Consider the following 225,445-nt stretch of genomic DNA (forward strand, 5'->3'; position numbering starts at 1 on the left):
GGCATGGCCGACATCACTCAATGGATCGCCGCTGCGCGTGTAGGTGACCGCAGCGCTTTCAACAAGTTGTTCGAGGTCCTGTATGACGACTTGCGCCGCATTGCGCATGCGCGCCTGGCGCGCAACGTGCGCAACACCTTGCTCGATACCACGGCGCTCGTGCACGAGTGCTACGCGAAGGTCGTCGCGCAGCAGCGGCTCAACGTCGACGACCGGTCCCATTTCCTCGCGTAGTCGGCACGTGTCATGCGTCCCATCATCGTGGACATGGCACGCGCCGGCCGGGCCGAACGGGTCGCAACGAGGACCTCGGCCCTCAACGCCGCTCCGCGTATACGCGCGGCGTTCACCGGCCTGAAACGTCTCGGCCCGATCCGGATCGCTGTCATCGTTGGCCTTGATTCATTTGGGCCAAAACGATGCCGCTAGCACCCCGCCTGGAGCTGACGCCGAAGGCCGGGCTGCCATCAGGCATCTTCCCGTTTCAATGGCACGGGTGCCTTTTTGACCTCAACGATCGTCAGCGTGATGCCGTCGAGCACGCTGAATTGGGCGACTGTCTGCCGGCTTGTCGCGCGGGACTCGCATGCTGCCTCTGCGCAGGAAGCTTGATGTCGGGAGAGACCAGCGGCCCTTTGGGCAATATCACCCTGTCCGCTTCTCGCGCCAGAGCCCGTATTTGCAAAGATAGCGCTGCGCCTTCGACGCACGACACATGACCGCAATTAACGACCTGTCGGACAACTGGCCGGCCATCAGCGCTTTGCTCGACGAGGCGCTAGCGCTGCCGGCTGCATCACAGCAACGCTGGCTTGACAACTTGACTGACACGCCGCCGGCGCTGCGTAGCGCAGTGCGGACGCTGCTTGCGGCCCATGCCCGCGCGGAAAGCGGTGATTTCATGGGTACCCTGCCCAAGCTGCCGGGTTCGCCGTTGACCGACGGCGTGGACCACAGCGCCGAGCCCACCGCCGGCGACCTGATTGGCAGCTACCGCCTGCTTGCGCCGCTCGGTCGTGGTGGCATGGGCGCGGTGTGGCGCGCCGAACGCGCGGACGGGCCGCTGCGCCGCGAGGTGGCGCTGAAGCTGCCGCGGCTGGCCTGGGGCGGGGCTCTCGCACAACGGCTGGCGCGGGAGCGCGACATCCTCGCCACGCTGGCGCACCCGAACATCGCCCGCCTGTATGACGCCGGCGTCGACGACCAGGGGCGGCCCTTCATCGCCATGGAGCTAGTGGACGGCGTGCCTATCGATGCCTACTGCATCACCCACGCGCTGGCTTTGCGCGAGCGGCTGGCGCTGCTGTTGCAGGTGGCGGCGGCGGTGGCGCATGCGCATGCCAAGCTGGTGGTGCACCGCGACCTGAAGCCAGCCAACATCCTGGTCACGCCGGATGGCCAGGTGCGGCTGCTCGACTTCGGCATCGCCAAGCTGCTGGACGGCGACGCGACCGCCGAGACTGCGCTGACACGCCAGGCTGGGCATGCATTGACGCTGGACTACGCCAGCCCTGAGCAGATCCGCGGCGAACCGTTAGGCACGGCCAGCGATGTCTACAGCCTCGCCGTGGTGGCCTACGAGTTGCTGGCCGGAGCCAAACCCTATCGCTTGAAACGCGGCAGCACCGCCGAACTGGAAGAAGCCATCGCTAACGTCGAGCCGGCCCTGCCCAGCGTGGCAAGCGTGCAGCCGAGCGTGCGCAAGGCGCTACGCGGCGATCTGGATGCCATCCTGAACCGCGCCTTGAAGAAGCGCGCGGCCGATCGCTATCCCAGCGTGGAGTCGATGGCGCAGGATATCCAGCGCCACTTGCGCGGCGAGCCGGTACTGGCACGGCCCGACACACTGAGCTACCGCGGCTTGCGCTTCGTGACGCGTCACAGATTGCCCGTGGCGGCCGGCGCGGTGGCGGTGGCTGCGCTGTTTGCTGGCACTGCGGTGGCATGGCGTCAGGCACTGCGCGCTGATGCTGAACGGACTTCAGCCGTGCTGGCGAACCAGCGCGCGGTGGTCAGCCAAGCGGCGGCCGAGTCCGAGGCCGCCGCAGCACGCGAGCAACGCAGCGCGGCATGGGCGGCGCAAGCGCGGGCGGAGTCTGCCGCCGAAGCCGAACGCTTGGCCGCAGCTGAGGCCACTCGCCAAGCCGAACGAGCGGTACAAGCGGGGCGCGAAGCTCAACGGGCCAGCCGGCGCGCCGAACTCGCGGCGACGGGAGAGCGCGAACAAGCTGGACTTGCGCGGTCCGAGGCTGAACGTGCCCGTGCTGTGCGGGACTACCTCGTCGGCCTTTTTCAGTCTGCGAACCCTGGACAGGCTGACGCGCGGCGTCACCAGTCCATGACCGCCGTGCAATTGCTGGACCGCGGAGTCGACCAGATAAACGAACTGGCAGCGGTCTCGCCCGAGGCGCGTCTGGAACTGCTGAATGTTTTCGCAATGGCCAATGCTGGCCTGGGACGTTTTGACGTGAGTCTGGCATTGCGCCAGCGGGCCGTGGTGGAGGCGGAAGCGCAGCATGGCGCCCGCTCGCTGCCGGCGCTTTCACACCGTGTCTACCTCGCACGTACGCTGGACTTGGTGGGGCGCCCCAACGAGGGCCTGCGCGAAATCGACGTGGCGCTTTCGGGCCTGGCAAGGGAGCACCCGCTAAGCAGGGCGTACGCCGAAGCGCTGGTAGGCAGCGCCTCGATACGGCAGAAAATCGATCCGTCTCGCGCCCTGCGCGATGCCGAGTTGGCAGTGCACTGGTACGAAGCTGCCGCCGCTCGCGCATCCAGCGAGGGCCGGCAGGTCGACGCTGCCCAGCAGGCCCTGTATCGGGGTGCGCTGCTCATGCTGGGCCTGCAGCAGCAGACGGGCGGCGCCTTGCGTCGGTCGCTGGCCACCCTGACTGCCACCGCTGAGCTGTCGGCGCGGTTGGTAGGCGCCGACAACCTGTACTCGGTGAATGCGCGCACCAGACGCCTGTACAGCCTGCTGGCGCTCGGGTATTTCCAGGAGGTGGTGCGCGAAGCGCCGGGATTGGTCGAGGCAAACGCCAAATTCGACGCAGCAAGCGCGACGCTGGTGCCGCAGGTGCGGCTCTACTACGCGCGCGCACTGTCGGCCCTGGGCCGCCATGCCGAGGCAGAACTCCAGGCGCGGACCGCTATCAGCGAGCGTTCGCACCAGCCCAATCCGTTCGTTTCGCCGCGGCAGGACACCTTTCGCGGCTTGCTGTGGGTGGTGCAGCTCACGGCTCAGCCCAGGGCCGATGCGGTGCGCGGGCTCGAAGCGATGCTTGAAGCCGGCGAGGGCGTTCCCAGTACCCGGATGCAGTGGGCGACCAGCCTCGTCCAGGCCTGCCTAGCGCTCGGCGACCGGGGTTGCGCTGAACGCCACGCGGCGCTGGCTTCGAGCATCGCCTCTGGGCTGGCCGCGTCTCAGGAGATGAAGCTTCAGCACTTGATCGCTGCGGCTCAACTGGCCGACGCAGCGACGCCACAGAGCGTGCTCGATCCTTTGCTCCTGGAATTGCAGGCGGCCGAGGCGGCCGCAGAATCAGACCTCGACCTGGCGCGCATCGCGCTGGCGCGTGCCTTGGCGCTACGCCACACGGGTCGCAGCGCAGAGGCCATTGAAGCGCTTCGCAGCCGCGAAGCGATTTTCGCCGGGTTGCAGCATGTGGGGTTACAGGCGCAATTCAAGGCTCTGGCCGCCTCGCTGGGCCGCCCACCACCGGCAGGTGCTGGCAGGCTCACGTCGCTCTGAATCTCCAGCAGCAGGAGCGGGACTCGGCCCGTGTGAAAGTGTCCGCGTCGCAAGAAGAACAGACGTTGGCCTAGCGAGGCACTAACGTCGCCGCCTGCTGCGCTGCCATTGCCGAGATTCGGGTCGGCCATCGCGCTGAAACCCATGCGGCGGTTTTTCCGGCCCATCATCGTGCCGGCGATCCTTATGCCTGAGCAGTTGTTTGTGTGCTGCGCAGACCGGTTGAATCCGCCATCTTTACCGAACGTTGTCGCATGTCGCTTGGACAGAGCCGAACTGAGCTGAGCGCAATCGGGGCGAGAGGCGGTCGCTGAACGTGCGTGGCCGGTCCGTTTGGAGCCTGCATACGTAATCTGGCGTGAAAGCGGACAAGGCCTTTTAGGGAGCGCGCGATCGATTGTCTGCCAGTAGATTTCGGCACCCGACGAGTACAGACAGTCATTGCAGAAAGACGTCTCGTCAGACCGACGGCCCCATAGATTCAACAGCCTGCAGGGATGCATACATATGAAGATTGAGATGATTCTGGTGCGCGCCGTGGCAATTGCCGCGTTCTTTACTTCAGTGCATTTCGGCACTGCCCAAGCCAGTCCAACGAACGTGACGGTTGACATTTCCGGCATTGCGAACATGGACGAGAGAGGCGCCGAAAGCAACATCGTCAGGGAACTCTTCATCGGCGCCGGAGCCACGATTGAGAGCTTGAGGTGGGACATCAATCTCACGTCTCACGACCCGAGCTATTTGTCAGAAATGCAATTGACTTTCAGCGATTCGCTAGGCAATGGCGTCACGTTCACGCCGGGGGGCGGAGACGACTTCGAAGGCACAGCCAGCTATGCCGGATTCCAAGACTTGCGCGTGAGCGATCAGCACTTCCACCTGGGCGGCGATGGAATGCTGCGTTTGGAGTTCCATGACGCGTACAAGGATCTGTCCTTCGACGAACCCGAGGGCGTATGGAACTTCGGTACGCTCACCTTCGGCGTTTCAGCGGTTCCAGAACCGCAGACGTTCGCATTGATTCTCGTAGGGCTGCTGTCGATTCTGGGCGTTGCGAAGCGACGCGCGATCACCTGCCACAGGGTCTGACAGCCATCTCATTCGCCGCGTTCGCACCATTTCAGAACTACGACTTTTCGAGGTCCACCCATGTCGTCAGGCTCTCTTCTTCACGCCATCGCGCGTCGTTGCTACCGTGTGCTTGGCGCGGCAGCAATCGTTCTCACGTGCGAGGTTGCCCCACCCCCGGTGTTCGCACAAGCCATTTTTGAAGTTGCCAAGCCCATTCCGCTCTACTCCTATTCAGCGGTGGGCGATGTCAACGCCGTGGTCAGCGCGCCCGCATCGCGTACCTCGCCTTCATTCGTGCTGATGGGCGGTGGCCCGGACGTGGACGCCGCTTTTCGATGGCTTATCCATCGGGCGGGCATCACACAGGCGACCGGAGGGCGGTTTGTCGTGATTCGGGCAAGTGGAACCGACGCATACAACCCGTACATCTTCTACAGCGACGAAACCATGTCGACTTCCGGCGCGGTCGCGGACCAGTGGGTCGGCGGTGCTTCACTGGGCCTGACGTCGGTCGAAACGCTGGTGATACCCAGCGTGAAGGCGGCCAACAGCGCGGCCGTCAACGCCATCGTCGCCAAGGCGAACGTGGTCTTTATCGCCGGTGGCGACCAAAGTCAATACATCCGGTTCTGGAAAGGGACGGCACTGGAGCAGACGCTGAAGGGCTTGATGCTAAAGAACGTTCCCGTCGGGGGGACGAGCGCGGGCTTGGCGGTGCTCGGGCAGTTTGACTATTCGGCCCTCTACCGCTCGGCTACTTCCGAGCTGACGATGCTCGATCCATATCACAAGGACATCACATTCGATCCCTCTCCTTTGAGTCTGAATGGGGGCTTCATCGCACCGCCTGCTTTGGAGAGTCTCATTCTGGATTCCCACTTTGACAGCCGCGATCGCCTTGGACGCCTGGTGACTTTCATCTCGAGAATCGTCTCGCCCGCCATCACGTCGGGCGGCACCCATGGCTGCATCGGCGGCGTGTTACCTGCGTCTTCCAGCGGCAACAAGACGGCGCGCGGCATCGGCGTTGGCGTAGAAACGGCTCTTCTGGTGCAAGGCAATGGCGACGGCCATCCGGTCACTGCGACTCGCGTCACCAACCCGTCGACGACGACGGAGAGCGCCGTCTATTTCGTGCGCCCTTCAACACCGCCAACCGTCTGCAAGCGTTCGACGCCCTTGTCCATTGCCACGGTGGAGGTCCGGAAGCTGGCGGACTCCACGACCGTGTTCAACTTGACCGAATGGACGGGCGTCCCGCTGTACAGGTACGTCGATGTGAACTCCGGTCAGTTATCTCCGGCGGACTGGTTCTAAGCAACGCGCACAGACCGGCCACAAGCTGTACCTGTGAGTCTTCCTTCGCGGCCTCCGTTGCCAGGTTCCGAGGCCAGCGACCGTTTCAAAATCGAAAGCTGCCGTTGCGAGCCCACTTTGAACGTCGGCAGCCAGCCGGTCCCGTGTTTCGACCGAGGTCCGCTTTGGGCACATTGCTGCCCCAGGGACGCCGGCCGCGGGTGTCAGCAGTCGGCCGAGTTCAGCATCTTTCTTAGTCGCTATGTCTCAGTGACCGCTTGGCGGCGTGGGAGTTCGCTCGCGCCGGCCGAAGGACGACAATCGCTGCAGAGCGGACGACCGCTGCTGGTCACCGCGAGCACTGAAGGTCCTTCAACTCCGCCATTTCTCCGCCACTGAACCCGGTTTCACACGTATAATCCGTGTTGCTTGATGCAAGCTAAGTGCTTGATTTTCAAGGGGAAGCAGTGGCTTTCCTCTGTGCCGGGCCACCTTGACATGGTGGGGGTCGTTGGTTCGAATCCAATCGCGCCTACCAAATTTGAAGACCGATCCAGTGGGTCGATCTTTCGGTAGGCAAGAACAAGCACTTGGCGGCGACGCCAGGTGCTTTTTCTTTGCCCGTACGAGTACGAAAACGCGGCGGCCACTTAAAGCCCCAAGCGAGTCCCCCAGCTCTTCCGACTGATGCTGCGGCCGTTTGCACCTTGGTCCAACGCATCAGATGGGTCGGCCTCGCGAACAAGCGGGGCTTTCTCGCCGAGCAAACAGGACATGGGCGCTGCCTACACCGAAGTAGCCAGCCGGAGTGAGACCGCGTCATCAAACGCTCGGCAAGCGTCGTCGGTCTGCCCGGCCCGCAACATCACGCGGCCCAACGCCTCGAGCGCGTCTGCCTCAATCCAGCGGTAGTACTGGCGCAGGGGCGAGGCACGTATACGGCCGAGCAGGTTTCTACGATCTCCCGCGATTGCCCGTCGAGCTCTTGCTGAAGCAGCGCGAGCGCTCGCAGAGCTTGCGCCTGCGTGAGGTCAACCGGCAGCGGACTGTGTTCAGCACCGCGCCTCGGCGCGACGCGAGCCAGCGCTTGCAATGCGATCTCAGGCTGTTGACGCGCGCAACGCGATGCGTGCAGTGACAGCCGAAGCGATACGCCGGGCTTGCCTGCTTTCCTTCCCAGAGCCCGCGTCAGGCTGCCATGGAAATGGAGCGCGCGATCAACAAGCTGGGCTTGAATGGATTCATCGTCAACTCTCACACCAACAATCTATATCTGGATGACCCAACGTTCGCGCCGGTGCTCGAAGCCGCTCAAGCGCTCGACCGCCCGATCTACCTTCATCCACGTGCACCCTCGAAGGGCATGGAAGTTCCGTTCCGGGAATACAGCATGGGGGGCTCGATATGGGGGTTCGGAGTCGAGGCCGGCACCCACGCTGTCAGGATGATCCTGAGTGGCGTTTTCGATCGCTTCCCGCGACTTCGAGTCGTGCTCGGCCACATGGGGGAAGGGTTGCCGTTCTGGATGTGGCGACTGGACCATATGGCTGCCAGACGGGCGAAGGATGGCAGGATGAAGCCGCTGTCCCTGGCTCCGAGCGAGTATTTCCGCCGAAATTTCCTTGTGACGACCAGCGGATTCGAGTCCTCCGACGTGCTGGCGTTGACCGTGAAGACAGGCGGTATCGACAACGTCATGTGGGCTGTTGACTATCCCTACGAAAACATGCGCGACGCAGTCGCGTTTATCGAAGGCGCGGGCCTCAGCGCTTCTGACCGTGCCAGCATCTTTCACCGCAACGCTGAGCGCGTGTTTCGAATCAACTGAGGTGTTCCGTCGCCAGGACTGTCTGAGGTCAGCGAGCTCTCGCCGGCGCTGGGATGAAGATCGACACGCCCCCGCGCCTCTATCCAACCCGATTCCGTCACTCCTGGCTCCAGCAGTCCTGCGACCGGCGGTGGCGACAGGGCAGCCACCGCACCGGCAGCGCGCTGATCGCCCACGTGCGAAAGCGGTTCAGGTGCAACCCGCGTCGATCAGCCCATCGATTGCACGTATCCCGTAGGCGGTTCACCCTGCGATCCAACAAGACGATCGCAGTGATTGGCGCACGCTCGACCCGGACTTTCGTCGTGGTGACGATCAACATCGCCGGGACCAAGGAGAGCGCCCGGGGGGCTGTCGATGTCTTGTACGAACAACCCATCCTCTGCCAGTTGAGGACGGCTGGCGACGATGCCGCGGATGAAGGCGGACATGAAGGCGCTTGAGTAGGTCATGGCGGTTCCGAATGTGGGGTGGCTCAGCGCTTGACCGGGTCCAGCGTCAGCAAGGTGATGTCGTTGCTGCGCATGGGCACGGTGAAGTTCAGTTGGCCGTCCTTGCCGACCTTGACGGTGCGATTCAGTTCGGGCCGGTCCTGGGTCAGCAGTTGCAGCTTGGCGAGCTGCGCGGCGTCGAGGCTTGTGGGCGCGCCCATCTCAAGGTAAGCGGTGTAGGCGTCGTTGGCCTTGTAGCCGGCGCGGCGCAGCTCGAGCCGGTAGGCGCCGGGCTTGAGGTTGCGCAGCGCGAGCTTGATCGCTGGTGCCGGGCCGTTGGGCACCGGCTTTGCGAAGAAGATGCCGTTGCTGGTGCTCTTCTGGTCGGGATGCTGCCAATCCCATGCCACGACGGCCGTCTTGTCGCCGTCGACTGCGGCCAGCACCTTGTCGTCGGTGCTCGGGATCTCATTGCCGCGAAGCGCGTTGAGGTACTTGTAGGCGAACCAGGTCGTCTTGCGCAGGCCATCGCGTGTCATCAGGCCGAAGCCGCCATGGAAGGCGCGGGGCGGCGGGCCCGGCTCCTCGAACAGGTCGCTGTAGGTCCAGTAGCTCATCGCCTGCGCATAGCCTCGCGTGGCGCGCAGCTTGGTCAGGATCCACGGCGCGCTGATGTAGCTGTCGTGCACCTTGTCGTACGGGTTGTAGCTGGTGCTCCACTCGGTGAGGTACAGCGGAAGGCCGGGGAACGGCGAGGCTTCGATCTCTTTGCGATTGCGACGCACGTCAGCGACGATGGAGTTGGGGTCGGGATCCAGGATGCGGTCCGACTTGCCAAACTCGTCGAGGAAGCCTTCCTTGACACCGTAGGTGTGGGTGGTGACGAAGTCGACCGGCACGCCTTCCTGCTTGGCATAGGCCAGCAGCTCCGGCACCCAGAATGCGCCGGCCGTGGCCGGGCCACCGACCTTCAGTTCGGCGTCCACCTTCTTGAGCGTGCGCGCGGTGTTGGCGTACAGCTCGAAATAGGCCTTCTGGTCGGCCTTCTCCCAGAAGCCGTCGAGGTTGGGCTCATTCCACACTTCGAACGGCCACTTGCGCACTTCTTCAATGCCATAGCGCTGAATGAGGTGGCGCGCGAAGGCGTCGATCAGCTCGGTCCAGGGCCCCGGCTGCGGGTGCGAGGTGTTGCCCTTCCAGTAGAAGATCTTCAGGTCGGAGGTCTTCATCACGGCGGGCGTGAAGCCCAGCTCGATGAAGGGCTTGACGCCGCTGGCCAGCATGCCGTCGTACAGCTTGTCGATGCCGGTCCAGTCGAACACCAGCTTGTCGCCGTCCTTCTTCACCGTGCCGTAGACGTCGTGAAAGATGTCGTGGAAGCGCACGTAGCGAAAGCCGAGCTCGTCCGCCGCAGTCTTGAGCTGGGCGATGTTTTCGGGGCGGCCGGTGGTGCCGGGGTAGTCCGCGCCAACCGAGAGATCGAAGAAGCGGTCCATGGGCTGGATGGCTGCCGCGCGGTCCAGCGTCACGACGCGAGCGCCGGGAGTGGCCGCAGGGCTCGCGGTGCACAGAGCGAGTGAAAGGAGCGTCGCCGCGAGGCTGATAACGCCTCGGGGAAGGGTAAGGGAGGTGTTCATTGGATGATTTGGGAGGACTTCAACCGCAGGCAAGTGCCCGCTCCAATCCGGAATGGGCCAAGGAATTCAAAAGGAAGGCCCGCCATGCGGCGGACCTTCGGACACCCTCACGGGAAATTACAGACCCAAAATCGGAGGGAACTCGGAAGTGCCCAGCATGGAACCGAGGAGGTTCCAGTCCAGGACCGTACCGGTCGTCGCGTCGAAGAGGTCGTTCTGGATATTCCAGCCGGTGCCACTGAAACCAAGACTGTTGATCTTGTTCTGCACGTACTTGTTCCAGTGCGTGACCGACCGGTAGTTCTGGTCCTTGTATGAGCCGGTCAGCTCGGGGAAGTGCTTTACCTCCGCTTTGTATTCGCCGATCAGCACGGGGATACCCCGGTCGGTGAAATACTTCATCTTGGCGAGCTGAATATCAATAAGGCTTTCGTCGTTCCCCGCCGCGACATTGCGATTCGTCAGCTGATTGGCCACCTTGTAGTTATATCCCCAGAAGGCCTTCCAAGTTCCCCATGTCTCGTCCGTCGTCATCAACGTGTAATCGAAGGGGTCATAAAAGTGCACCTCGACCATCCGCTTATTCGCCGGATCCGAAGGTAGATTATTTCCCCAGTTGATGGTGTTATCGATATTGGTGTTCGGCCCTTGCACGATCAGCCAGCGAACGGCATTGCCGCCGCCGTTGGCGCGCATCGCGTTGATCCAGTTCTGCTGATATTGGTACAGCACATTGGTCTGCGCCTGGGATGGCGCGTCAGGTTCGTTGGCGACGGCGAACGACAATTTGTCGCTGTCATACCATTTGAAGGTGTTCGCAACCTGGGTCCATATGTTGATCAACTTGGCGTTGATCGCAGGGTCGTAGGATTGGAAGCCGTTGCGTTCGAACCAGCCAAGGTCATAGTGGTCGTTGATGATGACGTACAGGCCAGCGGCGAGGGCCCAGTCGACCGTCTGTTTGACCTGGGCCATGAACGCAGGATTGATCGTTCCGTTGGTGGAATTGAAATCCCACGCGACGGGTATGCGCAGGGTTTTGAATCCCCTATCCCTGATGGAATCGATCAGCGCCTTGGTCGGCGGCGCATACCCCCAAAAGGAATCAAAGGTGTTGCCCAGGTTGATGCCGGGATTCGGCATGACCTGGGTCTGCGCTGCGGCCGCGCTTGGCACGGTGATCGCGAACGCCTGGGTGGTCTTGGCGCCGCAGGTGTTGGTGTACGTCGCGGTGGCCGTGCAGCTGGCAGCGGGCGTGATGGTCTGTTGGCGTCCCGAGCCCGACGTGCCGCAGCCGCTCCAGCCCCACGAGCCGCCGGTCACCGGCTGCGGGCCGAGGATGGCCGAGTTGCCAGCGGTGACCGTGGCTGAGGACGTCTGCGTCCAGGAGCCGTTGGCGCTGATGTAGGGCGTGATAGCCGTCGGCGCACAGCTGGTGCCGCGCGTGGCGCTGGCCGAGCCGGAGTTGTAGCTGCCGGCGCTGGTCGTGAACTTGACCCAGTACCAGTAGGGCGTGCCGGCGTTGGCCGAGCCGTCGGCGTAGGTCCTGGCGCTGGTAGCTGGCACGGCGATGCGGGTGCGGCCGGCGGGGTCGGCGTCGAGGTCGCGGTAGACCTCAAGTGACGTGACGGTGCCACTGACGGTCCAACTGAGCTGGTTGTTGTTGGCCGAGCCGCTGGCGCTCAGGCAGACGGTGGCGCCGCCGCCGCTGCCGCAGCTTTGCGCCTGCGCCAGTGGGGCCGCGCTCGCCCCGAAGGCGAGCAGCAGGGCTGGTATCAAGGTTCTCATGTTCTACCTTTCAAGGTTGAAAGCGCTCGGCCGGTTGTCTCCTCCGGTCTCGAGCGTTATGAAGACGCAGCTCAATGCATGGCTACATCCCGGCGATTCGGTAGTAATCGAAGTCCACACGGCCGCCAGCGGTCTTCGTCGAATAGAAGAAGAGGCCGTAGCGATAGCCCATGAAGTGCGTGGGGTAGGAATAGGTCAGGCGCGATGGGCGCCCGATGGGGGTCCAGGTCTTGCCGTCGAGGCTGTAGGAGAAGCGAGCGGCCTCGGGCGCTGGCTCAAACTCGCTTTCGACCTTGAGGTGAACGGTTTTGCCAGCGAGGGGAATGGCGGCAATCTCCTCGGGCTTGTCGGAATCGGCGCTCACCATGACGAGGGATCTCACGCCGTCGGTCATCCTCACGCCGACAAAACCGTACAGCTTCTGGAAGACGGTGAGGCCGGCCACATCGCCGTCCTTCATGCCGCTCACATCGAGGCTTGTGGTGGCGGAACTGGCAGGGCCAAAGGTGCGCTGGGTGAGGGTGTTCGTGGCCTCCGGCAACGTGGCAACGACCCGGCTGGTGACGAGGCTCAAGTGGCCCGGGCGCTTGGTGAGCGACCAGTCATTGGGCCGCGGGTTGTGATTCCATTGCCAGGCCAGCGGCAGCGCGGGGTCGCCGGCCTGGCGGTTGAATTCGTCGGACGCGACGATGCTCGAGGCGCCCGAGGCGCCCTGTGCGCCGGCCGGGATGTCGAGCGTCATCGGCACCTTGCCGTCTTGGCCGAACACGGGCCAGCCGTCCTTCCAGGTCACGGGCACGAGGTAGGGAATGCGACCGACGGCGCCGTTGCCCTTGAAGAGGTAGGCGTACCACTTGCCGTCAGGCGTATCGACGAGGCCGCCCTGGGCGATGCCGCGGTCATCGAGCACGATGCGGCTCTCGTAGGGCCCGTCGATGCGGTCGGCGCGGTGCGCGATGACGGTGGGCGCCCAGCGGCTTGCGGGCGAGGCGATGTTGAAGAAGTAGTAGCGGCCGTTGATCTTGGAAAGGTGCGAACCCTCGCCGTTGAGCCCGCCCAGGTCGGTGCCGAAGATGGTGTTCACGTTCTCGATGAGCACCTTGTTCACGCCGCCGGGCTTGATGCCGGTGAGATCGGGCTTCAGCTCGGTGAGCCTGATGCGCCCGCCGCCGTGAACCATGTAGACGCGGCCGTCGTCGTCGAAGAACAGGCTGTGGTCATGCAGCGCAGGCTCGAAGCTCGTCTCCTTCCACGGGCCGCGCTCCGGGTCACGCGTGGTGTAGATGTGGGTGCGCCCGCTGGTGTACGAGAACGTCGAGGCATGGAACACCCCGTTGTGGTAGCGCAGGCTGCTGGCCCAGGAGCCGGCGGCGTAGGCGTTCTTGCCGTTGTCCAGGCGCATCGCGTCGTTGTCGACCAGGGTTTCGTAGGCGTAGGACGCCATGCGCCAGTTGACGAGGTCCGTCGATTTCATGATCGGCAGGCCCGGACTCATGTGCATCGTCGTGCTGCTCATGTAGTAGGTCTTGCCGACGCGGATGACCGCGATGTCGGGCACGTCGGCCCAGATCAGCGGGTTGTGCGCAGGAGCCGCCTGTGCCGTCTGTGTTGTCTCTGCCGCCGAAACCGTGTGAGACGCGACGGCAAGCACGAGGGTCATCAACAGGGAATAGCGCCGGGTTGAAGAGGCGGCGGAAGGGCGACTCGGCCTCTCGGGGTGCTTGTCCATGTTTTGTCTTCGAAGTCAGTGTTTGTCGGTCAAGTGGCAGCCCGCAACCGGGCAGTCGCCTAACGCGCGTAAAGCGCGAACGCGAAGTCCGTCGGGCGGCCGCTCTCCTTGTCCTTCAGCGGTCGGTCATCGAGGGTCGCCTCGCCGTCGGCATAGATGTCACTGCGGCTGGCGCGCAGATTGATCGTCACCGCGTCCTTCTGGCCCTGCAGCGCCAGCGCATAACGGCGACCGGACTTCAGCACGACGGACGGATGGGCGCTGAAGTCGAAGCTCAGCAGCCCGGCGCCTTGCGGTCGGTAGGCGATGGCCAGGCCCTCGCCCGCGCCGAGCAGTTCGGTGCCCGCCTCCACGTCGCGCAGCGACAGGCGCAGGCTGCGGGTGGCGTCGGTGCCGTGGCCGTCGCCGGCGTACAGGCTGAGCCTGCCCAGCTGGATGTCGGCGCGTGGCACGAAGGTCTGCGTCAGGCGGGTCGAGCCGCCGTCTCGGTTGAAGCCGATGGGCTCGGGGGTCTGCTCGAACGGCCGGGTGACCGAGGCCAGCGCCGGGCTGCCCGGCCAGGTGTCGGGGTAGCCCTGGGCGAACTGCTGGACGGCCACGCGCGGGTCGGAGCGGCCCGGGTCCGGCAGCGCTGGCACCTTGCCGGTGGGCGGCTGGGGCGGCTTGCTGATGCCGGCCTCAGTCTGCGTGACGGGCCACATGCGGCCGTCGGCGTCGTAGTGGAGGTACTCCATCGCGACGGAGCGGCGGGAGGTGGCGCCGGTCTCGCCGTTCAGCGTCAGCGCAGCATTGTGATAAACGAGATAGGACTGGCCCTTGAAGTCGTCGATCACGCCCGCGTGGATGGTGAAACTGTTGGGCACAGCGCCGGTCAGCAGGCCCTGGTAGGTCCAGGGGCCACGTGGGCTGGGCGCGGTGGCATAGGACAGATGCTCGAAGAGACCCTGCTGCGCCATGGACGCGTAGGTCATGTAGTACGTGCCCTTGCGCTTGGACAGCCAGGGGCCCTCGGTGTAGTTGGGCAGCGCGATCTTCTCGATGGGGCCGTCCAGCTCGATCATGTTGGCTTTCAGCTTGGCCAGGTACATCACCGGGTTGCCCCAGGCCAGCCAGGCGGTGCCGTCGTCGTCGATGAAGACGGTGGGGTCGATGTCACTCCAACCGTAAGGGCTGGGCGTGGACGCATCCGTGATCAACGCCGTGCCGCGTGCATCCTTGAACGGGCCCAGCGGGTTGTCGGCCACCGCCACGCCGATCGCCTTGCCGTACTGCGTGTTGTCGTGCTGCACGGTGGTGTAGAAGTAAAAGCGGCCGTTGCGCTGCACCACCTGCGCGGCCCAGGCATCGCTCACCGCCCACTTGAAGTCGGTGGGCTTCATGACGGTGCCATGCGGGGTCCAATGGCGCAGGTCCTTGGACGAGTAGGCCAGCCACTCCTTCATCAGGAAGAAGTCGTTGCCCTTGGCCTCGTCGCGGCCCACATAGAGGTAGACCGTGTCGCCCACCACCAGCGGCGCCGGGTCGGCGGTAAAGCGGTCGCGCAGCACCGGGTTGGCGCCTGGCGCCGGTTCAGTGGCCGTAGCGGCAGCGGCAGTGATGGCAGCGGAGCAAAGAACGGTGTGTTGGAGCAATCTGGCGAGGCGCATGGCTGAGCGGGAATCTTCAATTCGGGTTTTGGTGTGCAGACGGCGTGTTTGCAGGAGGCGCAGACCAACTCGCGCCAGCGCAGGGCCAGTGCTGAGCAGCGGGGTCCACGATGGACGCGTCCACCTTGGCGCAGTGGCTCTCGAAATCTGCAAACAATTCAGCGCTTAATCAAGGTTTGATTAGACGTTTAATCAATTGACGAAAAGAGACGCGGCAAAGCCGCGGGAGCAATCTTAAATTGGTCGACCAATCAAGCGGACTAGGGGAAAAACCTAGCACCGTCGCCCGTGTCAGGAGATGGTCAGCGGCTCGCTTCGAGGTGCTGGCAACGTCCGCCTGAGAAGGATTTCGACAGGCAGGACGATGTCGCGAGGGCCCTCGTAGGTCTCCCCACGGCGCTGTGCCTCGATCAGTTCCATCAGTGCGCCAACCGCACGACGACCGATCTCAAGCAGGGGCTGGCGCACAGTCGTCATCCGCAGTGTGCGGGCCATCAGCGTGTCATCGAAGCCGGTAATCGAGATGTCCCGAGGAACGTTCAGCCCGCAGCCCTCCAGCGCGTCGATGCAGCCGAAGGCGATGTCGTCGCTGCCACAGCAGACGGCCTCGGGCAACGGCTGACCGCGGTGGCGTCGCAACCATTCCTGCATGGCCTGCCTACCACCTTCGGCGGTGAACCACGTGCGGACGATGTGGTCCGAAGCGACGTCCACCCCAGCATCGGCATGGGCACGCAGAAAACCATCGACCCGGCGGTCTGCTCCCTTGACGTTCACCGGGCCGCCCAGGCAAAGGATCCTGCGATATCCAAGCCCGAGCATGTGGCGTGCGATGGCATAGCCGCCCGCTTCATCGTCGGCCTCGACGTTCACCTGGGCCTGCAGCAGCGGACCGGCGTGGATCGTGACCATTGGCGTATGGGGTGGCAGCCAGTTCGTGTTGTCATCTTCCAGTTGACGCGCCAGCACGACGAGCCCGTCGACCCGACCATCGCACCAGGCGGGGATGCGCTTGGGCGCTTCTTCCCAGCCGGCGAGTGGAAAGATGCACGTCGTCTGGTGGGCTTCCGTCGCGCCCCGCACCACGCCATTGAATATTTCGAGGAAGTAGAGGTTGGGTTCCTCGTTGGCGATGTTGGCGACGAAGCCAATGGCGTTGGTGCGTTGAAATGTCAGCGCACGCGCAGTGGCGTTCGGCCGGTAGCGCAAGCGCTCCGCCGCAGCCAGGACCCGCTCCCGCGTCTCGGCCGACACGCGCGTCGAACCCTTCGCACCGCTGAGTGCGGCGGACACCGCCGCATCAGAGACACCTGCTTCTCGCGCGACGTCCGCAAGCGTGGGCAACTTGTGACGACGGCTCTTCGTTGGCTTGGAAGGCTTGGGTATCGAAGCGGACACTGTCCGGCCGGCGGGAGCGACGAGGCGCGCACTCTAGCATCGGGGATTCGCCCTCGCCATCGAGCGGTGGGTGGTAGCGATAGCCGACATGGGCCAGCTCGTGCGGCTGCGGTGACCGACGACTGCGACGTGAGCGGCTGATCCAGGCCATTCCCACTTACGGCGACGTCGTGGCCGGGTTTTCGAGTGCGGCCCGTCCGGCGCCAGGGGCTGAACGCGCACGCACAATGCGTGCTGTTGAGCAGCCGTGCAGCCTTGCCGTCTGCGGTCCTCAAACTGGATTCCATGCACGCCTCGACAGAATGCCACGCGCACCAGGAGCCCCTGCTTCAACGCCTGCTCACTGCCTGTTTTGCCGAGGTCGATCACAGCACACTGCAACTGCTGCGCGAGCGCCTGGAGTGGGTCGATGTGGCTGGTGGCGAAACGCTGATCCAGCAAGGCGCGCCGGGAGACGCCCTGTATCTGTCGGTCAGTGGCCGCCTGCGCGCCTATCGGCGTGACGGGCAAGGCGTGCAGCGCATGGTGCGCGAGTTCTCGCGCGGGCAGATTTTCGGCGAGATGAGCCTGCTGACCGGCGAACCGCGCGCGGCCGACGTGGTGGCCATACGCGAAAGTGTGCTCGTGCGCCTGAGCAAACAGGCCTTCGATGAACTGAAAGAGCGCGACCCCTCGGTCTTTGCAACCGTGACGCAGCAACTGATACGTCGCCTGTTCGGCAAGCCGATGTCACCCCTTCTCGAACGGCCGGTGACATTGGGGTTGCTGCCCATCAGCGGCCAGCTCGACATGGCGGCCTTCTGTCAGCGGCTTGCGGCGCCCTTGCAGCGCTTCGGTCGTGTGCGGACGTTGGACGCCCGCGCCATGGAAGCGGCCTTGCAGCCCCATGGCGCGAGCCTGGACCATGAGGGCCCCGAGCTGACCCGCCTCGTGTCCCTGGTGCTCGACGAGATAGAAGCGAGCGCCGATTTCGTGCTGCTGGTGGGTGACGACCGGCCCAGCGCGTGGACGCAGCGCTGCGCGCGCCACTGTGACGAACTTCTGTTGGTGGCCAACGCGGCGCAAGCGCCCGAGTTGCACGCCACCGAGCGGGCCTTCCTACAGGACCGACCCCCACACACTGACGTGGCCGAGGTGCTGGTGCTGCTGCATGGGCCGCAGCGCGCGCCGGCGGGTCAGGTGGGCCGCTGGCTGAAGCGTCGCCCCATCGCCGACCACGTGCACGTTCGCCTGCAGGGAGAACAGGATTTCGAGCGCCTGGCGCGCCTGCAAAGCCGCACCGCAGTCGGCTTGGTGTTCAGCGGCGGCGGCGCGCGCGGTTTTGCCCACCTGGGCGTGCTCAAGGCGTTGGACGAGCGTGGCATCCAGATCGACTGCGTGGGCGGCACCAGCATGGGCGCGGTAATGGCGGCGCTGGTGGCCGCCGACCAGCCGGTGGCGCAGGTCACTGACCTGGCGCGCCGGGCGTTCGCACTGAACCCCACCAGCGACATCAACCCGCTGCCTGTCATCTCGGTGATCCGAGGCCGCCGCCTGCAGCGCGTGCTGACGGACGCGGTGCGGGAGCTGCTGGGCGCCCATGCCAGCATCGAGGAGATGTGGAAGCCCTACTTCTGCATCGCCACCAACTACACCCGCGCGCGCGAAGAGCGCTTGCGCACCGGCCCGCTGCTTGAATCGCTGCTCGCCAGCATCGCCATCCCCGGTGCCCTGGCCCCAGTGGTGCGGGATGGCGACCTGCTTTGCGACGGGGGCACCCTGAACAACTTTCCGGTGGACGTGATCCGGACGCAGCGCGGTGTGGGCGTGGTGATTGGCGTGGACCTGAGCAGCAACAAGGTGCGCAGGGTCGAGTTCGGACACATGCCCAGTTGGTGGCAGCTGGCGCTGGACAAGCTGCGCCCGCGGTCGCGCAGACGCTACCGGCTGCCCAGCCTGACGGCCTACCTGATGAACGTGACCAACCTGTACAGCCAGTCACGGCGTGAGGAATCGCGAGCCGGCGCCGACCTGTACTTCAACCCGGCCATGTCGCGGGTTGGCATGCTGGAGTGGAACCGCTTCGAGAGCATCGCCCAGCAAGGCTACGACCATGCACAGCAAGTGCTGGCACAGGCTCCACCCGAACTGCTGAAGCGACTGGGGGCACGATGAGCACGGGTGTATCGAAGTGGCTGGGCCGGGCCGCTGAGGGCTTGCGGTCCCTGACGGCCGGGTCGGGCGGGCCTCAGAACACCGAGGCCTTGCCAGCCAGCGACGAGCCGCCCTGGATGACCAGGCACGCCGCCAAGCGCCTGAGCGCCGAAGAGGCCGCCGCGCTGGTGCGTCATGGCGAGCATGTCTTCCTTGGCACGGGCTGTGCCACGCCGCGCCGGCTGGTGGGTGCGCTTGAAGCGCTGGCGTTGCCCCAGGGCGACGTGGAACTGGTGCACCTGCTGACCGACGGCGCGCTGCCGCACAACGCCGCAGGCGAGTGCATCAGCCACTACCGGCACCGCTGTTTCTTCGTCGGCAACGACGTGCGGGCCGCGGTCCGCCAGGGCCAATGCGAGTACGTGCCGCTGTCGGCTGCACGTCTGCCCCAACTCATCTCCAACGGCCGTGTCAGGGTTGATGTGGCCATGATCCAGGTCTCGCCGCCGGACGAATTCGGGTATGTCAGCCTGGGGGTGTCGGTCGACGTGATTCCCGCTGCGGTGGCCAAGGCTCGGCTGGTTCTGGCCGAGATCAACCCCGCCATGCCGCGCTCAATGGGCGACAGTGCGCTGCACATCGACGACATCGACCATTGGGTGCCTGTGCCGGCGCATCTCATCGAGCACTTCCAACCCGAAGCCCAGGGCGAGGTCGTGCAGGCGATTGCCGGCTACATCAGCAGCATCATCGACGACGGTTCGACGCTGCAGATCGGCCTGGGCCGCTTCAGCACGGCGGCGCTGGCACTGCTGAGCGACCGCAAGGATCTGGGCGTGCACTCCGACGTCATCACCGACGCCATCGTGCCGCTGCTGGAAAAGGGCGTGCTCACCGGGCGCATGAAGAGCCAGCATCGCGGCAAGATCGTGGCCAGCTTTGCTCGGGGCTCGCAGCGATTGCATGCGCTGATTGATCGCAACCCGCTCTTCTGCTTCCAGACGCTCGACGCGGTTTGCGATCCCGCCGTGCTGGCAGCACAGCACAAACTCGTGTCGGTGACGCAGGCCTTCTCGGTCGACCTGACGGGGCAGGTCTGCGTCGACCAGTTCGCGGGCGAGTTTTACAGCGGCCTGATGGCACAGCCCGAATTCCTGCAGGGAGCCTCGCGCTCCGTGGGCGGCAAGGCCATCATCTGTCTGGCCTCGACCACGGCCGACGGGCAGAGCTCGCAGATCAAGCTTGCACTGGCCGACGGCGAGGCTTCAGGCATCGCGCGCAGCGATGTGCACTACGTCATCACCGAGTACGGCATCGCCTACCTGTTCGGCAAGTCGATCCGTGAGCGGGCGGCTGCACTCATCAATCTGGCGCACCCGCAGTTCCGTGCCGAGTTGCTTGCGCAGGCTCAGTTGAAGGGCTGGCTACCGGCAGAGCAGCAGCTCAAGCATCTGCAGGCCTATCCTGTAGCCGACGAGCGCCGTGTGGTGCTTGGTGATGGCCAGGCGCTGCTGCTGCGCCCCGCCATGGGCACCGACGATGTCCACGTGCGCGAGCTCTTCCACCACCTGTCCGAACGCGATGTCTACACGCGCTTCTTTCGCAAGGTCAGAGGCCTGCCGCACCGCGACGCCCAGCGTCTGTGCAACCTGAACCTGGAAACCGAGGTGGCCTTCGTGGCGGTGTTCGGACCCCGTGAAGATCCGCAGGTCGTTGGCCACGCCTGCTACTTCGTCGACGCCGCTACCAACATCGCCGAGACCGCCTTCATGGTGCATCCGGACTGGCAGGGCAAGGGCATCGGTGCAGCGCTGCAACAGCGCCTGTTGGAGCACGCCCGTAGCAGAAACGTGCAGGGCTTCGTGGCCGAGATCCTCGCCACCAACGAGAAGATGATCCGGCTGGCGCGCGCCGGGGCAGGCGACATCAGCCTGGCCGCTGAGGGCAGCGTGGTGCGCGTGACGACGATGTTCCGGTAACGCCGCGTCGACCCGGTCCGTCGCTGACGTCGTGGCCGCAGCGTGTGCAGAGCACTTCCTTCGTCCGCTTGTTGCACCGTCGATCCCCATCTTCATCTCCGCGCCGGACGCGCGGTTGCAAGGGGACGGTAGCGAGGGTCTGCGACGCGGGCGTGCTGCGAAGGCGATGCCTAGAATCCGCCCACATACGTTGGACCCACGGGGACCACGCCAGGGAGCAGGGCAGATGCAGACCAACGAAATCGAGGTGTTGCAGGGCGCCATCGCCATGCTGCAGTCCCAGCGGGCGACGTTGGGGGCCGCGCTGGTCGATTCAGCGCTGGCGCCATTGCTGGAGCAACTCCATCAGCTGACGTCCCGGGCCGCGCCTGCCGAGCCCGTGCGCCGGCTGCGCCAGGTGAGCGTGCTTTTCCTCGATCTCGTCGGCTCGACGGAGCTGATCCGTCACCTCGACCCTGAAGATGTTCAGTCGGTGGTGGACGGTGCGCTGGCGGCCTTCACCGCCCTGGTCACTCAGCATGGCGGCGAGGTGCTGCGCTATGCCGGTGACAGCCTGAAGGCGGCCTTCGGCGCCGATGGCACGCGCGAGGACGATGCCGAGCGCGCGGTGTGTTGCGGTCTGGCCCTGCTGCAGGAGGCGGCTCAACGCGGCCACGCCGTGCAGAAGGCGCATGGACTGGCCGGCTTCGACGCCCGCGTCGGCGTCCACACGGGGGTGGTGGTGCGGGGTGGTGGCGTGGAGCAGACCAACAGCCTCAGCGGCCTGGCCGTCAACGTCGCGGCGCGCATGGAGCAGGCGGCATTGCCGGGCAGCCTGCGCATCAGCATCGACACCTACCGGCTGGTGCAAGGCCGCTTCGACGTGCTGGAGCAGCCGGCCCTGCAGGTCAAGGGTCTGCCGGAGCCGATGCGGACCTTCGTGGTGGAGGGCGTTCGGGAGCGGAGGCTGCGCGGCCTGCACCATGGCGCGGACGGTGTGACCACCGCCATGGTCGGCCGCACCAACGAGCTGGCCCGGTTGCATCAGGTGGCCACTGCTGTGTTTGCGCCCGGCGGCGCTCTAGGCGCGGCCACTGTGATCGGCGATGCCGGCCTCGGCAAGAGCCGCCTGCTCGGCGAGATCCAGGCCACGCTGCCGGAACGGGCCACCGCCGTGTGGCGCGCCAGCAGCCACCCCCAGGCGCTGCACCAGCCCTACGGCCTGCTGCGCGACCTGCTGTTCTGGCAACTCGGCGTGCGTGACAGCGCCTCGCAGGCCGAGGCGCAGCAGACTTTTGCCGCCGCCCTGCTGCCGGCCTTCGGTGCGGCGGCCGATGAACAGACCGCGCTGCTGGGTCAACTCATTGGCCTGGACTACAGCGCCAGCCCCTTCATCGCCGGCATCCTGCGCGACGGCAAGCAGCTGCTGAGCCGGGGCTTGAACGCCTGGGTGCGCTACCTGCAGTCGCAGGCCGCCGCGCAGCCCCTGGTCCTGGTGCTGGACGACCTGCAGTGGGCGGACGACGAATCCCTCAATGCGCTCGACCACCTCGTGGCCACGGTGCCGGAGTTGCCGCTGCTGCTGCTGTGTGCGGCCCGCCCTGAACTGATGCAGCGCCGGCCCCAGTGGGGTGGGAATTGGCCGGGGCACCAACTGATCCCACTGTCGCCGCTGACCACCCAGAGCAGCGATGTGCTGGCCACCGCACTGCTGATACGCTTTGCCGCGCCGGTGCCGGCCTTGCAGGCGCTGCTGGCCGAGCAGGCGGCCGGCAACCCCTTCTACATGGAAGCGCTGTTGCAGATGCTGGTGGACACCGGCGTCATCCAGACCGTGGGCGAACATTGGCAAGTGCAGGCCGACCGGCTGCACGGCCTGAACGTGCCGGCCACGCTGGTGGGCGTGCTGCAGGCCACGCTGGACGCGCTGGACGCCGAGCAACGCCGCAGCCTGCAGCAGGCCAGCGTCGTCGGCGCGCAGTTCTGGGACGAAGCGCTGGCCGCCATCGACCCGCAGGCGCCCGAGCAGCTCTCCGGGCTCAGCCGGCGTGAACTGGCACTGCCGCAGGCGCAGAGCGCGTTCGAGGGCGCACGCGAGTACAGCTTTCGCCACCACCTGCTTCACCAGGTGACCTACGGCACCGTGCTCAAGGCCGACAAGCGCACAGCGCACGGCCATGCCGCGCGTTGGCTGCAAGGCCGCAGCACGGGTCGCGAGAACGAGTTGGCCAGCCAGATCGCCGAGCATTTCGAGCGCGCCGGCGACACGGAGCAAGCCATTGCCTACTGGTTGCGTGCCGCCGAGGATGCATCCAGCCGGCAGGCTGACACCGCAGCCATGACCCACGCCGACCGCGCCTTGGCGCTGGACGACGGCAGCGATCTGCCGCGCCATATCCGCCTGCATCGCGTGCGAGCCAACGTCTTCATGCGCACGGGCGACTCGGCCGGTCATGGGCGTGAATTGGAGATTCTCGAGGCGCTCGCCGACCGCACTGACGACGATGTGCTGCGCCTGGCCCTGGCGAACGACCGCGTTTGGCGCCTTTTCATGGAAGCGCGCTACGAAGAAGCAGTGGAACTGGCCGAGCGCCGACTCGCGCGCGCTGAAAGCCTCGCACCGCGCGAAGCCGGGCGTGCGCACAACGTGACCTACATGTGCCTGTCCCGGCTCGGCCGGCACGATGAAGCGCTTGCGCACGCCCTCAAGGGCCTGGCGCATGCCCGCGCCACCGGCGACCACAACACCGAGGGGGCGATCCACAACAACATCAGCGTTGGCCACATAGATGCCAATCGCGTGGGACCAGCGCTGGCTCGCTTGCAACAGGCGCTTGACGCCTACCAGGCGGCAGGAAGCCGCGGCGGAACCGCCAACGCCCGGCTCAATCTGGCGGAAATCGAAACCAGACTGGGGCACCCGAGGAAGGCGCGCGACCTGCAGGAGCAGGTCATACAGGAGTGCCGCGAAATCGGTTCGCGCAGGCTGGAGGGGTTGGCTTGCGCGAACCTCGGCGAGAGCCTCTGTGAACTCGGTGAGGCGCAGCACGGCTACGACACCGCGCTGGAAGGATTGCGCTTGGCGCGCATCAGCGGCGAGAGCAGAAGTCAGGCTTATGCGCACCAGAGCGCGCAACAGGCCGCGAGGATGTTGGGCCGCTTCTCCGATGCGCTCGACCACGCCGAGGCGGCTGCCGCTGGCTTCAGGGCCCACAACGACCTGGGCACGGCGTGGGTCAACGCCGGTGCAGCCGTTCGCCATCTGCACGGCCTGGGCAGAAACGAGGAGGCGCTGGCCGCTGCGGACGCGCTGCTGGCCGAGGTGGAGGCGCAGGGTGGCTGGGACGGTGCGTTCGAGCCGCCGTACCACCTCTACTGCGCGCTGGCGCCGCTGGGCGACCCGCGCGCCGATGAGCTGCTGGCGTGCTCGTACAGCGCCTTGACTGCCCGGGCCGACCTTTTCGCCGAGTACGTGCCACGCGACAGCTTCATGCAAAGCACCATGGTCGCCCGGGGCATCTGTGAAAGCTGGGCTGCGGCCCAGACGGGCGGCGCGATCCGGGCTGATCGCAAGGCCCCGGGATAGTCACCGGCGGCGGTCGGCGTTCTACATGATCTTCAGTGACAGCATCCATTCATTGCCGCCGCGCCGGCTGCCCGTGTAGCCGGCCGCATAGCCGGCCGACAGCACCATTTCATACCAGTGCAGCACGCCCAGCCGCAGGTCGATTTGCGCGCCCAGTGACGCATGGCGTTTGCGCTCGCGCCGGCCCGGGTCGGTCCACAGGGCAGTGGCAAAGAGTTGCGAGCGCAGCCAGGTGAGGTGCAGGTCCGGCACGCCCACCGACTCGAACAACAGGCGCGGCAGTTGCAGTTCGAACTGCTGGCGCAGAAAGGACGGGCTCGAGATCGCGTCGATATCGAACCCCGGCAGTGAGAGCGGCTCGCGGTAGCGCTGCACACGGCCGTTGTCGACCCAGTTGTTGCCGAAGCCGCCGAAATAGAAATTGGCCAGGGTGTTGCTGCGATCGCCGTGGCTGGCACCGGCCGCCGTGCGCGACCACAGTGATGCGTGAGGCCACGGCAACGCGAAGCCCACGTCGACCCCGCCCTGGAACTGCGGCGTGATTTGGCGGTTGGCGTTGCGCAAGGACAGCAGTGCATCGGCCGCCACGCCCTTCTCGTCGTCCACGGCGCCCAGCGAACGGCGCATGTCGCTGAATTTCAGGCCGAGCTCGGCAGTCGTCAGCGTGCTCGAACCCGCGGTTGCCGTCTGCGCGCCGGGCAAAGTGTCGATGCGGGTGTAGCGGGTCAGCTCCCAGCGCAGGTCCAGTCGACGCGGGGTTTCTTGAATCAAGGGCTGGTCGTAGCCGAGTTGCGCCTTCCAGCCCTTGCGGCTGCGCTGCGTGGGGCCGAACAGGTCATAGAAGTCGGAGCGGTTCCAGGCCAGCACGCCACGCCAGCCCAGGTAGGCCGCTTTGGCCTCGGCGTGCAGCTGCTCACCGGCCGGCAGGCGCTTGTCCGGCGTCACGGCCACGGTGAGGCTTGCGCTGGCGTAAGACAGCCAATCACCGAAGTTCAGCCGGTAGCCCAGACCCACGGTGTTCCTGTAGCCCTGCAGCACCGGATAGGCGCTGAGCAATTCGAGGTGCTCCAGCGGCCGGTAGATGCCGCGCGCGGTCACCAATGCCTCGTCGTCCACCGCATTGGGTGAAGCGGCCTGCCAGGTCTTGAGCACCGGGTGCAGCGCCACCAATTCGGTGCCCAGGAAGCGGATCGAACTCAGCGCGCGCAGCGGTTGCGGGTCCAGCAGCGATGGCAGCAGGCCCTCGCCGGTGAAAGCCAGCACCATCAATTTGCCATCTTCGCGCGGCAGCGGCCGGAACAGGCCCACCTCGGCATTGCTGACCGGCACCGTGCGGCCCGTGGCGGGCTCGAAGCGGAAGATGTTGGACACGCCCGTGTAGTAGCTGCTGCCATACAGGGCCTGGCCGTCTGCTGAAAAGACGAATCCCTCCGGTGCAGCCTGGCCGAAACTGGCCTGGGCGATGGTCTTCAGGCGGCCCGGTCCCCGCACCAGATCGGGCAGCGACCAGACGCGCAGAAACTGTTCGCCCTGCGGCTCGCTGACCGATGCGGAAAGCTGTTGACCATCGGGCGACACATCCAGGTCGGAGGGCACCACGCCATACGGGAAGGTGTGCAGCGGCTCCCAGCGTGTGTGCGGTGGGGCCATGCGCACCAGGGTGGCCAGGCCTCGATCGTGCCGCACGCCGATGAGGGCCCCATCGGCACGGTTGAAAGCCAGCTCTCCGATGCGGGCTTCCTTGAGCAGCTGGGTCTGTTGCCCGCTGTCCAGGTCCAGCACCATCAAGTCGCGGCGGTTGTAGTTGCGCGTGGTGTAGAAAATGCGCCGGCGTTCAGGGTCATAGGCCAGTGAGCTGACGCCGTACAGCGTGCCGCCCTGGATGTCGGTCAGCCGCGTCACGGTGCCGTCGCGGAGGCTCATGGCACCGATGTGTTCGACGATGCCGGCCTGGCGGAATGCGCCGTAGACGACCTGGCGCTCTGCATCCAGAAACAGGCGCGAGCTGGAACCGACGGCCCGCGCCGTGAGTGGCAACAGCGGTGTGATCGGCAGTCGCCGCACACCGGCCAGGTTGGCGCGTTGAAAGGCCTGCTCAAATTTGATCCAGTGCTGCCACGCGGTGTCGAGCGGTACACCGAACACCTGTTCGAACGCAGCGACGTAGCCGCGCTGGCTGCCCTCGTCGCGGCGCAGCCAGGTGACGACTTTTTCCGGCGTGTGCTCGTGGGCCAGCCACGTGAAGAAGCGCGTACCGTACAAGTAGGCGTTGGCACCCGCCTGAAAGTCCGAGCGCACGCCGCGTGTGGCCAGTCCGAGCGGGTCGTAAAACCGCGCGCCGTCACGGACCATGCCGCGGAACACCATCTCGTCGTAGCCGCCCTGGGCCCGGCCCAGGCCGCCGCCCATCCAGGTTTCCATGAACACGGCGGCACCCTCCAGCAGCCAGCGCGGTGCGGTGAAGCGCGGTGTGCTCAGGTAGCTGTAGACCAGCGACTCCGGGTTGTCGGGCTGCGCCTCCACCTTGCCCTGCAGCAGGCGGCGCCAGAAGCGGTCTTGTGCATTGGCGACATCGCCGGTGGCAAGGTGCACCAGCTCATGGTTCATCAGCGAGGCCATGCGCTCACTGCCGGGGTTGGTGTCGAAGGTATTGGCGCTGGGCGATACCTCGATGTAGAGCCTGTTCAGCGGCGTGACGCTGGCGCTGGCGATGCTTTGATCGGTGAAGTCCTTGAGCAGCACCGTGGGCTGCTCCGACGGCACCCAGCCGAATCTCTCCCGCTGCCAGCGCACTGACGACGTGAAGGTGCGTACGGTGTGCGCGGTCAGGTAATCCAACCGCGGTGACTGGAACACCAGACGCACATCGGGCGTCTCAAGCCAGTTCAGGCCGAGCGGATCGCTGGGCTGCGCCCAACTGGGCGATGCCACCATCCAACCTGCACCGATGACGGCGCACACACACGAGCAGATCGATCGCCGCACAGACTCTTCCCCTGCTCGATGAGCCATCGTTGATCGTAGAAGCAGATCTGCCAGCAGTGACGCTGGCAGATCGAGGGGAAGGCTTGAGCCGCTGCCGGCCTGCCTTCACGAGCTACAACTCGGTGCAGTCACCGAGCCGTTGCGCAGCACTCAGCCGCCACGCACACGAAGCTCGGCAGCCATGTTGCCGTCGGGCGCACGAAGCTCGGCGGCCACGTTGCCGCCACGCACGCGAAGCTCGGCAGCCATGTTGCCGTCAGGCGCACGGCGCTCGGCAGCCACGTTGCCGCCACGCACACGAAGTTCGGCAGCCACATTGCCGTCGGGCGCACGAAGCTCGGCGGCCGCGTTGCCGCCACGCACACGAAGCTCGGCAGCGGCGCTGGCGGCCTCGGGTGCGCGGTCGGCCACACGATGTGCCTGCGGCGCGGCCGGCGTTGCAGCGTGCAGCTTGATGGCCGCAGCGCCTTCCTGCACGGCGCGGTAGCGCTCGGCGGCCACCACGCTGCCCTGCAAACCCTCGGGCTGCGCATAGGCGCTGGTGAAGGCGGTGGCGCCAACGGCGATCAACGCAGCGGCACTCTTGACAATGGTCTTGCGATCGAAGTTCATGTGTGTTCCTTGAAAGATGCTGCTTTGTCACAGCGGTTGTTTCCGACTTCACCCAAGCCCTGCATCGTTTTGTTCAGGACCTGTTGACCAATTCTGTGACCGCGCAAGCGCGCGGTGCGATGCGATGTCAATAGTGAACATAGCGAGGCTTAGGGCAACGCTGAACAAGTCCCTCGCGCGCAGCTCATCCCTGCTTTGGGCGGCCTGCTGCGTTGCAAATGCTCGCCATAGCCCGCTATGGCTGTGCTTTGCGCCTTGCAGCCCATCCCAAACCAGGGCGCGCTGCATCGCGGGGACTTATTCAGCGTTGCCTTAGCTGCGGCCTGAAAGCGCCTACATTGCGGAGGCATCCCATCAATGGGGCACCGGAGTTGGCCGTGGAGGAAGCACTGTGGATCGCATCGACCGAGACCGCCGTCTTGATGGAATTGGCCAGGCACGGCGACACACGCCACTGGGACGCTGGCGTGAAGGTGGTGACCCAGGGGGATGCCGCCGACTGCATGTTCGTTGTGCATTCGGGTGAGTTGCGCGCGTTCGTGATGGGCGACGGCGGGCGGGCCGTGGAGCTGAATACGCTGGGCCCCGGCGATATCTTCGGTGAGCTGATGTTGAAGGGCGAGCTGCGTTCTGCAACGGTGGAAACGTTGACCGCGTCACGCCTGACCCGCGTGACGCGCGCCCATGTCGAGCGTTTGCTGAAAGAGCGGCCCGACATGGCCCTTGACCTGATCCAGCGCCTGGTCGAACGCGTGCGCACCTTGACGCAAACCGTGCGCAACCTGGGGTCCATGGACGTGTACCAGCGTGTCGTCGGCCTGTGCTCGATGTTGGCCAGGGAGCACGAAGGCCGGCTGTGCATACGGGGCATGAGCCAGCAGCGCATTGCACAAAGGGTGGGTGCGTCGCGCGCCATGGTCAACCGGCTGCTTCAGGACCTGGCGCGCGGTGGGTACATCGAGCTTGAGCGCGCCTGCATCGTGCTGCTACGCCCGCTGCCCCCGCGCTGGTGATCACCTCGCCATCAACAGCTCCGCCCCGCCACCGTCGCCTGCCCGGTCGTTGAAGCCGTCATCGGCCCAGGTGCGCCAGCGACCGCTTCAAGCCAGGCAGCGTGAACCCGGCTGCTGCCGCGGCTGACGGCAACCGCTGCACAGCGCTGCCAGGCGGTGGTTAAGGTAAAGAGTCTTATACACTGGCAGGTTGGAAAAGTGGATGTGCGAGCCGGCCATGCGGTAGCTGCGCATTCAACCTGGACGGGGTGCGAGCAGAATCCTCTTCATGGGCCAGAAACCTCGAAGCGCTTCTGATCATCTGCTCCGCCGTCGGGGTCTGGTGTTCGGCGCGGCTGCTGCACTGACCGGCATCTCGGCGGCCGAGCAGGTGCTTGAGTTTGTGTACCCGCGTACGCACGAAAGGCCCACGGACAGCTATTCGTTCAAGATGCTGAACGCCGCGTTGGCGGCGTCGGGGCGACAGTACACCTTGCGATTGAGCGCCGTGCAGCTGTCATCGATGCGCGCCCTCTTGGCGCTCAGCACCGGTGATGTCAATGTCATGGACACCGGCGCCTCGCCCAAGGTTGCCGAAGGCGGATTGATCCTGCCCTTTCCGCTGGATCTTGGTCTCAGTGGCTATCGTGTGATGCTGGTGCATCGCGACCGGCTCGATCGCCTGCGGGGCATACGCAGTTCTGAGGACCTGCGCGAGTTGAGCTTCGGCCAAGGCCCCGATTGGGTGGATACCAGCATCCTTCGCGCTGCGGGACTCAAGGTACAGGAGGCAGAGTTTCTGTCGCTGTTTCGGATGCTGGAAGCGGGGCGATTCGACGCGTTCCCATTGGGAGTCGATGAGGCCAGCAATCTGCTGAGACTCTTTGGGCATCTGGCGCCGTCGGCCGTGCTGCTTGAGGACTGGTGCCTCCACTACAGGTTCGCGCGGGTGTTCGCAGTTCAGTTGCGCCAGCCTGTCCTGGCCGAGGCATTGACGGCGGGTCTCTCTGCGATCTTCTCTGATGGAAGTGCGAGATCCATCCTTTCACGGGACGCTCACATCGGCCCATTGATCGATGGACAACGACGGCTGCCCGCGAAGATCTTCGAACTCGACAATCGTTTCTGGACCGCGCCGTTTCAGGCCATTCCCGACAAGCTGTTCTTCAGGCCTCGCTGAAGAAGCCTTCCATGCGCAGCCTGAAGGTCGAAGAACCGCAAGCGCACTCGGCGCGCGCAGCGTCGAACATCAGTCAATACACGCCCATGTAGTCGCGCTTGCCGATGGCGATCCCGTTGTGGCGAAGGATGGCATAGGCAGTGGTGACATGAAAGAAGAACTGCGGCAGGCCGTAGTTGGCCAGATAGGTTTGACCGATCAGCCGCTTCTCCTTGGGTGTACCGGGACGCAAGATGATCTCTCTGCTTTCGCTGCCTTCAAACTGCGATGCGCTGAGGCCATCCAGAAAGCTCACCGTCTGGGCCAATAGGACATCAAGATCGGCAAAGCTCTTCTCTTGTCCCTCGTGGGTGGGGACCTCGACGCCCGCCAGGCGTGCCGATACGCCGCGCGCAAAGTCGGCTGCGATCTGCACCTGCTTGGCCAACGCAAACATGTCCGGATACAGGCGCGCCTGCAGCAAGGCGTCGGGCTCAATCGAGTGGGCCGAGGCGTGCGTACTTGCCTGCGCCAGTTCTGCTTTAAGCGCCATCAGCATTTGCTTGAAGACGGGAACGGCGAAGGTATACATCGAACTGGTCATGGTCGTTCCTTGGAAGTAGTGAAGCTATACGGCGACGGCATTCGAGCGGCGCCCCGCCGGGTCGGCCGCCCGGTTGCTGCCAGCGGCAGAGGGCGGACGACGCAGTTCAGTGTAAGGACGCGCCAACGGGCTCGTCCGTGCGAACGCGCGGTCGACGGCGGCTGACCGAGATCCACCGCGGACATCGGACTTCTGGCAGTTCGTCTCGCTCGGCAATCTGCGGGATCGGGTTCGCGTGAACCCGCTGGCGGCTCGCGAGCGACATCTCTGTCGGGAACTCGTCGCGCTGACGCCACGGTTGACGCCACTCGCAACCCGCTGGCAGACTCGCGCCCTTCATCAACCAGCCCAGGAGAAGACCATGGAACAAGCAGATCGTGTCGCCCTTCTCGTGTCCGGCTGCCTGCGTGCCCATCTGAGCGCCCCTCGCGCCTGACCTTGCGTTCCTCGCGGGTCCATTGATCGCTGCGCCAGTCGCAGCCGGCTTCCCACCTGATTGCGCCACGCGCCACCGCGCGTGGACAGGTTCGCGCTCGCGCGGACGAAGCCAAACATCAATGGATTCCCATGATCGATATCGAATTCGAGGCGCTGCAGGCGCTCGGGCTCACACCCGCCATTGCAACGCTTGCTGCACAACTCACCGCGCCTCCCGCGTCGGACATGCGCCTGGCGCGCGTGACCGAATCGCAGCGTGACTGCTTCACGCTGCATGACGGGCGCGCCGAGTACCTGGCCCGCGCGCTGCCCCGGCTGGTGCAGCAACTGCAGGCCACGGCGCAGCCGCTGACCATCGGCGACTGGGTCGCCATGCAGGTCGACGCGCACGGCCAGGCCTGGATCGTCGAGCGCGTCGAACCGCTCACGCAGATTGCCCGCCGCGCCAACGACGGGCGGCGCCAGCCGCTCGCCAGCAACGTCGACGCGGCGTTGCTGGTGATGGCGCTGGACGCCGACTTCAACGCGCGCCGCATGGAGCGCTACATCGCGATGGTGCGGGCCTGCGGCGTGGCGCCGGTTGTCGTGCTCACCAAGCGAGACATCGCGCCGGAGGCGCAGGAGCGCATCGCGCAGATGTACGCCCGCCTGCCCGCCACGGTGCCGGTGCTGCCGGTGAACGCACTGTCGCGACAGACCTGCACGGATCTCGGCCCCTGGCTGCATGCAGGGCAGACGCTGGTGCTGCTCGGCTCGTCGGGTGCCGGCAAGTCGACGCTGATCAACACGCTGGCCAACGCCGGCCAGTCGACGGGAGCCGTGCGCACCAGTGACGGCCGCGGCCGGCACACGACGACGGCGCGCTCGCTGCACCGCTGCCCGCACGGCGGCTGCATCATCGACACGCCGGGCCTGCGCACCTTCCGGCCCGACGCGGACGCGCGCACGCTGGCCGCGTCTTTCGAGGATGTGCAATCGCTCGCGCAGCAGTGCCGGTTCCGCGATTGCCGGCACGAGGGCGAGCCCGGTTGCGCCGTGTTGGCCCATGTCGACGAGGACCGGCTCGACAACTACAAGAAGCTGATGCGCGATGCCCAACGCGGCGAGCTGACCGCGCTGGAGCGCATCGAGCTGCGCGGCAAGTGGAAGGCCATCGGCAAGGCGGGCAGCCGACGTGCGCTGGAGAAGAAGGGTTAGGACGAGTGAGCGGTTGAAAGGGCCTCTGCCACCACTGAGTTCGCTCGGGCACCGCGGCTTGCGCCCGACGACCCGGCGACGTCCCGACTACATCGTTTTATATCGCTTAACTGGTGCAACACCGGGGGCGTTCCGACACTGGCATGGCCAAGCCGGCGAGGGTTCGTCGGCACAGCAATCGCGAAGCTGGAGCCAAGCCGATGAACCACTTCTTCACCGCCCGGGATGGGGCGCGCATTCACTACAAGGACTGGGGATGCGGTCAACCGGTGGTGTTCAGCCATGGCTGGCCTCTGACTGCGGACAGCTGGGAATCGCAGATGCTGTTCCTTTCCGGCAAAGGCTACCGAACCATTGCCCATGACCGACGTGGACATGGGCAGTCGAGCCAGACCTGGGACGGCAACGACATGGATGGCTACGCCGATGATCTGGCGAGCCTGTTGGAGGTGCTGGATCTGCGCAATGTCGCGTTGATCGGCTTCTCAGCCGGCGGCGGCGAGGTGGTTCGCTACATCGGCCGCCACGGGAGCCGTCGTGTGGCCAAAGTGGTTCTGGTGGCCGCTGTGCCGCCAATGCTGATGCGCACCGAAGGCAATCCCGGCGGCGTGCCGCAGGAGGTCTTCGACGGCCTGCGCAAGAGCGAGATCGATAACCGCGCGCAGCTGTATCGGGACATCGCCTCCGGCCCGTTCTTCGGCTTCAACCGTCCCGGCGCCGTGCCCTCCCAGGCCCTGATTGATCGCTTCTGTGACCAGGGCCTGCAGGCGAGCCACCGCAGCACCCATGAGTGCATCACGGCGTTCTCGGCCACCGACTTCAGCGCCGACCTGCAGCAGGTGACCGTGCCGACGCTGCTGGTGCATGGCGACGACGACCAGATGGTGCCTATCGACGCCTCAGCCAGGCTGGCCGTCAAGGCACTGCGCAGCGCCACGCTCGAGGTCTACGAAGGTGCGCCGCATGGCCTGATAGACACCCACAAGGAACGGCTCAACGCCGACCTGCTGGCCTTCATTTCCTCCTGAATTCACCCACCCCCCCAAGAAACCACCATGAACTTCTCTCGACTCGTTCTCGCTATCGGCCTGGCCGCCGGCACGCTTCATGCCGTCGCCCAGACGCCGTCCGCCACCACGGCACCATCGGCCAAAGCCCGTTCCGCGCAAGTCGCGAAGAGCGCCAGCACCATCACCACGCGGGACGGCGTGGAGCTCTACTACAAGGACTGGGGCCCGAAGACCGGCCCGGTCGTGGTGTTCAGCCACGGCTGGCCGCTGAACTCCGACAGCTGGGAATCACAGATGATTTTCCTGGCGGGCAAGGGCTTGCGTGTCGTGGCCCACGATCGCCGCGGTCATGGCCGGTCGAGCCAGCCCTGGGAGGGCAACGACATGGATCACTACGCCGACGACCTGGCCGCGGTCATCGAGGCCCTCAACCTGAAGAACGCGACCTTGGTGGGCTTCTCGACCGGCGGTGGCGAGGTGGCTCGCTACATCGGCCGCCATGGCACGGGTCGCGTGAAGAAGGCGGTGCTGGTCAGCGCCGTGCCGCCGCTGATGTTGAAGACGCCGGACAACCCGGGCGGCCTGCCGCTGGAAGTGTTCGACGGCCTGCGCAAGGCTTCGCTGGCTGACCGTTCGCAGCTCTATCTCGACATCGCATCCGGCCCCTTCTTTGGCTACAACCGGCCGGGCACCAAGGCGTCGACAGGGGCCGTCCAGTCGTTCTGGCGCCAGGGCATGGTCGCAGGCCACAAGAACACCTACGACTCGATTGCCGCCTTCTCGGCGACCGACTTCCGCGGCGACCTGAAGAAGTTCGACGTGCCCACCCTGGTCATCCACGGTGATGACGACCAGATCGTGCCCATCGACGCCTCGGGGCGAGCCTCCGCCGCGCTGATCAAGGGCGCCCGCTTGATCGTCTACCCCGGCGCTCCGCACGGTCTTGCCGACACCCACAAGGACCGTCTGAACCAGGACCTTCTCGAGTTCATCTCCAACTGAACGGAGCGCACCCCATGAAATTCAAGTTCCTCCTCGTTGCCGCCGGCCTGCTTGCCGGCTTCGCTCAAATCCATGCACAGGCCCAGACCATGAAAACCACTCCCACCAGCAAGCCGACCATCGTTCTCGTGCACGGCGCCTTCGCCGACTCGTCGAGTTGGAACGGTGTCGTCGAACAGTTGTCAAAGGACGGCTATCCGGTCCTGTCGGCCGCCAATCCGCTGCGCAGCGTGTCGGGCGACGCACGCTATGTCGCGAGCGTCATCGACAGCATCCCCGGGCCGGTCGTGCTGGTGGGCCACTCCTACGGCGGGGCCGTGATCACCAGCGCCGCCCTCGGCAAGCCGCAGGTGAAATCGCTGGTCTACGTGGCGGCGTTCGCGCCGGACAAGGGGGAGGGCGCTGCACAGCTTGCGGGCAAGTTCCCGGGCGGCACCCTGGGCGGCGCGCTCGCCAAGCCGGTCGCTCTGCCCGGGGGCGGGGTCGACCTCTACATCGACCAGGGCAAGTTCTGGCAGCAGTTCGCCGCCGACGTGCCTGAACCCCAGGCGCGGCTGATGGCTGCGGCGCAACGCCCCATCGCCGAGGCGGCGCTTGTCGAAGCCAGTGGCGAGCCCGCCTGGAAGCAACTGCCCTCGTACTTCGTCTATGGCACGGCGGATCTCAACATTCCGGCAGCCGGGCTGGGTTTCATGGCCGAGCGCGCGCGGTCACGCAAGACCGTGGTGGTGCCGGGCGCCTCGCATGTGGTGATGACCTCGCATCCCAAGGCGGTTGCCGAGCTGATCGAGGCGGCGGCTTCGGCCCATTGAAGGGGCCGGGCGGGAGCCCGGTTCAACCCCGCTGCTGTAGCGCCATCGCGAGTACCAGCGCCGCATCGTCGTCGCTGCGCTCTCCTTGCCGATACGCGTGGCGGTGAGCTGGCTCACTCAGCGCCGCGCGGCTCAGACGTTCCGACTCGCGCCGGAACCAGGCCTCGGCCTCGTTGCGATCGATGCCACGCGTTCGGTGGCCGCTGTCCGAATAGCCGTTCAGCCAGGCCGCCTCATCGAAAGCGCCGAGCGCGCAGGCCCACACCGCCAGCGCGTCGCCCCACAGATAGAGCAGGTCATGCGCATGCGCGACCGGCAGCCCTTCACCGAAGGTCTGCCGAGCCTCGGCCGCATGGCCCGTGCGCAGCTGTGCCTGCGCCATACACAGCAGCATGAAGCTCAAGGCCGTGTGGTGCTGACTCTGGCGCAGCGCTGGCAACACGGGCTCGGCCAGTGCAATCACCTCCACGGCGCTGTCGTCCTGAAGCGCCGCCTGCATGATGTTGATCAGCAGATAGGTGCGGGCCAGCGGGTCGCAGCCCGCCAAGGCCAGCGCCTCCTCCAACGCGGCGCGGGCGCCTGCGCGGCCATGCAGGGCCATGTCGAGCTTGGCCGCGATGACGACGCCCGGTGCGCGCACGGCATCGGGCCAGCTCTCGTCATCGAGCGCTCGCAGCTCCTCAAGCGCCGCTCGCCACGCCGGCAGGTCGGGCTGGCCTTGCAGCAGCCAGCTGCCCCAGGCGGCCATCGCCTGGCAGAGCCCCTGCCGGTCATCCAGCTTGCGATAGGCGTCAAGGGCGAAGCTCAGCCACTCGCGAGCGCGAGGCCAGTCGTGCATCGACAGATGCCGGCCCGCTTCGCAGGCCCAGCGCGCCCGCAGCGCCAGAGGCTGACTGTCGTTGAAGTGCCTGGCGGTCTGCACGAAGTACTGTGCACTCTGCGACCAGCCGCTGGACCGGGCCAGCGCGTAGGCCAGCGGCATGCACAGCCGGAGTGCCAACGTCGGGTCGTGTTCCGTTGCCCATTGCCAGGCGCCTTGCGTGTTGTCGACTTCCTCGAGCAGTTGCTCCACGGCTTGTGCGATGGGCAGCTCTCCCGTCTGTGCGGCACGGTGAAGTCGTTCCTGGCGTTGGCACACCGCCTCGGCAAAGCGTGCCCGAAGCGCCGGGGCCTCCTCATGTGCGGACAACAGCTCCGTTGCAAAGGCGCGGGTCGTTTCAAGCAGGCGATAGCGCGGCGGCTCTGTCGTCCCGGACACCACGAGGGAGCGGTCTATCAGTTCCGACAGCGCCTCCAGCGCTGCCCAAGGGTCCTCGAAGTCGCTCGCGACGACGCTGCGGAAGAGTTCGAGGCTGCTGCCGCCAGGGAAAGCGCCAAGCCGGCGGAGCACCGTCCGCTCGTTGGGCCCCAGCAGCGCCACGCTCCACTGCAGCAGCGCGCGCAAGCTGCCGTGCCGGGGTGGCGCATCACGGCGCCCCGCACTCAGAGACAGGTGCCTCTCGTCGAGGGCCTGCAAGACACCCTGCAGGCCCAGCAGCGGCACTGCGGCGGCGGCGTATTCCAGCGCGAGGGGCAGCCCGTCCAGCCGCTCGCACAGGGTGGCCATGCGGTCGAACGTGAGCGGGTCGATGGGCAGCTGCCGCCCCATGGCCGCACAACGAGCGAGGAAGAGGGCCTGTGCAGGCGCGAACTGCGCCTGCTCCACGGGCGTGCCCGCAGGCGCCACGGCCAATGGCGGCACGGGCAGCACGGTTTCGCCGGCCAGCTTCAGGCGGGCCTGGCTGGTGACGAGCAGTTGCAGCCGGCTGCAGTTTTGCAGCAGCGCATGCGCCACCTCGGCCACGCTGTCCACCAGGTGCTCGGCGTTGTCGAGCACCAGCGTCCAGGCAGGGTGCCGCAAGGCCTTGACCAAGCCCCTCAGTCCGTCGGCAGCGCCAAGCTCCAGCTCGCAGCTGCGGGCGATCGTTCCCGCCACCGCTGCGCCGTCCGTCAGCGGCGCAAGGTCCACCCACACGACACGCATCCGCGAGTCGTTCGCCAGTGATGCACAGATCGCCTGCGCCAGGCTTGTCTTGCCGCTGCCGGGCAGGCCGGTCAGTGTGAGCAGGCGCTGTTGCGCCATCAGCGACAGCGCCTGCGCGAGCAGTTCCTCCCGCCCGATCAGCATTGCCGCGCCCTGCGGGCTTTCCGTGCTCGCCCGCGTCGGCATATCGGACGGCAATCGCGGCACGGTCGTTTGAACGACCTGCTGTGCGAACTGGTAGCCCCGACCCGGGATGGTGCTGATGACTTGCGCGCCAAGGCACTTGCGGATGGCCACCATATTGACCCGCAGGTTGGCTTCTTCCACCACGGTGTCCGGCCACACCAGGCTCATGAGCTCCCGCTTGGATACCACGCGGCCCTGGCGCTGTGCCAGCACGGCCAGGATGTCGAAGGCGCGCGCGCCGAGCGGCGCGGGCTGTCCCTTTAGCAGGAGTTCCCGCGATGCGAGCCGCAACTCCGCTTCGCCAAAACGAAGGACGAGGTCCGACGGCGTTTCGGGTCCAGGGAGACCGAGTGCAGAAGTGTCGAAGCGCAGCAAACCGGGGCAGGGACGGGGTTGGACAACTTCGATCTTAGGGGTGCCATCGCGAGGTCACCCACGGCCGGCACGTCGTTTGCCGGAAGGCCCCTCGACCCATGACACGCCGCATTCAAACCGCCCACCCAGGAGAAACCATGGCCACTTCGCGCAAGACAAGCATCTCGACTGCCAACAAGGGTGCCGCCGCCAAGGCTGCCGCCCGCAATACCGACAGCGGGCCCTCCCGGCCGGCGCCCGCACCTGGCGATGATGCTGCGGCGCGCAAGATGGAAGACGTGCAGACCACGGCCGCCGCCATGCCCTTCAATGCCAACAAGGCTGGCGAGCATGGCGCCGGCAACGGTGTTGCACCGCAGACCGGGCAGCATGTATCGCCGCCTTCGCCACAGGTCACCGGCAGCACCCTGACCGAAGCCAACACCAACGCCAAGGCGGGCACCCAAGCCGCTCTGGGCGGCAATCCGACGGTCGCGCCGCTCGACCGCGTGCGGGTGGACTCCAGCGGCCAGGTGCTGACGACCAACCAGGGCGTGCGCATTGCCGACAACCAGAACTCACTCAAGGCGGGTACGCGCGGGCCGGTGTTGCTCGAGGACTTCATCCTCCGCGACAAGCTGACCCACTTCGACCACGAACGCATTCCGGAGCGCATCGTGCATGCGCGCGGCTCAGCGGCGCACGGCTTCTTCGAGGCCTATGACGCGCTGCCCGACCTGACCGTCGCTGCGCCGTTCAAGGCCGCCGGCAAGATCACGCCGGTGTTCGTTCGCTTCTCCACCGTGCAGGGTGAACGCGGCTCCAAGGACACGGCGCGCGACGTGCGCGGCTTCGCGGTCAAGTTCTACACCGACGAAGGCAACTGGGACCTGGTGGGCAACAACATCCCGGTGTTCTTCATCCAGGACGCCATGAAGTTCCCCGATCTGGTCCACGCCGTCAAGCCTGAGCCGCATCACCAGATGCCGCAGGCCGCCAGCGCGCACGACACCTTCTGGGATTTCGTGTCCTTGATGCCCGAGTCCACGCACATGCTGATGTGGGTCATGAGCGACCGCGCCATCCCGCGCTCCTACGCAACGATGCAGGGCTTCGGCGTGCACAGCTACCGCATGGTCAACGCCGCCGGCGAGTCGGTGTTCGTCAAGTTCCACTGGAGCCCGAAGGCCGGCACGCATTCGCTGACCTGGGACGAGGCGGTCAAGATCTCCGGCGCCGACCCGGACTACCACCGCCGCGACCTGTGGGAGCGCATCGAGAGCGGCGCCTTCCCGGAGTACGAACTGGGTGTCCAGGTGTTCACCGAGGACGAGGCGGCGCGTTTCAGCTTCGACATCCTCGACGCGACCAAGATCGTGCCGGAGGAACTGGTGCCCATCCGCCCCATCGGCCGCATGGTGCTCAACCGCAACCCCGACAACTTCTTTGCCGAGACCGAGCAGGTCGCCTTCTGCACGGCCAACATCATCCCGGGCCTGGACTTCTCCAACGACCCGCTGCTTGCCGGCCGCATTCATTCCTACGTCGACACGCAGATCTCGCGGCTGGGCGGCCCCAACTTCCATGAGATCCCGATCAACTCGCCGATCGCGCCCGTGCACAACAACCAGCGCGACGGCATGCACCGCCAGGCCATCCACCGCGGCCGCGTGAGCTACGAGCCCAACTCGCTGGCCGGCGGCTGCCCCTTCCAGGCCGGCGCGGCGGAGCAGGGCTTCACATCGGTCGCTGCGCGGCTGCGCGCGCGGGAGGACCAGGCCAAGGTGCGCGCCAAGCCCGAGCTGTTCGCCGAGCACTACAACCAGGCGCGGTTGTTCTATGACAGCCAGTCGCCGGTGGAGCAGAACCACATCGCCGCGGCCTTCCGCTTCGAGCTCAGCAAGGTGACGGTGCCGGCCATCCGGGAGCGCATGCTGGCCTCGCTGCGCAACGCGTCGGAAGGGCTGGCCAACAAGGTTGCCGCAGGCCTGAACATGCCGCTGCCCGAGCCGATGCCGCGCGCCATCGCCCGCGCACCCAAGCCCGAGGTGAAGGTGTCGCCGGCGCTGTCGCTGTTTGCCCGGCCGGGCGACGGCTCCATTGCCGGGCGCAAGATCGTGCTGCTGGCGGCAAACGGCGTGGTGGGCGAGTCGCTGCTGGCCGTGCACGCCGCGCTGCTCGATCAGGGTGCGGTGCCGCGCATCGCCGCTTCGACCATCGGGCCGGTGCAGACGGCGGACGGCGTGGACCTGCAGGCCGACGTTTCCCTTGAGAACGAACCAGGCTTCCTGTTCGACGCGCTGGTGCTGCCCGATGGCGAGGCTGCGGTGAATGCGCTGATGCGCGACGGCCACACCTACGAGTTCATCCGGGATCAGTACCGGCACTGCAAATCGATCCTGGTGCTGGGCACCGGGCTTCAGTTGCTGCAGGCCGCCGGCCTGGGGGGCGCGACGGCATCGGAGGTTCCCGACCCTGGCATCGTCATCGCCGACGACGCGAGCGCTGGCGCCGCCGCCTTCATCCAGGCCGTGGCCAAGCACCGTCACTTCCAGCGCGAGACCGATCCACCGATGGTTTGAGCGGGGTGCAGAAGGGATGAACATGAGGGAAACCACACAGACCGACGTCGGCCTGGGCGCAATGCCCAACACGAGCACGGCGGCGTACGCCGGCCGTTCAAGCTTGTTGACGGGGTTCGACCACTTCGCATCGGCAGTGACTCGCTGGTGCGGCACGCCGACGGCCTTCTGCGTCGCGCTGCTGACGATCGCCGTGTGGGTCGCCGTCGGCCCGATGTTTGGCTACTCCGAAAGCTGGCAACTGGTCGTGAACACGGGAACGACCATCGTGACCTTCCTGATGGTCTTCCTGATCCAGCAGAGCCAGAACAAGGACAGTGTCGCGATGCACCTCAAGCTCAACGAACTGCTGGCCGCCCACAGGACGGCCAGCAACCGGATGATCGGCATCGAGTCTCTGGATGAGCAGGATCTTCGCGAGGTTGCGGCTTTCTATGCACGGCTGGCAGAGCGTGCCAAGCAGTCCGGACCGGTGAAGGAAGTGCACTCCATCGACGAAGACGGCATGCCCGTCGTGGTGCCGGGAGACGGTCGGTCGCCGGACAGGCCGGGCTTGCGGAGGTAGCGGCAGGGCGGGGGTCCTTCGTTTGGGAACACCTTTTGCTGGGTGCTTGGCCAGAGGCGCCATCAGCAGGTCTTTTCGCGGGTGGCGCAACCCATCAGCTGAAGACCACCCATCACCATGCCCGACCTGAAGGACTTTTCCCCCGACGACCTTGAACTTGAGCAGCAGATCACCGAGGTCCATGTCTTGCCGGACCACCCCTTGGCCGTGTGCACGGTCAAGCGGATCGACTCTGAGGCCGACGGCTACGCTTCATCGCTCTGGACCTTCCACCTGGAGAGCGGAGAAGCGCGGCGCTTCACTTTCGCTCAGGCCGAGGACAAGCACGCACGCTGGTCGCCGGACGGTCGCGAGCTTGCCTTTGTTTCGGACCGAGCCAGCAAGGGCACCTTCCAGATCTACCGCATGCCTTCTGACGGTGGCGAGGCGAGGCAGATCAGCCACCTGGCACGGGGAGCCACCAGGATTTGGTGGCGACCTCAGGGCGACCGGCTGTTGGCCTCGGGGCTGGTCACCGTCGACCCGGACGAACGAGCCGAGGGCTGCGCACGCGCCGACGGTGCGCAAACCGAATCGCCGGACCGCGAGAAGCCGCAACTCTGCTGGCGCCTGCCCTACAAGCTTGACGGCAGTGGCTACCTGCTCGACTCGCGCAGCCACCTGTTCCTGATCGACCCCGGCAGTGGCAATGCCAGGCAGATCACCCAGGGCGACTACGACGTGCGTGCCGCCACCTGGGCGCCCGACGGCAACCGCATCTGCTTCAGCCGGACACGCGACAAGGAAGGCGAAGAACACTGCACGGATATCTGGCTGATGAGCCTGGACGCGAACGGTGAGCCGAGCGGAGCCAAACGCCTGAGCTTTGACCAAGCCAACTCGTCCTCGCCGAGCTGGTCTCCGGACGGACGCTGGATCGCCTTCAGCGGTTCCCTGGACAGCGGGGACGCCCAGATGCGGCTGTGGCTGATCAATGTCGACGAAGAAACGGTGGCGCCGCTCGGGGCCGAGTCGCTGGAAGTCATGGGTGAGCTTCAGTGGAACCGTGAATCGACTGAACTTGCCGTCATCCAGGTCGAGCGCGGCCTGCAGCAGATTGCCGCCGTCCGCGTCCCTGGCGGTGAGGCACGCTGCGTCGTTGGCGGCGAGCATCACGTCAGCTATCTGGCCGCCAATTCGACACGGCTGGTCTACACCAGCGAAAGCCCCGCGACGCCGCTGGAGCTGCATGCCGCGCCTTGGGAAGAGCAGGAGACGCGGCAGCTCAGCCGGTTCAACGACTGGTGGTCCGAGCGCAGCGTTCCCGAGGTGGAATACCGACGCTTCAAGCTGCCCGACGGCAATGGCGGCCACGAAAACATCGACGGCTGGCTGCTCAGGCCTGCGGGCCGCCCGTTCAAGCCTGGCCCTCTGCTGGTCGATGTGCATGGCGGGCCGGCGAGCTATGTGCCGCTGAAGTTCTCGACCCACCCCTATTGGCAGACGCTGTGTTCGCGCGGCTGGTCGATATTGGCTCTGAACACGGTCGGGTCCAGCAGCTACGGGCGGGAGTTCTCGGATCGGCTTCGGGCCCGTTGGGGTGAACTCGATCTGCCGCAACACCTCGCCGCAGTCGAGCAACTCTGCCGTGAGGGCTTTGTCGATGAGCGCATCGCCATCACCGGCTCGTCCTATGGCGGCTATATGAGCGCCTATGCCGTGGGGCACAGCAAGAGATTCCGCGCCGCCGTGGTGTGTGCGCCGGTCGCCAACATGGAGTCGCATTTCGGCACGTCGGACAGCGGCTACTACGCCGATGCCTATTCGTCGGGCGGCGAGCCGGAGGACCAGCGCGAGCAGCTGGCGCGCTTGTCGCCCATGAGCGCCATCGAGAAGGTGCGCACGCCCACGCTGTTCCTGCAGGGCGCCGACGACGAACGCTGCCCGCGCGGCCAATCGGAGGAACTGTTCGTGAAGCTGCGCCGTGCAGGCGGCGCGCCGACAGAGCTGGTGCTCTATCCGGGCGGCAGCCACCATGTCTTTGGGCAAGGCAAGCCATCGCATCGCGTCGACATCCAGCGGCGAATCGTTGATTGGCTTGAGCGCTGGGTGGATCAGCCACTCAACGCCGGGTGAGTGCGATGACGACTGCACCGTTGGACCAGACGCGAGCCTTGCCGCATCCCCGGCTGGTCGTCGTCGGCGCATCGCTCGGCGGTGTCGCTGCACTCAAGCAGTTGTGCGGCGGCCTGCCGAGCGACTTCAAGGCGCCGATCTGCATCGTCCTGCACACGGGCGCGCACAAAAGCATGCTCCCCGACATCCTGAACGCCGTCGGGCCGCTCCGGGCGATGCATGCGATCGACGGCACCGCTTTGGAAGCGGGCCGGATCTACATCGCACCTCCCGACCACCACATGCGGGTCGATGGCGCCTCACTGCGCCTGTCCAGGGGTCCCAAGGAACACCATGCGCGGCCCGCCATCGATCCGCTTTTCCGGTCCGCCGCACTCTCCTGGAAGCACCGCGTGATCGGCGTCGTGCTGACCGGCCTGCTGGAGGACGGCACGCCCGGCATGCAGGCGATCAAGGCCTATGGCGGGACCGCCATCGTCCAGGACCCCAGCGAAGCCATGGCTCCCAGCATGCCGCTCAGCGTGTTCAAGCATGTCGACGTGGACCACCGCATCGGCGTTGCCAACCTCGCGCCGCTCCTGTGCTCGCTGCTGGAAAAGGCCAGCGTCGACCCCGTCCGGAGGGAAACTTCCATGCCATCTCCAACCACGCACGAAGAGGCTATTTCGCTGGGCGCCGGCAATGCGATGGAGCACCTGCGCGCCATCGGCAGCCCGTCCACCTTCACCTGCCCCGACTGCCACGGCTCGCTATGGGAAGTCGCGGGCACTGCGCCGCGGCGCTTCCGCTGCCACACCGGTCATGCCTTCACCCTCGAAACGCTGCGCGCGGCGCAATCTGGGGCAACAGATGAAGCGCTCTGGTCGTCGATCCGGGCGCTGCAGGAGAAGCGGGAGCTGAGCCTGCGTGCCGAACAATTTGCAATCGGCGATGGCGACACTGCAACGGCCGCTGCCCGGCGCGCCGAAGCCGCGCGGCTGCAGCTGGCCATCGACGCGCTCCGCGAACTTGTGGAGGGCGTGGAGGTCTGAGCGGCTCTCGGTGCCGGGAGCAGCGCCGGCTCACCGCTTCGGCAAGTTGGCAAGGCCGACCAGGGCAAGCCCTGCAGCGAAGGCGGCATAGGTCATGACCAGGCTGCGGTTGGAGACACGTTTCTCGAACCCCGGCGTCAGCCGCTCGGGCACGCACTTCAGGTCGACGACCGCTGCCACCGCGCTCACCGCTGCAGCGTCGCCAACGGCGTTCATCGCCGTCGGTTCGGCGCGGCGTGCGCGCACGGCCTCGTACAGCCCGCACCACAAGGCCGCTGCGCCGGCGTGGACCACCGCACCGGTGAGGGTGTAGCGCGGCGTGAAGCCGTCCTGGCGCAGCGCGGCGCGTGGCCACAGCCAGTGGCTGACGGCGTTGATGGGCGCTGCGGCGCTGCCGGCATCCGTGCGGCCTCGCCACATCAACACGGCCGCCGACAAGCCGCTGGACAGCAGGTCGCTCAGCAGCAGGCGCCCGGATGCGCGCGACAAAAGATGGGAAAGAAGCAGTCTCTTCATGGGCAACTCCGGCAGCGAATGACGATGGACTGCCATGGCAAACCGCTCGCCCGCACCGGGGCACGCGTTTTGCCCCATGGCCGGACACATGAAGATCCTGCTGACCGGCGCCACCGGCTTCCTCGGGAGCCGCCTGCTGCGCGAACTGCTGGCTGCCGGACACCGCGTCGTCTGCGCGGGCCGCCGGCCGCCGAGCGTCGACGACGCCCGCTGCGTCTGGCTGAAGCTCGACTTCGCCGCCACGCCGGCGCCGGTCTGGCGCGCCCATCTGCAGGACATCGACGCTGTCGTGAACCTGGTGGGCATCTTCAAGGAGAGCCCCGGCGCCAGCTTCGACGCGCTGCACGTGCAGGGGCCGCGCGCCTTGTTCGAGGCCTGCGCCGCAGCCGGTGTGCAACGCGTGGTGCAGGTGTCGGCCCTGGGCGCCAACTCGCGTGCCGAGACGCCGTATTACCTCAGCAAGTACGAGGCCGACCGCCACCTGCTCAGCCTGCCGCTGGATGCCGGCATCGCCCAGCCCTCGCTCGTCTTCGGGCCGGACGGGGCCAGCTCCCAGCGCTTCCTGCAGCTGGCCGCGCTGCCGGTGCTGCTGCTGCCGGCGCGTGGGCGGCAGCGCATACAGCCCATCCATGTCGACGACGCGGCCGAGGCGCTGCGCGAGATGGTGGAGGCGCCGGCCGGGCGCTTGCGCGGGCGGCGCCTCGGGCTTGTCGGCCCGGAGCCGTTGACGCTGCGCGTCTACCTGCTCGCCCTGCGCGGCGCGATGGGCCTGCCGGCCCCGGTGCTGACGCTGTCGGCACCCGAGCCCTTGATGCGCCTGTTGGCCTGGCTGGGCGACCGCCGACGCAATGCCATGCTGGACCGTGCTTCCTGGGTGATGCTGGAGCGCGGCAACACGACCGATGCAGCGCCGCTGGCCGCCGTGCTGGCGCGCCTGCCGCGGCCGGTGGAGGAGTTCATTGCGCCCGAGCAGCGCGAGGCACTGCGCACGCAGGCGCTGCTCGGCTGGCTGCTGCCGCTGGCGAGGCTGTCGCTGGCGGTGGTGTGGATCGCCACGGCCTTCGTGTCGCTGTTCGGCTTTCCGGTTGAGCAGAGCTACGAACTGCTGGGCCGCGCGGGCGTGCCTGCCGACCTGCAAGCTGCGGCGCTGTGGGGCGCGGCGCTGCTCGACCTTGCCCTCGGCCTGCTGACGCTGTGCTCGTTCCGGCGGCGGCGCTGGCTGTGGCTGGCGCAGGGCGCATTGATGCTGTTCTACAGCGCCGTCATCGCGCTGCGCCTGCCGGAGTTCTGGCTGCACCCCTACGGCCCGATGCTGAAGAACCTGCCGATGCTGGCGCTGCTGCTGATGCTGTGGCGGCTCGAGCCGAGCGCTGCGGTCAATCGACCACGTGCCTGAAAGGAGCCGAGATGGAATACATGATCGTCAAGTGGCTGCACGTGCTGTCGTCCACCGTGCTCTTCGGCACCGGCCTGGGCTCGGCCTACTACATGTTCTTCGCCAGCCTCAGCCGCCAGCCGGCCGCCGTGGCCGTGGTGGTGCGCCAGGTGGTCTGGGCGGACTGGATCTTCACGACGACGACCATCATCTTCCAGCCGCTCAGCGGCCTCTACATGGCCCACCTGGCGGGGATCCCGCTGGGCACGCCGTGGATCGCCTGGTCCTTTGCGCTGTACTTCCTGGCCGGTGCCTGCTGGCTGCCGGTGGTGTGGCTGCAGATCCGCATGCGCCGCCTGGCCGAGGCGGCTGCGGCCCGCGGTGAGCCTTTGCCGGCGCAGTACTTCGGCATGCTGAAGGTCTGGACGGCCCTGGGCGTGCCGGCCTTCCTCGCGCTGGTGGTGGTGTTCTATCTCATGGTGGCCAAGCCGGCCTGAACATGGGCAGCACCGCCTCGGTCCTCCAGAACCTGCTGGGCTTTGTCTGGGCGCCGCTGCTGGTGCTGGCCGGCCTGCTGGACTGGGCCTGCCATCGCCAGCAGCGCATCGAGCTGACGGCGGGCTTGGCTGAGTCTTTGTTGCACCTGCTGATGCTGGGCGTCATCGGCACCGCCTTGCTGGCCGCGTTGCTGCTCGAGCCGACGGCCGGGCTGTTCGCGCTGATCCTGCTGGCCCTGCTGCTGCACGAGGCCAGCTATATCGCCGACCTGAATGTCGCCCTGTCGCGCCGCCGGATTCCCGTCGTCGAGCAATGGGTGCACGGCTTCCAGCACCTGCTGCCGTGGGTGGGCGCGGCGGGGCTGCTGGCCTTGTCGCCCGGGCAGGCGCTGGCTTTGCTGCCGTGGTCCAGCCAGCAGGCCGACTGGGCCCTCCGGCTGAAGGCCGAGCCGCTGCCGTGGCCGTACACGCTGACGCTGCTGGGCGCCGCGCTGCTGTTCAACATCCTGCCCTTCCTGTCAGAGGCGAAGCGCAGCGCCAAGGCCGAAAGGAGCGGCCCGCGCGAACGGGCTTGATCAGCGTACGTCCTGGCGCGGACGCAACGAACTCGGCGCATTCAGATGGGCGCCGTCGGACACGCCCACACCGAGCCGGTCGACCAGCTCGCCGCCCAGCCAGGCGGTCACGAGGGACAGCAGCACGGCGGCGATGGACAGCGTTTGCGCCAGGGCGCTCGGGGAGCTCGGACCTTCGTGGCGCATCCAGGCGCTCGCAGCGAAAACCAGCAGCACGACGACATTGCCCACGGCGTGCATCGCACCCACCTTCCTGGCGCGTGTGCCCGACGGAATGGCCAGCCAGTCAATGGTGCCGAAAGGCGCAGCAAGCACGCCACCGATCAGCCCGCCGAGGATGAGGTAGTAGGACACCACGGCCAGCTGCGGGTCCGCCAGCACGTGGGCCAGGATGTCGAACACGACCGAACCGCCAAGCAGCCCGAGTGGAAACACCACCAGCATCTGGTGGATCGGATGGCCGAGAAAACGGGCTCTGCTTTCCATGACGACTCCTTGGTTGTCGTTGCGTCACAAGCTGAATGAAAAAAGGCCGCGGCGCCTTGGACGTCGCGGCCCATGTGCGGGGCAGGTCAACGTTGCTGACGACCACCCTCTTCGCGGTTGGCGCCGCCGCGGCTGGCTTCCTCGTTGGAGCCTTGCTGGCCGCGTTGGCCCTGGCCGTCCTGACGCTGCTGGTTGCCTTCCTGACGCTCCTGCGAGCCGCCCTGGCGGTTACCCTGGCCCTGGTCCTGGCGCTGCTGGTTGCCGGACTGCTGGCCTTGCGAGCCGCTGCCCTGCTGGTCGCGCTGACCCTGGCCGTCCTGGCGCTGCTGGTTGCCTTGCTGGCGCTCCTGCGAGCCGCCTTGCTGGCCCTGCGACGCATTGCCCTGTTGGCGCTGGCCTTCCTCGTTGCGGTTTTGCTGAGTCATTTGATGGTCTCCTGAATGTTGAGCCGGCAACGGTGCCGACGGCCATCTACAGGCAAGCTGGGTTCCCGGTCGGGTCCGTGCGGAGTCGCCGGTCCGGCAACGCAATGGCGGCAAATTTGTCTGGCAAAAATTTCCTTGCAAGGCGCTCGCGTCGGCGCATGGCGCGGCAGCCTTGCCGCGGGGAACGCGTCTTGCCGCCACGGCTGCTTCACACCCAGCAGGAGACCACCATGGATATCGAACTCAAGCCGCTCGCCGACCAGGTGATCGTCATCACCGGCGCTTCCAGCGGCATCGGCCTGGCCACCGCCATCGGCGCCGCCGAACAGGGCGCACGCCTGGTGCTGGCCGCGCGCAGCAAGCAGACGCTGGACGACGTTGCCCGGCACCTCGGCGAGCAGGGCCGCGAGGTCATCACGGTTGAAGCCGACGTGGGCGACCCGCTGCAGGTGGAGGGCATCGCGACGGCCGCGCTCGCCGCCTTCGGCCGCATCGACACCTGGATCAACAACGCCGGCGTGTCCGTCTATGGCCGGGTCGATGAGATCAGCCTGGAAGACGCGCGGCGCATGTTCGACACCAACTATTGGGGCGTCGTGCATGGTGCACGCGTCGCCCTGCCGCATCTGCGCGTCAACGGCGGCGCCCTCATCAACGTCGGCAGCGAGGCCTCCGAGGCCACCATTCCGCTGCAGGTGATGTATTCGGCCACCAAGCACGCCGTGAAGGCCTTCACCGACGGCCTGCGAATGGAGCTCGAGGTGGATGCCGCCCCGGTGTCGGTGACGCTGATCCAGCCGACGGCGGTGGACACGCCTTACCCCGAGCATGCCGGCAACTACCTCGACCAGGCGCCCAAGCTGCCCACGCCGATGATCGAGCCGGAGCAGGTCGCCGAGGCCATCCTCGACGCGGCGAAGTCACCGACCCGGGCCGTGCGTGTCGGCATGATGGCCAAGCTCAACACCACGCTGGCCAAGCTGATACCGCCCCTGGGCGAAATGATGGCCAAGATGCAGATGGGCCGCCAGCAGCGCAACGAGATGCCGCGCAGCCGCGAAGGCACGCTGTACCGGGCCGGTGAATCGGGCCGCGTCCACGGCCGCGGCAATGCCAACGCCGCAGACACTGAAACTGCCAAGGCCTTGAACACGCGCTGAACATCCTTGGCGCACGCTGAAGTCACGCGACATCCAATGCCCGTCAGTCATCAGGATTCCGGCCCCGCGGAGCGCAGTGATGTGCTCGACTGCGTTGTCGTCGGGGCCGGGCCGGCGGGGCTGACGGCCGGCCTGTACCTGCGCCGGTTCCTGCGCGATGTGCGGGTGGTCGACGCGGGCGCGGCGCGCGCGCGGCGCATCTCCCGGTCCAACAACGTGGCCGGTTTTCCCGATGGCATTTCCGGCGAGCAGTTGCTGGCGCGAATGACGCGGCACCTGGAAGAGGCTGGCGGACTCGTGCTGCCGGGGACCGTTCATCACCTTCAACAATCGGCCGACGGCCTTTTCGAGATCGGGCTTGGTGGCGACACGCTGCGGGCCCGCACGGTCATCCTCTGCACCGGCGTCAAGGACCGGCTGCCCAAGGTCCCAGGTGCTGGCGAAGTCGACGCTGCCGACCTCTTGCGCCACTGCCCGATATGCGACGGCTACGAACACCGGGGCCAGCGGATTGCGGTCCTCGGCAACTCGGCGCATGGCGTCAGGGAGGCGGCCTTCCTGCAGGCATTCAGCCCCCATGTGACATTCGTCGGTGTCGGCCGGCCTACTGAAGAGTTCGGCTCGGACTTGCGCGCTGCAGGTGTTCAGGCCCTGCCTGGCGTGGCTGCGCGGCTCGCGGTCGCGAACGACCGGGAGGTCGTCGTCACCACGGCAGACGAGACCGAACACCGGTTCGATGTCCTGTACGCCGCCCTGGGCGTTGACCCCTGCGCCAGCCTGGCGGCCGCCGTTGGCGCGCGGCTGGACGACAAGGGAAACATCGTCACCGACGCGCACGGACGCACCAGTGTCGAGAACCTCTACGCCGCTGGCGACGTCGTCAGTGCGCTGGACCAGATCGGCGTGGCGGTCGGGCAGGCCGCGATTGCGGCGACCGCCGTCCACAACAGCCTCTAGCCGTTACGGCGCAGCGGGCCCGGGCTAGCGGCCGGGCAGCGCGCGGGGAACGCCCATTGCTGCCGTTGCTCACCCTTCAGGGAAGCATGCGACTCATGGAAATCACACTCAAACCGTTGGCAAGACAGGTGATCGTCATCACCGGCGCGTCCAGCGGCATCGGCCTTGCAACGGCACTCGCGGCGGCGCGAGAGGAAGCCAGTCTCGTGCTGGTTGCGCGCAGCCGAGGCACGCTGAGCGTCATCGAGCGGCAACTGCTGGCGCAGGGCAGGCAGGTGCTCGCCATCGATGCCGACACCAGCGAAAAGACGGAGATGGACGCGGTGGTGAGCGCTGCCGTAGAGCGCTTCGGCCGCATCGACACCTGGATCAACAACGCGGGCGTCGCCGCCTATGGCCGTGTCGATGACATGAGCCTGGACGACAGCCGGCGGCTGTTCGACGTGAACTACTGGGGCGTCGTGCATGGCTCGCTGGCGGTGCTGCCCTGGCTTCGTGCCAACGGCGGCGCCCTCATCAACATCGGCAGCGAAGCGTCGGACGCGCCCGTTCCACTCCAGGTCATGTACTCGGCGGCCAAGCAGGCGGTGAAGGCCTTCACCGACGGCCTGCGCATGGAATTGGAGATGGACCGCGCGCCCGTATCGGTCACCCTCGTCCAGCCCGCGGCGGTGGATACGCCGCTTCTGGAGCATGCCGCCAACTATCTCGGTCAGGAACTCAGCCTGCCCACGCCGATGATCGAGCCTGAGAAGGTCGCCATGGCCATCCTCAAGGCCGCGGTCTCGCCGATGCGGCATGTCCGCGTGGGCGCCATGGCGACTATCAGCCACACGCTGGCCATGCTGACGCCGATGCTCGGCGAAGCCATGTCGAGGGCGCCGGCTGGCAGCCAGCAGCCCGACCTGACACCGCCGGATCGCGAGGGGCGGCTTTACCGCTCCAGCGATTGCGGGCGTGTGCACGGCCGCAGCAGCCGGAACACGGGCCCCAATGACCCCAAGGCACTCGATGCCCGATAGCGATGCGGGCCGGCGCGCGCACGACGAATCACGGAGACGACGATGAATCCCATTCTCTGGTTGATGGCCGGCCTGGCAATCGCCTGGCTGGGCAGCTGGTGGCAATCGACACTCGGCCGGCAGCGACTGTTCGTCAATGCCATGTTCGCCGCCGTCGGTGCAGTGCTCGGCGGGCTCAGCGCAACGTCATTGGGGTCGTTGGTTCCCGGCGATACGGACTGGACCGGCCTGGCAGGCGCGGTGCTCGGCGCGGCGGTTTTTCTGTGGCTCGGCAGCTTGAGGGCGCGGCGACTGCAGCGCGATGACTGACCGGCTCTCCCGCGTGACGCAGGACCGCAGATTGCCGACCTCGCCCATGGAGTTTTCCGAGCTGTTCACCCTGGCCGTCAGGCAGGTCGTCCCGTTGGCGTGGAACAAGGGCCTCATTTCCTACTTCGACTGCTCCGGGCCACGCATCGAACTTCTCATTTCCGACGCGGGCGTCCGCGCGGCCATCCATCGCATCCTGCTGGCGATGACCGATTGCCTGGACGGCGGATTTCTGCTGTTCAGCGCGCAGGCCGAAGCGCCGGTGGACGGCACGAGCCGGCTGGCGATCCAGGCGACCGGGACAGGCGCGGTATCGCCCGAGCTGGACCGTGTCCTGGAGCGATTGCAGCTGGCGCCCTTGCCGGCCGCGGACGGAAGCCGTCCTGCCCCCGTGCTGCACGCCCGGGGCACATGCCCCGCGACCGGTGGCCCGGTGCAGTTCATCAATGCCGGTGCGGATGGACTGAGCTTTTCCGTGGAGACGCGGGTGCCCGCCGTGCAGGTGCCCATGGCCACCGATGAACCGCCGCATGCGGGTGGTGCCGTTGCGTGGCTGGTGAGCACGTCGCCCGGGCGCCTCGATTCCATGGACCACCGGCTGCGTCGACTGGGCTGGCGCGTCGCCTCGTTCGACTCGCCGCAGCAGGTGGTGTCGCACCTGCTCGACGGCAAGCCTGCGCGGGACGCCTTGCCGATGATGTTGATGGTCGCAGAGGCCGACGGCAGCGAGCTGGCATCCCTGGAACGCGTGGCGTCGGCGCTGCCCGCCATCACGACCATCCTCGCCGTCATGGCCGGATCGACCTCCCTGCAGGCCCGGGAACGAACACGCGTCGACGTGCGCATCCTGCCGCTCAGCCCGGCGGAACTCGAGCGACTGACGGCGCGCGTCGACCGCCGGCTGTCGACCGCTCAAATGCGCGAGGCTTCGCCCAGCCCGGCCTATGCCCACGACGTGAAGCAGGTGCTGGTCGTCGATGACAGCAGCGTGAACCAGTTGCTGGCGAAAGCGCAGCTTGAAGCGCTCGGCTACGACGTGGCGGTCGCCAGTGATGGCGCGGAGGCTGTGCAGGCCTGCCTGGCGGGGCCGCCCGACCTGGTGCTCATGGACGTCGAAATGCCCGTCATGGGCGGCCTTGAGGCGACGGAAGTCATCCGCAGCATGCAGCAGGTCGGCTCGATCGCACCGTTCCCGATCGTGGCGTCCACCAGCCTCGAGGGGCCGGCGATAGAACAGGCCTGCCTCGACGCCGGCATGGACGGCGTCGTCAGCAAACCGATGGAATTGCCGACGCTCGCCGACGAAGTGCACCGTGTCCTGCCCGCGCGGCCCATCGTTGCGCCGGCGCACCAGAAGGCCAGCGCGCCAGTGCGGCAGGACCGCTTCCTCGACCGCAGGGGCCTGTCGTCACCCGGGGTAACGTAGCGCCGGCGTGGACGCGGAAGGCAGCGCCGTTGGCGCTGCCTTCCGCTTGCAGCGTCAAGCAGTCTCAAGCAGCCGCGCCGGCGTCGGCCAGCGTGAGGCGGGAAACCAGGCCCCTGATCGTCTGCAGATGCACCGCCTCCTGCTCCACGGCGATGGTGAAACGGTCGGCGATGGCGTCGTGGCCGGCGGTACGCGCGAGCTGGACGAGCAGCTCCCAGCTCGCGTTGTCGATGAGCTCGGCATCCAGCATCACATGCAGGCCCTGCAGCACGGAGGTGCGTGGGTCGCTCATGGCCTGCACGAGGCCCATGCTTTCCACGCCGACCAGGTCGGCGCAGGGCGTCTGCGCGGTCGGGTCGCCGCCGAGTTCCTCGATGGCCCCCACAACCAGCGCAAAGTGCTCGGCTTCCTGCTCGCGGAACTGCTGCAACGACGCGATCTCGTCTTCGCTCAGCTCGGCGCCCATCGCCTCGCATTTCACGAGCAGCCCGTCGTAGAGCCGCACGCCACCGCGCTCAAACGCCAGGCGCTCGCCCAGCTTGTCGATCAGCACCTGCGGCCGCTTGCCCGTGAGCATGTCCATGCCGGACTTGGCAACGCCCTTCAGCGTGCCGGGCACGGGGACGGAGCCGAGGCTGTCGGCCTGCAGCGCGTAGCTGCTGCGAAGGCGGGCGTCGGCCAGCGCGGCCCGCGTGTCGGCCGTGAGCAGGTCAGCGTCGATGGCGGTGGGCGCAATGGCGTCCGCGATGTCGTCGGCCTCGGCCAGCATGTCGGCCGTGTCCATCGGCGACATCTGGATGCCGGTGCGGTTCATGCCCAGTTCGGTTCTTGCTTCCATGGTGGTTTCCTTTCGAGGGTGAGCGGCGTCAAGCCGCGCGCTTGAGTTCGGTGCCGGGCCGCCAGCGGTAGCCGTCGGCGACCTGCTCGGTGGGCGAGCCGGCGGAGTTCAGTTGTTCGCGGTAGTCGATGGAGCGTTGCGGCTCCTGCGCCTTGTCAACGAACTGGGTGCCGTTGGCGCGCAGGTCGACCTCCGAGGCCAGCACCTTGCGCACGAACTCGCGCTGCGACTCGATGGGAATGGGGTCGGGCAGTTCGTTCGGCAGGATCTGCGCGATGTCGCGGCCGTCCAGTCGCTCGAAGTGCTCGATGGCCAGGTGCAGCTGGCCCAGCTCGTAGTCGAGGAAGCGCTCCCACAGCGCCTTCAGCCGCGGGTTCTTCTCGTTCTGCATGCAGCCGTGGTAGTTGTAGACCTCGTTCGCCTCGTGCAGCACCCACTTCTCCAGCCAGGTCTCGGTCGGGTCCATCAGGCACTCGTACTGCGTCGTGTGCTGTTCCTCGATGGATGCGATCTCGGCGTAGAGCAGCCGCGCCATCGGGTCGCTGAACAGCGGGCCGACGTTCATGTAGTAGTTGTGGGTCTGCTGCTCGGCAGCCATGATGGTCAGCGCATGCAGCTTGGACAGCGGATGCACCGCCATGCGGTCGTAGGGCTCGCGCAGGTCGTCCAGCGGGTCGCGGTGCTCGACGAGGGTCGGGCGGCCCGGCAGGATGTCGGTGTAGCTCTGCAGGATGTTGTTGGCGTCCTTGCCCTCCAGCCGGTCCAGCAGGGCCGAGTAGCGGTACATGTGGTCGAAGTCCTCCAGCAGGCCGAAGCGGTAGACCTGGGCGAGGTATTCGTCCGGCTCGCGCAGCGCGACACCGGCGGTCACGTCGATGGCCACCTGCTCATAGGCGATGGTCGTCTCCAGCGGCGAATGGTCGGCGCCGATCAGCCAGTTGATCGTCGTGGCCTGGTGCTGCTCGACGCGGCGCAGCTGCGCCAGCACCGGCTGCAGCTCCTTGTTCTTGCGCGCGCAGGCATGCGAGAAATTCAACGCTTCCAGCTCAAGGCCGTTGAGCAGGATGATGTGCACGCGGGTGTAGGCGTCGTCGTCCAGTTTGCTGATCGGCTTCTGGACCATGTCGCGCCAGGTGAAGCGTTGGCGGTCCAGTGCCACGCCTCGGTTGTCCATGATGTTCAGCCCCATGGCCTGCTCCTTCTCGGTTGAAAGGCGGATTCACCGCCGGGTCTCGTGGTGCGGCAATGCGCGTTCCGTTGCAGGCGCCGCGGTTCACGTGATGCGGCCCGGGGACCGCGACTTGCCGCGTTGCGACCTCTGCCACGACGAGGACGGTTGACCATGGAACACAACGCCAACAGGGAAAGCTGCGCATGCGGGGCACCGGCCAGATGCCAGGGTGCCGAGAGTCGCCAGAGTCCACAGGGCGAGGGCCACGATGGGAATGAAAACCCCGGGGCCAACCGGCGGCGCCGCCTTTCAGGGCGAGCCTACGATCTGTTCGGAACCCTCGTGCTCGACGGCAAGCGCGTGCCGGTCGGGCCGTGCTGGGTGCGGCAAACCGGGGGCAAGACGATCCTCAGCTGGGCGGATGCCGATGGTTCGGAAAAGACCCGGGAGATCAGCACCCCCGTGCTTCGCCAACTGTTTGACGAGGGGCTGCTGCAGCGTCGCGATGGCGGTTGAAGCGGCTGCTCAGCGGCGCTGGAACTTCAACGCCGCTGAAGCAGGAAATCTTGCTGCAACCGAACTTCAACCGTTGCCAATCAGGCGCCTCGGGCGTAGTCGGCGAACCCGGGCCGCACGATGTCGGCGTCGCTCGACCTGTCGGCCGGCATGCCGGCTTGAAGCGCCGAAGGCCCTCGTTGCTGAGAGTCGCCCGCAAGCGTGGGTTCGCCGCCGGCGTCGCTGACCGGTCCATCGGCCATCGGCAGGGCCGCGCCTGAGGACGAGTTCTTCTTCAGCCAGACGCCGAGCGTGACGAGGCCGGCGGTGATGAGCAGGATACGGATCATGAAACTTTCTCCAGTCTGTGGATGGTGTCAGGCCGATTGGCCTCGGCGTGGAATGGCGCGATGGCGCCGGTGGCGGCGGCCTCACCCGAGGCGATGAGCGCCCGGATGCGAGCCGTCGAATAGTCGAACTGGCCGGAGATGCCTTCGTGCGGCTGCGGCGAGCGCGTGATGTCGATGCGGTGGCCAGGGCCGACGGGCTCGTCCGCCAGCTTGTCGGCCAGCAGCAGCTGCAGGCTGCGGTCCAGCAGTTCGTGCGAGGTACGCGGCCTGCGGTCGGCCGTGCGGCTGAACTGGCCGATGGTGATCAGTTGCAAGGGCTCCTGCGGGCCGACGCGGCCACCGTCACGCAGCGCCTCGACGAAGGCGCCGATCGGTGAATGCCGGTTGACCTCGCCGTCGCAATACAGGCGGCCGTCGATGGTGATGGGCTCGAACATCAGCGGAATGGCCGCGCTGGCGCTCAGTACGGCCGTGTCGATGGGCCGCTCGTCGCTCGTGAAGACACGCAGGCCGCCGCTCAACACGTCGGTCGCGGCGACGGCGAGGAGGGGCTTCGATTCGTCGCCGCTGGCATAGCCTTCACCGACGACCTCCGCGAACAGTCGTTGCATCCGCTGCTGCGAATACAGCGGCAGCACCGCGCGCTGCAGTCCGGCCAGAGGATGCCAATGGACGTAGATCGGCGTGAACAGCGCCGGGTTGCCAAGGGCGAAGCCCGACCAGAAGCCCGACCAGGCCCTGAACTCGTCGGCCATCGGCCCCAGCCAACCGGGCGCCGTGAGGGCCAGCGAGGGCGCGGCCGCGATGCGCTCACGCCAGAGGCGCTCGAGCGCGGCGGCGCCGAGGTCGGCACTGTCTGCATGGCAGGCGACGACCGCGCCATTGAGGGAGCCGATGGACGCGCCGGCGATGCCCACGAGTTCATGCCCATGTTCCCGAAGCCACGGTGCGACCGCCAGCCAGGCGCCGCAGCCGAAGGCGCCCAGCGGGCCACCGCCTTGAAAGACCACAGCGGTTTTCATCGCGCTTCTGCCTGGCCGCGTTCAGCCGCCATTGCCCGCTGCCGGGTCGTCCTGACCCTGATCGCCTTGCGGCGCCTCGCCGTCTTCGGGCGGCGAGGCGGCTTCGCCGTCCTGGCCCGCTTCCTGGGCGATTGCGGCGGCATGGGAAGCGGCGATCAGTGGTGCGGCCATCGCGCCGGCGATCGCACCGCCGATGTTGCCGGCCACCTGCGCCATGCTGGCGGCAACGGCCTGCGCCAACTGGGCCGGGCTGGTCGCGAGGTGCCGGCCGTTGGTCTGCGCGCCGGTGTTGGGCTGTTCGTTCATGGGGGGCTCCTTGTCGTGGGTCAGATCAGGCGGCCGGCCGAGCGCCGTCCGTCGCAATCCCCGGCAATGGGCATTCCGGTGAAACGACATCACCGCGTCGCTGGCGCGCAGGGCATGGCCTCTGCGCGGCCTGAGAGCCGCTCGAACTCCACGGGGTCGTGCGAGCAGCAGACCTCGACCTCCGGGTGCCCGGCCGCAAAGCGGCGCAGCAGCTGCTGATTGGCCAGACGGCTCCTGCGCGACTTTTCCATCAGGGTCTGGTAGGCCCGCAGCCCCGGTGTGCACCAGGGGTCGTGCAGGTCCATCTCCCGGTGATGGAAATAGGCGTCGCCGGCCTGCAGCACCCAGCGGCCATCGACGTTCACCGCCACACCGGGCTGACCGAAGGTGTGGCCCGTCAAGGGCACGAGGGCGATACCGGGTGGCAGCCCGGCACCCGTGCACACGTTCTCGAAGCCCAGCCAGCCCTCGCCCCCGCTGGCGCCATGCAGGCGCCAACGCGCGTGCGAGCTCCATTGCTGCGGGCGAAAGCGCTGGCGGTCCAGCCAGGTCGTCTGGCGGAAGGCCTCGTCCCGTTCGCGCTGCAGCAGGTGGATGGTCGCTTCGGGGAAGTCGTCCAGGCCGCCGGCGTGGTCGAAGTCGAGGTGCGTCAACACGATGTGGCGCACGTCGGACGCGCGCCAGCCGAGCACGGCCAGTTGCCGCACTGCGGTCATCTCCTCGCGGAAATCGGGGCTGAGCAATGCCAGGAAGAAGCCGCTGAGCCGGCTGCGCGGGTTGGCCGCGTCGCGCAGCCCGAAGCCGGTGTCCACCAGCACGAGCCCGTCGCTCGTCTCGACGAGCAGGCAATGGCAACACAGACTGCCGCGTGCCAGCACGGATGGCGAGCGCCCGTCCATCAGACGGCCGCCCAGCGGGCAGGACGACACGCAGTTCAGGTGGTGCAGGCGGTATGCAGACATCGAGCGTCCTTCGGCTAGCGAGACGCTGCGGACGCGGCTGATTGCGAGGCACCGCCGGCGGGTTGTTGCGTGGCACCGGCGCCGCCCGGGCCGATGCCGCCGCCCGTCAGTGGCGCGCCCTGTTCGCTGCCAACGCCCTGGGCAGCGGGTGCGGTGCCGACCGGCCCGGACGTGGCGGGCGGCAGCGTGGACGTGAAGGCGGCCGGTGTGCGGCCGGCCGGCGCGGGCATCGGCAGTGATGCGTACCAGGCCGCCACCGCACGGGCATCGTCGGCGCCGAGGGCCTTGGCGATGCGCGGCATCTGGCCGCTCGGGTCGTTGTTGCGGCGGCCTTCGCGCCAGGCGGCGAGTGCGTCTTCCAGATAGCCCGCCGGCTGGCCGGCAAGCGGCGGGATGCGGTCGCCCAGGCCGCCGCCATCGCGGCCATGGCAGTTGGCGCAGGCCACCAGCTGGCGCGGCTCGTCACCCTGCCAGGCCAGGCGTGCGGCCATGCCTGTCGTCGCCGCTGGCTTCGGTGGCTGTGCTGCGGTCGTGGTCGGGTCGAGGGAGGCGAAGTAGGCGGCCACGGCGCGGCGCTGGTCGGGTTGCAGCGCCTTGGCGATGGGCTCCATGACGGGATGCTGGCGCGTGCCGTTGGCGTAGCTGTCCAGCTGCTCGCGCAGATAGGTGTCGCCCAGGCCGGCCAGGCGCGGGAAGCGCGCCGCAGCCTGCCCCTCGCCATGGGCGCCATGGCAGCTGCTGCAGGCCGCTGCGGCGCCCGAGCCCTGGGCGGCCAGGCGTGCGCCGGCTTCGATATCGGCCGGGCTGGGCCGGGCCTCGCTTGCCGGCGGCACGGGCACGGCGACGACGGCTGGCGGGGCGGATGCGGCCTCGGTGGCTGGCGCGGCGGCGGTCGGCTCGCGCTTGTTGCAGGCGGCGAGCAGCGTTGCGGCCAGCAGGGCCGCGCAGAGTGCGGGCTTCATGCCAGTGCTCCCGGCTGCTTCGCCCAGCGCTGGGTGATGGCCTGGGCCGTCCAGTAGGCGAGGGCGCCGACCGTGTCGGTGGGGTTGTACGAGGCGTTCTGCGGAAAGTTGGACGCCCCGATGACGAAGACGTTGGGCACGTCCCAGCTCTGGCAGAAGCGGTTGACGACGCTCGTGGCCGGGTCGGCGCCCATCACGGTGCCGCCGGTGTTGTGCGTGGTCTGGTACTGCGTGGTCGTGTACGGCCCCTTGCGCGGCAGGCCCACCACCTGCTTGCCGCCCATGGCGCGGCCTATTGAGACGGCCTTGTCGGTCAGCCAGGCGGACATCTTCAGGTCGTTGGCGGGCAGCTCGAAGGTCAGCCGCAGCAGCGGCAGGCCCCAGGCGTCCTTGTAGGTCGGGTCGAGGTCGAGGTAGTTCTGCCGCATGGACACCGAGCTGCCGTGGATGTTGAGCACCGAGGTGTGGTTGTAGTGCTCGGCCACGGCGCGCTTCCAGCCCGAGCCCCAGGCTGGCGTGCCCGGCGGCGTCGGGTGGAACTCGATGGGCCGACCGTGCGACATCACCTCGCCGATGTAGGCGCCGCCGACGAAGCCGAGCGGCCCGTGGTCGAAGTTGTCGCCGACGAAATCGGCGATGACCGTGCCGCTGGCGCCCGAACGCATGAAGGGGTTGATGTTGATGCTGCGGTCGAAGAAGACCTGCACGGCGCTCATCGTCTGGTAGGCATAGCCACGGCCGACGACGCCCTGTCCGGCGGCCGGGTCATAGGGCTTGCCGATGCCCGAGAGCAGCAGCATGCGCACGTTGTTCAGCGCGAACATGCCGACGACGACGAGGCGTGCAGGCTGCTCGAACAGCCGGCCCGCCGCGTCGGCATACACGACACCGGTGGCGCGCTTGCCGGTCGAGTCCAGCAGAATGCGCTGCACTTGGCACTGCGTGCGCAGCTTGAAGCGCGGCTCCTTGGCGAGGGCAGGCAGCAGGGCGGTCTGCGGTGAACTCTTGGCGTAGTGCTCGCAGCCGAATCTCTCGCAGAAGCCGCAGAACATGCAGGGCTGCATCTGCAGGCCTTCGGGGTTGGTGTAGGCCTGGCTGAGGTTGCAGGAGGGCTGCGGGAAGGGGTGGTAGCCCAGGCCCTCGGCGGCCTTGCGGAAGATGGCGCTGCCGTAGGGCTCCTTCTGCGGCGGCGTCGGGTAGTCGCGCGAGCGCGGGTCCTCGAACGGGTTGCCGCCTGCGACCTTGCGGCCTTGCAGGTTGCCGGCCTTGCCGCTGGTGCCCATCAGGTATTCGAAGCGGTCGTAGTGCGGCTCCAGGTCGGCAGCGCTAACGCCCCAGTCCTGCACCAGCAGTTCATTCGACAAGAAGTTTTTGCCGTAACGCTGTTCGGTCAGGCTGCGCATGCGCAGATCGCTGTCCTGGAAGCGGTAGGTCTGGCCGTTCCAGTGCACCGCCGAGCCGCCGACGCCGGTGCCGGGCAGGAAGCTTTCCCAGCGGCGGATCGGCAGCGCCGTCTGGCTGGCCTGGTTGCGGAAGGTCAGCGTCTCGCGCGCGGTGTCCTGCATCATGGCCTTGCGCACGGCGTAGTTCAGCTCGTCGTGCATCGCGGGGCCCTGGAAGTCGGGCACCGTCGCACGCGGTTCGCCGCGTTCCAGCGCCAGCACGTTCATGCCGGCGCGCGTCAGTTCGCGGGCCAGGATGGAGCCGACGAGGCCCATGCCGAGGATGACGACCTCGGCCTCGGGCAGCCGCTTCGCGTTGGATGTTGCGTTCGTGGCCATGCTCAGCGCCTCCCCGTTTGCGAGGGCTGATCGCCGTGCATGCCGTGCATCCCGTGGGGATTGCCGCCGGCCTCGGCGAGGCTGCGCGGCGGGCCGGTGAAGGCCGCGCCGTGGCGGTCCACCCAGTCGAAATAGGCGCCGTGCGCGCCGGGGAAACCGATCATCTGCCAGGCCGCCATGCCGCGATTGCCGCCGTAGACCGGGTCGCCGAAATAGCCTTCGATGGTCATGGCCAGCAACGACTCGAAGAAGACCTTGGACGGCACGCCGTCGAGGTCGATGCCGCCGTTTTGCAGCGCACTGAGATAGGCGTCCTGCGCAGGGCCTGCCAGCTGCTCGAAAGCCGGCTGGCCGCGGCGCGACAGCTCGGCCTGCGCGCCACGCAGCGCGTTGCGGAACAGCTGGGCCGGCGTGAACGGCAGCTGGTAGCCCTGCGTCGGCAGGCCGGGCGCCCACGGCCCGGCGCGGTACAGGCGCTCGCCCGCCCCCCAGGCGCCGGCGAGCTGGCGGTCGATGAAGGTGACGACGCCGGCCTCCATCGCGCTCGGGCCGAGCTCGTCGGGCGGGATCAGCCGCTGTACGGCCGCCTCCATGAAGGCGGCCTCCTCGCGGTTGAAGAAGCGGTAGGGCTCGGGGGCCGCAGAGGCCGCGGATGCTGCTGTCGGTGCTGCTGCGTGGGCCGGCGTCGGCAGCACGGGCACGAGGGCCGCGCCGCTGCTGACGGTGAGAAAGATGCGTCGCTTGAGGTCAGGCATGGCGGGGTCCGGGGTGAGCGGCCTTGCCAGCAATCGAAATGCCGCTGGTGTCGCCATCGCCCGGCTTCGCCAGCCCCAGGTGCACCTCCGTCAGCATCGGAAAGCGCACACGGATTTCCTCGCGCAGCGCCTCGCACACGCCGGCGGCGCGCAGGGCCGGCACCTCGGGGCGGAACAGCAGGTCGAGCGTCAGCAGGGCCTCGTCCGGGCCGAGATACATGCTGCGCACCGGGCCGGTGGCCAGCACCTCTTCATGGCGGCGTGCCATGGCCTGGATTTCGGCCGCCGTGGTGGGCTGCACGCCTTCACCCACCAGCAGCCCGCGCGCCTCGCGCACCAGCAGCACGGCCACGCCGGCCAGCAGCAGGCCGATCAGCAGGGAGGCGATGCCGTCGATCTCCGGCCGGCCAAGCGCGTGCGCCAAGGCGATGCCGACGGCCGCGATGACGAGGCCGGCAAGGGCCGCACCGTCCTCGGCCAGCACGGTGTAGGTGGTCGGGTCCTTGCTCATGCGCAGCGCCGTCCACAGCGGGCGATCGCGGGCCTGCTTGCGGGCCTGCTTGCGGAACTCCCGCCAGGCCACCGCGAAGCTGGCGCCCTCGAAGACCATGGCCGCGCCGAGCACGACGTAGTTCCAGAACGGGTCGCGCAGCGGCTGCGGATGGCGCAGATGGCGCACGCCCTCGTAGAACGAAACGCCGCCGCCCAGGCCGAAGATCAGCACCGCGACGATCAGGCTCCAGAAGTAGAGCTCGCGGCCATGCCCGAACGGGTGCATCGCCGTGGCGGGCCGGCGGCTGCGGTGCACGCCCCAGAGCAGCAGCAGGCCGTTGCCGGTGTCGACCGCCGAATGGATGGCCTCCGACAGCATGGCCGAACTGCCGGTGACGGCGGCGACGACAGCCTTGGTGATGGCGATGGCGACGTTGGCGGCGATGGCGCCGTAGACCGCCAGCGGCGATTCGCGAGGCCGTACTTCGGGCGTCATCGCCTGCCGCGCCTGCTAGGCGCCGTGGGAGAGGCGCAGCGCGCTGCGCAGTTCGCGTGCGGCGAGCGCGCGCTGCGGCGGCGCGGCCCGCGCGCCGACCTCCAGCCGCTCGCGGCCCGCGCGCAGCAGGATGGCGCCGCTGTCGGCCACCTCCATGCGCACCAGCGATGCGCGCCAGGCGACGCGCCGCAGTTCCGACCCGCACTGCTGTTCGATGTAGAGCATGCCGTCGTTCCCGAGGGCCAGCGTGTCGCCGTCCAGCGCGTGGCGCGTGTAGAGCCAGAGCGCGGCGCCCAGCGCCACCATGTTGACCAACGCGAAGAGCGCGATCCACCACCAGCCCTGCGCGGCCCAGAAGACGGCCACGGCCAGCAGCCCCAGCATGGGGGGCGACCACGCCGCCAGGGCCTGCCGCGGCGTGAGGGAACAGTTGCGCCTGAGGCGCCAGCTGGCGGCGGGCATGGTGCTCAGCTGACGATGCGGGTGGCGCTCGCGTCCAGCCTGGGCGGCGTCTCGAAGGTGTGGAAGGGCGCCGGCGACGGCACCTCCCACTCCAGACCTTCGGCGCCTTCCCACGGCTTTTGCGGCGCGCGTGCACCGCGCTTGCGCATGACCGGCAGCACGATGAAGAGGGCGAACCAGGCCTGCGTCAGGCCGAAGACGAAGGCCGCGACGGAGGCGAGCTGGTTGAAGTCGGCGAACTGCATCGGGTAGTCGGCGTAGCGGCGCGGCATGCCGGACAGACCCAGGTAGTGCATCGGGAAGAAGGCGACGTTGAAGCTGATGATCGACAGCCAGAAGTGCAGCTTGCCGCGCAGCTCGCGGTACATGACACCGGACCATTTGGGCGACCAGTAATAGAAGGCCGCGAACAGGGCGAACAGCGAGCCGGCCACCAGCACGTAGTGGAAGTGCGCGACGACGTAGTAGGTGTCGTGCACCTGGATGTCGATGGGCGCGACCGACAGGATGATGCCGCTGAAGCCGCCGATGGTGAAGACGAAGATGAAGCCGATGGCGAACAGCATCGGCGTCTCGAAGGTCATCGAGCCCTGCCACATCGTCGCCGTCCAGTTGAAGATCTTCACGCCGGTCGGCACCGCGATCAGCATGGTCGCGTACATGAAGAACAGCTGACCCGTGACGGGCATGCCGGTGGCGAACATGTGGTGCGCCCAGACGATGAAGGACAGCACCGCGATGGCCGCGATGGCATACACCATGGACGTGTAGCCGAACAGCCGCTTGCGCGCGAAGGCCGGGATGATGTGGCTGACGATGCCGAAGGCCGGCAGGATCATGATGTAGACCTCGGGGTGGCCGAAGAACCAGAAGATGTGCTGGTAGAGCACCGGGTCTCCGCCGCCGGCCGGGTTGAAGAAGGCGGTGCCGAAGTGGCGGTCGGTCAGCGTCATCGTGATGGCGCCGGCCAGCACGGGCATGACGGCGATCAGCAGGTAGGCCGTGATGAGCCAGCCCCAGCAGAACATCGGCATCTTCAGCAGCGTCATGCCGGGCGCGCGCATGTTGAGGATGGTGACGATGATGTTGATCGCGCCCATGATGGAGCTGGCGCCGAGCAGGTGCAGCGCAAAGATCGCAAAGTCCATGCTGGCGGGCATCTGGTAGGTCAGCGGCGCATAGATCGTCCAGCCCGCCGCCGGCGCGCCGCCCGGCATGAAGAAGCTTCCAACCAGCATCAGCGCGGCCGGGATGGTCAGCCAAAAGCTGAAGTTGTTCATGCGCGCGAAGGCCATGTCCGACGCGCCGATGTGCAGCGGGATCATCCAGTTCGCCAGGCCCACGAAGGCCGGCATGATGGCGCCGAACACCATGATCAGGCCGTGCATGGTGGTGAACTGGTTGAACAGCTGCGGGTTGAAGAACTGCAGCCCGGGCTGGAACAGCTCCGCGCGAATCAGCAGGGCGAGCACGCCGCCCACCAGGAACATCGTGAAGCTGAACAGCAGGTAGAGGGTGCCGATGTCCTTGTGGTTGGTGGCGAGCAACCAGCGCCGCCAGCCGTGGGGCATGTCGTGGTGCTCGTCATGGGGTTCGCCGTGTGCGGGCGCGACGGGGTGGGGAGCGACGACGGTGCTGCTCATGCAAATCTCCTCGGCGTGACAAGCGGCTGCGGCCGCTGCGAGAGCAATCCGGATACCGCTCAGCCGCCGCCCACGCCGCCCGTGACCTTGCCGGCGCCCAGGCAGTTGGGGCAGTCCCCGCCGCCGGGGCCGTGGCCGCTGCCCCCACAGGCAGGGCAGACACGCTCGCCGGTGCCGGGCGTTCCAGGCGGCGCCTCATCACCGGGTGCGGCCGGGGGCGGTGCAGACGCAGGAGAGCTTGGAATCGCGGCGTTAGGCGTTTCGGGCATGGCGGGCTCCATAGGTCCGCCGGCGGAGCAAGCAGGGGGCCCACGAAGGGCCTGGAGCCTACGGGTTTGTCATTTGCCGGGGGAGGTGCCCCCAACCGACAAGGAGAACGCCGCCATGCTTGCCATGAACTACCGAGGGCCGTATCGCGTGCGCGCGGCTCACAAGCCCGACCCCTGCATCGAGCACCCTGACGACGCCATCGTGCGGGTGCTGCGCTCGTGCATCTGCGGCTCCGACCTGCACCTCTATCACGGCCTCGTGCCCGACACCCGCATCGGCACCACCTTCGGCCACGAGTTCGTCGGCGAGGTCGTCGACGTGGGCAGCGGCGTACAGCGCCTGAAGGTCGGCGACCGCGTGCTGGTGCCGTTCAACGTCTTCTGCGGCACCTGCTTCTTCTGCCGCCGCGAGCTGTTCGGCAACTGCCACGACACCAACCCCGAGGCGACCGCCGTGGGCGGCATCTACGGCTACTCGCACACGGCCGGCGGCTATGACGGCGGCCAGGCGCAGTTCGTGCGGGTCCCGCGCGCCGACGTCGGCCCGACGCTGATCCCGCAGGACATGGACCTGGACGACGCGGTGCTGCTGACCGACGCGCTGCCCACCGGCTACCAGGCCGCCGAGATGGGCGACATCGCCGAGGGTGACACGGTGGTCGTCTTCGGCGCCGGGCCCATCGGCATCTTTGCGGCCAAGTCGGCCTGGCTGTTCGGCGCCGGGCGGGTCATCGTTGTCGACCATGTGGAAGAGCGTCTCGCCTTCGTGCGCGACTACGCCCAGTGCGAGACGCTGAACTTCCGCTCGGTGAACGACATGGCCATCAAGATCAAGAGCATGACCGATGGGCTGGGGGCCGACGTCTGCATCGACGCCGTGGGCTGCGAGGCTGCGGGCAGCCTGCTGCAGCAACTGACCGGGGTGAAGATGAAGCTGCAGGCCGGCGCCGCGACGGTGCTGCACTGGGCCATCAACTCGGTGCGCAAGGGCGGCAACGTCTCCATCGTCGGCGTCTACGGCCCGACCTTCAACGCCGTGCCCATCGGCAACGCGCTCAACAAGGGACTGACGCTGCGCATGAACCAGGCCAGCGTCAAGCGCCATCTGCCGAGGCTCATCGAGCACATCCAGGCGGGGCACCTCGATCCCAAGCGGATCATCACCCACCGCATGCCCCTCGAAGAGGTGGCCGATGCCTACCACCTGTTTTCCCACAAGCTCGACGGCTGCATCAAGACGGTGCTGATCCCGCCGGGCGTGACGGTCTGAACACGAAAGGAGCCCGCCATGGAACACAACCACGACCACGACGACCTGCTCGAGCCGGGTGTCGATACGCAGCGCTTCTCCCACATCAAGGGCTGGGGCAGCGACCTGCCGCGCGAGCGCCGCCCCGCCGTGCCCATGGAGCGCACGCCGCCGCGGCTGGAGGTGCAGCCCGCGCCGCCGGCCCAGCAGCCGGTGAACGTCGAGATCCTGCATTCCAGCGAACGCCCCGGTATCACGCCCCTCTTCGGCACGCCGCTGCCACCCAAGGGGCTGAGCGGCGTCATGCGCCGCCATGCCTTCCGCCACAGCGAGAACGACCTGCGCCACTGGCTGATGCTGCTGGCGGCCGACCGCGTGGACATGGTCGAAGGCCTCGTCAGCGACCTGGCGCGCGGCCATGTGCCGCGCATCTATGCAGAGACGGGCGGCCGAGCGGAACTGCGGCACAACCCGGCCGGCGCCGTGCGCAAGGCGGCCGGGCTGTTGGTGGCGGTGGGCGTGGTCTGCTGGCTGTGGAAGCGGCGCAGCCGCACTTGACCAGAGCAGCGGCGCTAACGGCCATCAATGCCGCTGATGGTCGTCCTGGCGCCGGCCTCGCCAATTTTGACTTCGTCGTCAGCGCCATGCTGGCTGCGCTGGCCCCGGCGTTGGCGGTTGCCATCCTTGCGTGAGGCGTTCGGGCCGCCTTGCCCTTTCTCGCCTGGCTGCTGCCCCTTCGACGCGTTGCCCTGTTCGCGTTGGCCTTCCTGCTTGCTGCTGCCCCGACTCATCATGAATCTCCTGAACTGCGTCGGCGACCTTGCCGACGGGTTCATCAAGGCAAGCCAGAGCCCTGCAAGCAACGGTGCTTCGGGCGGCTTCCGACGGCGGCGCAGAAGACAGACTGCGTCAAATCTGCCAGTCCGAGTTTCAGAAAAAATGACAGCTTCAACAGGTTTGAAGTACCGCGTACCGCGGCGCGCCTGTGACCCGGAGAAGCGCTTCTGCGGTACGCGATTTGCCAGATGAAAGGGCCAGGCTTTCGCAAAGCGATTGGCGTTTGTCTACCCACCTCATACGGAGCACACCATGTCCTATTCCCCTCTTCGCATCACCAGCATGGCCATCGGCGCCATCAGCGCCCTGGTCGCCGGCACCATCACCGTCGCCCAGGTCAACAGCGGCTCGACGTCCGGCACGTCCGACCGCAACAACACGGCCACCGGCTCGACGACCGGCAACTCGACCAGCAGCTCGACCAACTCGACGGGTTCCAGCAGCACCGGCAGCAATTCGTCGAACACGCTGTCCGGCTCCAACGCCACCAACTCGTCCAACGCCGGCAGCGGCACGACCAACAGCCCCGACGCCACCGGCACGACGGGTAACCGCGCCGGCGCTGGCTCGATGAGCGGCACGGGCTCGACGAGCGGCTACAACCAGAACAACGGCAGCTCCAGTGGCACCGCGGCCGGCACTACCGGCAGCACTTCCGGCAGCAACAGCGGCTCGTCCAGCAATTCGTCCAGCAATTCGTCGAACAGCTCGATGAACAACGGGTCCACCGGCAGCACCACCAGCGGTTCGGGCTACAACAGCAACGGCTCTACCGGCAGCACCGGCAGCGACTCGGGCTACAACAGCGGCTCGAGTGGCTACGGCAACAACAGCGACACCCGTGCCGCGCGCGCTGACCGCAATTGATGGCAGCCAGGCCGGCAACGCACACGCGGCGTTGCCGGCTTGAGAGCCGCCTGCTCAGGCCGGCTCAGGCCTTTCGAGCACACCGTCCGCCAGCAGGCGGCGCAGCTGTTCCAGGTCCATGTCCAGTTGCTGCATGGCGCCGTCCGCGTCTCGCCAGAGCAGCGTTGCAACCTGCGCCGATTGCTCCACCCAGCACGGCCCGGCGGGCACCAGGCGGTTCTCGACCACCTGCGCACGCGTCAACCGCGCGTCGCAACGCGCCGAGCGCTCGCCTTGCCGCCCGGGCGCTTCTTCGCTCACCTGTCCCACCGGTTTGCAGGCGCCCGGCTTCAACGTCCAGTCAACGCAGTCGCGCGTCGTGGTGTGCGGTTCGTGCACCTGCGTTGCGGCGCTGATCGCGGGTGGATCGCTCGCGGGAAAGGTGTCGTCGAGTGCGGCGTCGAGCAGGTCCTGATAGCTCGGCACCTTGGCTTGCGGGCAGGCGGCGCGGCCACTGAGGCGTTCGTCCTGCCTGGCGATCTGGTCGGCTTGCAGCATGGCAATCTCCTTTGAGGCTGAAGCGGGGCAAGGCCTGTACCCGTCCGCCGTCCTCGCCCGGCAGCGGGCTTCGTTGCTTCAGCGGGTCAGGACTGAACGCGTCGGTCTGCGCGACCCCAGCGCCTGCGCGCCGACCCACAGCCCGACCCACAGATAGGCCAGCCCGCCGGGCACCCACATCACCAGGCCGCCGAGCTGCTGGTCCGCCAGCGGGTCGAAGCCCAGCGCTGCGGCGCGGTCGCCGTAGCTGGCGTACCAGAGCGTGGGCGACAGCGTCAGCAGGGCGCCCAGCGCGGCCGTGTGCAGCATGGTGGTGAACAGATAGGCCAGCGCCGCGCCCGTGCCCTGTCGTGACCCGGCCAGCGGCGCCCACCAGAACAGCACTGCGCTCAGCAGAAAGCTGGTGTGCTGCAACGCATGCAGGTCGGCCCGCGCCAGGGCCGCCTCGAACAGCGCCGGCACATGCCAGGCCCACAGCACCACGCCGTGCAGCGCCCAGGCCGCCGCCGGCGCGCTCAGCAGCCGCCAGGCGGCGCGCAGACCGCTGCGGCGCAGGCCATGGCCGATGGCCTGCCGCGTTGATGCGTCGAAAGCCCAGACGGCGGCGGCCAGCGGCCGGCCGATGACCAGCAGCGGCGCGGCCACGATCATCAGCAGCTCATGCTGCAGCATGTGCGCCGAGAACAGCGATGCGCCCAGCGCCTCCAGCGGCGAGGCGGTCGCGATGGCCAGCGCCAGCCAGCCGCCCAGAAAGGCCGCCGCCTGCTGCACGCTGATGCCGTGGCCGCGGCCGGCCTGGCGCCACAGCCGCCTCAGGCCAAGCAGGTAGAGCGCCAGCGCGACGGCCAGGCACAGCGCGCTCCACGGCTCGGGCGACCAGCGGGACAGCAGGGGTTCGTTGGCGGCCAGCGGCGCATGGGCCCGCGCAACGCCGCAGGCGCAGGCCGCCGCCGCGGCGATCAGCCGCCGCAAGGTGACATCACCCATACCGAGGCCCACTGCGCCAGCGTCACCAGCGTGAACAGCGCCGCGCTCGGCACGGCCAGGGCACCGACGAAGCGCCGGCGCACAGGCGCGCTGGCGCCGTCGTCGCGCTGGCCGGCGGGCAGGCCGTGTTCACGCCAGGCCATCGCCAGCAGCAGCAGGCACAGCGCGACGCTCGACGCATGCAGCGCATGCAGCGCCAGCTCGGTCTGCTGCGCGCAGGAGGGCGTGACCAGGGCATGCGCGAGGCCGAGGTTGCCGAGGCTGACCAACGGCGTGCCGAGCAGGGCGAGCCAGGACCACATCGCTGTCTCCTTTCGCGCGACCGCGCTACAGCCCGCGCGGGGCCCAGTACAGCACCGCGTAGATGGGCAGCCAGCTGGCCACGACGAAGTACCAGTACTGGCAGTTCTCGCTGATATCCACGCGCCGCTGGCCCTGCACAGGGCCGGTGAACATCAGCACGGCAAGCACGCCGGTGTCGTAGGCATCGGTCAGCAGGTGCACCGTGTGCAGGCCCAGCAGCAGCCAGACGATGGAGCCGTAGGCATCGTGGTCCCAGCGCACATTGAGGGCGCTGAACTCGAAGCCGCGCAGCACGAGAAAGGCCAGCGAGAACGCCAGGCAGGCGATAAAGCCGAAGCGGATGCGGCGCAGGCTGCCGCCCTTTTCGGCGGCGCGCTTGAGCACCTCGTTGGGCCACAGGCTGAGCAGCAGCACGAGCAGGTTGAGGCTGCCCCAGAGCAAGTCGGGCGGCGGCGAGCGTGGCGGCCAGGCGTCGGCATGCACGCGCAGGTAGAAGTAGGACGCGATGGCCAGCGCGAAGACCGTGCCCTCGATGGCGATCAGGCCGAGCGTGCCCCACCACATCAGGTTGTGGTGGCCGAAGGCGTAGCTGGGCAGGTCGGATGCGTCGATGCCGCCGCCCCGCTGCGGCGCGCGGTGGCGCGGGTCGATGGGCTCCCAGGGGGCGGTCATGGCGCCTTCTCCACGGCCAGGTCAAGCGCGGTTTCGTCACGGCGCGGCCAGAACCAGGCGGTCGTGGCGATAGCCACCGGCACGGCGCCCCAGACGACCGCCCACGGCGTGAAGATGGAGCCGATGAAGAGGATGGCCGTGGCCACCGCCGCCAGGAACGGCCAGGGCGTGGGCCGGGGGAACTGCTGGCGGTGGTCGGGACGGGCGTCGAGCACGCTGGTGACGAGCTGCTCGCGCATCGTCGTCGCCAGGCCCGCCACGCCGGTCGGCGCGCCGGGGTCCTGCTCGTCGGCTTCCCACACCGGGTCGCGGCCATGCACCACCGGGATGGCCTCGAAGTTGGCGGCCGCCGGCGGCGATGCGGTCGCCCATTCCAGCGTGCCGCCGCCCCAGGGGTCGCAGCCCGGCCGTACGCCGTGGCGGCGGCTGCGCCAGAGGTTGACGATGAAGAGCAGCACCGCCGCCGCGACCATCAAGGCGCCGACCGTGGCGGTCAGGTTCAGCCCGCCCCAGCCCATGTCGGCAGGGTAGGTGTAGACGCGCCGCGTCATGCCCACCAGCCCCAGCAGGTGCATCGGGAAGAAGGCGACGTTGAAGCCGATGAAGAACAGCCAGAAGGTCCAGCGGCCCAGGCGCTCACTCATCAGGCGGCCGGTGAACTTCGGGTACCAGTAGGTCACCGCGCCGGCCAGCGGAAACACGGCACCGCCGAGCAGCACGTAGTGCAGGTGGGCGACGACGAAATAGGTGTCGTGCACCTGCAGGTCGATGGGCACCGACGCCAGCATGATGCCGCTCAGCCCGCCGATGACGAGGATGACGAAGAAGGCCAGCGCGAACAGCAGCGGCGTCTTGAAGTTGAGCCGGCCGGTGGCGAGCGTGGTGATCCAGCAGAAGATCTGCACGGCCGACGGGATGGCGATCAGCATGCTGGCTGCGGTGAAGAAGCCCTTGCCCATCTCGGGCAGGTTGGTGGCGAACATGTGGTGCACCCACAGCCCGAACGACAGGAAGCCGGTGGCGATGAGCGCCAGCACCATGGCCGTGTAGCCGAAGATCGGCCGCCGCGCGAAGGTCGGGATCATGGCCGACAGAAAGCCCAGGCCGGGGATGAAGATGAAGTAGACCTCCGGGTGGCCGAAGAACCAGAACAGGTGCTGCCACAGCAGCGGGTCACCGTTCTGCGCCGGGTTGTAGAAGTGCGTGCCGACGAGGCGGTCCATGATGAGGCCGGTGCTGGCCAGCATGACGGCCGGCATCGCGAACAGCACCATGAAGGCCGTCACCAGCATGGCCCACACGAACAGCGGAATGCGGTTCAGCGTCATGCCCGGCGCGCGCAGCTTGAACACCGTCGTGATGATGACGATGGCCTCCAGCAGGCCCGACAGTTCGGTGAAGGTGATGAGCTGGGCCCAGAAGTCCACGCGCTTGCCGGGCGAGTACTCCGGGCCGGCCAGCGGCACGTAGGAGAACCAGCCTGCATCGGGGCCGATGTTGAGCAGGAAGGCGCCGTAGAGCATCAGCCCGCCGAACAGGAACACCCAGTAGGCATAGGCGTTCATGCGCGGGAAGGCGACGCTGCGCGCGCCCACCATCAGCGGCACGAGGTAGACGGCCACGGCCTGCATCACCGGCACGGCGAACAGGAACATCATGGTTGTGCCGTGCATGGAGAACAGCTGGTTGTAGAGGTCCGGCCCGACGAGATGGATGTCGGGTTTGGCCAGTTGCAAACGCATCAGCAACGCGAGCAGGCCGCCGGCGACGAAGAAGCCGAGCGTGGTCAGCAGGAAGCGCTTGGCGACGTTCTTGTGATTGATGATGCAGAACCAGCCGACAAAGCCGGGCGGGTCTCGCCAGGTGTCGGCCAGGCGACGAGCATCGTCAGCGGTAGGCGGCACGGAGTTGACTGGGGGCTTCGGAGCCGGGGCTGGCTGCAGGTCCTCGAACCTCGCGCTCATGACAAACCCTTCAGATACGCCACGATCGCCGAAAGCTCCTCGTCCGACAAATTGGACGCGGGCATGTTGACGCCCGGCTTGAAGGCCTGCGGGTTGCGGATCCAGCGTTTCAGCGAGGCCTCGTCATTGGGCAGCGTGCCGGCGGCCAGCGTCTCGCGGCTGCCGACATGGCTGAGGTCGGGCCCGCGGCGGGCGCTGGCCTGGGTGCCGGCGATGGCATGGCACATGACGCAGGTGCCTCCGAGCACGAGCAGGCGGCCGCGCCACTGGGTGTCGTTCGCCGGCACCGCGGCCACGGCGCGCTGCCGTTCGGCCCAGGCCTCGTACTGCGCGGGCGTCTCGGCGATGACGCGAAAGGCCATGAAGGCGTGCTGGAAGCCGCAGAACTCCGCGCACTGGCCGCGGTAGGTGCCGGCGCGGTCGGCCTGCATCTGCATCTGCGCGGTGCGGCCGGGGATCAGGTCCTTCTTGCCCGCCAGGTTGGGCACCCAGAAGCTGTGGATCACGTCGTTGGACTTCAGCGTCAGGATGACCGGCCGCCCGACCGGGATGTGCATCTCGTTGGCGGTGTTGAAGACGCGGCTGGCCTGCGGGTCGTCGTAGCGCAGGTCCCACCACCACTGGTTGGCCGTGACCTCGATGTGCAGCGCGCCCTTCAGCGACATGCGCGCCAGCGCCCGATCGGTCACGAAGCTGGCGGCGATGAGGAACAGCAGGCCGAGCGTGGACACCGTCACCGCCGCCGCGACGCTGCGCTGCGCGCCGCGCTCGGGGCGGTCACGCGAGGCAAGGTCGGGTGCGGTCTCCGCGTCGGCGCGCGGGCGCTTCCAGAGCGTCCAGATCAGCGCGGCCAGCACGGCGGCGAAGACGATGCTGCAGATCGTCAGCGTGATGTTCCACAGCTGCTGGATGTGGGCCGCCTGCGGGCCGGCGGCGTCCAGCGCCCGCTGCGGCGGCTCGGCGGCCATGGCGCAGGCCGCCACACCGAGGAGCAGGATCGCGGGCCAGCGCTTCATTGCTGCGCCCCATCGTTGGGCTTCACGATCTTGGGCTTCTCGCGGTCGCGCGCGTTCTCGGGCGGCGCCTCCTGAAGTGCGTCCGCGCGGCTGGGCGCCACGTCCTTCTTCAGCTGGCCGGACAGCGAGCGCACGTAGGCGACCAGCTGCCAGACCTGGTCCTCCGTGACATGGCTGCCAAAGGACGGCATGCCGTTGGGCCGGCCCTGGACGATGCTGGCGAAGATGTTGGCCGGCTCACTGCCGTAGACCCATTGGTCATCGGACAGCGCCGGGCCCCAGTCGCCGCCGCCGCCCGGCGCATGGCAGCCCGAGCAGTTGTACCAACGGTAGAGGCGCTTGCCCTGGGACACGGCGAACGCGTTGCCCTCCACCGTGTAGGGCGTGTTCGGCAGGCTGGGCGAACTGGCCGGCGCGGTGGGCGCCGCCTGGCCGGGCTGGATCGAGACCTCGCGCACCTTGGGCGCCGAGGCCGCGCCCTGCGGCGGGTCGAAGTCCCGCTTCTCGCGCTCGCAGGCGGCCAGCGCGAGGGTGAGGCACAGCAGGCCAACGCACCTCATCGCACGGCCTCGGGGATGTCGGTACGTGGCACGGCGTAGCGGGCCAGCAGCGCGTCGATGTCGCCACGGCGTTGCACGAGCGCGCGGTCGAGGGCTTCGCGCAGCGTCAGGTCGGCGGGCCGCACGCCCATCGCAATGTCGAACTCGAAGGGCAGGGCGGCCATGTCGGGCGGCGGCTCGACGCGCTCCAGGCGAAGCGTCGTGCTGCGCGCCCAGCTGCCGACCTGCGGGCCCCACAGCACGGCGGCGTCGAGCTGCCCCGCGGTGATGGCCGCCACCATGCGCTGCGCCGGCGGGCGGTCGTCACTGGCGGCCGTGTAGCCCACGACACGTGCCGAGGGCGCATGCCGCGCCAGCGCCAGGCCGGCGGGCGAGGTGCCGGGGTCGATGCCGATGAGCTGCACGCCGACGCGCCGGCCGCTCAGCCGTTCATCGTCGAAGCGCCGTATCGGCGGCTGGTCGCTCGGCACAACGAAGTAGAAGGTCGAGCGGTAGTAGGGCTGCGTGGTGGCGACGGCCGGGAAGCCTGCCGGCAGCCCGATGACGACATCGCAGCGCCCGGCCAGCAGCGTCTTGCGCACGAAGCCGCGCCGGTCGCGCAGCCAGGTGGTTTCGAGCGGCCGCTGCAGCTCGTCGGCCAGCAACTGCGCGATGCGGTTCTCGAAGCCGCTGCCGTCGCGTTGCGAGAACGGCGGGTTGTCCGGGTCGGCGCATACGCGCAGCGGCTCGGCGGCCGTTGCAGAGCCGGCTCCGATGACCAGTGCCAACACCAACTCACGGCAAGGCGAACACATCAAGTGCGCCTCCCTTGGTCGTGTACTGAGGCAGGTCGCGCATCGCGCCGGCAAAGCCCTTCGCCGCCGTCGGGTCGCGCACGTCCAGGTCCTTGGAGACGACCGCGCCGGCCCAGCCGCCTACGCCGCTCATGACGGCGATGTATTGCTTGCCGTCAGGCCCGCGGTAGCTGATGGGCTGGCCGATGATGCCGGAGCCGGTCTTGTACTGCCACAGCAGCTTGCCGCTGCGCGCGTCCACAGCCTTGAACCAGCCTTCCATCGTGCCGTAGAACACCACGTCGCCGGCCGTGGCCAAAGCCCCGCTCCAGACCGGGAAGCGCTCCTTGATTGACCACACCATGCGCGCCTTGACCGGGTCCCAGGCGCCAAACACGCCGCGGTGGCCGCCGGGGCCGGGGTACATCGTCACCTCGGCGCCGAGGTAGGGCGTGCCGGCGATGTAGCTGGCCTGCACGGCCATCATGTCCTGGCACAGGTTCTGGTGCGGCATGTAGAGCAGCTGCGTGCGGGGCGACCAGGCAGAGGGCTGCCAGTCCTTGCCGCCGGGCGAGGCCGGGCACACGCCGCGCATCACCTCACCGGTGCGCGGCGCGGTCTTGGGGTTGAGCATGGGCCGGCCGGTGCGCAGGTCGATGCCGGTGGAGGTCGTCACCTTGACGAAGGGCGTGGCCGACAGCACCTCGCCGCTGGCGCGGTCGATGACGTAGACGTAGCCGTTGCGGTCGGGGTGCACGAGCACCTTGCGCTTGGCGCCCTTCACGTCCAACTCCAGCAGCACGTTCTCGTTGGTACCGTTGTAGTCGTGCAGGTCGTGGGGCGCGTACTGGTAGAACCAGACGGCCTCGCCGGTGTCGGGCCTGCGCGCGAAGATGCCTGCGGTCCACTTGTTGTCGCCGGGGCGTTGCTCGGCGTTCCAGGGCCCGGGGTTGGCGGTGCCGTAGAAGATGAGGTCGAGTTCGGGGTCGAAGGAGATCCAGCCCCAGGCCGTGCCGCCGCCGATCTTCCAGGCCTCCGTGGGCCAGGTCTTGACCCCCAGGTCCTTGCCGCGGTCGCCTTCGTAGAAAGGCTTGAAGTTCGGGCCGATCAGCACGTCCTTGTCCGGCCCGGTGGCAAACGCGCGCCAGGCGACCTTGCCGGTCTTGGTGTCCAGCGCCGTCAGCCAGCCGCGCACGCCCATCTCGGAGCCGGAGTTGCCTACCAGCACCTTGTCCTTCACCACCAGCGGCGCCATCGTGACCGTCTCACCCTTGGTGATGTCGCCGAGCTTGGTGCGCCAGATCTCGCGGCCGGTCTCGGCATCGACGGCGATGGTCTGCGTGTCCAGCGTGTTCATGAAGATCTTGCCGTCGGCATGGGCCACGCCGCGGTTGACCACGTCGCAGCAGGCCACCCCCTGGGCGCCGGCCTCGGGCTTGGGCTCGAACTTCCACTTCACCGGCGCGCCGGGCTTGCTCAGGTCCAGCGCGTACAGGTGGTTGGGGTAGGGCGTCTGCAGATACATCGTCTGGCCGATGACGATGGGTGCGCCTTCGTGGCCGCGCGTCACGCCGGTCTGGAAGTTCAGGACCGGGCGCAGGTTGGCGACGTTGCCGGTGTCGATGTCGGACAGCGGGCTGTAGCGCGTGCTGGCGTAGTCACGCGCCGGCATGGGCCATTCGCCGTCGGTGGCGGCATGGGAAGCCGGCACGATGAGCGCGAGCAGGGGCAGGGCGAGGCCCGCCCAGCGGAAGGCGACGATGCGCATGAAGGCTGGAATAGTTGGGTGACGTCCAAGAGCAATGCTCATTCCCAAGCCGGACGAGCCGGACGACAGGCTCGGGCGCCCGGTGCGATCAGCGGCGCGGGTCGCCGTTGCTGCAAATTTCTCTGGACGTTTGCGGGAGTCATTTCGAGTTCGATGACACGGAGCGGCCTTCGGAAGCGAACGGGCGCTGTGCGCCAGGGCCCGTTGTTTGCCGGCACACTGGCAGGCGACATTCAAGGATCCAGATGCATCACTTCGGCTTTGCCAATACCTATGCCCGCGACCTTCCGGGCGCCGCCGTGCCCTGGAAGCCTGCCGTGGTTGCAGCGCCGCGCGTGCTGTTCGCCAACGCCGAGTTGGCCGAGGAACTGCGCCTGCCACCCGACGTGTTGAGCGGCCCGGACGCAGCGGCCCTGTTCTCCGGAAACCTGCTGCCTGACGATGCCGAGCCCGTGGCCCAGGTCTATGCGGGTCATCAGTTCGGCGGGTTCTCGCCGCAGCTGGGCGACGGCCGCGCGCTGCTGCTGGGCGAGGTGGTCGACCGGTCGGGTCGGCGCCGCGACATCGCCTTCAAGGGGTCGGGCCGCACGCCCTTTTCGCGCGGCGGCGACGGCAAGGCCGCCGTCGGCCCGATGCTGCGCGAGGTGCTGATCGGCGAGGCCATGCATGCCTTGGGCATCCCCACCACGCGGGCCCTTGCCGTCGTGGCCACCGGCGAGCCGGTCTACCGCGAGACGCCCTTGCCCGGCGCGGTGCTGACCCGGGTGGCCGCCAGCCACCTGCGCGTGGGCACCTTCCAGTTCTTCGCGTCGCGTGGTGACCTGGAGACCCTGGGCCGCCTGGCCGACTACACCATCGCCCGCCATGATCCGTCGCTCATCGATGCCCCCGACCGCCACCTCGGCCTGTTGCGCGCCGTCGCGGAGCGCCAGGCCCGGCTGGTGGCGCAGTGGCTGAACGTGGGCTTCATCCACGGCGTGATGAACACCGACAACATGGCGCTGTCGGGCGAGACCATCGACTACGGGCCCTGTGCGTTCATGGAGGCCTATGACCCTGAGGCCGTCTTCAGCAGCATCGATCACGCGGGCCGCTACGCCTATGGCAACCAGCCCGGCATTGCCCGCTGGAACCTGGCGCGATTTGCGGAGACCTTGCTGCCGCTGATGGCGGACGGCGACGACGAACCAGCCATCGAGGCCGCCGTGGCGGAAGTGACGGCTGTCATCGACGCCTTTCCCGCGATGATGGCCGGCCATCTGCTGGCGGGCCAGCGGCAAAAGCTCGGCTTGCTCGCTGCCACGCCGGCGGACGACGAGGCCGACGAGGCCGACGCCGCGCTGGTCGACGAGTGGCTGACGCTGCTGCACACGCAAGCGGTCGATTTCACGCTGGCCTGGCGCCATCTGGCCTCCGCAGCCGAGGGCCGCGCCGAGCCGCTGCGCGACCTGTTCGCCGACCGCGCGGCGCTGGACGCCTGGCTGCAGCGCTGGCGCGAGCGGTGCGCCCGCGACGGCGCGGTCGACGTCGCGGAGCGCGTCGCGCGCATGCGCGGCGCCAGCCCTGCGGTCATTCCGCGCAACCACCTCGTCGAGGAAGCCCTGGCCGCGGCCACCGAAGGCGATCTGCAGCCCTTCAACGCGCTGCTTGCCGCGGTGCTCAAGCCCTGGGACGAGGCGGCGTTGCTGACGCCGTATGCGGTGCCAGCGCCCACCGAGGTGACCGCGCGTTTCCGAACGTTCTGCGGCACCTGAACTTCACCCGGCTGCAAGCTCCGCTACGGGCGCCCCAAATCGCGGGGCTCGAAAGCATGCGACCGCTTGCTGAGCGTTCCGGGGCCGGTTCTCTCGATGTAGCCATCGAGCAGGGCTTTCTCGAACGCGAGTCGACTGTCCTGTGTGGACATGCCGTGCGCGGTCAGTTCGCCAAGCAATGCGGTCTCGTCAAAACCGGCATCTGGAAGATTCGCGAGTGCGCCCTTGATGGCCATGTCCAGGTTCATGTCGATGCTCCAGCAATCCGGAGCGTGGACGGCAATCGTGGTGCCCGTCCCGGTTCTGACAAGGTGATTCCTCAGAGCTTGGGCTCGCGAAAATCTCGAGCGAAACGGGCAGTCGATTGAACAGGAGGTCGACCTCTTTCGCCGAAAATGATTCGACACGGGAAAGAAGGAACGACATGGCATCGGTGGCGGTTGTTGGTGCTGGCGCAGTCGGCTGCACCGTGCTGGCATGGCTTGCTCAGGATTCGAACCTTCGCCTGCAGGTTCTGTCGCGTTCCAAGGTCCCCGAGATTCAGGTCCAGGCACCTGGCCGACTGCTGCGCGCCGAACCACAGGTCGTTGTTGAAACGGCCGAATTACGCGGTTGCGACTGGGTGCTGGTCACGACCAAAGCCTATGACTCGCCGGCGATTGCAAGCAGCCTGGCCAGCCTGGCCGGAAGCGACACCAGGCTGGCCGTCATGCAAAACGGCGTGGAGCACATCGAGCCGTTCAAGCTTCATTTCGCGGCCAGCCAGTTGCTGCCCGTGATGGTGGACATTCCGGCGACGCGAACCGGGCCGGGTCGGGTCACGCAGCACCGTGACGGCGGCATGCGCGTGCCGCAGGGTGGCTTGGGCGCCGGCTTTGCCGCCCTCTTCAAGCGCACTGCCATCGAGGTGCGCGAGGTAGATGACTTCAGGGCCGAGATCTGGAAGAAGCTGTGCCTCAACGCGGCGGGCGCTTTCTCTGCAGTACTGTTGAAACCGGCGGTGATCGCGCGGCACGAAGGCGTGGCGCATTTGATGGAGCAGCTGATCGCGGAAGCGGCGGCGGTCGCCCGCGCCGAAGGCGCAGAGCTGCCTGACGACCTGGCCGCCACGATTCTGGACAGCTATCGGCGCTCACCCGCCGGCGTCAACTCATTGCATGCCGACCGGCTGGCCGGCCGCCCGATGGAGATAGACGCACGCAACGGCGTGGTCGTGCGGCTGGGCCGCAAGCACGGCATTCCGACGCCGGTGAACGAGATGGTCGTGTCGCTGCTCGAGGCAAGCCAGCTGCAGGCGGATTGACAGCGATCAGATGAACGGGCGCCGGTCGAGCGTGAGCTTCAAGGGGCGCTCCGTGCGCAGCAGCCCGGGCAGCGCCTGCTGAAGTTCAGCCAGTGCGCTCATGACGCCATTCAAGGCGTGGAGGTCCTGGAAGGGCTGCTTGTGCCGCTCGACGCGCTGGAGCAACTGCTCGACGTAGCCGTGAGCGAAGCGCTGCAGTTCATCGCGCACTTCGGTGAGTCGATGCCCACACTGGCGCGTTGCGCGCGTGACCACATAGAGCCAGTCCAGCTCAGCGAAACCGGCGCCTTGCCCCAACTGCGGATACAGCCCCTCGCGATGGATTCGCAGCGCGGTGTCGATCAAGGCCTCGGGGCGCGGGATGGGCTGACGCAAGGCCGTGTGGTTGAAGAGGTAGTGAAACGCGGCGGCGAGCGCATCGAAGGGGGGCGCGCCGTCCGGGTTTTCTGCGGACTGCAGGAAGCCTTTGCGCCACAGGCCGGTCGCTGGGTCTTGCTCATGTGCCAGCCAGGAGAAGTAGCGGGCCTGCAGCGAGGCCGTGGCCTCTCCAGCGATGACGAGGGCCGCGAAGGCGCCGGCCCCTGCGTGTGAGGCCGGCCAGGGGCGCTGCCAGTCCAGACCGTCGAGCAAGGCCTCCATTGCGCCGGCCTCATTGAGCGAGCGCAATGCATGCAAGGGGTGAAGCGCGCCGGCATCGAAGAGTTCCAGGGCCGCCAGCACATAGGCCGTGGCGTGGGTCGCACTGTGGTTGGCATCCGCGAAGAGGCCGGTTGCGGCAGATTGCCCGCTGCGCAGATAGGCCACGTAGGCATTCCGCTCGTCCGGCGCTCGCGGAAAGTGGCCCACCGTGTAGAGGATGCAGGCGGCGGCCGCACTGCCGTAGCTGCGCGGCTCCGCGCCTGCGGGGCGCTGAACGGCGAGATCACCGACGAAGCGGCTGCATTCGCCGGGCCGCACGGTGGCGCGTTGCACGGCGGCCAGGGCGGCGTCGACGATGGGCTGGACGTCCAACGGTCGGGCGGAGGCGGCGATTGGCGAGGCAGCAATGGCGTCGCCCCACCCGCAAAGCGCGATGGAGGAGCCGAGCAGATGGGCCAGGCACCGGCGCCGCGACGCTGGATCGGCCCGCATCGATCTCCTGATGTGATTCGAACGCATGAGGTGTCGACCGCTCCGGTTTGGTCTGGCTGGCTCGCTCACAAAAAGTGGCCCCCGGCAGTCTGCCGGGGGCCAGAACTTCTCCGCGGGGTACCGCCTCGAAGACCCTGCACCAGGACGTTGCAGGAAACCTGTTGGAACCATGCCTGTTCAGCGGAAGTCGACCTCCTCCTGGGGACGCGAGGCCTCAACACCGCCGAATCAGGGTTTCGGTTTGCCGACCGTGGCCGGGTCGTAGGCGAGGTCGATCATGGCCTGCCGCTCGGCCATGGCGCGCTCCCAGCGCAGCAGGCGCTCGGCGTCGTTGCCATCGGGTTTCGGCAGCAGCGCGATCGGCAGGCGCAAGGGGCCGGCTGGATCGCGGCGCGGTTCAGCGACCGGGAGCCTGGTCACCGGCCGGCCCAGGTTCATCACCTCGGTGCCGGCAATCAGCAGCCCGCCGCTGCCGTAGAGCTCGTGATCGTCTGCGCGCGACGGTTCAGGCTGGTCACCAGCGCGTTGGGCATAGCCGAGCAAGCCGTTCGGCTGCACCAGTCGGGCCAGCCCCGCCCAGGCGCGCGTGACGCGGGGCAGATAGGTCGGGCGGTCCAGCAGGCCGTGGTTGATGCCCCAGGCGAGCGCGTAGGTGTAGAAGGCCGATCCAGTCGACTCGGCGCCCGATGGATCGTTCTCGTCGAGCAGGTTCGTCGTCCAGAGCCCGTCCGGCCGCTGCAGCCGCGCGATGCTGGCCATCATGGTCTGGTAGACCTGGATATAGCGCGGCCGCGCGGGCCAGTTTTCGGGCAGCGTGTCCAGCAGTCGGGCCAGGCCCGCGACGACCCAGCCGTTGCCACGGCCCCAGAACATCGGCTTGCCGTTGCGCGCCTTGCGTGTGATGAAGCGCTCGTCACGGTAGAACAGGCCGTGCTCGGCCGACCACAGCCGGTCGTAGGTGCGCCACCACTGCACGTCCATGGCCTGCAGATAGCGCGGGTCCTGCGTCTGCGCGGACATGCGGGCATAGACGGGCGGCGCCATGAAGAGGGCATCGCACCACCACCAGACGAGTTGGTCAGGCGCGGGTTGCACCTGGAGGTGCGGCAGCGTCCAGTCCAGGCGCTGGCGCAGCGGCGCGATCTCGCCGGCCTCGCCGCTGCGGGCGTGCAGTTCCTGGTAGACCTCGCCGATGGCGATGTTGTCGGCGTCCAGCATGTTGCGGGGCGACCAGGCACCCAGCAGACCGAAATTGAAATGCTCCGACACGTTGCGCAGGTAGGCGCGCGGGCCGGGTTCATCGGACACACGCGCCAGCCGGCCCAGCCCGATGAGGAAGGTGGCGGAGATCCAGTTGGCCGACACGACACCGCGCCCTCTGCGTGACGGGATGTGGAGCGGTGCGTCGGCCAGGCGCGCGATCTCGGCGCCAGCGCTGTGCTCCATCAGCTTCAGCACCTTTGCGGTGTCCGGCACTGCGGCGGGATCGAAGCGCAGATCCGTCGCGGCGAGCGGTGCTGGCGACGCTGTCGCCGATGCCTGCCTCGGCGTCTGCGCCATCGTGACGACGGGCAGTGCCAGCAGCAAGGCGGCCAGGGTCCGCCGGAAGCGCCGGCAATGTGCGGGATGGGAAGTCATCTCTGTGCGTGAAAGGCCCCCGCACGCGGCTGGCGCGCCAGTGCGTGGACGGTCGGAGATCAGGCGCCGTGGGCGGCATCGCCCACGGCTGGGCCAGCCAGACTTCGGCTGGGAAGGGCCTGCGGCCGCAACCCCTGCCAAGGGGGCACGGGGGTTTGCCGCGCGGCCTGGCAGGACACCCGGCCGCCGGCCGGGGCGGCATCTTTCGATGCCGGACTTCGTCAGAACTTGTACGACATGCCTGCGCCGAACGTGCGGCCGAAGTGGGCGTACAGCCACGTGTCGTCACGCTGGCTGTCGCGGCCATAGCGCAGCGGCTGGTCCGTCAGGTTCGCGGCTTCGACGGTCAGCTTCAGCTTGGGCGTCACGTTGTACGACGCAGAGAAGTCGACGTTGGTCGAAGCGTTCACGAACGAGACGTCATGGCCGTTCACGTCACCCAGCACGTTGATCAGGTACTTGGACCGGTACGCTGCGGAGATGCGCGCGCTGAACTTGCTGTCCTCGTAATAGAGAGTCAGGTTGCGGGCATCGGGCGACATGCCCACCAGGTTGGCGTTGATCGACAGCTGGGGCAGCGTCGGCGTGGCCGTGCGGGTGATGTAGTTGATGGTCGACTTCACATGCGTGACGTTTGCCAGCAGGCCGAAGTTGCTCCACACACCTGGCAGGAAGCTGAACGGCAGCTGCAGGTTGGCCTCATAGCCGGTCAGCGGGCCGCCCGGCGTGTTGGCAGCGCGGCCGACCGTCACGATGGACGACGGCAGCGTCGGGCAGGTCGGGTTGGTGCCGGTGATGGTGCAGGTGCCGCCGCCGGTCAGCAGGCCGTCGGGCAGGCCAAGGGAGCTGTACGGGACACGCTCGCTGACACGCTGGATGTAGCTGTCGATCTTCTTGTGGAAGACGCCCAGCGACACCAGCGAGTTCTTGGCGAAGTACCACTCGGCCTGCAGGTCGTAGGTCTTGGCGCGCACGGGGTTGAGCTCCGGCGCGCCGATGCTGACCGTCTGCGCATTCGTGTTGACCGCGGCCGTGGGTGCCAGGTCGGCGTACTCGGGGCGCGACAGCGTCTTGCTGGCCGAGAAGCGCAGGTAAACGTCTTTGGGCAGTTGCGCCGTCAGGTTGAAGGAGGGCAGCGTGTCACGGTAGGTCTTGTCGAAAGACACCGGCTGCAGCGCGCCGTTGACGTTCACCAGCGCAGACGCGTTGGCCTTGGTCTCGGCGGTACGCACGCCGACGTTGCCGCGCAGCACGACGGGGCCGACGTCGTAGTTGAAGTCGGCTGCCAGGTAGGCCGCGTTGATCTTTTCCTGGATGGTGCGGCTGGTCTGCCCCAGCACGTTCAGCTGCGAGCCGGGAACGGCCGCGCAATGGCATTCGATGTCCCACACCTGGCGGAACTTGTCGAGGTCGACGGCCACCCACTGGTTGGGGTAGCCCGAGCCTTCCAGCCCCTTGCCGAAGTTGGAGATCATCCGCGTCACGCTGGCCATCTGGAACCCGGCCGGGTTGGCCAGGCCGTTCTGCGTGCCGGAGCCGATCTCGAGGTTGTCCCAGGTGTTCTTGCGCGATGACAGGCCGCCGCGCAGCGTGATGTTGTCGGTGGCTTCCCAGCTGCCGCCGACGGCGTTGGTGCGCAGGTTGTTGCCTGTGTTCAGGACACGGCCCACGAAACCGCCGCGGACCGTGCCGTCCGCCAGGGTCGGCGCGAACACGAAGTTGGCCGGGTTGGCCACGTCGGTGCCGAAGGTCAGGTTCGGCACGTTGCGGTTCTGACGGAAGTCGAAAGAGAAGCCATTGACGTTGGGCACGTCGAGCTGCACGGTCGCGCGCATCGGCGAGTTCAGCCGGCTGTTCGAAATGCCGGTCATCAAGTCGATCTTGATGGTGTCGGTCAGCTTGTGCGTGACGTTCAGCGCATGCTGGCGGAACGCCGTGTTGTTGACGTCGACCAGGCCCTCGGAGCGCACGTCCACGCCGTTGAACTTGCCGTACTCCCAGCTGCCGTTGCTGTTGAACGAGGCTTCGAGGATGGAAGTCTGCGGCTTGCCGTTGGAGGCCAGCGGGCGGCCGAAGGAGATGGCCGAGATGTAGTTGTCGTAGCGGTTGTTGTCGAACTTGCCGCCGAGCAGGTCCAGGCTGACTTCGGTCGCCTCGGACGGCTTCCACTGCAGGCCCGCCGTCACGCCCAGGCGCTCGTATTCGGCGACGGAGCGGCGATAGCGCGGGATGCGCGGATGGAAGGAGCCGCTGCCTGCGGCTGGCGTGGCCACGGTGCCGCCGAAGTTGTCGGTGCGGCCGAACACGTCCTGGTAGGCGGCCAGGTTGGACGTGCGGGGCAGATTGACGCCGCAGTTGTTGGCGTCGATGCCCTTCACGGCGTTGTTGGCCGGGTTCTGAGGGGTGAAGCCGACGGGGGAGCAGAAGCCGGAGCCGCCGTCGCTGGCGGGCAGAAGTTCGACGGCTTCATAGCCTTCTTCCGTGGCGCTGCGCTTGGACCAGGCGCCGGACACAAGGAAGCCGACCTTGCCGATGTCGGTCTGCGCGCTGGTCGTGAACAGGGCAGACAGGCGGGGCGCCGAGCGGCGGGCCAGCGTGTTGTAGTTGGTCTGCGCGCCGAAGGTCAGCGTCTGATTGCGGAAGTCGAACGGGCGGGCGCTGCGCAGGTCGACCGTGGCGCCGAGCGAGCCTTCCTCGACGTCGGCCTGCGAGGTCTTGCGGACCGACAGGCTGTTGAAGAGCTCGGAAGCGAAGACGGAGAAGTCGAAGGCGCGGCTGCGGTTGGTGCTGCCGTTGATGTCGGACGCGCCGGTGGCCGAGATGGCCTCGATGCCGTTGATGCGCACCCGCGTGAAGCCGGCGTTCAGGCCGCGCACAGTGATCTGCTTGCCTTCGCCGCCGTCGCCGCGCGCAAGGGCCACGCCGGGCACGCGCTGCAGCGACTCCGCCAGATTGGCGTCGGGGAACTTGGAGACGTCTTCCGCCTTGATGACGTCGACGAGGCCGTCGGCGTTCTTCTTCAGATTCAGTGCGCTGTTCAGGCTGGCGCGAAAGCCGGTCACCACGACCGCGTCCAGCTTGTTCGGGTCTTCCTGCGCCATGGCGCCCCCGGTTGCTGCGCTGATCGCCATCGCGAGCACGCTCAGACGCAACGGCTGGCGGGCCGGGTTGTCACGGTGTTTGTTCAATTAGGTCTCCTGGAATTGTGAAGGCCCCTGATGGGACGAATCGAATGGTCGTCGTACAACAAGGGGGCTGCAATACCCGCTCACCAATCACTCAACGCGATGCGCGGAGTTCACTGCTGCCTGATGGAAACCCCCATGAATATTGGGCAAAACCGCTGCGACTTCGCAACACGAGGGTTATCGCCATCCATGCACTAACGCCGCCAAAAACGGGCGTCGACACACTCATGTTTCACGTCGTCGTACAACGCGGGCGCAGCGGTTCACTCGGGCCGCTTGCTTGCCGTTCAGCGCTGCAGGGTCCCGGCTGGCTGGTCGAGCAGTTGTATGGAAGTCGCTGGTCCGAGGTTCGGTGAAGTCCATTCCCGCAACGCCCAGACCACCTTCTTGTCGGTTGTCACTTCCAGCACCTGGACCGATCCCGACCATTGCGCTGGCTTGAGGCTGCCGGCCACCCAGTTCGAGATGACCGTGTTGCCGTTCGCAAGCCGGGACACTTCCTGGACATTGCGCAGGTCGTAGCCGGCCGCCGCGGCATCGGCGCGTGTGTACGACCAGACCACCGCGCCCGATGCATCGACCTCGCGAACAAAGCCCTTGTTCGACGACACCAGCGTGTTGCCGTTGTGCAGGCGGATGGCGTGCCAGGGTGATTCGACGTCGGCCGACCAGATGGGCTTCACCGCGTCGTCGTACTCCACGACCTTGTTCATGTCCATGTGAGCGACGAGGAAGGTGCCGGCGGATGTCAGGCGGGCGCGCCGGAGCTGTCCATGGACGTTGTCCGGCCTGGCGACTGGAATGACGATGGTTCGTTCGACGGCGTTGCGCGTCTTGTCGATGAGCAGCAGCTTGGCCGGGCTGCCGTTCTGCGCCAGCAAGACCCGGTTCGCGTCGACCGACTGGAGCGAGTGGATCTCCGTGCCGCTCGGCGCGATGTACTGCCAGGCGACCGTCTTGTCCGGCGTGACCTCCATCGCGCCGAAGCGGGTTGTGAACATCACATGGCCGTTGGGCAGCAGGGTGCAGTCGCCCAGTTCCTGGATGTCGGGCTTCTCGTCGCGCAGCACGCGGAACTTGATCGCGTAGCTCCACACCTCCTTGCCGCCGCGGATGAGGTGGACGGTTTGCTGATCGGCGTTGTGCTCGTACTCGCCGCAGTACAGGAAGGGATGCTCCGCCAGCCCTTTGCCGGGGAGCTGAGGTGGCGACATGGCGCTCTGTGGCTCGAGCGCATGGCCGGCTTGCGAGAGTGCCGCCAGCGCCAGGAGAAGCACGGTTGATTGACGCATGGTGTTGACGCTGCCGACCCTAGCGCGGGTCGAAGTTGAGCCGCTCGCGAGTGACATGCGCTTCCCACTCCTGGCGGTTGTGGAAGTCCAGGCCTTGGTCCCAGGCGGAGCCGATGTAGTAGACGAAGGGCTTGCCGGGCTTGACCCGCACGCGGATCAGGTAGTTGTCGGCGTCGCTGCCAATGTCCACCACCATGCTGGGGTCCACGCGCACCGCAGTGCCGATGGCGCCGTGGGCGGGATGGGTGGGCTCCCAGAAGGCCAGCAGGCCCAGGTCCTTGTTGGCCAGCAACACGCCCTTGCCCGGCGCCGTGGCGCCCTTGCCCAGCCCGATGCCGACGATCAGGTCCTCCGGCCGGTCGGACTGGATCACGGATTGAAGCCGCGTGAAATTGCTGCCGAGCGGAAGCGTGAAGGTTCGGGTCTCCCAGACCTTGCGGTCAACGCCCACCGGCCAGGGTGCGTACTCGACCTGGAACGAGGCGATGTCCGGCCCGTTCTTGAGGATCTTGTGGCTGGCCCAGTTGCGCGACACCCAGAGCTTGTCCTCCGCCCAGATGCCCAGGCCGCCGACGCCGCGGCTGGCCTTGACGTTGTAGTAATCGAGCCCTTCGCCGTAGTCGTTGTGATACGAGGGCGTCTTGAGCTGCCGGTCCATGAACGGCCAGCGCACCTTCTTGGCCCAGGTGTCGATGCCGGAGCCTGACGGCGGCTCGATCTTTTGCAGGGCCGGGCCATAGATGCGATGGGCGACGCGGTCGTTCTCCCAGATCAGGTCGTCGGCCCGGTCGGGCGCATGGCGAACGGTCGCACGCGGCGCCTGCTCGGCCAGGGTAGGGGGCCTCAACTCCGGCACGGTGGGGGCCTGTGCCATCGAGGCCGCCGCAGTGACGCAGGCAGCCAGCAGCAACGTCACTTTCATCGCGTCCATCGCGTTTGCTCCAGTTGGGTTTCGTCGATGGGAAGCCTGCGGATGCGTACGCCGGTCGCCGCAAAGATCGCATTGCAGACGGCCGGCAGCACGGGTGGCAAGGCAGGCTCGCCGAGGCCGGTCGGTGGGTGATCGCTCAGAACGAACTCGACGTCGATCTGCGGCGCGTCGGCGATGCGCATCAGGGCCATCTGGTGGAAGTTGGTTTGCTCCACCCGCCCCTTGCTGAACGTGATGGCCTGCCTGAGCTGCCCGATGCCATCGATGATGGCGCCCTCCACCTGGTTGCGGGCCGCGGAGGGGTTGACGATGGTGGAGCCGACGTCGCCGACGGCCCACACCTTGAGCACACGCCAGCTGCCATCTGCGTTCACGCGCACCTTGGCCACCTCGGCGAAATAGCCGCGATGGCTGAAGTAGGTTGCCATGCCCAGACCCACGCCCTTCTCGGCCGGATGGCCGCCCCAGCCTGACCGTTCCCGCAGGACCTTGAGCACCCGGCCGATGCGTTCGAGGCTGTAGGGCGCGGCGCGGGAGTTCAGCGGCGGGTCGGTCGGGCGCCCCTCGCGCGCGCGCAGCATGTCAAGCCGCAGCTCGAAAGGGTCCTTGCGGGACTTGGCGGCGATTTCATCCAGGAAGCACTCATGGACGAAGGCCAGTGAATTGGAGGAAGGCGCGCGCAGATAGCCGGTCGGAACGGCCGTCTCGATGAGGGACTGGTCGAGCCGGAAATGGTCCAGCGTCTGGCGCATGAAGTCGTGCGGCAGGAGGTCGGCCCCTTGCGTGGGCTTGCCGCCGCGCGAATAGGTGACGCCATGGGCGGCGCAGGCCGTGATGCGCCCATCGGCGCCAAGGCCGGCTTGCAGCAGGTGGTGGTTGCCGGGCCGAAAGAAGTCGTGCGCGATGTCGTCTTCCCGGGTCCAGAGCAGCTTGACGGCCTCGCCGGACAGCCGGGCGATGGCGGCCGCTTCGACCATGTAGTCGTTCTCCAGACGCCGCCCGAAACCGCCGCCCACGCGTGTCATGTGCACCGTGATGTCGGCCTCGGCCAGGCCCAGCTCCTGGGCCACGAGCTTGACACCCCAGCCCGGCGCCTGCGTCGGCGCCCAGATCTCGACGCCATCCGCAGTCGGGCGTGCCGTGGCGTTCTGGGGCTCCAGCGTCAGGTGGGCAATGAAAGGCGTGTCGTAGCGCGCCTTCAGCACCTGGGCGGCCTTGGCGAGGGCGCTGTCGGGATCGCCCTTGTTCACGATCGTGTTGCCCGGTTTTCGCAGCAGTTCGTCGGCTCGGGCGGAGTAGGCCTGCGTGTCATGCGGCGTGCCCGCCGACTCGTCCCAGGTGATGCTGAGCTGGCTGCAAGCCGCCTTTGCCCGCCACCATTGGTCAGCCAGGACCGCCACGCCGTCCTGAAGACCCTTGAAGTTGCCCGTGCCCTTGAGCACCAGCACCTCGTGCACACCCGGCAGGCGGCGTACCTCGTCGAGATTGGCCGAAAGGAACTTGGCGCCGAAGACGGGTGGCCTGCACACGACGGCGAACTTCATGCCGGGCAAGGTCGTGTCGATGCCGAAGATCGGCTCGCCCTTCACGATGGCTGGTCCGTCCACACCCGCCTTCGGTGTGCCGATGATCTTGAACGCGGCGCTGCTCTTGAGCGCGACGCTCGACGCACTCGGTACGGGCATGGTCGCTGCGAATTCGGCCAGTTGGCCGTAATCCAGCTGCTTGCCACTCGCCTCGTGATGGACGACACCGCTGCGCACGACCAGCTCGGCAGCCGGCAGCTTCAGGCGTTGCGACGCCGCCTGGACGAACATCGCCCGGACGGTGGCACCGGCTCGGCGCATGAGGTCGTAATTGGTCGGAATGCTGGTGGAGCCTCCCGCCGTTTGCGGCCCGTATTGCCTCTCGTCGACAGGCGCCATCTCCACACGGACGCGATCCCAATCGACGTCCATTTCCTCGGCGATGACCATGGCCAACGTGGTCTTGATTCCCTGGCCGATCTCGGGATTCTTTGCGCGTATCGTCACCCGCCCTTCGGTGGAGACCAGCACGTAGTGGCTCAGCAGGGTGAGGGCGCTCTTGGCCGCGCGCGCCGTGCAGCCGTAGCCGGCGATGAAGGAGCCTCCCACCGTGGCCGTCGAGACGAGGAAGAAGCGGCGGGTGCTCTGAACCATGTCAGCTGCCCCGCCTGTCCGTCGGGTCCAGGCCGGCGGCAAGCTTGATGGCCGCCCGGATGCGCACATAGGTGGCGCAGCGGCAGAAGTTGCCGTTCATGGCCGCATCGATCTCTGCGTCAGTCGGCTTGGGCGTCGCCTTCAACAGCGCGGCAGCGCTCATGATCTGGCCGGCCTGGCAATAACCGCACTGCATCACGTCCAGCTTCAGCCAGGCCGCCTGCAATGCCTGGCCCTGAGGGCTGGCCGCAATGCCCTCGATGGTGGTGACCTGCGCACCGTCGGCGGCGCTGACGGGGGTGAGGCAGGACCTGATCGGCGCGCCATTGAGATGCACGGTGCAGGCGCCGCACTGGGCCATCCCGCAACCGAACTTCGTGCCCGGCAAACCGAACTCGTCACGAAGCGCCCATAGCAAGGGCATCTCCGGGGCAAGGTCCCGCTCATGGGCCTTGCCGTTGATCGTGAGTTTCACCATGACCGAACCTGAGCAAGCCGGTCAAAGGCCGAGATCGGCCACCGCGGTGCCGGCGAGCAGGAAAGCGCCGACGCCATAGAGCTGGGTGTCTTCATAGCTCACGCTGTCCGGCCGGTCGCTGACGGGCTGCACATAGCCGAGCTTGCCGTCAGGATGCACGGCGCGCAGCAGCGCCGCCCATCCCTTGCGGGTTGGCGCCTCATAGGTCGCCCTGTCGAGGATGCCTCGCTGGATGCCCCAGGCGAGCCCATAGGTGTAGAACGCGGTGCCGCTCGACTCCGGCGGCGTCTCGGCGCCGTTCGCGAGCAGCGACGGGGCCCAATAGCCGTCCGCCTTTTGAAGCGTCTTGAGCCTGGCGGCCATGCGCTGGAAGACGTCCACCATTCGCTGGCGGTCGGGGTCTCCTTCGGGCAGCCGGTCGATCATTCTGGCCAGGCCCGCAAACGCCCAACCCACGCCACGGCTCCAGAACACCTTGCGGCCAGCCGCATCCCTGCGGGTGAAGAATCTGGAGTCGCGGAAGTAGAGGTTTTCGCTGTTGTCGAATAGGTAGTCGGTGGTGGCCCAGAATTCCTTCTTGGCGAATGCCGCATATTTCGCGTCGCCGGTTTGCCGGCTCAGTTCAAACCATATGGCGGGCGCCATGAAGAGGGCGTCTGACCAGCACCAGCGCGATTGGCAACCCAGGGCGGCAAGCCCGGCCCCCTCGCGGTGTTCGACAAATTCGAAACCGACCGTCGACGGGTTTTCGAGTATGGCGTCCAGTTCTGCCTTCACCTCGGCCTGGGCTGCTGGGCCTGCGCCGTTCTTGGTGGCCCATAAATACGCCTGGCCGATCGCCTGATCATCGGCATAGTATTTTCGCGAGGCGAGTTTCCATTGGTTGGCCACGCCGCGCTGCATGATCAATTGCTTGTAGCGCGGGTTGGCACTGCGATCGGCCAGCTCCGTCATGCCAACGAACAATGCCGCCTGCACCCAGCCCTTGGGGTTGGGGTAGCCCTCGCCGCTCTTGATGGGGTTGAGCCCGGCGGCCATGGCGGTGATCTGATAGTCGGCCACCCTTTCCAGAATGCCGAGGACCTCCGGCGCCCGAGCAGATTCGGCAGATGCAATAGGGCTCGAGGGAGCCGTTTTGGCTATTGACGTTGGTTCAGTCTGACCCGGGTTTGCCGCGCATGCAACCGATATGGCCATGGATGCGGCGAAGCTTAGAACGCTGCTCGTGCTCTTCATGAATTGTCGAGATCAGGATTTGGCCAAATGGGTTTTGCGGCGTTGCTGGTGCACCGGTGTGCAATAACTCGTCGGCAATGGGAACGGTGTTGCCACCACTGGCTGACCGACCAGCTTGCAAATTCATGGTAGCCGGCCGGGTCCGTGAGTGCCGCTCAATGATTTGAGTGGTTGTACGACATCGCATCAGATGGATGCAAATACCCACGTAAACCCGCAACGCAAGAGTAAATCTGCCCTATGACCGGAGCAGGGAATGCCGCACAAACGCCGCACCGCCGACTGCCGTGGCAAGTTCCCCGTACCTGGCGACGCGGATGGACGGCGGCGAGGCGCCGGCATCCTGGCCGAAGCGCTCCAACCGCCCGACCGCCGCATCCAGAAAAGCGCTGCCGCCGAGGGCCACGACCTCGCCGCCCAATACGATGGCCGTCGGCTTGAAGGTGGACCAGACGTTCTGCAGCAGCACGCCCAGGGCGTCGCCGGCTTGCCCGAAGGCCTTGCGCAGGCGTGGTGGTTTGCGCCTGGCCAGCGCGGCACGCAGGCTGACCATCGTCATGTCGGGGTCTCGCGGCACGCCGGCTGCGGCCGCCACGGCGCGCAATCCGATGTAGGCCTCCGCGCAGCCCCTGCGGCCGCAGGAGCAAGGCACCCCGTCGGGACGCATGATGGTGTGCCCGATCTCGCCGCCCGCGCCGGTTGATCCGGCGAACAGCGCGCCGTTCAACACGATCCCGGCGCCGACTCCGGCGTTGCAACTCACGTAGACCAGCAGGCCGTCGCCACTGCTTTCGTTGCCGAATTCACTTTCCCCAATCGCGGCCAGGTCCGCCTCGTTCAGGCAATGGATGGGCACATGTTGCAAGCCCGCTTTCCGCAGCTGGCGCAGCAGCGGCTCTTTCACGCAAACGTCCCGCCACCCGAGATTCGGGGCTGCATCGATGACGCCCTTGCTGACATCGACCGTGCCGGGCAGCCCGACCCCGACGCCTGCCACCTGCCAGCCTTCCGCGGTCAGCCGGGCCGCCTCGGCGGTGATGAGCTGTCCCAACTGGTGCAGCGCAATTTCCGGCGTACGGTCGTGCAGCAGTTCGACGACCGAGCCAAGGACCTCACCCTGCGCGGTGGTGCTCACGACCCGAATGCTGTCCACGCCAAGTTCGCTGCCGACAAGCGCCAGGGCGCCGACCTTGGATTGCGTCAGCGTGGTGGTCTTGGACAAATGGCGAGCGCCGATGAACGGACTGTCGATCATCGACAAGCCCGCCGGTAGAAAACCGATGCCAAGGAGCCTCCCGCGCTGCTTGCGTCGGCGGCATGCGAACGCCGACGCCTAAACTAATTTCCAAAGACTAAACGTTTAGTTCAGCAATGTAAACGGGCGCGGCAGAAAATCGTGGCACCAGAAAGGTGGCCAGCGAACTACGCAAGCGCACTTCGGCTGCTGCGTGAACGCTTGCGAGCGGGCGGCGAGTCGGGACTGGCGGAACTTTCCCTGACCACCAGTTCTACCGGCAACACAGTCTCACCTGGAACCACCTTGCCTTGAATCAGCGCCATTGCGGCCTCCCGGCCTATGGCTTCCTTGTCCACCCGGACGGTGGACAGCGACGGACTGCTGCGACACGCCAGGGCAATGTCGTCGTATCCAATGAATCGAATGTCCTGCGGCACAAGCAGGCCCGCCTCGGTACAGGCCGCAATGGCATTGAGAGCCGTGTCATCGTTGTACGCAAACACGGCGTCAGGCGGCTGCGGCAGGGCCAGCAACTGGCGCATCGCTCGCCGACCGGCCTCGCCGTACTCGAGGCTGACGTCCAGTTCCACCTCAAGGTTGGGATTCGCCAGCAGGCCAGCCTCGAACAGCGCCGACCTGAAGCCCCTGGCCCGTTGCGCCATGGCGGTGTGCGCCAGTGGCCCGACGATCAACGCAGGACGGCGCGCGCCGCTTGCCACAAGATGCTGGGTTGCGAGATAGGCCCCCCGAAGGTTGTCGTCGTTGATGCAGTGGTAGGCGGGATGCGAGTTCAGTGCAAGCACCATGGGCAGATCGCAGGCCCGCAGGGCATTCATCAGGTCCGCATCGAAGTGGCCCATGGCCAGCAGAGCGTCGGCGTTGTCGCGGTGCACCTGCCGCGCGATGTCATCGCCGGTAGCCACCGACAGCAGGCTCAAGGACACATCTTCTTCGCGGCAGGCGGATTCGACGCCGTGCAGGACCATCGAGTAGAACTGGTTCGCCGCAACGGCACCGATGACGCGTGGGTAGACGAAAAGGATGCGTTTCGGCTTGCTCTTGCGCAGGCGGTTGGCGTCGTAGCGAAGGTTGGTCGCAACCTTCAGGATCTGGGAACGCGTGTCGTCCGAAAGCCCCGGTTGGCCCTTCAATGCCCGGGACACGGTCCCGATGGACACACCCGAAGCGAGGGCGATCTCGCGGACGGTGATCTTCTTCCCAGGCATCAAGTTCTCTTTTGGCAAGGCACCTCGCCCTGAAACGCGCACCAAGCTGCGCGACGGACGGGATCATGTTGTGGTATCGGTCCAGCGCGATCAGTTTACTAAACCTTTAGCTGGATCAAACCGCGCGGACACGCCTCTGCGCGCCGCCTGCCACCTCAAGCCGGGATGCTCAGGACTGCGTTCTCAGCAGCTTCAGCAGTTCGTCGGTCCGAACCGGCTTGCTGAAGATGAAGCCCTGGTACATGTCGCAGCCCAGTCCGGCCAGACAGTCGCGCTGGGCCTGCGTTTCCACACCTTCCGCCGTCACGGTCATGCCCAGGCTGTGGCCCAGTTCGACGACGGTGCGCGCAATCGCCAGGTCGGCAGCCTGGCCGGGCAGGTCCATGACGAAGGAACGGTCGATCTTCAGTTCGTCGAGCGGGAAGCGTTTCAGGTAGCTCAGCGACGAATAGCCCGTGCCGAAGTCATCGATGGACAGCGTGACGCCGAGCGACTTCATCTCGTTCATCAGCGAGATGCCGTTCATGACGTTGTCCATCAGCATGCTCTCCGTGAGCTCGATGACGATGCGATGCGCCGCTATGCCGGCGTCCGCCATCGCTCTGCGCAGGACGCCGCAGAGATCGCCGGAGATGAACTGGGGTTTGGCCACATTCAGTGCCAGCTTGAGCTGGCCGAAACCGGCCTCGGTCCAGCACGCGGCGTCGCGGCAAGCCTGCTTGATCACCCACTCCCCGAGTGCCGAGATCAGGCCCATCTCCTCGGCCAGGGCGATGAAATGCCCGGGTTGCAGCAGGCCGAGATCGGGGTGCTGCCAGCGCACCAGCGCTTCCGCTGCAACGATCTGGCCGGTGGGGAAGGCCACCTTGGGCTGGTAGTGCAGCAGCAGTTCGCCGCGCTGTATGGCGCCGCGCAACTGGGAGCCCAGCTTCAAGCGCTCATAGGAAACCGCGTTGAGCTCCAGGGATGCGAACTGGATGTGCGTCAGCGCCTGGGCGCGGGCATGGGTGGACGCCAGCTCGGCGCCTTTGCGCATCGCCTCGGCCGAGGTGCCGTCTTCCGGTGAAACGGCAATGCCTATCCATGGCGTGGCCACGATGTCGTGCGCACCCAGCTCGACCGGCTCGGCCAGCAGCGCGACGAGCCGCTTGGCCAGCACCTCGATGGCCGCCGCACTGGGCTGGCCTTCCAGCAGCAATCCAAAGTGGTCGGCGCTCAGCCGGCCGACCCATGCTGCCGGCCGAACCGCCTTGCCGTTGTGCGGCGGTGGGTTGTGCTCATTGGCGAAGCGCTCCAGCCGGTGCGCAAGCGCCTGGCAGAGCCGGTCCGCCGTGGCTTGGTCCACCGTTTCCCGCAGCTGCTTGTATTCCGGGATCTGGATGCTGAACAGCGCCACCGATCCGCCCACCGCCTCGCGTTGCTGCAGCAGCGCGTCGGTGTGGCGGTCGAACTGGCGCTGCTGGGGCAGGCCCGTGAGTGCGTCGAAGTTGATGCGCTGGACGTGGTACTGGTGATAGGCAAGGGTGTTGCGCACCCGCAGGACCAGCTCGCTCGCGTCCACCGGCTTGGCGAGGAAATCGGTCGCGCCCAGCTGCAGGGCGCGCAGCTTGGCGTCCGCGCCGGTCGAGGCGGTCAGCACGATGACGGGCGTGTAGCGCAGCTCGGGGTCGGCGCGGATCGCCTCCAGCACCTCGAAGCCGGACATCTGCGGCATCATCAGGTCGAGCAACACCAGCCCCGGCTCCTCCTGCCGCAACAGGGCCAGCGCCTCGCGCGGGTCGTTGGTGGCAACGAAGTTGGCATAGCCCTCGTCTTCGAGGTAGGTCTGGATGAGGTCCGTCATCAGGGCCTCGTCGTCGACCATCATGACCTTGGCCTCGAGGAGCGGGGCGTAGTCGGGGCGGTTCGGTGCCTGCATGGCGGACTTGTCGGCGGGTGCGGCTGCAACTGACGGCATGGTGGTGGGGCTGCGGGGCGTCATCAGATGGCCCCTGTGGTGTCGGTGGCGGGCGTACCGCGGAGGATGCGTCTTTCAAGGCTGCGCAGCAGCGCCATCGTCGTGCGTGCGCCGTGGCTGTCGCCACGCGCAGCGGCTTCTTCCAGCGCGCAGGCCGGCTCGAACAGGTCGTCATAACCCATGCTGCCGCCGGCACCCTTGAGCCAGTGGGCCAGCGCTTCCAGCGCCGCCATGTCGGCGGCTTCGAGAGCGGCTTCCATCTCGGCGAGCTTGAGCGTGAACTGCGTGACGAAGCGGGCAATGATGCGGCCCAGCTTGGGGTGGCCGATGAGGCGGGAGACGATCGCCTCGCCATCGGCGACCCTGGCGGGTGACAGCGTCGCCTGCGCATCGTCGGCATCCGCGGGGACGACCTCGCCGCCCAGCCGCATGGCCAGTTCGCGCATCAGGGTGTCCACGTCGATGGGCTTGGTCAGGTGGCCGCTGAAGCCGGCTTCGTCGAGTTCCCGCTCGAAGCCCTTCATCGCGTTGGCGGTCAGCGCAATGATGGGCAGCGTCACGTCACGAGCGCGCAGCAGCCGCGTCGCCGTCTGACCGTCCATCACAGGCATTTGCATGTCCATCAGCACCAGGTCGTAAGACGCGGTCTCCATCAGGTCCAGGGCCATCTTGCCAGTATCTGCCTCGCTGACCCGCAGACCCGCGCCTTCAAGCAGCACGCGCACCAGCTGGCGGTTCTCGGCGCCGTCGTCGACGACGAGCACATGCCCCGCTGCAAAGTGCCAGCGTTCCTCCGGCAAGCGGCGTGCCGTGGCGATGTCGCTGACGCGCAGCACCGCCGGCTCCAGCAGCGTCGTGGCGGCCAGCGGGCCGGCGGCTAGCGAGAGCGTGAAGGTCGTGCCGGAACCATGGATGCTGCTGGCAACGATGTCACCGCCCATGGCCCGCGCGAAGCCGCGGCTGATGGTCAGCCCCAGGCCCGTGCCGCCGAAGCGGCGTGTCGTCGTCGACTCGGCCTGCACGAAGGGCTCGAAGACGGCGTCGAGCTTGTCTCCCGGGATGCCGATGCCGCTGTCCTGCACGGCGATGCAATAGCGCGTCGCGGGGCCTGCCGTGTCGAGATACAGCCGTACGCGCACGCCGCCGCGCTCGGTGAACTTGATCGCGTTGCCGACCAGGTTGGTAAGGATCTGGCGCAGCCGCACGGCGTCGCCCTCGATGCGCGCCGGCAGGGGCTCGGGGAACTGCAGTTCGAGCGTCAGCCCCTTCTCCTGCGCGCGTTCCGACAACGTGTGCACCACCTCGTGTGCCACCTGATGCGGCGCGATGGGCAGGCGCTCGGCCTCGAGGCGGCCGGCCTCCACCTTGGACAGGTCGAGGATGTCGTTGATGAGATTGAGCAGGTGGCGGCCGCTGGAATGGATGATGTCCAGGTGCCGGGCCGCCTCGTCGGACTGGCGCAGGCCGCCGCGGCGCAGCACCTCGGTGAAGCCGAGAATGGCGTTCATCGGCGTGCGGATCTCGTGGCTCATGTTGGCCAGGAACTGGCTCTTGGCTTCGTTGGCCGCATCGGCCTGCTCCTTGGCCACGCGCAGCGCCTGGCCGCGCTGCTCCAGCTCCGTCACGTCCTGGAAGCTGATGACCACCGCCTGCAGGCCGCCTTGTTCATCCAGGATGGGCGAACAGTTGGCGCGCAGCGAGAAGCGCACGCCGTCCGTCTCGCGCGTGACGTTCAGATGCACGTCGCGCCTGGCGCTCTGGCTTGCCAGGGCCTCCTGCCACGGCAGCGTCTCGGCCGCGACGGCACCGGCGTCCTGGTGGCTCCACGCAAACTCCGACGGCGAGCGGCCCACCAGCTTGCGCTCGGGGACGCCGAGCATCTGGCTGGTCGACGTGTTGGCCAGCACGATGGCGCCCGCGCGGTCCATGACGATCAGGCCCTCGGTCAGCGTGTCGTAGGCGGTGCGCACGCGCTGCGGCACGGCGCGCGACGGGTCCAGCTCGCGCAGCATGCGGCGCAGATAGCCCCAGAACAGCAGCACGCAGACGCTGAATGTGAAGGCCGACAGCCGCAGGCTAGGGTCCTGCAGCAGGCTGCGCCAGCCATCGGCACGCAGCGGCTCGAAGCGCAGCTCGACCTGGCCCCAGGGCTGGCCCGCCTGCCAGACCGGCACGACGAGCGCGGCGTCCGTCGAGGCGCCGGCGGCCGGGGCCCGCCAGTGCTCGCCATGGCCGGCGAGGTCGATCAGCAGCTCGCCCGCCTGGTCGCGCACGCCGATGGATTTCACATCGGGGTTGCGCTCGCGCAGGAAGGCCAATGTCGCTTGCAAGGCCTCGGGCTGGGTTTCATCAATGACGCTGGAGACCGTGATGGCCACGGTCTCGGCGAGTGCGGCGCGGTGCTGGCGCGTCAGTTGCTCAGCGTCCGGCACGAGGCCGAGATAGCTGGCGGCCAGGCTGACGCCGACGGCCAGTGCGGCAAGGCCAAGCGCCAGGTGCACGCGCGACGACATCCAGCGCGTCAAGGCGGACAGTCTCATTCAGTGGGCTCCGGAGTGCGGCTGCGGCGGTCGTCGAACAGACGCTCGACATCGGGGTCAGCCTCGCGCGCGGCGCGGTCACCGCGGCGGCGCTTGGCGGCGCTGGCGGCGGCCAGCACCGGCAGCGGGTCGATCATCTGCCAGGCCGGCAGCGCCGACAGCATGGAACTGACAAGCACGCCGCCACGCACCAGCCACACGACATAGCCGATGGACAGGCCGCTGGTAATGGCAATGCTGGAGGCCATCACCTGGCGGTGTTCGGCGCCAGGCTCGGCCATCTGGCGTTGCAGTTCGTCGAGGCGGCGCAGCAGGTCATCGCTGCGCAGCAGTTGCGACAGCGAGGTGGCGGTCAGGTCGCCGTACTGCGGCAGCAGGGCCGCGGCCAGCACCGCGTCGGAGCGGCTGGCCAGGCGCGCAGCCGACGTGGGCGCATCGCTCGACGTGGCAGCACGGCGCGCGTCGGCCGGGGCCAGGGCGGTGTCGATCAGCAGGCGGGTGTCATGGCCCGCAGCCGGTGGCTCGCTGGCTACCGGCACGACCGGTGCTGCGGCCGACGGCGCCGGTGCTTCGGCGGCGATCTTTGTTTCTTCGGCCACCGGTGCCGCAGGCGGCTGGGGCGCGGGGACGTCGATGGGTGCGACCGCGACCGGCGGCGGCGTTGGCTCCGCCACCGGCGCCGGCTCGACGACGACGAAGGCGAAGATCATCTGGGCGCTGGCGCCTGCGGCGTCGCTCGCAGTCACACGCACGAGCAACTCGCCGGCATCCGCCAGTGCCGGCTGGGCCGTGAACACCCGGTGTTCGGCATCGAAGCTCAGCCAGGCCGGCAAGGCGGAGCCGTCCGCCAGGGTCGCCGCATAGGTCAGCGCGTCGCCGGCATCGGCGTCGGCGAACGTTGCCGGCGGCATCGTCCACTGCACGCTGCTGCCGGCGAGCGCGGATTGCGCAGGCATGGGTTGCGCCAGCGTCGGCGCGTCGTTGACGTTCGCCACGGCGAGCGTGAAGTGGGCGGCGGCCGTTGCGCCGCCGGCGTCGGTGGCCGTGACTTCCAGTTCCAACGCGCCGACGTCAGCGTTCGCGGCGGTGCCGCTGAAGGTGCGAGTCGTGGCGTCGAAATGCAGCCACGCCGGCAGCGCCGCACCTGAGCCGAGGCGGGCGCTCAGCGTGAGCGTGTCGCCGGCATCCACGTCGGTGAAGAGGCCGGCGGGCAGCGTGAAGCTGAAGGCCTGATCCTCGGTCGCGGTCTGCGGGGCGATGGCGCCCGCCAGCACCGGCGCCTCGTTGATGTTGGCCACCGTGAGCGTGAAGCTGCCACGGGCGGTCGCGCCGCTGGCGTCGGTGGCGCTCACCTGGAGCGCGAGGCTGCCGACGTCGGCATTGGCCGGCGTGCCGCTGAAGGTCTGCGTCGCCGTGTCAAAGTGCAGCCAGGCCGGCAGCGCCGCACCGGAGGCGAGGCTGGCGGTGATGGCCAGCGTGTCGCCGGCATCCACGTCGGTGAACAGCCCCGCCGGCAGCTTGAAGACGAAGCCCTGCCCCTGTGTGGCGGCCTGCGTGGCGATCGGGCCGGCCAGCACGGGAGCGTCGTTGACGTTGGCCACCGTGAGAGTGAAGCTGCTGCCCACGCTGGCGCCGGCGGCATCGGTCGCCGTGACGGTCACGCGCAGCGAGCCCACGTCGGCGTTGGTCGGCGTGCCGGTGAAGCTGCCGCTGGCGGCGTCGAAATGCAGCCAGGCCGGCAGCGGGGCACCCGAGTCGAGCCGGGCGGCCAGGCCCAGCGTGTCGCCGGCGTCGATGTCGTTGAACAGCCCGGCGGGCAGCGTGAAGCTGAAGCCCTGGTCCTCGGTCGCCGTCTGCGCGGCAATGACGCCGGCGACGGGCGCGTCGTTCACGTTCGCCACGGTGAGCGTGAAGCTGCCGGTGGCCGTTGCGCCACTGGCATCGGCGGCGGTCACGTTGACGGTGAAGGCGCCGACATCGCCGTTCGCCGGCGTGCCGCTGAAGGTCGCGGTGCTGGCGTCGAAGTGGAGCCACGCAGGCAGCATGGCGCCCGAGCCGAGGCGGGCCGTGAGAGCCAGCGTGTCGCCCGCGTCGATATCGCTGAACGCCCCGGCGGGCAGCGTGAAGCTGAAGCTTTGATCCTCGGTCGCCGTCTGCGCGGCGATGACGCCGGCGACAGGCGCGTCGTTCACGTTCGCCACGGTGAGCGCGAAGCTACCGGTGGCCGTCGCGCCGCTGCCGTCGGTGGCCGTCACGTTGACGGTGAGGGCGCCGACATCGCCGTTGGCCGGCGTGCCGCTGAAGGTCGCGGTGGCAGCGTCAAAGTGCAGCCACGCCGGCAGGGCCGCGCCGGAGCCGCGGCGGGCGGTGAGGGCCAGCGTGTCGCCCGCATCGATGTCGTTGAACAACCCGGCCGGCAGCGTGAAGACAAAGCTGCTCCCCTGGGTCGCCGACTGCGCGGCCAGCGCTGCGGTGAGCTGGGGCGCGTCGTTGGTGTTGGCAACGTTCAGCGCGAAGTCGACGTGCGCGTCGGCGCCGTCGTGGTCGGTGGCGGTCAGGCGCAGGCTGAGCTGTCCGACGTCGCCGTTGCCCGGCTTGCCGCTGAGCGTCTGCGTCGCGGCGTCGAAGGCCAGCCAGGCAGGCAGCGGCGCGCCCGAGGCGAGCGTGACGCTGTAGGAGAGCGTGTCGCCGACGTTGATGTCGGTGAACAGCCCCGCCGGCAGCGCGAACACGAAGGGCAGGTCTTCCGTCGCGGTCTGGTCGGCCACGCTGCCAACCAGCACAGGCTCATCGTTCAGGTCGATCACGGTCAGCTGGAAGTCGCTCGTTGCGCTGGCCCCGCTGGTGTCGGTGGCCGTGACTCGAATGGCCAGCGTGGCCACGTCCACTTCGCCTGGCGTGCCGGTGAAGCTGCGGCTCGCGGCGTCGAAATGCAGCCAGGCCGGCAATGCCGCGCCGCCGGCCAGCGCGGCGCTGTACGTCAGCGTGTCGCCGGTGTCGATGTCGCTGAAGCGGTCCGCCGGCAGCGTGAAGGCGAATGCGGCGTGCTGGATGGCGGATTGGTCGGCAATCGCGGCCGCCGGCTGCGGCGCGTCGTTGACCGGCGTGACCGTCAGGCTGCTGCCGAAGCTGGCGCTGCTGAAGGCGCTGCTGCCGCCGTTGCCGCGCGTGTCGGCCAGGGCGCCGGCGCTGCCGCTGGTCTGGTCCCAGGCGCGCAGGCGCAGGCCGTTGACGAGGCTGCCGTTCCAGTCGGCGGCGGGCACGAAGCGCACGGCCGTGCCTGCATCGGCTGCCAGCAGTCGGGACGCGGCATCGCTCACCGGGCCAATGGCCTGCCAGGTGATGCCACCGTCTTGCGTGTACTGCCAGCTGCCGTGGGCATCGTCCACACCGATGACGGCGACGCCGGCCAGGGCCGCGTCGTCCGCGTCGCCGACATGGCCGGCGAGCAGGGCCGACACCAGCATGCCGGCGTGCCCGGTCAGGTCCTCGGCGATGGCATCGAAGTCGCTGATGCCGCCCAGCGTCGGCGCGTCGTTGACGGCGGTGACGCCGAGCGTCCACTGGCGCGCCGCGCTGTCGGCAATGCCGTCGTTGACGCTGAGCGTGAAGCCCCGCGCGGCCGTGGTCGGCGCGTCACTCGCATTGGCGTAGCTGACCGAGCGGAGCGCCGCCTGCCACTGCGCGAGCGTGGCCGTCTGGCCGGCCGAGCTGAGGTTCAGGCTGCCGGCGCTGTAGGTGGCAACGATGTTGCCCATGGTCAGGCCGTCGTTGGTGAAGCGCAGTTCGTCCTGCACGCCCGCGTAGCCGCTGCTGATGCGCCACTGGGCCCCGGCCAGCGTGGCGTTGTCGGCATCACTGAGCGTCAGGCCGGGGGCCAGCGCGAGCGGCGCGCTGCCCTCGGTGAAGGTGGCGGCCGGCGTGCCCAGGGTGAGCACCGGCAGGGCATCGGCGCCGATGGCGATGTTGATGCTGCCGCTGGCCTGGCGGGCGCCGCCCAGGCCGGTGCCGCCGAGGTCGTCGACGCTCACGTCCAGCCGCGACAGGCTGGCCGAGCCGGCGCTGAAGCTCAGCGTCTGCAGCGCGGCATTCAGGTCGGCGGCGCTGCCGAGCAGCACCACCGTGCTGTCGAGCGTGCCGCTGCCGCTCACCAGCGTCAGGCCGGCAAGGCTGCCGAAGCTGAGCGTGCCGCCACCGGCCAGGTTTGCGGTGGTCAGCGTCAGCCGCAGCGAGGTGGCGCCGCTGTCGATGTCGGCCAGGCGGATGGCGTTGCCGCCCGAATCGGCGAACGGCAGCGGCGTCAGCAGTGGCGTGGACTGAGCGCCGGGCAGGCTCAGCGTCGGCGCGTCGTTGACCGCGTTGACGGTGATGGCCACGCTGCCGGTGGCGGTGCGGGCGCCGCCGCTGCCGGTGTTGCCGAAATCGCTGACCGACAGGTCGAGCTGGTCCGCGCCGTTGTAGTTGCTGTCCGGCCGGTACTGAAGGCTGGCCAGCGCCGCATTGATGGCGCTCTGGCTGCCGCCGAACACCAGGCTGGCGTTGTTGCTGCCCGTGCCGACGACAAAGGACAGGCCGGCGGTCTGCGTCAGCGTCAGCCGGCCGTGGGCGACCGACAGGCTCATCTGCATCCAGCCGCTGCCGCCGGCGTCGACATCGCTGATGCCAGGCGCGGCAATACCGCTGAAGCTCAGCACGCCGTCTTCGTTGACGGCCTGCGCTGCGGGCAGGCTCACCAGCGGCGCGTCGTTCACCGCTTGCACCGTCAGCACGAAGCTGGTGCTGGTGCTGAACTGGCCGTCCGACACGGTGACGGTGATGGTCGTCGTGCCGCTGGCATTGGCCGCCGGCGTGAAGCTGATATTGCGCGCACCGCCGCTGCCGCCGAGCACAAGGCTCGCCGTTGGCAGCAGCGCGGCGTTGCTGGAGGTCGCCGTCACGACCAGGCTGCCCGCGGCGGTCTGGGCATCGGCCACGGTGAAGGCAATGGCGCCGGAGGCGGTGTCCTCGGCCAGCGTCTGGTCGGCGATGGCGCTGATGGTCGGCGCCTGGCCGGCGGTGCTGTATTCGTAGGCGCCGATGTCGGCGCGGCCGACGTAGGCCGTGCCGCGCTGGTCGGCGTTGAGCGCGGTCACGGTGTTGGCAGCATTGCGCGCCGCGCTGCCCGAGCCAATCGCGTGCGTGCGGCCAAAGCCGCCGTTGTCCGACAGCGCGGCAAGCGCCAGGGTACTGAAGGCGACGTTGCTGCGGTCTGTCGCTGCGTCGAAGCCATCGGAACTGTCGTCGCTGATGTTGTAGCCGGCCGAGTTGAAGGTGCGGTTGCTGTTGGCGCCGCTGTTGCCTGCAAACAGCGAGTTCGCCACGGTCACCGTGTGCGAGTTGTCGTGCTGGAAGACGCCGCCGCCGTTGTTGCCGCTGTTGCCGACAACGCTGACGTGGTCCAGGCTCATGCTGCCGCCATCCATCCACAGGCCGCCGCCTTCCGACGTGGCGACATTGCTGCTGACCGTGACGTTGGTCAGCTCGGCATCGCCCTTGCTCCACAAGCCGCCGCCGCGCTTGGCCTGGTTCTCTGCGAGCGTGACGTTCTGCAGCACGGCGGTCGCGTCGTCATCGACGTAGAGGCCGCCGCCGTCCTTGTCCTTGGCGGCGACGTTGCCGCGGATTTCCGAATCACGCATGGCCAAGGCCGCGTCCTTGGCGACATAGATGCCCGCGCCGTCGACATCGCCAGAGGTGGTGTCGCCGTTGTTCTGAACCAGCGTGCGCAACAACGTCAGCGTGCCGGCGTTGTAGATGCCACCGCCGCTGCTGGCGCCCTTGCCGACGTTGCCCTGGACGACTGCGTCGCTGAGCGACAGGTCGGCATTGGCGGTCACGCGGATGCCTGCGCCGCTGTTGCTGGCGCCGCCCTGCACGGTCAGGCCCGACAGGCTGACCGTGCCGGCGCGCACGTCGAACACGCGGTCCAGCCCGGCGCCGTTGATGACGGTGCGCGTGCTGCCGTTGCCGACGATGCGAAGGCTGCCGGTGATGTCGAAGTCGCCGCCGTTGTTGTTGTCGTCGCCGTTGCCTGCGGCCAGGTCGATGCGGCCGTCGATGGCGAAGACGATGGTGTCGGTGCCGGCGTGGGCATTGGCCTGGCTGATGGCCCAGCGCAGCGTGCCGGACACGTTGGCCGCGCCGGCGAAATCGGCCGTGCTGGTCACGGTGTAGGTGGCAAGCACGCCGCCCCACTGGGCCTGCGCAAACAGCGTCGGTGCAACGGCGGCCTCGATGCCGCCGGTGGTGTATTCGAGCACCCAGTCGCCGCCGGCGGTCGCCGCGCCCGTGAGGTCGGTGCTGGCGGCCACGTCGGCGCCGGTCAGTGCGGCAAGGCCCTGCACGAGCCGCTGGCCGGCCGCGGTCTGCGCGAGGTCGCAGCCATACAGCAGCAGGTCGGCGTCGTCGGTCAGCGCCTGGCTCCAGCCGGCGATGGTGCCAGCCTGCTGCATCAGCGTGGCGCCGTCGAGGCGGCTGCTGCCGAGCTGCAGCTGACCGTCGCTGCCGTGGGCCAGCACGTGGACGGCGCTGACCTCGTGGCGCGCGGCCAGCGTCTCGCCGATCAGCGCCAGGCCGTCGTCACTGGCGGCGATGGTGATGATCTCGATGGGCCGGCCGGCGTCGCGCTGGGCCTGCAGGTCGGCGATCAGGGACTGGGCGTCCGTCAGGCCGGCGTCGACGAAGACGATCTCGGTGCGCGTGACGGCCGCGCTCGCGGGCGCCGTCGTGGTCGAGGCGTGCAGGGCCGCGTCGCCGCTCCACAGCAGCGGCGCCAGGTCGGCCGAATGCAGGATGCGCGGCTCCATTACCTCGGTCAGCAGCCGCCAGTTGGAAGCAGTGGCGGCCGAGGTGCGGGCGGGGTCGGCCGCGCGCCGGAAGGGGTTCACAACGTCGCGGCCTTGGTCCCGCTCGGCTTGCGGGCGTCTATCGTGGTGGCGGCCTTGCGGGCCGCTGCCGGCGCGGGTGTCTCGGGCGCGGCGGCAAGGTCGGCCTTGCAGCGCAGGCCGGCCGGCAGGCGGTGCTGAGGGTTGGGCAGCTTAAGGCGCACGCGAAAGCTGTTGCTGGCGGCGTCGAGCACCTGGTCGATGTGGCTGACGGTGGCGACGACCGGCTCGGCGCCGGGCAACTCGGGGCGAATGGTGACCTTGTCACCCGCGGCGATCTGGCCGTAGCGAGAGGTGGGCACCATCAGCTCCACGCGCAGCGGGTCGATGACGGCGATGCGCATCAGCGGCCGGTCCTCCACGCGCTCGCCCATGTTGACGTAGCGCTCGACGACGACGCCGGCGAAGGGGCTGCGCACGGTGCGCAGCTGCAGCTGGGCGTCGGCCACGCGCTGCTCCTGCTCGAAGATGCGCTGCTGGCCGCGCACCTGGCGCAGCTTCTGGTTGGCCACCTCGGCTTCGCCGCGCGCCTGCTCGACGGCCTGGTCGGACACGAAGCCCTGGGCCACTAGCGCCTCGGCGCGCTTGACCTTCTGCAGCGACAGGTCGTGGCTGGCCGCGGCGGCCATGATGTCGGCGTCGATGCGTGCACGTGTCTGCGCGGCGCCCACATTGGCCTGCTCGACGTCGGCGCGCAGCTTCAGCAGCGGTTGGCCGGCAGCCACCGAAGCGCCGCGGTCGACATGCAGACGCTCGACGAGGCCGATGACCTGCGAACCGACCTCGGCGACCTGGTCGGGCTCGATCAGGCAGCCCATCGGCTTGTTCGCCGCAGCGGCAGGGGCCGCCAGGGCAGGTGGCGCACCGCTCAGCAGCGCCACGGCGCCGGCAAAAGCCGCTAGGCGTCTTGCCCGGCGAACGAGAGCCGGCGCTCCCAGTGCAGGTCCTGTTCCAGCAGGCGGCGGCGCATCACGGCGCGCCGGTGTTCTTCTCGCCATTGGGTCCAGGCCCGGAGCAGGGTGGCGCTCCGCAGCCAGCCGGCGACGGCGTTGGGTGGTATCCATATCCGCTCAATATCGGCGTTTTCGGGCTTTTCTGGAGTGGAAGGATTTCTCGCGAAGCAGCGTTCTGTGCTGCCCGGGTCGCCGTGGCGGCCTGCGCGGCCGGCCAGCTGGCGGTCGAGCCGGCGCGACAGGTTGTTCTGGCATGAAATGACGTGCAGGCCGCCGGCGGCGCGGGCGGCGTCGTCCAGCTCGATGTCGGTGCCGCGCCCGGCCATGCGCGTGGCGACGGTCACCTGGCCGGCCCGCCCGGCGGCAGCGACGATGGCGGCCTCCTGCGCATCGTGCAGCGCATTCAGCACGGCGGCGTTGATGCCGGCTGCGGCCAGCCGGGCGGCGAGGGCCTGCGAGGCCGTGACGCTGTCCGTGCCGATCAGCACCGGCCGCCCGGCAGCGCTCAACTCCGCGGCGCGCGTGGCGACGGCGTTGAACATCGCGCCCACGCTCGCAAAGCCGCGCGCCGGGCCGTCCTTGCGGCGGCTAGGCCGGTGCAGCGGCACGTGGACGACGCTGGCGCCGTAGACCTCGCGCAATTCGGCCCTTGCCTCCTTCAGCGTGCCGCTGATGCCGGCCAGGCGCCAGTAGCGCTGGAAAAAACGCTGGAAGGTGGTCTGTGCGACGGTCTCGGTCTCGGCCGGCGGGTGCAGGCCTTCCTTCAGCGCCACCACGGTGTGCAGCCCGCGCGACCAGACGCGGCCGACGGAGATGCGGCCGGTGATCTCGTCCAGCAGCTCGACGGCGCCGTCCTTCACCACGTAATGCTCGTCGCGCCGGTAGACGTGCAGGGCGGCCAGCGCCGTCAGCACGGCCTCGCGGCGGTAGCGCGGGCGCAGCCAGGGGCCGCCCAGGCCGGCTGCGAGGCTTGCCAGCCGCTCCTCGCCGGCGGTGGTCAGCCGGGCCTGGCGGTCGGCCGGGTGCAGCGAGAAGTCCGCATCCACGGTCAGGCCTCGTGCAAGGGACAGCGCCTGCCAGAGAAAGGCCCGGCGCGCGGCATGCGGCGCGGCGCGCGACAGGATGAGGGGCACCTCGGCCTCGTCGAGCAGGATGCTGTCGGCCTCGTCCAGCAAGGCCATGCACAGGCCGCGCAGCAGCGGTGCTGCGCCGTCCTTGCGGCTGCCCGCCAGGCGGTCGCGCAGGAAGTCGAAGGCGAGGTCCTTGGCGGTGCAGTAGACGATGTCGTGGCCATAGATTGCTCGCCGTGCGTCGTCGCCGCTGACGCCGGCCAGCGCGGCGGCACGCAGGCCGAGTGCGCTGAACAGTGGCGTCAGGCGTGCGGCGTCGCGGGCGGCGAGGTAGTCGTTGGCGGTGATGGCATGCACCGGCATGCCGGCCAGCGCCGCGACGGCGGCGGCAAGGCCGATGGCGAGCGTCTTGCCCTCGCCGGTGGCCATCTCGGCCATGCGGTTGTCCAGCAACGCGGCGGCGGCGAACAACTGGGTGGGCCGCGCCTGCAGGCCGAGCGTGTCAGCCGCGACACGGGCGACGAGGCCGAGTGCGGCGGCCACGGCGCCAGTGGCAAGGCCTTCGCGGCGCAGGCGCATTCGTGTGGCGAGCAGCGCCTCGGCGAGATCGCCAGTCAGCGGCCCGCCAGTCGCTTGCAGTGCCTGGTTCGCCACCCGGCGGCAGGCTGCGGCGGGGCTGCGCCAGGCCAGGCGCCGTGCCGGTGGTGCGCGGTCGTCGGCAGCACGCATGGGGCAGTCGCCCCACACCGGCCCGGGCACGGGCAGCAGATGAGCCAGCGTGATCGCCATGCTCAGAACTGCGGGTTGAAGCGCGTCAGCACCAGGCGCTGCAGCCCGCGCGCCCATTGCAGCGCGAGTGGCGCCAGGCCGGCGTCGAAGCGCACCCAGGCGCGTTCGCCGATGCGGGCCACGCCGCCCACGTCCGCGCGGCTGTCGAGCTGCACGTCCAGCAGCACGACGGGTTGCAGCGGCTTGAGGTCGTCGCCTTCCTTGGGGTCGGTCGGGATGCTGCCGCCATGGCGCGCGCTGAGGGCGGCGCTGGGCAGTTGCAGCGTGGCTGCCAGGCTGTTGCGCAACAGCGTGCCCGGCATGGCGAGGCTGCGGTCGCTGGCCAGCCGCACGCTGACCGCAGCCTGCGCCTGCCGCAGCGTCTGAGCCTCGGCCTCCGGCAGCGCCAGGCGTGCCAAGCCGGGCTCATTGCCGAGGATCTGCCCGAACAGCCGGCCCCGTTTGGCGAACTGCCCGGCCAGGTCCCCCGCATTCGGCAGCGCGACGCGGCCGGCGCTGCCCGCGCGCACGTCCAGCGCGGCGACGCGCTCGGTCAGGCGCGCGAGTTCGGCCTGTGCGGCGTCCAGCTCGGCGCTCGCATTGCCCTTGCCGGCCCCTTCGCCGGGCAAGGCGTTGAACAGCTCGGTTTCAAGCGCGTCGACCCGGGCCTGCTGCCGTTCCAACTGTGCGGAGAGGGCTGGATTAACCAGCTCCAGGATCAGCTCGCCCGCTTCGACCACAGCACCGTCCGCCACATGCATGGCGTGCACGAAGCCGTCTTCGTCTGCGCGCAGCTGTGCCCGGTCTGCCGGCCAGATGACGCCCTGCACGAGAACGCCTTGTGGCACAGGCAACCCGAGCGCCAGCACCAGCAGCGCGATGCCGCCCAGAGCGATGAAGCGCCAGCGTCGCGCCGTGCCGGCGCTTGCCAGCGCAGCCTGGCGCAGTTGTTTCAGCAGCCGCACGGCGGGCCGCAGGAGCAGTTGCCAGCCAAACAGCGCGGCGCCGGCGAGGCCCAGCGCCAGCGACAGCTGACCCAGCCACACCAGCGCCAGCGCCGCCAGGCCCAGCCCGTAGAGCCAAGACAGCGGCGCGTAAACCGCCAGCCAGCGCGTCTCGCCGCGCGCCACGGCCATGGGCTCGATGTCGCGCAGGCCGAGCAGGCGGCGCTGCAGCAGCGCCAGCCACCAGGCGCGGCTGCGCGGCGCGAGGTTGGGCAGGTCGAGCAGGTCGGTGGCGATGAAGTAGCCGTCCAGGCGCTGCAGCGGGTTTGCGTTGAAGAGCAGCGTGGAGACGCCGGCGATCACCAGCGTGACGAAGGCGGCGTCGCGCGCCAGGCCGTCGTCCAGCCACAGCCACAGTGGCAGCGCCGCGGCGGCCAGCAGCATCTCGGCCAGCAGGCCGGCCGCGCCGACCAGCACCCGCTCGCGGCGCCGCACGAAGGCGGAGGCCGCCGAGGCATCGACATAGGGCATGGGCAGGCCGAGCATCAGCGTCACGCCGGCCTCGTGCGACTGCCCGCCCCAGCGCCGCACGGCCAGGCCATGGGCCAGCTCGTGCAGCAGCTTGATAGGCGCGTAGAGCAGCGCGGCGATCAGCGCGTAGCGTGGCGTGGCCAGCCACTGCTCGCCATGCGCCCAGAGCTGCGGCCCGTGCTGCACGGCCAGCGCGAGCAGCCAGGCCAGCGCCAGCGCGCAAATCACCGCGCCGGCGGGCGAGAACGCGGCGCGGGCCAGCGGCAGCAGGCGGTCGAGCAGGCGGCTCGGGTCCAGCAGCGGCAGACGCCAGGCCAGCAGGCTGCCGCCGCGGCCCGGCCCGGCCACTTCTTTCAGATGGGGCAGCAGACGGTCGAAGTCGGCGGTCTGGTCGAGCTGCACGAGGCCGGCTTCGCGCAGTTGCGCCAGCAGGTCGATGACCTCGTCCTGCGTCGGCGGCTCGCCGGCCTGGGCGAGCTGGGCATCCCACAGCGCCTGCACGGTCTGTTGACCGTCGAAGCGACCTGCGAGCGCGTAGGCACCGGCGTTGAGCCGCACGCTGCGGCCACCCGCGGCGGCCGTCAGCAGCAGCCAGCGTTCGCCACGCAGCTGCTGGCGCCGCACGCGCAGGTTGTGCACCAGGCGGGGCCGCAGGCTGCTGACACGGTGCCAGCGCGAGCTGTGCAGGCTGCTCATCGCACGCGGCCTCAGCCCAGCCAGGCCCACCAGGCCACGCGGGTGCGGTCCAGCGCATGGCCGGCCCAGGCCCACAGCGGCGGCATGCGGCCGACGACGAGGCTGGCGCGGCCGAGCAGCCCCGGCCGCACGTCGTCGCGCGGCGCCAGCAGGCGGGCTTCCACCTCGAAGACATTGCGGCCGTCCACCGCCTTGGCCAGCGGCGTGATGCGCTCCACGACGATGTCCTGCCGGTCCCAGGGCAGCGACGACAGCGCCAGTTGCCCCTGCTGGCCAGATTGCACGCGGGCGATGTCGACCTCGTCGACCTGCACGATGACGCGCTGGCGACCGGTGGTGGCGAGCGTCAGCAGCGTGTCGCCCTGGCGCACCGGCATGCCGATGGACTGGCTGAGGTCACCCTGGATGACGAGCGCATCGAAGGGCGCCACCACGCGGCCACGGGCGAGCTGCTCGGTGACCAGCGCCAGTTGGGCCTGCGCCTCGGTGATGCGGGCCAGGCTGGTGGCTGCGGTCGCGCGGTCGGCCTTGGCCATGGCGGCGGCGTAGGCGTTCTCGTGCTGCGCCAACTGGCTGGCGCCGCGCTCCTGTTCAAGCCGCAGGTCGCCTTCCAGCAGGTCCACGAGCGGGGCCTCGGCCTTCACCCGGTCGCCCGGACGCACATGGGCCGCCTTGATGAAGCCATCTGCCGGTGCGACGAGCACGCGTTGCTCGGCCCCCTCGATGCGCGCGCGGCCACTCACCTCGCGCTCCAGCGGTGCGGCGGCCAGGAAGGTCAGCAGCAGCGCACCGCCCAGCCAGAGCCGCCGCGCTGTGGCGCGGTCCGGCTGGCGCAGGCGTTGCCAGCCGAGGCCCACATCGCGGCGCAGGCGCTGCCAGGCCGAGGACTGGCCCTGGCGCATCCACTGCAGCGCGGGCACGGCAAGGGCCATCAGGGCCTCCACCTTGCGCAGTTCCGCCGCAGTGAATGGCGCGCCGTCGCGCTCGATGCACACCGCGCCGAAGACCTCGCCGGCCTGGCCCAGCGGCACCACGGCAATGGCGCCACCGGCCAGGCGCTGCAGCGCCCGCAATTCGATGGTGATGGGCGGCAGGCCTTCCGCAGCCTCTTCATCAGCCATCGGGAAGCGGGTGCTGACGGCCTGGTCGATGGCCTCATCCAGTGCGCCGACGAGTCGCTGGGTGGCGTCGTCCTGCGGCTTGGCGGCGTCGAGCCAGGAGCTGGCGAGCAGCGCCGTGCGCCGGTCCTGCACCATGCCCAGCGAGACGCGGGACGGCTCAAACCGCTGGCTCAGCAGCGCCACGAGCCGATGCGCCGCTGCTTCCAGCGAGCTGGCGCTCAGCACCTGGGCGTAGAAGTCCAGCGCCGCCTGTGAATCAAGGGGCGGCGCTGGCGTTGGCGAAGCGGGCAGGGCGCTTGGCAGCGCCCCGGTTGTCGCGTCGAAAGGGGCGAAGCGCATGAGCGACGGCGGGGGACGGACAGAAATGGCTTTGGAATTGTGTCGGCGGCTGGTCGGCGCAGTCAGGCAAACAGCGGCGAAAACCAGCGTCAGCGGGAACTATTGACGGCGCGGATCACCACGCTGGCAATCTCGCATTGCCGATCACGTCCCCTGTCCATGGCGATGTGGCTTTACAGAGACTCAGGGAAACCCGTTCGGAGCGACATTCGGGGTCTGCCTAGAATTTGTTGCACTGCACAGGAGATTTACGCATGGCGACTGCCCGCAAGAAGCCGGCAACCACTGAAGAGACGTCCGCTGGCGAGGCCAAGCCCGGTCTGCGCATCCTCAAGAAGTACCCCAACCGCCGCCTCTACGACACACAGACCAGCAGTTACATCACGCTGGCCGATGTGAAGCGCATGGTGCTGGAAGGCATCGCCTTCGAGGTGCACGACGCCAAGACGCAGGATGACCTGACCCGCGCCATCCTGCTTCAGATCATTCTGGAAGAGGAAACCGGCGGCGTGCCGATGTTCTCGACGGTCTCGCTGGCCCAGATCATCCGGTTCTACGGCGGCGCCATGCAGGGCGTCATGGGCGGCCTGCTGGAGCGTCAGATGCAGGCCTTCACCGACCTGCAGTCGCGCTTCACCGAGCAGACGCCCGGCGGCATCCCCTTCACGCCTGACGCCTGGACCGGGCTGATGGGCGGCTACGCCGAGCAGTCCAAGACGCTGATGAACCAGTGGCAGGAACAGCTGAAAAATGCCGGCGCGTTGTTCCCGTTCACGGTGCCGCCAGGCAACAAAAAGCCTTGACCGTTCCACATCGCCGAAAATGCGGCGATGAATGAATCTGCAAAAATCGCCGCTTTGGTCGCCGCTTTGGTCGCCGCGCCCAAGATCGGCTTCGTCTCGCTTGGCTGCCCGTAGCGCACCGAATCTATACCGGCCGCAAGGCCATGAAAAAGGCCCGCCGAAGCGGGCTTTTTCGTTCGTGCAGACGTCTGCAGCGTTCGGGGGTGGGAAACAGTGTGAGCCGGAGTGCCTTGGTTTCGTCGGTAGGCGGCCGCGCCAACAAGAAGGCCGGCTAGCCCCGACGACGATTGACGCAGGCCGGCGCGGCTGTCACGCTCGGATATCCGGTGCCGCTGCGCGGCGCCAACCACTGCATTGCGCCCGGGCGCGCAGTTCTCATGGAGCCGACGATGAAAGCTGAAGTGCGCCACCTTGCCCCTCTTGTGTTTGGCTCGCTTTTCGCGCTCGCCCTTGCGCCGGCGACAGCGCAGGCGGTAGTGTTGATAGACCAGCCACTGTCGAATGGCTTCGGTGTGATGTACCCCTACATGCCCGGTCAAACCTTCACTGCGGTGGGGGCCCGGGTCGACACCATCGGCGTCGAGTTGCGCAACATGAATAAGTTTCATACAGGGCGCTACGTCTCTCTGAGCTTGTACGACGGTGAGGGCAGCAGCGGTGAGTTGCTTGCATCGAGCAACGTGGATGTGCTTGCCATTCTTGGTGACAGTGGCGGCGCGATGCTCGTGGACTTCAACCTCGGCGCCGTTAAGGTGCAGGCAGGGCAAACCTATTCTTTTCAGCTCACCGCATCGGACGAACGCTTCGGCGTGTCCTATCGCTCCGTGTTTGGAGAAGACGCCTACGCAGGCGGCCACACGTTCAACGCTTTTGGAGGCCAGCCACTAGCCGACCTGAGATTCAACGTCACTGCAGTTCCGGAGCCCGGCATCGCTGCACTACTGCTGATCGGTGGTGCATGGCTGGCTGGAGTGCGACTGCGCGCGAGGTGGCACCGCCGACACCGGCCTTCCTCCAGCGGGTTGCTCATGGCCGGGAGATGCCCCAAGGGGTCCACATCTAAACCGGCGAATCTCGTGTGAGCAAGTTCCTGATCGCAGGCGTCGAGCCCAAACGGATTGCGGCCGGAACTTACGAAATTGAAGCGCCATCGTGGCAGTGGTTTGTGAACCATTTGCTGGCTGCTGAGGACCACGGGATGCTGCGGTTCAACTCCTACATCTGGCGCGGCCAGCGAAGGGCCGACTGGCGCTTGGAACCAACATTAGACCGTCTGCTGCGGTCCAAGTTGCTGACGGGACTGGCAGCGACAAATGCCACTTCGTTTCTGCTGGACAGCTTTAAGTTCGCTGTGCGTGGCCGTCGCGGGCCCAACCCGCCCAAGCTTGACACGGAAGACGATTGGTGGGCACTTGGTCAGCATCACGGGTTGGCCACTCCGCTTTTGGATTGGACCACCTCACCCTTTGTTGCTGCCTTCTTCGCGTTCAGTGACAGCGGGGGGGAGCAGACACCCCAGCGCGCGATTTATGCGCTGCATGCGCCGACTCTTGAAGGAACCGCGAGATTGAGGGCGCAGGTGATCAACAACGACAGAGCGAACCGGCGCGAATTGATGCGCGAAGGCGGGCCTTTTTATGAAGACTTGTCGGAGCCAGACCCTCCAGAGCAGTTGAGGTTCATCAAACCTCTCATGGACGGAAACGACCGGCTGTTGAGTCAAGGAGGGCTATTCAGCAGGCTGCTGGTAGCAACTTCGCTAGAAGATTGGGTTGCATCGGATGGCACCGACGATGAATCGACGACCTTGATCAGGTATCTGATTCCTGACCAATTTCGTGAAGACGCGCTCTTGTCGTTGAACCGTATGAACATCAATTTTTCTTCGCTGTTCCCTGACCTTACTGGAGCTTCGCGCCATTGCAACACCGCCTTCGAGATCAATGGCTACTAGGCCGACACCGGTTTGAGCCACGGCAGTGAGCGATAACGGCTTTCACGGCGGGCCTCGCCGCCGCAGGCGTTTGCACTTAAAGCTTTGTGAATAAGGAGGAGGCCGATGCTCAAGCGTTTGAAAGACTGCAGAGAATTGCTCGATGACGTTTTTGCGTCCATCGCGATCATTCGGCAGGAGTACGACAAAGCAAAGTTCTCGGAGGAAATGGCCCTGGTGTATCGGCCAATGGTCAAGTCTTGTCTTGAGCACCTACGCAGCGTGCTTGAATACATCGCGACAGACTTGGCTGAAACGTTGCCTGTTGTTCCAAGCAGGCCGTACTTTCCATACGGGCGGGACGCAAAGCTGTATAGCGAAAGCTTGCAAAGAAATTTGCCCGGGCTTGAGCCAAAGTATCGAGTGCTGATCGAGTCGCTTCAGCCGCATCGGTGCGGGGAAGAATGGCTGGTGCAACTCGCCGATGCGGCTAACCGGAACAAGCACAACGAGCTCGACATTCAGGAACGAGAGAACATAGAGCCGTCGCTGAACATCGGCCAGATTTGCTTCGGTTCAACCGCTGTCATTGGCGAAATGTGGATCGACGGCATTTTGGTGAATCCTGACGGAAGACCTGTAACTGTCGAAACTTCCTTGGCGGAACTTAGAGATTCGTTGCCCGATGTCGCGATCAGTCGAGACTTCGAACGGGTTCGATTTGTCCTCAAAGATTCGGGCGTCGACTTGCTCGACTTGTTGATTGCATCTCACTTCCACATTTCGAGGTTCGTCGCCGATCTGGAATCAGCGTCATCAACTGCGGCTTGAATGGCTTGCCGTCCGCCTACGGCGGCGGAATCGTCAATGGCTTGCTCATCACGCGCAGGTGGCCGTGGCCTTGCCAGAAGTTGCGCTGGCAGTTGTGGGCGACGGCCTCGACCTCGCGGGCGACGAGGGGGCTGGCGGTGATGACATGGCCGTCGTCGTCGACGATGGCCAGGCGGGCGGGCTTGCCGTCGACGGTGACGCGCAGGCCTTCGTGTGCGACGGCGCTGATGACGATCCCTTCAAGGGCGCCGGTGGGTTGGGTGCCGATCAGGTGGGGCTCCTCGATGTGGCGGACGTGGGCACGAGCTGGAGCGCGTAGAGGCCGGTAGGCAACGCCTGGCCAAAGGGGGGTGAGCCGCAGGCCGTAGCCGTGGGCGGTGGACTTAGCCAGCTTGGCAACCACGGCGGCCGCGGCTGCTTCGTGCTGGGGCTGAACGGGCGCCTCGCCCGTGGGGCGGTCGGCCCAGGCCGTGACGTCGCCGCGGATCTGCGTGCCGTCGCCGGCGTTGAGCCAGCCGTGCTCGACGATGTAGAAAGCCGGCTAGGTGCCGGCCTGGCCAGCGACACGAACGAGGACGGTGCGCTCGGTGCTCGGCGGGATCGCCGGCGAGAACCAGGCGATGACCTCGACGTGCATGGGCAGCGGCGGCTCGATGGCGTGGCGCGGGGTGGGATGGACGCCGATCAACCCATCACCTCGGCGAGCAGGCCACGGTAGGCGGCAACCCCGCCGACGCCCTTGGCCTTGCCGCCGGGGCGGGCTGGCTTTGAGCCTGCACCGCAGGCTGGGGTTTCGGAAGCGGCTACACCTGGACCGGGCTGATGGGCGGCTACGCCGAGCAGTCCAAGACGCTGATGAACCAGTGGCAGGAACAGCTGAAAAATGCCGGCGCGCTGTTCCCGTTCACGGTGCCGCCAGGCAACAAAAAGCCTTGACCGTTCCACATCGCCGAAAATGCGGCGATGAATGAATCTGCCACCCTGGCCGTTCCGGCCGCCGCGCCCAAGATCGGCTTCGTTTCTCTGGGCTGCCCGAAAGCCCTGACCGACAGCGAACTGATCCTCACGCAACTGCGCGCCGAGGGCTACGACACCTCCAAGACCTTTGCCGGCGCCGACCTGGTGATCGTCAACACCTGCGGCTTCATCGACGACGCCGTCAAGGAGAGCCTGGACACCATCGGCGAGGCCCTGGCCAAGAATGGCAAGGTCATCGTGACCGGCTGCCTCGGTGCCAAGGCCGGCGCCACCAGCTCGGCCGCCGGCGGTCTGGTGCGCGAGATGCACCCCAGCGTGCTGGCCGTTACCGGCCCGCATGCCACGCAGGAAGTCATGGACGCGGTCCACCTGCATGTGCCCAAGCCCCATGACCCCTTCGTCGACCTGGTGCCCAGCTACGGCGTCAAGCTGACGCCCAAGCATTACGCCTACCTGAAGATCAGCGAGGGCTGCAACCACCGCTGTTCGTTCTGCATCATCCCCAGCATGCGCGGCGACCTGGTGTCCCGCCCCATTGGCGACGTGCTGAACGAGGCCCGCGCGCTGTTCGAGAGCGGCGTGAAGGAACTGCTGGTCATCAGCCAGGACACCTCGGCCTACGGCGTGGACGTGAAGTACCGCGTGGGCTTCTGGGACGGCAAGCCGGTCAAGACGCGCATGCTGGACCTCGTCGCCCAGCTTGGTGAGATTGCCAAGCCGTTCGGCGCCTGGGTGCGCCTGCACTACGTCTACCCCTATCCGCATGTGGACGCCGTGCTGCCGATGATGGCCGAGGGCCTGGTGCTGCCCTATCTGGACGTGCCTTTCCAGCATTCCCATCCCGATGTGCTCAAGCGCATGAAGCGCCCGGCCAACGGCGAGAAGAACATGGAGCGCATCCTGCGCTGGCGCGAGGCCTGCCCGGAGCTGGTCATCCGCTCGACCTTCATCGCCGGCTTCCCCGGTGAGACCGAGGCCGAATTCCAGCATCTGCTGGATTTCATGCAGGAAGCGCAGATCGACCGCGCGGGTTGTTTCGCCTACTCGCCCGTGGAGGGCGCGAGCGCCAACGACATCGAAGGCGCGCTGCCCACCGAGGTCCGTGAAGAGCGCCGCGCGCGTTTCATGGCCGTGGCTGAAGCGGTGTCCACCGCCAAGCTGCAGGCCCGTGTGGGCCAGACGCTGCAGGTGCTGGTCGACTCCGCGCCGGGCCTGGGCCGCAAGGGTGGCGTGGGCCGCTCCTACGCCGACGCGCCGGAGATCGACGGCACCGTGAAGATCCTGCCGCCCGAGAAGGCCAGCAAGACGATGAAAGTCGGCGACTTCGTGCGCGCCCGCGTCGTGGCGGCGGATGGGCATGACCTGGTGGCTTCGCTGGTATGACGAGGAAGCCGGCAACCGAGCTGATCCACCACCCCTACCGCGCCCCCGAAGGCTGGGATGCGGTGCCCGTGCCGGTGGCCAAGGCGTCGACGGTGCTGTTCAAGGACACCGCCGACCTGCACAAGCCCCGGCCGCGCGACGGCCTGAGCTACCGCTACGGCCTGCACGGCACGCCCACCAGCTACACGCTGGCGGCGCGAATCGCCACGCTGGAGCACGCCGAGCACTGCCTGCTTGTGCCCAGCGGCCTGGCCGCGGTGACGCTGCCGTCGCTGGCCATGCTCCGCCCCGGCGACGAGGTGCTGGTGCCGGACAACGTCTATGGCCAGAACCGCTACCTGACCGAGTCCTGGCTGCCGCAGTGGGGCGTCACGCACCGCTTCTACGACCCGCTGACGGTGCCGGAGCTGCGCGACACCACGAAGCTCGTCTGGCTGGAAGCGGCGGGCTCAATCACGCTGGAGTTCCCCGACCTGCTCGGCACGCTGGCCGCCTGCCGAGCGCGCGGCATCACCACCGCACTGGACAACACCTGGGGCGCGGGCCTGGCCTTCAATGGCTTCGAGCCGGCGCCGGAGACCCACCCGGGCCTGGGCGCCGACATCGTCATGCAGGCGCTCACCAAATACCCCAGCGGCGGCGCCGACGTGCTGATGGGCTCGGTCTGCACGCGCGACCGGCGGCTGCACGACCGGCTGAATCACACGCACGAGCACCTGGGTTACGGCCTGGGCCAGAACGACGTCGAGCTGGTGCTACGCGGCCTGCCGACGATGCCGCTGCGCTACGCGGCGCAGGACCGCGTGACACGCGAGCTGGCGAGCTGGATGGCCGGCCGGCCGGAGGTCGCGCGCGTCTTCCATCCGGCCCTGCCAGGTTCGCCTGGGCATGAGCATTGGCTGGCCGTGGGGGGGGCGGGTGCGGCCTGCCTGTTCTCGGCCGTCTTCAAGCCGGAGTACAGCGCGCGTCAGGTCGATGCGTTTGTCGACGCCTTGCAGTTCTTTGGTATCGGCTACTCCTGGGCCGGCCCGATGAGCCTGGCCGTGCCCTACGACATGAGCCGCAGCCGCAATCTGCCGCTGCCGTTCGCCGGCGGTACGTTGGTGCGTTTCGCGGTTGGTCTGGAAGACGGCGTCGACCTCAAGGCCGACATCGAGCAGGCGCTGTCAGCTCTTGTTTGACACCTTGTGCCGCATCAGCTGGCCACGCTCTCTTTCCCAATCGCGCTGCTTCTCGGTGTTGCGCTTGTCATGCTCGGCCTTGCCCTTGGCCAGCGCGATGTCGGCCTTCACGCGGCCGCCCTTGTAGTGCAGGTTCAGCGGCACGAGAGTGAAGCCCCGCTGCTCGACCTTGCCCACCAGCCGCTTGATCTCGGCCTTGTGCATCAGCAGCTTCTTGGTGCGGTCCGCCTCGGGGTTGACGTGGGTTGAGGCGCTGCGCAGCGCGTTGATGCGGCAGCCGATCAGGAACAGCTCGCCGTTCTTGATCAGCACATAGCCGTCGGTCAGCTGGACCTGGCCCGCGCGTATGGCCTTGATCTCCCAGCCGGACAGCACCACCCCGGCCTCGAACTGTTCTTCGATGTGGTAGTCGTAGCGGGCGCGGCGGTTCTCGGCGATGGACATGGGTAGGCAGTTGGGGGCTGATCCCCTCAATACAATTTGTGGATTCTATGAAGCAGGTCAAAAAGTCCGTTCTGCTCTGGTACACGCCCCGCGAGATGTACGAGCTGGTCACCGCGGTGGAGCGCTATCCCGAGTTCCTGCCGTGGTGCAACAAGGTGGAGGTGCTGGCGCGCGAAGGCGATGCCGTCACGGCCCGGCTTCACCTGGCCTACGCCGGCGTGCGCTATGCGTTCACGACGCGAAACCGCAACGATGAAGCCGGCCCGAGTGTCCAGATGGGGCTGGTGGACGGCCCGTTCTCGCATCTCGACGGTGTGTGGCAGTTCCTGCCGCTCAACAAGCTTGGGACCGAGGGCGACGCGACGGCCTGCAAGATCATCTTCGAGCTGAGCTATGCCTTCAGCAGCGGCGCGCTTGAGGCGGTGGTCAGCCCCGTCTTCGACCGCATTGCCAACACCTTTGTCGACAGCTTCGTGCAGCGCGCGGAAAGCCTCTACGGTGCGCGTTGAGCTGGTCTGGAGCCCGTCGCCCGGCGACGTGCAGCAGCGCTGGCTGGACGTGGAGGAGGGCGCCACGATCGAGTCTGCGTTGAATGGCTGTGCCGACTTCAACCTGCCGCTGGATCAGTTCCGCGTCGGCATCTGGGGCCGTGTGCGGCCGCCGGAAACACCGTTGCGCGAGCGCGACCGCATCGAGGTCTATCGCCCGCTGACCGTCGACCCGATGGAGGCGCGCCGGCTGCGCTACGCGAAGCGTGGCGAGCGCATCGTCTCGCGTCACCGGCCCAAGGCGGGCAGCGGCTGAACAGGCCTTACTTGCACTCGCTGACGACCAGCCCGCGAGCGCGTTCGGCCTCGGCCTTGCGCTGTACATCGTCCATGAACACGCGCTCGCCCGCCTCGTTGGTGCGGGTGATGCGGATGCCGCTCTGCAGGTCGCGCAACTGCGCCTGGGCGCGGCTGCAGTTCTCGCGCCGTTGTTCGGCGACGCGGCGCTCTTCTTCCTTCTGCTTGGCGTTCTCGCGGTCCTGGTCCTGCTTCTGGCGCGAGGCCGCGTCCTGCTCCGCCTTGGTCGGCGCGCTGGCGGCCAGGCGCGGGGCGGAAGCCGGGGCGCTCGCGGGAACACCGGCCGGCAAGACCGTGATGCTGCGTGCAGCGGCCGTGGCGGGGCGCTGAAGAATGTCCTTGTCCGGCGTGCCGGCCGGGGGCGGCCGGTCGCTGTACTGCACATTGCCCTTGGCGTCCTTCCACTTCCATTGCGCCTGTGCGGACAGGGCAAAAACCAGGCCGAGGAGGGCGACGAAAAGAGGCTTGTGACGCATGGCCGCAAGTTTAGCGGCCCATTGCCTCGGGGTTGACAGGCCCGTCGTGAGGCCCTCCGTATAATGCCGCTTTGCGACTGGAGCTTTCCTCATGCGCCTTCTCGGCAAAGCGCTCACCTTCGACGATGTTCTGTTGGTGCCAGCGTTCTCCCAGGTGTTGCCCCGCGACACCAGCCTTGCGACCCGCCTGTCGCGCAACATCCCCCTGAACCTGCCGCTGGTGTCCGCCGCGATGGACACCGTGACCGAAGCGCGTCTGGCGATCGCCATTGCGCAGGAAGGTGGCATCGGCATCGTTCACAAGAACCTGAGCGCCGAAGCGCAGGCGCGCGAAGTGGCCCGGGTCAAGCGTTACGAGAGCGGCGTCGTCCGCGAACCGCTGACCATCGACCCCGACACCACCGTGCGTGAAGCGGTGGAACTGACCCGTCAACATGGGTTCTCGGGCTTCCCCGTGGTCGAAGGCAGACGGGTCGTCGGCATCGTCACGGGGCGCGATCTGCGCTTCGAGACCCGCATGGACGCCCGCGTCAGCGAGATCATGACGCCGGCCGAAAAGCTCATCACCGTCAAGGACGGCGCGTCCACCGGCGAGGCCCAGGCGCTGATGCACAAGCACAAGCTGGAGCGCGTCGTCGTCGTCAACGATGCCTTCGAGCTGCGCGGTCTGATGACCACCAAGGACATCACCAAGCAGACCAGCTTTCCCAACGCCGCGCGGGACAGCCACGGCAAGCTGCGCGTCGGTGCGGCAGTCGGCTTCGGCGACGACACCGAGCAGCGCGTCGAACTGCTGGTGCGTGCCGGTGTCGATGCCCTCATCGTCGACACTGCCCATGGCCACAGCGCCGGCGTGCTGGAGCGCGTGCGCTGGGTCAAGCGCCAGTATCCGAACGTCGATGTCATCGGCGGCAACATTGCCACGGGCGCCGCAGCGCTGGCGCTGGTGGAAGCTGGCGCGGACGGCGTCAAGGTCGGCATCGGCCCCGGCTCCATCTGCACGACCCGCATCGTCGCGGGCGTCGGCGTGCCGCAGATCACCGCCATCGACAACGTCGTCACGGCCCTCAAGGGCACCGGCGTGCCGGTGATTGCCGACGGCGGCGTGCGCTACTCGGGTGACCTGGCCAAGGCCATCGCGGCAGGTGCTGACTGCGTCATGATGGGCGGCGCCTTCGCCGGCACTGAAGAAGCGCCGGGCGAGGTCATCCTCTACCAGGGCCGCACCTTCAAGAGCTACCGGGGCATGGGCTCCATGGGCGCGATGGCCAAGGGCAGCGCGGACCGCTACTTCCAGGACACGTCGGCCAACAACCCCAACACGTCCAAGCTGGTGCCGGAAGGCATCGAAGGCCAGGTGCCGTACAAGGGTTCCGTCGTGCAGGTCATCTTCCAGATGGCCGGCGGCCTGAAGGCGTCGATGCACTACTGCGGCTGCGGGTCAATTGAGGACATGCAGAACCGCGCGGAGTTCGTCGAGATCACGACGGCCGGCATGCGCGAGAGCCATGTCCACGACGTGCAGATCACGAAGGAAGCGCCGAACTACCGCAGCGAGTGAGCTGCTGATCGGAACAAACGGGGCGACCTCAGATCGCCCCGTTTCTCTTTTAAGAACCACGATGAGCCCCTCTCCGACGCGCACCCCGGCCATGGGCTTCATCATGGCCGCCGTGCTGATCGACATGATCTCGATCGGCCTGATGGTGCCCGTGCTGCCTCACATCGTCGGCACCTTCACGCACAGCAACGACGAGCAGACCTCGGCCTACCTGCTGGTGACCATGGCCTTCGGCGTGGCCAACTTCGTCGGCTCGCCCGTCCTCGGCGCGCTGTCGGATCGCTTCGGCCGCCGGCCCGTGCTGCTGATCGGCTTTGCCGGCCTGGGCCTGAGCTTCTTCGTCACTGCGATGGCCACGGCGCTGTGGATGCTGGTCGCGGTGCGCCTGTTCTCCGGCGCCATGCAGGCCAACATCGCCATCGCCAACGCCTACGTTGCCGACATCACACCACCTGAGGACCGTGCACGTCGCTTCGGCCAGCTCGGCGCAATGTTCGGCATCGGCTTCATCCTCGGGCCGGTGGTGGGGGGCTGGCTGGGCCATTACGACGTGCACTGGCCGTTCTACGCTGCGGGTTGCATGGCAGTGCTGAACTGGTGCTACGGCTTCTTCGTGCTGCCCGAATCGCTGCCACGGGACCGGCGCACGCCCATCAACTGGCGCAAGGCCAACCCGGTCAGCGCGCTGCGCGGCCTGGCCGCATTGAAGGGCGTCGGCTCGCTGGTGTTCGTCATCGCGCTAGCGTCCCTGGCCCAGTTCATGTTGCACATGACCTGGGTGCTTTACACCAAGTTCAAGTTTGGCTGGGGGCCGCTGGAGGTCAGCTGGTCGCTGTTCACGGTGGGCATCGTCTCGGTGATCAGCCAGGGCGTGCTGCTCAAGCCACTGCTGGCGCGCTTCGGCCCGCAGCGTGTGGCCCTCATCGGCATGGGCTCGGCAGCGCTGGCCTACCTGGGCTTCGGCCTGGCGACCGACCCCTGGATGATGTATGCCGTCATCGCCTTCAACCTGCTCGGTGGCGTCGCGACGGCGGCGGTGCAGAGCATCATCTCCAACGCTGCGGGTGCCGACCGGCAAGGCCAGGCCATGGGAGCCGTGTCGTCGTTGAACAGCCTCACGGCCGTGCTCGCACCCCTTATCGGCCTGACCCTGCTGGGCTGGGTCTCGCACCTGCCGGCCACCGACCCGCGCATGGGCCTGCCCTTCTTCACCTGTGCCGCACTGCAACTGATCGGCCTGATCGTTGCCTACCGCTTCTTTCATCGCCAGCGCCTGGCTTTGCAAACCGCCTAGGGCCAACAGGCCCCAACACCATGCAACACGACAAAGTCCTCATCCTCGATTTCGGCTCGCAAGTCACCCAGCTCATCGCCCGCCGTGTGCGCGAGGCGGCAGTGTTTTGCGAGATCCACCCGAACGACGTGTCTGACGACTTCATCAAGTCGTTCGCGCCCAAGGCCATCATCCTTTCGGGCAGCCACGCCTCCACCTACGAAGACCACGAGCTGCGCGCGCCGCAGGCCGTGTGGGACCTGGGCGTGCCGGTGCTGGGCATCTGCTACGGCATGCAGACCATGGCCGTGCAGTTGGGCGGCACGGTCGAATGGAGCGACCACCGCGAGTTCGGCTATGCCGAGGTGCGCGCGCATGGCCACACCAAGCTGCTCAGCGGCATCCAGGATTTCGAGACCCCCGAGAAGCACGGCATGCTCAAGGCCTGGATGAGCCATGGTGACAAGGTCACCGCGCTGCCACCGGGCTTCAAGCTGATGGCCTCCACGCCCAGCTGCCCCATCGCCGGCATGGCCGACGAGGAGCGCCGCCTCTATGCCTTCCAGTTCCACCCCGAGGTCACGCACACGATGCAGGGCGCGGCCATCCTGACCCGCTTCGTGCGGGAGATCGCCGGCTGCAAGGGCGACTGGGTCATGGGCAACTACATCGATGAGGCGGTCGCAAAGATCCGCGAGCAGGTCGGTGACGAGGAAGTCATCCTCGGCCTGTCCGGGGGCGTGGACTCATCCGTGGCTGCCGCGCTCATCCACCGCGCGATCGGCGACCAGCTGACGTGCGTCTTTGTCGACCACGGCCTGCTGCGCCTGAACGAGGGCGACATGGTGATGGACATGTTCGTCGGCCGTCTGCATGCCAAGGTGATCCGCGTCGACGCCAGCGACGTCTTCCTCGGCAAGCTGGCCGGCGTGACCGACCCGGAGCGCAAGCGCAAGATCATCGGTGCCGAGTTCGTCGAGGTCTTCCAGGTCGAGGCGAGCAAGCTGAAGAACGCCAAGTGGCTGGCGCAGGGCACCATCTACCCCGACGTCGTCGAGAGCGGTGGCACCAAGACCAAGAAGGCCACGACGATCAAGAGCCACCACAACGTCGGCGGCCTGCCCGAGACGCTGGGTCTCAAGCTGCTGGAGCCGCTGCGCGAGCTGTTCAAGGACGAGGTCCGCGCACTCGGTGTCGCGCTGGGCCTGCCGGCCGACATGGTCTACCGCCATCCTTTTCCAGGCCCGGGCCTGGGCGTGCGCATCCTCGGCGAGGTGAAGAAGGAATTCGCCGACTTGCTGCGCCGCGCCGACGCGATCTTCATCGAGGAGCTGCGCAACACCATCGACACGGCCACGGGCAAGAGCTGGTACGCGCTGACGTCGCAGGCGTTCGCCGTGTTCCTGCCAGTGAAGAGCGTCGGCGTCATGGGCGACGGCCGCACCTACGACTATGTCGTCGCCCTGCGCGCCGTGCAGACCAGCGACTTCATGACGGCCGACTGGGCCGAGCTGCCCTACGCGCTGCTGAAGAAAACCAGCGGCCGCATCATCAACGAGGTGCGCGGCATCAACCGCGTGACCTACGACGTGAGCAGCAAGCCGCCTGCGACCATCGAGTGGGAGTGAGGGCGCGCGCTGCCACCTTGGGGTAGCGGCGCCCGTGCCGGGTGACTAATCTTGTTCCGCCGCCGTGTCAGGCGTTGGAGGCATAAATGGGCACGCGCAGACGGCATGTTCCCGCCGATGTTCCTGTGTATTGCGATCTGCCTTTCTGGCCGAAGGGCATCGGGGACGATGACCCCATCTATTGCAGCTACTGTGGCGCCTGGATGGATGACTACGATGACCCCGGCCTTTGGGACGTGGCATTCGCCGAATTCGCGACGGCGCACGAAGAAGGCATACGGCATCCTTACTTCGTTGGCCCGGACATCGGGCATCCGCATGTGGTGCTCCGAGGCGACATCGTGGCCCGCAAGGTCTGCTTGCACATCTGCCCCGCCTGCGGCTGGTGGCTTGCCGAAGATCGCGCCGTGTTGTCCGCAATGCAGTGGCAGCACTGGGCCGTGACGCTGGCCTCCGCGCCGGCACTGGAAGAGTTGGCGCTGGACGACATCGACACGCCGCTCCAGGAGGTGCGGCGCTACCTCGTCAGAAAATTCGACGCGCGCGCGGCCATGCACCCTCGGCTGTTCGAGCTCACCGTCGCCAGCGTGTTTCGTGATCTCGGATATCGCGCGCGTGCGACGGCCTATGCCAGGGATGGTGGCATCGACATCGTGCTGGAAGACGGGACCGGGGCGCGTATTGGCGTTCAGGTCAAACGACACAAGAACGCCGTCGAGGTCGAGCAGATCCGGGCCTTTCTTGGTGCGCTGATGTTGGGCGGCTATGCGAGCGGCGTCTATGTGTCGGCTTCACGCTTCAGCCGTGGCGCCGAGGAAGCCGCGTCGTCGAGCACGCAGGCGATCGTGCCGATCCATCTCGTGGATGCGGGGCGGTTCTTTGACATGCTTGGCTATGCACAACTCAAGCGAATACCGCGACCGGCGGATTGCGGCATCACCCGGGCCAGGCCATTGAAGTTCCAGGCGTATAGCCACTGCAACCTCAACAGCTTGTAGCGCCGCGCCGGCGCAAGGTATTTCAACGCCAGGCACCCAGGATGCCGCCCATCGCCGTGAAGGCCACGATCTGGTAGCCGCTGTTGATGAGCCACAGCTTCAGCGAGCGCTGCTCGAACAGGTAGATGACGCCCAGCGCCATCGCCACCCAGCCGATGCCGGTGGCCGCACCGGCGAACAGGCCGAAGCTGAAGCTGGCCTTGGCGCCAAGGAAGGCCGCGAGGTTGAAGGCCATGACGAGTGAGGCCAGCGCCGACAGGCCGAAGATGCGGCCCAGTGGCGGCTGCTGGACCTGCGCCTCGGTCAAGCCAGCCTCGCGTGCCCAGGCCTTGGCGAACAGGATGGGCGAGTACCAGAGCCCGCCGATGGCGAAGTAGACGAGGGCGGCGGCGGCGATGGCCAGATAGTTAAAGTGAATGTCTTCCATGCAGGGCTCCGTGGTTGATGGCGGCGATGCTGGCCGCTTGCCCTCACGGCCGCCAGGGGCCGCCCGCCCAGACAGGACATCCGCTTGCCGAACCCCGACCTGGACACGCTGAACCCGGTGCAGCTGGACGACCGGCTGGTCATGACGGTCGGCAGCCTGGGCTTTGGGTTGTCCATTCCGTGGCTCACCGGGCTGTTCGGTCCGCTGGGCCCGGGCGACGGCGTGTTCTGGGTCGGCTTCATCGGCTTCATCGTGCTGGCCGCCGCCATCTGGGGCGGCAACCGCTGGCTGCTGTTCAAGCAGCGCGAGCACTTCGACTGGTTCCAGCGCCCGCTGCGCAAGCTGCTGATGCTGGTGGTGGCCAACGTGCTCTACACGGCGCCCATCACCGTGCTCGGCCTGCTGGCCTGGTACTTTTTCGCCGGGCTGCCGGTGGACCGCAGCACGCTGCAGATCGTCACGCTGACCAATGTCATCTGCGTGCTGTTCGTGACGCATGGCTATGAGACGCTGTTCCTGATCCGCGAGCGCGAGTCCGACCTGATCCGCGTCGAGCGCTCGGAGCGGCTGCGCGCCCAGGCCGAGCTGGGCGCGCTGAAGGCCCAGGTCGATCCGCACTTCCTGTTCAACAGCCTGAACACGCTGGGCCACCTGATCCAGTCCGAGCCGGTGCGCGGCCGCGAGTTCTGCGACGCGCTGGCCGAGGTCTACCGCTATGTGCTGGACAGCCGCCAGCGCGATCTCGTGCCGCTGGCCGAGGAGCTGGCCTTTCTTCGCCGCTATCACCGCCTGCTGGAGTTGCGCTTCGGTGCGGCCATACCGCTGGCGCTGGATGTGAAGGCTGACGGCTGGCGCATCGTGCCCATGGCGCTGCAGACGCTGCTGGAGAACGCCGTCAAGCACAACCAGGCGAGCGCGTCCGAGCCACTTCCCGTGACCCTTGTGTTGGGCGATGCCAGCGTGACGGTCGGCAATGACATCCGCCCGCGCCGCACCGCGCTGCCCTCGGCCGGTGTGGGCCTGGCCAATCTCGACGAGCGCTGCCGCTTGCTGACCGGCCGCGCGCTGGTTGTCAGCGAGGTCGATGGCCGCTTTGAAGTCACCGTGCCTCTACAGTCTTCCGCATGAGAGTGTTCATTGCCGAGGACGAGCCGCCGGCCCGCGAGCGCCTGATCGAGGCGCTGGCCCGCGTCGCGCCGCAGGTCGTCGTTGTCGGCCATGCCGACAGCGTCCGCGCCACCGCCCACTGGCTGGCCACGCAGCCGCCACCGGACCTGCTGCTGCTGGACATCCAGCTCGGCGATGGCTTGTCGCTGGAGCTGTTCGACGGTCGCGAACTGGCGGTGCCCGTCATCTTCACGACCGCCTTCGACCAGTTCGCCATCGCCGCCTTCCGCGCGCTGGCGGTGGACTATCTGCTCAAGCCCGTCGACGAGGCCGCGCTGGCCCAGGCCATTGCCAAGGCCGAGCGGCTGCGGCGCGGCTTTGGCAGCGACGTGATGGCCGTGCTGGCCGAGCTGCAGCGCCCGCGCTGGCGGCAACGCCTGCTGGGCCGCAAGGCCGCGGCGTTCCAGGCTTTCGACGTGGGCGAGCTGGCCTATGTCGTGTCGCTGGACAAGCTCAGCCACGCGGTGCTGCACGACGGCAGCCGGCTGCTGCTGGAGACGCCGCTGGCCGAACTGGAGACCCAGCTCGACCCGGCGCAGTTCTTCCGCGCCAATCGGCAGACCCTGCTGGCCGCGCACGCTGTCGTCGGCTTCGCGGCGGCGGGCAAGGGGCGCTTGAAGCTGCAATTGCGGCCGGCGCTGGCCGGCGAGCTGTTCGTCAGCCAGGAGCGGGCGGCGGAGTTCAAGGCCTGGCTGGAGCGTTAAGCTCATTTGACCTTCGGAGTTTCTTCATGCGCGCTGCCCTCAGCCTCCTCGCCCTCGTCATCGTCGCGGCCATCGTGCTGTCGCTGGTCAAGAAGCAGGCGACGGCGCTCAAGCCGCCGGCTGCGGGCGCATCGGCCGCGGCCGCGCCCCTGCCTCGGCCGCAGGCCGTGGGAGCGCAGGTGCAAGACAGCCTCAACGACGCGGCCAGGCGCGCTGCGGACGAGGCCTCGGCCGCCACGAACTAAGCCCATGACCGGCCACAAGCTCTTCTTCGCGCTGCGGCCCGACGAAGAGACCGCCGAGCGCATTGCGCGCGTCGTGACCGCCGAGCACCAGGCGCGCGGCCTGGCGCCCCGGTTGCGGCCCAACCGCATCTTCCACATCACGCTGCACTACTTCGGCTATTCCGACGGGGAGCCCGATGCGGGCATCGTCGCCAGTGCCTGGCGTGCGGCGTCCGAAGTCGTCCGTCCGGCCTTTGACCTCAGCTTCGACAGCTTCACGAGCTGGGGCGAGGCGGGCGCTGCCAGGCATCCCTTCGTGCTGACCGGCGGCCGGGGCCTGGAGGCGGTGCGCGAGCTGCGCGATGCCCTTGTCGAACGCCTCGTGGCCCATGGCCTGGCCGCGCCGGAGCGGGACTACGAACCGCACCTGACGCTGCGCTACGACAAGCGGCCGGCGCCCGCCTGGCCCATCGACTTGCACGGCTGGATCGCCAGCGAGTTCGTGCTGGTCAAGAGCCCGCAGGGCCTGACGCGGCACGATGTCATCGGCCACTGGCCCCTTCAGGCCTGAGTCCTACAACCTGTGCAGCCGCCCGCCGACCCGCGCTGGCGAGGCCAATGGCCAGCATGGGGCGTCCTTGCAAGGAGACATTGCCATGATCATCAAATCCCTCATTGCCCTGCTGGCCACCTCGGCGCTGGCCACAAAGCTGGTCCAGCACCTGAGCCGCAACAACCAGCTGCGGCGCGTACGCGACGATCACCAGCGCCACCATCATGACGTGACGCGCTGGGAAGGCGAGGGCGGCAACCTGCCCATCAAGCCGCAGCGCTGAGCACCGAGCGCCACCAAGGGCGCAAGGAAAAGCCGCCTCGCAAGGCGGCTTTCGTCATGGGCGACGGCCTCAAGGCCTGGTGAACCAGTCGTCCGTCACGCGGCGCTCCCAGCTGGCGATCTGCATCTCGGCTTCGTACTTGGCCAAGCCGTAGCGTTCCTGGATCTTGCCGGCCAGCTGGTCGCGACGGCCGGCCACGACGTCGATGTCGTCATCGCTCAGCTTGCCCCAGTGCTCGCGCACCTTGCCGGCCACTTGCTTCCACTGGCCCTCGATGCGATCCCAATTCATGTTGGACTCCTCTTGCTGATGCGGCTGGCGCCACGATGGGTCCACTGTGCCGGGGCAAGCGGCGCGCCGAGGTCGGCCCAGATGGATCGCCGTTGTAGGACAGAACCGGTCAGCCCTGTCCGACGGCTTGCGCCAGCGCGCGCACGCCCGGCGCCGGGCGCTCTGCGCGTTGGCGCTTGTGCAGATGCGTCAGGAACGCAGCTGCACACCGGCAGCAATCAGCGCGGCGTGTATGGCGCGTGCGAAGGCCAGTGCGTGCGGCCCGTCGCCGTGCAGGCAGATGGTTTCAGCGCGCAAGGGCACGGTCTCGCCGGTCACGGCGACGACGACGCCCTCGCGCACCATGCGCAGCGTGCGCGCCACGGCGTCGTCGGTGTCGTCAACAAAGGCGCCGGGTTGGCTGCGCGGCACCAGGCTGCCGTCGGCGCGGTAGCCGCGGTCGGCAAACACTTCGGCCACGGCGCGCAGGCCGGCGCGCTCGGCGGCGCGCAGCAGCTCGCTGCCGGCCAGGCCGTAGAGGGCGAGGCCGGGGTCCACGTCCAGCACCGCGCCGGCGATGGCATCGGCCAGCACCGGGTCGCGCGCGGCCTGGTTGTAGAGGGCGCCGTGCGGCTTGACGTGATGCAGCCGGCCGCCCTGGGCCTTGACGAGGGCGTCGAGCGCGCCGAGCTGGTAGATCAGGTCGGCCTGCACGTCGGCGGGCTTGAGCTGCATCTCGCTGCGGCCGAAGTTCTCGCGGTCGGGGTAGCTCGGGTGGGCGCCAATGGCCACGCCGCGCGCCAGCGCCGCCGCGACGGTGGCCTGCATCAGCCGCGCGTCGCCGGCATGCCAGCCGCAGGCGATGTTGGCGGAGCTGACGAGGGCCAGCAGTTCGGCGTCGTCGGGCGCGCCTTCGCCGAGGTCGGCATTCAGGTCGACATTGAACCTAGATCCGGCAGTTGACCGCTCGCTATTCATCGAAAGTTTCATGGCATCAACATGTTGGCGATGTCGCGATGTTCACCACTTTGGTGTCAAGCGCTGCACGCCCGCTTGCCTGGCGCTCCGGGCCGCTGGCTGCGTTGCTTCTTCTTGTGGGCAAGAGCCCACTGCGTCGGCGCGCCTTGCCAGCGACCCGCCTCGCCAGGCCCTCGGGCGCGCCCACCGCCGGATCTAGGTTCACAGCGCAATCCTCATCTGGTCCAGCAGCAATCGTTGTTCGCGCAGCGCCGCCACGGCGGCGGCGGGCGTGCACGGCAGGAAGCGCAGCCGAGCACCCAGGCGCAGCTGGCCGAGCTTCCACAGGTCGGCGCGGATGACGACGCCGATCTTGGGGTAGCCGCCCGTCGTCTGTGCATCGGCCAGCAACACGATGGGCTGGCCCGACGACGGCACCTGGATGACGCCGGGCAGCACGCCGTGCGAGGCCAGCTCCTCGCCGCGTTCGCGCTCAAGCTGCGGGCCGGCGAGGCGATAGCCCATGCGGTTGCTCTGCGGCGTGATGGTCCAGTCGGCGGCCCAGAAGGCCTCGCGCGCTGCCGCCGTGAAGTCCTCGTGCTCGGGACCAGGCAGCACGCGCACTGCGGGGCTCCACTCGGGAGGGCGCATGCCCACGCTGCGTGCGGGCAGGGTAGGCGAAGCGTTCAGCGTCAAGCGGTCGCCATCGCGCAGCGCTCGGCCGTCCAGCCCGCCAAAGCCGCCCTTGAGATCGGTGCTGAGCGAGCCCAGCGCGGCCGGCAAGTCCAGCCCGCCGGCCATGGCGACATAGCTGCGCATGCGCTCGCGCGGCGCGGTGAGCTTGAGCGTCTGGCCGGCGCGCACGTGCTGGCGCCACCAGGCGCGCAACGGGCGGCCGTCGAGGCTGGCGTCGGCATCGGTGCCGGTGACGGCGATGCAGGCGTCCGCATGAAACCGCAGCGTGGCCGCGCTTAGCGTGAACTCCAGGCCGGCCGCGCCGGGCGGGTTGCCGACGAGCAGGTTGCCGGCGTGCAGCGCGAAATGGTCCAGCGCGCCGCACAGGCTCAGGCCCCGGTCGCGCCAGCCGGGGCGGCCGAGGTCCTGCACGGTGGCGAGCGGGCCGGCGCGCAGGATCTCGATCATTCGCTTGCGGCCACGAAGCGCACGCGGTCGCCCGGCGCCAGCAGCGTCGGCGGCTCGGCCTGGGGGTCGAAGAGGGCCAGCGACGTGCGGCCGATGAGCTGCCAGCCGCCCGGCGTGGCCAGCGGGTAGATGCCGGTCTGCGCGCCGCCGATGCCGACGCTGCCGGGCGGCACGGCCACGCGCGGTTCGGCGCGGCGGGGCGTGTGCAGCGATTCATGCAGCCCGCCGAGGTAGGCAAAGCCGGGCTGGAAGCCGATGAAATAGACGACGTAGTCGCCCTCGGTGTGGCGGTGCACGACCTCGTCGACGCTGAGCCCGCAGTGCAACGCGACGTCGCCAAGGTCGGGGCCGTCGTAGATCACAGGGATGTCGACCAGCCGGCCAAGCTGCTGGCGGCGCGGCGGCTTGGCCCACAGGGTCATCACGGCCGCCCGCAATTCTGCGGGGTCCGTATGCAGAGGGTCGAACAACAGGGTCAGGTTGTTCATGCCGGGGATCAGTTCCTGTACGCCGTCCATGTCGGCCAGGCCCGCCGCCAGCTGCCAGATGCGTTGCTGCTGCTCCAGCGACAGCGGCGCCGGCAGCGTGCAGCACAGCGCCGTTTCGCCGAGGGGATGGACCGACAAGTCACTCATGCCGCCAGCATGCCATGGGCGTCACCTAAACTGCCGCCCCTGATGACCGAGCCCCTCTTCACGCCCGCCGACGAGTACGCGATGCGGCTTGCGCTCGACCAGGCGCAGAACGCCTGGCTGGTCGGCGAGGTGCCCGTCGGTGCCGTCATCACCCGGCACGGCCAGGTGGTCGCCACCGGCTACAACCGGCCGATCACGACGCACGACCCGACCGCCCACGCGGAGATCGTGGCCCTGCGCCATGCGGCCTCGCTGCTGGAGAACTACCGCCTGCCGGAGTGCGAGCTGTTCGTCACGCTCGAGCCCTGCGCCATGTGCGCGATGGCGCTCATGCATGCGCGCTTCAAGCGTGTGGTGTTCGCGGCGCCCGACCCCAAGACGGGCGTGGCGGGGTCGGTCATCGACCTGTTCGCCCAGCCCCAGCTCAACCACCACACGCGCATCGAAAGCGGGCTGATGGCTGACGCCTCCGCCAAGCTGCTGCGCGAGTTCTTCGCTGAACGCCGCGAGGCCGCGCGTGCACGCCGTGCCGAGCGCCAAGGCCTTATTCCGACCGGCGAAGCCACGCACCTGGACGACACCCCATGACGACGCTCACCCTGTTCACACCGGCCGGCGCTTTGCCCAAGGCCGAGCCGCTGAAGCGTGCCGCCAAGCGGCTGGCGCAGCTGGGCTTTGAGGTCACCACGGACGCCGATGCGCTGGCCAGGCATCAGCGCTTTGCCGGTGATGACGCCACGCGCCTGGCTGCACTGCACCGCATCGCCGATGCCGCGCCGTCCATCGCGCTGGCCACCCGAGGCGGCTACGGCATGACGCGGCTGCTGGACCAGATCGAGTGGGGCCGCATCGCCAACAGCGTGGAGCAGGGCACGCGCTGGGTGGGCTACAGCGATCTGACCGCTCTGCAAAACGGCTTCATCGCCCGCCACAAGGGCCTGGCGATGTGGTCTGGCCCGCTGGCTTGCGACGACTTCGGCCGCAGCGATGCGGATGGCGGCGTCGACGAGGTCACGCGCGACTGTTTCCTCGAAGCCATGAGTGGTGCTCTCGAAGCTGTGGGCTTCCGCGAGCCGACCGGCGGCTTCGACGGGCTTGAAGCGCGCGGCCGGCTCTGGGGTGGCAACCTGACGGTGCTGTGCTCGCTGCTGGGCACGCCGCACTGGCCCAGGGTCAAGGGCGGCATCCTGTTCCTGGAAGACGTCAACGAGCATCCCTACCGCGTCGAGCGCCAGTTGTTGCAACTGCAGCAGGCGGGTGTCATCGACGCCCAGGCGGCGGTGCTCCTGGGCGACTTCAGCGGCGCGCCCAAGACGCCGAACGACCGGGGCTACGGCCTCAAGGACGCGGTCGCCGCGCTGCGCGCGCGGACGAAGACGCCGGTGCTGACTGGCCTGCCCTTCGGCCATGTGCGCACCAAGGTCTGCCTGCCGGTGGGCGGCACGGTGGAGCTCTACGTGCAGGGCCGCGAGGCCATCGTGGGCTGGCAGTCCGACCCGCGGCTGGCGCATGGCGCGCATGAGCACGACGACGATTGCGGCGACGACTGCGGGCACGACCATCACTGAGCCAATTGCTGAACCCACTCCGGGTTTTCCACGCCGCGCTCTCACGGGAGCCCGGCCTGTATAGACGAGTTGCCCCTCTATGATCCCGCCATCGCCTCGGTTTGCGCCGGGGCGTCGTTTTTTGAGGGCGTCTTCTTGGGTGCAGTTCGTTGGGTCAAGGCAGTCTTGGGCGCATTTGCGTTCATGCTGCTGGCCGGCTGCAACAACAGCCCGCATCCACTCGGTGCCGAGCGCGAGAACACGCTCTACATGGCCTTCTCGGAGCGCTCGCCACGCTACCTGGACCCGACCTCGTCCTATACGGCGCCCGAGAGCACCTATGTCTACGAGATCAGCGAGCCGCCCTACGGCTACCACCCGCTCAAGCGGCCTTACACGCTGATCCCGCGCGCCGCGGACGCGCTGGCCAAGCCCTACTACCTCGACGCGCAGGGCCGGCGCCTGCCCGACGACGCGCCCGACGAGCAGATCGCCGAGGCCGTCTACGACGTGCCCATACGCCCGGGGCTGAAGTGGTCGCCCCACCCCGCTTTCGCCAGGGACGCGCAGGGGAACTATCTCTATCACCAGCTCAAGCCTGGGGAGCTGGGCGGCAGGCGCAGCCCCTTCGATTTCAAGCAGCTGGCCACGCGCGAGGTCGTCGCGGAGGACTTCGTCTACGCGCTCAAGCGACATGCCAGCCCGCGCCTGGACGCCCCCGTGGCGGCGGTGTTCTCGGAGCACGTCATCGGGCTGAAGGACTACATGGCCACGGTCAAGCGCGAGAACGCCAGTCAGCTTGCCGGCCTGCCCCAGAACCTGGCCGACAAGCCCTTCCTGGACCTGCGCCGCTGGCCGCTGGCGGGCGCCGAGGCCATCAACAGCCACCTGCTGCGCATCCGCCTCAAGGGCCGCTATCCGCAGTGGCAGTACTGGCTGGCCACCAATTTCACGGCGGCCATACCGTGGGAGGTGGACGCCTTCTACGCCCAGCCCGGCATGGCGGCCAACTCGCTGGGCTGGAACCGCTGGCCGGTCGGCAGTGGCCCCTTCATGATGACCGAATACGTGCAGGACCGCCGGCACCTCATGAGCCGCAACCCCAACTACAGGGCCGACACCTACCCCTGCGACGGCAGCGAGGGCGATGCCGAGGCGGGCCTGCTGGCGGACTGCGGCAAGCGCATCCCCTTCGTCGACAAGGTCGTGGCCATCAACGTCAAGGAGAAGGTGCCCGTCAAGGAGCTGTTCAAGCAAGGCTACTTGGACCTGCCCGAGATGGACCGGACCGACTGGGGCGTGAACCTCGCCGTGGACCGCGACGACTCCGACGCGGTGCGTGCCTTCTTCGAGCAGCGCGGTTTCCGGCTGCCGATGAATGTCGACATCACCAATTGGTACCTGGGCTTCAACTGGCTGGACCCGGTCGTCGGCCAGGGCGACACCCCGGAGCAGCAACGGCGCAACCGCGCGCTGCGCCAGGCCATCTCCATCGCCATCGACTGGGAAGAGGGCTATGGCCGCATCTTCCGCGACCAGGGCGGCGACGCGGCCCATGGGCCCATCCCGCCGGGCGTGTTCGGGTCCAAGGAAGCGCAGCCAGGCGAGTTCAACCCGGTCACGCACCAGCTGGTGGGCGGCAAGGTCGAGCGCCGGCCGCTGGCCGAGGCTCATCTGCTGATGGAGCAGGCCGGCTACCCCGGCGGGCGGGACGTGAAGACGGGCAGGCCGCTGGTGCTGAACTACGACTTCCAGCGCGTCATCACGCCCGAGCTGAAGGCGCAGAACGACTGGATGGTGCGCCAGTTCGCCAAGCTCGGCATACAGCTCGACATCCGTGCGACCGACTTCAACCAGTTCCAGGAAAAGATCCGCCAGGGCAAGCACCAGATCTTCTGGTGGGGTTGGTTTGCCGACTACCCCGATGCCGAGAACTTCCTCTTCCTGCTCTACGGGCCGAACGCCAAGAGCCTGCACGAGGGTGAGAACACGGCCAACTACGCCAACCCGGAGTTCGACCGCCTGTTCCGCAGGCTGCAGGCGCTGGAGGACGGCCCGGAGAAGGCCAGCGTCATGGCGCAGATGAACGACCTGGCGCGCCGCGATGCGCCCTGGGCCTGGGGCTACTGGAGCTATTCGGGCCTGGCCTTCCAGCATTGGGTCTACAACGGCAAGCCGGGCGTCGTCGTGCGGGACCGGGCGCGCTATCTGCGTGTGGACGTGAACGAGCGCGCCGCCAAGGTTGCCGCGTGGAACCAGCCGGTCTGGTGGCCGCTGCTGGTGCTGGCCGGTGGGGGGCTGGCCATCTACATCGCCACGCGGCGTGCCTGGCGCAGACGAGAGATGGCCACGGCCGTCGTGAAAGCAGAGGCCGCCTGATGTTGCGGTTCATGCTGCGCCGCGTGGGCTACGGCCTGGCCATCCTGGTGGGCGTCAATCTCTTCACCTTCTTCCTGTTCTTCTCGGTCAACACGCCCGACGACATGGCGCGCTTGAACATCGGCGGCAAGCGCATCACGCAGGCCCAGATCGAGGCCTGGAAGACCGAGCGCGGCTATGACAAGCCGCTTTACTTCGACGACAGCCGGCAAGGCGCCGAGCAGTTCACGCGCACCATCCTGTGGGAGCGCTCGGTCAGCCTGTTCGCGCTGGAATTCGGCAAGAGCGATGCGCGCCAGGCCGTCAACATCGGCCACGAGGTCAAGGTGCGCATGGGCGTGAGCCTCGCGCTGGCGCTGCCGCTGTTCCTCCTGCAGGTGATCGTCAGCATCGCTTTCTCGCTGCTGCTGGTGTTCTTCCGACACACGCGCATCGACTTCTGGGGCGTCGTGCTGTGCGTGCTGATGCTGTCCATCAGCAGCCTGTTCTACATCATCGTCGGCCAGTTCCTGTTCGCGCGTTTGCTCAAGCTGGTGCCCATGAACGGCTTCGCGCCGGGGCTGGACGCGGTGCGCTTCCTGGCGCTGCCGATCCTGCTGTCGCTGCTGTCGCGGCTGGGCGGCGAGGCGCGCCTATACCGGGCGATGTTCCTCGAGGAGATGGGCAAGGACTACGTGCGCACGGCGCGCGCCAAGGGCCTGAGCGAAGGCCGCGTGCTGAGCCGCCACGTGCTGCGCAACGCGCTGATCCCCATCATCACCAGCGCCGGCAGCTACCTGCCCTACGTCTTCCTGGGCAGCCTCGTCTTCGAGAGCTTCTTCGGCATCCCGGGCCTGGGCGCCTTCGTCATCGAGGCCATCACGGGGCAGGACTTCGCCATCGTGCGGACGATGGTGTTCCTCGGCGCTCTGCTCTACATCGCCAGCAATGCGCTGATCGACATCGCCTACACGTGGGTTGATCCCCGCGTCCGATTGGCTTGAGGCTGCTATGAAGTTCGTCCTGCTCTGGACCGACCTCGCGCTGTGGCTGATGGTGGTCGCCGTCGTCGTCTACGCGTTGCGCGTCAGGGCCCAGGCCAACCTGCGCAGCACCTGGCGCCGCGTGCTGCGCGACCCCATCGCCGCGAGCGCCGGTGTCGTCATGGCGCTGTTCCTGCTCGTCACGCTGGTCGACAGCGTGCACCTGCGGCCTGCGCTGGCGACCACCGATGGCAGCGTCGTCTACGACACCCGAACGCTGTCGACGCTGGACCTGCTGCTGGCGCGCCAGGTTGCCATGCGCGAGGTCAGCTACTCGGTGCCGCTCGGCACGCATGGCTTCAACAAGGAGAGCTTCGTCGATGCCCAGGGCCGCGCCGGGCGCGACTATCCACGCCTGAAGTTCGGCGGCGCCCACCTGAGCGACCCGGCCGCGCAATGGGCCGGCGACGTGGCCCGCCGTGCCGCGCTGGGCATGGCCTGTGGGGCTGCCATTGCCGCCTTGCTTGTCGCACTGACCGCCGCCGCGCTGGCTCGCCATCACCACGGCTGGCGCCATGCGCTGGCCGACCTCGCCGCCGACCGAACCGTCTACCCGCTGCGCGCCGTGCTCATCATGCTGACGGTCATCCTGCTGCTGGCCGGCCCCGCCATCGCGCTGATGCCGCAGTACCACGTCTTCGGCACGGATCGCACCGGTAACGACATCCTCGTGCAGGCCCTGAAGAGTGTGCGCACGGCGTTCGTCATCGGTGCGCTGTCCACGCTGGCCACGCTGCCGCTGGCGCTGCTGCTGGGCGTGCTGGCCGGCTACTACAAGGGCTGGGTGGACGAGGCCATCCAGTACCTCTACACGACGCTGAGCGCCGTGCCCAACGTGCTGTTGATTGCGGCCTGCGTGTTGATGGTGCAGGTCTTCTTCGACAAGAACCCCGAGCTCTTCGAGACGGCCGCCGAGCGCTCGGATTTGAAGATGCTGATGCTCTGCCTCATCCTCGGCCTGACCGGCTGGGCCGGCCTGTGCCGGCTGGTGCGCGCCGAGACCCTGAAGCTGCGCGAGCTGGACTACGTGCAGGCCGCGACGGCCTTTGGCGTCGGCGACCTGCGCATCATGGCCCGCCACATCTTGCCCAATGTGATGCACCTGGTGCTCATCACGGTCGTGCTGAGCTTCTCCGAGCTCATCCTCTACGAAGCCGTGCTGACCTACGTCGGTGTCGGCGTGGACCCGACCACCAGCAGCTTCGGCAGCATGATCAACCTGGCCCGTGCCGAGATGTCGCGTGACCCCATCGTCTGGTGGAGTTTTGCGGCGGCTTTCGGCTTCATGGTGGGCCTGGTGCTGGCGGCCAACCTGTTTGCCGACGGCGTTCGGGACGCCTTCGACCCCAAGGCCCGCTCGGCGCGGCCGCGCGTCTTCGTGCGCCGGGGAGCGGCCGATGCTTGAGATCGCCGACCTGCACGTCCAACTCGACGCCGATGCCGGCCTGGTGCGCGCCATCGACGGCATGCGTCTGAGCCTGGCGCGCGGCGAGACCTTCGCGCTGGTCGGCGAGAGCGGCTGCGGCAAGAGCATGACGGCGCTGGCCTTGATGCGCCTGCTTCCAGAGAGCGGCCGCGTCGCCAGCGGTGCCGTGCATCTCGATGGCCAGGACCTGCTGGCTCTGCCCGAGAGCCGCATGCGCGAGGTTCGGGGTGGGCGGATGGCCATGATCTTCCAGGAGCCATCGACCAGCCTGAACCCGGTCATGCGCGTGGGCGACCAGATCGTCGAAGCCATCGAAGCCCATACGCCGCTGCGCGGGGCGGCGGCGCGCGCCAAGGCCATCGACTGGCTGGCGCGTGTCGGCATTCCTGAGCCGCAGCGCCGCATCGACGACTACCCCTTCCGCCTGTCCGGCGGCCAGAAGCAGCGCGTCATGATTGCCATCGCGCTGGCCGCCGAGCCCGACTACCTGATCGCCGACGAGCCGACCACGGCGCTGGACGTGACCATCCAGGCGCAGATCCTCGACCTCATCCGCGACCTGCAGCGCGAGCGGCAGCTCGGTGTGCTGCTCATCACGCATGACCTGGCCGTGGTCAGCGGCATGGCCCATCGCGTGGCGCTGATGTATGCCGGTCAGATCATCGAAGTCGCGCCAGCCGCCGAGTTCTTCGCCCATCCCAAGCATCCCTATGCCCGCCTGCTGCTGCAGGCCCTGCCCGACGCCGCTCGGCGCGGCGAGCCGCTGGCGGCCATCGCCGGCACCGTGCCGCCGCTGTGGCTGGACTTTTCCGGCTGCCGCTTCGCGCCTCGTTGTGACCAGGCCATGCGCCACTGCGCCAGCACGCCGCCGGCACTGACCGAGGAAGGCCCGCAGCACCAGGTGCGCTGCCTGCTTTACAGCCAGCCCGGTGAGGCGCTGCCGCGCGAGGTCCCCGTGCCCAAGGCTTTGCCAGCGTTGTCGGCGGCGCAGGGCGCCCCGCTGCTGGACGTGCGAGATCTGCACGTGCGCTTCGCACTGAAGACGCCGCTCCTGCATCGTGGCCCGCGCCACTTCGACGCGGTCGACGGTGTCAGCTTTCAGCTCCACGCCGGCCGCACATTGGCGCTGGTGGGCGAATCCGGCTGCGGCAAGACGACCTCCGGCAAGGCCGTCGTCCAGTTGCTGCGCCGCCAGGCCCGGATCAAGGGCCAGGCGCTGTTCGACGGCCAGGATCTGTTTCGGCTCGAAGGCGCCGCCCTGTTGAAGGCCCGGCGCAGCATCCAGATCATCTTCCAGGACCCCTTCGCGTCTCTGAACCCGCGCATGCGTGTCGCGGAGGTGCTGGAGGAGGGCCTGATCGCGCTGCGCCCCGAACTGGACGCCGCTGGCCGCCGTGAGCGCCTGCACGCGCTGCTGGACCAGGTCGGCCTGCGCCGCGAAGCGCTGCAGCGTTGGCCGCACGAGTTCTCCGGCGGCCAGCGCCAGCGCATCGCCATTGCCCGGGCCTTGGCCGTCGAACCCAGGCTCATCGTCTGCGACGAGCCCACATCCGCGCTGGACGTGTCCGTGCAGGCGCAGATCCTCAACCTGCTGCGCGACCTGCAGCGCGAGCAGGGCCTGGCCTACCTTTTCATCACCCACAACATCGGCGTCGTCGAATACATCGCCGATGACATCGCCGTGATGCGCGCGGGCCGAATCGTTGAGCAGGGCTCTTGTCCCGCTGTGCTGGGCCAACCTGGTGAAGCCTATACAAGGGACTTGCTGGCGGCAGTGCCTCAGCTTGCTGTCAGCTTCGTTTGAAGTCGCGTCGCGTCGCGGCAACGCTAGGGTTTGGCCCCTAGAGTGAGAAACGCCGGAAATCCCTTTGAAATCAACGATTTACGTTTGAAGTCCTACAGCGTAGGGGCATCTACCGGGCGAGGCCCATGCTGCGACCGCACAAACTTCGCGCAGCCCAAATCTGAGCCTATCGCTCAGCCCAGGGATTGGCCCCACCCGGGCCAGCACCGCCGTACACCACGGCGGGCCCACTCTCTTCATAGGAGTTTCAATGTTCAAAAAAACCACCATCACGGGCGCCATTCTTGCGCTGGCCGCTACGAGCGCGCTGGCCCAGGAAGCGCAGAGGCTCGAACGTATCGAGGTTACCGGCTCAAGCATCAAGCGCATCGACGCTGAAACTGCGGTGCCACTGACCATCGTCACGCGCGAATCCATCGACAAGTCCGGTGCGTCAAACGTCCAGGAACTCGTCGACCGCCTCAGCTCGAACAATGGCGGTGGTCGCTCTCTGGGTGAGTCAATTGGAGACTCTGCCGCCACGGGCCAGACCGGCGCCTCTTTGCGGGGCCTGGGTCGTGAGCGCACCCTTGTGCTGCTGAATGGCCGTCGTCTGGCGATCTACCCCTTCGCTGGCGCTGGCGTCGACTTGAACGCCATCCCCCTGGCTGCCATAGAGCGCATTGAAATCCTCCGTGACGGCGCTTCTTCGACCTATGGCTCCGATGCCATCGGCGGCGTCATCAACTTCATCACGCGCAAGGACTTCCGTGGCGGTGACTTCACCGCCGGCTACGAGCAGCCGCAGGACACCGGCGGCAAGGTCACTTCGCTGCAAGGCGGTATCGGCTTCGGTGACCTGGCCAAGGACAAGTTCAATATCCTGGGCACGTTCAGCTACCAGAAATACGACGTGATCCACGCGGCGGATCGCGAGTTTGCAAAGACCGGCAATCGCCCTGATATCGGCGTCATCAAGTCGTCAGGCAATACCTTCCCGGCCAACGCATACAACGGCACGACGGGAGCCTACATTCCCGGCGTCGCCAAGTTCCCGACCTGCGTGCCGCCCGACAGCTTCCCTGGTGGCGCCAACTGCCGTTACGACTACACCAGCAAGATTGACATCGTCCCCGCGTCCAAGCGCATGGGCGGCCTGCTGCGTGGCACTGCCGAGTTGAGCTCTGACCACCTGCTGTTTGCCGAGCTGTCCTACTCGAAGAACGAGATCACGCTCGGCTCCTCCCAGACGCCTTCGAGCACCACGGGCCGCGACGACTATCTCTACCCCGGTGGCGGCAAGTACTACCCCACGGCGGCCGTGGACGCATCCAGCAGTGCTGGCTACCGAGGTGACCTCATCATTGCGTGGCGCATGGTGGACGGCGGCCAACGCTTGACCAAAGTGACCAACGACATGACCCGTGCCCTCGTCGGCGCTGAGGGCACGTTCGCGGGCTGGGACTACAAAGTGGGCCTGATGAAGGCAACGTCCAAGGCCAGCGAGGACTTCCTCACCGGCAACTTCTCCGACACCCAACTGGTGCGCGTACTGAAGACCGGCAACGTGAATCCCTTCGGTCCCAACGATGCCGCTGGTCTGGCGCTGTTGAAGGAAGCCGAGCTTTCGGGCAACAACCGCTCGTCGAAGACGACGCTGAATGCGTTCGACGTGTCGCTGTCGCGCGAGCTCTTCGCGCTGGCTGGTGGCAACGCCGCAGTGGCCGCTGGTCTGGACATCCGCAAGGAAAAATATCTGGACGGCTACTCCGATATCGCCGGCTCCGGCGACATCGTGGGTGGGTCGGGCAACGCCGGCAAGGTGAGCGGCGAGCGCAAGACGATGGGCTTCTACGCCGAGTTGATCCTGCCCGTCATCAAGAATGTCGAATTGAACGCCGCAGTGCGCGCCGACCGCTATACCGGCACCAAGGGCGAGTCCCGCGACGGCGCATTCACCTCGCCCAACCTGTCTTCCACCAGCCCGAAGTTCAGCATCCGCTGGACGCCGACCAGAGAATTGCTGGTTCGCGCCTCGGTGGGCAAGGGCTTCCGCGCGCCTGCGTTGGACAACCTGTACGCACCTGCAGCGGGTACGAATACCGGCGGCAATTTCACCGACCCGTACTACGACTCTCTCGTTGGTTGCGCGGCGGTTCCGAATCCGAACTACTGCGACACGCAGCTGACAGCCGTCAACAACAGCAACCGCAACCTCAAGCCTGAGAAGTCCAAGACCGCCACGGTCGGCGTTGTCTTCGAACCGGTCAAGGACCTCTCGCTGGAGCTGGGCTACTTCAACATAAAGATCACCGACGGCATCAAGACGTTGACCGGCGACGACATCCTGAAAGACTGGTTCTCGCACCGGACCAGCCCGACGAGCACGACCAGCAGCTCGGTCTACTCGAATCGGCTCATCAAGAACGCCCAAGGCTATCTGGATCACGTCGAGGCGTCGCTCGAGAACGTCGGCCAGGCCAAAGTTTCGGGCTTTGATCTGTCCGCACGCTACCGCGTACGTACGGACTTCGGCAGCTTCACGCCGAGCTGGGAAGGCACTGTCGTGACCAAGAGCAGCGAGACCAACGTCGTGACGGGCGAGGTTGAGGACACGCTGGGCAAGTATCTGCGTGGGGGCCCGGTGGTTCGCTTCAAGCAGAACTACAGCGTCGATTGGGATACCAGCGCCTGGGCGGCCGGCGTGCGGTACTTCCGCCAGAGCGGCTACCGTGACTATGACGAAGTGCGTCATGTGCCCCACTACGACTTGTGGAGCCTGCAGGGTCAGTACAAAGGCATCAAGAACCTGATTCTCACAGCCGGCGTTTTGAACCTGCTGGACAAGAAGCCGCCGACGACGGTCCAGGAAGACTATTTCCAGGTTGCCTTCGACCCGACCTACGCCGACGTCAAGGGCCGCAGCTTCTATCTGCGCGCCAACTACAAGTTCTGATCTTCATCGGCAGAGCAGTTCAGGCAGGCCTTCGGGCCTGCTTTTCATTGACGTTCAATCTTCCATGGACTACATCAACTCGGCCCTTGATCTGAGTCAGCTGCGCGCGGCGTTCGGCCGCGACCGCCGCCTGCTCATTCGCAACTTTTTCACCCCGGAAGTTGCTGATGCATTGGCGCGCGCCGTAGAGGCGGTCGATTGGAGCCTTTCGTACCGGGACGTACAAGGCGACCGGCGGCTGACGGGTGATCAACTGCGTGGGCTTAGCCCGGCGCAACGAGCCCACCTGGTCGAAGAGATTGCCGAAGTCGCTCGGCACCAGTTCCAGTTTTCGTTCTTTACCGAGTCCCTTGCCGACGCGATGAATCGTGGTGAGACCGGGCTGCTTTCACGCTTCATTCGCTGGATGGCCGGTGAAGCCTTCTTGTCAGTGATGCGCGACATCAGTAGGGATCAATCGATCACCCGCGTGTATGCCCAGGCCACCATGTATGCGCCTGGCAGCTTTCTCGTCGCGCACGATGATCATGTCGACGCCGAGGACCGCCGGTTGGCCTACGTCATCAACCTGACCCGCCAATGGCGTCCCGACTGGGGAGGCATGCTCAACTTCAGTGAACCGGACGGAACGGTTAGCGAAAGTTATTTTCCGCACTTCAATTCGCTCGCACTTTTTTCGGTGCCGCAAACCCATTTCGTTTCCTATGTGCCGCCCTTCGCTCGAGGCGAACGTCAGGCCATTACAGGTTGGTTAATTGCTGCATGAAGACGGTCACGGCGGGGTGAAATTCGGGCGAGATCGGCACCTTACGTAACTCGCTGTTCTTCCGGCCCGGGTAACGCTTCTTCAATCGCATGAGCATCGCTGAAAAGCGTCTGTTTGGCTTTCCACACTCGAGCACCGCCTCCAGGGCCCCTCGCCAATTGCTCTTTTGACAATCATTGCTTGTAATCACCCTGTTTCGTCTGTCCGGGTTAGCCCCAAGAGGGGGGGAGAACCGTGGGGATAAGATGACGACATGGCCAAGTTTGGCCGGAGGTGTGGTTTTTCCGCACCTGGTTCGTGGCGATGAAATGCGTGCCCGACGGCTTTGCCACCGGGCGTTTTTTTTGGCCAGAACAGGTGCGAGGGAATCCTTGCAACCCCGGGCAACTGCGTGTTTCCAAGAGGTGGGTGCGTGTTTCCCGCGATCTAGAATGCGTGCCCTTCAGGGGCGGCTAGTCGACGGCAGGAGCGCAACTTCCGCCATTGCACAGTGGCCACTTTCCAGAGAGTCATTGACTGTGATTTGTAGTTGCAAGAAGGAGCGCGCATGAACTTTGCGCAGGAGAAGCCGGGCGCGTCCCGGTTCACGGGTTTTGGCATCGTTGTCCTGATTCACGTGGTGGCCATCTACGCGCTGGCCAGCGGCTTGGCGAAGGATCTGGTCAAGAAAGTCACCGGCCCCATCGACGTCAAGGTGATCGAAGAAAAGGTCAAGCCGCCGCCGCCGCCCGAAAAGGTCGTGCCGCCGCCACCGGACCTGAAGGCTCCGCCGCCGCCTTTCGTGCCGCCGCCTGAATTCCAGGTGACCGCGCCCGCACCGCCGGCCCCAGCCATTGCGTCGACGCAGGTCGCACCGCCGGCGGTAAGCGAAATCCGTCCGGCGCCCGCCGCCGCACCGGCCGCTCCGGTGGCTGCGCCGCGGCCTGCCAAGGTCACGGCCGGCATGGTTTGCACCAAGATGTCCAAGCCTGAGACACCTTCCATGAACTGGAGCGGCGAAGCGCTCTACAAGGCTGTCGCCACCGTCAAGGCCGGTCGCGTCACGTCGGTGGAAATTACGCCGTTGCGCGGCGGTGTGGACCGCAAGGCGCAGCGCGCCATGACTCAAGAGATCACGCGGACGCTCCAGGAAACCTACGAATGCCCGGGCGATCATGTGTTCGAGCAGGAGTTCCAGTTCAAGATCGAATAAGAAACACTCGCCTCGAATGCTGGCGCCGTGCTTCAGCGGCGCATCCAGAACGTATCAAACCAGAATCTTTCCCTAGGAGTTGACTCCATGATTTCTCGCATCACCGGCTTCCTTGCCGCTATCGCCATGGCCGCAACCCTGGCCATCTCGCCTGCCCACGCGCAAGATCAGAAGCCGGCCGACGCTGCCTCGGCCGCCATGGTCGACGCCGCCGCCGCTCCGGCTGCCGCTGCTTCCAAGCCTGCTGACAATCCCTACAGCCTGACGAACATCCTTGCCCACGGCAACGTCGTCGACCAGGCCGTGCTGATTCTCCTGGGCATCATGTCCATGGGTTCCTGGTACATCCTCGTCGTGCGCCTGTGGGACACGAGCAAGCTGGCCTCGGAAGCCAAGGAAGTCCGCGCCACCTTCTTCAAGAAGGCCAGCCTGGCCGACGGCGTCAAGAGCCTGAAGGAAGAAAGCGCCTTCCGCTACATCGCCACTGCCGCCATCGACGCCTCGGAGCACCATGAAGGCGCCCTTACCGAGAACATCGACCACAGCAGCTGGGTGACGATGAACGTCGACCGGGCCGTTGCCGACGTCAATACCAAGATCTCCGCCGGCCTGGGTTTCCTGGCTACCGTCGGCTCGACCGCTCCCTTCATCGGCCTGTTCGGTACGGTTTGGGGCATCCTGAACGCGCTGACCGCCATCGGTCTGGCCGGTCAGGCGTCCATCGACAAGGTGGCCGGTCCTGTGGGCGCCGCGCTGATCATGACCGCCATCGGTCTGTTCGTCGCCGTGCCGGCCGTGCTGGGCTACAACTGGCTGGTCAACCGCAACAAGAGCGTCATGAGCCAGGTCCGTTCCTTCGCGGGCGATCTGCATGGCGTGCTGATGGGCAACCGCTCGGTCTCCAAGCGCTAAGCCCAGCCCGCTCAAAGGAGCCAAGCCATGGGCATGAACGTCGGATCCTCCTCCGGCGATGAAGAAGTCGTCTCGACCATCAACACCACGCCCCTCGTGGACGTGATGTTGGTGCTGTTGATCATCTTCCTCATCACCGTGCCGGTGGTGACGCAATCGATCGCGGTGAATCTCCCCAAGGAGACCAACCAGGTCCGCGTCACGAAGCCGGAAAACATCGAAATCTCGGTCAGCAAGGACGGCGACGTCTATTGGGGCACGAAGCTGGTTCCCGACATGGAGGAGCTCGTGAAGCGCCTCGGCAAGGAATCGGTCAAGAACCCGCAGCCCGAGGTGCATATTCGCGGCGACGACAAGTCCCGCTACGAGTCGGTCGGTCGTGTGATCTTCGCCAGCCAGCGCGCCGGCATCATGAAGATCAACTTCGTCACCGAGCCGCCGGCTCGCAACTGATCCCAGGAGTCAAGCATGGGAATGAATGTTGGAAGTGCGTCGCCGGACGCCGAACCGGAAGTCATGATGGACGTCAATACGACGCCACTGATTGACGTGATGCTGGTGCTGCTGGTGATGTTGATCATCACCATCCCGATCCAGCTTCACACGGTCAACTTGGATATGCCGCCGCCGAGCCCGAATCCGCCTACGACGGAGCCGGTCGTGCATACGGTCATGATCGACTTCGACGGCACCGTCTATTGGGACGAGAACGCACTGCCGAGCGTGGATGCGGTCAACGCCAAAATGCAGGAAATCGGCGCCTTGTCCATCGGCGAGCAGCCTGAAGTCCACATCAAGCCGAACAAGCTCGTCGACTACGGCGTGGTGGCGGCGGTGATGGCTTCAGCTCAGCGCCACAACGTCAAGAAGATGGGTATGGTTGGTAACGAGCAATACGTCAAGTGACGTGGTCTCGGGCCAGTTGACGCCGATACTTTGATGCGCGCTGCCCGAAAGGGTGGCGCGTTTTTGCTTTGCAGGAGAGCAAGTTGAAGACTTTGAAAACCGTGGTGGCTGTCGCCGTTGGCGCGCTGGCCCTGTCCCTGAACGGCGCGCCCGGCGCCGAGTTCGGTTTCAGCCAGGCGGCTGCCCAGGAAACCGTCCGCAAGGAAGTGGGCACGCCGCTGGGCGATGCGAGCAAGCTGGTCAAGGCCGGCAAGTACAAGGAGGCGCTGGCCAAGCTGCGCGATGCCGAAGCTGTCGGCGGCCGTACGGCGGGTGAGAACAATGCCATCGAAGGCGTGCGCTTCTCGGCCGCGATGGGCGCGAACGAGCCCGACACGATGGTGCGTTCATTCGATGCCCTCAAGGGTGCCGGCAAGCTGGGGCAGGCGCAGCAATTTCAGTACATGGAAGCCATTGCGGGTACCTACCTTCGTGGCGGCAATGCGGCCAAGGCGCTGGACTGGGCCAACAAGTACTTCGCGGCCGGTGGCAGCAGCTCGACGGTCAAGCAGGTGCAGCAGCAGGCCCAGTTCAAGACGGGCGACGTGACGGGTTTCCTGAAGGACACGCTGGCCGAGATCCAAAGCGACGAAAAGTCTGGCCGCGCTCCGGCGAAGGACAAGCTCACCAACCTGCTCTGGGCGGCGCAGAAGAAGGGCGACACGAACGCTGAGGCCCTCGCGACCGAGAAGCTGCTGAACTACTACCCCGATCCCAAGTTGTGGGCGCAGATCCTCGGCGGCCTGCCGGAGAAGAAGAGCTTCGACGGCAGCCGCTATGCGCTGGACCTCTACCGCCTGCGCCTGGCCACCGGCAACATGTCGCGTGGCGCCGAGGACTACATGGAGATGGCGCAGCTGGCGGCCCAGGCTGGCGTTCCTGAAGAAGGCAAGCAGGTCGTCGACAAGGGTCTGGCTGCCGGCGTGTTGGGTCAAGGCGCCGAAGGTGCCCGCCACAAGCGTCTGGCCGACCTGATGACCAAGAAGATCGCCGAAGCCAAGGCTGGCGCGGCCGCCAACGAAAAGGCCGCCGCGGACGCCAAGGACGGCAACGCCTTCGTGACGCTGGGCCTGGGCAATGCCTTCGGTGGCAACGCCAAGAAGGGCATCGAGCAGATCCAGCAAGGCATTGAAAAGGGCAATCTGAAGCGACCTGAGGACGCCAAGCTTTATCTGGGGCTGGCGTATCAGCTGGCGGGCGATCACGCCAAGGCCCAGGCCGCCTGGCGGTCGGTCAAGGGCACGGAAGGCGCTGCCGATCTGGCCCGCCTGTGGATCATCCAGTCGCGCAAGCGCTGATCCGCAGTCGCGCAAACGAAACGGGCCTGGTGCGAACCAGGCCCGTTTTTCATGGCGCCGTTGCCTACCTCGGCGCCAGGCGAATCGCGCCGTCGAGGCGGATGACCTCGCCGTTCAGCATCTCGTTCGTGACGATCTGGTGCACGAGCTTGGCGTAGTCCTGGGGCGTGCCCAGGCGGCTTGGAAAAGGCACGCTGGCGGCCAGCGCGTCCTGCACCTCCTGCGGCATGCCGAACAGCATGGGCGTGCCGAAGATACCGGGCGCGATGGTCATGTTGCGGATGCCGCTGCGGGCCAGGTCTCGGGCGATGGGCAAGGTCATGCCGACGACACCGCCCTTGGAGGCCGAGTAGGCTGCCTGGCCGATCTGGCCGTCGTAGGCCGCCACCGAAGCTGTCGAGATCAGCACGCCACGTTCGCCGGTCGGTTCGGGTTCGTTTCTCGCCATCGCTTCGGCAGCGAGACGGATCATGTTGAACGTGCCGACCAGGTTGACGGTGATCGTCTTTGTAAAGCTGGCGAGCGGATGGGCGCCGTCCTTGCCGACCGTCTTGATGGCCGGTGCGATGCCGGCGCAGTTGACTAGGCCGACGAGTTTGCCCAGGCCCGTGGCGGCAGTGACGGTTGCCTGACCATCGGCTTCCTGACTGACGTCGCATCTGACGAAGACGCCGCCGAGCTCGGCGGCGACCGCCTGGCCGCGTTCAGCCTGCAAATCCGCGATGACAACCTTGGCGCCGTGGCTGGCCAGCATGCGGGCCGTACCTTCGCCGAGGCCCGAGGCGCCGCCGGTGACGATGAACACCCTGCCTGCGATTTCCATGGTGAGGAACTCCTGGGTAAAGAGAACGTCGACCAAGTCCCGCCGGGAGCACACGCTCATGGAGACTCGTCCACCGTTCCTGATTGACGTGAACGTCAATTGTTGCCGACAAAAAAGCCGCAGGGCTCGCGCGCTGCGGCTTCTTCGCGACGAAGCAGGGATCAGGCCAGTGCGGCCAGCGCGCGGCGCGTGATGTCGTCGACCGAACCCAGGCCTTCGATGCGGCGGTACTTGGGCGCGCTGGCGTCGCCGGTGGCGGCCCATTGCGAGTAGTAGTCGACCAGCGGACGGGTCTGCGCGGAATAGACGTCCAGGCGCTTCTTGACGGTCTCTTCCTTGTCGTCGTCGCGCTGCACCAGGTCTTCACCGGTGGCGTCGTCCTTGCCTTCGACCTTGGGTGGGTTGAACTTGACGTGGTAGGTGCGGCCCGACGCCGGGTGGGAGCGGCGGCCGCTCATGCGCTCGATGATGGCGTCGAAGGGCACGTCAATCTCGAGCACGTAGTCCAGCTTCACGCCGGCGGCCTTCATCGCATCGGCCTGGGGAATGGTGCGAGGGAAACCATCGAACAGGAAACCTGCGGCGCAGTCGGGCTGGGCGATGCGTTCCTTGACCAGATCAATGATGAGGTCGTCACTGACCAGTGCGCCGGACTTCATGACTGCATCGGCCTTCAGGCCCAGGGGTGTGCCGGCCTTGACGGCAGCGCGCAGCATGTCGCCGGTGGAGATCTGCGGAATGCCGAATTGCTTGCAGATGAAGGCCGCTTGGGTGCCTTTGCCGGCGCCCGGGGCGCCCAGAAGAATCAATCGCATGGGTCTCCTCGTTGTGTCGGGATCGTTAAAAACGCCCCGCCTCGATCAGCGATCAAGTATCGCATGTGGACTTTCGCCGGCCTGACGCCGGCGGGCTGTTCAAGCCTTCAGCAAGCGCCGGACGCGTTCCAGATCTTCCGGCGTGTCGACACCCGGACCCGGCCGTTCGGCGCTGACATGCACGGCGATGCGCTCACCATGCCAGAGGACGCGCAACTGCTCCAGCGACTCGATCTGCTCCAGCGGGCTGACCGCCAGCGTCGGGAAGCGGCGCAGAAAGCCGGCGCGGTAAGCGTAGAGCCCGACATGGCGCAGCGCCTGGTTGGGCTGGCCGGCGCCGTCGCGCCACCAGGCGATGAGCGCGCGCGAGAAGTAGAGGGCGCGGCCGGCCTTGTCGGTGACGAGCTTGACGACGTTCGGGTTCGCGAACTCGGAAGGATCGTTCAGCGCGTGGGCAACGGTGGCCATCACGCAGTCCATCTGAGCGGCGAGCGTCGCGGCGCAGGCGTCGATCATCGCGGGCGCAATCAGCGGCTCGTCGCCTTGCACATTGACGACGACGGCATCGTCGGCCAGGCCGAGTTGTTCGACGGCTTCGGCGAGGCGGTCGCTGCCGGAGGGGTGGTCGGCACGTGTCATCAGTGCCCGCACGCCGTGAGCGGCGCAAGCGGCGGCGACCTCGGAGGCATCGGTGGCGACGACGACCTGGCTGGCGCCTGATTCGGCCGCGCGTTGTGCCACGCGCACGATCATCGGCAGGCCGGCGATGTCGGCCAGCGGCTTGTTGGGCAGGCGGGTCGACGCCAGCCGCGCCGGGATGATGACGGTGAAGCTCATTGGTGCACCCTTCGGCCTGCGGCCTGTCCCGCCAAGCGGGAGCGAGCTTGCTTGGGGCGGCCCGGCGCGGCGCTCACGTTGCCAGCACGACCGGCGGCGCGGGGGCGTCCGGGTCCCAGGCCTTGGCCTCGCTCTCCAGCATCAGCGGGATGCCGTCGCGGATCGGGAAGGCCAGGCGGTCGGCGCGGCAGGCCAGGGCGGGCAACTCCAGTCCGGCGCCTTCGCGCAGCAGCGTCAGCGGGCTCTTGCACAGCGGGCAGACCAGCATTTCGATGAGACGTTGATCCATTAGGCAGGAGCGAAAAGTTTTTGCAGTTGGGCGTCCAGCGCGGCCTCGAAGCCGGCGCCGGGCGAGAAGTCTAGCGCCACGACCCAGACGGGCAGGGCGCCGACGCGCTCGGGCGGCAGCTTGACGGCGTCCTTCTCGGTCAGCACCACGCCGGCTGTGGCAGCCGGCCAGGGCAGGGTGATGAAGTCGGCGTGGTCGGGCAGGGCGAGCGTGTCGACCCGCAGGCCCTCGGCGGCCAGCATGTCGAAGAAGCGCTGCGGTCGGGCGATGCCGGCGACGGCCAGCAGGCCCGGTCGATCGCGCAGCGAAAGCAATGCGTCCATCGTTGCCGGCTCACCCGCCCACCAGCCGGCCAGCGAGACGGCACCCGTCAGCCGGCGCTCGGCGACGAAGCCGGGCAGCGCGGTGCTCGGGCGCGCTGCGTTGTAGACGACGAGCTGGGCGGCCGTCGGCAGCTCGGGCGGCTGGCGCAGCGGGCCGGCCGGCAGCAGGCGGCCGTTGCCGAGGCCGCGCTCGTCAAAGACCAGCAGGCTCAAACGCCGCGGCAGCCGCCAGTGCTGAAGGCCGTCGTCGCTGACGAGCAGGTCCAGCTTGGGGTGGGCCGCGAGCAGGGCCCGCGCGGCGGCCACGCGGTCGCGGCCGACGGCCACCGGCACTTGGCCACGCAGATGGATGAGCAGCGGTTCGTCACCGGCTTTGCGGGCCGTTGAATCGCGGGTAACGAGGTAGACGCCATCGCCTTCGCGCCCATAGCCGCGTGAGACGACGCCGGCCTGTAGACCGCGTGCGCGCAGCAGCTCAAGCAGGGCCAGCGTCGTCGGCGTCTTGCCGGCACCGCCGACGATCCAGTTGCCGACGACGATGACCGGCACGGGCAGTGTCTCGGTGCGTTTCAGGCCCAGGCGGTAGGCCAGGCGGCGCAATGCCAGCAGCGCGCGGTAGACCCAGCTCAGCGGCAGCAGCGCGGCGGACAGCGGCCCACCGGTCAGCCACTCGCGTTGGAGCCGTGTGGCCAGCCGCTCAGCGAGCGTCGGTCTGCGCGGCGAAGGTGACACGGCTCAGGCCGACGCGGCGGGCCGCGTCCATCACGTTGATGACGGCCTGGTGGGGCGTGGCGGCGTCGGCCGAGATGATGATCGACGCCTCGGCGTTGCCGCCTGAGGCCTGGCGCAGCGCGGCGATGAGGATGTCGACCGAGCGGCCTTCCACGGCCTGACGGTTGATGACGAAGCGGCCATCGGCGGCGATGCCGACGATGACCTCCTGCGGCCGGTCCTTGAGCTTGTCAGCGTCGGCCGAGGGCAGGGTGATCTGCAGTTCCGTGAACTTGGAGTACGTCGTCGACAGCATCAGGAAGATCAGGATCACCAACAGCACGTCGATGAAGGGGATCAGGTTGATCTCCGGCTGCTCGCGGTGGGGTGAACGGAAGCGCATGGCATCAAACGGTGTAGCGGCGCAGCTGGCCCAGCATGCGGTCGGCCGCAGCTTCAAGCTCGAGCACGTACTCCTCGATCTTGCCGCGGAAGTAGCGGTAGAACATCAGCGCGGGAATCGCGATCATCAGGCCGAAGGCGGTGTTGTAGAGGGCGATGGAGATGCCATGCGCCAGCTGGGCGGGGTTGCCGCCGCCGGGCGTCTGGCTGCCGAAGATCTCGATCATGCCGACCACCGTGCCCATCAGGCCCAGCAGCGGCGCAGCCGTGGCGATGGTGCCCAGCGTGTTCATGTAGCGCTCGAGCTGGTGAACGGCGCGGCGACCGGCGAACTCGAACACCAGGCGCAGCTTGCCTTCAGGCATCTGCGGCTCGGCGGTCACGGCGCGCAGCCCCGAGGCCAGCACCTCGCCCAGCACCGAGTTTTCGGCCAGACGGTCCACCATGTCGGGCGCGGGCAGTTGCTGGGCGCTGACGTTGAGCACGTCTTCCAGCAGGCGCGGCGGCAGGACGCGGCTGCTGCGCAGGCTGGTGAAGCGTTCGATGATCAGGGCCAGCGCCACCACGGAGCACAGGAGCAAGGGCCAGATCGGCCAACCGGCGGCTTGTATGATCGAAAACAAGGGCGTCCCCGTCCAAAAAAACGGCCGCGAAACGGCCAGGAAGTGCGCGGGATTATGGACCCAGGCTTGGCCCCTCTGGCCGGAGCTTCAGCGCCAGGAAAGCGTTCTCACAATCCACCGTTGCTGTGGATAACTTTGTGGGCAACGCTGGTGCGCGAGCCGGCAGAGGCCGTCAAATCAAGGCCTTGGACAACTTGCCTCAAGATTGAGCAGCGGAATTCGAATTGAAAAACAAGGCCTTATGTGCTTATGACGGTACGGTGACAGGTGAGATGAGCCGGAATCGCCCGCCAGCCCAGTATCGGCGCGGCTGTGGACTTCCAGGCCCGCGCCGGCATTGGGTTTGCGCGTGATTGACGGGCGCGAAGCCGCATCAAATCGTCGTGTCTGGGGTGTGGCCGGCCTGCTGGAGGCGGTCGGCCAGAGTCTCGCCGAGCGTTTCTCGGTGGTCGTCGTCGGTGGCGAAATCTCGGGCTTCACGCGGGCGGCCAGCGGCCATTGCTATTTCGGCCTGAAGGATGCGGACGGCCTGGCTGCCAGCCTGCGCTGCGCGATGTTCCGCCGCGCGGCGGCGATGCTGGACTTCACGCCGGGCGACGGATCGCTGGTGGAGCTGCGCGGCCGCGTGGCCGTCTACGAGCCGCGCGGCGAGTTGCAATTCGTCGTTGAGGCCATGCGCCGGGCCGGTGCCGGCACGCTGTACGAGCAGTTCCTGAAGCTGCGCGCGCGGCTGGCGGTCGAAGGGCTGTTCGACGAAGACGCCAAGCGACCGCTGCCCGCGCTGCCGCGGCGCATCGGCGTGGTCACGTCCACGGCCGGCGCGGCCCTGCACGACGTGCTGACGGCGCTGGCGCGGCGGGCGCCGCAGGTCGAGGTCGTCGTCTATCCCAGCCCCGTGCAGGGCGTGGAGGCGCCGCCGGCCCTCGTCAGCGCGCTGCGCATCGCCAACGAGCGGGCCGAGGTGGACCTGCTGCTGCTGGTGCGCGGCGGCGGTTCGCTGGAGGACCTGTGGGCCTTCAACGACGAGCGCGTCGTCCGCGCGGTGGCGACGTCTACGCTGCCGGTCGTTTGCGGCGTCGGGCACGAGACCGACATCACGCTGTGTGACCTCGCCGCCGACCTGCGCGCGCCCACGCCGACGGCCGCTGCCGAACTGGCGGCGCCGTCGCGGGCTGCGCTGCTGCAGATGCTGGCCGGCCTTGAACGGTCGATCGGCCAGCGCGCCGAGCAACGCCTGCAGAGCCTGGCCCAGCGCCTGGACCGCATCGCGCTGCGGCTGTCCCGACCCAGTGACGTGCTGGCCCGCCAGCGCCGCCTGCTGGACCTGCTGGCCCAGCGCGCCGCTGCGGCACCGGGCCGGCGCGTCGAGCTGCAGCGCCAGCGCCTCGCCCACCTGGCCCCGCGTCCGGCGCGTGCGCTGGCCGAAACGCTGCGCCGCCAAGGCGTGCGCCTGGACGCGCTGCAGGCCCGCCTGCAGGCGCTGGACCCGCAGCATGTGCTGGCCCGCGGCTATGCCTGGCTGGACGACGGGCAGGGCGGTGCGATCACGTCCGTGCATGCGCTGCTGGCGGGCCATGAGGTGCGCGCCGTGCTGGCCGATGGCAATGTCGACTTGCGTGTTTTGGGGGTACAGCCTTCGCCGCAAGGTTGATGCTCGCTCCCTACAATCGTCCGCGTCTCCCTTCCCCCCAACACTTGAGGATTCCACGATGGAACACACGCTGCCCCCGCTGCCTTACCCCATTGATTCGCTGGCCCCGCACTACAGCAAGGAAACGCTGGAGTTCCACCATGGCAAGCACCACAACGCCTACGTGGTCAACCTCAACAACCTGCAAAAGGGCACCGAGTTCGAGAGCAAGACCCTGGAAGAGATCATCAAGACCTCCAGTGGCGGCATCTACAACAACTCGGCCCAGATCTGGAACCACACCTTCTTCTGGAACTGCATGAAGCCGCAAGGCGGCGGCGAGCCCGGCGGCGCGCTGGCCGAGGCCATCAGCGCCAAGTGGGGCAGCTACGCGGCCTTCAAGGAGGCCTTCGTGAAGAGCGCCGTCGGCAACTTTGGTTCGGGCTGGACCTGGCTGGTCAAGAAGCCGGACGGCACGGTGGACATCGTCAACACCGGTGCCGCCGGCACGCCGCTGACCACTGCCGACACCGCGCTGCTGACCGTCGACGTGTGGGAACACGCTTACTACATCGACTACCGCAACCTGCGCCCGAAGTTCGTCGAGACCTTCCTGAGCAACCTGGTGAATTGGCAGTTCGCCGAAGCGAACTTCGCCTGATCACTTTCGCCTCGAACAAAGGCCGGCATCAGCCGGCCTTTTTCGTTACTGAGACACCTGGATCACCCGCCGCACCAGCGGGTAGACCTGGTGCTGCCAGCGCCGCCCGCTGAACACGCCGTAGTGGCCCACGTTGGGCTGGATGTAGTGGGTGCGCAGGTATTGCTTCAGGTTGCTGGCCAGGTCCTGTGCGGCCAGGGTCTGGCCGACCGAGCAGATGTCGTCGCGTTCGCCTTCCACGGTCAGCAGCGCGGTGCGGCGCATGGCCGCCGGGTTGACGCGGCGGCCCTTGAACATCAGCTCGCCGCGCGGCAGGTCATAGGTCTGGAAGACGCGTTCCACCGTCTCCAGGTAGAAGTCCGCCGCGAGGTCGGCCACCGCCATGTATTCCTCGTAGAAGGTGCGGGTGATCTCGGCCTTGTCGAACTCGTCGTTGACGAGATGCTTGTAGTAGTCCTTGAAGGCGTTGGCGTGGCGGTCCTTGTTCATGCTCATGAAGGCCGACAGCTGCACGAAGCCCGGATAGACCTTGCGCCCCGCGCCGCCGTGCTGCCAGGGCACGTGGCTGATGAGGTTCTTCCTGAACCACTCGATGGGCTTGCTGGTCGCCAGTTCGTTCACGGCCGTCGGGTTGACGCGGCAGTCGATGGGGCCGGCCATCAGCGTCAGGCTGGCCGGCGTGGCGGGGTGGTCGTCCTCGGCCATGATGGCGACTGCGGCCAGCGCACTGACGCAGGGCTGGCAAACCGCCACGACATTGGCGCCAGGCCCCATGGTGGCAAGGAAGTCGATCAGGTGCTGGGTGTATTCGTCCAGCCCGAAGCGGCCGGCCGACATCGGCACGTCGCGCACGTTGTGCCAGTCGGTGACGTAGACGTCGTGGTCCTGCAGCAGCGTGCGCACCGTGTCGCGCAGCAGCGTGGCGAAGTGGCCCGACATGGGCGCCACGACCAGCACCTTGGGCGCCGCCGCCGCGCCCTCGCGGCGAAATCGCAGCAGCGTGGCGAACGGCGTGATCAGTACGGCCTCTTCGACGACCGGCCAGTGTTCGCCGCCGCTGGCGACCACTTCGGCAATGCGCCAGGCCGGGCGCTTGTGGGTGACCTGAGCCAGCTCGAAGACCTGGCCCGCTGCCGCCATCTGGCGTGCGGGCAGCCAGTTGTTGTCGGCCATGCTCGGGTCCTGCAGGAAGGGCAGTGACCAGCGGGTTGCCGCGCGCAGCGGCCAAAGCAGGTCGACATGGGCCTGATAGGCGGGGTACATGGTGTCTCCTGCGTTGGAATGGTGCCTCTGGCATCGCAAGGAGCGCGCCAGCGTGGCATGGGGCTTGCGTCGAGGCAGACGAAGCCCCGACACCAAGGAGATGCCCATGCCCGTTGCCACGCCGACCAAACCACCCAGATCCACGGCAGGCAAGTCCAGCAAGGCCATCGCGCCTCCCGCGCCGGCCCTGCCGGTCGCCACGCTGACCTTGAGCAGCAAGAACTACTCGTCCTGGTCACTTCGCGGCTGGCTGCTGACGCGCTTCGCGGGGCTGACCTTCGAAGAGGTCATGCTGCCGCCCGACGACGCGGACGCGCGCAAGGAACTGCTGCTGCTGGCGCCATCCATCCGCGTGCCTTGCCTGCGCCACGAAGGCGCCACGGTCTGGAACACGCTGGCCATTGCCGAGTACCTGAACGAGACCTTTCCCAAGGCCGGGCTGTGGCCGGCGGACCGTGTGGCGCGGGCCCATGCGCGGGCGGTCTGCGGCGAGATGAACTCGGGCTTCGCCAACCTGCGTTCGGCGCTGCCGATGAACCTCAAGGGGCACTTCCCCAAGCACAAGATCTGGGCAGGTGCAAAGCCGGACATCGAGCGCATCGTCGAGATCTGGAGCGATTGCCTGGCCACCTACGGCGGCCCCTTCCTGTTCGGCAAGAAGCGCAGCGCGGCCGACGCCATCTTCGCGCCCGTGGCCACGCGCTTCCAGACCTACGGCGTCGCCTTGCCGGCAGCTTGCGCGGCCTACCGCGATGCCATCCTGGGCATGACGGAGATGAAGACCTGGATCGCCGAGGCGAAGCTGGAGCCGGAGGAGATCGACCTCCTCGACATGGACTTCTGAACTGCGTCGTTGAACGGCGCAAGGGCGCCGTTCAACGCATCAGGACCAGGGCGTGGGAATAGGCACGTCGCAAGGCGCCGGCGCGTCGATGGACTTGAAGTCCGCCGGCGACACGATCTCCAGGTACTCCATGTCCGGCGAATAGTCGAACAGGTAGTGCACGATGCCCGGGCGCTGGTGCACGCAATCGCCCGCCTCGACGAGGGTCTCCTGGTCGCCGTACATGAACTTGGCCCAGCCCTTGGTCATCAGCACGATCTGGAAATCCGCCTCATGGCGGTGCCATCCCGTGCCCTTTTCCGGGGCCATGTTCGCCTTCACAAGGTGCGCGATGACCCGGCCGCCCGTAGCGGCGGCGATGCCGAGATCGCGGTAGAGGAAAAAGTCCCTGAGACCGTCACTGCGCCAGGGCGTGTCGCCCGGCTTCACGTGAGAGAACGCCGTCGCGGTTGACGTGCCGATGGGTTCTGAAAGATCCGACATGGCTGGGCCTCCTGGAATGCTGGGGAGGCCCTGCGGGCATGCAAGACGCATTCCCGGCAACGGCGAGCGCGAAGACTGCAAATGCCTTGATGCAGATCATGGGCGCGTTTGGCGGCGCGACCTAGATTGCAGGCGTGAGTGCTTCACCCCCTGGCTTGCACGCGGCCGACGCCGACGCGCAGGCCCTCGCCCCTTTCACGACCTGGCCCGACGGCCCGGGCGGTGCGGCGCTGTCGCAATTGCAGGTGGCCGGCATGCATTGCGCGGCCTGTTCCGGGCTGATCGAAGCGGCGCTGCTGAAGCTGCCCGGCGTGGAGGCGGCCAGCGTCAACGCGGCGTCGGCGCGGTTGGCCTTGCGGTGGCAGCCCTCGCGCGTCGCACTGGCCGATGTGTTGACGGCGTTGCAGACCGCGGGTTACCGCGCGAGCCCTGATGTCGCCGCACCGGCGCGCGAACTGCGCCGCCAGGAAAGGCGGCAGGCGCTGTGGCGGCTGTTCGTCGCAGGTTTCCTGATGATGCAGGTCATGATGCTGGCGACGCCCGCCTATGTGGCCGAGGCCGGCGAGCTGGCGCCCGACCTGGACCGGCTGCTGCGCTGGGGCAGCTGGGTGCTGACGCTGCCGGTGATGGCCTTTGCGGCGGGCCCCTTCTTCAGCGGCGCGTGCAAGCAATTGAGCACCGGGCGTCTCGGCATGGACGTGCCGGTGGTGCTGGGCATGGTGGTCACGTTCGTGGCCAGCACCGGTGCGCTGTTCGACCCAACCGGGCCGTTGGGCCACGAGGTCTATTTCGATTCGCTGACGATGTTCATCGCGCTGCTGCTGCTGGCGCGCTGGTTCGAGCTGGGCGCGCGGCACCGCGCGGCGGATGCGCTGGAAGCCGTGGCCGGCGCGCTGCCGATGGCAGCCGAGCGCTTGAACGCCGACGACAGTAGCGAGCGCGTGCCGCCCGAGGCGCTGCGGGCGGGCGACCGCATCCGTGTCGCGGCGGGCGAGGGCTTCGCGGCCGATGGCTGTGTGCTGTCTGGCCAGGGATTTGTGAACGAGGCGCTGCTGACGGGTGAATCGGCGCCGGTCGCCAAGGCGGTGGGCGACGCGGTCGTGGCGGGCAGCATCAACGTGGACGGCTCCCTCGTCATCACCGTGCAGCGCGTGGGCGCGGACACGACGGTCCAGGGCATCGTGCGGCTGATGCAGCAGGCGCAAAGCCACCAGCCCTTCGTCAACGGCATGGTCGATCGTGTGGCCGCCGGCTTCACGGCCGGCGTGCTGCTGCTGGCGCTGGCGGCGGGCATTGCCTGGTGGTGGATTGACCCGTCTCGCGCCGTGGCTGTCGCGGTGGCTGTCCTCATCGTCACCTGTCCGTGTGCGCTGACGCTGGCGGCACCCGCCGCGTGGCTCACGGCCAGCGGCGCCTTGGCGCGGCGCGGCCTGCTGCTGGCAGACCTGTCGGCGCTGGAGCGGCTTTGCACGGTGGACACGGTTGTCTTTGACAAGACCGGCACGCTCAGCGAAGACCGGCTGCAACTGCGCAGCCATTGGGCCGAAGGCGCCGACGCCGACGCGTTGCTGCGTGCGGCGCGCAGCCTGGCTGCGCTGTCGCGGCACCCAGCCGCACAGGCCTTGGCCGACGGCAGTGCGGGCAGTTGGGCCGACGTGAGGGAAGTCGCCGGTCGTGGCGTGCAGGCGCGCGACGGGACGGGCAAGCGCTGGCGCCTGGGGGCTCCTGCCTGGGTCAGCCCGCAGCCCGACCCGGCCGCGCGGCTGGCCTTCGGCTGTGGCGACTGCGTGTTGTGGCTGGACCTTGCCGAAGCACCGCGCGCCGATGCGGCCGAAGCGATCAAGGCGCTGCGTTCGCAAGGCCAGCGTGTGCGCCTGCTGTCCGGCGACCAACCGACCGCTGTCGCACGCATGGCTGCCGCGCTGGACATCGCCCACTGGCGGGCCGGCGCCACGCCCGAGTCCAAGCTCACCGCCGTGCGCGAATGGCAGGCTGCCGGTGAGCGCGTGCTGATGGTGGGCGACGGCATCAACGATGGGCCGGTGCTGGCCGCAGCGGACGTGCGGATCGCCATGGGGCAGGGCGCCATGCTGGCGCGCAGCGCGGCCGATGCGCTGCTGGTGTCCAACCGGCTGATGGCCATCCCGCAGGCGCTGGCCCTGGCGCACAAGGCGCGCCGCGTACTGCGCCAGAACCTGGCCTGGGCCGCGCTCTACAACCTGGCCTGCGTGCCGCTGGCGCTCACCGGGCTGTTGCCACCGCTGGCGGCGGGCATCGGCATGGCGTGCAGTTCGCTTTTCGTCGTGTTGAACGCCCAACGGCTCAATCGTTGATGGACATCCTCTACCTCCTCATTCCGTTCTCCGTCGTGCTGGTGCTGCTCATCGTGGCCGTATTTGGCTGGGCCGTGAACGCCGGGCAACTCGATGGCTTCGAAATGGAGGCTGAACGCATCCTGCTTGACAAGGATCAAGGCGCCTGAAGCCTCCGCCGAGAAGAATCGTTCGCATCAGACCGAAGGAGCCGCGATGGCGAACGACAGAGTCCTGGTGGCATTGGACGCCACGGCCGGGACGACATACGAGGACGGGCCCGTGCGCGCATTCGCGCTGGCCGCCGTGCTCTGGGGCGTGGTGGGCATGGCGGTGGGTGTGTTCATCGCTGCGCAGCTGGCCTGGCCCGAGCTGAACTTCGGCATCTCATGGTTGAGTTATGGGCGCTTGCGGCCACTGCACACCAATGCGGTCATCTTCGCGTTTGGTGGCTGCACGTTGATGGCGACGAGCTATCACGTCGTGCAGCGCACCGGCCAGACGCGGCTGTTCTCGCCCATGCTGGCCTGGTTCCATTTCTGGAGCTGGCAGGCGGTCATCGTCGGTGCGGCCATCACGCTGCCCATGGGCTTCACACGCGGCAAGGAATATGCGGAGCTGGAGTGGCCCATCGCGCTGCTGATTGCCGTGTCGTGGGTGGCCTACGCCATCGTCTTCTTCGGCACCGTGGGGCGCCGCAAGATCCGCCACATCTACGTGGCCAACTGGTTCTTCGGCGCCTTCATCCTGGCGGTGGCGCTGCTGCACATCGTCAATGGCGCGGTGCTGCCGGTCACGTTCTGGAAGAGCTACTCGGCCTATGCCGGCGTGCAGGACGCCATGGTGCAGTGGTGGTACGGCCATAACGCCGTGGGCTTCTTCCTGACCGCCGGCTTCCTCGGGATGATGTATTACTACATCCCCAAGCAGGCCGAGCGGCCGGTCTACAGCTACCGCCTGTCCATCGTCCACTTCTGGGCGCTGATCTTCACGTATATGTGGGCGGGCCCGCACCACCTGCACTACACGGCGCTGCCGGACTGGGCGCAGAGCGTGGGCATGATCTTCAGCCTGGTGCTGCTGGCGCCGAGCTGGGGCGGCATGATCAACGGCGTCATGACGCTGTCGGGTGCCTGGCACAAGCTGCGCGACGACCCCATCCTGAAGTTCCTCATCGTCGCCCTGTCGTTCTACGGCATGGCCACCTTCGAGGGGCCGCTGATGTCGATCAAGACCGTCAATGCGCTGTCGCACTACACCGACTGGACCGTCGGCCACGTGCACGCCGGCGCGCTCGGCTGGGTGGGCCTCATTTCAATGGGCTCGCTCTACCACCTGATCCCGCGCATGTTCGGCCGCACCGAGATGCACTCCAAGAGCGCCATCGAACTGCACTTCTGGATCTCGACGCTCGGCATCGTGCTCTACATCGCCGCGATGTGGATCGCCGGCGTCATGCAGGGCTTGATGTGGCGCGCGGTGAACCCCGACGGGACGCTGGTCTACACCTTCGTCGAGAGCGTCAAGGCGACCTGGCCCTTCTACGTGACGCGGCTGGTGGGCGGGCTGCTCTACCTCGCCGGCATGCTGGTCATGGCCTGGAACGTCGTCAAGACCATGCAGGCCGGTCAGCCGCAGCGCGTGCGCATTCCGCAAGTCCTGGCACACGCTTGAGGAAGTCAACATGAGCAACAACAACACTGACCGCATCACCGGCCACCAGCGCATCGAGACCAGCAACCTGCTGATGATCGTGCTGGTGCTGCTGACGGTCTTCGTCGGCGGTTTCGTCGAGATCGTGCCGCTGTTCTTCCAGCGCTCGACCACGCAGCCGGCCCCGGGCCTCAAGCCCTACACGGCCCTGCAGGTCGCCGGCCGCGACATCTATGTGCGCGAGGGTTGCTACAACTGCCACTCTCAGATGATCCGCCCGCTGCTGGCCGAGACGCTGCGCTACGGCGAGTATTCAAAGGCGGGCGAGTTCGTCTACGACCGGCCCTTCCAGTGGGGCAGCAAACGCACCGGGCCCGACCTGCACCGCGTGGGCGGCAAGTACAGCGACGACTGGCACCGCATCCACCTGACCAACCCGCGGGACCTGGTGCCCGAGTCCAACATGCCGGCCTACCCCTGGCTGGTCGGTGCGCCGGTGGACGCCGCCGGGCTACCCGCACGTTTGAGCGCATTGCGCACGCTGGGCGCGCCCTACAGCGACGCCGAGGTGCAGGGCGCCGCGCAGGCCGCTGCCGGCAAGACCGAGCTGGATGCGCTGGTGGCCTATCTGCAGGTGCTGGGCACGGCAGGCGCATCCGCAGCTTTGACCAAAGAGGCCTCGAATGGGCATCAATGAACTCCGCGTGGCCGTGACCCTCGTGTCACTGGCCGTCTTCATCGCCATCGTCGTCTGGGCCTGGCGCGGCCACTTCGATGCGGCCGCACAACTGCCGCTTGAAGGGGGTGATCTGTGAGCGACTTCTTCAACGAGGGCTGGTCGATCTTCGTCGCCGCGTCCACGGTACTGGGCCTGATCGCCTGCATCGCGCTGCTGGTCATTGCCAGCCGCCGCCAGCCCTCGGCGGCGGACAACACGACCGGCCATGTCTGGGACGAGGACCTGCGCGAGCTGAACAACCCGCTGCCGCTGTGGTGGATGGGCCTGTTCGTGCTGACGGTGGTGTTCTCCGGCGTCTACCTGGCGCTCTACCCGGGCCTCGGTAGCGTGGCCGGGTCGCTGGGCTGGACGAGCACGGATGAACATGCCCAGGACATCGCCCAGGCGCGAGCCGCGATGGCGCCGGTCTACGCGGCGTTCACGCGCCAGTCACCCGAGCAACTCGCCAAGGATTCCAAGGCCCATGCCATCGGCGAGCGCCTGTTCGCCAACAACTGTGCCCAGTGCCATGGGTCGGACGCCAAGGGCTCCAAGGGCTTCCCCAACCTGGCTGACAAGGACTGGCTCTGGGGAGGCAGCTTCGAGACCATCAGCCAGACCATCACCCAGGGCCGCGAGGGCAACATGCCGGTCATGGCTGCTGCGGTGGGCACGAGCGAGGACGTGCGCAACCTCGCCCACTACGTGCTGTCGCTGTCAGCCAGCCCGCACAACCCGCTGTATGCGCAGCTCGGCAAGCCGAAGTTCAGTGCGTGCGCGGCCTGCCACGGCATCGGCGGCAAGGGAACGGCCGCGCTGGGCGCCCCCAACCTCAGCGACAAGGTCTGGCTGCACGGCTGGGGCGAAGAGGCCGTGGTCGCCATGATCAACAACGGCAAGCACAGCGTGATGCCGGCGCATGGTGAGCGGTTGACGCCGGAGCAGATCCGCGTGCTGGCCGCCTACGTCTGGGGCTTGAGCCAGTAAGGCGATGGCTGATTCCGAAGCCGTCATCCGGCTCTACAGGTCCGAAGACAAGATCCACCCGCGAGCGGTGGACGGCTTCTTCGCCCGCTGGCGCTGGGCCATGGTCGCCCTGACGCAAGCCGTCTTCTACGGCCTGCCCTGGCTGAGCTGGGGCGACCGCCCGGCCGTGCTGTTCGACCTCGCCGCACGGCGCTTCTACGTCTTCGGCCTGGTGCTCTACCCGCAGGACTTCGTCTACCTGACGGCGCTGCTGCTGATCTCGGCCTACGCGCTGTTCCTGTTCACGGCGGTCGCCGGGCGGGTGTGGTGCGGCTATGCCTGCCCGCAGACGGTCTATACCGAGATCTTCGTGCGCATCGAGCAGGTGTTTGAGGGCGACCGCAATGCGCGCCTCAAACTCGACAAGGCGCCCTGGTCGTTCAACAAGCTCTGGCGCAAGGGCGGCAAGCAGGTCGCGTGGATCGCGCTGGCCCTGTTCACGGGCATCAGCTTTGTCGGCTACTTCACGCCCATCCGCGAACTGATGACCTTCTCGCTCGGCGGCTGGGAGGCCTTCTGGGTGCTGTTCTACGGCTTCGCCACCTACGGCAACGCAGGCTATATGCGCGAGCAGGTCTGCAAGTACATGTGCCCGTACGCGCGCTTCCAGAGCGCGATGTTCGACCGCGACACGCTGATCGTGAGCTATGACCCGGCCCGTGGCGAGCCGCGCGGCAACAACGCGCTGCGCAGCAAGAAGGGCGAGGCGCGCAGCCAGGCCGTGGGCGACTGCATCGACTGCCACCTGTGCGTGCAGGTCTGCCCGACCGGCATCGACATCCGCAAGGGCCTGCAGTACGAATGCATCAGCTGCGCCGCCTGCATCGACGTCTGCGACGGCGTCATGGACAAGATGGGTACGCCGCGCGGCCTCATCCGCTACGACACCGAGAACGGCATGGCCGGGCAGCTCACGCTTGCCCAGCGCTGGCGCCGCATCTTCCGCCCGCGCGTGCTCGTTTACGGCAGCCTGCTGCTGGCCTTGAGCACCGCTGTGCTGTGGAGCCTGATGAACCGCCACGACTTCCGCGTCGACATCGTGCGCGACCGCGCCACGCTGGCCCGCCAGGTGGAGGACGGATGGATAGAGAACCTGTACCGCCTGCAGCTGATGAACGCCACCGAGGCGCCTCAGCAGCTGAGCGTCGAGGCCGATGGCCTGCCTGGCCTGCAGCTCAGCCGCGCGACCACGGTGACGTTGAGCCCGGCCGAGGCGCGCTGGGTGACCGTCGCGCTGCGTCTGCCGCCAGAGGCGGCGAGGCAGCTCAAGCCCGGCGCACAGCCCATGCGCTGGCTCGTGCGCAGCACGGCTGGCGACAGCGTCACCGAGAAATCCACTTTCGTCGTGCCGCGCTGAAGCGGTGGGAGATCCGAGATGTCCACTCTTCAAACGACTTCTTCCGCCTGGCGCGAGCCCATGGTCTGGCTCGTCGTCGCCGGCCCGGTGTCGGTCATCCTCGCCAGCATCGTCACCGTGGCCCTGTGCATCCGCTTCCCCGACCCGCCGCTGGTGACGCGTGCGAACGACGCCGCGCCCGCACAGGCGGCGCGCAACCATGCCGCCACCGGCGTGGTGCCGGGAGTCAAGCGGTGATTGACGCGCCGTCACGCGTCGCGCGCTACGCGATGGCCGTGGCCTGGTCGTCCTTCCTGTCGGCCGGCGTGCTGGAGGCCCTCGTCTTCGCCGTCGTCGACCCGCATGAATTGCGTTGGTTCGGCGCGGCGCCCGTGCAGTTGTCGGCCCAGGCGGTCTACACGCTGAGCTTCCTGATCTTCTGGGCCGTCGTCGCGCTGGGCGTCAGCGTCGCGCTGCTGCTGGTCAACCTGCCGGCGGACGAGCCCGGGCCGCAACGTCGCTCGCCGGGCTGGCCACGCTGACCACACGCGCGTTCCTGTCATGGGTCCAGTACGCCCAGGCCCAGTCCATCAGCACGACGAAGCGGTTGCGGAAGCCGATCAGGAAATAGACGTGGGCGAACAGCCAGAACAGCCAGGCGAAGTAGCCTGAAAAACGCAGCGCGCCCGCCGGCGTGCCCAGGTCCACGACGGCGCTGTTGCGGCCGATGGTGGCGAGGTTGCCGTAGTCGGCATATCGGAAAGCCTGCGTCGCCTCACCGCGCAGCTGCCGATGGATATTGGCGGCGGCGCAACGGCCCATCTGCTTGGCGCCGGGTGACACGCCAGGCACGGGCTTGGGGTCGCGCCCCGGCACATGGCTCTGCGCGGCGGCCAGGTCGCCGATGACCTGGATGTTCGGATGCCCCTTGACGCTCAGGTCGGCTTCCACGACGACTCGTCCCGCGCGGTCCAGCGTGCAGCCGGTCGCCGCCGCCAGCGCGCGCCCCAGCGGCGACGCGGCCACGCCCGCGGCCCAGACAACGCAGCGGCTGTGCAGGCGCTCCTGGCCGGCCGCCGTCGTGACGTCCAGCCCCTCGGCATCGATGCCGGTCACGCGGGCATTCAGCTTCACCTCCACGCCCAGCGCGGTCAGCTGCTCGCGGGCGCGCTCGCTCAATCGTTCGGGCATGGCGCCCAGCACGCGTGGGCTGCCTTCCACCAGCAGCACGCGCGCCTGCCTGGGGTCGATGCGGCGGAACTCGCCCGGCAGCGTGTGCCGTGCGATCTCCGCAAAAGTGCCGGCCAGCTCCACGCCCGTCGGCCCGCCGCCCACGACGACGAACTGCATCAGCGCCACGCGCCGGGCCGGGTCATCCTCGCGCTCGGCCGACTCGAAGGCCGTCAGCACGCGCCGGCGGATCTCGAAGGCATCGTCCAGCGTCTTCAGCCCCGGCGCGTGCGGCGCCCAGTCGTCGCGGCCGAAGTAGCTGTGCGTGGCGCCGGCGGCAACGATGAGGTGGTCCCAGCGCAGCGTGGCGCCGTCCTTCAGCGTGACCGTGTGCTGCGCAGCGTCGATGCCGACGACCTCGCCCAGCAGCGTCGTCACATTGGGCTGCCGGCGGAACAGATGCCGGATGGGCGCCGCGATGGATGGGGCCGAGAGCCCAGCGGTTGCCACCTGGTAGAGCAGCGGCTGGAAGAGGTGGTGGTTGGTCTTGTCGACGACGGTGATGTCGACATCCGCAGCGCGCAGGGCGCGCGCCGCCTCCAGGCCGCCAAACCCGCAGCCGATGATGAGCACTTGAGGACGCATGAAACCCATGGTACGCCCGGTTTTGTGCGCTGCAACATGGTGCGGTTTTCGGATGGCGGCAGGGCCGTTGCATCGTGATGCAAAGCCGGCCCGTGCTGCCGGCATTGAGACGCGTTCGGGTCCTAGCATGCGGCGCCCACGATGCCGTCCCACACCCTGGATTCCGCCCTCGCGCCCGCCACCTCCACCGAGCCCTCGTCTCCGACCGACTCGGCCCGGCAGCGCCTGCGCGGCCTGTCTTTCCACCAGTGCCTGCTGGCGGCGTTCCTGCTGATCACCGCCGTGCTCGGCGGCGCTGCGGCCCAGGCGATGTTTGCGCTGGAGCATGTCGCGCTGCAGGGTCGCCAGGCCTCGCAGGACGCGGCTGCGCTGACCGCCCAGGGCCAGCGCCTGGCCGAGCGCACCGTGGCCATGGAGCGCAGCGCGCGCCAGTTCCTCGTGCTCGACGACGCCAGCCTGCGCGACCGCTATCAGGCGGCCTGGGTCGACGCCAAGGCCACGCAGTCGGTGCTGACGGAGCTGATGCCCGATGCCGCCTCGCAGCAGTTGTTCAACGACTGGGCGGCGCAGGCCGACGCGGCATGGCGCGTGCTGCAGAACCCCGGCCTTGCCCGCAACCGGGCCGCCGCGCTGAAGCAGCTGACGCCGGTGTTTGCCCACCTGCATCGCCTCAACGACGCGCTGGCCGAGCGCAGCCAGCACGCCATGGACCGCCGCAGCGATGCCGTGCTGGCCGAGCTGGAGCAGCAGCGCCGCCTCATCAGCGCGCTCGTGCTGGGCGCCATCGCGCTGGCCGGTGTGCTGGCCTTGGGCTTTGGCCATTGGCTGCTGCGGCCGCTCTCCCATGTCGAGGCCGCCATCAACCGCCTCGGCGACAACCGCTTCGACGAGCCCGTCGTCGTGCGCGGCCCGGCCGACCTGCGCCGGCTCGGCCGCCAGCTCGAATGGCTGCGCCAACGGCTGGCGACGCTGGAGTCCGACAAGACCCGCTTTGTGCGCCACATCTCGCATGAGCTGAAAACGCCGATGGCCTCGATCCGCGAGGGCGCGGCTTTGCTGCGCGAAGGCGTGGCCGGCCCGCTGACGGCCGACCAGACCGAGATCGTGCGCATCCTCGGCGACAACAGCGCGGCACTGCAGGGCCAGATCGAGGACCTGCTGCGCTACCAGACGCTGGCGTCGGATTCGCAGCAGCTGCAGCGCCGGCCAGTGGACGTGGGCGCGCTGCTGACGCGCGTCGCAGCCGACCAGCGGCTGCTGTGGCAGGCCAGGGGGCTGACGGTCTGCATCGATGCCGAACCCTGCACGACGGTCGCCGACGGCGAGAAGCTCGGCGTCGTGCTGGCCAACCTGCTCGTCAACGCGGTGCGCTTCAGCCCGCCCGGCGGCGTCATCTCGCTGGCGCTCGCTCAGGCCGATGGCAAGGTGCGCATTGACTGCATCGACGCCGGCCCCGGCGTGGCCGTCGAGGATGCGGACCGCATCTTCGACCCCTTCTACCAAGGCCGGAACCAGGCGCCCGGCGCCCGCCGCGGCAACGGCATCGGCCTGTCCATCGTGCGCGAGATCGTGCAGGCGCATGGCGGCACGTGCCGCCTGCTGCCGAGCGAGCGCGGCGCCCATTTCCGCATCGAGATTCCCCATGCGAAGACTGCTTGAAATTGCTTGTGTGCTGCTGTTGGCGCTGCTGAGTGCTTGCCAGACGCCGCCGCCCGCTCCCGCGCCGCCACCGCCTGCGCCGGTCTGCCCCGAGCCGCCTCCACCGCCGCCCGAGATCGAACAACTGAAGGCCGTGCTCGGCACTGTCGAGGAGCTGCGCAAGGCCTTTGCGTTGAGCCAGGGCCGCAGCAGCGCCGACCTGGCCCAGGCCGCGGCGCAGCTGGATGTCATCTCCAGTGACGCGCAGGCCGCCGAGCCGCTCAAGCCGCTGGCCGCGCTGCTTTCCGCTCGCCTCGCCGAGCAGCGCCGCCTGCAGGACAACGTCGACAAGCTGACCCAGCAGCTGCGAGACAGCCAGCGCCGCAACGAGCAGCTCAACGAGAAGCTTGAAGCCCTCAAGGCCATCGAGCAGACGCTGCCCGCCAAGCGCTGAGGAGACCGCATGACCACGCAAGCCACCATCCTCCTCGTCGACGACGACGCCGACCTGCTGCGCCTGATGACGATGCGCCTCACCGCCGCCGGCCACGCCGTGCAGGCCGTGGCCAGCGCCGAGGCTGCGCTCGCGCACCTTGCCGTGCGCCTTCCGTCTCTCGTCATCACCGACGTGCGCCTGCCCGGGCTGGACGGCCTCGCGCTGTTCGACGAGGTGCGCAGCCGCCACCCGTCGCTGCCCGTCATCCTGCTCACCGCCCACGGCAGCATCCCGGACGCCGTCGAAGCGACGACCCGCGGCGCGCATGCCTACCTGACCAAGCCCTTCGACGGCAAGGAGCTGCTGGCCAAGATCGCCCAGGCGCTGCGCGTGAATGCGCCCGGCCCGGCACCGGCATCGGGCGGCGACGGCAGCTGGCGCCGCGAGATCATCAGCCGCAGCCCGCGCATGGCCGAGGTGCTGGCCGAGGCGCGGCTGGTGGCCGCCACCGATGCCAGCGTGCTGATCTGCGGCGACAGTGGCACCGGCAAGGAGCTGCTGGCCCGTGCGCTGCACAACGCCAGCCCGCGTGCGGCCAAACCCTTCATCGCGGTGAACTGCGGCGCCATCCCCGAGGCGCTGCTGGAGTCCGAACTCTTCGGCCATGTGAAGGGCGCCTTCACCGGCGCGCAGGGTCATCGTCAGGGCCTGATCCCGGCGGCGCATGGTGGCACGGTCTTCCTTGACGAGATCGGCGACATGCCGCTGGCCCTGCAGGTCAAGCTGCTGCGCGTCTTGCAGGAGCGCGTGGTGCGGCCGGTGGGCAGCAACGAGGCGGTGGCGGTGGACGTGCGCGTGTTGTCCGCCACCCACCGCGACCTCGACCGGGCCATGGCCGAGGGCCAGTTCCGCCCCGACCTCTACTACCGGCTCAATGTCGTCAAGCTCACGTTGCCACCGTTGGCCGAGCGCCGGGAGGACATCGCGCTGCTGGCTCAGCACTTTTTGCAAACGCTGGCCGAGCGGCACCGCAAGCCGGTCAAGGGCTTTGCGCCCGATGCGCTGGAGGCGCTGGTCACGGCGCCGTGGCCCGGCAATGCGCGCCAGCTCTACAACGTCGTCGAGCAGGTCTGCGTGCTGGCCACCGCGCCGCTGGTGCCGCTGGCCCAGGTGCAGCGCGCGCTGCAGATGCCGTCGGCCGACGTGCTGAACTACCAGCATGCCAAGCAGCGCTTCGAGCGCGACTACCTGAACCAGTTGCTCAAGCTCACTTCGGGCCACGTTGCCGAGGCCGCACGGCTGGCCGACCGCAACCGCACGGAGTTCTACCGCCTGATGCAGAAGCACGGCCTGGACCCGCAGCTCTTCCGCACCGACGCCGACCCCCTAGCTGCCGCGTCGGCTTTTGGCGACAGCAAGTTGTCAGGCGAATCAAGCACTTAGGGCGGTCCTGCGGGGACCCGTCGCCGCACGGCGACAAGAACCTGGCCCGGGATGGCCGTGGGCAGCACCTCGGGAGGCGGATCTGAAGCTAAGTCATTGAAATTCTTAGGAAATCCTGAGCTGGCACACCCCTTGCGCTAAGCCTGTTCGTGGTGCCATCCGGCATCGCTTTTTGATTCAAGCAATCCTCAGGAGATCTGCATGCAAGCATCCAACCTCGTCCGTCTGCTGTCCGCCGCCCTGATGGCCTCCGCCGCCACCGCTTCCTTCGCTGCCGACCCCGCTCCCGCCCCGGCCCCGGCCGAGCCGGTCGTCGCGCAGGCGCAGACCGGGGATGCCGCCGTCACGACCCAGGCCGCTGCGGCTCTGCAGCAGGACAAGGATCTGCAGGCCCTGCCGCTGACCGTCAGCAGCACCACCGCCGGCGTCGTCGTGGTCAAGGGTTCTGCCCCCAGCGCCGAACTGGCCCAGAAGGCCATCAAGGTCGTCCAGGCCGTGCCCGGCGTGAAGGAAGTGCGTAACGAGATCAAGGTCGGCTAAGGCGACGCCGAATAAGTCCCCGCGATGCAGCGCGCCCTGGTTTGGGATGGGCTGCAAGGCGCAAACCGCAGCCATAGCTCGGCTATGGCGAGGCTGAGGCCGGACACAAGCGGCGCGCCGCTTGTGCCTGCCGAAGGGCCAAGCCTCTGGCTTGGCGCGGCCTGCAAGGCTTGCAACGCAGCAGGCCGCCCAAAGCAGGGATGCGCTGCGCGCGAGGGGCTTGTTCAGCGTTGCCCAAGCCCCGCCACCTTCGATCTCAGGCCCCGCGCGCCCACGCGGGGCCTTTTTGCGTCTGGCTCAGCAGCGGCTGTTGTTCACCAGCGCCTGCAGCCCAGGCTGGTTGAGGATGCGCAACTGCCGCTGCTTCACCTCCATCAGCCCCTCGTCCTGAAACTTGGAGAAGGCGCGGCTGACGGTTTCCAGCTTCAGCCCGAGATAGCTGCCGATCTCCTCGCGCGTCATGCGCAGCACCAGGCTGGACGGCGAGAAGCCGCGTGCCTGCAGTCGTTGCGTCAGGTTCAGCAAGAAGGCGGCGAGCCGTTCCTCGGCGCGCATATTGCCGAGCAGCAGCATCACGCCGTGGTCGCGCACGATCTCGCGGCTCATGATCTTGTGGAAGGAGTGCTGCAGCGCGGTGAACTCGCGCGACAACTCTTCGAGCTGGTCGTAGGGAATGACGCAGACCGACGAGTCCTCCAGCGCCACCGCGTCGCAGTGGTGGTGGTCGCTGCTGATGCCGTCCAGGCCGAGCAGCTCGCCGGCCATCTGGAAGCCCGTGACCTGGTCGCGGCCGTCCTCGCTGCCGACGCAGGTCTTGAAGAAGCCGGTGCGCACCGCGTACAGCGCTGTGAAGCGCTCGCCGTTGCGGAACAGATGCTCGCCACGCGGCACCGTGCGGCGCTTGTCGACCAGCCCCTCCAGCTGATCCAGCTCCTTGGCATTCATGCCCACCGGCAGGCACAGCTCGCGCAGATTGCAGCTGGCGCAGGCGACCTTCAGCGGCTCGATGGCGGGCGCGGCGGCCATGTCGGAGTTGGTCGGCATGGTCATCGCGCGAGGCAGGGGAGTCAGCATGGGTTGGATTCTTTGCCAGAAGACCCGCGCGGCCCTTGACCTGGATCAAAGCCCGCCCGTGCCTGTCTCGGCACAGTGACGGCATGGCTGCTGTAACCGACCGCTCCCTCGACGCCGACCTTCTTGAAGCGAACATGCGCCGCCACGACGTGGCTGGGCCGCGCTACACGTCCTACCCGACGGCGGACCGCTTCGTCGAGGCCCACCAGGGCGCCCAGCACCTGCAGGCGCTGCGCCAGCGCGGCACGGCCCAGCCGCTGTCGGTCTATGTGCACATCCCGTTCTGCGAGCAGCTCTGCTACTACTGCGCCTGCAACAAGATCATCACCAAGCACCACGAGCGCGCCGCGCCCTATCTGGACGCGTTGGCCGTGGAGATGGAGCTTGTCGCCGAGGCCTTGGGTGGCCCGGCGCCGGTGTCGCAGCTGCACCTGGGCGGCGGCTCGCCGACCTTCCTGTCCGACACCGAGCTGACCTCGCTGATGGACCTGCTGCGCCGCCGCTTCAAGCTGCTGCCGGGTGCCGAGCTGTCCATCGAGGTGGACCCGCGCACGGTCGACCAGCAACGCCTGGCTCATCTGCGCCAGCTCGGCTTCAACCGCCTGTCCTTCGGTGTGCAGGATTTCGACGCCGCCGTGCAGAAGGCCGTGCACCGCGTGCAGCCCTTCGAGCAGGTCGCCCAGCTGATGAGCCAGGCCCGCGAGCTGGGCTTTGCGTCCACCAACGTCGACCTCATCTACGGCCTGCCGCTGCAGACGCCGGCCAGCTTTGCCCGCACCATCGAACAGGTCGCCCAGCTGCGCCCCGACCGCATCGCGATGTATGCCTACGCCCACCTGCCGCAGCGCTTCAAGCCGCAGCGCCGCATCGTCGCCGAGCTGTTGCCCCCGGCCGGTGACAAGCTGGCCATGCTGTCCGGTGCCATCAGCGCGCTGCTGGGCGAGGGCTATGCCTACATCGGCATGGACCACTTCGCGCTGCCGGACGACCCGCTGGCCATCGCCAAGCGGCAGGGCCTGCTGCACCGCGGCTTCCAGGGCTATTCGACGCAGCCGGACTGCGACCTCGTCGGCCTGGGCGTGTCGGCCATCAGCCGCGTGGGTGCTACCTACGCGCAGAACGCCAAGACGCTGGAGGAATACGAGGACGCGTTGCACCAGCGCCAGCTGCCCGTGCAGCGCGGCCTGGCGCTGACGCGCGACGACCTGCTGCGCCGCGCCGTCATCATGGCGCTGATGTGCCAGGGGCGCGTGGAGTTCGAGCCCATCGCGGCGTCCTACCTCGTCGACGTACCGGCTTACTTCGCGCCCGAGCTGGCGCGGCTGTCGCAGCTGGCAGGGCAGGGCCTCGTCGTGCTGGAGCCCGGTGCCATCCAGGTCACGCCGCTGGGCTGGTATTTCGTGCGTGCCGTGGCGATGGTGTTCGATCGCTACCTGCAGGCCGACGCGTGCCGGGAACGCTTCTCCAGGATCATCTGATGGCGCTGGATGCCGCGCTCGTCGCGTCGGCCACGCTGATGGGTCTGGCCGGCATGCCGCACTGCGCGGCCATGTGCAGCGCGCCCTGCGCGCTGGCCGGCGGCAAGCGGCCTGCAAAGCTGCTGGCCGGGCGGCTGCTGGGCTACGCGGCCGGCGGCGCGGTGGCGGCAGCTTCGGCCGAAGCGATCTCGCGGGCAGCCCAGAGCGTCACGCTGCTGCAGCCCGCCTGGGCGCTGCTGCAGGCGGCGCTGCTGCTGTTCGGCCTGACGCTGCTTGCGCGTGGCCGGGCGCCGGCGTGGCTGGGCGCCATTCGCTGGCGCCCGCAGCCGCGCCATGCCTTTGCCACCGGCATGGCGTGGGTGGCCATGCCCTGCGGGCTGCTGCATGCGGCGCTGTTGCTGGCCGGGTTGTCGGGTTCGCCCACCAGCGGTGCGGCAGCGATGGCCGGCTTTGCGCTGGCGAGCACGCCGGGCCTCGTCATCGTGCCCTTGTGGCGGGCCAGACTGCTCAAGCACGGTGCGGGCGGTGACGTGCTGGCGTTGCGACTGGCTGGTTTCGCACTGGCCCTGGGCGCGGGCTGGGGACTGGCGCACGGCGTGTGGCAGAGGCTGCTGCTGGTGTGCTGAGGCGGCCATAAACTCGCCGGGTTTCGTCTTTGCTCGCTTCTTTGCGAAAGCCCACGCCCATGTCCCAACACATCACGGTGCCTGAAGGCGGCCAGAAGATCACGGCCAATGCCGACTTCTCGCTGAACGTGCCCAACAACCCGATCATTCCCTTCATCGAAGGCGACGGCGTCGGACTGGACGTCACGCCCGTCATGCTGAAGGTGGTCGACGCGGCCGTCGCCAAGGCTTACGGCGGCGCCCGGCAGATCCACTGGATGGAGGTCTACGCCGGCGAGAAGAGCACGCGCCTCTACGGCCCCGATGTGTGGCTGCCCGCCGAGACGGTGCAGTCCGTGAAGGACCACCTCGTCTCCATCAAGGGCCCGCTGACCACGCCCGTCGGCGGCGGCATTCGTTCGCTGAACGTGACGCTGCGCCAGGAACTGGACCTCTACGTCTGCCTGCGCCCGGTGCGCTATTTCAACGGCGTGCCCAGCCCCGTGAAGGAGCCGCACAAGGTCGACATGGTCATCTTCCGCGAGAACTCGGAGGACATCTACGCTGGCATCGAATACGAAGCGGGCAGCGACAAGGCGCAGAAGCTGATCGCCTTCCTGCGCGATGAACTGGGCGCCAACAAGATCCGCTTCCCGGAGACCTCGGGCCTGGGCATCAAGCCCGTCAGCCGCGAAGGCACCGAGCGGCTGGTGCGCAAGGCCATCCAGTACGCCATCGACCACAACAAGCCCAGCGTGACCATCGTCCACAAGGGCAACATCATGAAGTTCACGGAAGGCGCCTTCCGTGACTGGGCCTATGCGCTGGCGCAGAAGGAATTCGGCGCCGAGCCCATCGACGGCGGCCCGTGGTGCCGGCTGACGAACCCCCATACGGGCAAGTTCATCACCATCAAGGACGTCATCGCCGACGCCTTCCTGCAGCAGATCATCCTGCGCCCGGCCGAGTACAGCGTCATCGCCACGCTGAACCTGAACGGCGACTACGTCTCCGACGCGCTGGCCGCGCAGGTCGGCGGCATCGGCATCGCCCCGGGGGCCAACATGAGCGACTCCGTCGCCATGTTCGAAGCCACCCACGGCACCGCGCCCAAGTACGCCGGCAAGGACTACGTGAACCCGGGCTCCTCGATCCTCTCCGCCGAGATGATGCTGCGCCACATGGGCTGGAAGGAAGCCGCCGACCTCATCATCAGCGCGATGGAAAAGTCAGTGCTGAGCAAGAAGGTCACGTATGACTTCGCGCGGCTGATGGATGGGGCGACGCAGGTGTCGTGTTCCGGGTTTGGGCAGGTGATGATCGACCAGATGGAATGACGGCTGCGGGCTCTTATGCTGCGCGGCAGCACCTGAGGAGCTCGCATGGATCTCGACAACCAAGGCCTTGCCACCCGCCGCGCCGTGCTGGGCGACGCCTATGTCGACGCGGCGCTGGACAAGGTCACGCCGTTCACCGAACCGCTGCAGGAACTGGTCACCCGCCATGCCTGGGGCAACACCTGGCAGCGGCCGGGCTTGGACCTGCGCACGCGCAGCATCGTCACGGTGTCCATGCTGGTGGCGCTGGGCCGCATGCAGGAGTTGAAGACCCATGTGCGCGGCGCGCTGAACAACGGTGTGACGGTGGCAGAGCTGCAGGAGATCTTCCTGCACGCCAGCGTCTACTGCGGATTCCCGGCGGCGGTGGATGCGTTTCGCGCTGCCGCAGAGGTGGTTGACGCCGCACCATGAAAAACGCCGCTGGCAGGCGACTGCGCAGCGGCGTCATCACAGGGGCCGGAGCCCCATCGTGACGTGACGATCAGCTGGCCAGCGACTCCAGCGCCGCATTGAACGTCGCGCTCGGGCGCATCACCACATCCAGCTTGGCCACGTCCGGCAGGAAGTAGCCGCCGATGTCCGCCGGCTTGCCCTGGACTTCCTTGAGCTCGGCCGCGATCTTGGCTTCGTTGGCGGTCAGCGTGTCGGCCAGCGGCTTGAAGCGTGCGGCCAGCTCGGCGTCCTCGGTCTGCTCGGCCAGCGCCTGCGCCCAGAACAGCGTCAGGTAGAAGTGGCTTCCGCGGTTGTCGATCTCGCCCGTCTTGGCGCTGGGGCCCTTGCCCTTGTCCAGCAGCTCGCCGGTGGCCGTGTCCAGCGCCTTGGCCAGCACCTTGGCCTTGGCGTTGCCGGTCTTGATGCCCACGTCCTCCAGGCTCACTGCCAGGGCCAGGAACTCGCCCAGCGAATCCCAGCGCAGGTGGTTTTCTTCCACCAGCTGCTGCACGTGCTTCGGTGCCGACCCGCCGGCGCCCGTCTCGTACATGCCGCCACCGGCCATCAGCGGCACGATGGACAGCATCTTGGCCGAGGTGCCCAGCTCCATGATGGGGAAGAGGTCGGTCAGGTAGTCGCGCAGGATGTTGCCGGTGGCGCTGATGGTGTCTTCGCCGCGGATCACGCGCTCCAGCGTGTAACGCATCGCACGCACCTGGCTCATGATCTGGATGTCCAGGCCGTCGGTGTTGTGCTCATGCAGGTACATCTTGACCTTGGTGATGAGCTGCGCCTCATGAGGGCGGTAGGCGTCCAGCCAGAACACCACCGGCATGCCTGAGTTGCGGGCGCGCGTGACGGCCAGCTTGACCCAGTCGCGGATGGCGGCGTCCTTGCACTGGCACATGCGCCAGATGTCGCCCTGCTCGACGTTCTGGCTCATCAGCACCTCGCCGGTGGCGAGGTCGGTGATGTTGGCCACGCCGTCTTCCGGGATCTCGAAGGTCTTGTCGTGCGAGCCGTATTCCTCGGCCTGCTGGGCCATCAGGCCGACGTTGGGCACGGTGCCCATCGTGCGCGGGTCGAAGGCGCCGTGCCATTTGCAGAAGTTGATGATCTCCTGGTAGATGCGGGCGAAGGTCGACTCGGGCATCACGGCCTTCACGTCCTTGAGGCGGCCGTCGGCACCGTACATCTTGCCGCCGCTGCGGATCATGGCCGGCATGGAGGCGTCGACGATGATGTCGTTGGGCGAATGGAAGTTGGTGATGCCCTTGGCCGAGTCCACCATCGCCAGCTCGGGGCGGTGCTCGTGGCAGGCGTGGAGGTCGCGCTTGATCTCTTCCTGCTTGCTGGCCGGCAGGCTGGCGATCTTGGTGTACAGGTCAACCATGCCGTTGTTGACGTTGACACCCAGCTCCTCGAACAGCTTGGCGTGCTTCTCGAACGCCTCGCGGTAGAAGATGCGCACGCAGTGGCCGAAGACGATGGGGTGGGACACCTTCATCATGGTGGCCTTGACGTGCAGCGAGAACATCACGCCGGTCTTGCGCGCGTCCTCGATCTCCTTTTCGTAGAAGGCTAGCAGCGCCTTCTTGCTCATGAACATGGAGTCGACCACCTCGCGGTCCAGCAGCGAGACCTTGGCCTTCAGCACGATGGCCTTGCCGCTCTTGGTGATGAGCTCCATCTTCACGTCGCGCGGGCGGTCCATCGTCATGGACTTCTCACCGTGATAGAAGTCGCCGTCATGCATGTGCGAGACGTGCGAGCGCGAGGCCTGGCTCCACTCGTCCATGCGGTGCGGGTTCTTGCGGGCGTATTCCTTGACGGCCTTGGGCGCGCGGCGGTCGGAGTTGCCTTCGCGCAGCACCGGGTTCACGGCCGAACCGATGCACTTGTTGTAGCGGGCGCGGATGTCCTTCTGCTCGTCCGTCTCGGGCTTCTCGGGATAGTCCGGGATGTTGTAGCCCTTCTCCTGCAGCTCCTTGATCGCGGCCTTGAGCTGCGACACCGAGGCGCTGATGTTGGGCAGCTTGATGATGTTGGCCTGCGGCTTGAGCGTCAGCTTGCCCAGGGCGGCCAGGTTGTCGGGTGCGCGCTGCTCTTCGGTCAGCAGTTCGGGGAACTGGGCCAGCACACGGGCGGCCACCGAGATGTCGCTGGAGACGACGTCGATGCCCGCCGACGCCGCGAAGCGCTTGACGACCGGCAGCAGCGAGGCCGTGGCCAGGCGGGGCGCCTCATCGGTCAGGGTGTAAACGATCTGGGTCTTTTCGGCGGTCATGAAGCTGGTCCGGTAGGTGAGGAATCCGTGCGGCGCTGGAGCGCGGGGCGGCGGCGCGCGAGCCTGTAACTTTAGCAAGCCGAGTCGGGTTGCCGCCGTCCGGGCCTTCGCCGCGCTGCTGGCCGGCCCGTGCTCGCTACGATGTCTCGCCATGCTGCACCGCATCGACGAAGAGATCACCTTCCGCAAGCTCGAGATCCTGCTGGCCTTCATGGAGAGCGGCAATCTCGCGCGGCCTGCTGTCGCTGCTGGCCGCCTGCCGCAGCCATTCGGCGGAGCGGCAGGCGAAGGCCCGGCGGTGACGGCGGGGATCACCCTCACCCTCGCGGCCAGCACGCATTCGGGTGCTCGGGCATGCGAGCCACTCTGCAACACACAGGCCCAGCACATGCCCGTTTGGGACGGCAAGCCATGACCCCGATTCAGCAATGGCAAGCAACCCGCAGCCTGCGCCTGCTGCTGCAGACGCTGCGCGACTTGATGGTCTCGATGGGGCCGCTGCTGCTGCTCGGCGGCGGCCTGCTGGTAGCGGCCTACTGGTGGCTGGATCCGCAGCCGCCGCGCCAGGTGAGGCTGGCCACCGGCCCGGCGGGAAGCGCCTACGCCAGCTTCGGCGAGGGCTATGCGAAGGCGTTGGCACGCGAGCACATCCAGGTGGCGCTGATTGCCAGCGAAGGCGCGCAGGACGATCTGGCCCATCTGCGCGCGGGCACAGCCGACGTGGGCTTCGTGCGCGGTGGCATGGCCGATCCCGTGGCTGATACCGAGGCTGGCATCGTCTCGCTGGGCAGTCTGTTCTACGAGCCGATCTGGATCTTCTACCGCCGCGATCTCGCCATCGTGCGCCGCCAGCCCGGCGGCGGACTTCAGCGCCTGGACCAGCTTCGTGGCCTGCGCGTCAATGTGGATCAGGACGGCAGCGGTGTACCGCAGATCGTCGAGAAGCTGCTGGCGCTGAACCAGCTGAAGCCGACCGATCTGCGGCTGTCCAATCTGGCGCCCGACGCCGCAGGTGAGGCACTGCGCCAGGGCCGGCTGGACGCTGCTGTGCTGATCTCGGCACCGCAGGCCGGCCTGATCCGCGCGCTGCTGCGCGACCCGGCCGTCGCGCTGATGGCCTTTGAGCAGAATGAGGCCTATTCGCGCCTCCTGCCCTTCCTGTCCACCGTGAGCCTGCCGCGCGGCGTGGTGGACCTGGCGGCCGATCTGCCGCCGCAGGACGTGCCGCTGCTCGCCACCACCACCGCATTGCTGGCGCGCGAGCGGACGCACCCTGCGCTGCGCCAGCTGTTCGCGCAGGCGGCCCTGGGCCAGCACAGCGAGGCCGGCTGGTTCAATGGCGCCCGCGACTTCCCCAACACCCGCACCAGCGAGCTGCCGGTCAGCGCCGAGGGCGACCGTGCGATCAACGGCACGCCGCCGGCCTGGGCGCGCTTCCTGCCCTTCTGGGCCGGCAACCTGCTGGAACGCATGTGGCTGGTGATCGGCGGCCTGCTGGTGCTGATGTTGCCGCTGTCACGCGTGGTGCCGCCGCTCTACACCTTCCGCGTGCGCTCGCGCGTGTTCCGCTGGTATGCGCGGCTGCGCGAGGTGGAAGCAAAGCTTGAAACCGGCGCTGGCGAGCGCGTCGCCTTGCTCGACGAGCTGGACGAGCTGGACCGCGTCACACACCGCATCGCGGTGCCGCTGTCCTATGCCGAAGAGCTTTACGCACTGCGCAACAACATCCATGCGGTGCGCAAGCGCCTGCTGGCGCAGCGGTCGCGGCCAACGGACGGACAGACCGACTAGGGCCGACCTCCGGTGCGCGTCGGAGTCATTCGACAGGGAAACGTGTCTGCTGCAGTCGGTTTCGACGGGCGGGCGCAGCCACCGAATTCCCACGGAGAGGGTTTACACACGACCGCTGCGGCCAGCGCAAAGGTCGCCAGGCGAGGTGATGGATCGCCCGAGGGGGCCTCGCACACGCCGGCATTGGCTGCGGCGGCAACGACGTTCGCTCAAGCCCTCGCGGCGGCCGCGCTTCGCCCGCGATGTGGCGCGAGCGCCATCCGGCGATTCCTGTCCGCTCAGTCGATGAGTTCGAGGGGCCGGAGGGCGTGCTGCGCTGGGTGGCGCAGCAGTCGGAGTCGCTTTTTGCCTGTCAGGACGTCAGAGGCTGCTGCTGCTGCTGTTCAGCGGCGAGCGCCGCAGCTTCCATCGGCGTGATGTTCTGCGCCAGTTGGCCCTTAGGGCCCTGCACCAGCTCGAACTGGACCTGACTGCCCTGCTTCAGCGTCCGGAAACCTTCCATCTGGATCGCCGAAAAATGGGCGAAGACATCATCGCCGCCGGCTTCGGGCTCGATGAATCCGAAGCCCTTGGCGTCGTTGAACCACTTGACTTTGCCCAGTGCCGTCATGTTGTCTCCATATTTTTAGCACCTCCCTGAAGAGGCGGACGAGATTCTGGTGACGCAAACAAAGGCGTCAATTCGGGACCTTACCGGCCGGGTTGACCCTTGGATATTGAGCAGGTTCGCGCTTGCAATTTCGCGCTGCGTCGCCAAGTGCCCGCAGTCGGCGAGGGAAACACCCCGTCGATAGAATCCCGACATGCCTGTGCTCCCCGTTTTTTCTCCGCTAAACCAGTCGACTCCGCCTCCGCCCGTGCCTCCTCTGAAGCCGGGCAAGGACGAAGGCGACGGGGCGGTCGTCGTTGAGCGCCAGACGCAGAAAACCGAGCCGCCGCGGCTCTACCAGGTGCTGCTGCTGAACGACGATTTCACGCCAATGGAGTTTGTTGTCATGGTTCTGCAGGAATTTTTCCGGCATGACCTCGATACGGCGACGCAGATCATGCTCAAAATCCACCACGAGGGTCGCGGGGTCTGCGGTGTCTTCACCAAGGACGTCGCCGCAACCAAGGTGGAGTTGGTACTGGCCGCCTCCCGGCGTGCCGGCCATCCCCTGCAGTGCATTATGGAGGCCGCATGATTGCGCAAGAGCTTGAAGTCAGTTTGCACATGGCGTTCGTCGAGGCACGCCAGCAGCGGCACGAATTCATCACCGTCGAGCACTTGCTGCTCGCGCTGCTGGACAACCCCAGTGCCGCCGAGGTGCTGCGCGCCTGCGCAGCCAATCTCGATGACCTGCGCAAGAGCCTGACGCAGTTCATCAAGGAAAACACGCCGATGGTGGGCGGCAGCGATGAGGTGGACACCCAGCCCACGCTCGGCTTCCAGCGCGTCATCCAGCGGGCCATCATGCATGTGCAGAGCACCGGCAGTGGCAAGAAGGAAGTGACCGGCGCCAACGTCCTTGTCGCCATCTTCGGCGAGAAGGACTCGCACGCCGTCTACTACCTGCACCAGCAGGGCGTCACGCGCCTGGACGTCGTCAACTTCATCGCCCACGGCATCAAGAAGACCGACCCGGAGCCGCCCAAGGCGCCCGAAGGCCAGCCCCAGGGCCAGGAAGGTGAACGCGAGGAAGGCGAGGGTGCCAGCGCCAAGGCGTCGCCGCTGGAGCAGTTCACGCAGAACCTGAACCAGCTCGCGAAGGACGGCAAGATCGACCCGCTGATCGGCCGCGAGGCCGAGGTCGAGCGCGTGGTGCAGATCCTCTGCCGCCGGCGCAAGAACAACCCGTTGCTGGTCGGCGAGGCCGGTGTTGGCAAGACGGCGATCGCCGAGGGCCTGGCCTGGAGGATCACCGAAGGCGAAGTCCCTGAGGTCCTCGCCGACTCCGTCGTCTATTCGCTGGACATGGGCGCGCTGCTGGCGGGCACCAAGTACCGTGGCGACTTTGAGCAGCGCCTGAAGGCCGTGCTGAAGTCGCTGAAGGACCAGCCCAACGCCGTGCTCTTCATCGACGAGATCCACACGCTGATCGGCGCCGGTGCGGCCTCGGGCGGCACGCTGGACGCAAGCAACCTGTTGAAGCCGGCGCTGTCGAGCGGCCAGATGAAGTGCATCGGTGCGACCACCTTCACCGAGTACCGCGGCATCTTCGAGAAGGACGCGGCGTTGTCGCGGCGCTTCCAGAAGATCGACGTGCCCGAGCCCTCGGTCGAGCAGACCATCGAGATCCTGAAGGGGCTGAAGAGCCGCTTCGAGGAGCACCACTCGGTCAAGTACGCGCTGGGCGCCCTCCAGGCGGCGGCGGAGCTGTCGGCCAAGTACATCAATGACCGCCATCTGCCCGACAAGGCCATCGACGTCATCGACGAGGCCGGTGCCGCCCAGCGCATCCTGCCCAAGAGCAAGCAGAAGAAAACCATCACGCGCGTCGAGGTGGAAGACATCGTTGCCAAGATTGCGCGCATCCCGCCCGCATCGGTCAACAGCGACGACCGCAGCAAGCTCAAGACGCTCGACCGCGACCTGAAGAGCGTCGTGTTTGGCCAGGATCCGGCCGTCGATGCGCTGGCCGCTGCCATCAAGATGGCGCGCTCCGGCCTGGGCCGCCCCGAGAAGCCGGTGGGCTCCTTCCTGTTCAGCGGCCCGACGGGCGTCGGCAAGACGGAAGTGGCCAAGCAGCTCGCCTACATCCTGGGCATCGAGCTGATCCGCTTCGACATGTCGGAGTACATGGAGCGCCACGCCGTGAGCCGCCTGATCGGTGCGCCTCCGGGCTACGTCGGCTTTGACCAGGGCGGCCTGCTGACCGAAGCCGTCACGAAGAAGCCGCACGCGGTGCTGCTGCTGGACGAGATCGAGAAGGCCCACCCGGACGTCTTCAACGTGCTGCTGCAGGTCATGGACCACGGCACGCTGACTGACAACAACGGGCGCAAGGCCGACTTCCGCAACGTCATCATCGTCATGACGACGAATGCGGGCGCGGAGGCGCTGAACAAGGCCACCATCGGCTTCACCAGCTCGCGCCAGCAGGGCGATGAGATGGCCGACATCAAGCGGCTGTTCACGCCCGAGTTCCGCAACCGGCTGGACGCCATCGTGTCCTTCCGTGCGCTGGACGAGGAGATCATCCTGCGCGTGGTGGACAAGTTCCTGCTGCAACTCGAAAGCCAGCTGCAGGAGAAGAAGGTCGAGGTCAGCTTCTCGGACGCGCTGCGCAAGCAGCTCGCCAAGAAGGGCTTCGACCCCCTGATGGGCGCGCGGCCGATGCAGCGCCTCATCCAGGACACGATCCGCCGTGCGCTGGCCGACGAACTGCTGTTCGGCAAGCTGGTCGATGGCGGCCGTCTCAGCGTGGATGTCGACGACAAGGGCGAGACGGTGCTGGACATCCAGCCCACACCGCCCAAGCCGGCCAAGGACAACAAGCCCAAGGCCGAGCCAGCCACGACCGCCTGAGCCTTGCCGCTCTGAGCAGAAAGGGACGCCTCGGCGTCCCTTTCTTTGTTCAGGCTGCCGGGTCCTGCCTGAAGAAGCCGGCCAGCAGCTCGTACATCGCCGGCTCCTCGGCGCGCATCGCGGCCGGGGCGACGAAGAAGGCCTCGACGGCCACCGCGAAGAACTCCTCGACGGCCTCGCCGCCATAGGGGTCGATCAGCGTTTCCTCGCCGGCGTCGATGCGATTGCAGAAGCTCTCCCACTCGGCGTCGATGACGGTGATCCAGCGCTCGCGCTCGTCGGCGTCCAGCGGCGGCACGCCATCGGCCAGGCCGTCGCGCATGTCGATGACGTGGGCGAACTCATGGATGACCACATTGAAGACCGCGTCTGCGCCGAACTCCGCTGGGTCGTCGCTCACGGCAACGGCGTTCCAGGCCAGCATCAGCGGGCCGCCTTCCATCGCCTCGCCGGCCAGTTCCTCGTCGTACTCGTGGACGATGCCGTCTTCGTCTTCGAAGCGCCGCTGCGCGACGACCTCGCCCGCGTGCATGACGATGCCGACAAAGCCGTCGTACCAGCTCAGGCCAAGATGCAGTACCGGCAGACAGGCCTGTGCCGCTACGGCGACGGCGACCTCGTCGGTCACCTCGAAGCCATCGACGCCGTGGAACTCCTTGGTCGCCAGGAAGAGGCTGGACAGACGGCGCAGCTCGGCGAGGTCGTCATCGCTGCGCTGGGCCAGGAAGGGGTAGCGCATCAACGTGAGTTGCCACAGCGCGTCGGGAATGGCGTGGCGCTCGACGGCGCGCTGTTCGCGCCAGCTGCGCAAGGCTTTCAGGATCACAGCGGGAGGCGCTGCAGGCCGGCGGCGGAGAGGCGGATTACGTCACCGCGCGATGGCGTGGCGTCGAGGTCCCAGTCGGACAGCACGACGCGCTGGAGACCATCGCCCAGCTCATGCTCCGCGGGGCGGTGGGTGTGGCCGTGGATCATCGTTCTGGCGCCGGCTTGGGCTAACAGCGCGCGGCAGGCGCCGTCGTCGAGGTCGGTCGACATCAGCTGCGCCGCCTGCGATTTGCGGCTCTGCGCGCGGGCCTGGCGGCCAAAGGCCTGGCGGTCTGCTAGCGGTTTGCACAGGAATTCGGCCTGCCATGCGGCGGATCGGCTGGTCGCGCGCCAGGCCTGATAGGCCGCATCGTCCAGGCATTGCGCATCGCCATGTGCCAGCAGCCAGCGCCGGCCGAAGGCATCCAGCACGGTGGGGTCGGGCAGGGCGGTCATGCCAGCATCCGCCAGCAATTCCGCACCCACGAGGAAGTCGCGGTTGCCAGGCATGAAGAAGAGGTCCAGGCGCTGCGACGCGTTGCGCAGCAGGCGCGCGACGCCGGCCTCGAAGGGCTCATGACGCGCGTCGTCGCCGACCCAGACCTCGAAGATGTCACCAAGCAGCAGCACCGCTTGCGCGGGCGTCTCGACGAGATGCTGCTCAAGCCGGGCGAGCGTGCCCGGCGTGTCCGGCCCGAGGTGCAGGTCGGACAGCAGGTCGACCTGCTGCCACTGCGCCGGGGCCGTCAGCGTGTGGATCAAACCTCGACGGCTTTTTCGATGATGACGTCTTCGACCGGCACATCGCCGTGGCCGCCGCGCGTGGCGGTCTTGACCTTCTCGATCTTGTCGACGACGTCCTGGCCTTCGATGACCTTGCCGAAGACGGCATAGCCCCAGCCCGACGGGCTCTCGGACTTGAAGTCCAGGAAGCCGTTGTTGGTCGTGTTGATGAAGAACTGCGCCGTGGCCGAGTGCGGTGCGTTGGTGCGCGCCATGGCCAGCGTGTAGTGGGCGTTCTTCAGGCCGTTGTTGGCCTCGTTCTGGATCTGCGCGTCGGTGGGCTTTTGCTTCATGCCCGCTTCAAAGCCGCCGCCCTGGACCATGAAGCCCTTGATGACGCGGTGGAAGACCGTGCCGTCGTAGTGGCCCTTGCGGACGTAGCTGAGGAAGTTGGCCACGGACAGCGGCGCCTTCTCGGCGTCCAGCTCGATGAGGATGTCGCCGTGGTTGGTGGTGAGTTTGACTTGGCTCATTTTTTTGCAGGCTCGATGACGGCCTTGGTGATGAAGATGGGCTTGATGGGCAGGTTCTCGTGAACGCCCACCGCTTTGGTCTCGGCGGCGCGGATCTTGTCCACGACCTCCATGCCTTCGACGACCTGGCCGAAGACGGCATAACCGGTGCCGTTGCGGCCGACGCTGGCGTCGAGGCTGAAGGCGTTGTCGACGACGTTGATGAAGAACTGCGACGTTGCCGAATTCGGGTCGTTCGTGCGCGCCATCGCGACGCTGCCGCGCAAGTTGGACAGGCCGTTGCCCGACTCCAGCGGGATGGGCTGCTTGACCGGGCGCTGGTTCAGCTTCGCGTCATAGCCACCGGTCTGGATCATGAAGCTGGGGATGACGCGGTGGAATATGACGCCGTTGTAGTGGCCTGCCTTCACGTATTGCAGGAAATTGGCCACCGACTTGGGCGCCTTCTCGGCGTTCAGCTCGATGCGGATGTCGCCTTCGGTGGTCTGCAGCTTGACGGTCTGTGCAGAGGCACCGGTTGCGGCCAGCAGTGCGGCGAGTAGCAGGGCAGTCTTCATCATGGGCTTCAGCGTGTTGTCTTGTTGAGGGTGCCGGTCAGCGCCAGCGTGCGGCTGATCTTGCTGGACAGCAGCTCGCTGGGTGCGAGAGAAAGCTTCTGCGCCCGCTGGTAGGCGCGCAGCGCCAGGCGCATCAGCACATCGCCCAGATTCTCCTGCGCCTGGGCATGCTCGGGTTGCAGGCGCAGGGCCTGTTCCAGCGCGGCCTGGGCTTCGTCCAGCTCGCCGGCGGCGGCGTGCAGCACGGCGAGGTTGTTGTAGGGGTCGGCCAGGTCCGGGAAGTCCTGCGTCAGGCGCGTGAAGATGCCCTTGGCCTTGGCGTTCTCACCCAGTTCCATGCGCATGACGCCCAGCGCAAAGCGCAATTGCAGATCCTCGGGCGTGCGGGCGAGGGCTTGCTCGACCTGTGCGACCGCCTGCGTCTTCTGGCCGGCCAGCCACAGGCGCTGGGCGTCGGTCAGGTCGTCGGCACGGGCGGGTTTGATGGCCAATGCAGCGAGCAACGCGAGGGTGGTGAGGGGCAGGCGCATGAGGGTTGTAGCGGGGGGCGGCGTCAGGGTCGGCCGGTATACTGAAATCATTCTATGAGCCCCGCCTGGCCGGCCCCTGCGCGGGGCTACTTATTGGTGCAGGCGCCTGCCCCCAGTTTCCGTTTCACATGTCTCTGCGCGTCCACAGCTCCCTCAGTCGCACCCTCGAAGACTTCAAGCCGCTCGTGGCGGGCCAGGTGCGCATGTACGTGTGCGGCATCACCGTCTACGACCTGTGCCACATGGGGCACTTGCGCATGAACATGGCGTTCGACGTCATCTATCGCTGGCTGCGTGCCATTGGTTACGACGTTACCTATGTGCGCAACATCACCGACATCGACGACAAGATCATCAGGCGTGCGGTGGAGCGCGGCATCACCATCCGCCAGCTCACCGAAGAGATGACGGCCGCGATGCACGAGGACTTCGCTGCTGTCGGTCTGCTGCGCCCGGACCACGAACCGCGCGCGACCGATTACGTGCCGCAGATGCTGTCGCTCATCGAGCGCCTGGAAGAGCGCGGTCTGGCCTATCGGGCCGAAGGCGGCGACGTGAACTACGCGGTGCGCAAGTTCGACGGCTACGGCAAGCTCAGCGGCAAAAGTGTGGACGACCTGCGCGCCGGCGAGCGCGTGGCCGTGGACGACGGCAAGCTGGACCCGCTGGACTTCGTGCTCTGGAAGGCCGCCAAGGCCGAGGAGCCGGCCGACGCCAAGTGGGCCGCGCCCTTCGGCGAGGGCCGCCCGGGCTGGCACATCGAGTGCTCGGCCATGAGCTGCGCGCTGCTCGGCGAAAGCTTCGACATCCACGGCGGCGGCTCCGATCTGCAGTTCCCGCACCATGAGAACGAGATCGCGCAGAGCGAGGGCGCTGGTTATAGCTTCGCGCGCTACTGGCTGCACAACGGCTTCCTGAACGTCGATGGCGAGAAGATGTCCAAGAGCCTGGGCAACTTCTTCACCATCCGCGACGTGCTGCAGAAGTTCGACGGCGAGACGCTGCGCTTCTTCATGCTGCGCACGCATTACCGCCGGCCCTTCAACTTCAGCGACACGCATCTGGAAGACGCCCGTGCGGCCCTGACCAGGCTCTACACCGCGTTGGACGCCGTGCCGCCCGCTGACGTCGCCATCGACTGGAGCGAGCCGATCGCCGCCGCTTTCAAGACGGCGATGGACGAGGATTTCGGCACGCCCGGCGCCTTGGCCGTGCTGTTCGACCTCGTCAACGAAGTCAATCGCGACCGCTCGCCGCAAAAGGCCGGCCTGCTCAAGGCGCTGGCCGGCGTGCTGGGCGTGCTGCAGCAGGAACCGCGCGCTTATCTGCAGGGTGGCTCGGGTGGCGACGAGGCGGCCTGGATCGTCGAGCGCATCGCCGCTCGCGCCGCAGCCAAGGCGGCGCGCGACTTTGCTGGCGCCGACGCCATCCGCGCCGAACTCACGGCGAAGGGGATCATGCTGAAGGACGGCGCAGACGGCACGACCTGGGTCAAGAGCTGATGGCGCCCGAAGTGATCCCGTCCTATTGGGACGAGGCCTGCAGGCACCTGGCCAAGCGTGACCGGGTCATGAAGAAGCTCATCCCGCAGTTTGGCGAGGCCAGGCTGCAAGGCCACGGTGACGCTTTTTCGACGCTGGCCCGCTCCATCATCGGCCAACAGATCTCGATCAAGGCGGCGCAGTCGGTCTGGAACCGTTGGCTTGCCCTGATGCCCAAGCTCCAGCCGGCGGCGGTGCTGGCGCTGGATGTGGAATCGCAGCGCGCGGCCGGCCTGTCGGCCCGCAAGGTCGACTACCTGCGCGACCTGGCCGAGCACTTCAATGCCGGCAGCGTGCACGTGCGCCAGTGGGCGCAGATGGACGACGAGGCAATCATCGAAGAGCTGGTCGCCATCCGCGGCATTGGCCGCTGGACGGCCGAGATGTTCCTGATCTTTCACCTGATGCGCCCCAACGTCATGCCGCTGGACGACGTCGGCCTGTTGAAGGGCATCGGCCTCAACTACTTTTCCGGCGAGCCCGTCTCCCGCGCCGAAGCGCGCGAGGTCGGCGACGCCTGGGCACCCTACCGCTCGGTGGCGGTTTGGTACATTTGGCGCAGCCTGGATCCCCTACCGGTGGACACCTGATGAGCAAAAAACATTTCCTTGAATTCGAGCAGCCGATCGCGGAACTCGAGACGAAGATCGAAGAGCTGCGTTACGTGCAAAGCGAGTCGGCCGTCGACATCTCGGAAGAGATCGACCGCCTCTCCAAGAAGAGCCAGCAGCTCACGAAAGAGGTCTACGCGAGCGTGGCCCCGTGGCAGGTCTATCAGATCGCCCGCCACCCGCAGCGGCCGCAGACGCTGGACTACTGTGCGGACGTCTTCACCGAGTTCCAGGAACTGCACGGTGACCGGCACTTCGCAGACGACGCAGCCATCGTCGGCGGCATCGCGCGTTTCAACGGCCAGGCCTGCATGGTCATCGGCCATCAGCGCGGCAGCGACGCCAAGGAGCGCACGCTGCGCAACTTCGGCATGCCGCGCCCCGAGGGTTATCGCAAGGCGCTGCGCCTGCTGAAGCTGGCCGAGAAGTTCGGCCTGCCGGTCTTCACCTTCATCGACACCATGGGCGCCTATCCCGGCATCGGCGCCGAGGAGCGCAGCCAGAGCGAGGCCATCGGCCGCAACATCTTCGAGATGGCGCAGTTGGAAGTGCCCATCATCGCCACCGTCATCGGCGAGGGCGGCTCGGGCGGCGCGCTGGCCATCGGCGTGGCCGACCAGGTGCTGATGCTGCAGTTTTCGGCCTATTCCGTCATCTCGCCCGAGGGCTGCGCCTCCATCCTGTGGAAGAGCAGCGAGCGCGCCTCCGAGGCGGCCGATGCGCTGGGTATCACGGCCCATCGCCTGAAGGCCATGGGTCTCATCGACAAGATCGTCAGTGAGCCCGTCGGCGGCGCTCACCGCGACGCAAAGCAGATGGCGTCCAACCTGAAGCGCGCGCTCTCCGACGCGCTGCGCCAGGTCAGCGACCTCAAGACCCGCGAGTTGGTCGACCGCCGCTACGAGCGCATCCAGGCCTATGGCCGTTTCAGCGACACCAAGGCTCGCTGAATCTGACGTTGTCGCGGTCGCCTTCAGCGGCGGCCTCGACTCCACTGCGCTGCTGCACGTTGCTACCCGGTCGGGTGCGCACGTGGTTGCCCTCCATGTCCACCATGGCCTGCAGCCGCAGGCCGATGCATGGGCGGCGCATTGCGAGGGTGTTGCGCGCGAGTTCGGCGCCGGCTTCACCTGCACGCGCCTGAGCGGCGCGCCTGGTCGTGGCGACAGCATCGAGGCCTGGGCCCGCGAAGGTCGGCATCGGGCGCTGCACGACATGGCCGTTGCGGCGGGCGCCGACCTGCTGCTGCTGGCCCACCATCGCCGCGACCAGGCCGAGACCTTTCTGCTGCAGGCGATGCGAGGCGCCGGCACGGCTGGGCTTGCCGGCATGCCGCAGGCGCAATGGCGCGACGGTATCTGCTGGGCTCGGCCCTGGCTGGAGCAACCGCGCGAGCTGATCCAGGCCTATGCCGAGCAGCATGGCCTGCGCTGGATCGAAGACCCGAGCAACGGCGACACGCGCTTTGCCCGCAACCGGCTGCGGCAGACGGTGTGGCCGGCCTTCCCGAATGCCGAGGCGGGTCTCGCGCGGGCCGCGCGCTGGGCTCAGCAGGCCGAGGCACTGGCTGCCGAGGTCGCTGCGGACGATCTGGCCAGGCTGGGGACGCCTGATCGCCTCGACCTTGGCGGCTTGGCCGCGCTGTCGCACGCCCGCGCCAGCAATGCGCTGCGGGCCTGGCTGGCGCCGCACACCGCCGCGCCGGCCAGCCTCGTCGAGCGCCTGCTGACCGAATGGCGGCCCGGTGCAACGCTGTCGTGGCCTGCGCTGGGCGGGGTGCTGCATGCCTATCGCGATGGGCTGTATTGGGCGCGCGAGGCGGTCGAGCCGCCGCTGCCGTCCACTGTTGACCTGAGCCGCCCCGGCCTGCATTCGCAGCCCGGCTGGCAGGGCGGCTGGCTCGTCGAGCCAACTTCACCGGGTATTGCACCCGCGCGTCTGACTGCGTTGCTTCAGCGTGGCCGCGCCGGCGCCGAGCAGTTCCAGCGTGCACCGGCCTCCCTGCCGCGCAGCCTCAAGAAGGCCTGCCAGGAAGCGGGCCTGCCGTTCTGGCGACGGAGCGGGCCGCTGCTTTTGGACGCAGAAGGCTGCCTCATCGCGGTTGCCGGACTCGGCATGGACGCCCGTGCCTTCGCCGATCAAGATGAGCCGCAGCTGGCTTTAAGCTGGCTGGACGACTCCGCCTTGCCTCAGCGCGAAGGCCCGGCCGACACAGCCGCATAAAATCGGGGGTTTGCGAGCGTGCCGTCCCGGCCGCTCACCTTAAGCCTTCGCTCAAACACATGGCTCTGATCGTCCACAAGTACGGCGGCACCTCAATGGGGTCCACCGAGCGCATCCGCAACGTCGCCAAGCGCGTCGCCAAATGGGCGCGCGCCGGCCACCAGATGGTGGTCGTGCCCTCGGCGATGAGCGGTGAGACCAACCGCCTGCTCGGCCTGGCCAAGGAACTGTCGCCCGGCAAGCACACGCAGGCCCTGGCGCGCGAGCTGGACGCGATTGCCGCCACCGGCGAGCAGGTCTCGGTCGGTCTGCTGGCCATCGCACTGCAGGCCGAGGGGCTGGAAGCGGTCAGCTACGCCGGCTGGCAGGTGGCCGTGGCGACCGACTCTTCCTTCACCAAAGCGCGCATCGAGAGCATCGACGACAAGCGCGTGCGCGCCGATCTGGCTGCGGGCAAGGTCGTCGTCATCACGGGCTTCCAGGGCATCGACCCGGAAGGCCATGTCACGACGTTGGGCCGCGGCGGCTCCGACACCTCGGCCGTGGCCATTGCCGCGGCGATGAAGGCGGCGGAATGCCTGATCTACACCGACGTGGACGGCGTCTACACGACCGACCCGCGGGTGGTGCCCGACGCGCGTCGCCTGAGCACCATCACCTTCGAGGAAATGCTGGAGATGGCCTCGCTGGGCTCCAAGATCCTGCAGATCCGCTCGGTGGAGTTTGCCGGCAAGTACCGCGTGCCGCTGCGCGTGCTGTCCAGCTTCACGCCGTGGGACATCGACATCAATGAAGAGGCCGCCTCCGGCACGCTGATCACTTTCGAAGAGGACGAAAACATGGAACAAGCCGTCGTTTCGGGCATTGCCTTCAACCGTGACGAGGCCAAGGTGACGCTGCTCGGCGTGCCCGACAAGCCCGGCATCGCCTTCCAGATCCTGGGTCCCGTGGCCGAGGCCAACATCGACATCGACGTCATCATCCAGAACGTCTCCCACGACGGCAAGACCGACTTCTCCTTCACCGTGCATCGCAACGACTACGCGCGCACGATGGAACTGCTGCAGAACACGGTCGGCCCGGCCACCAACGCCAGCAAGGTCATGGGCGACCCCAAGATCTGCAAGGTTTCCATCGTCGGCATCGGCATGCGCTCGCATGTCGGCGTCGCAGCCAAGATGTTCCGCGCGCTGAGCGAGGAGGGCATCAACATCCAGATGATCTCCACGAGCGAAATCAAGACCAGCGTCGTCATTGACGAGAAGTACATGGAGTTGGCCGTGCGCGCGCTGCACAAGGCCTTCGACCTGGACCAGGACGCTGCGACAGCCTGATTTCCGGAAAGGCACGCGCCTCCTGGTATAGAATTCGTGGCTGTGCTGGAGACGTGACCGAGTGGCCGAAGGTGCTCCCCTGCTAAGGGAGTATTTGCGCTAAAACGCGAATCGAGGGTTCGAATCCCTCCGTCTCCTCCAAGGATCTACCCCAAGTGATTGACTCACTTGGGGTTTTTTCTTTTCTGGCCCTCCGTTTCTATTTCGCCCACTGTCTCAACCCCAAAAGAGAACGTCACGTTCGATTGCGTTCAAGTGTGAGACTGCCTTCGCAATCGCCGCTCCCGCTGGGCGGTTCGGCGGATGTGAGGGGGCGAGCAGGACCTCGAACAAGAACACGCCGCCCTCCATGTGACGTCGACGGCAGCATCCGCCCGGTCGCGCTCGATCCGGCGCAGGTCGGCAAGCGTCAGGCGTAGCGGGTCGCCCGGCCTTCGCGCACAAAGGCCCAGAGCTGCACCCCCAGGCTCTGCGCCGTCGAAATCGCCAGGCTGCTGGGTGCCGACATGCAGGCCAGCAGACCCGCGCCGGCCATGGCCGTCTTGTGCACCAGCTCGAAGCTCGCGCGGCTGGACATCAGCACGAAGCCGTCGCAAACGTCCGCATCCTGGCGGGCGAGGGCGCCGGTCAGCTTGTCCAGCGCGTTATGCCGGCCGATGTCTTCACGCGCCAGCAGCAGCTCGCCGCTGGTTGAGCACCAGGCCGCGCCGTGCAGGCCGCCGCAGCGTGCGTTCAATGGCTGGGCGGCAGGCAGGGCGGCCAGCGCGCGGTCCAGCGCACCCGACTCGAGCTTTGGCGCCGTGACGATGCCGGGCCGCCGGCTGACCAGCTCGGCCAGGCTCTCGACGCCGCACAGGCCGCAACCCGTGCGCCCGGCCAGCGTGCGGCGGCGGGCTTTCAGTCGCTGCTCGCAGGCGGCCGTCACGGTCAGCGCCAGCTCCAAGCCGTCCGCCTGCGGGGTGGCCTCGACGTCCAGCAATTCCTGCCGCGCGGTGAACCAGCCCTCGCTCAGGCCGAAGCCGAGCGCGAAGTCGGCCAGATCGGCCGGCGTTGCCAGCATGACGGCCTGCGAGATGCCATTGACGGTCAGCGCCACAGGCACTTCGACGGCGACCTCTTCGTCTGCGCTGGCGCCGTGCGGACGCAGGCTGATCAGGGGCTGCATGGAACCGTCCTTCAAGGCGGCAGCAGGGCCGTGTGGCTGGGCGCCGCCATCCCGATGTGGGCCCACAGCTCTTCCGGCGGCAGCAGCGTCAGCATGCGGTGGCTGGAGCCCTCGGCGCCACGCACCAGCCGCGCCCGCGTGCCGGGGCTGGGCAGGGCTTGCGCCGCCGGAATGGTGAACACCGGACCCAGCTCGTCCACGCGCACGGCCAGGCCCTGGCCGCGCTCGTTGCGGCAGATGATGACCGGGCCGTCTGGCGTGTCCGCGGCGCGGCCGTAGAGGGCCAGGTTCAGGTCCAGCACCGGCAGCATGCGGCCCTCGTGCTGCAGCATGCCGACGACGGCTCGCGGTGCGTTGGGAATGGCCGTCAGGCGCGGCTGTTCGACGGCCTCGACGAGGTGGCCCGCAGGCAGGCCCAGCCACTGGCCGGCCACGCTGAAGGCGGCAATGTCCAGGCTCTCTGCGGCGGCCTGGGCGGGCGGTGGCGCAAAGCCTGTCTCGCTGGCGGCGGCCTGCGCCGGCATGCGCGGGCCCAGTGGCAGCAGCAGCACGGCGGCCACGTCCTCGGGCGACGCGGCCTGGCCCTGGCGGTACTCGCGGTAGCCCTGGGACATGGCGAGGCCGGCGGCGTAGACCATGCCGTCGATCTCCAGCTCCGTGCGCAGCGTGCTGCCAGCGGCCAGGCCGGCCAGCATGGCGGCCGGCACCGGCGCCGTCGTGCCCGCAGGCCAGCGCACGTCGGAGCTGGCCACCACGCGGCCGTCGCGGGCGACGAACAGGCCCGCAGCTTGGCTGCCAGCCGTGTCGGGCAAGGCGTCTGCGAGCATGGCGGCGAACTGCGGCGCGCCGTCGAAGACGATGGCGATGCCGCCGACGACCTGGCCTTCGTGCTGAAGCGAGGTTGCGTAGACATAGGTGGGTTGCGCCGTCTCGTACAGCGCGCTGGCTTCGTGCCGCGACACGACAAAGCGCTCGGTGTCACGCAGCGACAGCGCGGCACTCACCCAGCCGGCCTCCAGCCGCTGCCCGACATGGCCTGTCTGGCCCGGGTCCGACACCGCGACGACGCGGCCCTGGGGGTCGAAGACCAACAGCAGCGAGTAGACGGTGTAGAGCCCGTTGATGTGCTGCAGCACCTGCTGGGCCTCGGCTGCGGCGGCCTGTGCCTGCGCTGTTCCCTGGGCGGCCAGCGCACGCTGCAGGCGCACGTCCAGCGCCCACCAGCGACAGTCGTTGGCTCGCTCGTAGAGGTTGCGGTCCATGATGTCGATGGCCAGCCGGGCCTGGAAGAGCGCGCCGTCGAAGACGGCTTCCAGCGCGTGGCTCTGCAGCTGGTCGATGGCCTGTTCGAACACCTGGCGCAGCTGGCCGCCAGTGCGCTGCACCTCGTTGAGCAGCGTCGTCGCGAAGCCCGCGCCGGCCAGGTCGCCGTTGGCCTGCGCATGGCTGCGCAGCTTGCCGTTCCACAGCGTGCGCGACAGGTTGCGCTGGATGCGCCGGGCCTCCAGCGGGATGCCCTGCAGCTCTGCGTCGAAGAGCTGGCGGGTGTCCAGCGTGGCGCCCAGGCGGCGCAGCTCGTCCCCGGCGCCGTGGTCCTCGCCGGCCTCGAAGGCCCATTCCAGCGGCGTCAGCACGCAGGCCTGCCAGCCCGGCGGGCCCATGTATCCCTCGTAGCCGCTGGCGCCGGCGCTGGCGCAGAGGTAGTCGCGGCCGGCGAAGACGAGGCGCTCGCCCTTCTGCTGCAGTCGTGCGCCGGGCGGGACCTGCCAGGCGTCGGAGCTCTGCAGCACGCGCTGATCGGCGTCCAGCAGGCAGATGACCGAGCGCTCATCGGCGCCGGAAAGCAGCTGGCGGAACACGGCCGCCATCTCGTCCTCCAGCCGGAAGGACAGGCACAGCAGGCCGATCACTTCGTTCGACCCGCCGGGCGTACGCAGCGCGCGGGCGTAGATCAGGCCGGGGCGGCCGCCCAGCAGCGCGGTGGCGCCGTGGCGCTCGAAGTAGGGCGCACCGCAGGCCAGCGCCTCGGCGACCCAGGGTTCGTGGCAGGCGGCCTGCGAGCCGCTCCCGTCGCGCCGCGCCAGCACCTCGCCGCGCGGCGACAGCAGGATGACGTCGTCGTACACCGAGTACTTGGCGGTGTAGGCCGCAAAGCGGGCCTGCAGCGCAGCGCGACTGGCGGCGTGATTGGGGTGTTGGTCATCCAGCGCGGCATGAGCGCACAGCGGCCCGTCCACGGCGAGGAAGCCGACATCGGCTGTGCGCTCGAACAGGTTGCGCACGAGGATGTCGATGGCGACGCGGGCTTTGCCGTCCATGCGCTGCAGCGCGTGGCTGCGCAGGCGCCGGGCCAGGCTGTCCAGCAGCGTGGCGGTGAGATTCTGGAAGGCGGTGCGGGTGTGGGCGATGTCGGTGGCCGTGCCGCTCATCTGGCCGAGCAGGGCCAGGCTGTCCCACACGCCCTGCAGGCGCAGCAGCGCCTCGCGGTGCTCGTCCACGAGGGCCATGCGCCGCAGATAGGGCAACACCTCGGGGCTGAAGGGAAGGCCCTTGTGCCAGACCTTGTTCATTGCAGGCGGTTCCTTCGCATGGGGTTGAGGTGGGTCGGCGGCAGCATGCAACAGAGCCGCCCGCTGACCGGCGGCATGACGACAGCGTGCGCGGAAGTCGTCACACAAATGCGCCGCGCGAGTCGCTCATTCTGGTGCGCGATGATCGTCGTCCTTTTCGTCTGACGCCATCACCCGCCGTGTATCTGCCCAAGCACTTCGCCTCGTCCGACCTGGCCCATGCGCAGCACCTCATCGCCGAGCATCCATTGGCGCTGCTGATCGGGCCTGACGCCACCGGCGACAGTTTCGGCAGCCACCTGCCGCTGGTCGCGGTGCCCGGCGGTGACGGCCTCGTGCTGGAAGGCCACATGGCGCGCGCCAACCCCCACTGGGCCTGGCTGTCGCAGCAGCAGCGCCTGCTGGCCGTCTTCAGCGGCCCGAGCGCCTACGTGAGCCCCAGCCACTACGACAGCCTGCAGAACGTGCCGACCTGGAACTACGCGGCCCTGCATGCTTACGGTGAGATCGAGCTGATTGACGGCGCCGCCGACAAGGACGCGCTGCTCAAGCGCCTCATTGGTCGCTTCGAGCCCGAGTACGCCGAGCAGTGGCGTGGCCTGAAGGAGGACTATCAGCACAAGCTGCTCGGCGCCATCGTCGGCTTTCGCATTCGCGTGACGCGCTGGGAACTCAAGCTCAAGCTGAGCCAGAACCGCGCGGCCGTGGAGCGCGAGCGCATCCGAGCGGCGCTGGCAGCGTCAGAGCGAGCCGAGGACCGCGCCACGGCTGAGTGGATGGCACGGCTGGCGCCCTGAAAGCCCCCCCGCGAGCCGAGGCGGCGCCCCCTGAGCCGTCGGCGGCCACCTGGGGATATTCACTACTGGTACGCGCGGTTTCATTGAGAGGGCAGCGCTACCCTCCCGCTCCCATCGTCACGACGAAACCCTGCATGAACCCGACCTCCCGCTTGCCCGCCACCTTCAAACGCGCCACGGCTGTGGCTGCCGCGCTGGCATTGGCCGGCGGCAGCACGCTGCTGACGACGCTGCCGGCACAGGCCGAGACGCCTTCAGCGCCCAAGGCCGTGGCCACCACCGCAACGGCCATGAAGGGCCCCTTGTGGGGCCATGAACTGGCGCAGCGCGCACCCGACCCGGCCGTGCGCTTTGGCCGCTTGCCCAACGGCCTGCGTTACGCCATCCAGCACAACGAAACGCCGAAGGACGGCGTGGCGCTGCGCATGCGCATCGGCGCTGGCTCGCTGCAGGAACGCGACGACGAGCAGGGGCTGGCGCACTTCCTCGAGCACATGGTCTTCCGCGGCAGTGCCAACGTGAAGGACGGTGAGGTGGTGCGCATGCTGGAGCGCCAGGGCCTGGCCTTCGGCCCGGACACCAATGCATTCACGGCCGCCGACCAGACCCTCTACCACTTCAACTTTCCCAAGGCCGATGCGGCCGCGCTGGACACGGGGCTGATGCTGTTCCGCGAGATCGGCGACCGCCTCAAGCTCGATGCGCAGCTCGTCGAGCAGGAGAAGGGCGTGATCCTGTCGGAGGAGCGCGTGCGCGATGTGCCCGGCATGCGCGCCTATGTCGCGCAGCAGCAGCTGGCTATGGCCGGCACACGCGCCGCGGAGCGGCTGCCCATCGGCAATGTGAAGGGCATCCAGACCGCCAGCGCCGAGAAGCTGCGCCGCTACTACACAGCCAACTATCGGCCGGACAACGCGACCATCATCGTCGTCGGCAATGTCGATGTGGACGCGGTGGAGCGCCAGATCCGCGAACGCTTCGCCGACTGGAAAAGCGCTGGCCAGCCCGACGCGCCGGACCTGCGCGCGCCCAAGCCAACGATGCTCGCCGCCGAGTTCGTGGCCGATGGCGTGCCGGACATGCTGTCGCTGACCTGGCTGCTGCCGCCCGACAACCGCCCGGGCACGCTGGCCGCCTCGCGTGAGCAGCTTGTGCAGCAGCTCGGCGTGGCCGTGCTCAACATTCGTCTGGCCGACCGCGGCCTGCAGCCGGGCAGCCCGTTCATCAATGCGCAGGGCGGGTTACAGCCGACGGTCTACAAGGTGACGGGCCAGGCCAAGCTGGACGTGCTGGCCCCGCCCGAGCGCTGGCCTGCGGCCCTGGACGCGGTGACGGAGGTGCTGCGCCAGTTGCTGGCCGAGGGCGCCACGCCGGCCGACCTGCAGCGCCTGCTGCCGCTGATGCGCAACCACTTCCAGGCTCTCGCCGCGCAGGCCGCGACGCGGCAGCACGCGGCGATCGCCGACGCGATCCTGAACTCGGTCAATGGCGACACGCTGCATGTCAGCCCGGCGCAGATGCTCGCCGAGGCGGAGCCGATCTTTGCTGCCGTGACGCCCGACGAGCTGACGGCCGCGCTGCGCCGCAGCTACGCCGGCCAGCCGCTGCTGTTCCGCAGCGCCAAGGCCGGCCCGGTCGGCGCGCCGGCGCTGGAGCAGCAGCTGGCGCAGTCCCTGTCGCGCCCGCTGGTGGCCCAGGCCGCGGCCACCGTGACCGAATGGCCGTACACCGACTTCGGCGCGGCCAGTGCCATCGTCAGCAAGACGGCGGACGCGGAGCTGGGCACAACGACCGTGGCCTTCGCCAACGGCACGCGGCTGATGGTCAAGCCCACCGCGCAGGAGAAGGACAAGGCCACCGTCCATGTGCGCCTCGGCCAGGGTCGCAGCGGCATGGCGCCGCAGCAGCTGCACGCCGCGTGGGCAATGGAGATCATGCCCTTGGGCGGCACGGGCAAGCGCTCGCTGGCCGAGCTGATGCAGTGGCGCCAGGCCAGCGGCAAGCAGCTGGACGCGACGCTGGTCGTCGACACCTGGAACTTCGTGCTGCAGGGCCAGACGCGCCCGGCCGACCTGACGGCCCAACTGCAGGTGCTGGCCGCCTATGCGCGCGACCCGGGCTTCCGCCCCGAGATGGCGGAGAAGCTGGCCGGCCTGGCCCCCATGTTGGCCAACCAGTTCGAAACACTGCCCGGGCTGGTCTACCAGCGCGAAATGATGCGCGTGATGACGCGTGGCGACGCGCGCCTGGGCAGCGTGCCGAGCGTGGCCGACATCACCGCCACCAAGGCTGAAGACATCCCGGCCGCGCTGCGCGCGCCACTGGCCGGACCGGCGGATGTGGTCATCGTCGGTGACGTGGGCGTGGATGCGGCCATCGCCGCCGTACAGGCCACCTTTGGCGCGGGTGCCGAGCGACCGCGCACGGTGCGCGCGGCGCTGAAGGCCACGCCGCCGGCCGAGGGCAGCGCGCCGCATGTGGCCTACCACCGCGGTCGAGCTGACCAGGCTGTGCTCGGCTGGCAGTGGTCCCTGCCCGACTACTGGGCCGACCCCGCGCTTTCCTACACCGGCAATGTGGCCGCAGCTGTGTTCCAGGCGCGGCTGATGGAGACCGTGCGCGCCAAGCTGGGCATCGCCTATTCACCCCATGTGAACGGCGGCGGTTCGGTGGACGTGCCCGGCCAGGGCGCCTTCACGGCGCAGATCGAAACGCCGCCGGAGAAGTTCGACGCCTTCCGCGATGTGCTGCGCTCGCAGTTGCGCGAACTGGCGGACAAACCCGTCAGCGCCGACGAACTGCAGCGCGCCCGCCAGCCGCTGGTGGAGCGCAGCATCCAGGCGCGGCAGAACAACGGCCACTGGGTCTACTGGCTGCCGCGCGTGCTGGCCGAGCCGCGCACCAAGGCCGCCTTGCTTGGCGAGACGGCCGGCCTTCAGGCCGTGACTGTGGAGCAGGTGCAGGCCTTCTTCCGCGACCGCATCGGTGAGCGCAAGCCTATCGAGGTGGTAGCACGGGCGGCGGAGACCCCGGCCGCCAAGTAGGGGTCAGGTCTCGACGGATTCGCCCAGCGCGCGCCTCAACGCCATCGCGGCGTGCGGTGCGCGCTCCTTGGCGCCGCTGATGAAGTAGACGAAGACGTCGCGCGGCGCCGCGGTTTCAGCGGGCGCCGGGTCGATGCGCGGCAGCCCGTCGGGCTCGCCGCCTGCGGCCCAGGCCTGCGCAGCGGCAGCCAGTGGCGGGAAGACTTCGGGCTTGCAGCCCAGCGGCTCGTCCGAATGCGTGCGCATGATGCGCGTGTAGACGAAGTCGCCCGTGGGCTCGGCGATGGCCGGGTAGTCGTCGGATTCGGTGAACACCGTTGCGGCCTTGTACTTGCGGGCCAGCGCCAGGTACTCGGGCGACTGGAAGCTGTCGTGCCGCACATCCAGCGCGTGGCGCAGCTTGAGTCCGTCCACTTGGTCGGGTAGCAGCTCCAGGAAGGCGGTCAGGTCGGCCGCATCGAACTTGTGCGTCGGCGCCAGCTGCCAGACGATGGGGCCGAGCTTGTCGCCCAGCTCGGCGATGCCGCTGTCGACGAAGCGCTTGATGGAGTCGGCACCATCGGCCAGCACGCGCCGCTGTGTCGCATAGCGAATGGCCTTCAGCGAGAACATGAACCCGTCGGGCACTGTCTCGCGCCACTTGGCGAAGGTGGCCGGCTTCTGCGCGCCGTAATAGGTGCTGTTGATCTCGATGGCCGTCAGGCGCTGGCTGGCGTACTCCAGCTCACGCGCCTGCGGCCAGCCCTTGGGATAGAAGTTGTCGCGCCACGGTTCGAAGTTCCAGCCACCGATGCCGACCCTGATCTTTCCTGCGCTCACGCTGACTCCTGGGAGATGCCGAAGGAGGCCGCAGCCTATCGGCCCATGCCAAGGCAGCGCAAGTGGTCTTACATGCCCGCGTAGTTCGGCCCGCCGCCGCCTTCGGGCGTGACCCAGACGATGTTCTGGGTAGGGTCCTTGATGTCGCAGGTCTTGCAGTGCACGCAGTTCTGCGCGTTGATCTGCAGGCGCTGGTTGCCGCCCTCGCCGGGCACGAATTCGTAGACGCCCGCAGGGCAGTAGCGGCTCTCGGGGCCGGCGTACTTCGCGAGGTTGACCTGCACCGGCACCGCGTCGCTCTTCAGCGTCAGGTGGGCGGGCTGGTTCTCCTCGTGGTTGGTGTTGGAGATGAACACCGAAGAGAGCTTGTCGAAGGTCAGCTTGCCGTCGGGCTTGGGGTAGCTGATCGGCGAAAACTCCGCAGCAGGCCGCAGCGTCTCGTGGTCGCCCTTGTGGTTGTGCAGCGTCCACGGCGGGCTGGCGACACCCAGCTTGGGCAGCAGCCACTGCTCGATGCCGGTCATCAGCTGACCGGTCGTCTTGCCCTTCTTGAACCACAGCTTGAAGTTGCGCGTCTGCTGCAACTCCTCGTTCAGCCAGCTCTTGTCGAAGGCCTCGGGGTAGGCCGTCAGCTCGTCCTGCGCGCGGCCGGCTTCCAGCGCGGGCGCCAGGGCCTCGGCGGCCAGCATGCCGCTCTTGATGGCCGCGTGGCTGCCCTTGATGCGCGCGGCGTTCATGTAGCCGGCGTCGCAGCCCACCAGGCAGCCGCCCGGGAACACGGTCTTGGGCAGGGCCTGGGGCGAGCCGTTGTTGATGGCGCGGGCGCCGTAGCCAATGCGCTTGCCGCCCTCGATGTGGGCGCGGATGGCGGGGTGGGTTTTCCAGCGCTGCATCTCCTCGAAGGGGCTGAGGTAGGGGTTGTCATAGTCCAGGCCGATGACGAAGCCGAGCGTGACCTTGTTGCCTTCCAGGTGGTACAGGAAGCCGCCGCCGAAGGTGTCGCCCTGCATCGGCCAGCCGGCCGTGTGCACCACCTTGCCGGGCTGGGCCTTGTCCGCCGGGATCTCCCACAGCTCCTTGATGCCGATGGCATAGGTCTGCGTGTCCTTGCCCTCGGTCAGCTTGTACTTGGCCAGCAGTTGCTTGCCGAGATGGCCGCGCGCGCCTTCGGCGAACACCGTGTATTTGCCCAGCAGCTCCATGCCGATCTGGAAGTGGTCGGTGGGCTCGCCGTCCTTGCCCAGGCCCAGGTTGCCGGTGGCCACGCCGCGCACGCGGCCCTGCTCGTCGTAGAGCACTTCGGCAGCGGCAAAACCCGGGAAGATCTCGATGCCCAGGTTCTCGGCCTGCTGCGCCAGCCACTTGACGACGTCGGACAGGCTGATGACATAGCAGCCGTCGTTGTGAAAGTTGCGCGGCACCAGCCAGTCGGGTGTGCGCTGGCTGCCGGTCTCGCTGAGGAACAGCACGTCGTCGCCGGCCACGGCCTGGTTCAGCGGCGCGCCGAGTTCCTTCCAGTTGGGGAACAGCTCGGCCATGGCGCGCGGGTCCATGACCGCACCCGACAGGATGTGGGCGCCGGGCTCGGAGCCTTTCTCGAGCACGACGATGTTGGCGTCGGGCTTGATCTGCTTGAGCCGGATGGCCGTGGCCAGGCCGGCGGGGCCGCCGCCGACGACGACCACGTCGTACTCCATGGACTCGCGGGGGCCGAACTGGGCGAGGATTTCTTCGGATGTCATGCCGGGTCTTTCGTCAGCTTTGAATTGCGCGAGATTCTAGAGAGGCTGGATCGCAAATAGAACGGTCGTGCTTTTTTAGGGCCAGGGGCCTAGACCGGTAGGATCGCTGCAACCCATTCGGAAGGCAGTCTCATGAGTTACTCCATCAACCTTGAAGGCCGCGTGGCCCTCGTCACCGGCGCGTCCAGCGGTCTGGGCGCGCAGTTCGCCAGGACGCTGTCGCAGGCGGGTGCCTGCGTCGTGCTGGCGGGCCGGCGCATCGAACGACTGAAGGACCTGCGCGCCGAACTCGAGGGCAACGGCGGTGACGCCCATGTCGTGCATCTGGACGTGACCGACGTGGCCAGCATCAAGTCGGCGGTGGCCCATGCCGAGACGGAGGTGGGCACGCTGGACATCCTCATCAACAACTCGGGCGTCGGCACCACGCAGCGGCTGACGGACGTCAGCGAGAACGACTACGACAAGGTGATGGACACCAACACGCGCGGCGCCTTCTTCGTCGCGCAGGAGGTGGGCAAGCGCATGCTGGCCCGTGCGAGCGGCGCCGCGCCGGGCACCTTCATCGGCGGGCGCATCGTCAACATCGCCTCCATGGCCGGCTTGCGCGTGCTGAGCCAGATCGGCGTCTACGCGATGAGCAAGGCCGCCGTCATCCACATGACGCGGTCGATGGCGCTCGAATGGGGCAAATACGGCATCAACGTCAACGCCATCTGCCCGGGCTACATCGACACCGAGATCAACCACCACCACTGGGGCACCGAGCAGGGCAAGAAGCTCATCGACCTGCTGCCGCGCAAACGCGTTGGCCAGCCCAAGGATCTGGACACGGCGCTGCTGATGCTGTGCGCCAACGAGAGCCATTTCATCAATGGCGCAGTGATTCAAGCCGACGACGGCTTCGGAGTTTGATGTTGAAGCGTGACCTGACCCCGCTGGAGGCCCGTGTCCTCGCCGTCCTCGTCGAGAAGGAAAGCACCGTGCCGGACAGCTACCCGCTGTCGGCCAACGCGCTGACCTCGGGCTGCAACCAGAAGACCGCGCGTGACCCGGTCATGGACGTCAGCGAGGCCGAGGTGCTGGCGACGGTGGAGGAACTGAAGGCGCTGCACCTGGTCAACACCGTGAGCGGCAGCCGCGTGGTGCGCTACCAGCACAACTTCGCACGCGGCATCGGCGTGCCCGGCGCGGCCATGGCGCTGCTGACGCAGCTGATGCTGCGCGGCCCGCAGACGGCGGCTGAACTGCGCCAGAACACCGAGCGGCTGCACCGTTTTGCCGATGTGTCTTCGGTGGAAGGCTTCCTGGAGGAACTGGCCGAGCGCGAGCAGCCGTTCGCCGTCAAGCTGCCGAGGGCGCCGGGTGCGCGCGAGGCGCGGTGGGCGCATTTGCTGTGCGGGCCGGTGGCGTCGGTCGAGCATGCGGTTGCCTCTGCGCTGCCGCGAGATGAGGAAGTGGCGTTGCTGCGCGCCGAAGTGGCGTCGCTGCGCGGCCTCGTCAACCGCATCGCCGCTGAGCTCGGTATCAACCCATGAGGTACGCCGTCCCGGCGGAAAAGCGGCTCACCTACGAGTGCCGCATCCCCATGCGATGGGGCGACATGGATGCGATGGGGCATGTCAACAACACCATCTACTTCCGCTACCTGGAAATCGCGCGCGTCGACTGGCTCACGTCCATTGGCGCACCGCCCAATCCGGGCGGGCAGGGACCGGTCATCGTCAACGCCTTCTGCAACTTCTATCGGCAGCTGAAGGCGCCGGGCGAGGTGCTGGCCAAGCACTACGTCAGCGACCCCGGCCGCACCAGCTTCGAGACCTGGATCACGCTGGAGCGGGCCGACGAGCCCGGCGTCGTCTACGCCGAGGGGGGTGCTACGACGCTGTGGTTCGACGCCCAGACCGACAAGGCGATGGCCTTGCCGGAGTGGGTGAGGGCGGTGCTTACTTGAACGTGTACTTGGCGCTGACGTAGCCGTAGCGGCCGCGCGGGTCGGTGTAGCTGGGGTCGTAGCCGGACAGGAAGAACCAGGCCTGCTGCGAGAACGGCGGGGACTTGTCGAAGAGGTTCTGCACACCGGCGCGCAAGGTGAGCGATTTGGTGGCTTCCCAGCCGGCCGACAGGTTCCACAGCGAATAGGCCCCCACCTTGCGGTCAGGCTTGCCGATGATGTGCTGGTCGTCGTAGCCCTGCAGATAGCTGTTGGACAGCGTCAGCGAGAAGGGGCCGGTTTCGTAGTCGACGCTCACCGTGTGACGCCAGCGTTGCACGACACCCTCGTTGATGAAGACGTTGAGGTTGCTGACGTAGGGGTCGCCGTCGCCGGTCTGCTGCTCGGACTTCAGGGTCAGCGTGCCGTTCAGGCGCAGGCCGAACTGCCCGATGCCGGTCTTGAGGTTGCTCAGCGAGACGCCGAAGTCCAGGCCGGAGATGCGCTGCTTGCCGCGGTTCTCCTTGATGAGGTCGATGAACTCGATGTCGTTGTCTTCATCACGGTGCACGAAGCCGCCGTACTTGGCGAGGTTGCCCAGGATGACGTCCACGCCCAGGGTGCTGATCAGATTGGTCTTCTCGATGTTCCAGTAGTCGACATTGAGGCTGACGCCGCGCCGCGGCTCGAAGACAACGCCCGCCGAGAACTGGCGCGACTTTTCGGGCTTGAGCTTGGCGTTGCTGTAGTTCATCGTCGTCCAGAGGTCGGAACAGTCGGTGGGCGTGTTTTCCGGGTCTGCGGCCAGGCAGACCGGGTCGACCAGCGTGGCCGACGAGCCTTCGGTGACGGGGCGATACAGGTCGGACATGCTGGGCGCGCGGAAGCCCTTGCCGACCGAGGCGCGCAGCAGCAGCTCGGGGCTGGGCACATACCTCAGGCCGAGCTTCGGGCTGGCCGCGCCGCCGCTGACCTGGTAGTGCTCGTAGCGGACCGCCGCCTGCAATTCCAGCTGCTTGGTGATGGGCGCGCTGATCTCGGCGAAGCCGGCGCTGATCTTGCGCGACCTGCCGAAGTCCGAGTCCGGTCCTTGCGTGGTCTCGCCGAGGATGAGGTCCTGCTTCAGCGCGTCGGACTGGTGATAGTTCTGCTTTTCGCGGCGCAGCTCGCCACCAAACGCCAGGGCCAGGTCGCCGCCGGCAAGTTGCGCAATGGCCTTGGAGGCCTTGAAGTCCAGGCTGTCCATCGTGCCGGTAGCCCGGCGCACTTCGCCGCGGATCTGGGCCTTCTCGTACAACGCCAGGCCAGCGGCGCTCGAGGGGCCGAAAGCGTTGAGCGTGCCGGCGGCAAAGCCGTCCATGACCATCTGTTCGTTCAGGTAGCCCTGATAGTCGCGGTCGGAGATCTTGCTGGTGCTGTGGTTCAGCGCCCATTCATAGTCCCAGCCGCCCACGAGGCCGTTGGTGCCGAGCACGACTCGATTGGCGGAAGCCACCAGCTCGCTGGTGCGCAGGCCGGCCTCGGCCAGGCGCGTGCGGACGACGATGATGCGACGCTCGTCATCGGCGTCGAACGCTGCCAGGCCGGTGTTCTTCAGTGCCGGCACCAGCGACACGTCCATCTCGGCATCGACGCGGTTCGGCGTGCCCGTGTAGAAGGTGCGCGCGCGCGCCAATGACGCCTCGGCGAAGAACTGGTGACCACCGCCCAGGTTGAACACGCCGCGGGTGAAGAGGCTGCTCTTCTTGGACTTGGGATACAGCTCGATGTCGCGCATGTAGTCGAAGGTGCAGCCGTCCACGCCGCCGATGCCGTCGGGGAGGTAGAGGTTGGCTGGTGGGTTGCAGCCCGTGGCCGCCGCCGGGTTGATCGTGTACTCGCTGATGACATCCTTGCCGTTGGCCTTGAAGCCTTCGTCGATCAACAGATCACGTTGCTCCGAGCCGGGCAGGTTTTCGTCCAACTTGATGTTGCCGGGGAAGCTTGCGCTGGACAGCAGGTCCGGCAGCCGCCCCGGGATGTCCAGTTCCTTGATGAACTTGCGCCGCGAGGCGTTCAGGCTGCTGGTCTTCTGCACGTCCAGCACGGCCATGACGTTGAAGCCGTCGCGGCCGTAGTCGCCGAAGCCGCCGGCGACTGTTGCCGAGCGCTTGTTGGCGCCGCCCTCGTGGGTGTTGCCGGCCAGCGCACTGATGTCCACGCCGCTGAAGTCCTTGCGCGTGATGAAGTTGATGACGCCGCCGATGGCGTCCGAGCCGTACAGCGAAGAGGCACCATCCAGCAGGATCTCGACGCGCTGGATGGCGGCCGCCGGAATGCTGTTCAGGTCGACGCCGGCCGCGTCGCCGGGCGAGGCGAAGTTGGCCATGCGCCGGCCGTTCAGCAGCACCAGGGTGGACGACACGCCCAGCCCGCGCAGGTTGGCTGCGTTGAAGCCCATCTGGTCGCGAAAGCCGCCGTAGGCCACGCTGCCGCCGTCGGTCAGGTTGTTGGCGCCGGCGCTCAGGCGGGCGATCAGTTCTGCCGCTGTCGTGACACCGGCCTTGTCGATGTCGGCCCGCGTGATGACCTGCACCGGCAACGCCGTCTCGCCCTCGATGCGCTTGATGGCCGTGCCGGTGACCTCGACGCGCTCCAGCGTGGACTGGGCATTGGCGGCACAACACAGCGCGAGCAGCGCAGTGGCCAGGGCCAGGCGGGAGTGATGGGACGGGCAGGGGCTTTTCATCGGTGGACTCCGCTAGGCTTGGTGGTTTGGGGCGAGTCTAGGGACCGGGGCGCCGGATGCTGGTCTCCAGGGGTGAGATTCGTCTCTTGCACGCCACGCCGTTATCGTTCGGATTAGGGGCAAGCCGTCATGGGGCCTCTGTCATCATCAGGCGATGGAAGCGGAAGGACGTTGGGCATGAGGGCATGGGCAAGGATGTGGGCCGGGTGGGCTGCGGTGGCAATCACGATGGCTGTGCAGGCGGCACCACCGACGCCGGCACCTGCGGCAAGTTCGGCCCCGGCCTTCCGGCTGTTCCGACCGTCCACGCCGGCTTCGGGGCCGCGTGCGTCGGCGCCCAAGACCGCGCCGGCAGCGGCCCCCGCGCCAGCGCAAGCGCCGCTGGTCATCCCGGTCGTGGAGGCCGAGCCCGCCATTCGCGGCTACGCCGTGCCCATCGGCGGCGCGCTGAAGGCCGACAACGAGGAAGTCTGGCAGCGCATCGTGCAGTTGGCGGGCGGCAAGGGCTCACGCTTCGTCGTGTTCGGCACGGCCAGTGAAGATCCCGAAGCCAGCGCCAAGCAGGTGGTGGACCTGCTGCAGCGCCGCGGTGCCGTGGCCGAGGCCTTGCCGGTGGCGCCCAAGTTCCTGTGGGTGGACCTGAGCAAGGTCGTGCGCGACCCGGCCCTCATCGCCAAGGTCAAGGCGGCCAAGGGCATCTTCTTCACCGGTGGCACACAGGAGCGCATCGTCGACGTGCTGCAGCCGGGCGGCCAGAGCACGCCCATGCTGGAAGCCATCTGGGACGTCTATCGCAAGGGCGGCGTCGTGGCCGGTACCTCAGCCGGCGCGGCCATCATGAGCACCATCATGTTCCGTGACGCGCCCAGCGTCATCAACATCCTCAAGGGCCGCTTCGCCGACGGCAAGCAGGTCGACCGCGGTCTGGGCTTCGTCGGCCCGCATCTGTTCGTCGACCAGCATTTCCTCAAGCGTGGCCGCTTCGGCCGCATGATCCCGCTGATGATGGCCAAGGGCTACAAGATCGGGCTTGGCGTGGACGAGAACACGGCGGCCATCATCCGCGGCGACGAGATCGAGGTCATCGGCGACCGCGGCGCGCTTGTCGTCGACCTGACCGAGGCCAACAGCGACGCCACGCTGGGCGCCTTCAACGTGCAGGGCGCCCGCCTTTCTTACCTTGAGCATGGCGACCGCTATCACATGCGCGCCCGCTCGACGACGCCGTCTGCGCCCAAACTGCGCGGCGAGACGCACGACCCCGAGTCGCCCAACTTCAAGCCCTATTACACCGACGACGTCTTCCACCTCGACATGCTGGGCGACTCGACCATCTCCGGCGCGATGAGCCGCCTCATCGACAGCGTGCGCAGGGAGGTCAAGGGCCTGGCCTTCGACGTGCTGCCGCGCACCAACGACCCGCTGGCCGAGCTGGGCTTCCTGTTCCGCCTCTACAAGGGCTCGGATTCGCTCGGCTGGAGCACCGAGGAGTTCGGTGGCGAGCAGTTCACCGTGACCAATCTCTACCTCGACATCACTCCCGTGCGGCTGCCCATGCCGCTGTACGGCGGCTGGAACGGCGCACCGCGGCCCGCTGCCGGGCCGGCCGTGCCGGCGCCGCCTGCATCGGCGCCCTCCGGCCAGTAGGGCCGGCATCGTTCGGTCACAAGCGTTGCTTTCTGCGGGCATGCCCCGTTGCCGAAGCCGGCGCGGGGCTGCGATCATTTCAGGCTCGTGAACACAGCCCGTCCGGCGTTCGTCGCCCAGGGCCCGCGCCCATCTTGCAGACCTCTCCCCAAGCCGGCACCGTCGTCGTTATCGGCGGTGCGCTGAAAGCCGACAGCGATGCCAATGCTGTCTGGCAGCGCATCGTCGACGAGGCCGGCGGCAGCGGCGCGCGCATTGCGGTCTTTCCCACGGCTGCCTACGAGCCCGAGCGCGTCGCGGCGCAGATCGTCGCGGCGCTGACCCGTTGCGGCGGCGTCGCCGAGGTCATTCCCGTTGCGCCTCATCTGGACGGCGTCGACCTTCAGGCGCGGCTGCACGACCCGGCGCTGATTGCGCGTGTGGCCGCCAGCCGGGCGGTGTTCTTCTCGGGCGGTGCCCAGGAATACATCGTCGACACGCTGCTGCCCGACGGCCGGCCCACGGCCATGCTGGACGCCATTCGCGCCGTCTTCGCGGCCGGCGGCGTCATCGCCGGCACCAGTGCGGGCGCGGCTGCCATGAGCCGGGTGATGTTCCGCGATGCCATGGACAACATCGCCGTGCTGAAAGGCCTGTGGCGCGCCGGCCTGGAGTACGACCGCGGCCTGGGCTTCCTGCGCGACGGCCTGCTCATCGACCAGCATTTCCTCAAGCGGGGCCGCATCGGCCGCATGCTGCCGGCGCTACAGGCCCTGGGTTGCCGGCAGGGCCTGGGCGTCGACGAGAACGCGGCCGTCGTCATCAAGGGCGGCAAGCTGGAGGTCGTTGGCGGCAGCGGCGCCATGCTCGTCGACCTGGCCGAGGCCACGCACGACGCAGCGCTGCCCGCCTTCAACCTGCGCGGTGCGCGGCTGTCCTACCTCGATTCGGGCGACCGCCACGACCTGGACAGCGGCGTGACGACACCGGCGCCCCGCAAGCTGCAGGGCTCGCGCGTCGAACCGACCGCGCCCGGCTTGGTTCCGGCCGACGCCCCGAGTCGGTACTTCATCGACATCCTCAGCGAGGGCTGCATCCTCGCCGCGCTGACACAGTTGCTCGACGGCCCCGAGCCCGAGGTGTTCGGCCTGGCCTACCGGGGCAATCCGTCACCCCAGGACGAGCTACCCGACGTCGGCTTCGAGTTCCGCCTGCACCGGGGCCCAAGCCTCGTCGCCTGGCGCGACCCGACGCCCGGCAGCGATGGCTGCACCCTGGTCGGCGCCCGGCTCGACGTCACCCCCGTGCGCGTCGCCATCCCGCTGTACACACCGATGGTGCGCGAGCCTCAGCGCGTGGTCGAATCAACGCAATCTCACAAGGAGTCAGGCCATGGCCACGGTCAGCGGTGAATTCAGCGTCAGCATGGCGGGCCAGGATGCCCAGGCCGAGAGCCCGGCCATCGGTCGCATGCTGCTCGACAAGCACTACCAGGGCGCTTTGCAGGCGCGAGGCGCCGGGCAGATGCTGGCCACGCACGGCGGCGTCGCCGGCTCGGCGGCCTATGTGGCACTGGAGACGGTGACCGGCTCGCTGCAGGGCCGCGCGGGCAGCTTCGCTCTCGTGCACCGCGGGCTCATGGAGCGCGGCCGACCGTCGCTGGACATTGCCGTCGTGCCGGACTCCGGTACCGGCGAGTTGGTGGGGCTCGAGGGCCGCATGGGCATTCGCATCCAGGGCCACCAGCACTTCTACGATTTCGAGTTCTCCCTGCCCACAAAGGCCTCACCATGAAGAAGATTGCCATTGCGCTTGCTGCCACGCTGCTGGCTGCCGCTGCCCACGCCACCGACGTCGGCGTGTCCGTGCAGATAGGCCAGCCCGGCTTCTACGGCCGCATCGACATCGGCAACACCGCGCCGCCGCCCGTCGTGCTGCGCGAGCCGGTGTGGGTGCAGCGCCGGCCGGTCCATGTCGAGCCTGTCTACATGCGAATCCCGCCCGGTCACCAGAAGAACTGGGCCAAGCACTGCGCGCGCTACAACGCCTGCGGCACGCCGGTCTACTTCGTCCGCGAGGACTGGTACGAGGAGCGCTACAGCCGCCGTGACGATGAAGGCCGCGACCACGGCAAGGACCACGGCAAGGGGCATGGCAAGGACAAACACAAGGGCAAGGACAAGGGCAAAGGCCACGACTGATCGCTGGGCCGGCAGGTCGCGACACAATCCGCGGCCATGGCTGACCTTGCTTCCCTCGACACCCGACCCGAAGGCTTCCAGCGCGTTGCCGCTGCGCTGGCCGCACAGGGTCACCCTCACGCGCCGCTCTGGCTGGACGTGGCGGCCCGTACCGCCCAGGAGGCGGCCGATGCGCTTGGCGTGACGCTGGGCCAGATCGCCAAGTCGGTGGTCTTCCGCGTCAAGGCCGACGGCGCTCAAGATGGGGCCGTCCTCGTCATCACCTCCGGCGACCGGCGCGTCGACGAGGCCAAGCTCAAGCCGCTCACCGGCGCCCTGGGCCGTGCCGACGCCGACTTCGTCAAGGCGCGCACGGGCTTCTCCATCGGCGGCGTGTCGCCGGCCGGCTTCGCTCCCGTCGATGGCTTCGCGGCGCCCCGGCTCTTCATCGACCGCGAGCTGTTCCGCTTCGATGTCATCTGGGCTGCAGCCGGTCACCCGAACGGCGTGTTCAAGCTGACCCCGGGCGAGCTGGAAAAGCTGACCGGCGCGCCCGTCATCGACGTCGTGCAGACATGAAACCGGCGGTTGCCTCGCCCTGTGTCGACGTCTGCGAGATGGACGCGGCCAGCGGCTGGTGCAGGGGCTGCGCGCGCAGCATCGATGAGATCGCGGGCTGGGGAGGCGCACCCGAGGGCCGGCAGCGCCAGATCCTGGATCAACTGCCCGAGCGCCGCATTGAGTTGCAGCGCCGCAGCCTCTGGCTGGGCCCCGAATTGGACGCACAAGCCTGAACCATGAAGCAGCTCACCTTCTACTTCGATCCCATCTCACCGTACGCCGCCCTCGGCTTCGAGGCGCTGCCCGAGGCGCTGGCGGGGTACAGCGTCGAGGTGGTCTACAAGCCCATCCTGTTTGCGGCCCTGCTGCAGGCCCTGGGGCAGAAGGGACCGGCGGAGATCGAGGCCAAGCGGCGCTGGACCTTCCGCCAGGTGGCCTGGCTGGCGCACGCGCAAGGTGTCGTGTTGGACCCACCGGCCCAGCATCCCTTCAACCCGCTGCCGCTGCTGCGTCTGGCCTGGGCCTGTGCGGCGCCGGAGGGCCAGCCAGGCGACACGCCGGGGCGCTGGGTCGTCGAGCAGATCTTCCATCACGTCTGGCGCGGCGCCGGTGCCGATGCCAACGACCCGGCTCGCCTTGCCGTAATGGCCGAGCGCCTCTCGCCCGCGCAGCTGCCGTCCGGCGACGCGGTCAAGCAGCGCCTGCGCAGCGAGACTGAAGCGGCGCTGGCCCTGGGGGTCTTCGGTGTGCCTACCGTCGAGTTCGAGGGGCGCCTGTTCTGGGGTCAGGATGCGCTGCCCATGCTGCGGGCGGCGCTGGCCGGCGACCCCTGGTTTCGCAGCGGCGCGTGGGAAGCGGCGGCCCAATCGCGCCCTGGCATTGCTCGCCGGCATTGATACCGACAGTCTCGGGACTTACCCGAGAATGAACTCTATTCCCGCATTGAGAAACGCGAACCCAGGGTTCCTGCGGGTTTTGTCAGCCTCGATTCAGACTCGCGTCAGAACACGGTCAGAGGGACTGTGAATAGTCGCGCCAAGGGAAGCCTGTGGGGCGGCCCGACAACTGACGGAGACTTATCAATGGCAACTGCGACTTCAACGGCCGCCACGCCGATGACCAAAGAGGAGAAGAAGGTCATCTTCGCCTCCTCGCTGGGCACGGTGTTCGAGTGGTACGACTTCTACCTCTACGGCTCGCTCGCGGCCATCATCGCGAAGCAGTTCTTTGCAGGCCTTGAGCCTGGCGCCGCGTTCATCGCGTCGCTGATGGCCTTCGCCGCCGGCTTCATCGTGCGCCCCTTCGGCGCGCTGGTGTTCGGTCGCCTCGGCGACATGATCGGCCGCAAGTACACCTTCCTGGTCACCATCCTGATCATGGGCCTGTCGACGTTCATCGTCGGCGTGCTGCCCACCTACGCGACCATCGGCGCTGCCGCTCCGGTCATCCTGATCATCCTGCGCCTGCTGCAAGGCCTGGCACTCGGCGGTGAGTACGGTGGCGCTGCCACCTACGTGGCCGAGCACGCACCGCACGGCAAGCGCGGCGCCTACACGTCGTGGATCCAGACCACCGCGACGCTGGGCCTGTTCCTGTCGCTGATGGTCATTCTCGGCACCCGCACGGCGCTGGGCGAGAAGGACTTCGGCGATTGGGGCTGGCGTATTCCGTTCATCGTCTCCATCCTGCTGCTGGGCATCTCGGTGTGGATTCGTTTGAGCATGAACGAGTCGCCCGCCTTCCAGAAGATGAAGGCCGAGGGCAAGACCTCCAAGGCGCCGCTGTCCGAATCCTTCGGTGAGTGGAAGAACCTGAAGATCGTGCTGCTGGCCCTCTTCGGCCTCGTCGCCGGCCAGGGCGTGGTCTGGTACACGGGCCAGTTCTACGCGCTGTTCTTCCTGACGTCGGTGCTCAAGGTGGAAGCCGCCAGCGCCAACATCTGGATCGCGATCTCGCTGATCCTGGGCACGCCTTTCTTCGTCATCTTCGGCACGCTGTCGGACAAGATCGGCCGCAAGCCCATCATCATGGCCGGCCTGCTGCTCGCCGCTGTCACCTACTTCCCGCTGTTCAAGGCGCTCACCGCCGCGGCCAACCCGGACCTCGCCAAGGCCCAGGAGACCCAGAAGGTCACGCTGACCACGAACATGGCCAGCTGCTCATTCCAGGGCAGCCCGCTGGCACGTGAAGTCGACTTCACGAGCGCCTGCGACATCGCCAAGCGTGCCCTGGCCCAGTCGTCGGCCAGCTCCGAGACCATCGAAGCCGCGGCCGGTGCGCCGACCGTGGTCAAGGTGGGCGAGAAGGAAATCGCCGTCCCGACCGCCAGCAAGCTGACCGAGCACAAGTTCGATGAAGCGAGTGCCAAGGCCATCGCCGCCTTCAAGAAGGATCTGGGCGAAGCGATGAAGGCTGCCGGCTATCCGGCGAAGGCTGACATGGCCAAGGCCAACGTGCCCCTGGTCATCGGCATCCTGTTCATCCTGGTGCTGTACGTGACCATGGTCTATGGCCCGATTGCGGCCATGCTGGTGGAGATGTTCCCGACCCGCATCCGCTACACCTCGATGAGCCTGCCGTATCACATCGGCAACGGCTGGTTCGGCGGCATGCTGCCTTCCATCACCTTCGCGATGGTGGCGCAGAACGGCAACATCTATCACGGCCTGTGGTACCCCATCGTCATCGCCGTCATGACCTTCGTCATCGGCGTGCTCTTCGTCCGCGAGACGAAGGACGTGGACATCTACGCGAAAGACTGAACCGGGACCGAGGGCGAGCCCAGCGGCTTGCCCGACACCTGACTAACGAAAGGCCGGCACATGCCGGCCTTTCTCTTTTGAGGCGCCGTGCCTGTCGCGCAAGGCGCGCCCGGAACCTGCCTTCAGTTGAGCGTCAGGCTGGCTGCGCAGAATCCGCGTCTTTCAACGTTGGAGACTCAAGCATGTGGAAGATCGTCGTGGGCTTTGTCCTGTTCGCCGCGCTGGCGCTGTTCATCCTGACCAAGAGCGGCGGCAACATCGACCTGGGTGGCGAGAACCACAACATCGCCGGTGCCCATGAGCCTGCCGCCTCGTCCGCGGCTTCGGCGGCCGTCACTGCTGCGGTCGATGCCGCGTCCATGCCGGCTTCCGCTGCGTCTCAATGAACCGCTGATTCCTCGCTGCCGGCGCGCTGAGGCGCGCTGAGCGGCAGGCGCATCAGCATCTGCGTGCCCTGGCCGGGCGTGGACTTCACCTCGATCTGGCCGCCCAGCACATTCGTCACGATGCTGTGCACGATATGCATGCCCAGGCCCGAGCCGCCGGTGCCGAGCTTGGTCGTGAAGAAGGGGTCGAAGATGCGCCGCCGCACCGACTCGTCCATGCCGCGGCCGTCGTCGCTGACGCTCAGGGTGGCTTCGGACTCGTTCAGCGGCGCGCAGTGCACCGTCACGCGGCCTTGCTCGATGCCATCGAAGCCGTGCAGCAGCGCGTTCATCAGCAGGTTGGTCAGCACCTGGCCCAGGGCGCCGGGGTAGCTGTTCATCATCAGGCCGTGGCAGAGGTCGGTCGTGATGACGAAGCGCGTTTTCTTGAAGCTGGGTTCCACCATGACCAGCACGTCCTCCACGACCTTGCCCAGGTCGAAGTCGCGCCGCATGTCGTTGGTCTGGTCCACGGCCACCTGCTTGAAGTCGCGCACCAGGTCTGCGGCCTTTTGCACATTGCGCTGCAGGATGTCCTGGCCGCGCCGCGTGTCGCGCGCCAGTTCCTCCAGCGTGCTGCGGCGCATCTGCACGTTGCCGGCCAACATGGACTCCAGCTGCTTGTAGCGATCGTCCAGCGCCGACACGACGGTCAGTGCATTGCCCAGCGGCGTGTTCAGCTCGTGCGCCACGCCCGCCACCAGGCGACCCAGCGAGGCGAGCTTCTCCGACTCGACCAGTTCGCGCTGCGCCGTCTGCAGTGTCTCCAGCGCATCGGACAACTCCGCATTGCTGGCCGTCAGCTCGGCCGTGCGCTGGGTGACGGTCTCTTCAAGGTTGAGGTTGTGCTGGCGCAGCGCCTCGAAGGCCGACAGCAGGGCCTGGCGCATGCGGTCCATGGCCCCGCCCACGCGTGCGATCTCGTCCGCGCCGCTGACTCGCAGCGGCTGCTCCAGCCGCCCGGCCGCCAGCGCCTCGGCCGCGCTGGTCAGCTCGGTCATGGGCCGCAGCACATAGCGCTGCAGCACCCACAGCATCAGTACCAGGGACAGCGTCAGCGTAAGGCCGCTGCGCCAGACGGTGCGCCAGCCCTCGGCCCGCTTGGCCTGCAGCAGCGGCGCGGCCGTCATGGTGATGGTCAGCCGGGCGATCTCGCGGCCATCGCGCTGGATGGCGCGGGTCTGGCTCAGCGTCAGCGAGGGGTCGTCGGCCTCCTGACGGCGCTCGAAGGACAGGAAAGGTGCCGACGATGCCGGCTCGACCACCTTGACGGCCACGAAGCGCGGGTCGTCCACCTGCGCCTTGACCATCGGTTCGGCGAGGTCGGGCGAGACCTGCCAGACCGGCTCGGCCAGCGACAGCGACATGACCTCGCTGGTGCGCAGGAGGTCACGCTTCAAGTCCTCCATGGCCGTCTCGCGGGCGGCCTGCACGTCGTAGAGCAGCACGGCGGTCGTGGGCAGCAACAGGCCCAGCAGCAGGGCCAGAACGACGGCAAAGGTCAGCGAGTTGCGCTGCCAACCGAACAGGTGCGGCGTTGGCGGGGGCAAGGGCATGGGCGTTGTGCGGAGCGGTCCTGCATGGAGGGTCCGCGCAGTTGGGCACGGCAGGCCGCCGGAGTGTAGGCCTGCGAAATCCGGCCGAAATGCGCACGCCGCACGCCAAAGGCTCGGGTTTTTCCTGGGGGAATGAGGCTGCTGCTGCTGGGGGGGCTGGCCCCACAATCCGCCGCCAGCGCGCCGTAGCGGCGCAGCCATGGAGAACAAAAGTGAAGCGTTGGGTTGGCTTGGCGGTGGGGCTTGCAGCCTGCATCGGGATGAGTGGCGCTTCGGCGCAGGGCGCGTTGCGCATCGGCATGGTGGCGGGGTTCTCCGGTCCGGTTGCCGGCGTCGTGCAGGAGAGCGCCGATGGCGCTCGCCTCTACTTCGATTCGGTCAATGCCCAGGGCGGCATCAAGGGCCAGAACATCGAACTCGTCACCATGGACGACAAGTACGACCCGGCCACGGCGGTCGCCCAGGCCAAGTCGCTGGCCAGCCAGGGCGTGCTGGCGCTGATGCTCAGCCGCGGCACCGGCCCCACCGAGGCCCTGCTGCCGGTGCTCAAGGAGAGCAAGCTGGCCCTCATCGCGCCGGCGACCGGCGCCATCAGCCTGCACGAGCCGGTGCAGCCCTATGTCTTCCACCTTCGCGCCAGCTACCAGAAGGAAGCCGAGCGCGCGGTCAAGCATCTGGCCGGCATCGGCGTCAAGCGCATCACCATCGTGCAGGTCAACGACCCGTTCGGCAACGACGCCGGCAAGGGCGCCATCAAGGGTCTGGACGACCTCAAGCTGCGCGCCATGTCCAACCTGCGCTTCGACCGCAACAAACCCGACCTCGCGCCGACCATGCAGGCCATCGCCAGGGCCGGCATCGAGGCTGTTGTGCTGATCGGCCCGTCCTATGCCGTCGTCGAGGGTGTGCAGGCGCTGCGCGCGGCCGGCTCGACGGCCCATGTCGCGACGCTGTCCAACAATGCCTCGACCGACTTCGTGAAGGCGCTGGGCGAGCATGGCCGCGGCGTCGTCGTGACCCAGCTCTTTCCCTACGAGCGCTCCACCGCCAACCTGATGGTGCGCGAGGCCCTGAGCCTGGCCAAGGCCTCCGGCCGCAACGAGCTGACGCCGGCTCACATCGAAGGCTTTGCCGCTGCCAAGCTGGTGGTCGAGACGCTCCGGCGCGCGGGCAAGGACACCAACCGCGATGGCTTCCTCAAGGCGCTTGACGGCGCCCGCATCGACCTCGGCGGTCTGCAGGTGCACTACACCGAGAAGGAGCACAGCGGCCTGGAGTACACCGACGTGTCCATCGTCTCGGAAGACGGCAAGTTCAAGCGCTGATGGCCGCCCCCTTCGATGGGGCTGAGCCCGGACACCAACAGTCCTGAGGACTGTTGGTGCCTGGCGAAGGCCAAGGCCTCTGGCCTTGGCAACTGCCAGCGGCCCGGCAAAGCCGGTTCCGCGGCAGTCGCGCGATGATGGGACATGCTGCGCACGCCGCAGTCAAGTCGAGGAGTCGTCATGGATCTGGGATTGAACGGCCGCTGGGCGCTGGTCTGCGCGGCGAGCAAGGGGCTTGGCCGCGGCTGCGCCGAGGCGCTGGTGGGCGAGGGCGTCAACGTCGTCATCACGGCGCGAGGCGAGGCGGACCTGCTCTCCACGGCCGAGGCCCTGCGGGCGCTGAACCCGGCCGTCGAGGTACGCACCGTCGCCGGCGACATCGCCACGACCGAGGGCCGTGCAGCCGCACTCGCGGCCTGCCCGCAGGTCGACATCCTCATCAACAATGCCGGCGGCCCGCCGCCCGGGGACTTCCGCGACTGGGGCCGCGAGCAGTGGCTGGCGGCGCTGGAAGCCAACATGCTGACGCCCATCGACCTCATCAAGGCCACGGTCGATGCGATGGCGGCACGCGGGTTCGGCCGCATCGTCAACATCACCTCCGGCGCCGTGAAGGCGCCCATCGACACGCTGGGCCTGTCCAACGGTGCGCGTTCGGGGCTGACGGGTTTCGTCGCCGGCGTGGCTCGCCAGCCGCGTCTGGCCGGCGCCAACGTGACTATCAACAACCTGCTGCCCGGCGCCTTCGACACCGAGCGCTTGAAGAAGACGCTGGCAGCCGGCGCGGCCAAGGCGGGTGCGAGCGTCGACGACGTTGCCGCCAAGCGCCGTGCGGCCATCCCCGCCCAGCGCTTCGGCACGGCAGCCGAGTTCGGCGCCATTTGCGCGATGCTTTGCAGCGTCCACGCGGGCTACCTGACGGGGCAGAACATCCTGCTGGACGGCGGCAGTTATCCGGGGACGTTCTGACGACTTTGCGGGACAGACCGCCGCGCCGCAGGCGCAAGCTCTGTCCCCAACTGATCGAGAAGTATTCATGACCTGGCTGAAGCGCATCCTGATCGGCCTGCTGCTGCTCGTCGGCCTGCTGGCCCTGTGCCTCTGGCTGACCCTGCGCGCCAGCCTCGCCCAGCTTGACGGCGACCGCACCGTGCCGGCCTTCAGCGCACCGGCCGAAGCGCAGCGTGATGCGCGCGGCTACGCCACCCTCACGGCCGAGAACCGGCTGGACGTGGCGCGCGCACTCGGCTTCGTGCATGCGCAGGAGCGCTTCTTCCAGATGGACCTGATGCGGCGCAACGCGGCCGGCGAGCTGTCTGCCCTGGTGGGGGCCAAGGCCTTGCCGTTGGACAAGGCGCGCCGCGTGCACCGTTTCCGCCACCGAGCCGAACGCGGCATCGCGGCGCTGCCGGCCGGGGAACGCGCATTGCTGGACGCCTATGTGAGCGGTGTCAACGCCGGCCTGGACGCCCTTGGCGGCCGCCCACCCGAGTACCTGCTGCTGCGCCAGCAACCCAGGCCCTGGCTGGCCGCCGACACGGTGCTGGTTGCCTACGGCATGTACCTCGACCTGCAGAGCGCCCAGGGTCGCGATGACGTTGCCATGGGCCTGCTGCATGACGCCGTGTCCGCCGACTGGTACGCCTTCCTGACCCAGCACAGCGCCGACTGGCAGGCCGCCATGGACGACAGCCGCGTGGCCGCCGTGCCGCTGCCCGCCGGCCCGCTGCCCGAGGCGCTGCGCACGGCGAAGACGGCCTGCCGCGATTGCCGACTGCAGGACTCGCGCGATCTTGGCAGCAACAACTTCGCCGTCGCCGCCGCCCATGGCGCCGACGGGCGGGCCATCGTTGCGAACGACATGCACCTGGGCCTGCGCTCGCCCGGCACCTGGTTCAAGGCGCGCATGAAGTGGAAGGACGCGGCCGGCGCCCACGACATCGCCGGCGCCACGCTGCCCGGCACGCCCCTGCTCATCGTCGGCAGCAACGGCCGGGTGGCCTGGGGCTTCACGAACACGACCTCGGACTGGGCCGATGTCGTCACGTTGAAGCTCAACGCTGCCGGCACGCACTACCTCGCTGGCGGCGTGGAGAAGCCACTGAAGCGGAGCATCGAGCGCATCGAGATCAGCGGCGAGGCGGCCGTGGACCATGAGGTGCTGGAGAGCGAATGGGGCCCGGTGACGGCACTGCCAGCGCCCAAGGGCGAGGCCTACGCGCTGCGCTGGGTCGCGCATGACGTGGAGGCCATGAACCTGCGCCTCATGCAGATGGAGACGGCGGCCAATGCCGACGAGGCGCTGCGCATCGCCGCGGGCACCGGCGTGCCGCACCAGAACCTGCTCGTGGCCGACGCTAACGGCCGCATCGGCTGGACCGTCATCGGCGCCGTGCCCAGGCGCATCGGTACCGACGACATCGATCGCCCGCAGGACTGGAGCGACGGCCGCCCCCGCTGGCAGGGCTATCTGGCAGCGGCCGAGCAGCCCAGGCTCGTCGACCCGGCCGACGGGCGGCTCTGGACGGCCAACTCGCGCATGATCGGCGGCGAATCGATGAAGATCGTCGGCAACGGTGGCTGGGATCTGGGCGCTCGTGGCCAGCAGATCCGCGACGGCCTGCGCGCGCAGGACACCTTCGACGAGGCCGGCCTGCACGCCATCCAGCTCGACCACCGCGCGCTCTTCCTGCAGCGCTGGCGCCAGCTGCTGCTGGACAAGGTGCTGACGCCCGAATTCGTCGCTGCCAACGGCCTGGCTGACTACCGCGCCGAGGTCGACAGAAGTGCCGACGCTGCGCGGCCCGATGCGGTGGGCTACCTGCTCGTGCGCACCTTCCGCGAGCGGGCGCTGATGCACATCTTCGCGCCGCTGGCCGGGCTGATGGAGGCCCGGGGCATGAAGCTGCGTGACCTCAAGCTGGTGCCCGAGACACCCGGCTGGGCCCTCATCCAGGCCGCGCGGCCCGACACCCTGCCCGGCGCCTTCAAGAGTTGGCCGGAGCTGCTGCAGCGCGCCGTGCTGGACAGCCGCAGGGAACTGCTCGCCCAGCACGGCAGCCTCGCCGCCGCCACCTGGGGCGCCGACAACGGCACACTCGTGCGCCACCCGCTCAGCCCCGCCGTGCCGGCCCTGGCGCGCTGGCTGGACCAGGCCTCTCAGGGCATGGCAGGCGACGCGCACATGCCGCGCGTGCACAACCATGGCCATGGGCAGAGCGAGCGCATGGTGGTCTCGCCTGGCCATGAGGAGAAGGGCCTGCTCGTCATCCCGGGTGGCCAGAGTGGCCACCCCATGTCACCCTTCTACCGTGCCGACCACGCCACCTGGCTGGCCGGCGAGGCGCTGCCCTTCCTGCCCGGTGAGCCGGCGCATCGCCTGGTGCTGCGCCCCTGATCCAGGCGACACGGCCCCTTTGGGCTGAGGATGATCGCGGCCGCGCCCCCTGGGCACAATCACCGGTTCTCAAAGTGACCAAGAGGAGCGACATGAACAAGACCACCCTGTATGCCCTGATGCTGGCAGGCCTTTCGACGGCTGCGCAGGCACAAGAAGCTGGTTCCAGCGTCGAGAAGTGCTCGAAGAAGCTGGGCGTCATCGCCCTGGCCGAACCGCAGCACGGCTGGAACCACATCTCCCAGTACGGCCTGGGTTCGCCCTCGGCGCTGCTGCGCATGATGATCCAGCAGTCCGGCTGCTTCGACGTCGTCGAGCGCGGCCAAGCGATGCAGAACCTGCAGCAGGAGCGCTCGCTCGCCGCCGCCGGTGAAATGCGCCAGGAGTCCAACGTCGGCAAGGGCCAGATGCAGGCGGCCGATTTCGTCATGACGCCCAATGTTCAGATCGGCGCCAACACCAGTGGCGGCCTCGGCGGCTTCCTGGGCGGCAAGCTGGGCATCATCGGCGCCATTGCCGGCGGCCTGAAGTTCAAGGACGCCTCCACCAGTCTGCTGATTGCCGACGTGCGCTCCAGCATCCAGGTCGCCGCGGCCGAGGGCAAGGCCAGCAAGACCGACTTCTCCATCGGCGGCTGGGGCTTCGGCGGCGGCGGCATCGCTGGCGCGGGCGGCTACACCAGCACGGCGGAAGGCAAGCTCATCGCGGCCAGCTTCCTCGACAACTACAACAAGATCGTGCTGACCATCCGCGACCAGGCCAGCCTCGTGCGCGGCGGCAGCGCCGCCGGCGATGCCAACGCGGCCGCCTCCACGCAGGCCGGTGCCCCGATCAATGCCGGCCAGATGCTGGCGCCCAAGATCTCCAATGTGAAGGCCTACGCCACGCCGTCGCGCGACGGCAAGGTTGTGGCGACGCTGAACCGCAGCGACGAGCTGGTCGCCACCGGCGAGGTCAAGGACGGCTTCGTCAAGGTCGATTCGGCCAACTTCTCCGGCTGGGTGCAGCGCTCGCTGGTCACGCCGCTGGGGAACTGATGAAAGTTGCGTTGGTCACGGGCGCGGGTTCCGGAATCGGCCGCGCTGTGGCCCGTGCCCTGGCCGCCGAGGGCTGGACGCTCGCGCTGCTCGGCCGCCGCGAGGCGGCCTTGCGCGAGACCCTGCTGGATATTGAAACTGACGCGCTGGTGCTGCCGACCGACGTCACCGACGAGGTGCAGGTCGACGCCGCCTTCGCCACGCTGCGCGACCGCTTCGGCCGCCTTGACCTGCTCTTCAACAACGCCGGCATGGGCGCGCCGGCGGTGCCCATCGACGAGCTGACCGTGGCGCAGTGGCGCGCGGTCGTCGACACCAACCTGACCGGCAGCTTCCTGTGCGCCCGCGCCGCCTTCGCGCTGATGAAGGCGCAGAGCCCGCGCGGCGGCCGCATCATCAACAACGGCTCCATCTCGGCCTACGCGCCGCGGCCCAACACGGCACCGTACACGAGCACCAAGCACGCCATCAGCGGCCTCACCAAGTCGCTCAGCCTGGACGGCCGCGCCTTCGACATTGCGGCTGGCCAGATCGACATCGGCAACGCCGCCACCGAGATGACCGAGAAGATGCTGCGCGGCGTGCCGCAGGCCAATGGCCAGATCGCCGTGGAGCCGCGCATGGACGTGCAGGACGTCGCCCGCGCCGTCGTCTACATGGCCAGCCTGCCGCTGTCGGCCAATGTGCAGTCGATCACCGTGATGGCCACGCAGATGCCTTTCGTCGGGCGCGGTTGAGCGGGTTCAGAATTCAGGCCATGCGCCTGATTCGTTCCCTCATCCGCCTTCTGCTGCTCGTCGTCGGCGCCGTCATCGGCCTCGGCCTCTTCCTGTTCGCCGTCGTGGTCTTCGTGGTGTTTCTTCTGGTCAGCCTGCTGACCGGCCGCAAGCCCAATGTGCGGTTCCGCATGAACCAGAACCCCTGGGCGCCGCGGCGGCCGCAGGCGCCGGCGGCGGCCGATGTCGTCGACATCGAGGCCCGCGAGGTCAAGGACCCGGTGCCTTTGCCCTTGCAGCCGCCCCAGCGCTGACCGGCGGCGCTGTCAGATCGACCGTCCCGTACCAGGCCCTGGCCGAGGCGCGGATGTTGTCGCTGTCGGTCATGACGGCCATGGACATCAGCGGCCCCGGCTCCTCGCCGAAGGCCAGGCGGAAGTCGGCGGCCAGATCGCGCCGGTGGTCGCGCCAGCGGCGCAGTTCAGCCGGGCCGGAGTCGACGACGATCTTGCGGATGCGGTCGCTGCGCGCGTTGACGACGACGGTGCCTATGGGCAGCTTGCTGTCCCACACGTACATCAGCGTCGCGTAGGGCGGCAACTCGCCCGTCAGGGCCTGCACGAGGTCGAACTTCATGCGCGTGCGCAGTGGCAGCCGCTCGTTGTCGCCGCCAAAGCCGAAGATGACGCGTGCCACGGCGTCCTCGCGGTCGATGTCGGCGACGCTGGCGTTGGGCATCAGGCCCTGCACCCACCAGGAAAAGCTGACTTCGCCGACTTTCGCCAGCGACGGCTGCAGGCGCTTGCGCCAGATGCTGGCCGAGCGGTCGGAAGCGGCCTCCAGCGCCGGCCGGCCGTCTTTCTCGGTCCAGCTGTAGCGGGTCGCAGTCTTGCCGGGCAAGTGCAGCGGCTGCCAACCTTCAGCGGTGGGCGGCGTTGCGATGGGGGCAGAGGCGCAGCCTGCCAGCAGGGCGGCTGCGCAAAGCATCAGCAGAGAGGTCTTCACCAGGTCTTGCGTTGGAGTTCTTCGAGGATCTCGCCATATATGCGGTATCTGCCGGCGCTGATCAAGCCCGCGTCGACCGCTTTGCGCACGCCGCAGTCGGGTTCGTGAATATGTGAACAGTTGGCGAAGCGGCAATTGGCGTGCTCGCGCAGGTCGGGCATCCAGCGCCACAGCTCGGCGGCGTTGATCTGGCGCAGGCCGAACTCCTGGAAGCCGGGCGAATCGATGAGCGCCGTCGTGCGCGTCTCGTCGGTCCAGTACCACTGCGTCGTCGTCGTCGTGTGGCGGCCCGAGTTGAGCGCCTGCGAGATCTCGCCGATCTGGGCCTTCGCGTCTTTCACGAGCAGGTTGATCAGCGTGCTCTTGCCCGTGCCGCTGGGGCCGAGCACGAAGGTGCGCTGATCCTTCAGCCACGGGTCCAGCGTGGCGCGCGAACCCTCGGGGTCGGCCTTGAGCGCGACCTCGAACATCTTCAGGCCCATCGCGTGATAAGGCGCCAGCCGTTCGCGGGCGGAATCGGTGCCAGGCAGATCCGTCTTGTTCAGCGCGATGGCCATGCGGATGCCGGCCGACTCTGCGGCGATCAGCGAGCGCGTCAGCTGCGATTCGCTGAACACCGGCTCGACGGCGACGAGCACGAGGAGCTGATCCAGATTGGCCGCGAAGCTCTTGGTCTTCCACTCGTCCTGGCGGAACAGCAGGTTGCGCCGCGGCTCGACGGCCTCGATGACGCCTTCGTCACCGGAATCGGCAAAGCGCACCTGGTCGCCCACGACCGCGTCACTCTTCTTGCCGCGTGGGTGGCAGACGAAGCGCTTGCCTTCCGAGTCCTCGACGATGTAGTGGCGGCCATGGCCGCGCACCACCAAGCCCAGGTCGAGACCCTGGAACTTGCTCATGTACCGGTCGCTTCGGGCAGTGCGCTCACTTGTGCCGCGCAGATCGCGTCGTTCAATGTCAGCCCGCCACGCGAATGCGTCGTCCAGCTGACGGTGCAGGCGTCATAGCTGACGAGCATCTCGGGGTGATGGTCCTGCGCATGCGCGATCTCGGCGACGGCGTCGACGAAGGCCATCACCTGGTAGAAGTTGGCGAAGCCGAAGCGCCGGCCGATCAGCTTGGCCTCGGGGTCGGGCAGCCAGCCGGGCAGGGCGGCCAGCACGCGGTTGCGTGTGTCGGCGTCCAGCAGCGCGGCCTTCGGATCACATTGGGCAAGCAGCAAGTCGGTCATGAGGCGAGGGCTGCAAGACGTTCGGCAGCAGGTGGGTGTGAGTAGTAGAAGCGGGCGTAAACCGGGTCCGGCGTCAACGTGCCGGCGTTGTCTTCGTGCAGTTTGAGCAGCGCGGATGACAGGTCCGCAGCGCTGGCCTGCGCGCGGGCATAGGCGTCGGCCTGGAACTCGTCCCGACGCGAGAAGTGGCTGGCCAGCGGCGTGACGAAAAAGCCGAACACCGGGCCGGCGAGCATGAACAGCAGCAGCGCCAGCGCGTCATTCG

General features: G+C 67.6%; 200 protein-coding genes, 1 tRNA gene and 3 pseudogenes (1 of these 204 cut by a window edge). 113 read left to right on the top strand and 91 right to left on the bottom strand.

Features of this window, described 5'->3' with window-relative positions:
• The 5 genes and pseudogenes from AC0IZJ_RS13785 to AC0IZJ_RS13805 all read left to right on the top strand — a co-directional run.
• Window positions 1-234 (top strand): ECF-type sigma factor (locus tag AC0IZJ_RS13785; RefSeq protein WP_471850619.1); only part of this gene is annotated, 234 nt, incomplete at its 5' end.
• Window positions 235-820: 586 nt separating this feature from the next.
• Window positions 821-3,751, top strand: a complete 2,931-nt coding sequence (locus AC0IZJ_RS13790) for a serine/threonine-protein kinase (RefSeq protein ID WP_471850621.1) — start codon at window positions 821-823, stop codon at window positions 3,749-3,751.
• A gap of 507 nt (window positions 3,752-4,258) precedes the next feature.
• Complete coding sequence (locus tag AC0IZJ_RS13795; RefSeq protein ID WP_471850623.1) at window positions 4,259-4,843, top strand: PEP-CTERM sorting domain-containing protein; 585 nt, start codon at window positions 4,259-4,261, stop codon at window positions 4,841-4,843.
• Between the two features lie 60 nt (window positions 4,844-4,903).
• On the top strand, window positions 4,904-6,142 hold the full coding sequence (locus tag AC0IZJ_RS13800; protein WP_471850625.1) for a cyanophycinase: 1,239 nt from the start codon (window positions 4,904-4,906) through the stop codon (window positions 6,140-6,142).
• A gap of 1,132 nt (window positions 6,143-7,274) precedes the next feature.
• Window positions 7,275-7,949, top strand: a pseudogene (locus AC0IZJ_RS13805) (amidohydrolase family protein); the annotation flags it as partial.
• A 475-nt stretch (window positions 7,950-8,424) separates the two neighbouring features.
• Here the strand turns inward: AC0IZJ_RS13805 and AC0IZJ_RS13810 are convergent.
• The 5 genes from AC0IZJ_RS13810 to AC0IZJ_RS13830 all read right to left on the bottom strand — a co-directional run bounded on the left by AC0IZJ_RS13810 (window position 8,425) and on the right by AC0IZJ_RS13830 (window position 16,578).
• On the bottom strand, window positions 8,425-10,017 hold the full coding sequence (locus AC0IZJ_RS13810) for a GH39 family glycosyl hydrolase (protein WP_471850627.1): 1,593 nt from the start codon (window positions 10,015-10,017) through the stop codon (window positions 8,425-8,427).
• 117 nt (window positions 10,018-10,134) lie between these two features.
• The gene (locus AC0IZJ_RS13815; RefSeq protein WP_471850629.1) at window positions 10,135-11,805 is read right to left on the bottom strand and encodes a glycoside hydrolase family 5 protein; all 1,671 of its coding nucleotides are present in this window, start codon (window positions 11,803-11,805) and stop codon (window positions 10,135-10,137) included.
• Between the two features lie 82 nt (window positions 11,806-11,887).
• Entirely contained in the window at window positions 11,888-13,465 is a 1,578-nt protein-coding gene (locus AC0IZJ_RS13820) for a glycoside hydrolase family 43 protein (RefSeq protein WP_471850631.1), read from the bottom strand.
• Between the two features lie 128 nt (window positions 13,466-13,593).
• Window positions 13,594-15,180 (bottom strand): glycoside hydrolase family 43 protein, encoded by a 1,587-nt coding sequence (locus AC0IZJ_RS13825; RefSeq protein ID WP_471850634.1) that lies wholly within the window; start codon window positions 15,178-15,180, stop codon window positions 13,594-13,596.
• Window positions 15,181-15,471: 291 nt separating this feature from the next.
• Window positions 15,472-16,578: a LacI family DNA-binding transcriptional regulator gene (locus AC0IZJ_RS13830; protein WP_471850636.1), complete on the bottom strand. Its 1,107-nt coding sequence runs from the start codon at window positions 16,576-16,578 to the stop codon at window positions 15,472-15,474.
• 285 nt (window positions 16,579-16,863) lie between these two features.
• Between AC0IZJ_RS13830 and AC0IZJ_RS13835 the strand changes: the two genes are divergently transcribed.
• The 3 genes from AC0IZJ_RS13835 to AC0IZJ_RS13845 all read left to right on the top strand — a co-directional run bounded on the left by AC0IZJ_RS13835 (window position 16,864) and on the right by AC0IZJ_RS13845 (window position 24,255).
• A complete protein-coding gene (locus AC0IZJ_RS13835; protein WP_471850638.1) occupies window positions 16,864-18,732 on the top strand; it encodes a patatin-like phospholipase family protein in 1,869 nt (622 codons plus the stop codon).
• Window positions 18,733-18,848: 116 nt separating this feature from the next.
• A complete protein-coding gene (locus tag AC0IZJ_RS13840) occupies window positions 18,849-20,690 on the top strand; it encodes a GNAT family N-acetyltransferase (protein ID WP_471850640.1) in 1,842 nt (613 codons plus the stop codon).
• A 226-nt stretch (window positions 20,691-20,916) separates the two neighbouring features.
• The gene (locus tag AC0IZJ_RS13845) at window positions 20,917-24,255 is read left to right on the top strand and encodes an ATP-binding protein (protein ID WP_471850642.1); all 3,339 of its coding nucleotides are present in this window, start codon (window positions 20,917-20,919) and stop codon (window positions 24,253-24,255) included.
• A 21-nt stretch (window positions 24,256-24,276) separates the two neighbouring features.
• Here the strand turns inward: AC0IZJ_RS13845 and AC0IZJ_RS13850 are convergent, their stop codons facing one another.
• On the bottom strand, window positions 24,277-27,186 hold the full coding sequence (locus tag AC0IZJ_RS13850) for a YncE family protein (RefSeq protein WP_471850644.1): 2,910 nt from the start codon (window positions 27,184-27,186) through the stop codon (window positions 24,277-24,279).
• 204 nt (window positions 27,187-27,390) lie between these two features.
• A complete protein-coding gene (locus AC0IZJ_RS13855; RefSeq protein ID WP_471850646.1) occupies window positions 27,391-27,852 on the bottom strand; it encodes a hypothetical protein in 462 nt (153 codons plus the stop codon).
• Between the two features lie 377 nt (window positions 27,853-28,229).
• Between AC0IZJ_RS13855 and AC0IZJ_RS13860 the strand changes: the two genes are divergently transcribed.
• Window positions 28,230-28,865 carry a Crp/Fnr family transcriptional regulator gene (locus AC0IZJ_RS13860; protein ID WP_471850648.1) on the top strand — a complete coding sequence of 212 codons (636 nt, stop codon included), beginning with the start codon at window positions 28,230-28,232 and terminating at the stop codon, window positions 28,863-28,865.
• Window positions 28,866-29,133: 268 nt separating this feature from the next.
• Window positions 29,134-30,024: a hypothetical protein gene (locus AC0IZJ_RS13865; RefSeq protein ID WP_471850650.1), complete on the top strand. Its 891-nt coding sequence runs from the start codon at window positions 29,134-29,136 to the stop codon at window positions 30,022-30,024.
• Between the two features lie 73 nt (window positions 30,025-30,097).
• Here AC0IZJ_RS13865 and AC0IZJ_RS13870 read toward each other — a convergent pair whose 3' ends face one another.
• Window positions 30,098-30,607, bottom strand: coding sequence for a DUF1993 domain-containing protein (locus AC0IZJ_RS13870; RefSeq protein ID WP_471850652.1), 510 nt, complete (start codon window positions 30,605-30,607; stop codon window positions 30,098-30,100).
• A gap of 567 nt (window positions 30,608-31,174) precedes the next feature.
• Between AC0IZJ_RS13870 and rsgA (AC0IZJ_RS13875) the strand changes: the two genes are divergently transcribed.
• From rsgA (AC0IZJ_RS13875) to AC0IZJ_RS13890, 4 genes are all read left to right on the top strand, one after another.
• The gene (rsgA, locus tag AC0IZJ_RS13875; RefSeq protein ID WP_471850654.1) at window positions 31,175-32,242 is read left to right on the top strand and encodes a ribosome small subunit-dependent GTPase A; all 1,068 of its coding nucleotides are present in this window, start codon (window positions 31,175-31,177) and stop codon (window positions 32,240-32,242) included.
• Window positions 32,243-32,442: 200 nt separating this feature from the next.
• Window positions 32,443-33,270, top strand: a complete 828-nt coding sequence (locus AC0IZJ_RS13880; RefSeq protein ID WP_471850656.1) for an alpha/beta fold hydrolase — start codon at window positions 32,443-32,445, stop codon at window positions 33,268-33,270.
• 27 nt (window positions 33,271-33,297) lie between these two features.
• A complete protein-coding gene (locus AC0IZJ_RS13885; RefSeq protein WP_471850658.1) occupies window positions 33,298-34,254 on the top strand; it encodes an alpha/beta fold hydrolase in 957 nt (318 codons plus the stop codon).
• Between the two features lie 14 nt (window positions 34,255-34,268).
• The gene (locus AC0IZJ_RS13890) at window positions 34,269-35,066 is read left to right on the top strand and encodes an alpha/beta fold hydrolase (protein WP_471850660.1); all 798 of its coding nucleotides are present in this window, start codon (window positions 34,269-34,271) and stop codon (window positions 35,064-35,066) included.
• A gap of 22 nt (window positions 35,067-35,088) precedes the next feature.
• On the opposite strand, the gene AC0IZJ_RS13895 is transcribed toward AC0IZJ_RS13890, so the two are convergent.
• A complete protein-coding gene (locus AC0IZJ_RS13895) occupies window positions 35,089-37,566 on the bottom strand; it encodes an ATP-binding protein (RefSeq protein ID WP_471850662.1) in 2,478 nt (825 codons plus the stop codon).
• Window positions 37,567-37,787: 221 nt separating this feature from the next.
• On the opposite strand from AC0IZJ_RS13895, the gene AC0IZJ_RS13900 reads away from it, so the two are divergent.
• From AC0IZJ_RS13900 to AC0IZJ_RS13915, 4 genes are all read left to right on the top strand, one after another.
• Window positions 37,788-40,211 carry a catalase gene (locus tag AC0IZJ_RS13900; protein WP_471850664.1) on the top strand — a complete coding sequence of 808 codons (2,424 nt, stop codon included), beginning with the start codon at window positions 37,788-37,790 and terminating at the stop codon, window positions 40,209-40,211.
• A 16-nt stretch (window positions 40,212-40,227) separates the two neighbouring features.
• Window positions 40,228-40,776, top strand: coding sequence for a low affinity iron permease family protein (locus tag AC0IZJ_RS13905; RefSeq protein ID WP_471850666.1), 549 nt, complete (start codon window positions 40,228-40,230; stop codon window positions 40,774-40,776).
• Window positions 40,777-40,893: 117 nt separating this feature from the next.
• A complete protein-coding gene (locus tag AC0IZJ_RS13910; protein ID WP_471850668.1) occupies window positions 40,894-42,891 on the top strand; it encodes a S9 family peptidase in 1,998 nt (665 codons plus the stop codon).
• Window positions 42,892-42,896: 5 nt separating this feature from the next.
• Complete coding sequence (locus AC0IZJ_RS13915) at window positions 42,897-43,922, top strand: chemotaxis protein CheB (RefSeq protein ID WP_471850670.1); 1,026 nt, start codon at window positions 42,897-42,899, stop codon at window positions 43,920-43,922.
• Between the two features lie 30 nt (window positions 43,923-43,952).
• On the opposite strand, the gene AC0IZJ_RS13920 is transcribed toward AC0IZJ_RS13915, so the two are convergent.
• Complete coding sequence (locus AC0IZJ_RS13920) at window positions 43,953-44,438, bottom strand: hypothetical protein (protein WP_471850672.1); 486 nt, start codon at window positions 44,436-44,438, stop codon at window positions 43,953-43,955.
• A gap of 88 nt (window positions 44,439-44,526) precedes the next feature.
• Here AC0IZJ_RS13920 and AC0IZJ_RS13925 point away from each other — a divergent pair, with 88 nt between their 5' ends.
• The 3 genes from AC0IZJ_RS13925 to AC0IZJ_RS13935 are packed head-to-tail and all read left to right on the top strand — an operon-like array spanning window position 44,527 to window position 46,885.
• The gene (locus AC0IZJ_RS13925; RefSeq protein WP_471850674.1) at window positions 44,527-45,834 is read left to right on the top strand and encodes an SDR family oxidoreductase; all 1,308 of its coding nucleotides are present in this window, start codon (window positions 44,527-44,529) and stop codon (window positions 45,832-45,834) included.
• An 11-nt stretch (window positions 45,835-45,845) separates the two neighbouring features.
• The gene (locus AC0IZJ_RS13930) at window positions 45,846-46,310 is read left to right on the top strand and encodes a DUF2269 family protein (protein WP_471850676.1); all 465 of its coding nucleotides are present in this window, start codon (window positions 45,846-45,848) and stop codon (window positions 46,308-46,310) included.
• 2 nt (window positions 46,311-46,312) lie between these two features.
• On the top strand, window positions 46,313-46,885 hold the full coding sequence (locus tag AC0IZJ_RS13935; protein WP_471850678.1) for a diguanylate cyclase: 573 nt from the start codon (window positions 46,313-46,315) through the stop codon (window positions 46,883-46,885).
• Here the strand turns inward: AC0IZJ_RS13935 and AC0IZJ_RS13940 are convergent, their stop codons facing one another.
• Window positions 46,886-47,371, bottom strand: coding sequence for a DUF2231 domain-containing protein (locus AC0IZJ_RS13940; protein WP_471850680.1), 486 nt, complete (start codon window positions 47,369-47,371; stop codon window positions 46,886-46,888). It abuts the gene before it with no gap.
• 86 nt (window positions 47,372-47,457) lie between these two features.
• Entirely contained in the window at window positions 47,458-47,796 is a 339-nt protein-coding gene (locus AC0IZJ_RS13945; protein WP_471850682.1) for a hypothetical protein, read from the bottom strand.
• 230 nt (window positions 47,797-48,026) lie between these two features.
• Here AC0IZJ_RS13945 and AC0IZJ_RS13950 point away from each other — a divergent pair, with 230 nt between their 5' ends.
• The 5 genes from AC0IZJ_RS13950 (at window position 48,027) to AC0IZJ_RS13970 (ending at window position 52,670) form a co-directional block, all read left to right on the top strand.
• Window positions 48,027-48,956 (top strand): SDR family oxidoreductase, encoded by a 930-nt coding sequence (locus tag AC0IZJ_RS13950; RefSeq protein ID WP_471850684.1) that lies wholly within the window; start codon window positions 48,027-48,029, stop codon window positions 48,954-48,956.
• Window positions 48,957-48,992: 36 nt separating this feature from the next.
• Window positions 48,993-49,913, top strand: coding sequence for an NAD(P)/FAD-dependent oxidoreductase (locus AC0IZJ_RS13955; protein WP_471850686.1), 921 nt, complete (start codon window positions 48,993-48,995; stop codon window positions 49,911-49,913).
• A 95-nt stretch (window positions 49,914-50,008) separates the two neighbouring features.
• Window positions 50,009-50,935 (top strand): SDR family oxidoreductase, encoded by a 927-nt coding sequence (locus AC0IZJ_RS13960; protein ID WP_471850688.1) that lies wholly within the window; start codon window positions 50,009-50,011, stop codon window positions 50,933-50,935.
• A 42-nt stretch (window positions 50,936-50,977) separates the two neighbouring features.
• A complete protein-coding gene (locus AC0IZJ_RS13965) occupies window positions 50,978-51,244 on the top strand; it encodes a GlsB/YeaQ/YmgE family stress response membrane protein (RefSeq protein WP_471850690.1) in 267 nt (88 codons plus the stop codon).
• Entirely contained in the window at window positions 51,237-52,670 is a 1,434-nt protein-coding gene (locus tag AC0IZJ_RS13970; protein WP_471850692.1) for a response regulator, read from the top strand. The genes AC0IZJ_RS13965 and AC0IZJ_RS13970 overlap by 8 nt, the downstream gene beginning before the upstream one ends.
• Before the next feature lie 64 nt (window positions 52,671-52,734).
• Here AC0IZJ_RS13970 and AC0IZJ_RS13975 read toward each other — a convergent pair whose 3' ends face one another.
• Window positions 52,735-53,508 (bottom strand): ferritin Dps family protein, encoded by a 774-nt coding sequence (locus tag AC0IZJ_RS13975; protein ID WP_471850694.1) that lies wholly within the window; start codon window positions 53,506-53,508, stop codon window positions 52,735-52,737.
• A gap of 28 nt (window positions 53,509-53,536) precedes the next feature.
• Window positions 53,537-54,697 carry a hypothetical protein gene (locus AC0IZJ_RS13980; protein ID WP_471850696.1) on the bottom strand — a complete coding sequence of 387 codons (1,161 nt, stop codon included), beginning with the start codon at window positions 54,695-54,697 and terminating at the stop codon, window positions 53,537-53,539.
• Window positions 54,698-54,850: 153 nt separating this feature from the next.
• Here AC0IZJ_RS13980 and AC0IZJ_RS13985 point away from each other — a divergent pair, with 153 nt between their 5' ends.
• The gene (locus AC0IZJ_RS13985) at window positions 54,851-55,195 is read left to right on the top strand and encodes a hypothetical protein (protein ID WP_471850698.1); all 345 of its coding nucleotides are present in this window, start codon (window positions 54,851-54,853) and stop codon (window positions 55,193-55,195) included.
• A gap of 80 nt (window positions 55,196-55,275) precedes the next feature.
• Here the strand turns inward: AC0IZJ_RS13985 and AC0IZJ_RS13990 are convergent, their stop codons facing one another.
• The 11 genes from AC0IZJ_RS13990 to AC0IZJ_RS14040 all read right to left on the bottom strand — a co-directional run bounded on the left by AC0IZJ_RS13990 (window position 55,276) and on the right by AC0IZJ_RS14040 (window position 64,674).
• Complete coding sequence (locus tag AC0IZJ_RS13990; protein WP_471850700.1) at window positions 55,276-55,524, bottom strand: hypothetical protein; 249 nt, start codon at window positions 55,522-55,524, stop codon at window positions 55,276-55,278.
• Window positions 55,521-56,546 carry a patatin-like phospholipase family protein gene (locus AC0IZJ_RS13995; RefSeq protein WP_471850702.1) on the bottom strand — a complete coding sequence of 342 codons (1,026 nt, stop codon included), beginning with the start codon at window positions 56,544-56,546 and terminating at the stop codon, window positions 55,521-55,523. The genes AC0IZJ_RS13990 and AC0IZJ_RS13995 overlap by 4 nt, the downstream gene beginning before the upstream one ends.
• Window positions 56,547-56,567: 21 nt before the next feature.
• A complete protein-coding gene (locus AC0IZJ_RS14000) occupies window positions 56,568-56,852 on the bottom strand; it encodes a hypothetical protein (RefSeq protein WP_471850704.1) in 285 nt (94 codons plus the stop codon).
• An 89-nt stretch (window positions 56,853-56,941) separates the two neighbouring features.
• Window positions 56,942-57,814 (bottom strand): MBL fold metallo-hydrolase, encoded by an 873-nt coding sequence (locus tag AC0IZJ_RS14005; protein ID WP_471850706.1) that lies wholly within the window; start codon window positions 57,812-57,814, stop codon window positions 56,942-56,944.
• Between the two features lie 14 nt (window positions 57,815-57,828).
• On the bottom strand, window positions 57,829-58,776 hold the full coding sequence (locus AC0IZJ_RS14010) for a c-type cytochrome (RefSeq protein WP_471850708.1): 948 nt from the start codon (window positions 58,774-58,776) through the stop codon (window positions 57,829-57,831).
• On the bottom strand, window positions 58,773-60,557 hold the full coding sequence (locus tag AC0IZJ_RS14015) for a GMC family oxidoreductase (RefSeq protein ID WP_471850710.1): 1,785 nt from the start codon (window positions 60,555-60,557) through the stop codon (window positions 58,773-58,775). Before AC0IZJ_RS14015 ends, AC0IZJ_RS14010 begins: the two co-directional genes overlap by 4 nt.
• 2 nt (window positions 60,558-60,559) lie before the next feature.
• Window positions 60,560-61,312: a gluconate 2-dehydrogenase subunit 3 family protein gene (locus AC0IZJ_RS14020; RefSeq protein WP_471850712.1), complete on the bottom strand. Its 753-nt coding sequence runs from the start codon at window positions 61,310-61,312 to the stop codon at window positions 60,560-60,562.
• Window positions 61,305-62,300 (bottom strand): cation diffusion facilitator family transporter, encoded by a 996-nt coding sequence (locus AC0IZJ_RS14025; protein ID WP_471850714.1) that lies wholly within the window; start codon window positions 62,298-62,300, stop codon window positions 61,305-61,307. Before AC0IZJ_RS14025 ends, AC0IZJ_RS14020 begins: the two co-directional genes overlap by 8 nt.
• Window positions 62,301-62,315: 15 nt before the next feature.
• Window positions 62,316-62,762 carry a DUF2244 domain-containing protein gene (locus tag AC0IZJ_RS14030; RefSeq protein ID WP_471850716.1) on the bottom strand — a complete coding sequence of 149 codons (447 nt, stop codon included), beginning with the start codon at window positions 62,760-62,762 and terminating at the stop codon, window positions 62,316-62,318.
• Between the two features lie 5 nt (window positions 62,763-62,767).
• Window positions 62,768-64,405, bottom strand: a complete 1,638-nt coding sequence (gene ctaD, locus AC0IZJ_RS14035; protein WP_471850718.1) for a cytochrome c oxidase subunit I — start codon at window positions 64,403-64,405, stop codon at window positions 62,768-62,770.
• Between the two features lie 59 nt (window positions 64,406-64,464).
• Complete coding sequence (locus AC0IZJ_RS14040; protein ID WP_471850720.1) at window positions 64,465-64,674, bottom strand: hypothetical protein; 210 nt, start codon at window positions 64,672-64,674, stop codon at window positions 64,465-64,467.
• A 115-nt stretch (window positions 64,675-64,789) separates the two neighbouring features.
• On the opposite strand from AC0IZJ_RS14040, the gene AC0IZJ_RS14045 reads away from it, so the two are divergent.
• The 4 genes from AC0IZJ_RS14045 to AC0IZJ_RS14060 all read left to right on the top strand — a co-directional run bounded on the left by AC0IZJ_RS14045 (window position 64,790) and on the right by AC0IZJ_RS14060 (window position 67,627).
• A complete protein-coding gene (locus tag AC0IZJ_RS14045; protein ID WP_471850722.1) occupies window positions 64,790-65,944 on the top strand; it encodes a zinc-dependent alcohol dehydrogenase in 1,155 nt (384 codons plus the stop codon).
• 18 nt (window positions 65,945-65,962) lie between these two features.
• The gene (locus AC0IZJ_RS14050) at window positions 65,963-66,481 is read left to right on the top strand and encodes a hypothetical protein (protein ID WP_471850724.1); all 519 of its coding nucleotides are present in this window, start codon (window positions 65,963-65,965) and stop codon (window positions 66,479-66,481) included.
• Entirely contained in the window at window positions 66,478-66,615 is a 138-nt protein-coding gene (locus AC0IZJ_RS14055; protein ID WP_471850726.1) for a hypothetical protein, read from the top strand. Before AC0IZJ_RS14050 ends, AC0IZJ_RS14055 begins: the two co-directional genes overlap by 4 nt.
• A gap of 397 nt (window positions 66,616-67,012) precedes the next feature.
• The gene (locus AC0IZJ_RS14060; protein ID WP_471850728.1) at window positions 67,013-67,627 is read left to right on the top strand and encodes a hypothetical protein; all 615 of its coding nucleotides are present in this window, start codon (window positions 67,013-67,015) and stop codon (window positions 67,625-67,627) included.
• Between the two features lie 54 nt (window positions 67,628-67,681).
• On the opposite strand, the gene AC0IZJ_RS14065 is transcribed toward AC0IZJ_RS14060, so the two are convergent.
• The 9 genes from AC0IZJ_RS14065 to AC0IZJ_RS14105 all read right to left on the bottom strand — a co-directional run bounded on the left by AC0IZJ_RS14065 (window position 67,682) and on the right by AC0IZJ_RS14105 (window position 76,207).
• Entirely contained in the window at window positions 67,682-68,164 is a 483-nt protein-coding gene (locus tag AC0IZJ_RS14065; RefSeq protein ID WP_471850730.1) for a hypothetical protein, read from the bottom strand.
• A gap of 78 nt (window positions 68,165-68,242) precedes the next feature.
• Complete coding sequence (locus tag AC0IZJ_RS14070) at window positions 68,243-69,151, bottom strand: cytochrome c oxidase assembly protein (protein ID WP_471850732.1); 909 nt, start codon at window positions 69,149-69,151, stop codon at window positions 68,243-68,245.
• Complete coding sequence (locus AC0IZJ_RS14075; protein ID WP_471850734.1) at window positions 69,124-69,453, bottom strand: hypothetical protein; 330 nt, start codon at window positions 69,451-69,453, stop codon at window positions 69,124-69,126. Before AC0IZJ_RS14075 ends, AC0IZJ_RS14070 begins: the two co-directional genes overlap by 28 nt.
• A gap of 25 nt (window positions 69,454-69,478) precedes the next feature.
• Window positions 69,479-70,126 carry a cytochrome c oxidase subunit 3 gene (locus AC0IZJ_RS14080; RefSeq protein WP_471850736.1) on the bottom strand — a complete coding sequence of 216 codons (648 nt, stop codon included), beginning with the start codon at window positions 70,124-70,126 and terminating at the stop codon, window positions 69,479-69,481.
• On the bottom strand, window positions 70,123-72,090 hold the full coding sequence (ctaD, locus tag AC0IZJ_RS14085; RefSeq protein WP_471850738.1) for a cytochrome c oxidase subunit I: 1,968 nt from the start codon (window positions 72,088-72,090) through the stop codon (window positions 70,123-70,125). Before ctaD (AC0IZJ_RS14085) ends, AC0IZJ_RS14080 begins: the two co-directional genes overlap by 4 nt.
• Window positions 72,087-73,106, bottom strand: coding sequence for a cytochrome c oxidase subunit II (gene coxB / locus AC0IZJ_RS14090; protein WP_471850740.1), 1,020 nt, complete (start codon window positions 73,104-73,106; stop codon window positions 72,087-72,089). Before coxB ends, ctaD (AC0IZJ_RS14085) begins: the two co-directional genes overlap by 4 nt.
• Window positions 73,103-73,666 carry a c-type cytochrome gene (locus tag AC0IZJ_RS14095; protein ID WP_471850742.1) on the bottom strand — a complete coding sequence of 188 codons (564 nt, stop codon included), beginning with the start codon at window positions 73,664-73,666 and terminating at the stop codon, window positions 73,103-73,105. Before AC0IZJ_RS14095 ends, coxB begins: the two co-directional genes overlap by 4 nt.
• The gene (locus AC0IZJ_RS14100) at window positions 73,663-74,460 is read right to left on the bottom strand and encodes a quinoprotein dehydrogenase-associated putative ABC transporter substrate-binding protein (RefSeq protein WP_471850744.1); all 798 of its coding nucleotides are present in this window, start codon (window positions 74,458-74,460) and stop codon (window positions 73,663-73,665) included. Before AC0IZJ_RS14100 ends, AC0IZJ_RS14095 begins: the two co-directional genes overlap by 4 nt.
• Entirely contained in the window at window positions 74,441-76,207 is a 1,767-nt protein-coding gene (locus tag AC0IZJ_RS14105) for a methanol/ethanol family PQQ-dependent dehydrogenase (protein WP_471850746.1), read from the bottom strand. The genes AC0IZJ_RS14100 and AC0IZJ_RS14105 overlap by 20 nt, the downstream gene beginning before the upstream one ends.
• Window positions 76,208-76,452: 245 nt before the next feature.
• Here AC0IZJ_RS14105 and AC0IZJ_RS14110 point away from each other — a divergent pair, with 245 nt between their 5' ends.
• Window positions 76,453-77,961, top strand: a complete 1,509-nt coding sequence (locus AC0IZJ_RS14110; RefSeq protein ID WP_471850748.1) for a protein adenylyltransferase SelO — start codon at window positions 76,453-76,455, stop codon at window positions 77,959-77,961.
• 23 nt (window positions 77,962-77,984) lie between these two features.
• On the opposite strand, the gene AC0IZJ_RS14115 is transcribed toward AC0IZJ_RS14110, so the two are convergent.
• Window positions 77,985-78,209: a hypothetical protein gene (locus AC0IZJ_RS14115; RefSeq protein ID WP_471850750.1), complete on the bottom strand. Its 225-nt coding sequence runs from the start codon at window positions 78,207-78,209 to the stop codon at window positions 77,985-77,987.
• 176 nt (window positions 78,210-78,385) lie between these two features.
• On the opposite strand from AC0IZJ_RS14115, the gene AC0IZJ_RS14120 reads away from it, so the two are divergent.
• The gene (locus tag AC0IZJ_RS14120) at window positions 78,386-79,264 is read left to right on the top strand and encodes a 2-dehydropantoate 2-reductase (protein ID WP_471850752.1); all 879 of its coding nucleotides are present in this window, start codon (window positions 78,386-78,388) and stop codon (window positions 79,262-79,264) included.
• Between the two features lie 6 nt (window positions 79,265-79,270).
• Here the strand turns inward: AC0IZJ_RS14120 and AC0IZJ_RS14125 are convergent, their stop codons facing one another.
• The 19 genes and pseudogenes from AC0IZJ_RS14125 to AC0IZJ_RS14215 all read right to left on the bottom strand — a co-directional run bounded on the left by AC0IZJ_RS14125 (window position 79,271) and on the right by AC0IZJ_RS14215 (window position 111,643).
• The gene (locus AC0IZJ_RS14125; protein WP_471850754.1) at window positions 79,271-80,395 is read right to left on the bottom strand and encodes a hypothetical protein; all 1,125 of its coding nucleotides are present in this window, start codon (window positions 80,393-80,395) and stop codon (window positions 79,271-79,273) included.
• 228 nt (window positions 80,396-80,623) lie between these two features.
• Window positions 80,624-82,033, bottom strand: a complete 1,410-nt coding sequence (locus tag AC0IZJ_RS14130; RefSeq protein ID WP_471850756.1) for a glycoside hydrolase family 88/105 protein — start codon at window positions 82,031-82,033, stop codon at window positions 80,624-80,626.
• A 221-nt stretch (window positions 82,034-82,254) separates the two neighbouring features.
• Window positions 82,255-85,221, bottom strand: a complete 2,967-nt coding sequence (locus AC0IZJ_RS14135) for a TonB-dependent receptor (RefSeq protein ID WP_471850758.1) — start codon at window positions 85,219-85,221, stop codon at window positions 82,255-82,257.
• Window positions 85,222-85,508: 287 nt separating this feature from the next.
• Window positions 85,509-86,513 (bottom strand): hypothetical protein, encoded by a 1,005-nt coding sequence (locus AC0IZJ_RS14140; protein ID WP_471850760.1) that lies wholly within the window; start codon window positions 86,511-86,513, stop codon window positions 85,509-85,511.
• A gap of 19 nt (window positions 86,514-86,532) precedes the next feature.
• Complete coding sequence (locus tag AC0IZJ_RS14145; protein WP_471850762.1) at window positions 86,533-87,444, bottom strand: DUF4861 family protein; 912 nt, start codon at window positions 87,442-87,444, stop codon at window positions 86,533-86,535.
• Window positions 87,432-89,624, bottom strand: a complete 2,193-nt coding sequence (locus AC0IZJ_RS14150; RefSeq protein ID WP_471850764.1) for a xanthine dehydrogenase family protein molybdopterin-binding subunit — start codon at window positions 89,622-89,624, stop codon at window positions 87,432-87,434. Before AC0IZJ_RS14150 ends, AC0IZJ_RS14145 begins: the two co-directional genes overlap by 13 nt.
• A gap of 1 nt (window position 89,625) precedes the next feature.
• Window positions 89,626-90,102, bottom strand: a complete 477-nt coding sequence (locus AC0IZJ_RS14155) for a (2Fe-2S)-binding protein (protein ID WP_471850766.1) — start codon at window positions 90,100-90,102, stop codon at window positions 89,626-89,628.
• Between the two features lie 21 nt (window positions 90,103-90,123).
• Window positions 90,124-91,140 carry a glycoside hydrolase family 88/105 protein gene (locus AC0IZJ_RS14160; protein ID WP_471850768.1) on the bottom strand — a complete coding sequence of 339 codons (1,017 nt, stop codon included), beginning with the start codon at window positions 91,138-91,140 and terminating at the stop codon, window positions 90,124-90,126.
• Window positions 91,141-91,255: 115 nt separating this feature from the next.
• Window positions 91,256-91,465: a hypothetical protein gene (locus AC0IZJ_RS14165; RefSeq protein ID WP_471850770.1), complete on the bottom strand. Its 210-nt coding sequence runs from the start codon at window positions 91,463-91,465 to the stop codon at window positions 91,256-91,258.
• Between the two features lie 111 nt (window positions 91,466-91,576).
• Window positions 91,577-92,593, bottom strand: a complete 1,017-nt coding sequence (locus tag AC0IZJ_RS14170) for an ROK family protein (RefSeq protein ID WP_471850772.1) — start codon at window positions 92,591-92,593, stop codon at window positions 91,577-91,579.
• Window positions 92,594-92,760: 167 nt separating this feature from the next.
• Complete coding sequence (locus AC0IZJ_RS14175) at window positions 92,761-93,801, bottom strand: LacI family DNA-binding transcriptional regulator (protein ID WP_471850774.1); 1,041 nt, start codon at window positions 93,799-93,801, stop codon at window positions 92,761-92,763.
• 169 nt (window positions 93,802-93,970) lie between these two features.
• Window positions 93,971-95,782 (bottom strand): putative bifunctional diguanylate cyclase/phosphodiesterase, encoded by a 1,812-nt coding sequence (locus AC0IZJ_RS14180; protein ID WP_471850776.1) that lies wholly within the window; start codon window positions 95,780-95,782, stop codon window positions 93,971-93,973.
• On the bottom strand, window positions 95,782-98,298 hold the full coding sequence (locus tag AC0IZJ_RS14185; RefSeq protein ID WP_471850778.1) for a hybrid sensor histidine kinase/response regulator: 2,517 nt from the start codon (window positions 98,296-98,298) through the stop codon (window positions 95,782-95,784). Before AC0IZJ_RS14185 ends, AC0IZJ_RS14180 begins: the two co-directional genes overlap by 1 nt.
• Window positions 98,295-105,224, bottom strand: coding sequence for a putative Ig domain-containing protein (locus AC0IZJ_RS14190; RefSeq protein ID WP_471850780.1), 6,930 nt, complete (start codon window positions 105,222-105,224; stop codon window positions 98,295-98,297). Before AC0IZJ_RS14190 ends, AC0IZJ_RS14185 begins: the two co-directional genes overlap by 4 nt.
• The gene (locus AC0IZJ_RS14195; protein WP_471850782.1) at window positions 105,221-106,102 is read right to left on the bottom strand and encodes an efflux RND transporter periplasmic adaptor subunit; all 882 of its coding nucleotides are present in this window, start codon (window positions 106,100-106,102) and stop codon (window positions 105,221-105,223) included. The genes AC0IZJ_RS14190 and AC0IZJ_RS14195 overlap by 4 nt, the downstream gene beginning before the upstream one ends.
• 248 nt (window positions 106,103-106,350) lie before the next feature.
• Window positions 106,351-106,782: pseudogene (locus tag AC0IZJ_RS14200) on the bottom strand (preprotein translocase subunit SecA); the annotation flags it as partial.
• 39 nt (window positions 106,783-106,821) lie between these two features.
• Window positions 106,822-108,090 (bottom strand): annotated as a pseudogene (locus tag AC0IZJ_RS14205) (preprotein translocase subunit SecA); the annotation flags it as partial.
• Window positions 108,036-110,183 carry a PqqD family peptide modification chaperone gene (locus tag AC0IZJ_RS14210; RefSeq protein WP_471850784.1) on the bottom strand — a complete coding sequence of 716 codons (2,148 nt, stop codon included), beginning with the start codon at window positions 110,181-110,183 and terminating at the stop codon, window positions 108,036-108,038. The gene AC0IZJ_RS14210 and the pseudogene AC0IZJ_RS14205, both read right to left, overlap by 55 nt.
• Before the next feature lie 11 nt (window positions 110,184-110,194).
• Window positions 110,195-111,643, bottom strand: a complete 1,449-nt coding sequence (locus AC0IZJ_RS14215; RefSeq protein ID WP_471850786.1) for a GAF domain-containing protein — start codon at window positions 111,641-111,643, stop codon at window positions 110,195-110,197.
• Between the two features lie 254 nt (window positions 111,644-111,897).
• Here AC0IZJ_RS14215 and phaR point away from each other — a divergent pair, with 254 nt between their 5' ends.
• From phaR to AC0IZJ_RS14235, 4 genes are all read left to right on the top strand, one after another.
• Window positions 111,898-112,446 (top strand): polyhydroxyalkanoate synthesis repressor PhaR, encoded by a 549-nt coding sequence (phaR, locus tag AC0IZJ_RS14220; RefSeq protein ID WP_471850788.1) that lies wholly within the window; start codon window positions 111,898-111,900, stop codon window positions 112,444-112,446.
• A 389-nt stretch (window positions 112,447-112,835) separates the two neighbouring features.
• Entirely contained in the window at window positions 112,836-113,528 is a 693-nt protein-coding gene (locus AC0IZJ_RS14225) for a PEP-CTERM sorting domain-containing protein (protein WP_471850790.1), read from the top strand.
• Window positions 113,525-114,400 (top strand): FRG domain-containing protein, encoded by an 876-nt coding sequence (locus tag AC0IZJ_RS14230; protein WP_471850792.1) that lies wholly within the window; start codon window positions 113,525-113,527, stop codon window positions 114,398-114,400. Before AC0IZJ_RS14225 ends, AC0IZJ_RS14230 begins: the two co-directional genes overlap by 4 nt.
• A 105-nt stretch (window positions 114,401-114,505) precedes the next feature.
• Entirely contained in the window at window positions 114,506-115,210 is a 705-nt protein-coding gene (locus AC0IZJ_RS14235) for a hypothetical protein (RefSeq protein ID WP_471850794.1), read from the top strand.
• 16 nt (window positions 115,211-115,226) lie between these two features.
• Here the strand turns inward: AC0IZJ_RS14235 and AC0IZJ_RS14240 are convergent, their stop codons facing one another.
• Window positions 115,227-115,613: a hypothetical protein gene (locus AC0IZJ_RS14240; RefSeq protein WP_471850796.1), complete on the bottom strand. Its 387-nt coding sequence runs from the start codon at window positions 115,611-115,613 to the stop codon at window positions 115,227-115,229.
• Between the two features lie 138 nt (window positions 115,614-115,751).
• Window positions 115,752-115,898, bottom strand: coding sequence for a hypothetical protein (locus AC0IZJ_RS14245; RefSeq protein ID WP_471850798.1), 147 nt, complete (start codon window positions 115,896-115,898; stop codon window positions 115,752-115,754).
• A gap of 275 nt (window positions 115,899-116,173) precedes the next feature.
• Between AC0IZJ_RS14245 and rimO the strand changes: the two genes are divergently transcribed.
• Window positions 116,174-117,571, top strand: a complete 1,398-nt coding sequence (rimO, locus tag AC0IZJ_RS14250) for a 30S ribosomal protein S12 methylthiotransferase RimO (protein ID WP_471850800.1) — start codon at window positions 116,174-116,176, stop codon at window positions 117,569-117,571.
• Window positions 117,568-118,752 carry a PLP-dependent transferase gene (locus tag AC0IZJ_RS14255; RefSeq protein ID WP_471850802.1) on the top strand — a complete coding sequence of 395 codons (1,185 nt, stop codon included), beginning with the start codon at window positions 117,568-117,570 and terminating at the stop codon, window positions 118,750-118,752. The genes rimO and AC0IZJ_RS14255 overlap by 4 nt, the downstream gene beginning before the upstream one ends.
• Here AC0IZJ_RS14255 and smpB read toward each other — a convergent pair.
• Window positions 118,738-119,196, bottom strand: a complete 459-nt coding sequence (gene smpB, locus AC0IZJ_RS14260) for an SsrA-binding protein SmpB (RefSeq protein ID WP_471850804.1) — start codon at window positions 119,194-119,196, stop codon at window positions 118,738-118,740. The genes AC0IZJ_RS14255 and smpB overlap by 15 nt on opposite strands.
• A 47-nt stretch (window positions 119,197-119,243) precedes the next feature.
• On the opposite strand from smpB, the gene AC0IZJ_RS14265 reads away from it, so the two are divergent.
• Both AC0IZJ_RS14265 and AC0IZJ_RS14270 read left to right on the top strand, forming a co-directional pair.
• Window positions 119,244-119,705, top strand: a complete 462-nt coding sequence (locus tag AC0IZJ_RS14265) for a type II toxin-antitoxin system RatA family toxin (protein ID WP_471850806.1) — start codon at window positions 119,244-119,246, stop codon at window positions 119,703-119,705.
• Window positions 119,695-120,000 carry an RnfH family protein gene (locus AC0IZJ_RS14270; RefSeq protein WP_471850808.1) on the top strand — a complete coding sequence of 102 codons (306 nt, stop codon included), beginning with the start codon at window positions 119,695-119,697 and terminating at the stop codon, window positions 119,998-120,000. Before AC0IZJ_RS14265 ends, AC0IZJ_RS14270 begins: the two co-directional genes overlap by 11 nt.
• A 7-nt stretch (window positions 120,001-120,007) precedes the next feature.
• Here AC0IZJ_RS14270 and AC0IZJ_RS14275 read toward each other — a convergent pair whose 3' ends face one another.
• A complete protein-coding gene (locus AC0IZJ_RS14275; RefSeq protein WP_471850810.1) occupies window positions 120,008-120,517 on the bottom strand; it encodes a DUF4124 domain-containing protein in 510 nt (169 codons plus the stop codon).
• A gap of 91 nt (window positions 120,518-120,608) precedes the next feature.
• Between AC0IZJ_RS14275 and guaB the strand changes: the two genes are divergently transcribed.
• The 4 genes from guaB to AC0IZJ_RS14295 all read left to right on the top strand — a co-directional run bounded on the left by guaB (window position 120,609) and on the right by AC0IZJ_RS14295 (window position 125,977).
• Window positions 120,609-122,078: an IMP dehydrogenase gene (guaB, locus tag AC0IZJ_RS14280; protein WP_471850812.1), complete on the top strand. Its 1,470-nt coding sequence runs from the start codon at window positions 120,609-120,611 to the stop codon at window positions 122,076-122,078.
• A 61-nt stretch (window positions 122,079-122,139) separates the two neighbouring features.
• Window positions 122,140-123,372 carry a TCR/Tet family MFS transporter gene (locus AC0IZJ_RS14285; RefSeq protein WP_471850814.1) on the top strand — a complete coding sequence of 411 codons (1,233 nt, stop codon included), beginning with the start codon at window positions 122,140-122,142 and terminating at the stop codon, window positions 123,370-123,372.
• A 20-nt stretch (window positions 123,373-123,392) separates the two neighbouring features.
• Window positions 123,393-124,979 (top strand): glutamine-hydrolyzing GMP synthase, encoded by a 1,587-nt coding sequence (gene guaA, locus AC0IZJ_RS14290; RefSeq protein WP_471850816.1) that lies wholly within the window; start codon window positions 123,393-123,395, stop codon window positions 124,977-124,979.
• Between the two features lie 86 nt (window positions 124,980-125,065).
• Window positions 125,066-125,977: a restriction endonuclease gene (locus AC0IZJ_RS14295; RefSeq protein ID WP_471850818.1), complete on the top strand. Its 912-nt coding sequence runs from the start codon at window positions 125,066-125,068 to the stop codon at window positions 125,975-125,977.
• Window positions 125,978-125,999: 22 nt separating this feature from the next.
• On the opposite strand, the gene AC0IZJ_RS14300 is transcribed toward AC0IZJ_RS14295, so the two are convergent.
• Entirely contained in the window at window positions 126,000-126,404 is a 405-nt protein-coding gene (locus tag AC0IZJ_RS14300) for a DUF1761 domain-containing protein (protein WP_471850820.1), read from the bottom strand.
• 84 nt (window positions 126,405-126,488) lie between these two features.
• On the opposite strand from AC0IZJ_RS14300, the gene AC0IZJ_RS14305 reads away from it, so the two are divergent.
• From AC0IZJ_RS14305 to AC0IZJ_RS14325, 5 genes are all read left to right on the top strand, one after another.
• The gene (locus AC0IZJ_RS14305) at window positions 126,489-127,532 is read left to right on the top strand and encodes a sensor histidine kinase (protein WP_471850822.1); all 1,044 of its coding nucleotides are present in this window, start codon (window positions 126,489-126,491) and stop codon (window positions 127,530-127,532) included.
• Window positions 127,529-128,275: a LytR/AlgR family response regulator transcription factor gene (locus AC0IZJ_RS14310; protein ID WP_471850824.1), complete on the top strand. Its 747-nt coding sequence runs from the start codon at window positions 127,529-127,531 to the stop codon at window positions 128,273-128,275. Before AC0IZJ_RS14305 ends, AC0IZJ_RS14310 begins: the two co-directional genes overlap by 4 nt.
• 26 nt (window positions 128,276-128,301) lie before the next feature.
• Window positions 128,302-128,520: a hypothetical protein gene (locus AC0IZJ_RS14315; RefSeq protein ID WP_471850826.1), complete on the top strand. Its 219-nt coding sequence runs from the start codon at window positions 128,302-128,304 to the stop codon at window positions 128,518-128,520.
• Window positions 128,521-128,524: 4 nt separating this feature from the next.
• Entirely contained in the window at window positions 128,525-129,070 is a 546-nt protein-coding gene (locus AC0IZJ_RS14320; RefSeq protein ID WP_471850828.1) for a 2'-5' RNA ligase family protein, read from the top strand.
• A gap of 85 nt (window positions 129,071-129,155) precedes the next feature.
• Window positions 129,156-129,335, top strand: a complete 180-nt coding sequence (locus AC0IZJ_RS14325; RefSeq protein ID WP_471850830.1) for a hypothetical protein — start codon at window positions 129,156-129,158, stop codon at window positions 129,333-129,335.
• A gap of 69 nt (window positions 129,336-129,404) precedes the next feature.
• On the opposite strand, the gene AC0IZJ_RS14330 is transcribed toward AC0IZJ_RS14325, so the two are convergent.
• The 4 genes from AC0IZJ_RS14330 to pxpB form a co-directional block, all read right to left on the bottom strand.
• A complete protein-coding gene (locus AC0IZJ_RS14330; protein ID WP_471850832.1) occupies window positions 129,405-129,626 on the bottom strand; it encodes a CsbD family protein in 222 nt (73 codons plus the stop codon).
• Between the two features lie 189 nt (window positions 129,627-129,815).
• Window positions 129,816-130,595: a 5-oxoprolinase subunit PxpA gene (pxpA, locus tag AC0IZJ_RS14335; protein WP_471850834.1), complete on the bottom strand. Its 780-nt coding sequence runs from the start codon at window positions 130,593-130,595 to the stop codon at window positions 129,816-129,818.
• A gap of 189 nt (window positions 130,596-130,784) precedes the next feature.
• A complete protein-coding gene (locus AC0IZJ_RS14340) occupies window positions 130,785-131,705 on the bottom strand; it encodes a 5-oxoprolinase subunit C family protein (protein ID WP_471850836.1) in 921 nt (306 codons plus the stop codon).
• Window positions 131,702-132,340, bottom strand: coding sequence for a 5-oxoprolinase subunit PxpB (gene pxpB / locus AC0IZJ_RS14345; protein WP_471850838.1), 639 nt, complete (start codon window positions 132,338-132,340; stop codon window positions 131,702-131,704). Before pxpB ends, AC0IZJ_RS14340 begins: the two co-directional genes overlap by 4 nt.
• A 42-nt stretch (window positions 132,341-132,382) precedes the next feature.
• Here pxpB and tadA point away from each other — a divergent pair, with 42 nt between their 5' ends.
• From tadA to AC0IZJ_RS14410, 13 genes are all read left to right on the top strand, one after another.
• Window positions 132,383-132,928, top strand: coding sequence for a tRNA adenosine(34) deaminase TadA (gene tadA / locus AC0IZJ_RS14350; RefSeq protein ID WP_471850840.1), 546 nt, complete (start codon window positions 132,383-132,385; stop codon window positions 132,926-132,928).
• Entirely contained in the window at window positions 132,925-133,908 is a 984-nt protein-coding gene (locus AC0IZJ_RS14355) for an LD-carboxypeptidase (RefSeq protein ID WP_471850842.1), read from the top strand. Before tadA ends, AC0IZJ_RS14355 begins: the two co-directional genes overlap by 4 nt.
• Before the next feature lie 183 nt (window positions 133,909-134,091).
• Window positions 134,092-136,266 carry an ABC transporter substrate-binding protein gene (locus tag AC0IZJ_RS14360; protein WP_471851174.1) on the top strand — a complete coding sequence of 725 codons (2,175 nt, stop codon included), beginning with the start codon at window positions 134,092-134,094 and terminating at the stop codon, window positions 136,264-136,266.
• Entirely contained in the window at window positions 136,266-137,249 is a 984-nt protein-coding gene (locus AC0IZJ_RS14365; protein ID WP_471850844.1) for an ABC transporter permease, read from the top strand. The genes AC0IZJ_RS14360 and AC0IZJ_RS14365 overlap by 1 nt, the downstream gene beginning before the upstream one ends.
• A gap of 7 nt (window positions 137,250-137,256) precedes the next feature.
• Window positions 137,257-138,693 carry an ABC transporter permease gene (locus AC0IZJ_RS14370; protein ID WP_471850846.1) on the top strand — a complete coding sequence of 479 codons (1,437 nt, stop codon included), beginning with the start codon at window positions 137,257-137,259 and terminating at the stop codon, window positions 138,691-138,693.
• Entirely contained in the window at window positions 138,686-140,518 is a 1,833-nt protein-coding gene (locus tag AC0IZJ_RS14375; protein ID WP_471850848.1) for an ABC transporter ATP-binding protein, read from the top strand. The genes AC0IZJ_RS14370 and AC0IZJ_RS14375 overlap by 8 nt, the downstream gene beginning before the upstream one ends.
• A 250-nt stretch (window positions 140,519-140,768) precedes the next feature.
• Entirely contained in the window at window positions 140,769-143,453 is a 2,685-nt protein-coding gene (locus AC0IZJ_RS14380; protein ID WP_471850850.1) for a TonB-dependent receptor, read from the top strand.
• Window positions 143,454-143,517: 64 nt separating this feature from the next.
• Entirely contained in the window at window positions 143,518-144,219 is a 702-nt protein-coding gene (locus tag AC0IZJ_RS14385; RefSeq protein WP_471850852.1) for a 2OG-Fe(II) oxygenase, read from the top strand.
• Window positions 144,220-144,766: 547 nt separating this feature from the next.
• Window positions 144,767-145,411 carry an energy transducer TonB gene (locus tag AC0IZJ_RS14390; protein ID WP_471850854.1) on the top strand — a complete coding sequence of 215 codons (645 nt, stop codon included), beginning with the start codon at window positions 144,767-144,769 and terminating at the stop codon, window positions 145,409-145,411.
• Between the two features lie 87 nt (window positions 145,412-145,498).
• A complete protein-coding gene (locus AC0IZJ_RS14395; RefSeq protein ID WP_471850856.1) occupies window positions 145,499-146,323 on the top strand; it encodes a MotA/TolQ/ExbB proton channel family protein in 825 nt (274 codons plus the stop codon).
• A gap of 27 nt (window positions 146,324-146,350) precedes the next feature.
• Complete coding sequence (locus AC0IZJ_RS14400) at window positions 146,351-146,776, top strand: ExbD/TolR family protein (RefSeq protein ID WP_471850858.1); 426 nt, start codon at window positions 146,351-146,353, stop codon at window positions 146,774-146,776.
• Window positions 146,777-146,791: 15 nt separating this feature from the next.
• Window positions 146,792-147,229, top strand: a complete 438-nt coding sequence (locus AC0IZJ_RS14405; RefSeq protein WP_471850860.1) for an ExbD/TolR family protein — start codon at window positions 146,792-146,794, stop codon at window positions 147,227-147,229.
• A gap of 83 nt (window positions 147,230-147,312) precedes the next feature.
• On the top strand, window positions 147,313-148,566 hold the full coding sequence (locus AC0IZJ_RS14410) for a hypothetical protein (protein ID WP_471850861.1): 1,254 nt from the start codon (window positions 147,313-147,315) through the stop codon (window positions 148,564-148,566).
• 64 nt (window positions 148,567-148,630) lie between these two features.
• Here the strand turns inward: AC0IZJ_RS14410 and AC0IZJ_RS14415 are convergent, their stop codons facing one another.
• The 7 genes from AC0IZJ_RS14415 to AC0IZJ_RS14445 all read right to left on the bottom strand — a co-directional run bounded on the left by AC0IZJ_RS14415 (window position 148,631) and on the right by AC0IZJ_RS14445 (window position 153,389).
• Window positions 148,631-149,389, bottom strand: coding sequence for a 3-hydroxyacyl-CoA dehydrogenase (locus AC0IZJ_RS14415; RefSeq protein WP_471850863.1), 759 nt, complete (start codon window positions 149,387-149,389; stop codon window positions 148,631-148,633).
• A 161-nt stretch (window positions 149,390-149,550) separates the two neighbouring features.
• Window positions 149,551-150,204: an adenylate kinase gene (gene adk / locus AC0IZJ_RS14420; protein WP_471850865.1), complete on the bottom strand. Its 654-nt coding sequence runs from the start codon at window positions 150,202-150,204 to the stop codon at window positions 149,551-149,553.
• Window positions 150,205-150,303: 99 nt separating this feature from the next.
• A complete protein-coding gene (kdsB, locus tag AC0IZJ_RS14425) occupies window positions 150,304-151,041 on the bottom strand; it encodes a 3-deoxy-manno-octulosonate cytidylyltransferase (protein ID WP_471850867.1) in 738 nt (245 codons plus the stop codon).
• 73 nt (window positions 151,042-151,114) lie between these two features.
• Entirely contained in the window at window positions 151,115-151,330 is a 216-nt protein-coding gene (locus tag AC0IZJ_RS14430; RefSeq protein WP_471850869.1) for a Trm112 family protein, read from the bottom strand.
• A complete protein-coding gene (lpxK, locus tag AC0IZJ_RS14435) occupies window positions 151,330-152,385 on the bottom strand; it encodes a tetraacyldisaccharide 4'-kinase (protein ID WP_471850873.1) in 1,056 nt (351 codons plus the stop codon). The genes AC0IZJ_RS14430 and lpxK overlap by 1 nt, the downstream gene beginning before the upstream one ends.
• Window positions 152,351-152,767, bottom strand: a complete 417-nt coding sequence (locus tag AC0IZJ_RS14440) for an ExbD/TolR family protein (RefSeq protein ID WP_471850875.1) — start codon at window positions 152,765-152,767, stop codon at window positions 152,351-152,353. Before AC0IZJ_RS14440 ends, lpxK begins: the two co-directional genes overlap by 35 nt.
• Window positions 152,768-152,771: 4 nt before the next feature.
• A complete protein-coding gene (locus AC0IZJ_RS14445; RefSeq protein WP_471850877.1) occupies window positions 152,772-153,389 on the bottom strand; it encodes a MotA/TolQ/ExbB proton channel family protein in 618 nt (205 codons plus the stop codon).
• 349 nt (window positions 153,390-153,738) lie between these two features.
• On the opposite strand from AC0IZJ_RS14445, the gene xseA reads away from it, so the two are divergent.
• Together xseA and AC0IZJ_RS14455 are read left to right on the top strand one after the other, a co-directional pair.
• On the top strand, window positions 153,739-155,040 hold the full coding sequence (gene xseA, locus AC0IZJ_RS14450) for an exodeoxyribonuclease VII large subunit (RefSeq protein WP_471850879.1): 1,302 nt from the start codon (window positions 153,739-153,741) through the stop codon (window positions 155,038-155,040).
• Between the two features lie 58 nt (window positions 155,041-155,098).
• Complete coding sequence (locus AC0IZJ_RS14455; protein WP_471850881.1) at window positions 155,099-155,680, top strand: superoxide dismutase; 582 nt, start codon at window positions 155,099-155,101, stop codon at window positions 155,678-155,680.
• A gap of 45 nt (window positions 155,681-155,725) precedes the next feature.
• Here the strand turns inward: AC0IZJ_RS14455 and AC0IZJ_RS14460 are convergent, their stop codons facing one another.
• On the bottom strand, window positions 155,726-156,943 hold the full coding sequence (locus AC0IZJ_RS14460) for a polyhydroxyalkanoate depolymerase (protein WP_471850883.1): 1,218 nt from the start codon (window positions 156,941-156,943) through the stop codon (window positions 155,726-155,728).
• Between the two features lie 187 nt (window positions 156,944-157,130).
• On the opposite strand from AC0IZJ_RS14460, the gene AC0IZJ_RS14465 reads away from it, so the two are divergent.
• On the top strand, window positions 157,131-157,787 hold the full coding sequence (locus tag AC0IZJ_RS14465) for a glutathione S-transferase family protein (protein WP_471851178.1): 657 nt from the start codon (window positions 157,131-157,133) through the stop codon (window positions 157,785-157,787).
• Window positions 157,788-157,826: 39 nt separating this feature from the next.
• Here the strand turns inward: AC0IZJ_RS14465 and AC0IZJ_RS14470 are convergent, their stop codons facing one another.
• Entirely contained in the window at window positions 157,827-158,270 is a 444-nt protein-coding gene (locus tag AC0IZJ_RS14470) for a cupin domain-containing protein (protein ID WP_471850885.1), read from the bottom strand.
• A gap of 134 nt (window positions 158,271-158,404) precedes the next feature.
• Here AC0IZJ_RS14470 and AC0IZJ_RS14475 point away from each other — a divergent pair, with 134 nt between their 5' ends.
• From AC0IZJ_RS14475 to AC0IZJ_RS14515, 9 genes are read left to right on the top strand one after another with little or no spacing between them, the layout of a single operon-like run.
• On the top strand, window positions 158,405-160,603 hold the full coding sequence (locus AC0IZJ_RS14475) for a heavy metal translocating P-type ATPase (RefSeq protein WP_471850887.1): 2,199 nt from the start codon (window positions 158,405-158,407) through the stop codon (window positions 160,601-160,603).
• Window positions 160,603-160,752 carry a cbb3-type cytochrome oxidase assembly protein CcoS gene (gene ccoS / locus AC0IZJ_RS14480; protein WP_471850889.1) on the top strand — a complete coding sequence of 50 codons (150 nt, stop codon included), beginning with the start codon at window positions 160,603-160,605 and terminating at the stop codon, window positions 160,750-160,752. The genes AC0IZJ_RS14475 and ccoS overlap by 1 nt, the downstream gene beginning before the upstream one ends.
• Window positions 160,753-160,798: 46 nt before the next feature.
• Entirely contained in the window at window positions 160,799-162,256 is a 1,458-nt protein-coding gene (gene ccoN, locus AC0IZJ_RS14485; RefSeq protein ID WP_471850892.1) for a cytochrome-c oxidase, cbb3-type subunit I, read from the top strand.
• Window positions 162,257-162,266: 10 nt separating this feature from the next.
• Window positions 162,267-162,932 carry a cytochrome-c oxidase, cbb3-type subunit II gene (ccoO, locus tag AC0IZJ_RS14490; protein WP_471850894.1) on the top strand — a complete coding sequence of 222 codons (666 nt, stop codon included), beginning with the start codon at window positions 162,267-162,269 and terminating at the stop codon, window positions 162,930-162,932.
• The gene (locus tag AC0IZJ_RS14495; protein WP_471850896.1) at window positions 162,919-163,050 is read left to right on the top strand and encodes a cbb3-type cytochrome oxidase subunit 3; all 132 of its coding nucleotides are present in this window, start codon (window positions 162,919-162,921) and stop codon (window positions 163,048-163,050) included. Before ccoO ends, AC0IZJ_RS14495 begins: the two co-directional genes overlap by 14 nt.
• Window positions 163,047-163,940, top strand: a complete 894-nt coding sequence (gene ccoP, locus AC0IZJ_RS14500) for a cytochrome-c oxidase, cbb3-type subunit III (RefSeq protein WP_471850898.1) — start codon at window positions 163,047-163,049, stop codon at window positions 163,938-163,940. Before AC0IZJ_RS14495 ends, ccoP begins: the two co-directional genes overlap by 4 nt.
• 4 nt (window positions 163,941-163,944) lie before the next feature.
• A complete protein-coding gene (gene ccoG / locus AC0IZJ_RS14505) occupies window positions 163,945-165,336 on the top strand; it encodes a cytochrome c oxidase accessory protein CcoG (RefSeq protein WP_471850900.1) in 1,392 nt (463 codons plus the stop codon).
• Window positions 165,337-165,354: 18 nt separating this feature from the next.
• The gene (locus AC0IZJ_RS14510) at window positions 165,355-165,573 is read left to right on the top strand and encodes a hypothetical protein (RefSeq protein ID WP_471850902.1); all 219 of its coding nucleotides are present in this window, start codon (window positions 165,355-165,357) and stop codon (window positions 165,571-165,573) included.
• The gene (locus tag AC0IZJ_RS14515) at window positions 165,570-165,857 is read left to right on the top strand and encodes a hypothetical protein (RefSeq protein ID WP_471850904.1); all 288 of its coding nucleotides are present in this window, start codon (window positions 165,570-165,572) and stop codon (window positions 165,855-165,857) included. The genes AC0IZJ_RS14510 and AC0IZJ_RS14515 overlap by 4 nt, the downstream gene beginning before the upstream one ends.
• Here AC0IZJ_RS14515 and AC0IZJ_RS14520 read toward each other — a convergent pair.
• On the bottom strand, window positions 165,799-167,130 hold the full coding sequence (locus AC0IZJ_RS14520; protein WP_471850907.1) for an NAD(P)/FAD-dependent oxidoreductase: 1,332 nt from the start codon (window positions 167,128-167,130) through the stop codon (window positions 165,799-165,801). The genes AC0IZJ_RS14515 and AC0IZJ_RS14520 overlap by 59 nt on opposite strands.
• Before the next feature lie 141 nt (window positions 167,131-167,271).
• Between AC0IZJ_RS14520 and AC0IZJ_RS14525 the strand changes: the two genes are divergently transcribed.
• The 4 genes from AC0IZJ_RS14525 to AC0IZJ_RS14540 all read left to right on the top strand — a co-directional run bounded on the left by AC0IZJ_RS14525 (window position 167,272) and on the right by AC0IZJ_RS14540 (window position 171,187).
• Window positions 167,272-168,789, top strand: a complete 1,518-nt coding sequence (locus AC0IZJ_RS14525) for a sensor histidine kinase (protein WP_471850910.1) — start codon at window positions 167,272-167,274, stop codon at window positions 168,787-168,789.
• Window positions 168,773-169,222, top strand: a complete 450-nt coding sequence (locus AC0IZJ_RS14530; RefSeq protein ID WP_471850913.1) for a hypothetical protein — start codon at window positions 168,773-168,775, stop codon at window positions 169,220-169,222. Before AC0IZJ_RS14525 ends, AC0IZJ_RS14530 begins: the two co-directional genes overlap by 17 nt.
• Window positions 169,223-169,231: 9 nt before the next feature.
• Window positions 169,232-170,647 (top strand): sigma 54-interacting transcriptional regulator, encoded by a 1,416-nt coding sequence (locus AC0IZJ_RS14535; protein WP_471850916.1) that lies wholly within the window; start codon window positions 169,232-169,234, stop codon window positions 170,645-170,647.
• Window positions 170,648-170,848: 201 nt separating this feature from the next.
• Window positions 170,849-171,187 carry a BON domain-containing protein gene (locus AC0IZJ_RS14540; protein WP_471850919.1) on the top strand — a complete coding sequence of 113 codons (339 nt, stop codon included), beginning with the start codon at window positions 170,849-170,851 and terminating at the stop codon, window positions 171,185-171,187.
• 297 nt (window positions 171,188-171,484) lie between these two features.
• Here AC0IZJ_RS14540 and fnr read toward each other — a convergent pair whose 3' ends face one another.
• Complete coding sequence (gene fnr, locus AC0IZJ_RS14545; RefSeq protein ID WP_471851181.1) at window positions 171,485-172,213, bottom strand: fumarate/nitrate reduction transcriptional regulator Fnr; 729 nt, start codon at window positions 172,211-172,213, stop codon at window positions 171,485-171,487.
• A gap of 131 nt (window positions 172,214-172,344) precedes the next feature.
• Here fnr and hemN point away from each other — a divergent pair, with 131 nt between their 5' ends.
• The 4 genes from hemN to AC0IZJ_RS14565 are packed head-to-tail and all read left to right on the top strand — an operon-like array spanning window position 172,345 to window position 176,095.
• Window positions 172,345-173,739 carry an oxygen-independent coproporphyrinogen III oxidase gene (hemN, locus tag AC0IZJ_RS14550; protein WP_471850922.1) on the top strand — a complete coding sequence of 465 codons (1,395 nt, stop codon included), beginning with the start codon at window positions 172,345-172,347 and terminating at the stop codon, window positions 173,737-173,739.
• The gene (locus AC0IZJ_RS14555; protein WP_471850925.1) at window positions 173,739-174,365 is read left to right on the top strand and encodes an urease accessory protein UreH domain-containing protein; all 627 of its coding nucleotides are present in this window, start codon (window positions 173,739-173,741) and stop codon (window positions 174,363-174,365) included. The genes hemN and AC0IZJ_RS14555 overlap by 1 nt, the downstream gene beginning before the upstream one ends.
• 59 nt (window positions 174,366-174,424) lie before the next feature.
• Window positions 174,425-175,681, top strand: a complete 1,257-nt coding sequence (gene icd, locus AC0IZJ_RS14560; protein WP_471850928.1) for an NADP-dependent isocitrate dehydrogenase — start codon at window positions 174,425-174,427, stop codon at window positions 175,679-175,681.
• A gap of 45 nt (window positions 175,682-175,726) precedes the next feature.
• Window positions 175,727-176,095, top strand: a complete 369-nt coding sequence (locus AC0IZJ_RS14565) for a carboxymuconolactone decarboxylase family protein (protein ID WP_471850931.1) — start codon at window positions 175,727-175,729, stop codon at window positions 176,093-176,095.
• Window positions 176,096-176,165: 70 nt separating this feature from the next.
• On the opposite strand, the gene AC0IZJ_RS14570 is transcribed toward AC0IZJ_RS14565, so the two are convergent.
• On the bottom strand, window positions 176,166-178,403 hold the full coding sequence (locus AC0IZJ_RS14570; protein WP_471850934.1) for an NADP-dependent isocitrate dehydrogenase: 2,238 nt from the start codon (window positions 178,401-178,403) through the stop codon (window positions 176,166-176,168).
• A 151-nt stretch (window positions 178,404-178,554) separates the two neighbouring features.
• Between AC0IZJ_RS14570 and AC0IZJ_RS14575 the strand changes: the two genes are divergently transcribed.
• Together AC0IZJ_RS14575 and AC0IZJ_RS14580 are read left to right on the top strand one after the other, a co-directional pair.
• Window positions 178,555-178,818, top strand: coding sequence for a hypothetical protein (locus AC0IZJ_RS14575; protein ID WP_471851196.1), 264 nt, complete (start codon window positions 178,555-178,557; stop codon window positions 178,816-178,818).
• The gene (locus AC0IZJ_RS14580) at window positions 178,815-180,194 is read left to right on the top strand and encodes a TAXI family TRAP transporter solute-binding subunit (protein ID WP_471850937.1); all 1,380 of its coding nucleotides are present in this window, start codon (window positions 178,815-178,817) and stop codon (window positions 180,192-180,194) included. Before AC0IZJ_RS14575 ends, AC0IZJ_RS14580 begins: the two co-directional genes overlap by 4 nt.
• 352 nt (window positions 180,195-180,546) lie before the next feature.
• Here the strand turns inward: AC0IZJ_RS14580 and AC0IZJ_RS14585 are convergent, their stop codons facing one another.
• On the bottom strand, window positions 180,547-180,804 hold the full coding sequence (locus AC0IZJ_RS14585) for a cold shock domain-containing protein (protein WP_471850940.1): 258 nt from the start codon (window positions 180,802-180,804) through the stop codon (window positions 180,547-180,549).
• Window positions 180,805-180,997: 193 nt separating this feature from the next.
• Between AC0IZJ_RS14585 and clpS the strand changes: the two genes are divergently transcribed.
• Window positions 180,998-181,378: an ATP-dependent Clp protease adapter ClpS gene (gene clpS / locus AC0IZJ_RS14590; protein ID WP_457426945.1), complete on the top strand. Its 381-nt coding sequence runs from the start codon at window positions 180,998-181,000 to the stop codon at window positions 181,376-181,378.
• Entirely contained in the window at window positions 181,375-183,702 is a 2,328-nt protein-coding gene (gene clpA, locus AC0IZJ_RS14595) for an ATP-dependent Clp protease ATP-binding subunit ClpA (protein ID WP_471850943.1), read from the top strand. Before clpS ends, clpA begins: the two co-directional genes overlap by 4 nt.
• 49 nt (window positions 183,703-183,751) lie before the next feature.
• Here clpA and AC0IZJ_RS14600 read toward each other — a convergent pair whose 3' ends face one another.
• The 5 genes from AC0IZJ_RS14600 to AC0IZJ_RS14620 are packed head-to-tail and all read right to left on the bottom strand — an operon-like array spanning window position 183,752 to window position 186,852.
• Window positions 183,752-184,525: a M90 family metallopeptidase gene (locus AC0IZJ_RS14600; RefSeq protein ID WP_471851184.1), complete on the bottom strand. Its 774-nt coding sequence runs from the start codon at window positions 184,523-184,525 to the stop codon at window positions 183,752-183,754.
• The gene (locus tag AC0IZJ_RS14605; RefSeq protein WP_471850946.1) at window positions 184,525-185,271 is read right to left on the bottom strand and encodes a UDP-2,3-diacylglucosamine diphosphatase; all 747 of its coding nucleotides are present in this window, start codon (window positions 185,269-185,271) and stop codon (window positions 184,525-184,527) included. The genes AC0IZJ_RS14600 and AC0IZJ_RS14605 overlap by 1 nt, the downstream gene beginning before the upstream one ends.
• Window positions 185,268-185,765 carry a peptidylprolyl isomerase gene (locus tag AC0IZJ_RS14610; RefSeq protein WP_471850949.1) on the bottom strand — a complete coding sequence of 166 codons (498 nt, stop codon included), beginning with the start codon at window positions 185,763-185,765 and terminating at the stop codon, window positions 185,268-185,270. Before AC0IZJ_RS14610 ends, AC0IZJ_RS14605 begins: the two co-directional genes overlap by 4 nt.
• Window positions 185,762-186,322 carry a peptidylprolyl isomerase gene (locus AC0IZJ_RS14615; protein WP_471851187.1) on the bottom strand — a complete coding sequence of 187 codons (561 nt, stop codon included), beginning with the start codon at window positions 186,320-186,322 and terminating at the stop codon, window positions 185,762-185,764. Before AC0IZJ_RS14615 ends, AC0IZJ_RS14610 begins: the two co-directional genes overlap by 4 nt.
• An 8-nt stretch (window positions 186,323-186,330) precedes the next feature.
• Window positions 186,331-186,852, bottom strand: a complete 522-nt coding sequence (locus tag AC0IZJ_RS14620) for a tetratricopeptide repeat protein (protein WP_471850952.1) — start codon at window positions 186,850-186,852, stop codon at window positions 186,331-186,333.
• 128 nt (window positions 186,853-186,980) lie between these two features.
• Here AC0IZJ_RS14620 and cysS point away from each other — a divergent pair, with 128 nt between their 5' ends.
• The 6 genes from cysS to AC0IZJ_RS14650 all read left to right on the top strand — a co-directional run bounded on the left by cysS (window position 186,981) and on the right by AC0IZJ_RS14650 (window position 192,702).
• Window positions 186,981-188,354 (top strand): cysteine--tRNA ligase, encoded by a 1,374-nt coding sequence (gene cysS, locus AC0IZJ_RS14625; RefSeq protein WP_471850955.1) that lies wholly within the window; start codon window positions 186,981-186,983, stop codon window positions 188,352-188,354.
• Window positions 188,354-188,983 (top strand): DNA-3-methyladenine glycosylase family protein, encoded by a 630-nt coding sequence (locus tag AC0IZJ_RS14630; protein ID WP_471850958.1) that lies wholly within the window; start codon window positions 188,354-188,356, stop codon window positions 188,981-188,983. Before cysS ends, AC0IZJ_RS14630 begins: the two co-directional genes overlap by 1 nt.
• Window positions 188,983-189,954: an acetyl-CoA carboxylase carboxyltransferase subunit alpha gene (locus tag AC0IZJ_RS14635; RefSeq protein WP_471850961.1), complete on the top strand. Its 972-nt coding sequence runs from the start codon at window positions 188,983-188,985 to the stop codon at window positions 189,952-189,954. The genes AC0IZJ_RS14630 and AC0IZJ_RS14635 overlap by 1 nt, the downstream gene beginning before the upstream one ends.
• The gene (gene tilS / locus AC0IZJ_RS14640; RefSeq protein WP_471850964.1) at window positions 189,923-191,227 is read left to right on the top strand and encodes a tRNA lysidine(34) synthetase TilS; all 1,305 of its coding nucleotides are present in this window, start codon (window positions 189,923-189,925) and stop codon (window positions 191,225-191,227) included. Before AC0IZJ_RS14635 ends, tilS begins: the two co-directional genes overlap by 32 nt.
• 59 nt (window positions 191,228-191,286) lie before the next feature.
• Window positions 191,287-192,561 (top strand): aspartate kinase, encoded by a 1,275-nt coding sequence (locus tag AC0IZJ_RS14645; protein ID WP_471850967.1) that lies wholly within the window; start codon window positions 191,287-191,289, stop codon window positions 192,559-192,561.
• A 47-nt stretch (window positions 192,562-192,608) separates the two neighbouring features.
• Window positions 192,609-192,702: transfer RNA gene (locus AC0IZJ_RS14650), tRNA-Ser, on the top strand.
• A 268-nt stretch (window positions 192,703-192,970) separates the two neighbouring features.
• Here AC0IZJ_RS14650 and fdhD read toward each other — a convergent pair.
• Both fdhD and AC0IZJ_RS14660 read right to left on the bottom strand, forming a co-directional pair.
• The gene (gene fdhD / locus AC0IZJ_RS14655) at window positions 192,971-193,726 is read right to left on the bottom strand and encodes a formate dehydrogenase accessory sulfurtransferase FdhD (RefSeq protein ID WP_471850970.1); all 756 of its coding nucleotides are present in this window, start codon (window positions 193,724-193,726) and stop codon (window positions 192,971-192,973) included.
• Window positions 193,727-193,737: 11 nt separating this feature from the next.
• Window positions 193,738-196,296, bottom strand: a complete 2,559-nt coding sequence (locus AC0IZJ_RS14660) for a chemotaxis protein CheW (RefSeq protein WP_471850973.1) — start codon at window positions 196,294-196,296, stop codon at window positions 193,738-193,740.
• 179 nt (window positions 196,297-196,475) lie between these two features.
• Here AC0IZJ_RS14660 and AC0IZJ_RS14665 point away from each other — a divergent pair, with 179 nt between their 5' ends.
• On the top strand, window positions 196,476-197,093 hold the full coding sequence (locus AC0IZJ_RS14665; protein WP_471850976.1) for an FMN-binding negative transcriptional regulator: 618 nt from the start codon (window positions 196,476-196,478) through the stop codon (window positions 197,091-197,093).
• A gap of 134 nt (window positions 197,094-197,227) precedes the next feature.
• Window positions 197,228-200,137, top strand: coding sequence for a M16 family metallopeptidase (locus AC0IZJ_RS14670; RefSeq protein WP_471850979.1), 2,910 nt, complete (start codon window positions 197,228-197,230; stop codon window positions 200,135-200,137).
• A gap of 3 nt (window positions 200,138-200,140) precedes the next feature.
• Here the strand turns inward: AC0IZJ_RS14670 and AC0IZJ_RS14675 are convergent, their stop codons facing one another.
• Together AC0IZJ_RS14675 and AC0IZJ_RS14680 are read right to left on the bottom strand one after the other, a co-directional pair.
• A complete protein-coding gene (locus AC0IZJ_RS14675; RefSeq protein ID WP_471851189.1) occupies window positions 200,141-200,995 on the bottom strand; it encodes a DUF72 domain-containing protein in 855 nt (284 codons plus the stop codon).
• Between the two features lie 29 nt (window positions 200,996-201,024).
• Entirely contained in the window at window positions 201,025-202,698 is a 1,674-nt protein-coding gene (locus tag AC0IZJ_RS14680) for an electron transfer flavoprotein-ubiquinone oxidoreductase (RefSeq protein ID WP_471850982.1), read from the bottom strand.
• A 132-nt stretch (window positions 202,699-202,830) separates the two neighbouring features.
• On the opposite strand from AC0IZJ_RS14680, the gene AC0IZJ_RS14685 reads away from it, so the two are divergent.
• From AC0IZJ_RS14685 to AC0IZJ_RS14695, 3 genes are read left to right on the top strand one after another with little or no spacing between them, the layout of a single operon-like run.
• Complete coding sequence (locus AC0IZJ_RS14685) at window positions 202,831-203,613, top strand: SDR family oxidoreductase (protein WP_471850985.1); 783 nt, start codon at window positions 202,831-202,833, stop codon at window positions 203,611-203,613.
• Window positions 203,613-204,236, top strand: coding sequence for a YceH family protein (locus tag AC0IZJ_RS14690; protein WP_471850987.1), 624 nt, complete (start codon window positions 203,613-203,615; stop codon window positions 204,234-204,236). The genes AC0IZJ_RS14685 and AC0IZJ_RS14690 overlap by 1 nt, the downstream gene beginning before the upstream one ends.
• Window positions 204,233-204,652 (top strand): acyl-CoA thioesterase, encoded by a 420-nt coding sequence (locus AC0IZJ_RS14695; protein WP_471850989.1) that lies wholly within the window; start codon window positions 204,233-204,235, stop codon window positions 204,650-204,652. Before AC0IZJ_RS14690 ends, AC0IZJ_RS14695 begins: the two co-directional genes overlap by 4 nt.
• Here AC0IZJ_RS14695 and AC0IZJ_RS14700 read toward each other — a convergent pair.
• Window positions 204,645-207,359, bottom strand: a complete 2,715-nt coding sequence (locus AC0IZJ_RS14700) for a TonB-dependent receptor (RefSeq protein WP_471850991.1) — start codon at window positions 207,357-207,359, stop codon at window positions 204,645-204,647. The two genes, AC0IZJ_RS14695 and AC0IZJ_RS14700, sit on opposite strands and share 8 nt — an antisense overlap.
• A 177-nt stretch (window positions 207,360-207,536) precedes the next feature.
• Between AC0IZJ_RS14700 and AC0IZJ_RS14705 the strand changes: the two genes are divergently transcribed.
• The 9 genes from AC0IZJ_RS14705 to AC0IZJ_RS14745 all read left to right on the top strand — a co-directional run bounded on the left by AC0IZJ_RS14705 (window position 207,537) and on the right by AC0IZJ_RS14745 (window position 214,874).
• Window positions 207,537-209,006, top strand: coding sequence for a cyanophycinase (locus tag AC0IZJ_RS14705; RefSeq protein ID WP_471850993.1), 1,470 nt, complete (start codon window positions 207,537-207,539; stop codon window positions 209,004-209,006).
• A 134-nt stretch (window positions 209,007-209,140) separates the two neighbouring features.
• On the top strand, window positions 209,141-210,397 hold the full coding sequence (locus tag AC0IZJ_RS14710) for a cyanophycinase (RefSeq protein ID WP_471850996.1): 1,257 nt from the start codon (window positions 209,141-209,143) through the stop codon (window positions 210,395-210,397).
• Entirely contained in the window at window positions 210,378-210,779 is a 402-nt protein-coding gene (locus AC0IZJ_RS14715) for a DUF3224 domain-containing protein (RefSeq protein WP_471850998.1), read from the top strand. The genes AC0IZJ_RS14710 and AC0IZJ_RS14715 overlap by 20 nt, the downstream gene beginning before the upstream one ends.
• Window positions 210,776-211,186, top strand: a complete 411-nt coding sequence (locus AC0IZJ_RS14720) for a hypothetical protein (protein ID WP_471851000.1) — start codon at window positions 210,776-210,778, stop codon at window positions 211,184-211,186. Before AC0IZJ_RS14715 ends, AC0IZJ_RS14720 begins: the two co-directional genes overlap by 4 nt.
• A 36-nt stretch (window positions 211,187-211,222) precedes the next feature.
• Window positions 211,223-211,744 carry a YbaK/EbsC family protein gene (locus AC0IZJ_RS14725; RefSeq protein ID WP_471851002.1) on the top strand — a complete coding sequence of 174 codons (522 nt, stop codon included), beginning with the start codon at window positions 211,223-211,225 and terminating at the stop codon, window positions 211,742-211,744.
• Window positions 211,741-211,959, top strand: coding sequence for a DUF1289 domain-containing protein (locus AC0IZJ_RS14730; RefSeq protein ID WP_471851004.1), 219 nt, complete (start codon window positions 211,741-211,743; stop codon window positions 211,957-211,959). Before AC0IZJ_RS14725 ends, AC0IZJ_RS14730 begins: the two co-directional genes overlap by 4 nt.
• A 3-nt stretch (window positions 211,960-211,962) precedes the next feature.
• Window positions 211,963-212,622, top strand: coding sequence for a DsbA family protein (locus AC0IZJ_RS14735; RefSeq protein ID WP_471851006.1), 660 nt, complete (start codon window positions 211,963-211,965; stop codon window positions 212,620-212,622).
• A 186-nt stretch (window positions 212,623-212,808) separates the two neighbouring features.
• Window positions 212,809-214,488 carry an MFS transporter gene (locus AC0IZJ_RS14740; protein ID WP_471851008.1) on the top strand — a complete coding sequence of 560 codons (1,680 nt, stop codon included), beginning with the start codon at window positions 212,809-212,811 and terminating at the stop codon, window positions 214,486-214,488.
• 182 nt (window positions 214,489-214,670) lie between these two features.
• Window positions 214,671-214,874: a hypothetical protein gene (locus tag AC0IZJ_RS14745; protein ID WP_471851010.1), complete on the top strand. Its 204-nt coding sequence runs from the start codon at window positions 214,671-214,673 to the stop codon at window positions 214,872-214,874.
• On the opposite strand, the gene AC0IZJ_RS14750 is transcribed toward AC0IZJ_RS14745, so the two are convergent.
• On the bottom strand, window positions 214,868-216,469 hold the full coding sequence (locus AC0IZJ_RS14750) for a sensor histidine kinase (protein WP_471851012.1): 1,602 nt from the start codon (window positions 216,467-216,469) through the stop codon (window positions 214,868-214,870). The genes AC0IZJ_RS14745 and AC0IZJ_RS14750 overlap by 7 nt on opposite strands.
• A 212-nt stretch (window positions 216,470-216,681) precedes the next feature.
• Here AC0IZJ_RS14750 and AC0IZJ_RS14755 point away from each other — a divergent pair, with 212 nt between their 5' ends.
• The 6 genes from AC0IZJ_RS14755 to AC0IZJ_RS14780 all read left to right on the top strand — a co-directional run bounded on the left by AC0IZJ_RS14755 (window position 216,682) and on the right by AC0IZJ_RS14780 (window position 223,258).
• Window positions 216,682-217,794 carry an ABC transporter substrate-binding protein gene (locus AC0IZJ_RS14755; protein ID WP_471851014.1) on the top strand — a complete coding sequence of 371 codons (1,113 nt, stop codon included), beginning with the start codon at window positions 216,682-216,684 and terminating at the stop codon, window positions 217,792-217,794.
• 180 nt (window positions 217,795-217,974) lie between these two features.
• A complete protein-coding gene (locus tag AC0IZJ_RS14760; RefSeq protein ID WP_471851016.1) occupies window positions 217,975-218,763 on the top strand; it encodes an SDR family oxidoreductase in 789 nt (262 codons plus the stop codon).
• Between the two features lie 67 nt (window positions 218,764-218,830).
• Window positions 218,831-221,191, top strand: a complete 2,361-nt coding sequence (locus AC0IZJ_RS14765) for a penicillin acylase family protein (RefSeq protein WP_471851019.1) — start codon at window positions 218,831-218,833, stop codon at window positions 221,189-221,191.
• Window positions 221,192-221,283: 92 nt separating this feature from the next.
• Window positions 221,284-222,228, top strand: a complete 945-nt coding sequence (locus tag AC0IZJ_RS14770) for a CsgG/HfaB family protein (RefSeq protein WP_471851022.1) — start codon at window positions 221,284-221,286, stop codon at window positions 222,226-222,228.
• On the top strand, window positions 222,228-222,965 hold the full coding sequence (locus AC0IZJ_RS14775; protein WP_471851025.1) for an SDR family oxidoreductase: 738 nt from the start codon (window positions 222,228-222,230) through the stop codon (window positions 222,963-222,965). Before AC0IZJ_RS14770 ends, AC0IZJ_RS14775 begins: the two co-directional genes overlap by 1 nt.
• A gap of 20 nt (window positions 222,966-222,985) precedes the next feature.
• Window positions 222,986-223,258 (top strand): hypothetical protein, encoded by a 273-nt coding sequence (locus AC0IZJ_RS14780; protein ID WP_471851027.1) that lies wholly within the window; start codon window positions 222,986-222,988, stop codon window positions 223,256-223,258.
• Here the strand turns inward: AC0IZJ_RS14780 and AC0IZJ_RS14785 are convergent.
• The 4 genes in view from AC0IZJ_RS14785 to AC0IZJ_RS14800 are tightly spaced (each overlapping or abutting the next) and all read right to left on the bottom strand, a layout consistent with a single transcriptional unit that may run on beyond the window.
• The gene (locus tag AC0IZJ_RS14785) at window positions 223,215-223,949 is read right to left on the bottom strand and encodes a DUF3047 domain-containing protein (RefSeq protein WP_471851029.1); all 735 of its coding nucleotides are present in this window, start codon (window positions 223,947-223,949) and stop codon (window positions 223,215-223,217) included. The two genes, AC0IZJ_RS14780 and AC0IZJ_RS14785, sit on opposite strands and share 44 nt — an antisense overlap.
• Window positions 223,946-224,848, bottom strand: coding sequence for a ribosome small subunit-dependent GTPase A (rsgA, locus tag AC0IZJ_RS14790; protein WP_471851031.1), 903 nt, complete (start codon window positions 224,846-224,848; stop codon window positions 223,946-223,948). The genes AC0IZJ_RS14785 and rsgA (AC0IZJ_RS14790) overlap by 4 nt, the downstream gene beginning before the upstream one ends.
• A complete protein-coding gene (locus AC0IZJ_RS14795; protein WP_471851033.1) occupies window positions 224,845-225,180 on the bottom strand; it encodes a 4a-hydroxytetrahydrobiopterin dehydratase in 336 nt (111 codons plus the stop codon). The genes rsgA (AC0IZJ_RS14790) and AC0IZJ_RS14795 overlap by 4 nt, the downstream gene beginning before the upstream one ends.
• Window positions 225,177-225,445: the end of a M48 family metallopeptidase gene (locus AC0IZJ_RS14800; RefSeq protein ID WP_471851035.1), read on the bottom strand. The gene runs 1,003 nt beyond the window's last position; only the last 269 of its 1,272 coding nucleotides appear in the window; its start codon lies off the right edge, out of view — the gene reads right to left on this strand; its stop codon occupies window positions 225,177-225,179. Before AC0IZJ_RS14800 ends, AC0IZJ_RS14795 begins: the two co-directional genes overlap by 4 nt.

This window comes from Roseateles sp. AC306, assembly GCF_979253795.1.

Coding starts and splice junctions, on each gene's coding strand:
- AC0IZJ_RS13795 (WP_471850623.1), top strand. CDS start 4,259: ATGAAGATTGAGATGATTCTGGTGCGCGCCGTGGCAATTGCCGCGTTC.
- AC0IZJ_RS13800 (WP_471850625.1), top strand. CDS start 4,904: ATGTCGTCAGGCTCTCTTCTTCACGCCATCGCGCGTCGTTGCTACCGT.
- AC0IZJ_RS13810 (WP_471850627.1), bottom strand. CDS start 10,017: ATGAACACCTCCCTTACCCTTCCCCGAGGCGTTATCAGCCTCGCGGCG.
- AC0IZJ_RS13815 (WP_471850629.1), bottom strand. CDS start 11,805: ATGAGAACCTTGATACCAGCCCTGCTGCTCGCCTTCGGGGCGAGCGCG.
- AC0IZJ_RS13820 (WP_471850631.1), bottom strand. CDS start 13,465: ATGACCCTCGTGCTTGCCGTCGCGTCTCACACGGTTTCGGCGGCAGAG.
- AC0IZJ_RS13825 (WP_471850634.1), bottom strand. CDS start 15,180: ATGCGCCTCGCCAGATTGCTCCAACACACCGTTCTTTGCTCCGCTGCC.
- AC0IZJ_RS13835 (WP_471850638.1), top strand. CDS start 16,864: ATGCACGCCTCGACAGAATGCCACGCGCACCAGGAGCCCCTGCTTCAA.
- AC0IZJ_RS13840 (WP_471850640.1), top strand. CDS start 18,849: ATGACCAGGCACGCCGCCAAGCGCCTGAGCGCCGAAGAGGCCGCCGCG.
- AC0IZJ_RS13845 (WP_471850642.1), top strand. CDS start 20,917: ATGCAGACCAACGAAATCGAGGTGTTGCAGGGCGCCATCGCCATGCTG.
- AC0IZJ_RS13855 (WP_471850646.1), bottom strand. CDS start 27,852: ATGAACTTCGATCGCAAGACCATTGTCAAGAGTGCCGCTGCGTTGATC.
- AC0IZJ_RS13865 (WP_471850650.1), top strand. CDS start 29,134: ATGGGCCAGAAACCTCGAAGCGCTTCTGATCATCTGCTCCGCCGTCGG.
- AC0IZJ_RS13870 (WP_471850652.1), bottom strand. CDS start 30,607: ATGACCAGTTCGATGTATACCTTCGCCGTTCCCGTCTTCAAGCAAATG.
- rsgA (WP_471850654.1), top strand. CDS start 31,175: ATGATCGATATCGAATTCGAGGCGCTGCAGGCGCTCGGGCTCACACCC.
- AC0IZJ_RS13880 (WP_471850656.1), top strand. CDS start 32,443: ATGAACCACTTCTTCACCGCCCGGGATGGGGCGCGCATTCACTACAAG.
- AC0IZJ_RS13885 (WP_471850658.1), top strand. CDS start 33,298: ATGAACTTCTCTCGACTCGTTCTCGCTATCGGCCTGGCCGCCGGCACG.
- AC0IZJ_RS13890 (WP_471850660.1), top strand. CDS start 34,269: ATGAAATTCAAGTTCCTCCTCGTTGCCGCCGGCCTGCTTGCCGGCTTC.
- AC0IZJ_RS13900 (WP_471850664.1), top strand. CDS start 37,788: ATGGCCACTTCGCGCAAGACAAGCATCTCGACTGCCAACAAGGGTGCC.
- AC0IZJ_RS13905 (WP_471850666.1), top strand. CDS start 40,228: ATGAACATGAGGGAAACCACACAGACCGACGTCGGCCTGGGCGCAATG.
- AC0IZJ_RS13910 (WP_471850668.1), top strand. CDS start 40,894: ATGCCCGACCTGAAGGACTTTTCCCCCGACGACCTTGAACTTGAGCAG.
- AC0IZJ_RS13915 (WP_471850670.1), top strand. CDS start 42,897: ATGACGACTGCACCGTTGGACCAGACGCGAGCCTTGCCGCATCCCCGG.
- AC0IZJ_RS13920 (WP_471850672.1), bottom strand. CDS start 44,438: ATGAAGAGACTGCTTCTTTCCCATCTTTTGTCGCGCGCATCCGGGCGC.
- AC0IZJ_RS13925 (WP_471850674.1), top strand. CDS start 44,527: ATGAAGATCCTGCTGACCGGCGCCACCGGCTTCCTCGGGAGCCGCCTG.
- AC0IZJ_RS13930 (WP_471850676.1), top strand. CDS start 45,846: ATGGAATACATGATCGTCAAGTGGCTGCACGTGCTGTCGTCCACCGTG.
- AC0IZJ_RS13935 (WP_471850678.1), top strand. CDS start 46,313: ATGGGCAGCACCGCCTCGGTCCTCCAGAACCTGCTGGGCTTTGTCTGG.
- AC0IZJ_RS13940 (WP_471850680.1), bottom strand. CDS start 47,371: ATGGAAAGCAGAGCCCGTTTTCTCGGCCATCCGATCCACCAGATGCTG.
- AC0IZJ_RS13945 (WP_471850682.1), bottom strand. CDS start 47,796: ATGACTCAGCAAAACCGCAACGAGGAAGGCCAGCGCCAACAGGGCAAT.
- AC0IZJ_RS13950 (WP_471850684.1), top strand. CDS start 48,027: ATGGATATCGAACTCAAGCCGCTCGCCGACCAGGTGATCGTCATCACC.
- AC0IZJ_RS13955 (WP_471850686.1), top strand. CDS start 48,993: ATGCCCGTCAGTCATCAGGATTCCGGCCCCGCGGAGCGCAGTGATGTG.
- AC0IZJ_RS13960 (WP_471850688.1), top strand. CDS start 50,009: ATGGAAATCACACTCAAACCGTTGGCAAGACAGGTGATCGTCATCACC.
- AC0IZJ_RS13965 (WP_471850690.1), top strand. CDS start 50,978: ATGAATCCCATTCTCTGGTTGATGGCCGGCCTGGCAATCGCCTGGCTG.
- AC0IZJ_RS13970 (WP_471850692.1), top strand. CDS start 51,237: ATGACTGACCGGCTCTCCCGCGTGACGCAGGACCGCAGATTGCCGACC.
- AC0IZJ_RS13975 (WP_471850694.1), bottom strand. CDS start 53,508: ATGGAAGCAAGAACCGAACTGGGCATGAACCGCACCGGCATCCAGATG.
- AC0IZJ_RS13980 (WP_471850696.1), bottom strand. CDS start 54,697: ATGGGGCTGAACATCATGGACAACCGAGGCGTGGCACTGGACCGCCAA.
- AC0IZJ_RS13985 (WP_471850698.1), top strand. CDS start 54,851: ATGGAACACAACGCCAACAGGGAAAGCTGCGCATGCGGGGCACCGGCC.
- AC0IZJ_RS13990 (WP_471850700.1), bottom strand. CDS start 55,524: ATGATCCGTATCCTGCTCATCACCGCCGGCCTCGTCACGCTCGGCGTC.
- AC0IZJ_RS13995 (WP_471850702.1), bottom strand. CDS start 56,546: ATGAAAACCGCTGTGGTCTTTCAAGGCGGTGGCCCGCTGGGCGCCTTC.
- AC0IZJ_RS14000 (WP_471850704.1), bottom strand. CDS start 56,852: ATGAACGAACAGCCCAACACCGGCGCGCAGACCAACGGCCGGCACCTC.
- AC0IZJ_RS14005 (WP_471850706.1), bottom strand. CDS start 57,814: ATGTCTGCATACCGCCTGCACCACCTGAACTGCGTGTCGTCCTGCCCG.
- AC0IZJ_RS14010 (WP_471850708.1), bottom strand. CDS start 58,776: ATGAAGCCCGCACTCTGCGCGGCCCTGCTGGCCGCAACGCTGCTCGCC.
- AC0IZJ_RS14015 (WP_471850710.1), bottom strand. CDS start 60,557: ATGGCCACGAACGCAACATCCAACGCGAAGCGGCTGCCCGAGGCCGAG.
- AC0IZJ_RS14020 (WP_471850712.1), bottom strand. CDS start 61,312: ATGCCTGACCTCAAGCGACGCATCTTTCTCACCGTCAGCAGCGGCGCG.
- AC0IZJ_RS14025 (WP_471850714.1), bottom strand. CDS start 62,300: ATGACGCCCGAAGTACGGCCTCGCGAATCGCCGCTGGCGGTCTACGGC.
- AC0IZJ_RS14030 (WP_471850716.1), bottom strand. CDS start 62,762: ATGCCCGCCGCCAGCTGGCGCCTCAGGCGCAACTGTTCCCTCACGCCG.
- ctaD (WP_471850718.1), bottom strand. CDS start 64,405: ATGAGCAGCACCGTCGTCGCTCCCCACCCCGTCGCGCCCGCACACGGC.
- AC0IZJ_RS14040 (WP_471850720.1), bottom strand. CDS start 64,674: ATGCCCGAAACGCCTAACGCCGCGATTCCAAGCTCTCCTGCGTCTGCA.
- AC0IZJ_RS14045 (WP_471850722.1), top strand. CDS start 64,790: ATGCTTGCCATGAACTACCGAGGGCCGTATCGCGTGCGCGCGGCTCAC.
- AC0IZJ_RS14050 (WP_471850724.1), top strand. CDS start 65,963: ATGGAACACAACCACGACCACGACGACCTGCTCGAGCCGGGTGTCGAT.
- AC0IZJ_RS14060 (WP_471850728.1), top strand. CDS start 67,013: ATGTCCTATTCCCCTCTTCGCATCACCAGCATGGCCATCGGCGCCATC.
- AC0IZJ_RS14065 (WP_471850730.1), bottom strand. CDS start 68,164: ATGCTGCAAGCCGACCAGATCGCCAGGCAGGACGAACGCCTCAGTGGC.
- AC0IZJ_RS14070 (WP_471850732.1), bottom strand. CDS start 69,151: ATGGGTGATGTCACCTTGCGGCGGCTGATCGCCGCGGCGGCGGCCTGC.
- AC0IZJ_RS14075 (WP_471850734.1), bottom strand. CDS start 69,453: ATGTGGTCCTGGCTCGCCCTGCTCGGCACGCCGTTGGTCAGCCTCGGC.
- AC0IZJ_RS14080 (WP_471850736.1), bottom strand. CDS start 70,126: ATGACCGCCCCCTGGGAGCCCATCGACCCGCGCCACCGCGCGCCGCAG.
- ctaD (WP_471850738.1), bottom strand. CDS start 72,090: ATGAGCGCGAGGTTCGAGGACCTGCAGCCAGCCCCGGCTCCGAAGCCC.
- coxB (WP_471850740.1), bottom strand. CDS start 73,106: ATGAAGCGCTGGCCCGCGATCCTGCTCCTCGGTGTGGCGGCCTGCGCC.
- AC0IZJ_RS14095 (WP_471850742.1), bottom strand. CDS start 73,666: ATGAGGTGCGTTGGCCTGCTGTGCCTCACCCTCGCGCTGGCCGCCTGC.
- AC0IZJ_RS14100 (WP_471850744.1), bottom strand. CDS start 74,460: ATGTGTTCGCCTTGCCGTGAGTTGGTGTTGGCACTGGTCATCGGAGCC.
- AC0IZJ_RS14105 (WP_471850746.1), bottom strand. CDS start 76,207: ATGCGCATCGTCGCCTTCCGCTGGGCGGGCCTCGCCCTGCCCCTGCTC.
- AC0IZJ_RS14110 (WP_471850748.1), top strand. CDS start 76,453: ATGCATCACTTCGGCTTTGCCAATACCTATGCCCGCGACCTTCCGGGC.
- AC0IZJ_RS14115 (WP_471850750.1), bottom strand. CDS start 78,209: ATGAACCTGGACATGGCCATCAAGGGCGCACTCGCGAATCTTCCAGAT.
- AC0IZJ_RS14120 (WP_471850752.1), top strand. CDS start 78,386: ATGGCATCGGTGGCGGTTGTTGGTGCTGGCGCAGTCGGCTGCACCGTG.
- AC0IZJ_RS14125 (WP_471850754.1), bottom strand. CDS start 80,395: ATGCGGGCCGATCCAGCGTCGCGGCGCCGGTGCCTGGCCCATCTGCTC.
- AC0IZJ_RS14130 (WP_471850756.1), bottom strand. CDS start 82,033: ATGACTTCCCATCCCGCACATTGCCGGCGCTTCCGGCGGACCCTGGCC.
- AC0IZJ_RS14140 (WP_471850760.1), bottom strand. CDS start 86,513: ATGCGTCAATCAACCGTGCTTCTCCTGGCGCTGGCGGCACTCTCGCAA.
- AC0IZJ_RS14145 (WP_471850762.1), bottom strand. CDS start 87,444: ATGGACGCGATGAAAGTGACGTTGCTGCTGGCTGCCTGCGTCACTGCG.
- AC0IZJ_RS14150 (WP_471850764.1), bottom strand. CDS start 89,624: ATGGTTCAGAGCACCCGCCGCTTCTTCCTCGTCTCGACGGCCACGGTG.
- AC0IZJ_RS14155 (WP_471850766.1), bottom strand. CDS start 90,102: ATGGTGAAACTCACGATCAACGGCAAGGCCCATGAGCGGGACCTTGCC.
- AC0IZJ_RS14160 (WP_471850768.1), bottom strand. CDS start 91,140: ATGGCCGCCGGGCTCAACCCCATCAAGAGCGGCGAGGGCTACCCCAAC.
- AC0IZJ_RS14165 (WP_471850770.1), bottom strand. CDS start 91,465: ATGAATTTGCAAGCTGGTCGGTCAGCCAGTGGTGGCAACACCGTTCCC.
- AC0IZJ_RS14170 (WP_471850772.1), bottom strand. CDS start 92,593: ATGATCGACAGTCCGTTCATCGGCGCTCGCCATTTGTCCAAGACCACC.
- AC0IZJ_RS14175 (WP_471850774.1), bottom strand. CDS start 93,801: ATGCCTGGGAAGAAGATCACCGTCCGCGAGATCGCCCTCGCTTCGGGT.
- AC0IZJ_RS14180 (WP_471850776.1), bottom strand. CDS start 95,782: ATGACGCCCCGCAGCCCCACCACCATGCCGTCAGTTGCAGCCGCACCC.
- AC0IZJ_RS14185 (WP_471850778.1), bottom strand. CDS start 98,298: ATGAGACTGTCCGCCTTGACGCGCTGGATGTCGTCGCGCGTGCACCTG.
- AC0IZJ_RS14210 (WP_471850784.1), bottom strand. CDS start 110,183: ATGAGCAGCCTGCACAGCTCGCGCTGGCACCGTGTCAGCAGCCTGCGG.
- AC0IZJ_RS14215 (WP_471850786.1), bottom strand. CDS start 111,643: ATGCGCTTCGCCCCTTTCGACGCGACAACCGGGGCGCTGCCAAGCGCC.
- phaR (WP_471850788.1), top strand. CDS start 111,898: ATGGCGACTGCCCGCAAGAAGCCGGCAACCACTGAAGAGACGTCCGCT.
- AC0IZJ_RS14225 (WP_471850790.1), top strand. CDS start 112,836: ATGAAAGCTGAAGTGCGCCACCTTGCCCCTCTTGTGTTTGGCTCGCTT.
- AC0IZJ_RS14235 (WP_471850794.1), top strand. CDS start 114,506: ATGCTCAAGCGTTTGAAAGACTGCAGAGAATTGCTCGATGACGTTTTT.
- rimO (WP_471850800.1), top strand. CDS start 116,174: ATGAATGAATCTGCCACCCTGGCCGTTCCGGCCGCCGCGCCCAAGATC.
- AC0IZJ_RS14255 (WP_471850802.1), top strand. CDS start 117,568: ATGACGAGGAAGCCGGCAACCGAGCTGATCCACCACCCCTACCGCGCC.
- smpB (WP_471850804.1), bottom strand. CDS start 119,196: ATGTCCATCGCCGAGAACCGCCGCGCCCGCTACGACTACCACATCGAA.
- AC0IZJ_RS14265 (WP_471850806.1), top strand. CDS start 119,244: ATGAAGCAGGTCAAAAAGTCCGTTCTGCTCTGGTACACGCCCCGCGAG.
- AC0IZJ_RS14275 (WP_471850810.1), bottom strand. CDS start 120,517: ATGCGTCACAAGCCTCTTTTCGTCGCCCTCCTCGGCCTGGTTTTTGCC.
- guaB (WP_471850812.1), top strand. CDS start 120,609: ATGCGCCTTCTCGGCAAAGCGCTCACCTTCGACGATGTTCTGTTGGTG.
- AC0IZJ_RS14285 (WP_471850814.1), top strand. CDS start 122,140: ATGAGCCCCTCTCCGACGCGCACCCCGGCCATGGGCTTCATCATGGCC.
- guaA (WP_471850816.1), top strand. CDS start 123,393: ATGCAACACGACAAAGTCCTCATCCTCGATTTCGGCTCGCAAGTCACC.
- AC0IZJ_RS14295 (WP_471850818.1), top strand. CDS start 125,066: ATGGGCACGCGCAGACGGCATGTTCCCGCCGATGTTCCTGTGTATTGC.
- AC0IZJ_RS14300 (WP_471850820.1), bottom strand. CDS start 126,404: ATGGAAGACATTCACTTTAACTATCTGGCCATCGCCGCCGCCGCCCTC.
- AC0IZJ_RS14310 (WP_471850824.1), top strand. CDS start 127,529: ATGAGAGTGTTCATTGCCGAGGACGAGCCGCCGGCCCGCGAGCGCCTG.
- AC0IZJ_RS14315 (WP_471850826.1), top strand. CDS start 128,302: ATGCGCGCTGCCCTCAGCCTCCTCGCCCTCGTCATCGTCGCGGCCATC.
- AC0IZJ_RS14320 (WP_471850828.1), top strand. CDS start 128,525: ATGACCGGCCACAAGCTCTTCTTCGCGCTGCGGCCCGACGAAGAGACC.
- AC0IZJ_RS14325 (WP_471850830.1), top strand. CDS start 129,156: ATGATCATCAAATCCCTCATTGCCCTGCTGGCCACCTCGGCGCTGGCC.
- AC0IZJ_RS14330 (WP_471850832.1), bottom strand. CDS start 129,626: ATGAATTGGGATCGCATCGAGGGCCAGTGGAAGCAAGTGGCCGGCAAG.
- pxpA (WP_471850834.1), bottom strand. CDS start 130,595: ATGAAACTTTCGATGAATAGCGAGCGGTCAACTGCCGGATCTAGGTTC.
- AC0IZJ_RS14340 (WP_471850836.1), bottom strand. CDS start 131,705: ATGATCGAGATCCTGCGCGCCGGCCCGCTCGCCACCGTGCAGGACCTC.
- pxpB (WP_471850838.1), bottom strand. CDS start 132,340: ATGAGTGACTTGTCGGTCCATCCCCTCGGCGAAACGGCGCTGTGCTGC.
- tadA (WP_471850840.1), top strand. CDS start 132,383: ATGACCGAGCCCCTCTTCACGCCCGCCGACGAGTACGCGATGCGGCTT.
- AC0IZJ_RS14355 (WP_471850842.1), top strand. CDS start 132,925: ATGACGACGCTCACCCTGTTCACACCGGCCGGCGCTTTGCCCAAGGCC.
- AC0IZJ_RS14360 (WP_471851174.1), top strand. CDS start 134,092: ATGCTGCTGGCCGGCTGCAACAACAGCCCGCATCCACTCGGTGCCGAG.
- AC0IZJ_RS14365 (WP_471850844.1), top strand. CDS start 136,266: ATGTTGCGGTTCATGCTGCGCCGCGTGGGCTACGGCCTGGCCATCCTG.
- AC0IZJ_RS14370 (WP_471850846.1), top strand. CDS start 137,257: ATGAAGTTCGTCCTGCTCTGGACCGACCTCGCGCTGTGGCTGATGGTG.
- AC0IZJ_RS14375 (WP_471850848.1), top strand. CDS start 138,686: ATGCTTGAGATCGCCGACCTGCACGTCCAACTCGACGCCGATGCCGGC.
- AC0IZJ_RS14380 (WP_471850850.1), top strand. CDS start 140,769: ATGTTCAAAAAAACCACCATCACGGGCGCCATTCTTGCGCTGGCCGCT.
- AC0IZJ_RS14385 (WP_471850852.1), top strand. CDS start 143,518: ATGGACTACATCAACTCGGCCCTTGATCTGAGTCAGCTGCGCGCGGCG.
- AC0IZJ_RS14390 (WP_471850854.1), top strand. CDS start 144,767: ATGAACTTTGCGCAGGAGAAGCCGGGCGCGTCCCGGTTCACGGGTTTT.
- AC0IZJ_RS14395 (WP_471850856.1), top strand. CDS start 145,499: ATGATTTCTCGCATCACCGGCTTCCTTGCCGCTATCGCCATGGCCGCA.
- AC0IZJ_RS14400 (WP_471850858.1), top strand. CDS start 146,351: ATGGGCATGAACGTCGGATCCTCCTCCGGCGATGAAGAAGTCGTCTCG.
- AC0IZJ_RS14405 (WP_471850860.1), top strand. CDS start 146,792: ATGGGAATGAATGTTGGAAGTGCGTCGCCGGACGCCGAACCGGAAGTC.
- AC0IZJ_RS14415 (WP_471850863.1), bottom strand. CDS start 149,389: ATGGAAATCGCAGGCAGGGTGTTCATCGTCACCGGCGGCGCCTCGGGC.
- adk (WP_471850865.1), bottom strand. CDS start 150,204: ATGCGATTGATTCTTCTGGGCGCCCCGGGCGCCGGCAAAGGCACCCAA.
- kdsB (WP_471850867.1), bottom strand. CDS start 151,041: ATGAGCTTCACCGTCATCATCCCGGCGCGGCTGGCGTCGACCCGCCTG.
- AC0IZJ_RS14430 (WP_471850869.1), bottom strand. CDS start 151,330: ATGGATCAACGTCTCATCGAAATGCTGGTCTGCCCGCTGTGCAAGAGC.
- AC0IZJ_RS14440 (WP_471850875.1), bottom strand. CDS start 152,767: ATGCGCTTCCGTTCACCCCACCGCGAGCAGCCGGAGATCAACCTGATC.
- AC0IZJ_RS14455 (WP_471850881.1), top strand. CDS start 155,099: ATGGAACACACGCTGCCCCCGCTGCCTTACCCCATTGATTCGCTGGCC.
- AC0IZJ_RS14460 (WP_471850883.1), bottom strand. CDS start 156,943: ATGTACCCCGCCTATCAGGCCCATGTCGACCTGCTTTGGCCGCTGCGC.
- AC0IZJ_RS14470 (WP_471850885.1), bottom strand. CDS start 158,270: ATGTCGGATCTTTCAGAACCCATCGGCACGTCAACCGCGACGGCGTTC.
- ccoS (WP_471850889.1), top strand. CDS start 160,603: ATGGACATCCTCTACCTCCTCATTCCGTTCTCCGTCGTGCTGGTGCTG.
- ccoN (WP_471850892.1), top strand. CDS start 160,799: ATGGCGAACGACAGAGTCCTGGTGGCATTGGACGCCACGGCCGGGACG.
- ccoO (WP_471850894.1), top strand. CDS start 162,267: ATGAGCAACAACAACACTGACCGCATCACCGGCCACCAGCGCATCGAG.
- AC0IZJ_RS14495 (WP_471850896.1), top strand. CDS start 162,919: ATGGGCATCAATGAACTCCGCGTGGCCGTGACCCTCGTGTCACTGGCC.
- ccoG (WP_471850900.1), top strand. CDS start 163,945: ATGGCTGATTCCGAAGCCGTCATCCGGCTCTACAGGTCCGAAGACAAG.
- AC0IZJ_RS14510 (WP_471850902.1), top strand. CDS start 165,355: ATGTCCACTCTTCAAACGACTTCTTCCGCCTGGCGCGAGCCCATGGTC.
- AC0IZJ_RS14520 (WP_471850907.1), bottom strand. CDS start 167,130: ATGCGTCCTCAAGTGCTCATCATCGGCTGCGGGTTTGGCGGCCTGGAG.
- AC0IZJ_RS14525 (WP_471850910.1), top strand. CDS start 167,272: ATGCCGTCCCACACCCTGGATTCCGCCCTCGCGCCCGCCACCTCCACC.
- AC0IZJ_RS14530 (WP_471850913.1), top strand. CDS start 168,773: ATGCGAAGACTGCTTGAAATTGCTTGTGTGCTGCTGTTGGCGCTGCTG.
- AC0IZJ_RS14535 (WP_471850916.1), top strand. CDS start 169,232: ATGACCACGCAAGCCACCATCCTCCTCGTCGACGACGACGCCGACCTG.
- AC0IZJ_RS14540 (WP_471850919.1), top strand. CDS start 170,849: ATGCAAGCATCCAACCTCGTCCGTCTGCTGTCCGCCGCCCTGATGGCC.
- fnr (WP_471851181.1), bottom strand. CDS start 172,213: ATGGCCGCCGCGCCCGCCATCGAGCCGCTGAAGGTCGCCTGCGCCAGC.
- hemN (WP_471850922.1), top strand. CDS start 172,345: ATGGCTGCTGTAACCGACCGCTCCCTCGACGCCGACCTTCTTGAAGCG.
- AC0IZJ_RS14555 (WP_471850925.1), top strand. CDS start 173,739: ATGGCGCTGGATGCCGCGCTCGTCGCGTCGGCCACGCTGATGGGTCTG.
- icd (WP_471850928.1), top strand. CDS start 174,425: ATGTCCCAACACATCACGGTGCCTGAAGGCGGCCAGAAGATCACGGCC.
- AC0IZJ_RS14565 (WP_471850931.1), top strand. CDS start 175,727: ATGGATCTCGACAACCAAGGCCTTGCCACCCGCCGCGCCGTGCTGGGC.
- AC0IZJ_RS14570 (WP_471850934.1), bottom strand. CDS start 178,403: ATGACCGCCGAAAAGACCCAGATCGTTTACACCCTGACCGATGAGGCG.
- AC0IZJ_RS14575 (WP_471851196.1), top strand. CDS start 178,555: ATGCTGCACCGCATCGACGAAGAGATCACCTTCCGCAAGCTCGAGATC.
- AC0IZJ_RS14580 (WP_471850937.1), top strand. CDS start 178,815: ATGACCCCGATTCAGCAATGGCAAGCAACCCGCAGCCTGCGCCTGCTG.
- AC0IZJ_RS14585 (WP_471850940.1), bottom strand. CDS start 180,804: ATGACGGCACTGGGCAAAGTCAAGTGGTTCAACGACGCCAAGGGCTTC.
- clpS (WP_457426945.1), top strand. CDS start 180,998: ATGCCTGTGCTCCCCGTTTTTTCTCCGCTAAACCAGTCGACTCCGCCT.
- clpA (WP_471850943.1), top strand. CDS start 181,375: ATGATTGCGCAAGAGCTTGAAGTCAGTTTGCACATGGCGTTCGTCGAG.
- AC0IZJ_RS14610 (WP_471850949.1), bottom strand. CDS start 185,765: ATGAGCCAAGTCAAACTCACCACCAACCACGGCGACATCCTCATCGAG.
- AC0IZJ_RS14615 (WP_471851187.1), bottom strand. CDS start 186,322: ATGAAGACTGCCCTGCTACTCGCCGCACTGCTGGCCGCAACCGGTGCC.
- AC0IZJ_RS14620 (WP_471850952.1), bottom strand. CDS start 186,852: ATGCGCCTGCCCCTCACCACCCTCGCGTTGCTCGCTGCATTGGCCATC.
- cysS (WP_471850955.1), top strand. CDS start 186,981: ATGTCTCTGCGCGTCCACAGCTCCCTCAGTCGCACCCTCGAAGACTTC.
- AC0IZJ_RS14630 (WP_471850958.1), top strand. CDS start 188,354: ATGGCGCCCGAAGTGATCCCGTCCTATTGGGACGAGGCCTGCAGGCAC.
- AC0IZJ_RS14635 (WP_471850961.1), top strand. CDS start 188,983: ATGAGCAAAAAACATTTCCTTGAATTCGAGCAGCCGATCGCGGAACTC.
- tilS (WP_471850964.1), top strand. CDS start 189,923: ATGGCCGTTTCAGCGACACCAAGGCTCGCTGAATCTGACGTTGTCGCG.
- AC0IZJ_RS14645 (WP_471850967.1), top strand. CDS start 191,287: ATGGCTCTGATCGTCCACAAGTACGGCGGCACCTCAATGGGGTCCACC.
- fdhD (WP_471850970.1), bottom strand. CDS start 193,726: ATGCAGCCCCTGATCAGCCTGCGTCCGCACGGCGCCAGCGCAGACGAA.
- AC0IZJ_RS14660 (WP_471850973.1), bottom strand. CDS start 196,296: ATGAACAAGGTCTGGCACAAGGGCCTTCCCTTCAGCCCCGAGGTGTTG.
- AC0IZJ_RS14670 (WP_471850979.1), top strand. CDS start 197,228: ATGAACCCGACCTCCCGCTTGCCCGCCACCTTCAAACGCGCCACGGCT.
- AC0IZJ_RS14680 (WP_471850982.1), bottom strand. CDS start 202,698: ATGACATCCGAAGAAATCCTCGCCCAGTTCGGCCCCCGCGAGTCCATG.
- AC0IZJ_RS14685 (WP_471850985.1), top strand. CDS start 202,831: ATGAGTTACTCCATCAACCTTGAAGGCCGCGTGGCCCTCGTCACCGGC.
- AC0IZJ_RS14690 (WP_471850987.1), top strand. CDS start 203,613: ATGTTGAAGCGTGACCTGACCCCGCTGGAGGCCCGTGTCCTCGCCGTC.
- AC0IZJ_RS14695 (WP_471850989.1), top strand. CDS start 204,233: ATGAGGTACGCCGTCCCGGCGGAAAAGCGGCTCACCTACGAGTGCCGC.
- AC0IZJ_RS14700 (WP_471850991.1), bottom strand. CDS start 207,359: ATGAAAAGCCCCTGCCCGTCCCATCACTCCCGCCTGGCCCTGGCCACT.
- AC0IZJ_RS14705 (WP_471850993.1), top strand. CDS start 207,537: ATGAGGGCATGGGCAAGGATGTGGGCCGGGTGGGCTGCGGTGGCAATC.
- AC0IZJ_RS14715 (WP_471850998.1), top strand. CDS start 210,378: ATGGCCACGGTCAGCGGTGAATTCAGCGTCAGCATGGCGGGCCAGGAT.
- AC0IZJ_RS14720 (WP_471851000.1), top strand. CDS start 210,776: ATGAAGAAGATTGCCATTGCGCTTGCTGCCACGCTGCTGGCTGCCGCT.
- AC0IZJ_RS14725 (WP_471851002.1), top strand. CDS start 211,223: ATGGCTGACCTTGCTTCCCTCGACACCCGACCCGAAGGCTTCCAGCGC.
- AC0IZJ_RS14730 (WP_471851004.1), top strand. CDS start 211,741: ATGAAACCGGCGGTTGCCTCGCCCTGTGTCGACGTCTGCGAGATGGAC.
- AC0IZJ_RS14735 (WP_471851006.1), top strand. CDS start 211,963: ATGAAGCAGCTCACCTTCTACTTCGATCCCATCTCACCGTACGCCGCC.
- AC0IZJ_RS14740 (WP_471851008.1), top strand. CDS start 212,809: ATGGCAACTGCGACTTCAACGGCCGCCACGCCGATGACCAAAGAGGAG.
- AC0IZJ_RS14745 (WP_471851010.1), top strand. CDS start 214,671: ATGTGGAAGATCGTCGTGGGCTTTGTCCTGTTCGCCGCGCTGGCGCTG.
- AC0IZJ_RS14750 (WP_471851012.1), bottom strand. CDS start 216,469: ATGCCCTTGCCCCCGCCAACGCCGCACCTGTTCGGTTGGCAGCGCAAC.
- AC0IZJ_RS14760 (WP_471851016.1), top strand. CDS start 217,975: ATGGATCTGGGATTGAACGGCCGCTGGGCGCTGGTCTGCGCGGCGAGC.
- AC0IZJ_RS14765 (WP_471851019.1), top strand. CDS start 218,831: ATGACCTGGCTGAAGCGCATCCTGATCGGCCTGCTGCTGCTCGTCGGC.
- AC0IZJ_RS14770 (WP_471851022.1), top strand. CDS start 221,284: ATGAACAAGACCACCCTGTATGCCCTGATGCTGGCAGGCCTTTCGACG.
- AC0IZJ_RS14775 (WP_471851025.1), top strand. CDS start 222,228: ATGAAAGTTGCGTTGGTCACGGGCGCGGGTTCCGGAATCGGCCGCGCT.
- AC0IZJ_RS14780 (WP_471851027.1), top strand. CDS start 222,986: ATGCGCCTGATTCGTTCCCTCATCCGCCTTCTGCTGCTCGTCGTCGGC.
- rsgA (WP_471851031.1), bottom strand. CDS start 224,848: ATGAGCAAGTTCCAGGGTCTCGACCTGGGCTTGGTGGTGCGCGGCCAT.
- AC0IZJ_RS14795 (WP_471851033.1), bottom strand. CDS start 225,180: ATGACCGACTTGCTGCTTGCCCAATGTGATCCGAAGGCCGCGCTGCTG.